This is a genomic window from Escherichia sp. TW09308, from assembly GCF_000208565.1.
Lineage (GTDB): Bacteria > Pseudomonadota > Gammaproteobacteria > Enterobacterales > Enterobacteriaceae > Escherichia > Escherichia marmotae.
The window spans coordinates 1,089,458-1,320,143 of sequence record NZ_AEME01000001.1; the positions used below are offsets into that span (position 1 = coordinate 1,089,458).

The 230,686-nt window shown below is 51.1% G+C and carries 193 protein-coding genes, 1 tRNA gene and 6 pseudogenes (2 of these 200 cut by a window edge); 124 read left to right on the plus strand and 76 right to left on the minus strand.

Annotated features, from left to right (window positions below; genetic code table 11):
• From bglX to ESM_RS0105385, 5 genes are all read left to right on the plus strand, one after another.
• On the plus strand, nt 1-695 hold the 3' portion of the coding sequence (gene bglX / locus ESM_RS0105365; RefSeq protein WP_000871466.1) for a beta-glucosidase BglX. 1,603 nt of this gene lie to the left of the window's left edge; only the last 695 of its 2,298 coding nucleotides appear in the window; its start codon lies off the left edge, out of view; the stop codon is at nt 693-695.
• A 255-nt stretch (nt 696-950) separates the two neighbouring features.
• Nucleotides 951-1,868, plus strand: a complete 918-nt coding sequence (gene osmF, locus ESM_RS0105370; RefSeq protein WP_001131224.1) for a glycine betaine ABC transporter substrate-binding protein OsmF — start codon at nt 951-953, stop codon at nt 1,866-1,868.
• A gap of 6 nt (nt 1,869-1,874) precedes the next feature.
• On the plus strand, nt 1,875-3,032 hold the full coding sequence (locus ESM_RS0105375) for an ABC transporter permease (RefSeq protein WP_000940766.1): 1,158 nt from the start codon (nt 1,875-1,877) through the stop codon (nt 3,030-3,032).
• Nucleotides 3,025-3,951 carry a glycine betaine ABC transporter ATP binding protein YehX gene (gene yehX / locus ESM_RS0105380; RefSeq protein ID WP_000569388.1) on the plus strand — a complete coding sequence of 309 codons (927 nt, stop codon included), beginning with the start codon at nt 3,025-3,027 and terminating at the stop codon, nt 3,949-3,951. The genes ESM_RS0105375 and yehX overlap by 8 nt, the downstream gene beginning before the upstream one ends.
• Nucleotides 3,952-3,955: 4 nt before the next feature.
• Nucleotides 3,956-4,687 carry an ABC transporter permease gene (locus ESM_RS0105385; protein ID WP_000706929.1) on the plus strand — a complete coding sequence of 244 codons (732 nt, stop codon included), beginning with the start codon at nt 3,956-3,958 and terminating at the stop codon, nt 4,685-4,687.
• Here the strand turns inward: ESM_RS0105385 and ESM_RS01000000124145 are convergent.
• Both ESM_RS01000000124145 and mlrA read right to left on the minus strand, forming a co-directional pair.
• Nucleotides 4,668-4,775, minus strand: a complete 108-nt coding sequence (locus ESM_RS01000000124145; RefSeq protein ID WP_001216965.1) for a protein YohO — start codon at nt 4,773-4,775, stop codon at nt 4,668-4,670. The two genes, ESM_RS0105385 and ESM_RS01000000124145, sit on opposite strands and share 20 nt — an antisense overlap.
• Before the next feature lie 59 nt (nt 4,776-4,834).
• Entirely contained in the window at nt 4,835-5,566 is a 732-nt protein-coding gene (gene mlrA / locus ESM_RS0105395) for an HTH-type transcriptional regulator MlrA (protein WP_001240391.1), read from the minus strand.
• 225 nt (nt 5,567-5,791) lie between these two features.
• On the opposite strand from mlrA, the gene btsS reads away from it, so the two are divergent.
• The 3 genes from btsS to ESM_RS0105410 are packed head-to-tail and all read left to right on the plus strand — an operon-like array spanning nt 5,792 to nt 8,710.
• Complete coding sequence (gene btsS / locus ESM_RS0105400; protein WP_001516697.1) at nt 5,792-7,477, plus strand: two-component regulatory system sensor histidine kinase BtsS; 1,686 nt, start codon at nt 5,792-5,794, stop codon at nt 7,475-7,477.
• A complete protein-coding gene (btsR, locus tag ESM_RS0105405) occupies nt 7,474-8,193 on the plus strand; it encodes a two-component system response regulator BtsR (protein ID WP_000621761.1) in 720 nt (239 codons plus the stop codon). The genes btsS and btsR overlap by 4 nt, the downstream gene beginning before the upstream one ends.
• Before the next feature lie 46 nt (nt 8,194-8,239).
• Entirely contained in the window at nt 8,240-8,710 is a 471-nt protein-coding gene (locus tag ESM_RS0105410) for a DUF1456 family protein (RefSeq protein ID WP_001516694.1), read from the plus strand.
• A gap of 41 nt (nt 8,711-8,751) precedes the next feature.
• On the opposite strand, the gene ESM_RS0105415 is transcribed toward ESM_RS0105410, so the two are convergent.
• The 7 genes from ESM_RS0105415 to yehI form a co-directional block, all read right to left on the minus strand.
• On the minus strand, nt 8,752-9,213 hold the full coding sequence (locus tag ESM_RS0105415; RefSeq protein WP_001516693.1) for a YehR family lipoprotein: 462 nt from the start codon (nt 9,211-9,213) through the stop codon (nt 8,752-8,754).
• 106 nt (nt 9,214-9,319) lie between these two features.
• Entirely contained in the window at nt 9,320-11,338 is a 2,019-nt protein-coding gene (locus ESM_RS0105420; protein ID WP_001087213.1) for an SWIM zinc finger family protein, read from the minus strand.
• Nucleotides 11,335-12,471 carry a vWA domain-containing protein gene (locus ESM_RS0105425; RefSeq protein ID WP_001292790.1) on the minus strand — a complete coding sequence of 379 codons (1,137 nt, stop codon included), beginning with the start codon at nt 12,469-12,471 and terminating at the stop codon, nt 11,335-11,337. Before ESM_RS0105425 ends, ESM_RS0105420 begins: the two co-directional genes overlap by 4 nt.
• Entirely contained in the window at nt 12,464-14,743 is a 2,280-nt protein-coding gene (locus ESM_RS0105430; RefSeq protein WP_001294350.1) for a DUF5682 family protein, read from the minus strand. The genes ESM_RS0105425 and ESM_RS0105430 overlap by 8 nt, the downstream gene beginning before the upstream one ends.
• Nucleotides 14,744-14,753: 10 nt before the next feature.
• Nucleotides 14,754-15,842: an ATP-binding protein gene (locus tag ESM_RS0105435; RefSeq protein ID WP_000107245.1), complete on the minus strand. Its 1,089-nt coding sequence runs from the start codon at nt 15,840-15,842 to the stop codon at nt 14,754-14,756.
• Nucleotides 15,843-16,444: 602 nt separating this feature from the next.
• Nucleotides 16,445-16,735: a hypothetical protein gene (locus ESM_RS0105445; protein WP_000636977.1), complete on the minus strand. Its 291-nt coding sequence runs from the start codon at nt 16,733-16,735 to the stop codon at nt 16,445-16,447.
• Between the two features lie 52 nt (nt 16,736-16,787).
• Nucleotides 16,788-20,441 carry a DUF4132 domain-containing protein YehI gene (gene yehI, locus ESM_RS0105450; RefSeq protein ID WP_001177659.1) on the minus strand — a complete coding sequence of 1,218 codons (3,654 nt, stop codon included), beginning with the start codon at nt 20,439-20,441 and terminating at the stop codon, nt 16,788-16,790.
• Here yehI and ESM_RS0105455 point away from each other — a divergent pair.
• Together ESM_RS0105455 and pmrD are read left to right on the plus strand one after the other, a co-directional pair.
• Nucleotides 20,379-20,774 (plus strand): annotated as a pseudogene (locus tag ESM_RS0105455) (AMP-binding enzyme); the annotation flags it as partial. The gene yehI and the pseudogene ESM_RS0105455 overlap by 63 nt on opposite strands.
• Before the next feature lie 109 nt (nt 20,775-20,883).
• Complete coding sequence (pmrD, locus tag ESM_RS0105460; RefSeq protein WP_010376827.1) at nt 20,884-21,150, plus strand: signal transduction protein PmrD; 267 nt, start codon at nt 20,884-20,886, stop codon at nt 21,148-21,150.
• Here pmrD and arnF read toward each other — a convergent pair.
• The 7 genes from arnF to arnB are packed head-to-tail and all read right to left on the minus strand — an operon-like array spanning nt 21,144 to nt 28,494.
• Nucleotides 21,144-21,530 carry a 4-amino-4-deoxy-L-arabinose-phosphoundecaprenol flippase subunit ArnF gene (gene arnF, locus ESM_RS0105465; protein WP_000523874.1) on the minus strand — a complete coding sequence of 129 codons (387 nt, stop codon included), beginning with the start codon at nt 21,528-21,530 and terminating at the stop codon, nt 21,144-21,146. The genes pmrD and arnF overlap by 7 nt on opposite strands.
• A complete protein-coding gene (arnE, locus tag ESM_RS0105470; RefSeq protein WP_000638004.1) occupies nt 21,530-21,865 on the minus strand; it encodes a 4-amino-4-deoxy-L-arabinose-phosphoundecaprenol flippase subunit ArnE in 336 nt (111 codons plus the stop codon). The genes arnF and arnE overlap by 1 nt, the downstream gene beginning before the upstream one ends.
• Nucleotides 21,862-23,514 (minus strand): lipid IV(A) 4-amino-4-deoxy-L-arabinosyltransferase, encoded by a 1,653-nt coding sequence (arnT, locus tag ESM_RS0105475; protein WP_000844089.1) that lies wholly within the window; start codon nt 23,512-23,514, stop codon nt 21,862-21,864. Before arnT ends, arnE begins: the two co-directional genes overlap by 4 nt.
• Nucleotides 23,511-24,404 carry a 4-deoxy-4-formamido-L-arabinose-phosphoundecaprenol deformylase gene (arnD, locus tag ESM_RS0105480; protein ID WP_000598503.1) on the minus strand — a complete coding sequence of 298 codons (894 nt, stop codon included), beginning with the start codon at nt 24,402-24,404 and terminating at the stop codon, nt 23,511-23,513. Before arnD ends, arnT begins: the two co-directional genes overlap by 4 nt.
• Nucleotides 24,405-24,406: 2 nt before the next feature.
• Complete coding sequence (arnA, locus tag ESM_RS0105485) at nt 24,407-26,383, minus strand: bifunctional UDP-4-amino-4-deoxy-L-arabinose formyltransferase/UDP-glucuronic acid oxidase ArnA (RefSeq protein ID WP_000649097.1); 1,977 nt, start codon at nt 26,381-26,383, stop codon at nt 24,407-24,409.
• A complete protein-coding gene (arnC, locus tag ESM_RS0105490; protein ID WP_000459655.1) occupies nt 26,383-27,351 on the minus strand; it encodes an undecaprenyl-phosphate 4-deoxy-4-formamido-L-arabinose transferase in 969 nt (322 codons plus the stop codon). Before arnC ends, arnA begins: the two co-directional genes overlap by 1 nt.
• 3 nt (nt 27,352-27,354) lie before the next feature.
• Entirely contained in the window at nt 27,355-28,494 is a 1,140-nt protein-coding gene (arnB, locus tag ESM_RS0105495) for a UDP-4-amino-4-deoxy-L-arabinose aminotransferase (protein ID WP_001516764.1), read from the minus strand.
• A gap of 313 nt (nt 28,495-28,807) precedes the next feature.
• Here arnB and ais point away from each other — a divergent pair, with 313 nt between their 5' ends.
• Nucleotides 28,808-29,410, plus strand: coding sequence for a lipopolysaccharide core heptose(II)-phosphate phosphatase Ais (ais, locus tag ESM_RS0105500; RefSeq protein WP_000879106.1), 603 nt, complete (start codon nt 28,808-28,810; stop codon nt 29,408-29,410).
• 39 nt (nt 29,411-29,449) lie between these two features.
• Here the strand turns inward: ais and nudI are convergent, their stop codons facing one another.
• On the minus strand, nt 29,450-29,875 hold the full coding sequence (nudI, locus tag ESM_RS0105505) for a nucleoside triphosphatase NudI (protein ID WP_001249881.1): 426 nt from the start codon (nt 29,873-29,875) through the stop codon (nt 29,450-29,452).
• 277 nt (nt 29,876-30,152) lie between these two features.
• Here nudI and ESM_RS0105515 point away from each other — a divergent pair, with 277 nt between their 5' ends.
• The 6 genes from ESM_RS0105515 (at nt 30,153) to yfaU (ending at nt 36,383) form a co-directional block, all read left to right on the plus strand.
• Nucleotides 30,153-30,695, plus strand: a complete 543-nt coding sequence (locus ESM_RS0105515; protein ID WP_000731860.1) for a YfaZ family outer membrane protein — start codon at nt 30,153-30,155, stop codon at nt 30,693-30,695.
• Nucleotides 30,696-30,794: 99 nt separating this feature from the next.
• Nucleotides 30,795-31,997: a nicotinamide mononucleotide deamidase-related protein YfaY gene (locus ESM_RS0105520; RefSeq protein ID WP_000921652.1), complete on the plus strand. Its 1,203-nt coding sequence runs from the start codon at nt 30,795-30,797 to the stop codon at nt 31,995-31,997.
• A 217-nt stretch (nt 31,998-32,214) separates the two neighbouring features.
• Nucleotides 32,215-32,997 carry an IclR family transcriptional regulator gene (locus tag ESM_RS0105525; protein ID WP_000894175.1) on the plus strand — a complete coding sequence of 261 codons (783 nt, stop codon included), beginning with the start codon at nt 32,215-32,217 and terminating at the stop codon, nt 32,995-32,997.
• Nucleotides 32,998-33,011: 14 nt separating this feature from the next.
• On the plus strand, nt 33,012-34,217 hold the full coding sequence (gene rhmD, locus ESM_RS0105530; protein ID WP_016248993.1) for an L-rhamnonate dehydratase: 1,206 nt from the start codon (nt 33,012-33,014) through the stop codon (nt 34,215-34,217).
• Between the two features lie 56 nt (nt 34,218-34,273).
• Nucleotides 34,274-35,563 carry an MFS transporter gene (locus ESM_RS0105535; RefSeq protein ID WP_001516759.1) on the plus strand — a complete coding sequence of 430 codons (1,290 nt, stop codon included), beginning with the start codon at nt 34,274-34,276 and terminating at the stop codon, nt 35,561-35,563.
• Between the two features lie 16 nt (nt 35,564-35,579).
• Nucleotides 35,580-36,383 (plus strand): 2-keto-3-deoxy-L-rhamnonate aldolase, encoded by an 804-nt coding sequence (gene yfaU, locus ESM_RS0105540; protein ID WP_001094289.1) that lies wholly within the window; start codon nt 35,580-35,582, stop codon nt 36,381-36,383.
• A gap of 47 nt (nt 36,384-36,430) precedes the next feature.
• Here yfaU and ESM_RS0105545 read toward each other — a convergent pair whose 3' ends face one another.
• From ESM_RS0105545 to glpA, 5 genes are all read right to left on the minus strand, one after another.
• On the minus strand, nt 36,431-36,622 hold the full coding sequence (locus ESM_RS0105545) for a hypothetical protein (protein WP_010376848.1): 192 nt from the start codon (nt 36,620-36,622) through the stop codon (nt 36,431-36,433).
• Nucleotides 36,623-36,634: 12 nt separating this feature from the next.
• The gene (locus tag ESM_RS0105550) at nt 36,635-37,561 is read right to left on the minus strand and encodes an ISNCY family transposase (RefSeq protein ID WP_000140544.1); all 927 of its coding nucleotides are present in this window, start codon (nt 37,559-37,561) and stop codon (nt 36,635-36,637) included.
• 193 nt (nt 37,562-37,754) lie between these two features.
• Nucleotides 37,755-38,945 (minus strand): anaerobic glycerol-3-phosphate dehydrogenase subunit GlpC, encoded by a 1,191-nt coding sequence (glpC, locus tag ESM_RS0105555; RefSeq protein WP_001000345.1) that lies wholly within the window; start codon nt 38,943-38,945, stop codon nt 37,755-37,757.
• Nucleotides 38,942-40,201, minus strand: coding sequence for a glycerol-3-phosphate dehydrogenase subunit GlpB (gene glpB / locus ESM_RS0105560; RefSeq protein ID WP_001209914.1), 1,260 nt, complete (start codon nt 40,199-40,201; stop codon nt 38,942-38,944). The genes glpC and glpB overlap by 4 nt, the downstream gene beginning before the upstream one ends.
• Nucleotides 40,191-41,819: an anaerobic glycerol-3-phosphate dehydrogenase subunit A gene (gene glpA, locus ESM_RS0105565; protein ID WP_000857297.1), complete on the minus strand. Its 1,629-nt coding sequence runs from the start codon at nt 41,817-41,819 to the stop codon at nt 40,191-40,193. The genes glpB and glpA overlap by 11 nt, the downstream gene beginning before the upstream one ends.
• Nucleotides 41,820-42,091: 272 nt before the next feature.
• Here glpA and glpT point away from each other — a divergent pair, with 272 nt between their 5' ends.
• The 3 genes from glpT (at nt 42,092) to inaA (ending at nt 45,423) form a co-directional block, all read left to right on the plus strand.
• On the plus strand, nt 42,092-43,450 hold the full coding sequence (gene glpT, locus ESM_RS0105570) for a glycerol-3-phosphate transporter (RefSeq protein ID WP_000948746.1): 1,359 nt from the start codon (nt 42,092-42,094) through the stop codon (nt 43,448-43,450).
• Nucleotides 43,451-43,454: 4 nt separating this feature from the next.
• A complete protein-coding gene (gene glpQ, locus ESM_RS0105575) occupies nt 43,455-44,531 on the plus strand; it encodes a glycerophosphodiester phosphodiesterase (RefSeq protein ID WP_000779068.1) in 1,077 nt (358 codons plus the stop codon).
• 241 nt (nt 44,532-44,772) lie between these two features.
• The gene (gene inaA, locus ESM_RS0105580) at nt 44,773-45,423 is read left to right on the plus strand and encodes a lipopolysaccharide kinase InaA (RefSeq protein WP_000301036.1); all 651 of its coding nucleotides are present in this window, start codon (nt 44,773-44,775) and stop codon (nt 45,421-45,423) included.
• Between the two features lie 153 nt (nt 45,424-45,576).
• Here the strand turns inward: inaA and yfaE are convergent, their stop codons facing one another.
• The 3 genes from yfaE to nrdA all read right to left on the minus strand — a co-directional run bounded on the left by yfaE (nt 45,577) and on the right by nrdA (nt 49,311).
• Nucleotides 45,577-45,831: a ferredoxin-like diferric-tyrosyl radical cofactor maintenance protein YfaE gene (gene yfaE, locus ESM_RS0105585; RefSeq protein ID WP_000135039.1), complete on the minus strand. Its 255-nt coding sequence runs from the start codon at nt 45,829-45,831 to the stop codon at nt 45,577-45,579.
• Entirely contained in the window at nt 45,831-46,961 is a 1,131-nt protein-coding gene (nrdB, locus tag ESM_RS0105590) for a class Ia ribonucleoside-diphosphate reductase subunit beta (protein ID WP_000332038.1), read from the minus strand. The genes yfaE and nrdB overlap by 1 nt, the downstream gene beginning before the upstream one ends.
• A 64-nt stretch (nt 46,962-47,025) precedes the next feature.
• Nucleotides 47,026-49,311, minus strand: coding sequence for a class 1a ribonucleoside-diphosphate reductase subunit alpha (gene nrdA / locus ESM_RS0105595; protein WP_001075189.1), 2,286 nt, complete (start codon nt 49,309-49,311; stop codon nt 47,026-47,028).
• A gap of 689 nt (nt 49,312-50,000) precedes the next feature.
• Here nrdA and yfaL point away from each other — a divergent pair.
• Complete coding sequence (yfaL, locus tag ESM_RS0105605) at nt 50,001-53,747, plus strand: AIDA-I family autotransporter adhesin YfaL/EhaC (RefSeq protein WP_001036999.1); 3,747 nt, start codon at nt 50,001-50,003, stop codon at nt 53,745-53,747.
• 145 nt (nt 53,748-53,892) lie between these two features.
• On the opposite strand, the gene ubiG is transcribed toward yfaL, so the two are convergent.
• Entirely contained in the window at nt 53,893-54,615 is a 723-nt protein-coding gene (gene ubiG, locus ESM_RS0105615; protein ID WP_000990777.1) for a bifunctional 2-polyprenyl-6-hydroxyphenol methylase/3-demethylubiquinol 3-O-methyltransferase UbiG, read from the minus strand.
• Between the two features lie 146 nt (nt 54,616-54,761).
• Between ubiG and gyrA the strand changes: the two genes are divergently transcribed.
• The 6 genes from gyrA (at nt 54,762) to ESM_RS0105645 (ending at nt 66,809) form a co-directional block, all read left to right on the plus strand.
• Complete coding sequence (gyrA, locus tag ESM_RS0105620; protein ID WP_001281278.1) at nt 54,762-57,389, plus strand: DNA topoisomerase (ATP-hydrolyzing) subunit A; 2,628 nt, start codon at nt 54,762-54,764, stop codon at nt 57,387-57,389.
• Nucleotides 57,390-57,537: 148 nt separating this feature from the next.
• Nucleotides 57,538-59,226 carry a DUF2138 domain-containing protein gene (locus ESM_RS0105625; RefSeq protein ID WP_000012329.1) on the plus strand — a complete coding sequence of 563 codons (1,689 nt, stop codon included), beginning with the start codon at nt 57,538-57,540 and terminating at the stop codon, nt 59,224-59,226.
• Nucleotides 59,223-59,846 carry a DUF1175 domain-containing protein gene (locus ESM_RS0105630; RefSeq protein ID WP_001215752.1) on the plus strand — a complete coding sequence of 208 codons (624 nt, stop codon included), beginning with the start codon at nt 59,223-59,225 and terminating at the stop codon, nt 59,844-59,846. Before ESM_RS0105625 ends, ESM_RS0105630 begins: the two co-directional genes overlap by 4 nt.
• Nucleotides 59,780-64,378 carry an alpha-2-macroglobulin family protein gene (locus ESM_RS0105635; protein ID WP_010376868.1) on the plus strand — a complete coding sequence of 1,533 codons (4,599 nt, stop codon included), beginning with the start codon at nt 59,780-59,782 and terminating at the stop codon, nt 64,376-64,378. The genes ESM_RS0105630 and ESM_RS0105635 overlap by 67 nt, the downstream gene beginning before the upstream one ends.
• Nucleotides 64,379-66,028, plus strand: a complete 1,650-nt coding sequence (locus tag ESM_RS0105640; protein ID WP_001104573.1) for a YfaQ family protein — start codon at nt 64,379-64,381, stop codon at nt 66,026-66,028.
• A gap of 4 nt (nt 66,029-66,032) precedes the next feature.
• Nucleotides 66,033-66,809, plus strand: coding sequence for a YfaP family protein (locus tag ESM_RS0105645; protein ID WP_001225842.1), 777 nt, complete (start codon nt 66,033-66,035; stop codon nt 66,807-66,809).
• 73 nt (nt 66,810-66,882) lie between these two features.
• Here the strand turns inward: ESM_RS0105645 and atoB are convergent, their stop codons facing one another.
• The 6 genes from atoB to atoS form a co-directional block, all read right to left on the minus strand.
• Nucleotides 66,883-68,067 carry an acetyl-CoA acetyltransferase gene (atoB, locus tag ESM_RS0105650; protein WP_000786557.1) on the minus strand — a complete coding sequence of 395 codons (1,185 nt, stop codon included), beginning with the start codon at nt 68,065-68,067 and terminating at the stop codon, nt 66,883-66,885.
• 30 nt (nt 68,068-68,097) lie between these two features.
• The gene (locus tag ESM_RS0105655) at nt 68,098-69,420 is read right to left on the minus strand and encodes a TIGR00366 family protein (protein WP_000580268.1); all 1,323 of its coding nucleotides are present in this window, start codon (nt 69,418-69,420) and stop codon (nt 68,098-68,100) included.
• Complete coding sequence (gene atoA / locus ESM_RS0105660) at nt 69,417-70,067, minus strand: acetate CoA-transferase subunit beta (RefSeq protein WP_000339068.1); 651 nt, start codon at nt 70,065-70,067, stop codon at nt 69,417-69,419. The genes ESM_RS0105655 and atoA overlap by 4 nt, the downstream gene beginning before the upstream one ends.
• Nucleotides 70,067-70,729, minus strand: a complete 663-nt coding sequence (gene atoD, locus ESM_RS0105665; RefSeq protein ID WP_000850523.1) for an acetate CoA-transferase subunit alpha — start codon at nt 70,727-70,729, stop codon at nt 70,067-70,069. The genes atoA and atoD overlap by 1 nt, the downstream gene beginning before the upstream one ends.
• A 195-nt stretch (nt 70,730-70,924) precedes the next feature.
• Entirely contained in the window at nt 70,925-72,310 is a 1,386-nt protein-coding gene (gene atoC / locus ESM_RS0105670; protein WP_000125306.1) for an acetoacetate metabolism transcriptional regulator AtoC, read from the minus strand.
• Entirely contained in the window at nt 72,307-74,133 is a 1,827-nt protein-coding gene (gene atoS / locus ESM_RS0105675; protein WP_001516745.1) for a two-component system sensor histidine kinase AtoS, read from the minus strand. The genes atoC and atoS overlap by 4 nt, the downstream gene beginning before the upstream one ends.
• 166 nt (nt 74,134-74,299) lie before the next feature.
• Here atoS and rcsC point away from each other — a divergent pair, with 166 nt between their 5' ends.
• Complete coding sequence (rcsC, locus tag ESM_RS0105680) at nt 74,300-77,152, plus strand: two-component system sensor histidine kinase RcsC (RefSeq protein WP_000876092.1); 2,853 nt, start codon at nt 74,300-74,302, stop codon at nt 77,150-77,152.
• A 135-nt stretch (nt 77,153-77,287) separates the two neighbouring features.
• Here the strand turns inward: rcsC and rcsB are convergent, their stop codons facing one another.
• Together rcsB and rcsD are read right to left on the minus strand one after the other, a co-directional pair.
• A complete protein-coding gene (rcsB, locus tag ESM_RS0105685) occupies nt 77,288-77,938 on the minus strand; it encodes a response regulator transcription factor RcsB (protein WP_001516743.1) in 651 nt (216 codons plus the stop codon).
• A 16-nt stretch (nt 77,939-77,954) separates the two neighbouring features.
• Nucleotides 77,955-80,627, minus strand: coding sequence for a phosphotransferase RcsD (gene rcsD, locus ESM_RS0105690; RefSeq protein ID WP_001249161.1), 2,673 nt, complete (start codon nt 80,625-80,627; stop codon nt 77,955-77,957).
• A 734-nt stretch (nt 80,628-81,361) separates the two neighbouring features.
• Between rcsD and ompC the strand changes: the two genes are divergently transcribed.
• From ompC to ESM_RS0105750, 12 genes and pseudogenes are all read left to right on the plus strand, one after another.
• A complete protein-coding gene (ompC, locus tag ESM_RS0105695) occupies nt 81,362-82,468 on the plus strand; it encodes a porin OmpC (protein ID WP_000865591.1) in 1,107 nt (368 codons plus the stop codon).
• A gap of 111 nt (nt 82,469-82,579) precedes the next feature.
• The gene (apbE, locus tag ESM_RS0105700) at nt 82,580-83,635 is read left to right on the plus strand and encodes an FAD:protein FMN transferase ApbE (RefSeq protein ID WP_000425712.1); all 1,056 of its coding nucleotides are present in this window, start codon (nt 82,580-82,582) and stop codon (nt 83,633-83,635) included.
• A 73-nt stretch (nt 83,636-83,708) separates the two neighbouring features.
• Entirely contained in the window at nt 83,709-84,773 is a 1,065-nt protein-coding gene (ada, locus tag ESM_RS0105705) for a bifunctional DNA-binding transcriptional regulator/O6-methylguanine-DNA methyltransferase Ada (protein ID WP_000786341.1), read from the plus strand.
• The gene (gene alkB, locus ESM_RS0105710) at nt 84,773-85,423 is read left to right on the plus strand and encodes a DNA oxidative demethylase AlkB (RefSeq protein WP_000885047.1); all 651 of its coding nucleotides are present in this window, start codon (nt 84,773-84,775) and stop codon (nt 85,421-85,423) included. The genes ada and alkB overlap by 1 nt, the downstream gene beginning before the upstream one ends.
• A 75-nt stretch (nt 85,424-85,498) precedes the next feature.
• Nucleotides 85,499-87,142 carry a microcin J25 efflux ABC transporter YojI gene (yojI, locus tag ESM_RS0105715; protein ID WP_000422223.1) on the plus strand — a complete coding sequence of 548 codons (1,644 nt, stop codon included), beginning with the start codon at nt 85,499-85,501 and terminating at the stop codon, nt 87,140-87,142.
• A gap of 209 nt (nt 87,143-87,351) precedes the next feature.
• A complete protein-coding gene (mqo, locus tag ESM_RS0105720) occupies nt 87,352-88,998 on the plus strand; it encodes a malate dehydrogenase (quinone) (RefSeq protein ID WP_000758095.1) in 1,647 nt (548 codons plus the stop codon).
• 23 nt (nt 88,999-89,021) lie between these two features.
• Nucleotides 89,022-89,993: pseudogene (locus ESM_RS01000000124165) on the plus strand (ATP-binding cassette domain-containing protein); the annotation flags it as partial.
• A complete protein-coding gene (lpxK, locus tag ESM_RS0105730; protein ID WP_000570568.1) occupies nt 89,990-90,976 on the plus strand; it encodes a tetraacyldisaccharide 4'-kinase in 987 nt (328 codons plus the stop codon). The pseudogene ESM_RS01000000124165 and the gene lpxK, both read left to right, overlap by 4 nt.
• Before the next feature lie 35 nt (nt 90,977-91,011).
• Entirely contained in the window at nt 91,012-92,238 is a 1,227-nt protein-coding gene (ycaQ, locus tag ESM_RS0105735) for a crosslink repair DNA glycosylase YcaQ (protein WP_000174811.1), read from the plus strand.
• A 56-nt stretch (nt 92,239-92,294) separates the two neighbouring features.
• Nucleotides 92,295-92,477, plus strand: a complete 183-nt coding sequence (ycaR, locus tag ESM_RS0105740) for a protein YcaR (RefSeq protein ID WP_000350069.1) — start codon at nt 92,295-92,297, stop codon at nt 92,475-92,477.
• Nucleotides 92,474-93,220: a 3-deoxy-manno-octulosonate cytidylyltransferase gene (gene kdsB, locus ESM_RS0105745; RefSeq protein ID WP_000011587.1), complete on the plus strand. Its 747-nt coding sequence runs from the start codon at nt 92,474-92,476 to the stop codon at nt 93,218-93,220. Before ycaR ends, kdsB begins: the two co-directional genes overlap by 4 nt.
• 152 nt (nt 93,221-93,372) lie before the next feature.
• The gene (locus ESM_RS0105750; protein WP_000436936.1) at nt 93,373-94,266 is read left to right on the plus strand and encodes a YcbJ family phosphotransferase; all 894 of its coding nucleotides are present in this window, start codon (nt 93,373-93,375) and stop codon (nt 94,264-94,266) included.
• Here the strand turns inward: ESM_RS0105750 and elyC are convergent.
• Nucleotides 94,243-95,022 carry an envelope biogenesis factor ElyC gene (gene elyC, locus ESM_RS0105755; protein WP_000899544.1) on the minus strand — a complete coding sequence of 260 codons (780 nt, stop codon included), beginning with the start codon at nt 95,020-95,022 and terminating at the stop codon, nt 94,243-94,245. The genes ESM_RS0105750 and elyC overlap by 24 nt on opposite strands.
• Before the next feature lie 135 nt (nt 95,023-95,157).
• On the opposite strand from elyC, the gene cmoM reads away from it, so the two are divergent.
• The 7 genes from cmoM (at nt 95,158) to gloC (ending at nt 105,900) form a co-directional block, all read left to right on the plus strand.
• Nucleotides 95,158-95,943, plus strand: coding sequence for a tRNA uridine 5-oxyacetic acid(34) methyltransferase CmoM (gene cmoM / locus ESM_RS0105760; RefSeq protein WP_001516118.1), 786 nt, complete (start codon nt 95,158-95,160; stop codon nt 95,941-95,943).
• Nucleotides 95,940-97,262 (plus strand): chromosome partition protein MukF, encoded by a 1,323-nt coding sequence (gene mukF / locus ESM_RS0105765; protein ID WP_001288861.1) that lies wholly within the window; start codon nt 95,940-95,942, stop codon nt 97,260-97,262. The genes cmoM and mukF overlap by 4 nt, the downstream gene beginning before the upstream one ends.
• Entirely contained in the window at nt 97,243-97,947 is a 705-nt protein-coding gene (gene mukE / locus ESM_RS0105770) for a chromosome partition protein MukE (RefSeq protein ID WP_010329756.1), read from the plus strand. The genes mukF and mukE overlap by 20 nt, the downstream gene beginning before the upstream one ends.
• Nucleotides 97,947-102,407: a chromosome partition protein MukB gene (mukB, locus tag ESM_RS0105775; RefSeq protein WP_000572625.1), complete on the plus strand. Its 4,461-nt coding sequence runs from the start codon at nt 97,947-97,949 to the stop codon at nt 102,405-102,407. The genes mukE and mukB overlap by 1 nt, the downstream gene beginning before the upstream one ends.
• Before the next feature lie 256 nt (nt 102,408-102,663).
• A complete protein-coding gene (gene ldtD, locus ESM_RS0105780; RefSeq protein ID WP_000925970.1) occupies nt 102,664-104,496 on the plus strand; it encodes a L,D-transpeptidase in 1,833 nt (610 codons plus the stop codon).
• Between the two features lie 181 nt (nt 104,497-104,677).
• Entirely contained in the window at nt 104,678-105,226 is a 549-nt protein-coding gene (locus ESM_RS0105785) for a YcbK family protein (protein ID WP_001516120.1), read from the plus strand.
• Between the two features lie 26 nt (nt 105,227-105,252).
• Complete coding sequence (gene gloC, locus ESM_RS0105790; protein WP_001109447.1) at nt 105,253-105,900, plus strand: hydroxyacylglutathione hydrolase GloC; 648 nt, start codon at nt 105,253-105,255, stop codon at nt 105,898-105,900.
• A gap of 50 nt (nt 105,901-105,950) precedes the next feature.
• On the opposite strand, the gene aspC is transcribed toward gloC, so the two are convergent.
• The 4 genes from aspC to pncB form a co-directional block, all read right to left on the minus strand.
• A complete protein-coding gene (gene aspC, locus ESM_RS0105795) occupies nt 105,951-107,141 on the minus strand; it encodes an aspartate transaminase (RefSeq protein WP_000462674.1) in 1,191 nt (396 codons plus the stop codon).
• Nucleotides 107,142-107,325: 184 nt separating this feature from the next.
• Nucleotides 107,326-108,399, minus strand: a complete 1,074-nt coding sequence (gene ompF, locus ESM_RS0105805) for a porin OmpF (protein WP_000977929.1) — start codon at nt 108,397-108,399, stop codon at nt 107,326-107,328.
• Between the two features lie 602 nt (nt 108,400-109,001).
• On the minus strand, nt 109,002-110,402 hold the full coding sequence (gene asnS, locus ESM_RS0105810; RefSeq protein ID WP_000117892.1) for an asparagine--tRNA ligase: 1,401 nt from the start codon (nt 110,400-110,402) through the stop codon (nt 109,002-109,004).
• A 169-nt stretch (nt 110,403-110,571) separates the two neighbouring features.
• The gene (pncB, locus tag ESM_RS0105815; protein ID WP_010376903.1) at nt 110,572-111,774 is read right to left on the minus strand and encodes a nicotinate phosphoribosyltransferase; all 1,203 of its coding nucleotides are present in this window, start codon (nt 111,772-111,774) and stop codon (nt 110,572-110,574) included.
• Between the two features lie 265 nt (nt 111,775-112,039).
• On the opposite strand from pncB, the gene pepN reads away from it, so the two are divergent.
• Complete coding sequence (pepN, locus tag ESM_RS0105820; RefSeq protein ID WP_000193796.1) at nt 112,040-114,652, plus strand: aminopeptidase N; 2,613 nt, start codon at nt 112,040-112,042, stop codon at nt 114,650-114,652.
• Between the two features lie 105 nt (nt 114,653-114,757).
• Here pepN and ssuB read toward each other — a convergent pair whose 3' ends face one another.
• From ssuB to ssuE, 5 genes are read right to left on the minus strand one after another with little or no spacing between them, the layout of a single operon-like run.
• Nucleotides 114,758-115,525: an aliphatic sulfonates ABC transporter ATP-binding protein gene (gene ssuB, locus ESM_RS0105825; RefSeq protein WP_001090478.1), complete on the minus strand. Its 768-nt coding sequence runs from the start codon at nt 115,523-115,525 to the stop codon at nt 114,758-114,760.
• Nucleotides 115,522-116,313 (minus strand): aliphatic sulfonate ABC transporter permease SsuC, encoded by a 792-nt coding sequence (gene ssuC / locus ESM_RS0105830; RefSeq protein WP_000235185.1) that lies wholly within the window; start codon nt 116,311-116,313, stop codon nt 115,522-115,524. Before ssuC ends, ssuB begins: the two co-directional genes overlap by 4 nt.
• Before the next feature lie 11 nt (nt 116,314-116,324).
• Nucleotides 116,325-117,470 carry an FMNH2-dependent alkanesulfonate monooxygenase gene (gene ssuD, locus ESM_RS0105835; protein WP_000055823.1) on the minus strand — a complete coding sequence of 382 codons (1,146 nt, stop codon included), beginning with the start codon at nt 117,468-117,470 and terminating at the stop codon, nt 116,325-116,327.
• Nucleotides 117,467-118,426 (minus strand): sulfonate ABC transporter substrate-binding protein, encoded by a 960-nt coding sequence (locus tag ESM_RS0105840; protein WP_001244250.1) that lies wholly within the window; start codon nt 118,424-118,426, stop codon nt 117,467-117,469. Before ESM_RS0105840 ends, ssuD begins: the two co-directional genes overlap by 4 nt.
• Nucleotides 118,419-118,994: an NADPH-dependent FMN reductase gene (ssuE, locus tag ESM_RS0105845; RefSeq protein WP_001263951.1), complete on the minus strand. Its 576-nt coding sequence runs from the start codon at nt 118,992-118,994 to the stop codon at nt 118,419-118,421. Before ssuE ends, ESM_RS0105840 begins: the two co-directional genes overlap by 8 nt.
• Nucleotides 118,995-119,230: 236 nt before the next feature.
• Between ssuE and pyrD the strand changes: the two genes are divergently transcribed.
• Together pyrD and zapC are read left to right on the plus strand one after the other, a co-directional pair.
• Nucleotides 119,231-120,241: a quinone-dependent dihydroorotate dehydrogenase gene (gene pyrD / locus ESM_RS0105850; protein WP_001516127.1), complete on the plus strand. Its 1,011-nt coding sequence runs from the start codon at nt 119,231-119,233 to the stop codon at nt 120,239-120,241.
• 173 nt (nt 120,242-120,414) lie between these two features.
• Nucleotides 120,415-120,957 (plus strand): cell division protein ZapC, encoded by a 543-nt coding sequence (zapC, locus tag ESM_RS0105855; RefSeq protein WP_001220666.1) that lies wholly within the window; start codon nt 120,415-120,417, stop codon nt 120,955-120,957.
• Here the strand turns inward: zapC and ESM_RS0105860 are convergent.
• Nucleotides 120,954-122,063 (minus strand): YcbX family protein, encoded by a 1,110-nt coding sequence (locus tag ESM_RS0105860; RefSeq protein ID WP_000224257.1) that lies wholly within the window; start codon nt 122,061-122,063, stop codon nt 120,954-120,956. The genes zapC and ESM_RS0105860 overlap by 4 nt on opposite strands.
• Nucleotides 122,064-122,307: 244 nt before the next feature.
• Between ESM_RS0105860 and rlmKL the strand changes: the two genes are divergently transcribed.
• The 6 genes from rlmKL (at nt 122,308) to rmf (ending at nt 130,418) form a co-directional block, all read left to right on the plus strand.
• Nucleotides 122,308-124,416 carry a bifunctional 23S rRNA (guanine(2069)-N(7))-methyltransferase RlmK/23S rRNA (guanine(2445)-N(2))-methyltransferase RlmL gene (gene rlmKL / locus ESM_RS0105865; RefSeq protein WP_001086563.1) on the plus strand — a complete coding sequence of 703 codons (2,109 nt, stop codon included), beginning with the start codon at nt 122,308-122,310 and terminating at the stop codon, nt 124,414-124,416.
• A gap of 11 nt (nt 124,417-124,427) precedes the next feature.
• On the plus strand, nt 124,428-126,335 hold the full coding sequence (locus ESM_RS0105870; RefSeq protein ID WP_000053064.1) for an ABC transporter ATP-binding protein: 1,908 nt from the start codon (nt 124,428-124,430) through the stop codon (nt 126,333-126,335).
• Nucleotides 126,336-126,536: 201 nt separating this feature from the next.
• Nucleotides 126,537-127,790 (plus strand): membrane integrity-associated transporter subunit PqiA, encoded by a 1,254-nt coding sequence (gene pqiA / locus ESM_RS0105875; protein WP_000333137.1) that lies wholly within the window; start codon nt 126,537-126,539, stop codon nt 127,788-127,790.
• A 4-nt stretch (nt 127,791-127,794) separates the two neighbouring features.
• The gene (gene pqiB / locus ESM_RS0105880) at nt 127,795-129,435 is read left to right on the plus strand and encodes an intermembrane transport protein PqiB (protein WP_000445524.1); all 1,641 of its coding nucleotides are present in this window, start codon (nt 127,795-127,797) and stop codon (nt 129,433-129,435) included.
• Nucleotides 129,432-129,995, plus strand: coding sequence for a membrane integrity-associated transporter subunit PqiC (gene pqiC / locus ESM_RS0105885; protein ID WP_000759092.1), 564 nt, complete (start codon nt 129,432-129,434; stop codon nt 129,993-129,995). Before pqiB ends, pqiC begins: the two co-directional genes overlap by 4 nt.
• Nucleotides 129,996-130,250: 255 nt before the next feature.
• Nucleotides 130,251-130,418 (plus strand): ribosome modulation factor, encoded by a 168-nt coding sequence (gene rmf, locus ESM_RS0105890; protein WP_000828647.1) that lies wholly within the window; start codon nt 130,251-130,253, stop codon nt 130,416-130,418.
• 69 nt (nt 130,419-130,487) lie between these two features.
• Here rmf and fabA read toward each other — a convergent pair whose 3' ends face one another.
• The gene (gene fabA / locus ESM_RS0105895) at nt 130,488-131,006 is read right to left on the minus strand and encodes a bifunctional 3-hydroxydecanoyl-ACP dehydratase/trans-2-decenoyl-ACP isomerase (protein ID WP_000227927.1); all 519 of its coding nucleotides are present in this window, start codon (nt 131,004-131,006) and stop codon (nt 130,488-130,490) included.
• A gap of 68 nt (nt 131,007-131,074) precedes the next feature.
• Nucleotides 131,075-132,835 (minus strand): AAA family ATPase, encoded by a 1,761-nt coding sequence (locus tag ESM_RS0105900; protein ID WP_000156540.1) that lies wholly within the window; start codon nt 132,833-132,835, stop codon nt 131,075-131,077.
• 187 nt (nt 132,836-133,022) lie between these two features.
• Between ESM_RS0105900 and matP the strand changes: the two genes are divergently transcribed.
• A complete protein-coding gene (matP, locus tag ESM_RS0105905; protein ID WP_001516131.1) occupies nt 133,023-133,475 on the plus strand; it encodes a macrodomain Ter protein MatP in 453 nt (150 codons plus the stop codon).
• 74 nt (nt 133,476-133,549) lie between these two features.
• On the opposite strand, the gene ompA is transcribed toward matP, so the two are convergent.
• Together ompA and sulA are read right to left on the minus strand one after the other, a co-directional pair.
• Complete coding sequence (gene ompA, locus ESM_RS0105910; RefSeq protein ID WP_010376923.1) at nt 133,550-134,602, minus strand: porin OmpA; 1,053 nt, start codon at nt 134,600-134,602, stop codon at nt 133,550-133,552.
• A 355-nt stretch (nt 134,603-134,957) separates the two neighbouring features.
• Nucleotides 134,958-135,467 (minus strand): SOS-induced cell division inhibitor SulA, encoded by a 510-nt coding sequence (gene sulA / locus ESM_RS0105920; RefSeq protein ID WP_000288698.1) that lies wholly within the window; start codon nt 135,465-135,467, stop codon nt 134,958-134,960.
• Nucleotides 135,468-135,684: 217 nt separating this feature from the next.
• Here sulA and sxy point away from each other — a divergent pair, with 217 nt between their 5' ends.
• Complete coding sequence (sxy, locus tag ESM_RS0105925; RefSeq protein ID WP_000839163.1) at nt 135,685-136,314, plus strand: CRP-S regulon transcriptional coactivator Sxy; 630 nt, start codon at nt 135,685-135,687, stop codon at nt 136,312-136,314.
• On the opposite strand, the gene yccS is transcribed toward sxy, so the two are convergent.
• Nucleotides 136,277-138,439 carry a YccS family putative transporter gene (yccS, locus tag ESM_RS0105930; RefSeq protein ID WP_000875016.1) on the minus strand — a complete coding sequence of 721 codons (2,163 nt, stop codon included), beginning with the start codon at nt 138,437-138,439 and terminating at the stop codon, nt 136,277-136,279. The two genes, sxy and yccS, sit on opposite strands and share 38 nt — an antisense overlap.
• Before the next feature lie 9 nt (nt 138,440-138,448).
• Nucleotides 138,449-138,895, minus strand: coding sequence for a YccF domain-containing protein (locus tag ESM_RS0105935; protein ID WP_001261229.1), 447 nt, complete (start codon nt 138,893-138,895; stop codon nt 138,449-138,451).
• 122 nt (nt 138,896-139,017) lie between these two features.
• On the opposite strand from ESM_RS0105935, the gene helD reads away from it, so the two are divergent.
• Nucleotides 139,018-141,072: a DNA helicase IV gene (helD, locus tag ESM_RS0105940; RefSeq protein WP_010376931.1), complete on the plus strand. Its 2,055-nt coding sequence runs from the start codon at nt 139,018-139,020 to the stop codon at nt 141,070-141,072.
• Nucleotides 141,073-141,103: 31 nt separating this feature from the next.
• Here helD and mgsA read toward each other — a convergent pair whose 3' ends face one another.
• Nucleotides 141,104-141,562, minus strand: a complete 459-nt coding sequence (gene mgsA, locus ESM_RS0105945) for a methylglyoxal synthase (RefSeq protein WP_000424188.1) — start codon at nt 141,560-141,562, stop codon at nt 141,104-141,106.
• Between the two features lie 95 nt (nt 141,563-141,657).
• Nucleotides 141,658-142,320, minus strand: a complete 663-nt coding sequence (locus tag ESM_RS0105950) for a DUF2057 family protein (RefSeq protein WP_000847778.1) — start codon at nt 142,318-142,320, stop codon at nt 141,658-141,660.
• A gap of 172 nt (nt 142,321-142,492) precedes the next feature.
• Between ESM_RS0105950 and ESM_RS0105955 the strand changes: the two genes are divergently transcribed.
• A complete protein-coding gene (locus ESM_RS0105955) occupies nt 142,493-142,906 on the plus strand; it encodes a CoA-binding protein (RefSeq protein ID WP_001516136.1) in 414 nt (137 codons plus the stop codon).
• Nucleotides 142,907-142,950: 44 nt separating this feature from the next.
• On the opposite strand, the gene hspQ is transcribed toward ESM_RS0105955, so the two are convergent.
• Both hspQ and rlmI read right to left on the minus strand, forming a co-directional pair.
• Nucleotides 142,951-143,268, minus strand: a complete 318-nt coding sequence (gene hspQ, locus ESM_RS0105960) for a heat shock protein HspQ (RefSeq protein ID WP_001295356.1) — start codon at nt 143,266-143,268, stop codon at nt 142,951-142,953.
• 57 nt (nt 143,269-143,325) lie between these two features.
• A complete protein-coding gene (gene rlmI / locus ESM_RS0105965; protein WP_000116311.1) occupies nt 143,326-144,516 on the minus strand; it encodes a 23S rRNA (cytosine(1962)-C(5))-methyltransferase RlmI in 1,191 nt (396 codons plus the stop codon).
• Nucleotides 144,517-144,610: 94 nt separating this feature from the next.
• On the opposite strand from rlmI, the gene yccX reads away from it, so the two are divergent.
• Complete coding sequence (gene yccX / locus ESM_RS0105970; protein WP_000048240.1) at nt 144,611-144,889, plus strand: acylphosphatase; 279 nt, start codon at nt 144,611-144,613, stop codon at nt 144,887-144,889.
• Here yccX and tusE read toward each other — a convergent pair.
• From tusE to ESM_RS0105985, 3 genes are all read right to left on the minus strand, one after another.
• Nucleotides 144,886-145,215, minus strand: coding sequence for a sulfurtransferase TusE (tusE, locus tag ESM_RS0105975; RefSeq protein ID WP_010376933.1), 330 nt, complete (start codon nt 145,213-145,215; stop codon nt 144,886-144,888). The genes yccX and tusE overlap by 4 nt on opposite strands.
• 91 nt (nt 145,216-145,306) lie before the next feature.
• The gene (gene yccA, locus ESM_RS0105980; RefSeq protein ID WP_000375136.1) at nt 145,307-145,966 is read right to left on the minus strand and encodes an FtsH protease modulator YccA; all 660 of its coding nucleotides are present in this window, start codon (nt 145,964-145,966) and stop codon (nt 145,307-145,309) included.
• Between the two features lie 207 nt (nt 145,967-146,173).
• Nucleotides 146,174-146,261, minus strand: a tRNA-Ser gene (locus ESM_RS0105985).
• 404 nt (nt 146,262-146,665) lie between these two features.
• Here ESM_RS0105985 and hyaA point away from each other — a divergent pair.
• The 10 genes and pseudogenes from hyaA (at nt 146,666) to ESM_RS0106035 (ending at nt 156,466) form a co-directional block, all read left to right on the plus strand.
• Nucleotides 146,666-147,784: a hydrogenase 1 small subunit gene (gene hyaA / locus ESM_RS0105990; protein ID WP_001516139.1), complete on the plus strand. Its 1,119-nt coding sequence runs from the start codon at nt 146,666-146,668 to the stop codon at nt 147,782-147,784.
• Entirely contained in the window at nt 147,781-149,574 is a 1,794-nt protein-coding gene (gene hyaB, locus ESM_RS0105995) for a Ni/Fe-hydrogenase large subunit (protein ID WP_000107406.1), read from the plus strand. The genes hyaA and hyaB overlap by 4 nt, the downstream gene beginning before the upstream one ends.
• A gap of 18 nt (nt 149,575-149,592) precedes the next feature.
• A complete protein-coding gene (hyaC, locus tag ESM_RS0106000) occupies nt 149,593-150,303 on the plus strand; it encodes a Ni/Fe-hydrogenase b-type cytochrome subunit (protein ID WP_001156752.1) in 711 nt (236 codons plus the stop codon).
• A complete protein-coding gene (hyaD, locus tag ESM_RS0106005) occupies nt 150,300-150,887 on the plus strand; it encodes a hydrogenase 1 maturation protease (RefSeq protein WP_000003648.1) in 588 nt (195 codons plus the stop codon). Before hyaC ends, hyaD begins: the two co-directional genes overlap by 4 nt.
• Nucleotides 150,884-151,282, plus strand: a complete 399-nt coding sequence (hyaE, locus tag ESM_RS0106010) for a hydrogenase-1 operon protein HyaE (protein WP_000606445.1) — start codon at nt 150,884-150,886, stop codon at nt 151,280-151,282. Before hyaD ends, hyaE begins: the two co-directional genes overlap by 4 nt.
• Nucleotides 151,279-152,136 (plus strand): hydrogenase expression/formation protein, encoded by an 858-nt coding sequence (locus ESM_RS0106015; protein WP_000004881.1) that lies wholly within the window; start codon nt 151,279-151,281, stop codon nt 152,134-152,136. The genes hyaE and ESM_RS0106015 overlap by 4 nt, the downstream gene beginning before the upstream one ends.
• Nucleotides 152,137-152,270: 134 nt before the next feature.
• A pseudogene (gene appC, locus ESM_RS01000000124185) lies at nt 152,271-153,814 on the plus strand (cytochrome bd-II oxidase subunit 1).
• An 11-nt stretch (nt 153,815-153,825) separates the two neighbouring features.
• Nucleotides 153,826-154,962, plus strand: a complete 1,137-nt coding sequence (appB, locus tag ESM_RS0106025) for a cytochrome d ubiquinol oxidase subunit II (RefSeq protein WP_000460818.1) — start codon at nt 153,826-153,828, stop codon at nt 154,960-154,962.
• A gap of 13 nt (nt 154,963-154,975) precedes the next feature.
• The gene (cbdX, locus tag ESM_RS01000000124190; RefSeq protein ID WP_000270307.1) at nt 154,976-155,068 is read left to right on the plus strand and encodes a cytochrome bd-II oxidase subunit CbdX; all 93 of its coding nucleotides are present in this window, start codon (nt 154,976-154,978) and stop codon (nt 155,066-155,068) included.
• Between the two features lie 87 nt (nt 155,069-155,155).
• Complete coding sequence (locus ESM_RS0106035) at nt 155,156-156,466, plus strand: AppA family phytase/histidine-type acid phosphatase (RefSeq protein ID WP_010376934.1); 1,311 nt, start codon at nt 155,156-155,158, stop codon at nt 156,464-156,466.
• Here ESM_RS0106035 and cspH read toward each other — a convergent pair.
• Complete coding sequence (gene cspH / locus ESM_RS0106040) at nt 156,454-156,666, minus strand: cold shock-like protein CspH (RefSeq protein WP_000087760.1); 213 nt, start codon at nt 156,664-156,666, stop codon at nt 156,454-156,456. The genes ESM_RS0106035 and cspH overlap by 13 nt on opposite strands.
• Before the next feature lie 284 nt (nt 156,667-156,950).
• Here cspH and cspG point away from each other — a divergent pair, with 284 nt between their 5' ends.
• The 4 genes and pseudogenes from cspG to ESM_RS0106050 all read left to right on the plus strand — a co-directional run bounded on the left by cspG (nt 156,951) and on the right by ESM_RS0106050 (nt 157,721).
• Nucleotides 156,951-157,163, plus strand: a complete 213-nt coding sequence (gene cspG, locus ESM_RS0106045; RefSeq protein WP_000066492.1) for a cold shock protein CspG — start codon at nt 156,951-156,953, stop codon at nt 157,161-157,163.
• Nucleotides 157,164-157,173: 10 nt separating this feature from the next.
• Nucleotides 157,174-157,362, plus strand: a complete 189-nt coding sequence (gene ymcF / locus ESM_RS1000000126370; RefSeq protein ID WP_071524879.1) for a cold shock small protein YmcF — start codon at nt 157,174-157,176, stop codon at nt 157,360-157,362.
• Nucleotides 157,337-157,558 (plus strand): annotated as a pseudogene (locus tag ESM_RS1000000128900) (protein YmcE). The gene ymcF and the pseudogene ESM_RS1000000128900 overlap by 26 nt, the downstream one beginning before the upstream one ends.
• The gene (locus ESM_RS0106050; RefSeq protein ID WP_001019201.1) at nt 157,548-157,721 is read left to right on the plus strand and encodes a GnsA/GnsB family addiction module toxin; all 174 of its coding nucleotides are present in this window, start codon (nt 157,548-157,550) and stop codon (nt 157,719-157,721) included. The pseudogene ESM_RS1000000128900 and the gene ESM_RS0106050 overlap by 11 nt, the downstream one beginning before the upstream one ends.
• Nucleotides 157,722-157,770: 49 nt before the next feature.
• On the opposite strand, the gene ESM_RS0106055 is transcribed toward ESM_RS0106050, so the two are convergent.
• Together ESM_RS0106055 and torS are read right to left on the minus strand one after the other, a co-directional pair.
• On the minus strand, nt 157,771-158,844 hold the full coding sequence (locus ESM_RS0106055) for a 4Fe-4S binding protein (protein WP_000818431.1): 1,074 nt from the start codon (nt 158,842-158,844) through the stop codon (nt 157,771-157,773).
• A gap of 71 nt (nt 158,845-158,915) precedes the next feature.
• Entirely contained in the window at nt 158,916-161,660 is a 2,745-nt protein-coding gene (gene torS / locus ESM_RS0106060) for a TMAO reductase system sensor histidine kinase/response regulator TorS (RefSeq protein ID WP_001054762.1), read from the minus strand.
• A gap of 82 nt (nt 161,661-161,742) precedes the next feature.
• Between torS and torT the strand changes: the two genes are divergently transcribed.
• Nucleotides 161,743-162,771, plus strand: a complete 1,029-nt coding sequence (gene torT / locus ESM_RS0106065; RefSeq protein WP_001221520.1) for a TMAO reductase system periplasmic protein TorT — start codon at nt 161,743-161,745, stop codon at nt 162,769-162,771.
• Here torT and torR read toward each other — a convergent pair.
• The gene (gene torR, locus ESM_RS0106070; RefSeq protein ID WP_001120100.1) at nt 162,744-163,436 is read right to left on the minus strand and encodes a two-component system response regulator TorR; all 693 of its coding nucleotides are present in this window, start codon (nt 163,434-163,436) and stop codon (nt 162,744-162,746) included. The two genes, torT and torR, sit on opposite strands and share 28 nt — an antisense overlap.
• Nucleotides 163,437-163,565: 129 nt before the next feature.
• Between torR and torC the strand changes: the two genes are divergently transcribed.
• The 3 genes from torC to torD are packed head-to-tail and all read left to right on the plus strand — an operon-like array spanning nt 163,566 to nt 167,880.
• On the plus strand, nt 163,566-164,738 hold the full coding sequence (gene torC / locus ESM_RS0106075) for a pentaheme c-type cytochrome TorC (RefSeq protein WP_001516148.1): 1,173 nt from the start codon (nt 163,566-163,568) through the stop codon (nt 164,736-164,738).
• On the plus strand, nt 164,738-167,284 hold the full coding sequence (gene torA, locus ESM_RS0106080) for a trimethylamine-N-oxide reductase TorA (protein ID WP_000794263.1): 2,547 nt from the start codon (nt 164,738-164,740) through the stop codon (nt 167,282-167,284). Before torC ends, torA begins: the two co-directional genes overlap by 1 nt.
• Nucleotides 167,281-167,880, plus strand: a complete 600-nt coding sequence (gene torD, locus ESM_RS0106085; protein ID WP_000624781.1) for a molecular chaperone TorD — start codon at nt 167,281-167,283, stop codon at nt 167,878-167,880. Before torA ends, torD begins: the two co-directional genes overlap by 4 nt.
• A 37-nt stretch (nt 167,881-167,917) precedes the next feature.
• Here torD and mnmC read toward each other — a convergent pair whose 3' ends face one another.
• Nucleotides 167,918-169,924 carry a bifunctional tRNA (5-methylaminomethyl-2-thiouridine)(34)-methyltransferase MnmD/FAD-dependent 5-carboxymethylaminomethyl-2-thiouridine(34) oxidoreductase MnmC gene (gene mnmC / locus ESM_RS0106090; protein WP_000683549.1) on the minus strand — a complete coding sequence of 669 codons (2,007 nt, stop codon included), beginning with the start codon at nt 169,922-169,924 and terminating at the stop codon, nt 167,918-167,920.
• A 158-nt stretch (nt 169,925-170,082) separates the two neighbouring features.
• Between mnmC and fabB the strand changes: the two genes are divergently transcribed.
• Together fabB and ESM_RS0106100 are read left to right on the plus strand one after the other, a co-directional pair.
• Nucleotides 170,083-171,303 (plus strand): beta-ketoacyl-ACP synthase I, encoded by a 1,221-nt coding sequence (gene fabB, locus ESM_RS0106095; protein WP_000817180.1) that lies wholly within the window; start codon nt 170,083-170,085, stop codon nt 171,301-171,303.
• Nucleotides 171,304-171,589: 286 nt separating this feature from the next.
• Complete coding sequence (locus ESM_RS0106100; RefSeq protein ID WP_000127795.1) at nt 171,590-172,768, plus strand: MFS transporter; 1,179 nt, start codon at nt 171,590-171,592, stop codon at nt 172,766-172,768.
• Here ESM_RS0106100 and flk read toward each other — a convergent pair.
• The gene (gene flk / locus ESM_RS0106105) at nt 172,765-173,760 is read right to left on the minus strand and encodes a flagella biosynthesis regulator Flk (protein WP_000615850.1); all 996 of its coding nucleotides are present in this window, start codon (nt 173,758-173,760) and stop codon (nt 172,765-172,767) included. The genes ESM_RS0106100 and flk overlap by 4 nt on opposite strands.
• A gap of 99 nt (nt 173,761-173,859) precedes the next feature.
• Between flk and pdxB the strand changes: the two genes are divergently transcribed.
• The 16 genes from pdxB (at nt 173,860) to rpnB (ending at nt 189,009) form a co-directional block, all read left to right on the plus strand.
• A complete protein-coding gene (gene pdxB, locus ESM_RS0106110) occupies nt 173,860-174,996 on the plus strand; it encodes a 4-phosphoerythronate dehydrogenase PdxB (protein ID WP_000699165.1) in 1,137 nt (378 codons plus the stop codon).
• A 65-nt stretch (nt 174,997-175,061) separates the two neighbouring features.
• Nucleotides 175,062-176,075, plus strand: a complete 1,014-nt coding sequence (locus ESM_RS0106115) for an aspartate-semialdehyde dehydrogenase (protein WP_001289148.1) — start codon at nt 175,062-175,064, stop codon at nt 176,073-176,075.
• Nucleotides 176,075-176,887 carry a tRNA pseudouridine(38-40) synthase TruA gene (gene truA, locus ESM_RS0106120; protein ID WP_001283594.1) on the plus strand — a complete coding sequence of 271 codons (813 nt, stop codon included), beginning with the start codon at nt 176,075-176,077 and terminating at the stop codon, nt 176,885-176,887. Before ESM_RS0106115 ends, truA begins: the two co-directional genes overlap by 1 nt.
• A 27-nt stretch (nt 176,888-176,914) precedes the next feature.
• Nucleotides 176,915-177,574, plus strand: a complete 660-nt coding sequence (locus ESM_RS0106125; protein WP_000364342.1) for a DedA family protein — start codon at nt 176,915-176,917, stop codon at nt 177,572-177,574.
• A 155-nt stretch (nt 177,575-177,729) separates the two neighbouring features.
• A complete protein-coding gene (accD, locus tag ESM_RS0106130) occupies nt 177,730-178,644 on the plus strand; it encodes an acetyl-CoA carboxylase, carboxyltransferase subunit beta (protein ID WP_000118402.1) in 915 nt (304 codons plus the stop codon).
• Nucleotides 178,645-178,713: 69 nt separating this feature from the next.
• Nucleotides 178,714-179,982, plus strand: coding sequence for a bifunctional tetrahydrofolate synthase/dihydrofolate synthase (folC, locus tag ESM_RS0106135; protein WP_000584593.1), 1,269 nt, complete (start codon nt 178,714-178,716; stop codon nt 179,980-179,982).
• On the plus strand, nt 179,972-180,634 hold the full coding sequence (gene dedD, locus ESM_RS0106140) for a cell division protein DedD (RefSeq protein ID WP_000157018.1): 663 nt from the start codon (nt 179,972-179,974) through the stop codon (nt 180,632-180,634). The genes folC and dedD overlap by 11 nt, the downstream gene beginning before the upstream one ends.
• A 256-nt stretch (nt 180,635-180,890) precedes the next feature.
• Nucleotides 180,891-181,379, plus strand: coding sequence for a colicin V production protein (cvpA, locus tag ESM_RS0106145; RefSeq protein WP_000262105.1), 489 nt, complete (start codon nt 180,891-180,893; stop codon nt 181,377-181,379).
• A gap of 36 nt (nt 181,380-181,415) precedes the next feature.
• Entirely contained in the window at nt 181,416-182,933 is a 1,518-nt protein-coding gene (gene purF, locus ESM_RS0106150) for an amidophosphoribosyltransferase (protein ID WP_000334207.1), read from the plus strand.
• A gap of 94 nt (nt 182,934-183,027) precedes the next feature.
• Nucleotides 183,028-183,597, plus strand: coding sequence for a flavin prenyltransferase UbiX (gene ubiX, locus ESM_RS0106155; protein ID WP_000825693.1), 570 nt, complete (start codon nt 183,028-183,030; stop codon nt 183,595-183,597).
• 269 nt (nt 183,598-183,866) lie between these two features.
• Complete coding sequence (argT, locus tag ESM_RS0106160) at nt 183,867-184,649, plus strand: lysine/arginine/ornithine ABC transporter substrate-binding protein ArgT (RefSeq protein WP_000748242.1); 783 nt, start codon at nt 183,867-183,869, stop codon at nt 184,647-184,649.
• A gap of 219 nt (nt 184,650-184,868) precedes the next feature.
• Nucleotides 184,869-185,651: a histidine ABC transporter substrate-binding protein HisJ gene (gene hisJ / locus ESM_RS0106165; protein WP_000737621.1), complete on the plus strand. Its 783-nt coding sequence runs from the start codon at nt 184,869-184,871 to the stop codon at nt 185,649-185,651.
• A 90-nt stretch (nt 185,652-185,741) separates the two neighbouring features.
• Complete coding sequence (gene hisQ, locus ESM_RS0106170; RefSeq protein ID WP_000965518.1) at nt 185,742-186,428, plus strand: histidine ABC transporter permease HisQ; 687 nt, start codon at nt 185,742-185,744, stop codon at nt 186,426-186,428.
• Nucleotides 186,425-187,141, plus strand: coding sequence for an ABC transporter permease (locus ESM_RS0106175; RefSeq protein WP_000569965.1), 717 nt, complete (start codon nt 186,425-186,427; stop codon nt 187,139-187,141). The genes hisQ and ESM_RS0106175 overlap by 4 nt, the downstream gene beginning before the upstream one ends.
• Nucleotides 187,142-187,148: 7 nt before the next feature.
• Nucleotides 187,149-187,922, plus strand: a complete 774-nt coding sequence (gene hisP, locus ESM_RS0106180) for a histidine ABC transporter ATP-binding protein HisP (protein ID WP_001293593.1) — start codon at nt 187,149-187,151, stop codon at nt 187,920-187,922.
• Between the two features lie 196 nt (nt 187,923-188,118).
• Nucleotides 188,119-189,009, plus strand: coding sequence for a recombination-promoting nuclease RpnB (gene rpnB / locus ESM_RS0106185; RefSeq protein ID WP_000156158.1), 891 nt, complete (start codon nt 188,119-188,121; stop codon nt 189,007-189,009).
• A 47-nt stretch (nt 189,010-189,056) separates the two neighbouring features.
• On the opposite strand, the gene ESM_RS0106190 is transcribed toward rpnB, so the two are convergent.
• From ESM_RS0106190 to yfcG, 3 genes and pseudogenes are all read right to left on the minus strand, one after another.
• Nucleotides 189,057-189,950, minus strand: coding sequence for a TIGR01777 family oxidoreductase (locus tag ESM_RS0106190; RefSeq protein ID WP_001028302.1), 894 nt, complete (start codon nt 189,948-189,950; stop codon nt 189,057-189,059).
• A 20-nt stretch (nt 189,951-189,970) separates the two neighbouring features.
• Nucleotides 189,971-190,334: pseudogene (gene folX, locus ESM_RS01000000124195) on the minus strand (dihydroneopterin triphosphate 2'-epimerase).
• 56 nt (nt 190,335-190,390) lie between these two features.
• Nucleotides 190,391-191,038: a GSH-dependent disulfide bond oxidoreductase gene (gene yfcG / locus ESM_RS0106200; protein ID WP_000566507.1), complete on the minus strand. Its 648-nt coding sequence runs from the start codon at nt 191,036-191,038 to the stop codon at nt 190,391-190,393.
• 134 nt (nt 191,039-191,172) lie between these two features.
• On the opposite strand from yfcG, the gene yfcF reads away from it, so the two are divergent.
• From yfcF to yfcD, 3 genes are read left to right on the plus strand one after another with little or no spacing between them, the layout of a single operon-like run.
• Nucleotides 191,173-191,817, plus strand: a complete 645-nt coding sequence (gene yfcF, locus ESM_RS0106205; protein WP_000042426.1) for a glutathione transferase — start codon at nt 191,173-191,175, stop codon at nt 191,815-191,817.
• 55 nt (nt 191,818-191,872) lie between these two features.
• Entirely contained in the window at nt 191,873-192,424 is a 552-nt protein-coding gene (gene yfcE, locus ESM_RS0106210; protein ID WP_001516787.1) for a phosphodiesterase, read from the plus strand.
• Between the two features lie 58 nt (nt 192,425-192,482).
• Nucleotides 192,483-193,031 (plus strand): NUDIX hydrolase YfcD, encoded by a 549-nt coding sequence (gene yfcD / locus ESM_RS0106215; RefSeq protein WP_000437936.1) that lies wholly within the window; start codon nt 192,483-192,485, stop codon nt 193,029-193,031.
• 6 nt (nt 193,032-193,037) lie between these two features.
• On the opposite strand, the gene ESM_RS0106220 is transcribed toward yfcD, so the two are convergent.
• Complete coding sequence (locus tag ESM_RS0106220) at nt 193,038-194,057, minus strand: LacI family DNA-binding transcriptional regulator (protein WP_001516786.1); 1,020 nt, start codon at nt 194,055-194,057, stop codon at nt 193,038-193,040.
• Nucleotides 194,058-194,308: 251 nt separating this feature from the next.
• On the opposite strand from ESM_RS0106220, the gene ESM_RS0106225 reads away from it, so the two are divergent.
• From ESM_RS0106225 to ESM_RS0106245, 5 genes are all read left to right on the plus strand, one after another.
• Nucleotides 194,309-194,752: a PTS sugar transporter subunit IIA gene (locus ESM_RS0106225; RefSeq protein WP_000935564.1), complete on the plus strand. Its 444-nt coding sequence runs from the start codon at nt 194,309-194,311 to the stop codon at nt 194,750-194,752.
• Between the two features lie 79 nt (nt 194,753-194,831).
• Complete coding sequence (locus ESM_RS0106230) at nt 194,832-195,104, plus strand: PTS sugar transporter subunit IIB (protein ID WP_000699821.1); 273 nt, start codon at nt 194,832-194,834, stop codon at nt 195,102-195,104.
• A 22-nt stretch (nt 195,105-195,126) separates the two neighbouring features.
• Entirely contained in the window at nt 195,127-196,515 is a 1,389-nt protein-coding gene (locus ESM_RS0106235) for a PTS ascorbate transporter subunit IIC (RefSeq protein ID WP_000470233.1), read from the plus strand.
• A complete protein-coding gene (locus tag ESM_RS0106240; protein WP_001101102.1) occupies nt 196,512-197,342 on the plus strand; it encodes a transketolase in 831 nt (276 codons plus the stop codon). Before ESM_RS0106235 ends, ESM_RS0106240 begins: the two co-directional genes overlap by 4 nt.
• Nucleotides 197,335-198,288: a transketolase family protein gene (locus ESM_RS0106245; RefSeq protein WP_000593041.1), complete on the plus strand. Its 954-nt coding sequence runs from the start codon at nt 197,335-197,337 to the stop codon at nt 198,286-198,288. The genes ESM_RS0106240 and ESM_RS0106245 overlap by 8 nt, the downstream gene beginning before the upstream one ends.
• A 40-nt stretch (nt 198,289-198,328) precedes the next feature.
• Here the strand turns inward: ESM_RS0106245 and yfcC are convergent.
• From yfcC to ackA, 3 genes and pseudogenes are all read right to left on the minus strand, one after another.
• A pseudogene (yfcC, locus tag ESM_RS01000000124200) lies at nt 198,329-199,848 on the minus strand (putative basic amino acid antiporter YfcC).
• A gap of 189 nt (nt 199,849-200,037) precedes the next feature.
• Nucleotides 200,038-202,182: a phosphate acetyltransferase gene (gene pta, locus ESM_RS0106255; RefSeq protein WP_000086737.1), complete on the minus strand. Its 2,145-nt coding sequence runs from the start codon at nt 202,180-202,182 to the stop codon at nt 200,038-200,040.
• Between the two features lie 74 nt (nt 202,183-202,256).
• Nucleotides 202,257-203,459, minus strand: coding sequence for an acetate kinase (gene ackA, locus ESM_RS0106260; RefSeq protein WP_000095712.1), 1,203 nt, complete (start codon nt 203,457-203,459; stop codon nt 202,257-202,259).
• 336 nt (nt 203,460-203,795) lie between these two features.
• Between ackA and yfbV the strand changes: the two genes are divergently transcribed.
• The 4 genes from yfbV to ESM_RS0106285 all read left to right on the plus strand — a co-directional run bounded on the left by yfbV (nt 203,796) and on the right by ESM_RS0106285 (nt 207,409).
• Nucleotides 203,796-204,251, plus strand: a complete 456-nt coding sequence (gene yfbV, locus ESM_RS0106270) for a terminus macrodomain insulation protein YfbV (protein ID WP_000106629.1) — start codon at nt 203,796-203,798, stop codon at nt 204,249-204,251.
• 83 nt (nt 204,252-204,334) lie between these two features.
• Nucleotides 204,335-204,829: a YfbU family protein gene (locus tag ESM_RS0106275; protein ID WP_000426118.1), complete on the plus strand. Its 495-nt coding sequence runs from the start codon at nt 204,335-204,337 to the stop codon at nt 204,827-204,829.
• Between the two features lie 10 nt (nt 204,830-204,839).
• Nucleotides 204,840-205,490 carry a hexitol phosphatase HxpA gene (gene hxpA / locus ESM_RS0106280; RefSeq protein ID WP_001203379.1) on the plus strand — a complete coding sequence of 217 codons (651 nt, stop codon included), beginning with the start codon at nt 204,840-204,842 and terminating at the stop codon, nt 205,488-205,490.
• An 86-nt stretch (nt 205,491-205,576) separates the two neighbouring features.
• Nucleotides 205,577-207,409 (plus strand): SLC13 family permease, encoded by a 1,833-nt coding sequence (locus ESM_RS0106285; protein ID WP_001012850.1) that lies wholly within the window; start codon nt 205,577-205,579, stop codon nt 207,407-207,409.
• Between the two features lie 70 nt (nt 207,410-207,479).
• Here ESM_RS0106285 and yfbR read toward each other — a convergent pair whose 3' ends face one another.
• Nucleotides 207,480-208,079 carry a 5'-deoxynucleotidase gene (yfbR, locus tag ESM_RS0106290; RefSeq protein WP_000813873.1) on the minus strand — a complete coding sequence of 200 codons (600 nt, stop codon included), beginning with the start codon at nt 208,077-208,079 and terminating at the stop codon, nt 207,480-207,482.
• An 83-nt stretch (nt 208,080-208,162) separates the two neighbouring features.
• Nucleotides 208,163-209,380 carry an alanine transaminase AlaA gene (gene alaA / locus ESM_RS0106295; RefSeq protein ID WP_000074519.1) on the minus strand — a complete coding sequence of 406 codons (1,218 nt, stop codon included), beginning with the start codon at nt 209,378-209,380 and terminating at the stop codon, nt 208,163-208,165.
• A 922-nt stretch (nt 209,381-210,302) separates the two neighbouring features.
• Here alaA and lrhA point away from each other — a divergent pair.
• From lrhA to nuoN, 14 genes are all read left to right on the plus strand, one after another.
• Nucleotides 210,303-211,241, plus strand: coding sequence for a transcriptional regulator LrhA (gene lrhA / locus ESM_RS0106300; protein WP_000622300.1), 939 nt, complete (start codon nt 210,303-210,305; stop codon nt 211,239-211,241).
• Nucleotides 211,242-211,855: 614 nt separating this feature from the next.
• On the plus strand, nt 211,856-212,299 hold the full coding sequence (nuoA, locus tag ESM_RS0106305; protein ID WP_000062991.1) for an NADH-quinone oxidoreductase subunit NuoA: 444 nt from the start codon (nt 211,856-211,858) through the stop codon (nt 212,297-212,299).
• Nucleotides 212,300-212,314: 15 nt separating this feature from the next.
• On the plus strand, nt 212,315-212,977 hold the full coding sequence (gene nuoB, locus ESM_RS0106310) for an NADH-quinone oxidoreductase subunit NuoB (protein ID WP_000386733.1): 663 nt from the start codon (nt 212,315-212,317) through the stop codon (nt 212,975-212,977).
• Between the two features lie 93 nt (nt 212,978-213,070).
• Nucleotides 213,071-214,873, plus strand: a complete 1,803-nt coding sequence (gene nuoC, locus ESM_RS0106315; RefSeq protein ID WP_000247865.1) for an NADH-quinone oxidoreductase subunit C/D — start codon at nt 213,071-213,073, stop codon at nt 214,871-214,873.
• A 2-nt stretch (nt 214,874-214,875) separates the two neighbouring features.
• Entirely contained in the window at nt 214,876-215,376 is a 501-nt protein-coding gene (gene nuoE, locus ESM_RS0106320) for an NADH-quinone oxidoreductase subunit NuoE (RefSeq protein ID WP_000545042.1), read from the plus strand.
• Complete coding sequence (nuoF, locus tag ESM_RS0106325; RefSeq protein WP_000789507.1) at nt 215,373-216,710, plus strand: NADH-quinone oxidoreductase subunit NuoF; 1,338 nt, start codon at nt 215,373-215,375, stop codon at nt 216,708-216,710. Before nuoE ends, nuoF begins: the two co-directional genes overlap by 4 nt.
• A gap of 52 nt (nt 216,711-216,762) precedes the next feature.
• The gene (nuoG, locus tag ESM_RS0106330; RefSeq protein WP_010376987.1) at nt 216,763-219,489 is read left to right on the plus strand and encodes an NADH-quinone oxidoreductase subunit NuoG; all 2,727 of its coding nucleotides are present in this window, start codon (nt 216,763-216,765) and stop codon (nt 219,487-219,489) included.
• Nucleotides 219,486-220,463 carry an NADH-quinone oxidoreductase subunit NuoH gene (gene nuoH / locus ESM_RS0106335; RefSeq protein WP_000220077.1) on the plus strand — a complete coding sequence of 326 codons (978 nt, stop codon included), beginning with the start codon at nt 219,486-219,488 and terminating at the stop codon, nt 220,461-220,463. Before nuoG ends, nuoH begins: the two co-directional genes overlap by 4 nt.
• Before the next feature lie 14 nt (nt 220,464-220,477).
• Complete coding sequence (gene nuoI / locus ESM_RS0106340) at nt 220,478-221,020, plus strand: NADH-quinone oxidoreductase subunit NuoI (RefSeq protein WP_000172749.1); 543 nt, start codon at nt 220,478-220,480, stop codon at nt 221,018-221,020.
• Between the two features lie 11 nt (nt 221,021-221,031).
• A complete protein-coding gene (gene nuoJ / locus ESM_RS0106345) occupies nt 221,032-221,586 on the plus strand; it encodes an NADH-quinone oxidoreductase subunit J (RefSeq protein ID WP_000393511.1) in 555 nt (184 codons plus the stop codon).
• Nucleotides 221,583-221,885, plus strand: a complete 303-nt coding sequence (nuoK, locus tag ESM_RS0106350) for an NADH-quinone oxidoreductase subunit NuoK (RefSeq protein WP_000612644.1) — start codon at nt 221,583-221,585, stop codon at nt 221,883-221,885. The genes nuoJ and nuoK overlap by 4 nt, the downstream gene beginning before the upstream one ends.
• Complete coding sequence (gene nuoL, locus ESM_RS0106355; protein ID WP_001056648.1) at nt 221,882-223,723, plus strand: NADH-quinone oxidoreductase subunit L; 1,842 nt, start codon at nt 221,882-221,884, stop codon at nt 223,721-223,723. The genes nuoK and nuoL overlap by 4 nt, the downstream gene beginning before the upstream one ends.
• Before the next feature lie 164 nt (nt 223,724-223,887).
• Nucleotides 223,888-225,417, plus strand: coding sequence for an NADH-quinone oxidoreductase subunit M (nuoM, locus tag ESM_RS0106360; RefSeq protein ID WP_000926451.1), 1,530 nt, complete (start codon nt 223,888-223,890; stop codon nt 225,415-225,417).
• Between the two features lie 6 nt (nt 225,418-225,423).
• Nucleotides 225,424-226,881 (plus strand): NADH-quinone oxidoreductase subunit NuoN, encoded by a 1,458-nt coding sequence (gene nuoN, locus ESM_RS0106365; RefSeq protein WP_000156702.1) that lies wholly within the window; start codon nt 225,424-225,426, stop codon nt 226,879-226,881.
• Between the two features lie 68 nt (nt 226,882-226,949).
• Here nuoN and ESM_RS0106370 read toward each other — a convergent pair whose 3' ends face one another.
• Both ESM_RS0106370 and ESM_RS0106375 read right to left on the minus strand, forming a co-directional pair.
• Nucleotides 226,950-227,453: a YfbM family protein gene (locus tag ESM_RS0106370; RefSeq protein ID WP_000525379.1), complete on the minus strand. Its 504-nt coding sequence runs from the start codon at nt 227,451-227,453 to the stop codon at nt 226,950-226,952.
• Between the two features lie 101 nt (nt 227,454-227,554).
• Nucleotides 227,555-228,526 carry a M28 family metallopeptidase gene (locus ESM_RS0106375; protein WP_032335326.1) on the minus strand — a complete coding sequence of 324 codons (972 nt, stop codon included), beginning with the start codon at nt 228,524-228,526 and terminating at the stop codon, nt 227,555-227,557.
• Between the two features lie 137 nt (nt 228,527-228,663).
• Between ESM_RS0106375 and ESM_RS0106380 the strand changes: the two genes are divergently transcribed.
• Nucleotides 228,664-230,427, plus strand: a complete 1,764-nt coding sequence (locus ESM_RS0106380) for a vWA domain-containing protein (protein WP_001244799.1) — start codon at nt 228,664-228,666, stop codon at nt 230,425-230,427.
• Nucleotides 230,428-230,548: 121 nt separating this feature from the next.
• Here the strand turns inward: ESM_RS0106380 and rbn are convergent, their stop codons facing one another.
• Nucleotides 230,549-230,686, minus strand: partial view of a ribonuclease BN gene (gene rbn, locus ESM_RS0106385; RefSeq protein WP_000420121.1) — the end only. Its footprint extends 780 nt past the window's final position; the window shows 138 of its 918 coding nt (coding positions 781-918); its start codon lies beyond the right edge, outside the window — the gene reads right to left on this strand; it ends in the stop codon at nt 230,549-230,551.

The window sequence follows — 230,686 nt, forward strand, 5'->3', positions numbered from 1 at the left end:
TTGCTGCCCTGAAAGCCACTGGTAAACCGTTGGTGCTGGTGTTAATGAACGGTCGCCCGCTGGCGCTGGTGAAAGAAGATCAGCAAGCCGACGCGATTCTGGAAACCTGGTTTGCCGGTACTGAAGGCGGGAATGCGATTGCCGATGTGCTGTTTGGCGATTACAACCCGTCTGGCAAGCTGCCGATGTCCTTCCCGCGTTCTGTCGGGCAGATCCCGGTTTATTACAGCCATCTGAACACGGGGCGTCCGTATAACGCCGACAAGCCAAACAAATACACTTCACGTTATTTCGATGAAGCAAACGGGGCGCTTTATCCGTTCGGTTATGGTCTGAGCTATACCACTTTCACCGTCTCTGATGTGAAACTTTCTGCGCCGACCATGAAGCGTGACGGCAAAGTGACCGCCAGCGTGCAGGTGACAAATACCGGCAAACGCGAAGGGGCGACGGTTGTCCAGATGTACTTGCAGGATGTGACGGCTTCCATGAGCCGTCCGGTGAAACAACTGAAAGGCTTTGAGAAAATCACCCTGAAACCGGGTGAAACCCAAACCGTCAGCTTCCCGATCGATATTGAGGCGTTGAAGTTCTGGAATCAGCAGATGAAATATGACGCCGAACCCGGCAAGTTCAACGTTTTTATCGGCACTGATTCTGCACGCGTTAAGAAAGGCGAGTTTGAGTTGCTGTAACTCTTTATGAAGGGCGCGACGTTTGCGCCCTTTGCCTGATGTGCTGCGCTTATCAGGCCTACAGGTTGCAAACACCCTGTAGACTGGATAAGGCGCTCACGCCGCATCCGGCAGGAAAACGCGGGCAGTATTTCCCTCTTAAGTATTTATCTGATTCTGCAACTGAATTCGTCCTGTCAGGCTAATCCCGTCATTATCAACTATGCTTTTTTCTTAATTCTCTGAAAACAACAGTAAAAGAATGAGGAAAGCATCATGCCACTCTCAAAGCTCCAGGCCGGTTCACTGGTTTTGATAGCCGCCGTGAGCCTGCCGCTACAGGCGGCTTCCCCCGTTAAAGTCGGTTCGAAAATCGATACCGAAGGCGCACTGCTCGGCAACATCATTTTGCAGGTGCTGGAAAACCACGGCGTTCCCACGGTAAATAAAGTCCAGCTTGGCACCACGCCAGTGGTGCGCGGGGCGATTACTTCGGGCGAACTGGATATTTACCCGGAATACACCGGCAATGGTGCTTTCTTCTTTAAAGATGAAAACGATGCGGCATGGAAAAACGCGCAACAAGGCTACGAGAAGGTCAAAAAACTCGATGCAGAGCAAAACCAGTTAATCTGGCTGACGCCCGCACCTGCGAATAACACCTGGACCATCGCCGTGCGTCAGGATATGGCAGAAAAAAACAAACTCACTTCGCTTGCCGATCTCAGTCGTTATCTGAAAGACGGTGGCACCTTTAAACTGGCGGCCTCGGCAGAGTTTATTGAACGCGCCGATGCGTTGCCCGCTTTTGAAAAAGCCTATGAATTTAAACTCGATCAGGAGCAGTTGCTGTCACTGGCAGGTGGCGACACGGCAGTGACGATTAAAGCCGCAGCCCAGCAAACGTCCGGCGTTAATGCGGCGATGGCCTACGGTACTGACGGCCCGGTAGCAGCGCTGGGGCTACAAACATTAAGCGATCCGAAAGGTGTCCAGCCAATTTACGCGCCTGCGCCAGTGGTGCGTGCGTCGGTGTTGAAAGAGTATCCGCAAATGGCGCAGTGGCTACAGCCTGTCTTCGCCAGCCTCGATGAAAAGACGTTGCAGCAATTGAATGCCAGTATTGCTGTAGAAGGGCTGGACGCGAAAAAAGTGGCTGCCGACTACCTGAAACAAAAAGGGTGGACGAAGTAATTTCCCGTGGCGCATCTTCGTATTAACTCTGTTCTGGCGTTGCTGCTGTTACTGATGGCAATAGCAGCGGCGTTGCCGTTTATCAGTTACGCACCTAACCGATTAGTTTCTGGTGAAGGTCGACAACTCTGGCAGTTGTGGCCGCAAACCATCTGGATGCTGGTGGGCGTTGGTTGCGCATGGCTGACTGCTTGTTTCGTTCCCGGAAGAAAAGGCAGCATTTTTGCTTTTCTCCTCGCGCAACTGGTGTTTATTTTGCTGGTATGGGGGGCAGGAAAAGCCGCGACGCAACTGGCGCAAAGTGGTAGCGCCCTGGCGCGTACCAGCCTCGGCAGTGGCTTCTGGCTGGCTGCGGCGCTGGCGCTGCTGGCCTGTAGCGATGCTATCCGGCGAATTTCCACGCATCCGCTATGGCGCTGGTTGCTGCATATTCAGATCGCCATTATTCCGTTGTGGTTACTGTTCTCTGGCACGCTTAACGATCTTTCGTTAATGAAAGAGTATGCCAACCGTCAGGATGTATTCGATGATGCACTGGCTCAACATCTGGCACTGCTGTTTGGTTCGGTACTGCCTGCGCTGGTTATCGGCGTACCATTGGGCGTCTGGTGCTACTTTTCCACCGCGCGGCAGGGGGCGATTTTTTCTTTACTCAATGTCATTCAGACCGTGCCTTCGGTGGCGCTGTTTGGTTTGTTGATCGCACCGCTTGCCGGACTGGCCGCTACCTTTCCGTGGCTGGGGACGCTCGGCATAGCAGGAACAGGCATGACGCCAGCATTGATTGCCCTGGTGCTCTATGCCTTGTTGCCGCTGGTGCGCGGCGTGGTAGTGGGCTTGAACCAGATCCCGCGCGATGTGCTGGAAAGCGCCAGAGCAATGGGCATGAGCGGGGGGCAGCGACTCCTTCATGTCCAGTTACCTCTGGCGCTGCCGGTATTTCTGCGCAGTCTGCGGGTGGTAATGGTGCAGACCGTCGGTATGGCGGTGATTGCGGCGTTAATTGGCGCGGGCGGTTTTGGTGCGCTGGTTTTTCAGGGACTGTTAAGCAGTGCCATTGATTTAGTGTTGCTGGGGGTGATCCCGGTGATTGTACTGGCGGTGCTGATCGACGCGCTGTTCGATTTGGTTATCGCACTGCTGAAGGTGAAAAGTCATGATTGAATTTAGCCATGTCAGCAAACAGTTCGGCACGCAAAAGGCCGTTAACGATCTCAATCTCAATTTTCAGGAGGGGAGCTTTTCGGTGCTGATTGGCACGTCAGGCTCCGGTAAATCAACCACTCTGAAGATGATCAACCGCCTGGTGGAGCACGACAGTGGCGTGATCCGTTTTGCCGGAGAAGAGATTCGTTCGCTGCCAGTGCTGGAGCTGCGCCGCCGAATGGGCTACGCCATTCAGTCGATAGGTTTATTTCCCCACTGGAGCGTGGCGCAAAATATCGCCACCGTACCGCAATTACAAAAATGGTCGCGGGCGCGAATTGACGATCGTATCGACGAATTAATGGCGCTACTGGGGCTGGAGGCAAATTTACGCGAGCGTTATCCGCATCAGCTTTCCGGCGGTCAGCAGCAGCGCGTGGGGGTTGCCCGTGCACTGGCTGCCGATCCACAAGTCTTGCTGATGGATGAACCGTTTGGCGCACTGGATCCGGTAACGCGCGGCGCGTTGCAACAAGAGATGACGCGCATTCACCGTTTGCTGGGGCGCACCATTGTGCTGGTGACTCACGATATCGATGAGGCGCTGCGCCTGGCGGAACATCTGGTGCTGATGGATCATGGTGAAGTGGTGCAGCAGGGCAATCCGCTGGCGATGCTTACCCGTCCGGCGAATGATTTTGTGCGCCAGTTTTTTGGTCACAGCGAGCTGGGCGTGCGCCTGTTATCGTTACGCAGTGTGACCGATTATGTGCGCCGCAACGAACGTGCTGAAGGTGAGGCGCTGGCAGAAGAGATGACGCTACGCGATGCACTCTCATTGTTTGTCGCCCGTGGCTGTGAAGTGCTGCCGGTGGTTAACGCTCAAGGCCAACCTTGCGGCACACTGCATTTTCAGGATCTGCTGATGGAGGCGTAATCGCATGAAAATAGTGCGCGATCCGCTTTTCTGGTTGATTGCCCTGTTTGTGGCGCTGATTTTCTGGCTGCCATACAGCCAGCCGCTGTTCGGTGCCTTATTCCCACAACTGCCGCGGCCTGTTTATCAGCAAGAAAGTTTTGCTTCCCTGGCGCTGGCCCATTTCTGGCTGGTGGGGATCTCAAGTTTGTTTGCCGTGGCTATTGGCGTCGGTGCAGGAATTGCGGTCACTCGCGCGTGGGGCGCGGAGTTTCGCCCGATGGTGGAAAACATAGCCGCCGTTGGGCAGACTTTTTCACCCGTAGCGGTACTGGCGATTGCCGTTCCGGTGATGGGGTTTGGTCTGCAGCCAGCGATTATTGCGCTGATCCTTTATGGTGTATTGCCCATCTTACAGGCGACACTTGCCGGACTGGGAGCGATTGATGATAGCGTGACAGATGTTGCCAAAGGTATGGGAATGAGCCGGAGTCAGCGATTGCGTAAAGTGGAGTTACCGTTGGCCGCACCAGTGATTCTGGCTGGCGTGCGGACTTCGGTGATTATCAACATTGGCACGGCGACCATCGCCTCAACGGTCGGGGCCAGCACGCTGGGAACGCCGATCATCATCGGACTTAGCGGATTTAATACCGCTTATGTCATTCAGGGGGCGTTGCTGGTGGCACTGGCGGCGATCATCGTAGACCGCCTGTTTGAACGGCTGGTGCAGCGACTTAGCCAGCACGCAAAATAAAGGTATAACCTGCGAGCATGACGCCACCGATACCGCCTAACGCCATCAACAGGAACAGGGTGATAACCCCAATTTTAGCTATGCGCATAATGCACTCCTTATGTTAACGAAAGGATTGTACAGTAAAGCGCATTTGTTAACGAATCATTAAATGCCAAGCGGAAAAATATCATGTCCTTGCTCTTGCCAGTGGGTAAGTTGCTGCTGCTGGGCGGGAGACTGGTTGTCACCGCACCATACCAATAATGTTCGGCCTTCGAACAGTTCCGGGCGTAGCTGATTGAGCGAGTGAGCGAGAACATCAATACGCCATCCCTGTTGGCTGGCGATCCAGCCTTCCAGCCACAGGCGGGTGGTGTCCTGAATATTCCAGCCGACGACCAGCGCATCTTTGCCCTGTTTTTTACGTGCCGAGGCCAGACAAATGGCGATGTAGTTGATCAACACGCCATCAAGGATCGCCAGCAACGTCTGGAGGGTTGGCTGCTGACACTGAAGCCGTCGGCGCAGAGGAATAAACAGATGTGTGGTGAGGGTCTGAGCGGGATAATCCTGACCGCGCTCTTTGATCCACATTCGCAGACTTTGCAGATTGCCGCTTTGCAGGTAATTAAGCAGAGTTTCTTGCTGATCGCGCCAGCCGTTCTGCACATCAACATTTTCATTACTGAGTAGCATTTTGACTTTGCTCACCTGCACGCCGTTGTCGATCCAGCGTTTAATCTCCCGGATCCGGTCGATATCCGCATCGTTGAACAGGCGATGACCGCCGTCGGTCCGCTGTGGTTTCAGCAATCCGTAACGTCTCTGCCACGCGCGTAACGTGACAGGATTGATATCACAAAGCAACGCCACTTCACCAATTGTGTAAAGCGCCATCCATCCTACCACCCTTGCTCGCGAGGTCCCGGTTTAACTTTAGACGTAGTTTTGCGAACCAGGTAGTTTTGCCCGTTTTTTGTTCATCTTCAGGGTGATTTTGTTTTTGCCAGATTGTTTTGAGTGATCGTAATCACGAATTCTCATTTTTCTGCAAGAGTTCAAAGAAAGTTAAACGCAGGCAATGTATGTTACGCATGTTTAAGGGATCTGTGGTTTGCGGGTATGTACGATTTTAATCTGGTGTTGCTGCTGCTTCAGCAGATGTGCGTTTTTCTGGTTATCGCGTGGTTAATGAGTAAAACGCCATTATTCATACCATTAATGCAGGTCACGGTTCGTCTGCCGCATAAATTTCTCTGCTATATCGTCTTTTCCATCTTCTGCATCATGGGCACCTGGTTCGGGCTGCACATTGACGATTCTATTGCCAACACCCGGGCGATTGGCGCGGTGATGGGCGGCTTACTGGGCGGCCCGGTGGTGGGCGGGCTGGTTGGTCTGACCGGCGGGTTACATCGTTACTCGATGGGAGGCATGACCGCGCTGAGTTGCATGATCTCGACCATCGTCGAAGGTTTGCTCGGGGGGCTGGTACACAGCATCCTGATCCGTCGCGGGCGCACCGATAAAGTCTTTAATCCGATTACCGCAGGTGCTGTTACATTCGTCGCGGAAATGGTGCAGATGCTGATTATTCTGGCGATTGCCCGACCTTATGAAGACGCCGTGCGTCTGGTGAGTAATATCGCTGCGCCGATGATGGTAACCAACACCGTGGGCGCGGCGCTGTTTATGCGCATTTTGCTTGATAAGCGCGCGATGTTTGAAAAATACACTTCGGCTTTTTCTGCCACGGCGCTGAAAGTGGCAGCCTCGACAGAAGGGATTTTGCGCCAGGGCTTTAATGAAGTGAACAGCATGAAAGTGGCGCAAGTGCTCTATAAAGAGCTGGATATTGGGGCGGTGGCGATTACCGATCGTGAGAAACTGCTGGCGTTTACCGGAATTGGCGATGATCACCATCTGCCCGGTAAGCCAATCTCTTCTACGTACACCTTAAAAGCGATAGAAACCGGCGAAGTGGTGTACGCCGACGGCAACGAAGTGCCTTACCGTTGTTCTCTGCACCCGCAGTGCAAGTTAGGTTCAACGCTGGTTATTCCATTGCGTGGCGAAAATCAGCGGGTGGTGGGAACCATCAAATTGTATGAAGCGAAAAACCGCCTGTTCAGTTCGATCAACCGCACGCTGGGTGAGGGGATCGCACAACTCCTTTCGGCGCAGATCCTCGCCGGGCAGTATGAGCGGCAAAAAGCGATGCTTACGCAGTCGGAAATCAAGCTGTTACACGCCCAGGTGAATCCCCATTTCCTGTTCAATGCGCTTAATACCATTAAAGCGGTGATCCGCCGCGACAGTGAGCAGGCCAGTCAACTGGTGCAGTATCTTTCTACTTTTTTCCGCAAAAACTTAAAGCGGCCTTCGGAGTTTGTTACTCTCGCTGACGAGATTGAACATGTGAACGCTTATCTGCAAATTGAAAAGGCTCGTTTTCAGTCGCGCTTGCAGGTCAATATTTCTATTCCGGAGGAATTATCCCAGCAGCAGTTGCCCGCGTTTACCCTACAACCGATAGTCGAAAACGCCATTAAACATGGGACATCGCAACTACTGGATACCGGGAGAGTGGCAATTAGCGCGCGCCGTGAAGGGCAACATTTAATGCTGGAGATCGAAGATAATGCCGGTTTGTATCAACCGGTAACCAATGCCAGCGGGCTGGGGATGAATCTGGTGGATAAGCGTTTACGTGAACGGTTTGGCGATGACTATGGGATCAGCGTCGCCTGTGAGCCTGATAGTTACACCCGAATAACGTTACGACTGCCATGGAGGGATGAGGCATGATTAGAGTCTTAATTGTCGATGATGAACCGTTAGCACGGGAAAACCTGCGCGTATTTTTGCAAGAGCAGAGCGATATTGAAATCGTCGGTGAGTGTTCAAACGCCGTGGAAGGGATTGGCGCGGTGCATAAACTGTGCCCGGATGTGCTGTTTCTCGATATCCAGATGCCGCGCATCAGTGGTCTGGAAATGGTGGGGATGCTCGACCCGGAACATCGTCCATATATCGTTTTTCTGACTGCGTTTGATGAATACGCCATTAAAGCCTTTGAAGAACATGCTTTTGATTATCTACTGAAGCCGATTGATGAAGCGCGGCTGGAGAAATCCCTGACCCGCCTGCGTCAGGAACGCAGCAAGCAGGATGTTTCCTTGTTGTCGGAGAATCAGCAAGGACTGAAATTTATCCCTTGTACCGGTCACAGCCGTATTTATTTGCTGCAAATGAAAGATGTGGCATTTGTCAGCAGTCGGATGAGCGGTGTTTACGTCACCAGTCACGAAGGTAAAGAGGGCTTCACTGAACTGACTTTACGCACTCTGGAGAGTCGTACGCCGCTACTGCGTTGTCATCGGCAGTATCTGGTTAACCTCGCGCATTTGCAGGAGATTCGTCTGGAGGATAACGGCCAGGCGGAGTTGATTTTGCGTAATGGCTTAACCGTTCCGGTCAGCCGTCGTTATCTGAAAAGTTTAAAAGAGGCGATTGGCCTGTAAAAGACTGCTAAAATGGCTTTTTGCCTCATCAACACCTGAAGGCCTCATGCTAAGTAACGATATTCTGCGCAGCGTGCGCTACATTTTAAAAGCCAATAATAACGACCTGGTGCGTATTCTCGCGCTGAGCAATGTTGAAGCTACCGCCGATCAGATCGCTATCTGGCTGCGTAAAGAAGACGAAGAGGGATTTCAACGTTGCCCGGACATTATTTTGTCTTCATTCCTGAATGGCCTGATTTATGAAAAACGCGGCAGGGATGAGTCTGCACCGGCACTGGAGCCGGAACGTCGTATTAATAACAACATTGTGCTGAAAAAATTACGCATCGCGTTTTCGCTGAAAACCGATGACATTCTGGCGATCCTCACCGAACAGCAGTTCCGTGTTTCCATGCCGGAAATTACTGCAATGATGCGCGCACCGGATCATAAAAACTTCCGCGAATGCGGTGATCAATTCTTGCGTTATTTTCTGCGAGGGCTGGCAGCGCGCCAGCATGTGAAGAAAAGCTAAGACGGATATGGCGGCCATGTAAGAACATGGCCGCCGACAGATTATTTCACTTCTTTAAAGCCTGCGGCTTTCATCACCAGTTCCATTTGCGCCATAGTGATGCCTTTTTTGGCATCTTCAGCAGAAATGTTGATGCCAGAAATACCCTGCAGGGCTTTAAAATCAACTTTCTCCATATCGATAGTTACGTTTTCCTGTGCGTAAGTATCTGTAAAAGTTAATTTTTCTTCAACGCCAGCAATGTTTTTATATTTTGCGCTTAACGGCTCAAGCGTTTTAGCTGCATCTTCTTTGTTAGCCGCACCGATGGATGCGAACTGAATTTTAGTTTCTGAAGATTGCTTAAGTACCTTGTCGCCTTTGTAGACATAGGTAATGGCAATTTCAGTACCGTTCAGATTGGCACTAAATTTCTTTGATTCTTCTTTGTCACCACAGCCAGCGAGAGAGAAAACCAGAACAGATGCAACAACGAGGGAAAACAGCTTGTTGAAAGCCTTCATGTAAAACTCCATTTTATCAAGATCAGAAAACTGGTGACTCTCACCAGGGCGCTATAGAATATTCTTTATACCTCGTCTTGAGCAGTCCGGAAATGGAGTAGAACTCTTAATAAAAAGCATTTTTCCCCCCTTGTTGCTCAAGCATCAGTAACAACTGTTCGCAGAGTAAAACGCAGTTGTTTAATGTTTCACCCAGAGCCTCTCCCTCTGTAGTACGCAATTGATTCAACAAATGTGCCAGCCGGTAAAAGCCCGCCCCGGTCAACTCATTTACCAGCAAGCCGACCTGACTGATGACACTTTGCCCCTGATAGCGCCAGCCGTTATGTAGCACCTGAATTAATAATGACTGGCAGCGCATCAACAACTGAGGAGCGGTGGACGGCACAGGAAGAACGCTGGCGGAAGGTAGCGGTGCCACAGACGCAGTTTCTGCATCCAGCGCCCAGGCGCGAGATTGCGTCATCATCACCCGTGGCTCCAGCGTTAACTGTCCTTCGGTAAAACTGACGAATCCAGAAACCAGACACACGGGATCATCTTGCTGTCGTAACAGGGACGCCATGCGTTCAACGGCAAAGGGTGAGCTGGCAGAGGCTGGCAGTGATAACGTCAGCACATTATCTTCGCCTTCGCCACTGATTACCTGCGCATCCAGTGTCTGGCGGCTGCTGTCCCAGCCAAGTGAAATACACTCAGCCACAGGCAGAATAAATAAATTATCCACCTGATTAAGCGGGCGAACGGAGACTGGCGGGCGCTGGCGTAAGTATTCCCGTAACGCTACGATTCCCGGCTGGCGCAGTGGTGCACTCAGCATTTGCCACGCATCCGGAGACAGTGGAACGACGCTGCTTAAGCGGTTGCGCGTACCTAACAACAGCTCACCTTCGGCACTGCGTTTCGCTGCTTGTGAGACGATTTGCCCTCCCGCCAGCGCCCCTGCCTGAAAGGTAAATAGCCGACGCGTTGCCGCAGGCGCGTTTTCCTGTTCACTTCTCGGCCAACTGCGTGAAAGGTGTAAAATACTACCGGTGTCGGGGTCGGTGAACCAGATCCGTAAACCATACTGTTGGAAGTCTTGCCAGCTACGCATACCTAATGACACCAGCCGCAGATGATCCAGTTTTGCTTCTCCGGCAATCCCTGCGCCAACGACCGTGCGCCACGGCATGGGCGGTACTTCACCGACACAGTCACGTCGTACCATCTCTTGTGCACTGGCTAACCGACTGTTTAATGCTGCAAGCTGGCGCAAACATTCTCCTGCGTGATAGTGGCTGGCGCGGGCGTGGAACGCATCAACGCTGGCACGCAGTTGCCGTAGCGATTCACTTACCCATCGCCAGTTGCAGGCTTCTGCCGCTTGCCGGGCGCGGCTGAATGCTGCCTCGTAATGAATTAACGGCTGGCTGATCCCCCCCAGCCATAACGCGTAACTTAATTGCTGGACATATTTACGACAGGCTTTGCCCTCATCGCTGGCAAATGGATCGTCATTTGATGCGATTTGTTCGCTGCGCATCTGCCAGAGCAAATGAGAAAATTCTGCCTGCTGTGCTTTGGCCTGGACGAATGCCTGCACTGCCAGTACCACGTGTTCGCACAGCGTTCCTTCAATGCAATCACAACGGGCGAAACGAATACTGCTGCGGGAATAAAAACGCACATCGCTCATCGGTAAGCGGGCAGAGGGAATTTCGCCTGGCGCGCAGAACAGTTCAATAGTTATACCTTTGGCGACCAGGGATTGTGCGCGTTTGTGCGTGGCAGTGGGCAGGGTAGTCAGTTCTTCCAGCCAGATTGCCGGGGGCCATTCCTCTGCTTTTTCCGTGGGCTGAGGGGTAGCACAAAGTCGCTGATAACTTAACACCAACATCACGCGATGGCGGCACATGCCGCTGGCCCCGCAGCTACACTGGGCCTCTTTCAGAGCCTGACCGTTTGCCAGTTGGCTGCGTGTACCGTCACTGAAAGTGGCGATCAGTGTGCCGCTCTCATGGCTAATTTCTGGGATATTGCCATTTTCCAGTTCCTTAAGGCTGCGCTTAACAAAACCGGCATTACTTAACGCTGTCAGTGCCTGTGGCGTCAGTTCTAATAATTCCGGGCGTAGTGAATTCATGACTGAAGATTCTCCGCCAGCCAGGAAGCCAGTTCACCCGGCGTCATGGCAGCTATTTGTGCACCGACATTGACCAATGCCTGGGCCATATCCCGGTCATAACAGGGGGTTGCTGTGCTGTCGAGCGCCGCCAGCCCCAGCACCTTGATGCCGCTTTGAACACACTGCTTCACCTGGTGGATGAGTGATGACGATGTTCCGCCTTCATAAAAATCGCTTACCAGAACAATCACGCTTTTACCTGGTTGTTCAATAAGTTGACGGGCGTACTCCACTGCACTGGCGATATGCGTTCCACCGCCCAGTTGCACTTTCATTAATAACTCTACCGGGTCGGCAACGTCGGCAGTGAGATCTACGACGCTGGTATCAAATGCCACCAGATGGGTGCGAATGCCGGGTAATTGCCATAAACAGGCCGCCATCACTGCTGAGTGGATCACTGAATCAACCATCGATCCGCTTTGATCGACCAGTAAAACCAGTTGCCATTGTTCACTATGGCGCTTAATGCGACTGTTAAAGCGGGGTGATTCGATATACAACTTGCCGCGTTTGGGGTCCCAGTGCTGCAGGTTGGCCCGCAGGGTACTTTTGAAATCGAAATTGCGCGCCAGGGGAATATGCGAGCGGCGACGGCGGTCACGCACACCAGAAAAAGCCTGACGAACTTCTTTGGCCAGCCGCGCCATAATTTCTTCAACAACCTGGTGCACTATCTTGCGAGCGGCTGCCAGCACCTCGGGATTCATCAGATGTTTAGTGTGCAATACGGCGCGTAGCAGGCTTTCGGAAGGTTGCATACGTTCCAGCACTTCAATATTTGTCACCACATCTTCTATGCCGTAGCGCAGCACGGCGTCGCTTTCCAGTCGCTCAATTACCTGCTGTGGGAAGAGCGTGTGAATATCATTGATCCACTCGGGCGTTGTGAGAGTTGAACTGCCCAGCCCTCCGTGCCGTTCACCGCGTTGAATGCGCTCAGGATCGCGCCCGTATAGCCACTCCAGGGCGTGGTCTATCCGTCGGGCGTTGCCATCAAGACCGCAAAGGGTAGTTTCAGCCGCTTCACCAAGAATCAATCGCCAGCGCTGTAGCTCACGGGTAGTCAGAAGGTCGTTCAGTTCAGACATGGAAAACTCCCCAGTGTTGCAGTGACGCCAGTGCCTGCTGTTCCAGTTGTTGATGATGAGCAATGGTTTGCGGTGGACAATGTAACGGCATTTGTAGTGCCGGGACGGGGAGCTGCGGCAGTTGGTAATGCTCAAGCACCTGATGCGCCAGCGCCCCGCGTTCTCGAGGCGGTAGCCAGGCCATCGCTGCACGTAAATCGGGCAGAGCGTTAATAAAATCGGCGTCGCTAAGTTGATTCAAATGAGTGCTGAAACCGGCGATAAATGCAGGCTGAGAAGCCAGTTGATGGCGAGCCAGCGCCAGCAAACCATGTAGGGCTTCGCCTGACTCAGTCGGGGATAATTGCGCCAGCATATCCAGTGCGCTTTCGGCACTGGCGTTGGGATGTTCCAGACGCATCAGCGCACCGAGAGCCGCGCCGCGATCCAGCGCCGTGGCATGAATCGCCTGACTACGGCGCTCCAGTAAGGCCAGGGCGGCGGAAAGCGAAACACCTGGCAGTTGAATGCCACAATGGAGATCGCGCAGGATATGGCACAGCGCCTGCCAGCTATGCAAATGGGCGTGAAATTCTTTTTCGTCCGGCCTGCCGTTGGATTCACATAACCACAACGTTCGATCTATCGCCGCACACAGTGTGGTTTGCAGTATTAGCGCCCCTTGCATACCGCCAGTCTCATCCAGACGCCACAAGGCATAAAGCACTTCCAGCGCCTGGCCCATTTCGGCAAACTGATTTTCCTGGGCGATTAATAATGTGAGTTGCTCCAGTAATTGCTGACTGAAGGACTCCAGACCAGCTAACGCCGCCTGGCTAAGACATGTGGTGATGTTGCCGATTCCTCCTGTGTCCAGCATATCGGCTTCTAATTTATTGCGTGCGGCTTCCAGGAGTGTGGCACCAAAGCAGGCGGCCTCAATCAATGCCGCATGTTGGCTAAGCGGCAGGGTTAATTTCCATTGTTCTTCACCGTTACCCGCAAGCGTCAGTGTACTTCCCTGCTGGCGCACTATCCCCGGGATCTCCAGTATCGCCAGCCGATGCAACACCTGACTTTGTACCAGCCCGCAGGGGGTAAAGCGATTTAACGCCAGGTTGGACGGAAGAGTGATTTCGGTACGTTCCAGTTCAGACGTGACATCTTTTGGCAGCGGCGGTTGTGGCGTGGAGGGGGCTAGTTTACCGAATCTGGCACCCGCTAATGTGTCTATCAACGTTAGCAGAATTGGATCGGTATCGGGATGAATGACCCCGCGATAGCTCCACGGCAACGGCGCGTTTAATGCCTCTTTAATAAGCGATCCGGCTAATGCATCCAGCCAGTCACTGCGTAGCGGCAATCTGTGACCGCGCAATTGTGCCAGTGCCATCGCATGTAGATGCGCGGCAGCCATATCAGCGGTAGACGCAGGCAATTTGTGCTGGCGCAAACGGGTAAGAATCGTTTTTAGTAGTTTTTCACCTGCCTGCTGCAAACCTGACTGCCAGCACCAGTTTTGCCAGACCGGGGCAGGCATTCCGGAAAGGTATCCCGCCAGCACATCAAGGCGCTTTTCGCTGTATGGCGTGAGATAACAACCTGTAACGGCATCATCCTGTGAGGGCAATTCTGGCTTGTTAATTTCCTGCGGGAATTCGCGCCACATTTTTGCCAGTGCCGGAGCGTGCCAGCCGCCGCAGACGACTAACACGTCGCCATTGTTTTGCCGCATCGCCCATGCAATCCAGCGGGCCATAAAGGCTTCGCGCTGGCGATTTACCGAATCACCCGCATCATTACCACGAAGTTGCACAAAGTATTGCGCCAGAGCGGATTGAAGTGTGGACTGCTGGCTTTCATCTTCGAACAGGTGATCCCACAGGGTATCGCTGTTATCCATACTGGTAGCGAGTAGCAGTAAGGCCTGATGGTCATTAGCCGCAACAGGTTCATCTTCATCTTCTTCACTCTGTGCCCAGCAAGGTAAATCGATAAACCAGGTTTGTGCCTGGATGCTGCGGGCAGCATGTAGCGCCTGCCACTCAGGTGAAAACTCGGCAAATGGGGTCCAGGCACCGCGCCCTGGGGCAACACCGTCCTGATACTGACAATAACTGTATATGGCTACCGGAAGCTGGTGGACTAAAAACAGTTCATCTACCCGGTCATTAAAATCGGCCGGTCCTTCAATCAACACGTATCGCGGTTGCTTGCTTTCAATTAGCGATTTCACCAGACGGGCGCAGGCCGGACTATGGTGCCGGATGCCGACAATTAACGGCTCACTCATGCATCTTTCCTCACGGCAGGCGGTGGCGAGCCTGGTAATAAGCCTGCCAGTGAGCTTCTTTGTGTGTGGCAACGCGCTGTTCAAAGTAACGGCGCAGACGAGCGCGATCTTCTTCGTTGTCTTTGACGATGGTGCCAGCAATACAGTCCACCAGATCGGCAGGTTCACCCGCGCGATTTGCTAAAAACCAGGCGCGGACGCCCACGGCGTGCGCTACGTTAACGGCTTCGGCGGTGGACATAATGGCCGTCAGGGTATCCATTGACGTTTTCTTCTCACCGTTGGCCCGCAGATCGCGGAACGTGCGTACCAGCAGCTCCAGTACTGCGTCAGGCACCCTATGCGGAATGCCACTATGGGCCAGTAAACGCGCTGACGCACTGGCGACCAGTTCCAGTTCCTGGGCGAAATCCATAATCGGAAAGACGGTTTCAAAATCGAAGCGACGCTTGAGCGCGGCGCTCATTTCATTGACGCCGCGATCGCGGGTATTGGCGGTGGCAATAATGTTAAAGCCTTCGCGAGCATAAAGCTGGCTTTCTTCACCGGCCAGTTCCGGCACCGTCATCACCCGATCAGAAAGCATGCCTAACAGACAGTCCTGCACTTCCAGCGGTGTACGCGTTATCTCTTCAAAACGGACGATTTTGCCATCGCGCATGCCTTGATAAAGCGGAGCCGGGACAAGCGCTTCTGTTGACGGACCGTGGTTGATAAGCAGAGCGTAGTTCCAGCCGTACTTGATTTGGTCTTCGGTGGTTGATGCGCCGCCCTGAATGGTTAAACCGGCATCGCCGCTAATGGCCGTTGCGAGCAATTCAGAAAGGAGAGATTTGGCCGTACCCGGTTCCCCGACCAGCATTAAACCGCGCCCGGTGGCGAGAGTCACTAACATGCGTTCAATAGCAGAAGGGCTTATTACGACTTTACGGCTGATGTTTTTCGTCTCATCACCAAGAATAAAAGCACGCGCTGCAGGCAAACTTAACTGCCAACCGGGCGGGCAAGGTGCGTTATCATTTTGTTTTAATTTTGCCAGTTCATCGGCGTATAACACAGCAGCAGGCGGACGCTGCAGAAGATTATTCTGCGTTGACATATATTCATCCCTGAAATGTATTAATAAAATAAACGGTATTTTACGCGCAATAAATGTTTAACGCATTAATTGATTGAGTGGAAAATATCAGGAAAGCAGAACACAGCAAATAAAAGAACCTGCTGGTGAGGCAGGTTCTTTTATTTACTACTTTGACACTAAGTTACTGATTATGCAATATTTCGCACCAACGAATAAATTATAATCATATCCACACTCCATTGCAATTCAGTGAATGATATTTATAATCCTGCCCGTTGGGAGGTTGTGCCGGATCGGACCAATTTTAAGTCCTGGCTGCCGAACGGGTGGTGCCGCAGGCGGTGCCCTGATCCGGAGAGCAACGTTTCGTACCAACATACGTAAACCAGTATCGACAGGCAGTGTAAGGGTAAGGTGCTGGTGTTGCGCTCCTTAATAAGGAGAGCGGATGGACACGCTGACACAAAAGTTAACCGTGTTTATTGCCGTACTGGAGTTATTAGTGGTTCTGTTACGGTTGATTGATTTGTTGAAGTAACGGGAAAATTGAAACGCATCTAAGGGGGAATACCGCTTCCTCCTTTAATAAACTATTATTCTATTTACTGGTTGAATATATTCTATAGTTCACCATTAAAAATTTCCATTATAGTTTCTGGTGATTTACCTCGTAATTTTCGCTCATCAATAAACTCATCTCTTATATAAATCAACGCATCATTTATTAGCGTGTCTGCATCTTCTTGTTCACGTTGGTTAAATATTGGACGTAGCCGGAATCGTTCCAGTCGATAGACCGTTCCAGTAAATAATTTAGCGTATTTATGGATTTCAAGTCGGAAGGAAAAGGGTTCTTCAGGATCAATAATCTGATAGTCGTAAATAGCGACCAGTTCACTTTGCACGATCATGGATTTTCTCAGTTGTCAGACAGCGGGCAGTTCTGTTACTACCCGCTGTGTGTTAGTGGAAAATGACGTCTGGAGTACTTAACGCCTCACTCAAATCAAACACATCGAGTTCAGCAAAAGTGACAGATTGATTGTCACGATACACTCGAAGAGAACGGAAGCCCATTAGCGCTTTGCTATCAACATTGTAGTGGTTAAAACCGGGTGAAAACTTAAGGACCAGCCGGTTCTCGCCCAGGTCATAGACAAATGCGTCCTCATAGCCTGACTCCCAGCCTTTGTAGCGCATTCCCATCAGTTGCCCAACGGTAGCGGATTTACCTTCCCAGCGAGTCAGGCTGTTACTGGTTGACTCGTCAGGTGTGAGCAGTACCGTGCGCCGCGCCAACTGGCGAAAAGGCGGCATAATTTCGTAGTCGGCAAAAAGTTGTTCAAATTCACCACGCATTTCTGCTGACATTTCTAACGGATGCGCAATGCCAATCAGAGCGTCCGCAGGCAGGTCAATTGGCTCATCTTGTGCATTGCAGAATTCCCCCTCTGCGGCCACACGAAAGGCGTTGAGTAAATGTCGCGGTTCATTTGCCAGATAAACGCCCCATATCAGTCGCTGGCTAACCAGGCGAGTAAATGGATGATTAACAAAGAGAGAATGAAAATCTGCCAGCGGCCAGCGTCGGGTGGTGCGCAGGGCAGTTTCAAGACGCGGGAGCAGGTTTTTGCTCACCTGAGTGGCATCTTTTTTTAGCCCTTTTAATCGGGCCAGTGCCTCGGGCGCTTTCAGTTGATCGTCATCGGCTCGCAACCGTGGAACACTTTTCTGGCGAACGTTTTGCTGATCGTAGACAACTGGGTTGAGGTTTTCATCGAAGCGAACGGTAAACAGCCGTGGACCAAAATCAAAAATCAACGCCTGCGGGTCATCAAGGCCCAGTGTTGGGACTAATCTGTCCGCTAACTCTTCCTCGCTTAACCCGCGATTTTCTGCGACCAACTGGAGATACTCCACCGCATTTTCACGTAAAGGGCGCGATTTCGCGCGTTGCGAAATATGGTGCAGTTGTATCAGCGCCATATCATTATTCATCAGGGTAAGTATGTTCAGGCCACTGACAGCACGGGCAGATTTTCCTTCCTGTGGCCAGGTGAGGATCTGCGTCGCCAGATCCCGTGCCGTGCTTTCGTCGCCAAAGAGACTTAACGCCAGAAATGCCCAGTTGTCTTTTGCGGGGGCTCCAGCCTGTTGCCAGGCGGTAAACAGATCCCAGGCAAAAGCGGCCAACGTTTGCGGTTGACAGAACGTTTTCAATTGTTCCAGTCCGCTATAAAAACGCCCACCCTGAGTAAAGCGCAGCATTTCGCCAATAATTTCCAGAGCATCATCGGTAACAAGCTGATTATTATTGATAAGCCGTGGCCTGCGCCACATTGTCGGATGCCAGAAATCAGGGGCTTTCGGAATGCGTGGTGGGTAAATTTCCAGTGGGTTCTGTATAAGCAATTGCTCCAGGGCAGGCCACACATCAGCACGCTGCCAGCGGTTTGCCACGGTTTGCAGTAATTCGCCATGTCCCTGTGCATACAGTAAACGCAGGGCAAGTAATGCGGCTTCGCGGTTGTCGCCGGGCTTGGTGAAGACGAGAGGAATAAGTGCGGTAGCCGTATGTTCTGGCCATTGTAAAATCCACTGGCGTGCCAGATCACGCTGAGTGGTAAAACGGTGCCAGACGCGGGCAACGGGTAGCGCCAGTTCGGTAGCGCCGAAATTTAAAATTAACGGAAATGTTTCTTTTGGACGATGCGAAAAAGCCAACAACAGACCGGGTAATGCATCCAAACCGAGGATGCTGAGAAAATAGTTTTCACCCGCGAACAGATGTTTTTTCTCATTGATACGCAGCCAGAAAGTCACTGCCATCTCACGCGGAAGCAGTGCCAATAAATACAGATTCCAGACACTCTTTTCCTGATGATAAGGCGAATGATTGTCCTTTTCCCAGATGTCAATTAACGTCTCAACGTCGCCGCTGCGAAGCGCCTGTTCTGCTGATTTTGCTTCCGGAGAATGCCAGCCATTGTTGATTTCCTCGACTCTGCCCTGGTAGTAATGCCACTGAAGTACTAATGATTCGCGTGCTGCATCCAGTTTGCCGGGCAGTATATAATTCAGGAACAGCCATACATCATCCCCAAAACCCAGCTCCTGTAGTACAACCCGACTACTTTTTCGTTCCATGCGTTCCGCAAGTGATTCCGTGCTGAAATAACGGGCAGACTCTGTGGTGGCAAGCCTCTCTTGCTCGCCCGGTTGCCAGTAGACTTGTGACGTTAATTCGAGCGGAACCAAATCAAGACGTGGTTGCGGCGATTTTTTCTTACTACGCCACGGAGGTGAAACCAAAATTTCAGGCAGAGCACTGCTATCAGGGCTATCAATGGCAGATTTCGGCGGCACGGATAAAAAACTATTCAGCACGGTTTGTGCTTTTGTACTTAGCCTGGGCTTCACTTCATCTGCCAGTTGTGGCTGCGATGTAATCAATGTTTGCAACAGATTACGCCAGTATTGATCACGTGCTTTTTGCTGTGCGGGCAGTTTTTTGTCTTCAATAATCGGATAACCGGGGCGAGCAGGTGGTGCTTCCAGCGCGATAAGTTCTGCCAATGCAGTGAGCGTTGCATGGGGGAAATTTTTACTGTATTTGGCAACACGCTGCAGGCTGGGTTTATTTTTATCAGCCACCAGTAGCAAGATGCGGATGACCAGCGGGTGGTTTATTTGTACCAGCAGGCTGCCACAGTCTTCTTTATGAGCATACATCGCCAGGCGGGGAACGGCTGCAATTCCCTGTTCGCGTAAAAGGGCCGCGCAGGCAGCGTAACCGAAGTGGTTTTCATGTGACATATAACTGGCTTCACGATCGCTAAATACGTCCAGGCTCCAGTATCGTTCGAGTTTTTTTACCGCCGTATTATCAGTAGCAACGACCTTTAACCACTCCTTTGAGTAAAAACTCGTTGATGGGCTTTCAAGGCTGGCAAGCTCATTCGCTATATCTGGTTTTTCCGGAAGCAGCAGCGCAATAAAAGGGCGGCGAACTATGGGGATCTCTGGCAGTGCGGCAATGAGTTTGTCGGCACAACGCTGCCAGCAATTTTCCTCTGCCAGTGAAAGATGTTTACGCAGACGAAAATCGAAATTGCTATAAGTCTCTGAGCGATAGCCATAGCCCGTATTCTCGTTCGGTGTCATTAAACACACTGTTGATGGATCAGCATGATAACTCTGTACAATGAACTGACGCGCTATCACCACATCCGTCGCATATTCCAGCCCATATTTTTGCACGATTTCATCAAGTAATTGCTGGCTATCATTTTTCTCGATACAGATCAGAGCCGCCATTGTGCGGGCTGGGATTGACGGTTTATGCTCACCAATCAAATTGATCGCCTGCTGGATGGCGGACTGCCACTCCAGTGAACATTTATCGTAATGCCAGGTGATATTTTGCTTCTTGCCTGCTTGTTGTAGTAATTCATCTCCTAATGTCTGAATGAGACTTTCAGTGACAGCGGGCACCGGTTCGCCCGGCCAGCGGCGATGGCTTAGCGGCGTTTTGCCTTTTTTAAATTTCAGTTCCAGTTGGTGCCGCTGGTCAATGACGAAGGCTGGTACGCTACCCGCGATCGTGGTGAGCTGCATAATGGCAAGTTGACTATTGTCGGGCGCTTAGACAACCTGTTCTTTAGCGGCGGCGAAGGTATTCAGCCAGAAGAGGTGGAGCGGGTTATTGCTGCGCATCCGGCGGTTTTGCAGGTATTTATCGTTCCCGTTGCAGACAAGGAGTTTGGTCATCGACCGGTAGCCGTTGTGGAGTATGACCAGCAAAGTGTTGATCTTAGCGAATGGGTAAAAGACAAGCTGGCGCGTTTTCAGCAACCAGTGCGTTGGCTTATGCTGCCGCCAGAGTTGAAAAACGGCGGCATTAAAATTTCACGTCAGGTGCTAAAAGAGTGGGTGCAACGTCAGGATTAAAAAATCATTAGTTTCATCTCTCATTTCCGCTATTCCATTGCCGTTGATAAAGAGTTTATCTGTTAATCTGTAAATTAATGTGAAAGTTCTTATTAAACAGGATGGTGCAATGGAATGGCTGGTCAAAAAATCGTGCAGTAATAAGCAAGATAACAGACACATACTGAAGCTTTGTGATGCTGGCGGCACGATAAGAATGATTGCTGAAGTGCAAACTGACTTTAGCGTTAAATCAGGTGACCTGCTTTCTCCTCTACAGGATGCGCTTTATTGCATTAACCGGGAAAAGCAGCACACGGTGAAAGTCCTCTCGGCAAGTAGTTATAGTCCTGATGAGTGGGAACGACAGTGTAAATCTGGTGAAAAACATCAGTAACGTTGTTTTGCAATCGGCATGAAAATCAGCGTTAATCCGCACATAATACAGGCTACGCCCAGCATAGCCTTCAGCGAAAAAGTTCCTTCCCAGCCGGGAAGTATCATTGATGCAATCCATACCAGTACATAACTTACACTCAGTAAGGCGTAGGCTTTGCTGAGTGCCAGTTGATGTAACGCTTTATACCAGCAAAAAACGGAGATCAGATAACCAACCAGGCCGACAACCAGCATTCGGGCACCGAAATCAAAAGCAAAAAGCGCTGCGATAAAATCCCATAATTGCGTCATCGGCGGCAGATGACTCGCCGCATAACCCAGACTTAATTGTGCAGCGGAAGCAATAATGACGCTGAATAATCCCCACATCAGGCCCATTACACCGTACTCCCCAGGATCACAATGCCGCCAATAATGAATGCCACCCCACACCAGTGGCGAAAAGACACCGGTTCGTGCCACAGTTTTATTGCTGCCAGCGTCACCCAGACAAAATTCAGGCTCAACATCGGGTAGGCAATGCCTACCGGCACGTTCTGTAATACCAGTAGCCAGAGTGCCATTGCCAGCCCGAGGCACACCAATGCCAGCGTCAGCCACAGTGCAATATGTTTGCGCCGTTTACTTACCGCCACAAAGCGAGTTGCCTGTTTCTGGCAGAGTTGCCCGGCTACGCTAAGCAGGCTGGCAAAGACTAAAATCAGCCAGATCATTTGGGGCGATACTGAATGAGCACCAGACGCCCCTGATGATCGACGGCATCTGCAGGTGGAATGGCGAGACGGTTGATATCCTCATCGCGGTCAACCGAAAGCACGAGTGTAATAATCCCCTCTTGTCGATGCTGATTTAGCCATTTGGCAAAATCATCGCCGCTGACAAATCTGCTTTTCGCATCCGGGTAATTAAGACCATATTTCAATTCACCCGTCTGGCGATACATGATGATGTCGTCGCGTTGCAGGCTCCATGCCAGACCAGCGGCAACACCGACGCTATCAGTAAGAATATAGCGGCTCGGCTGGAGTGACTCTTGCGTCATCTCAACAAAAAACTGCGGGTGTTTCCCTTCCATGACTCTGTCGGGGATCGCAAATCCCACGAGCAACGCCAGCCCCAACGGACAAAGCGCCGCAAAGGGCCAGTTTTTTTCCACATTCGTTAAGGTGTACCAACCGAAAAATGCCCACAGCGAAAAAATCGACCAGGAACAAAAGACCTTATAGATTTCGAAAGTCTGCCAGACAGGCGTGCCCATTGGTCCCCAGGGCGAAACAACAAACGTGGCAATAATGCCAGTGACGCCAAAAGCGATGTTAATCCAGCCATTAATCCGCAGCGCCAGAGGATTATTTTTTGCTGCCAGCAAAGCGTAATGCACCATCAGCATTGCCAGAGGCGCAAAGCAGGAGAGAATATAGGTCGGTAATTTACCTTTGGCGACAGAGAAAAACAGCAGCGGCATCACCGCCCAGCTCAAGAGATAGACGGTTGCGGAATGACGACGGTTTTTCCAGCTTGCGCGCAGCGCGCCGGGGAGCAATCCCAGCCACGGCAGACTACCGGCAATGATGACAGGCAAGTAGTACCAGAACGGGGCTTTATGTTGGGCATCATCCATCGCAAAGCGTTGAACATGTTCAACCCAGAAAAAGTAATGCCAGAAGTCAGGCTCCCGTTGTGCTATTGCCAGCCCCCAGGGAAGAACAGTCAGTACGCAACTGGCAACAGCCAGTCCGCCGTAAATAAGGAGATCTTTCCAGCGTTTTTGCATGGCTACCCACGGCAGCACGCTCAATACCGGTACGGCGAGGGCGAGAAAACCTTTAGTCATCACCCCCATGCCGCAGGTTAACCCCAGCAGTAAAAATCCCGCGCTTTTGCCTTTCCAGGTTTGCGCGTCCATTGCCAGCCAGAAGCTGCACATTCCCGCCATCAGCCAGAATGCAATGAATGGGTCGAGCACCGCATAAGTGCCGATGGCGTAGACAATAAACAGCGAGAGATAAACCACTGCGGCGAGTAGTGCCAGACGCTTATCGTGCCATAAACGCAGAGAAAACCAGGCCACCAGCGCGGCGGTTAACAGGGTCGCAAAGATAACGCCTGCCCGCACACCAACGTTATTCGCGCCAAACAGCCATTGCCCAATACTGTTGATCCAGTATCCGGCAATGGGTTTTTCGAAATAGCGTAGCCCTAACAGATGGGGCACAATCCAGTCGCCGGAGGCCAGCATTTCCCGACTGATTTCCGCATAACGCGTTTCATCGGGTTGCCAGAGCAGACGATAATTAATCGGCAAGAGATAATAGACAGTGATAAACGCAAAGAATGCTGCGTAATAGCGAACAGATTTCATGGACGAGTTCCCGCAGCTTGTTGGCAACCGAGCCAGCCTTCACGTCCGGCAATACTTCCGCGGACAACTTGCCCGAGTGGCAAAGTCTCTGATAACAACTCGCTTAAAGGGCAAAACGTAATACCTGCACAGGCGGCACGTTTCAGAAGATCGACAAAATAATGCTGATAAGTGCAGCCTTCGACTTCTGCATGAATGGTATAAACTGGCGTCCCTTTCTCTCGCAGGATGCGGTTGAGCAGCCAGCCGTTAAAATCTTCCGCTTTCACATCCCGGCCAATGACTTCATCCCAGGTGGGTAACGTCACCGGGATTTGTGCTGTACCCGGTTTTCCTGATTCGAGCAACGGACGAAACGGCATTACTCCGCGACAATCGCTGTTGTAGCGCAAATGGAACGCTTCTTTTGCCTCAATCACCTGTTGATCGGCTCGCCAGCCAGCGGCGGCGGAACAGGTTATCGGTTGGCCAATAATCTCTTCCAGTGTGTGAAGACCACGCGCGATATCGTTCACCATCGTTTGCCGATCCCAGCTACCGCTATGGGCTTGCCAGGCGTGGTGATCCCAGGCGTGCAGGCCAACTTCGTGGTGTTTAGCCGCTTCACGAATGATGTCGGCATTGGCGTGGCCAATCTCTTTTCCTGGCCATGCAGTGCCTGCCAGCAGAATATCCCAGCCATAAAGCGACGCTGCGTTTGATCGCAACATCTTCATCAAAAACTGCGGCTTCACCAGCCGCCAGAGATGACGGCCCATATTGTCGGGGCCGACGCTGAAAAAAATGCTGGCCTGAATATTATGCTGACTCAAGATTTCCAGCAGACGCGGCACGCCTTCGCGGGTGCCGCGAAAGGTATCAACATCAATGCGTAAGCCCACTTTGATCATGATTATTTATCCGTAAGATCGACAGTGCGCAGGAAGAAATCCAGCGTCTCATCGATGGTTTCCTGCATATCAATTTTCGGTTCCCAATCCAGGCAGCGGCGGGCATTGCGGATGCCAGGCTTACGATGTGCCACGTCCTGATATCCTTTACCGTAGTAGCTGCTACTTTCGACGATGCGAAAGCCTGCAAACGGTGGGAAGTGATGGCGTAGAGGATGTTTTTCAAAGCTTGCCAGTAGCATCTGGCCCAGTTCTTCAATGCTCGCTTCGTTATCGGGGTTGCCGATATTAATAATCTCGCCATCACAGCGATTTCCCGTGTTTTCGATAATGCGAAACAGTGCTTCGATGCCGTCCCGAATATCAGTAAAGCAGCGTTTTTGTTTTCCGCCATCAATCAGCTTAATTGGCGATCCTTCTACCAGGTTTAGAATAAGTTGTGTAATGGCGCGCGAACTGCCAATTCGCGCTGCATTAAGGTTATCCAGCCGTGGCCCCATCCAGTTAAACGGCCGGAAGAGGGTAAACTGCAATCCTTCTTTTTCGCCGTACGCCCAAATCACCCGGTCAAGCAATTGTTTTGATACCGAATAAATCCAGCGCGGTTTATTCACCGGCCCGACGATCAAATTAGAATGGTCTTCGTCGAAATATTTATCATTACACATCCCGTAAACTTCCGAGGTCGACGGGAAGATAATTCGCTTACGGTACTTCACGCAGTAACGGATAATGCGCAGATTCTCTTCAAAATCGAGTTCAAATACGCGCAGCGGGTTGCGGGTATACTCAATCGGTGTGGCAATCGCCACCAGCGGCAATACGACATCACATTTTTTGACGTGGTACTCAATCCATTCAGAATGAATGCTGATATCACCTTCGACAAAGTGAAAATGCGGATGATTAAGGAAACGGCTAATGGCGTCGCTGCCGATATCCAACCCGTAGACTTCATAATGATCTTCGCGCAGCAGGCGTTCTGTCAGATGGTTGCCAATAAAGCCATTCACCCCGAGGATCAACACCCGGGTACGGCGTCGGGCGGTGCAAACAGGTTGACTGTTAAGTCTTGAACCTTCAACCAGCCCTAGCGTCTGGGCTAATTGCGAACCTTGCATAGTAATTCCATCGCCCGCCTGTCCGGTGACAATTTCCAGCGCACCATCGCCACAGGCAATTAACAGCGGTGCAGCAGAAATCACGCTCCCCGGTTGTGCTGTGGACGCATGAGAATGCACGCGTGACGACCAGACGGTGAATTTCTGATTGCCTACATAGCTGAAGGCGCCAGGCCACGGATCGGCAACGGCACGCACCATGTTATGCAGTACGGATGCCGGTTTGTGCCACTCAAGGACGCTGTCATCTGGCGTTCTGCGACCAAAACAGGTGGCTTCGTTCTCGCGCTGGGCGATTTCCAGAATATTACCGTGTTTAATGGCGGGTAACGTCTGTTCCAGCAACTGACGCGCGGCGTAGCACAATTTATGATGCAGCGTAATGGCGATATCGTCCGGTGCAATGGCAACGCGTAGCTGGGCAACAATGGCTCCGGCATCGGCACGTTTCACCATCCGATGCAACGTAACGCCAGTTTCCGTTTCACCGTTCACCAGTACCCAGTTCAGTGGCGCGCGGCCGCGATATTTCGGTAACAGCGAACCATGCAGATTAAACGCGCCAGTGGGGGCAAGTTGCAAAATCTCGTCGCTGATCAAATGGCGATAATAAAAAGAAAAAATCACATCAGGTGACAGTTGGGCAATGCGTTCCACCCACAGAGGATGATTAACGTTATCCGGCGCGTAAACCGGAATCCCTCTTTCCGCCGCCAGGCGAGCGACCGAACCATAAAATGCTTTTTCGCCAGGATTATCGGTATGAGTAAAAATGGCGCTAATTTCGTAACCGGCAGCCAGCAAGGCTTCAATACCCAGGCAACCCATATCGTGATAGGCAAAAACGACGGCTTTCATTATTCATTTTCCTTGCTGGATGGACGGATAACTTGCTGCACAAAATAGCGGGGGCGGGCGCGGACATCGGTGTAGATCCGGCCAATATATTCACCGAGTAATCCCATGCCGATAAACTGAGCGCCAATAAAGGTAAACAGTACGGCAAACAGCATAAAGACGCCTTCTGCCGCCCACTGCGGTCCGAACGTCAGGCGTAAAATCACCAGTAGTACCGCAATGCTAAAACCACCAATCGCAATAATGCTGCCAAGCAGACTAAGCATACGTAACGGTGTGGTCGTGAGGCAGGTCACCAGGTCGTACATCAAATTAATCAGGCGCATAAAGCTGTATTTTGATTCGCCAAACTCACGCTCGGCATGGTGTACCGGAATTTCAATGGCGCGGCGGGCGAAGATATTCGCCAGAATCGGAATAAAGGTGCTGCGTTCATGGCAGTGCAACATGGCATCGACAATATGACGACGATAAGCGCGCAGCATACAGCCGTAGTCGCCCATCGCTTTGCCGGTGGTGCGCTGGATCAGTCGGTTAATCATCTTCGAGGCAGTTTTACGAAACCAGGTGTCCTGGCGGTTCTGGCGCACAGTCCCTACCACGTCGTAACCTTCATCGGCTTTTTCCACCAGGTGGGGGATCTCTTCTGGCGGATTCTGGAGATCGGCATCAAGAGTAATGATTAAGTCGCCGGTAACGTGACTGAAACCCGCCATAATTGCCGAATGTTGTCCGTAATTGCGGTTAAGCAAAATAGACACAATATGGCTGCCCTCTGCTTGTGAGGCATCGACCAGCATTTGCGCAGAATTGTCGTTACTGCCGTCATCAACCAGCAGTATTTCATACTCTTTGCCCAGCAATTCACAGGCTGCGGTGGTGCGCCTGATTAATTCCGGTAAACTTTCCTGCTCGTTATAAACGGGAATAACCACCGAGACTTTCTTAACAGGGTGGATGTCAAACATGGCTTATTGTCCTGCGAGTTGCTGAAGGGCTGTGATGACGCGGTCGGCATCGGCGGTGGTCATATCCGGGAAAAGCGGCAACGAACAGATGCGTTCGCTATTCCATTCGGTATTCGGTAACGACAGCGTGGGAAAACGCTCACGATAATATTTTTGCGTGTGAGCTGCGCGGAAATGTAACCCAGTGCCAATGCCTCTTTCTTTCAGTGCTTCCATCAACGCATCGCGGCTGATATCACAACGTTGTTCATCAACACGAATAATAAACAGATGCCAGGCGTGAACATGTGGCCATGTGGGAAGCTTCAGAGGCTGGAAGGGTAGATCCACCAGTGCTTGTTGATATTGCAGGGCAATTTCTCGACGACGGGTATTTAGTTGCTCTAATTTATTCAACTGCGTCAGAGCAATCGCGGCGTTAATATCGGTCAGATTGTACTTATAGCCTGGTGTTAATACTTCAGCCTGCGGTGCGCGACCCCATGTTTTTCGGTCGTATGCATCGACACCCAGACCATGAAATTTCAACATGCGTAACTGGCGAGCGAGATTTTCGTCATCAGTAACGACTAATCCACCTTCCGCACAGGTAATATTTTTGATGGCGTGAAATGAAAAAATAGCGGTGCCCTTCGCGCCAATATGTTGACCTTTGTAATTTGTACCGACGGCATGGGCGGCATCTTCAATGACTGCGATATCGTAGCGTTCACCAATGGCGCGAATGGCGTCAATATCTGCCGGCGCTCCGGCATAATGCACCGGGATGATCGCTTTGGTACGAGGTGTAATGGCCGCTTCGATCGCTTCAGGCGTGACCATCAGCGTATCGCGATCAACGTCCACCATCACCGGTGTTGCGCCCAACAGGGAGATCATATTGAGAGTTGAAACCCAGGTCATGGAGGGAGTAATGACTTCATCATCAACACCAACCCCCAGCGCCATCAGCGTGATGTGCATTCCGGCAGTGGCTGAACTGACTGCGATGGCATGCTGATTTCCCGTTAACAGGCAAAAGGCTTGTTCAAGTGCCTGATTCTTCGGACCGGTAGTGATCCATCCTGATTCGAGAACTTCTTTAACCGCGGCGAGTTCTTCCACACCCATTGCCGGACGTGAAAAAGGCAAAAAGTCTGACATGGTTTTTCCTTCGGTCATTGAATATCTTTCCCAGTTATTCGCTAATATTTGTCATAGGGAGCGTTATGTCTATTTTGCCATTTGGAGTGAAATTCTAAGGTTAGAATATTAATTTAACCTTAAGGAATAAATATAAGACTTAAATATTATTTTTTTGTTTTTTCATCTTATTCGGGCTTTTAATTTGACAAAATTTAAGGCATTTTGCGTGCGCCGTAATGTTTTAATTTATCCCGCCACTATTTACCGATGAAAATGACGTTTGTTTTCACGGCCATTTAGTTGGCTACGCTTGTCTATAGGTGGAGCTTACGTGTTAGCTTTTTGTCGGGCTTTGTTGAAGTCTAAAAAATATATCTTCATTTTACTGGTGCTTGTGGCGATTGTGGGGCTGGGTACACATGCTGCCTGGAGCAGTAATGGTTTGCCACGTATCGACAATAGAACGCTGGCCAGATTAGCGCAGCAGCACCCGGTTGTGGTTCTGTTTCGCCATGCGGAACGCTGCGACCGTTCCTCCAATCACTGCTTGTCAGACAAAACAGGCATTACGGTGAAAGGTACTCAGGATGCCCGTGAACTGGGCAAAGCTTTCAGCGCGGACATCCCTAATTTCGATCTTTATTCCAGTAATACCGTTCGGACTATTCAATCAGCGAGCTGGTTTTCTGCTGGAAAAAAACTGACGGTAGATAAACGATTTCTACAATGTAGAAATGAGATTTATAGCACAATTAAGGAGTTACAAAGCAAAGCACCAGATAAAAATATCGTTATTTTCACCCATAACCATTGTCTGACCTATATCGCTAAAGATAAACGTAACGTGACATTTAAACCAGATTATCTGGATGGGCTGGTAATGCATGTGGAAAAAGGCAACGTTTTACTGGATGGTGAATTTGCTAATCGCTGATATTTTTAATATGACAGCCAATAATGGCTGTCATTACTGTTACATCAGACCTTTCAAACGTAATGTTTTTTGGGTGGCGACATTCAAATCATAGTGCGCAAGATCTTCCGGTTTTACCCATGCATAGTCCTGAAACTCTTCGTTAATTTTTACTTCACGGTTGGCAGAGACGCAGTCAAAGATTAGGTAAATCATATAAATCTCTTCCTTGCGACCATCTGCGTAGGTCTTGATGCGGATATCATCACTGAAGGTCCATGGTGTGATGTCAGTAAGAATCAGTTGTTCGCCCAGCTCTTCTCTGATTTCACGACGTAATGCTTCTTCAATACGCTCACCGGGCTCTACGCCGCCACCAGACAGCGCCCATTGTCCGGGGAAAACGCCGCGATCGTCGGCCATTTTACACAGCAGATAAGCACCATCATTTTGAATTAAGGGACAAACGATAGTCCGTTGTCGCATGGGAATATTCCTTACCATCGAAAATAAAATAAAAGAATACGGCAATGGACAAACAGGTGAAAGTAGCATTTGTCTTTTGGGTGATGATAGCCACGATGATTATTTGGCTGGCAATCAATTTTTGATGGCTGCTTTTTCTGCACTTAATTATTCAAGAAGTATTTAGTTACAATAAGTTAGCAGATCGCTTTTTTCACGCATTGAATCCTCTGCGTCAGGCAGTACAATCCCGCAGCTTTGGGGACTTTTAATTATCTTCTTGCGGGAAAAGGTAAAAATGAAAAAATTGGCGCTGCCAGTTCTGGCTGGAATGCTATTGGTTTCTGCATCGGCAAATGCGATGAGTATCAGCGGTCAGGCGGGAAAAGAATATACCAATATTGGTGTTGGTTTCGGTACTGAATCGACCGGTCTGGCATTAAGCGGTAACTGGACACATAACGATGACGACGGTGACGTCGCGGGCGTTGGTCTGGGATTGAATCTGCCGCTGGGTCCGCTAATGGCAACCGTGGGTGGTAAAGGCGTTTATACCAACCCGAACGACGGTGATGAAGGCTATGCCGCGGCGGTAGGCGGTGGCTTGCAGTGGCAAATTGGCGATAGCTTCCGTCTGTTTGGCGAGTATTACTACTCTCCGGATTCGCTCTCCAGCGGTATTAAAAGTTATGAAGAAGCGAATGCTGGCGCGCGTTACACTATTATGCGTCCAGTCAGCATTGAGGCGGGCTACCGCTATCTGAATCTGTCGGGTAAAGACGGCAACCGCGACAACGCGGTGGCTGACGGCCCTTATGTCGGGGTTAACGCCAGCTTCTGATGCCTTTCGGCGCGGCGTTCTGCCGCGCCATTCAGTTTCTTTCTACGCCTTATCTCCCTTTGCGTTATAGTGATTCGATAACAAAAGCAGGAGATAACCATGTTAAAAGTGGAAATGTTATCCACAGGGGATGAAGTGTTACACGGGCAAATCGTTGACACTAACGCTGCCTGGCTGGCTGATTTTTTCTTTCATCAGGGGTTGCCATTATCTCGCCGTAATACGGTGGGCGATAACCTTGAGGATTTAGTCACCATTCTGCGTGAACGTAGTCAGCACGCCGATGTGCTGATCGTCAACGGTGGTCTGGGGCCGACCAGCGATGATTTAAGCGCACTGGCTGCTGCGACAGCAAAAGGTGAGGGATTAGTTCTTCATGAAGCCTGGCTGCAAGAGATGGAACGCTATTTCCGCGAACGTGGGCGCGTGATGGCGCCGAGTAACCGCAAACAGGCGGAGCTGCCAGCCAGTGCTGAATTTATCAATAATCCGGTTGGCACGGCCTGTGGTTTTGCTGTGCAACTTAACCGTTGCCTGATGTTCTTTACCCCAGGCGTGCCTTCGGAATTTAAAGTGATGGTGGAGCATGAAATTCTGCCGCGCCTGCGTGAGCGTTTTTCCTTACCGCAGCCACCGGTTTGCCTGCGTTTGACTACCTTTGGTCGTTCAGAAAGCGATCTGGCGCAAAGCCTGGACACGTTGCAACTGCCGCCGGGCGTAACGATGGGCTATCGCTCTTCCATGCCGATTATCGAATTGAAACTCACCGGACCGGCAAGCGAGCTACAGGCGATGGAAAAACTATGGCAGGACGTTAAACGCGTCGCCGGACAGAGCATGATTTTTGAAGGCACCGAAGGACTACCTGCGCAGATCAGCCGGGAATTGCAACGTCGCCAGTTCAGTCTGACGTTGAGCGAGCAATTCACCGGTGGTTTATTGGCGTTGCAACTTTCTCGTGCTGGTGCGCCATTACTGGCGTGTGAAGTCGTGCCTTCACAGGAAGAAACACTGGCACAAACCGCACACTGGATAACTGAACGACGAGCCAAACATTTCGCCGGGCTGGCACTGGCCATTTCTGGCCTGGAAGATGGGTATCTCAACTTTGCGTTGGCCACGCCGGATGGCACTTTTGCTCTGCGCGTACATTTCAGCACTACGCGCTACAGTCTGGCTATTCGTCAGGAAGTGTGTGCAATGATGGCACTCAATATGCTGCGTCGCTGGCTGAACGGTCAGGACATTGCCAGCGAGCATGGCTGGATTGAGGTTGTTGAATCTATGACCCTAACTGCCTGAGCAGCCACTCCGTGCCGGTTTACTACACCGGCACACTTCTCTCCCGCAAAGGTTGTCCAACCTGTTGTACTCAATAAGAAAAAATCCGTGCGCTAATTCACAAATTTGTGCGTAATTCCTCCAGTCCTCTGGACGAGGAGTGGGATTTGATGCGCTTCACAATTTTACTCCCCCTGAGCAACGAGACTGATTCCAGTATCTAAGACTGGAGTCCAGTATGTTGGAATCAAGCAAAGTTCCCGCCCTGACACGGGCTATTGATATTCTCAATTTGATTGCTCGCATTGGCCCCTGTAGTGCTGCGACGATCATCGACACATTGGGGATCCCTAAAAGCACAGCCTATTTGCTGCTTAACGAACTCAAGCGTCAGCGTTTTCTGAGTCTTGATCACCAGGAAAATTTTTGTCTGTGGACCAGGCTGGTGGAGCTTTCCGGCCATGCGTTAAGCAAGATGGATCTCCGGGAACTGGCACGCCCACGCCTGACGCAACTGATGGATACCACTGGACTGTTGTGTCACCTTGGGATCATCGATAACGGTAGCGCATATTACATATTGAAAGTGGAGTCTTCAGCCACTATCAGCGTGCGTTCCCATGAAGGAAAAAGCCTTTCGCTTTATCGCTCCGGAATAGGTAAATGCCTGCTTGCCTGGCAACCTGAAGCTGTACAGCAAAGTATTATCGAAGGGCTGGTCTGGGAACAGGCGACACCCACCACGATTACCCGTCCACCACAGCTCCACGAAGAACTGGCACGTATTCGCCGTCAGGGCTGGAGCTATGACAACGGTGAAGATTACACCGATGTCCGTTGTGTTGCTGCCCCGGTGTTTAACGCCAATAACGAGCTTACCGCCGCGATCTCAGTGGTCGGTACTCGTTTACAAATCAATGAAGAATATCGTGATTATCTGGCGGGCAAAGCCATCGCCTGCGCCAGGGATATTTCACGTCTGTTGGGATGGAAAAGTCCCTTTGACTTACTGGCCTCATAAAAATGGAGAACATCATGACCCTACCAAAAATCAAACAGGTTCGCGCCTGGTTTACTGGCGGAGCGACAGCAGAAAAAGGCGCTGGCGGCGGTGATTATCACGACCAGGGAGTGGATCACTGGATTGACGATCATATTGCTACCCCGATGAGTAAATACCGCGATTACGAGCAGTCCCGCCAGTCATTTGGTATTAACGTTCTTGGCACGTTAATTGTTGAAGTCGAAGCAGAAAATGGCCAGACCGGCTTCGCCGTTTCAACAGCCGGTGAAATGGGGTGCTTTATCGTTGAAAAACACCTTAACCGTTTCATAGAGGGCAAATGTGTCAGTGATATCAAACTGATTCACGATCAAATGCTCAACGCCACCCAGTATTACTCCGGTTCAGGGGGCCTGGTGATGAACACGATTTCCTGTGTTGATTTGGCTCTGTGGGATCTGTTCGGCAAAGTGGTCGGGCTTCCGGTTTATAAACTTTTAGGCGGCGCTGTCCGTGATGAAATTCAGTTCTACGCCACGGGCGCGCGCCCGGATCTGGCAAAAGAGATGGGCTTTATCGGCGGCAAGATGCCGACGCACTGGGGGCCACATGATGGTGATGCGGGGATCCGCAAAGACGCCGCTATGGTCGCGGGGATGCGTGAAAAATGCGGTGAAGATTTCTGGTTGATGCTCGACTGCTGGATGAGCCAGGACGTGAACTATGCCACCAAACTGGCTCACGCTTGTGCCCCTTATAACCTGAAATGGATCGAAGAGTGCCTGCCGCCGCAACAGTATGAAGGTTATCGCGAATTAAAACGCAACGCGCCAGCAGGAATGATGGTCACCAGTGGCGAGCACCACGGCACACTGCAATCTTTCCGTACACTTTCAGAAACCGGTATCGACATTATGCAACCAGATGTTGGCTGGTGCGGTGGCTTAACCACGCTGGTGGAGATTGCCGCAATTGCCAAATCACGTGGACAACTGGTGGTGCCGCACGGTTCGTCTGTTTACTCCCACCATGCGGTGATCACCTTCACCAATACCCCATTTAGCGAATTCCTGATGACCAGTCCGGATTGTTCATCGATGCGTCCGCAGTTTGATCCGATTTTGCTTAATGAGCCGGTGCCGGTGAATGGTCGTATTCACAAATCAGTACTTGATAAACCGGGTTTCGGCGTCGAACTCAATCGTGACTGCAATCTGAAACGCCCTTACAGCCACTAATCATTCCGGGCGTTGCCGTGACAACAGTAACGCTCACATGTTCTAAGGAGCTTCTTATGAGCACCGCTTTGCTTGACGCCGTGGTGAAGAAAAACCGCGCGCGTTTGATCCCGTTTATGTTGGCGCTGTACGTGCTGGCGTTTCTCGATCGTTCGAATATTGGTTTTGCCAAACAGACCTACCAGATTGATACCGGGCTAAGTAATGAAGCTTATGCGCTGGGAGCGGGAATTTTCTTTGTGGTGTATGCGTTTCTCGGTGTTCCGGCGAATTTGTTGATGCGCAAACTGGGAGCCAGGACCTGGATTGGTACGACGACACTGCTGTGGGGATTTCTTTCGGCGGCAATGGCATGGGCCGATACTGAAGTGAAATTTCTGATAGTTCGCACCCTGCTTGGTGCTGCGGAAGCCGGGTTCTTTCCAGGCATGATTTATCTCACTTCGCAATGGTTTCCGCAGCGTAATCGCGCCAGCATTATGGGGCTGTTTTATATGGGAGCACCGTTGGCGTTAACGCTGGGATCACCGCTCTCCGGCGCGCTTCTGGAGATGCATGGATTTATGGGACATCCCGGCTGGTTCTGGATGTTTGTGATTGAAGGATTACTGGCAGTCGGTGCTGGGGTGTTCACATTCTTTTGGCTTGATGACACACCGGAGCAGGCACGTTTTCTGAGTAAAGAAGAAAAAACGTTGCTCATTAATCAACTTACAAGTGAAGAACAACAGAAAGTCACTTCGCGACTGAGTGATGCGCTGCGTAATGGGCGAGTCTGGCAACTGGCGATTATCTACCTGACTATTCAGGTGGCGGTTTACGGATTAATTTTCTTCCTGCCGACGCAGGTTGCCGCATTGCTGGGAACAAAAGTGGGCTTTACGGCCTCCGTGGTCGCCGCCATTCCGTGGATTGCGGCATTGTTGGGGACCTGGCTTATTCCGCGCTATTCCGATAAAACCGGCGAACGGCGCAATGTCGCGGCGCTGACATTGCTGTCCGCGGGCATTGGTATTGGCCTTTCCGGGCTACTTTCGCCAGTACTGGCAATCGTTGCGCTGTGTGTTGCAGCAATAGGGTTTATTGCGGTTCAGCCGGTGTTCTGGACGATGCCGACACAACTGCTTTCCGGTACGGCGCTGGCTGCGGGGATTGGTTTTGTAAACCTGTTTGGCGCGGTGGGCGGATTTATCGCCCCGATCCTGCGTGTAAAAGCAGAAACGTTGTTTGCCAGCGATGCGGCAGGCTTGCTGATGCTGGCAGCGGTGGCGGTCATCGGTTCGCTGATTATTTTCACTCTGCGTGTAAGTCGCGCTGTTGCGCAGACCAACGTGGCGCATCATTAACAGGTTAAGGAACATGATGAACACATTATTAATCAATCCATTCAAAGAACGCTTACGCAAGGGTGAAGTACAAATTGGTCTGTGGTTAAGTTCGACAACTTCCTATATGGCAGAAATTGCCGCCACCTCCGGTTATGACTGGTTGCTGATTGATGGTGAACATGCGCCAAATACCATTCAGAACCTTTATCACCAACTTCAGGCGGTAGCGCCCTATGGCAGCCAACCCGTGATCCGCCCAGTGGAGGGGAGTAAGTCGCTGATTAAACAAGTCCTGGATATTGGCGCGCAAACTCTACTGATCCCGATGGTCGACACTGGCGAACAGGCGCGTCAGATAGTGTCTGCAACTCGCTATCCACCGTACGGTGAACGTGGTGTCGGGGCCAGCGTGGCACGGGCAGCACGCTGGGGACGCATTGAGAATTACATGGCGCAAGTCAACGACTCACTTTGTCTGTTGGTGCAGGTGGAAAGTAAAACAGCACTGGATAATCTGGATGAAATCCTCGACGTTGAGGGGGTTGATGGTGTGTTTATTGGGCCAGCGGATCTCTCAGCGTCGTTGGGTTACCCGGATAATGCCGGGCACCCGGAAGTGCAGCGTATTATTGAAACCAGCATCCGACGGATCCGCGCTGCGGGTAAAGCAGCAGGTTTTCTGGCTGTGGCTCCTGATATGGCGCAGCAATGCCTTGCGTGGGGAGCGAACTTTGTCGCCGTTGGCGTCGACACCATGCTCTACAGTGATGCCCTGGATAAGCGACTGGCGATATTTAAATCAGGCAAAAATGAGCCACGCATAAAAGGTAGTTATTGATATCAAAGGCCCATGGGGATTGCTTGTGGGCCTGTGTTAATTAGTGGTTATTCGCTGCCAGATCGGCTTCGCTTAGCTGGGTGGCTGCGAGCAGCCAGGTCACGATCAATACCCTGTTCCAGCATGCGCAAGGCAATTTTAATGGCTTGTTCATGCATGCCTTCCTGCAAACCTTCTAATTTACCTTCCTGCCAGCCAATTTGGTGTCCTTCCTGCCGTAGCCGTTCAGCAATAGCCATCAATCTCTTCTTTTAATGACAGTTCGGTGGAATATCAGCATCAGTGAGTTGGGTTGTCGCCAGCACAATCTCACGTTCAAAGCCCTGCTCCAGCATGCGCAAGGCAATTTTAATGGCTTGTTCATGCATGCCTTCCTGCAAACCTTCTAATTTACCTTCCTGCCAGCCAATTTGGTGTCCTTCCTGCCGTAGCCGTTCAGCAATAGTCATCAATCTCTCCTTTTGTAGTGGTGAACGTTCGGCAATTTCCTCAATAAAGCGGGTGAAACGGGAGGTATCGCCGCATTGCAGCAGATAATTAAACAGCGTTTGCACCTGGCTGTCATTAGTGAAGCCCCTAACCAAAAGCGTGGTGATCCTGTCGACCAGACCGATTAAATCGCGCTCGCGAATATGCTTTTGAATCAGTTCCAGCAGAGCTATACGCCGATGTTGCATGATCTCATCGTCAGGTACGATGGTGATATCCACCAACGGAAAAGCTTCGGTGTACAACTGCCGGGCAAGCTGCGGGTCGTCAAATTCATCCAGCCAGTTAAGTGAATATGGGTAGGGTGAGGTTTCGCCGTGATAAAACAGCATTGGCACTACCAGAGGGACTCTGTCATAGCCTTTGTCCAGATGGCGCTGCATGACGGCAGTGGCATAACGCATCAGTCGAAAGGCCATGTTTTTTTCTGCAGTACTCTGATGCTCAATCACGCAGTAGATATAACCTTCGCCGTCGGTGGTTTCTACCGACCACAAAACATCCGAGTAGTAAGCGCGTAAACTTTTTTCAATAAAACTGGTGGGTTCCAGGCGTAAGGTTTGCAGGTTGCAAAGCTTACGTAGCGGTTCCGGCAGGTGTATTTCCAGAAAATCCCGTGCGGTTTCGGGCGAGAACATAAAGGTTTTAAATACCGCATCATGCGGGGAGGATGTTGTTGATTCTGTCATGGTTGTCCGTCACCAGATGTTTATGATGACGCGACATTACGAGTATCCCGGGCCTTTGACATCTGACAGTTTCAGTCTTTGCGAGACGTTTTCAGAGGAATTTTCACGGCGATGCAACGCGTACATTTGGCACGGAATCGCGCCCGCAAAAATGCCCGATAAGCAACATGCTTACCGGGCATCAGAAGGGAGTTTAAGCCAGCGCCTGGGCCAACAGAGTAATCGGATGTTCGCAGCGAAGGCTCGTGGACATCTCAATCTGCCATTTGCAGGTTTCGCAGTCGGTGACGACCAGATCTGCGCCGCTCTCTTCTATCTGACGGAACAGTGGCGCTCCGATGGCTTGTGAGGTGGGGTAGTTCTCTTTTTTGAATCCATAAGTACCAGCAATACCGCAGCACTGAGAATCCAACACTGTCAGTTCAAGCCCAGGGATTTTACGTAATAGTTCCAGGGTGTAGAGCGTCCAGCCCATTTTTTCCATATGGCATGGGGTGTGATAAACCACTTTCAGCGGCAGCGGTTTAAGTGGCAAGGTTTTGCCTTCATCTAACTTGCGCCACAGCCAGCGGGTTGCCAGTTCGATATGATCGCGTAAGCCTTTGTTGTCGACATTCAACACTTCCGGATATTCATCGCGCAGGGCAAACGTACAGGTGGAGGAGGTGGCAATCACCGGAATGCCTTTCGCTCCGACAGCTTCGCGGATCGATTCCACGTTGATAATCGCCTGTTTACGCGCCTTATCGGTAAAACCGTTGGCAATCAGCGGCACACCGCAGCATTTCTCTTTGCTGAGCAGTTGCACGCCCGTTCCCATCGCGTTGAGTACTTTAATTAAATCTTTACCCAGTTGTGGATGGTTGTAATTGACGAAGCAGCCGTGGAAGAACGCCACCTGATCTTTATACTGCGCCTGCTGTGCCGCCACGCTGCGATACCAGCGGCGGAAGGTGCCGAAGGAGTATTTCGGCAGTGTGCGACGGTGGTCGATTTTTAACGCGGCATCAAGCAGTTGTCGCACCGGTTTTAGTGAGGTAGCGGTGTTAACGATAGGCGCGAACGGCGTAGAAAAGCTGCCCATCAGGTCGGTATGACTTAAAACGAAATTGCGCAGCGACGGGCGCGAGGTGTCGTATTTTGCTCGTGCGCGCTGGATGATATCGCCAATCTTCACATCGGATGGACAGGCGACTTCGCAACGTTTGCAGTTAATGCAATATTTCAGCGCCTCGTCATACAGTGCGCCATCTTTCAGACGCAGACGTTCGCCATCTGGTCCCGCCTGTTTTGGCCCCGGATAGCCCGGATTCACCCGGCTCACCGGACAGGCGGTGGTGCAGACGGTGCACTTAATGCAGTTTTCGAAGCTGGTATCGTTCATTCTTGGCCTCCTGCGCGTTGGGCAATCTGTTGAGCAGCATGTAATGCACTGACAGCACAAACGCCGCCGCCGCATCCCTGGGCGATGGGATCAAATCCGCCCAGCACCGAACCAATGGCAAACAGGTTTTCTATCGTTTGACCTGCCAGCGACGGGCGTAGCGCCTCGTCAGTGGTCACGCCGAATTGTTGCCACGGTTGCGGAGCGAAAAAGTCACTTCGATACCACTCACCCCGCGTGGCGGTTTGCAGCACATCAAGGCCGAGAATCGGTTCGCGAATACCGTCGCGTTCTGCCACCAGCCCCCCGCTAAAGAAGCTGCCACTGGCAAGCACGGCAAAGCGTGGACGTAGCGGAATATCGGCGTGATTACGGGTCCATATTTCACTGACGACGCCATTTTTGCAGGTCACTTTTTTTACTTCATCGCCCGGCATCCACACACCGCCCTGGCGCACGAACTGATGTTGAAGCTGATTTTGCAGACGAATACCCAGCACGGAAGGCGGCAATGTTGGCAGTAACATTAATGAACAGGGCAGTTGCTCATTCAGCCAGCGCCACAGTTTGTTATCGGTCAGGCCGAAACAGGCGGGCATCAGGATCATTTCACAGGTGTTGGCAACAGGGATAAGCGCATCGATCAACAGTGGCCAGTTTTCTTCGTTATCAAGGAAACGGGCAATATTCACTGCACGAAATTCGGTGGCGTTATTGCGTAAGACATCCAGTTCCGGCAATTCAATTTCAGCAGTTTCGACAGCAAGATTTAATTCACGTAACGAGGCTGCCGCCAGGTGTGCCTGAAAATCCATCAGGCCACTTATTCCCACTACGCATATTTTCTTCGCGGGCAGCGGCCAGACTGGGATTTCTGGTGAGCTTAGCCAGGTTGAGCGTAGCGTGCCGAGAGGAGTAACCCGCTGGTGAGCCAGTTCTACGCTGCCCTGCAATTGCGCACCGCTTTCTGCAATTAACGCCTGCGCCCGGCAAGCGAGGTCGAGCACGCGCTGTGGGCCGAGTTGGCTGTAGGGATGGGAGGGGGCCAGGCGACCCAATGTTTCCAGTCCGTCGTGAATATCTGTCACCGGCTGCCCATCTGGCAGATGGCTTAGTAAATCCAGTGAGCCGGACGAGAAATGCAGCGCGCTCTGACCGCGAGTGACAATCGCACAACGCAGACCGTGTTTTTGTAGTTGCAGGCCGCAGAGTAATCCGGCAAGGCCGCCGCCCATAATGACAGTATCAAATCGCATCTTTCTGCTCCTTCTCCAGACCACACAGCCCCTGATAAACCCAGCGGGTAAATTCGCTTTCGCGCAGCGCATCGCCCCAGGCAATGGGCTGCACACCTTTCCAACGTTCGTTAAGGAAGGTGGACAGTTGCTCGATAGATTGCGTGGACGTGGTGACGTTAAAGCGTTGCAGCAGTCCGGCGGCGCGGCAGGCGCAGAGTTCGCCCTGACAGGTCCCCATCCCCACACGGGTGCGACGGCGTAAGTCCAGCAGGCTGTTGACGTTTAAATTTTCTACCGCGTATTGCACTTCGCCTGCAGTGACAGCTTCGCATTCGCACACCAGGCTCCGGTGCAAGCGGCCTTCACTTAACCAGGCTGGCGTGCGATCACCGTGACGATAAACCGCAGAACCGCGAAGTGGTGCAGGGAGGGAAATGATTTTTTGCAGTGTCACTTCAGCCGGTTCTTGTGAACCCGGTAGTGCCAGGTCGGCGGTTGTGCAGGGTCGCGAGTTGCCCAGTTTGCGGCAGACGGCATCTGTGGCCCATTCCGCCATCAGACGGTAGGTCATCAGTTTGCCGCCGGTAATGGTGATAAATCCGTCCAGGCCATCGCGTTCGGCGTGATCGAGCAGCACGATGCCGCGACTGACATTACGCCCGCTCGGATCGTCATCGCTGGCAACCAGTGGGCGCACACCAGAGTAGGCACGCAGAATGCGCGTTTTCGCCATCACCGGAGCCAGTTTTTCCCCTTCACGCAGCAGGATATCGACCTCTTCTGCCGTCACCCGATTATCGTCAATTTCGTCATAATCAATGCGTAAAGAGGTGGTGCCAATCAGTGAAATAGTATCGCCGGGCACCAGAATATCAGCGTCAGAAGGTTTACGGCAGCGATTGATCACGTGCTGATTAATGCGGTGATCCATGATCAGCAGCGATCCTTTGGCCGGGAACATGCGAATACGCAGATCGGCATACTCGGCAATATGTTGCCCCCAGATCCCGGCAGCATTCACCACCACTGGTGCATGGAGCGCCTGGGTTTCGCCTGTAAGATGATTGCGCACGCGAACGCCACACACCGTCGCGCCTTCACGAAGCAGGCCAGTGACTTCATGGGCGGTGAGGATAACCGCACCGTGTTCTTTTGCATCGAGCATGTTCGCAGCGGTCAGGCGGAATGGGTCCACGGTGCCATCCGGGACTTTTACCGCGCCAATCAATGCCGGGTTAACGGAAGGTTCGATAATGCGTGCTTGCTGCGGATCAATGGCTTCCGCGCTGATCCCCGCCTCCTGACAAGCGCGAATAAACGTAGCCTGGAAAGAGAGGTCATCTTCCGGCAGGGTGATAAACAGGCCGTTGGTCGGTTCCACACAGTGACGCGCGATGCGTTTTAAAATCTGGTTCTCACTAATGCATTCGCGGGCGGATTCCGCATCTGTTACTGCATAACGTGCGCCGCTGTGCAGCAGACCGTGGTTACGCCCGGTCGCGCCTGTTGCGATATCGTGTCGCTCAACCAAAATCACGCGCAGCCCGCGCAGGGCACAGTCGCGGGCAATCCCGGCTCCCGTTGCGCCGCCGCCAATGATAATCACGTCACTTGTTTGCGAGTCGCGAGTTTTCATTGTTATCCCTCTGAAGTTCGTTTTTTACCATTTAGCCATAGTAAAAACATGAATTGTTTGATTTCGCGCATATTCGCTCATGATTCGAAAGTGAAACGTGATTTCATGCGTCTTTCAGAACATTTCAACCATCGTATTTAATAATGTGTGCGGTAATTCACATTCATAAAATGAATGATTAATTAACATCGCGGCCACTCAAGAAACGGCAGGTTCTTCTATTGAATCAGTCTGTTAATCATAAATAAGACCACGGGCCACGGAGGCTATAAATGTTGAGTATTTTTAAACCAGCGCCACACAAAGCGCGCCTACCTGCTGCGGAGATCGATCCGACTTATCGTCGATTGCGCTGGCAAATTTTCCTGGGGATATTCTTTGGTTATGCCGCTTACTATCTGGTTCGTAAGAACTTTGCTCTCGCTATGCCCTATCTGGTGGAGCAGGGATTCTCTCGTGGGGATTTAGGTTTTGCCCTTTCCGGTATCTCCATTGCTTACGGATTTTCGAAATTCATCATGGGGTCAGTTTCGGATCGCTCGAATCCGCGCGTTTTCCTGCCAGCAGGTTTGATTCTTGCGGCGGCAGTGATGCTGTTTATGGGCTTTGTGCCGTGGGCGACTTCCAGCATTGCGGTGATGTTTGTTCTTCTGTTCCTCTGCGGTTGGTTCCAGGGAATGGGATGGCCGCCGTGTGGTCGTACTATGGTGCACTGGTGGTCGCAGAAAGAGCGTGGCAGCATTGTGTCAGTATGGAACTGTGCGCATAACGTCGGTGGTGGTATTCCGCCGCTGCTGTTCCTGCTGGGTATGGCCTGGTTTAATGACTGGCACGCGGCGCTCTATATGCCTGCTTTCTGTGCCATTCTGGTGGCGCTTTTCGCTTTTGCCATGATGCGCGATACCCCACAATCCTGTGGTTTGCCGCCGATCGAAGAGTACAAAAATGATTATCCGGACGACTATAACGAAAAAGCGGAACAGGAACTGACTGCGAAGCAGATTTTCATGCAGTACGTACTGCCGAACAAGCTGCTGTGGTACATCGCTATTGCCAACGTATTCGTTTATCTGCTGCGCTACGGCATCCTCGACTGGTCGCCAACCTACCTGAAAGAGGTGAAGCATTTCGCGCTGGATAAATCTTCCTGGGCCTACTTCCTTTATGAGTACGCGGGCATTCCGGGCACTCTGCTGTGTGGCTGGATGTCGGATAAAGTCTTCCGCGGTAACCGTGGGGCAACTGGCGTCTTCTTTATGACTCTGGTGACCATCGCTACTATTGTTTACTGGATGAACCCGGCAGGTAATCCGACTGTTGATATGGTTTGCATGATTGTCATTGGCTTCCTGATCTATGGTCCCGTCATGCTGATAGGTCTGCACGCGCTGGAACTGGCACCGAAAAAAGCAGCAGGTACGGCGGCGGGCTTTACCGGGCTGTTTGGTTATCTTGGCGGTTCTGTGGCGGCAAGCGCAATTGTCGGTTACACCGTTGACTACTTCGGCTGGGATGGCGGCTTCATGGTGATGATTGGCGGCAGCATTCTGGCAGTTATCTTGTTAATTGTCGTGATGATTGGCGAAAAACGTCGCCATCAGGAATTACAGCAAAAACGCAACGGAGGCTAATGGCATGAAACTGACACTTAAAAACCTTAGCATGGCGATCATGATGAGTGGAATGATCATGGGAAGCAGTGCAATGGCGGCAGACAACAGCGAGAAAATTGTAATAGCCCATCGCGGCGCAAGTGGTTATTTGCCGGAGCATACGCTACCCGCAAAAGCGATGGCGTATGCGCAAGGGGCTGATTATCTGGAGCAGGATTTAGTGATGACCAAAGACGACCATCTGGTCGTCCTGCATGACCACTATCTTGACCGCGTTACTGATGTGGCCGAGCGTTTTCCGGAGCGGGCGCGTAAAGATGGCCGTTACTACGCGATAGATTTTACGCTGGATGAAATTAAGTCTTTAAAATTCACTGAAGGCTTCGATATTGAAAATGGCAAAAAAGTGCAGACTTTCCCCGGACGCTTCCCGATGGGGAAATCTGACTTTCGTGTGCACACTTTCGAAGAAGAGATTGAATTTGTTCAGGGGTTAAACCACTCGACGGGGAAAAATATCGGCATCTATCCAGAAATTAAAGCGCCGTGGTTTCATCATCAGGAAGGGAAAGATATTGCGGCTAAAACCCTGGAAGTGCTGAAAAAATACGGTTACACCGGTAAAGATGACAAAGTTTATTTGCAATGCTTTGATGCTGATGAGCTGAAACGTATTAAAAATGAGCTGGAACCGAAAATGGGCATGGATCTTAATCTGGTTCAACTGATTGCCTATACTGACTGGAATGAAACCCAGCAGAAACAACCAGATGGAACCTGGGTTAATTACAGTTACGACTGGATGTTTAAGCCGGGTGCCATGAAGCAGGTAGCGGAATATGCTGACGGCATTGGCCCGGATTACCATATGGTGATTGATGAGACATCGCAGCCGGGCAATATTAAACTTACCGGAATGGTGAAAGACGCGCAGCAGAATAAGTTGGTTGTGCATCCTTATACCGTGCGGTCGGATAAGCTGCCAGAATATACGACCGATGTGAATCAACTGTATGACGCTCTGTATAACAAAGCGGGTGTTAATGGGCTGTTTACGGACTTCCCGGATAAAGCAGTAAAATTCCTCAATAAAGAGTAACTTCAGTCTCGGATGGCACTTACGTGCCATCCGCTATTTCCCTTCATTCAAAATCCCATTCACGTCAGAGTGAAATTAATTCTTCAATAAAGTCAGTTAGTTATCTTTGCTTGCTGTTCTTTAGCGTGAGATGACGAGTTCCCGACAAATGAAATCCCTTAAGAAACACTTTTTATTAAGTTTTTCTTAAGGTGAACACCTATAGTCATTGTCGTTAACAATAAAAACAAGGCGACAGGGTATGGCAGTTTCAGCAAAACTCGACGAATTCAATCATTGGTGGGCTACAGAAGGTGACTGGGTTGAGAAACCGAATTACCGCCGCAACGGCATGAGCGGGGTGCAATGCGTCGAGCACAACGGCAAAAAGCTGTATGTAAAGCGCATGACTCGGCACCTGTTTCATTCTATCCGCTATCCGTTTGGTCGCCCGACGATTGTGCGCGAGGTTGCGGTGATAAAAGATCTGGAACGCGCTGGCGTGATTGTGCCGAAAATCGTTTTTGGAGAAGCGGTGAAAATTGATGGCGAATGGCGTGCGTTACTGGTGACTGAAGATATGGCGGGTTTTGTCAGTATTGCTGACTGGTATGCACAGCATGCAGTAACGCCCTATCCCAACGATGTACGGCAAGCAATGTTGGAAGCAGTGGCGCTGGCATTTAAAAAGATGCATAGCGTTAATCGTCAACACGGCTGCTGCTACGTTCGCCATATCTATGTGAAAACAGAAGGTAAGCCAGAAGCCGGTTTTCTTGATCTGGAGAAAAGTCGCCGTCGTCTGCGTCGCCATAAAGCGATTAATCATGACTTCCGGCAACTGGAGAAATATCTGGAGCCGATCCCTAAAGCGGACTGGGAACAGGTGAAAGCGTATTACTACGCCATGTAATCGTTGTAGGCCAGATAAGACGCATCAGCGTCGCATCTGGCAACTATTCGCGCATGCCATGTTGGATGCGGCGTAAACGCCTTATCCAACCTACAAAAAGCCGTTGTAAGACAGATAAGACGCATCAGCGTCGCATCTGGCACTAGTACTCGATCACAACTCGATTTCAATATCGCCTTTTGCCCGGCAACAACAGGGCAAAATTTCCCCTGGCTGAATAAAGGCTAACGGTTCGGCAATCCAGTCCACCTGGCCTGCAACAAGACGCGTGCGACAGGAGCCGCAGTAGCCTTCGCGACACTGATACTCAACCGCCACATTGTGGGATTCCAGCGCTGCCAGAAGGGAAGGGTGTTCATCCTGGCACAGCAGTTGTGTGCCAGTGATGCGCAGGGTAACGCGAGCCATCAGAGTTGGAAGTTACTCAAATCGTCGGTGTCCACTTCCGAATCAATCTGTCCGACCAGATAAGAACTGACTTCCACTTCCTGCGGAGCAACCTGCACATTATCAGACACCAGCCAGGTGTTGATCCACGGGATCGGGTTGGAGCGTGTCTGGAACGGCAGATCCAAACCGACAGCCTGCATACGGATATTGGTGATGTATTCAACGTACTGGCAGAGAATGTCTTTGTTCAGACCAATCATTGAACCGTCACGGAACAGATAATCCGCCCAGTCTTTCTCCTGTTGCGCCGCCTGGACAAACAGGTCATAGCACTCTTGTTTGCACTCTTCGGCAATTTCCGCCATTTCCGGATCGTCCGCACCGCTGCGCAGCAGATTCAGCATATGCTGAGTGCCGGTCAGGTGTAGTGCTTCGTCACGGGCAATCAGGCGAATAATCTTGGCATTGCCTTCCATCAGCTCACGTTCAGCGAAAGCGAAGGAACAAGCGAAGCTGACGTAGAAGCGAATTGCTTCCAGCGCATTAACGCTCATCAGGCACAGATAGAGTTTTTTCTTCAACTCGCGCAGGCTGACAGTTACGGTTTTACCGTTAACGGTGTGGGTGCCTTCGCCCAGCAGGTGCCAGTAACTGGTCATTTCGATCAGTTCGTCGTAGTAAGCCGAAATCCCTTCTGCGCGTTTCTGGATCTGCTCGTTGGTGACAATATCGTCAAACACAACAGACGGATCGTTAACAATATTACGAATAATGTGCGTGTAGGAACGGGAGTGAATAGTTTCCGAAAACGCCCAGGTTTCTACCCAGGTTTCCAGTTCTGGAATCGAAATCAGCGGCAGAAGCGCTACGTTCGGACTACGACCCTGAATGGAATCCAAAAGCGTCTGGTACTTCAGGTTGCTGATAAAGATGTGCTTTTCGTGCTCTGGCAGCGCCTGATAATCGATACGGTCGCGGGAGACATCAACTTCTTCCGGACGCCAGAAGAAAGAGAGCTGCTTTTCGATCAACTTTTCGAAGATTTCATATTTTTGTTGATCGTAGCGAGCCACGTTGACCGGCTGACCAAAGAACATCGGTTCTTTGAGCTGATCATTCTTCGTCTGTGAAAATGTGGTATATGCCATGAATATGTCCTGTTGGGAGTTTAATGCCGGATAAGGCGTTCACACCGCATCCGGCATCACAATATCAGATCTTACATGCACCGCTTTCGCAGCCATCGTCCTGGATTGACGGCACCAGATCGTCCTGCGCGTCTTCTGCGCCATCACGGGTGTTCTGATAATACAGCGTTTTGACCCCGAATTTGTAGGCGGTGAGCAGGTCTTTCAGCAACTGCTGCATCGGCACTTTTCCTGACGGGAAGCGCGATGGATCGTAGTTGGTGTTAGCAGAGATCGACTGGTCGATGAATTTCTGCATGATACCCACCAGTTGCAAATAACCATCATTACCCGGCATTTCCCACAGCAGCTCATAGGCGTCGTGCAGGTGTTCATAGTCTGGCACCACCTGGCGCAGAATCCCGTCTTTCGACGCTTTAATGCTGACGTAACCACGTGGCGGCTCAATACCGTTGGTGGCGTTAGAAATCTGCGAAGAGGTTTCTGACGGCATCAGCGCTGAAAGCGTGGAGTTACGCAGGCCGTGGGTTTTGATCGACTCACGCAATGCTTCCCAGTCGTAATGCAGCGGCTCATTGGCGATAGCATCCAGATCTTTCTTGTAGGTATCGATCGGCAGGATCCCTTTTGCGTAGGTGGTTTCGTTAAACCACGGGCACGCGCCTTGCTCTTTTGCCAGTTCGTTAGACGCTTTCAGCAGATAATACTGGATCGCTTCAAAGGTTTGGTGCGTCAGGTTGTTGGCGCTGCCGTCGGAGTAACGTTTACCGTGCTTCGCCAGATAGTAAGCGAAGTTGATCACGCCAATACCCAGCGTACGACGACCCATTGCCCCGCGTTTTGCCGCCGGGATTGGGTAATCCTGATAATCCAGTAGCGCATCAAGCGCACGTACTGCCAGAATCGCCAGTTCTTCAAGTTCATCCAGGCTGTTAATTGCGCCCAGGTTGAAAGCAGACAGCGTACACAGCGCGATTTCACCGTTTTCGTCGTTGACGTCATTCAGCGGTTTGGTCGGCAGGGCGATTTCCAGGCACAGGTTAGACTGGCGCACTGGCGCAACAGCCGGATCAAATGGGCTGTGGGTGTTGCAGTGGTCAACGTTCTGAATATAGATACGACCGGTAGACGCGCGTTCCTGCATCATTAGCGAGAATAGCTCAACCGCTTTCACGCGCTGTTTACGGATGCTGTCGTCTTTCTCATACTTGGTGTACAGGCGCTCAAATTCTTCCTGATCGGCAAAGAACGCGTCGTATAACCCCGGAACATCGGATGGACTGAACAGGGTAATATCTTCACCTTTCAGCAGACGGGTATACATCAGCTTGTTGATTTGTACACCGTAGTCCATATGGCGCACGCGGTTGCCTTCAACCCCACGGTTGTTTTTCAGCACCAGCAGGCTTTCAACTTCCAGATGCCATATTGGGTAGAACAACGTAGCTGCACCACCGCGTACACCGCCCTGGGAGCAGGACTTCACTGCGGTCTGGAAATGTTTATAGAACGGGATACAACCCGTGTGAAACGCTTCGCCGCCGCGAATCGGGCTACCCAGTGCACGAATGCGACCGGCGTTGATGCCAATACCTGCACGCTGGGAAACGTATTTCACGATTGCGCTGGAGGTGGCATTGATGGAATCCAGGCTGTCGCCGCACTCGATCAGTACGCAGGAGCTGAACTGGCGAGTCGGGGTACGCACGCCGGACATGATTGGCGTCGGCAACGAAATCTTAAACGTGGAAACCGCATCGTAAAAACGCTTCACGTATTGCAGACGCGTTTCACGCGGGTAATTCGAGAACAGGCACGCAGCAACCAGAATATAGAGGAACTGGGCGCTCTCGTAGATTTCTCCGGTCACGCGGTTTTGTACCAGATATTTGCCTTCAAGCTGTTTAACAGCAGCGTAAGAGAAGGTCATATCACGGTCGTGATCGATAAACGTGTCCATCTGCTTGAACTCTTCTTCCGTGTAGTCTTCCAGCAGATGATTATCGTATTTGCCCATTTCAACCATTTTTACCACGTGATCGTACAGCGCTGGCGGCTCAAACTGGCCGTAGGCTTTTTTACGCAGGTGGAAGATCGCCAGACGCGCGGCGAGATACTGATAATCCGGTGCTTCACGGGAGATCAGGTCAGCGGCAGCCTTGATAATGGTTTCGTGGATGTCGGAGGTCTTGATGCCGTCATAAAACTGAATGTGGGAGCGCAGCTCGACCTGGGAAATCGAAACGTTATGCAGCCCTTCTGCCGCCCAGTCCAGAACGCGATGGATTTTATCGAGATTGATGCGCTCTGTGCTACCGTCGCGCTTTGTCACCAGCAGATTCTGATTCATGTATGTCGTACCTGTTTTTGGAATACTTTCCGCAATAGCATCGCTTTGACTACCTGTAGTAAGGAAAGTCGCAATGAACACTATATATAGGGGGTATGTTTGGGATTCACTGCAAGATAGTGTGAAAATGGCCCTCTTGCAAGTGCATAACTTTGTGGATAAGTCGCAACGGGAAAAGTGGCTTCCACGCACCTTAGGTCAGACAAGGTGTCCGGGAAAGTCAATGGGAAGAGAAAAAATTGTTAAAAATAACCGTTCGGTGATTTCTTGAACGTTCAATTTGAGATAATTATTGATCCAGGTTATTTATTGCGCTTATGTCAGGAGTGGCGAAAATTGATACCAGCACAAATTCATATCACGTTGTGACTTAATGTTATGTTTATGATGTGAGCGAATGTAAATGGTTGTGGTTCACGGAAGCGGTATTTTTTAATCAGCAGATGTGAAATAAAAATTTGCGATGTTGATTATTCCAGGTAAACAAGAAACGAATTAATCAGTTTGATGTGTTTTAATTATTGTTATTTCATAATTTAGTAAATATCAAAAAGAATAATTAATCTCTTTCAGAAGATAATATTTTTAGTATATAGGTTTTAAATTCTTCTTGCTTACAATTAGTCATTATCTACAATCGTAATATGTCTTTTAATGATGGCGTGTTATTTCTCACAGGCTGTCAGATTATGAATAAAAAATGGATTGTTTTTATCAGGAAAGAATATCTCTTAATTTTTCTGGCTGTCGTTGCATGTGCGTTTACACGAGCGAATGCAGCGTCGCAGATTATGCCTTCATGTCAGGGTGTTAACGTTATAGCCAGTTGCCGGGCCAGTCGCCAGAGCCTTTCAGGTAGTACACAGGTCTGGAATGTTGCTGACGGGCAATGGCTTATTTTTTCTTCTATGAAAAATGATACCAGTGGAGGTGCGGTATTTTTACAACAAGGTGCCAATTTCACATTGTCAGCACAAGACGGAACAGGGATGACGCTGTTTGAAAATAATACCGTGAGTGGTGAGTATAATAATGGCGGGGCTATCTTTGCGAAAGAAAATTCAACGCTGAATCTTACTCAGGTTATTTTTGACGGTAATGTAGCAGGGGGGTATGGGGGGGCGATCTATTCCGCGGGGACAAATGACGCTGGTGATATTGATCTTAGCGTCACCAATGCTGTATTTACAGATAATATTGCTAACGATGGCAAAGGTGGCGCAATATATTCAATTAATAATAATGTCTACTTAAATAACACGGTTTTTAATAATAATCAGGCATATACATCAACGAGTTACAGTGATGGTGATGGTGGAGCTATCGATATTACTGATAATAATAACGATAAAACACATCCATCAGGCTTTACAGTCATTAATAATACTTCATTTATAAATAACACTGCCGAAGGTTATGGTGGTGCAATTTATACCAGCAACGCAATTTCTCCTTATCTTATTGATATCGCTGTTGATGACAGTTATAGCCAGAACGAGGACGTATTATTAGATGTGAATAACAGTGCATTTGCTTACGGTGAAGAGGCTTCGGCAGCGGCAGGAGGCTTTCTGTATATGGGGTCAAGTGAGATCCGTTTTGATATTGCGGCTGGTAAAACTTTGATCATTGGCAGTACGAAAAATGATGGGGCTATCGATTCCATTGCGGGGACGGGCTTTATTACCAAAGCCGGAGCGGGCGAACTGGTGCTTAACGCTGATAACAATGATTTTACCGGTGAGATGAGAATTAAAAACGGTGAAGTCATGTTGGGGCGGAATAATTCGCTGATGAATGTTGGTGACAATCAGTGCCAAAACAATCCGCAAAATTGCTATGGTCTGAGCGTTGGCAGTATCGGACAGACAGATAATCAGGCTGAGCTTAACGTTGGAACGACTCAGCAAACATTTGTACATTCGTTAACGGGTTTTCAGAATGGCACTTTAAATATTGACGCCGGTGGTAATGTTACTGTCAACCAGGGCGGTTTTGCCGGGACTGTTCAGGGGGATGGGCAACTGACTATTGCTGAAAACGGTAGTTATGTCCTGACGGGAGCGCAGTCGATGGCACTGACCGGCGATATTGTGGTGGAAGACGGGGCGATTCTCTCCTTAACCGGTAATGCTGATGACCTGGCGGCGATGCAGAACGATCCACAGTCAATCGTGCTAAACAATGGTGTGCTGGATCTTTCCGATTTTACTACCTGGCAGAGTGGTACGGCAGAAAACGATGGTCTGGAAATTAGCGGCAGCGGCGGCACGGTGATTGGTAGTCAGGACGTTGCCGATCTCTATGGCGGCGACGATCTGCATATTGGCGATGACGGGAAAAAAGGTGTCTATGTGGTGGTGGATGCAGGTGATAGACAGGTAAGCCTGGCGAATGACAATCCATATCTGGGCACTACGCAAATCGCTTCGGGAACGCTAATCGTTAGCGATAATTCACAGCTTGGCGATACGGATTACAACCGTCAGGTCATTTTTACCGATAACCAGCAAAATAGTGTAATGGAGATAACTGCAGATGTTGACACATGCTCAGCGACGGCGGGGCATGGGCGTAATATCGAAATGCGCGCTGATGGTGAAGTCGCAGTTGATGCGGGGGTCTACACGCAATGGGGGGCGTTGATGGCCGACAGTAGTGGGCAGGATCAGGATGCTGGCAGCACACTAACGAAAACAGGCGCAGGCACCCTGGAACTGACCGCCAGTGGTACGGCGCAGTCGGCGGTGCGAGTGGAGGAAGGCACGCTGAAAGGTGATGTTGCGGATATCTTTCCTTATGTTTCGTCGTTGTGGGTCGGTGATGGGGCTACGTTCGAGACTGGTGCGGATCAGGATATTCAGTCTATTGATGCGACTTCCAGCGGCACTATCGATATCAGCGATGGCACCGTCTTACGTTTAACCGGACAGGAGACTTCCGCCGCGTTGGATGCCTCACTGTTTATCGGTGGCGGTACTCTGGTCAATGTCTCCGATGGTACGGTATTGACCGGTGAGCTTAATACCAATCTTGAAACAGACAGCCTGACTTACCTTTCAGACGTGACGGTCAATGGTGATCTGACCAATACTTCCGGTGAGGTGAGTCTGCAAAATGGTGCTGCTGGCGACACACTGACGGTGAATGGCGATTACAATGGCGGCGGTACGTTGCTGCTCGATAGTGAATTAGACGGCAATGATTCTGTAAGCGATCTGCTGGTACTTAACGGCAATACCTCCGGTAACACCACGGTAGTGATTAACCCGATTACTGGCATTGGCGAGCCGACATCCACAGGTATTAAAGTGGTTGATTTCAATGCCGATCCCACACAATTTCAGAACAATGCGCAGTTTAGTCTGGCGGGCAGCGGCTACGTCAATATGGGCGCTTACGACTATATGTTGGTGGAAGATAACAGCGACTGGTATTTGCGTTCGCAAAAAGAGACTCCGACGCCGCTACCTGAGCCGGAACCGACTCCCGATCCCACGCCTGATCCTGCACCAACCCCGATGCCTGCTTACCAGCCTGTGTTGAATGCGAAAACCGGGGGATATCTTAATAACCTGCGAGCGGTAAACCAGGCATTTGTGATGGAGAGACGCGACCATGCCGGTGGCAACAGTCAATCGCTACATTTACGCATTTTGGGTGGGCACGAGCATTACACTGCCGTGGGGCAAATGGCCCTGCACGAAGACACTTCTACGATACAGCTTAGTGGCAACCTGTTAAGTGAAAACTGGGGGGATGATGGCGAATGGACACTGGCGGGCGTTGGAAGCTACAGCAATAACCAGGGATATAGTCGCTCGAATATCACCTCAACCCGTGCCGATAACCAGAACCGCGGTTATGCCGTTGGTCTGACATCAAGCTGGTTTCAGCATGGCAGTCAAAAGCAGGGGGCATGGCTTGATAGCTGGCTGCAATATGCCTGGTTTAATAACGATGTCAGCGAGCAAGGCGATGGTGTGGACCATTATCGTTCATCAGGGATCGTTGCGTCGCTGGAGGCGGGGTATCAGTGGTTACCGATGCGCGGCGTATTAATTGAACCGCAAGCGCAGGTTGTCTATCAGGGCGTGAAGCAAAATGATTTCACCGCCGCTAACCGTGCTCGGGTGTCCCAATCGCAGGGTGATGATATTCAGATGCGGTTGGGATTACGCAGCGAATGGCATACCGTCGTTCATGTCACGCCAACGTTGGATCTGAATTATTATCACGATCCTCATTCGGCAGAAATTGAAGAAGATGGCAGCAATATTAGCGATGATGTGGCGAAGCAGCGTGGTGAAATAAAAGTGGGGATAACAGGCAATATTAGCCAGCGAGTTTCCCTGCGCGGCAGCGTGGCGTGGCAGAAGGGAAGTGATGATTTTGCCCAGACGGCAGGATTTTTGTCGATGACGGTGAAATGGTAATTACTGCCCGCCCGGCATCGTTGCCGGATGCGGAGTAAATGCTTTATCCGGCCTACTGGAGCGTTTGTAGGCCTGATAAGGCGCGGCAAGCGTCGCATCAGGCATTGGCATCGTTGCCGGATTCGGTGCGATCCGGCTTACAATCTCACTTATTCTGCGTATGCAGCATATAGTTCACATCAACGCCGGGGCCGAGCTTAAAGGAGTTAGTGAGCGGGTTGTAATGCAGCCCGGTCATATGACGTTCTTTTAAACTGGTCTGATCCACCCAACCCAGCAGTTCTGCCGGTTTAATAAACTTCTTCACGTCGTGCGTGCCTTTTGGCACCATGCGCAAAATATATTCCGCGCCGACTACCGCCATCAGCCACGACTTGCCGTTGCGGTTAAGCGTTGAGAAAAAGACATCGCCGCCCGGTTTTACTAATTGCGCACAGGCTCTGACCACTGACTGCGGATCGGGAACGTGCTCCAGCATCTCCATGCAGGTTACCACATCATACTGTCCGGCATGCTTTGCCGCGTGCTCTTCAACGGTTTCCTGCACGTACTCCACCTGAATGCCGCTTTCCAGTGCGTGAAGTTTTGCTACCTGCAATGGCTCAAAGCCCATATCCAGACCGGTCACTGTCGCGCCTTCTCGCGCCATACTCTCAGCCAGAATGCCGCCGCCACAACCGACATCAAGCACCTTTTTGCCAAATAAACCGCCGGAACGCTCGGCAATATAGCCCAGACGCAGCGGGTTAATGCGGTGCAGTGGTTTGAACTCGCCTTCCAGATCCCACCAGCGGGAGGCGACGGCTTCAAATTTAGCGATCTCTTCGTGGTCTACGTTATGGTTTACCGGCGATTTTTCGGCATTCATTGGCACTTCTACTCCGTAATTGGCAAGACAAGCGAGTATATCAGGCATTGCAGGTGAATAAAGCGTATAGGTTTACCTCAATCTGCGCGGCTGTGTTATAATTTGCGACCTTTGAATCCGGGATACAGTAGAGGGATAGCGGTTAGATGAGCGACCTTGCGAGAGAAATTACACCGGTCAACATTGAGGAAGAGCTGAAAAGCTCCTATCTGGATTATGCGATGTCGGTCATTGTTGGCCGTGCGCTGCCAGATGTCCGAGATGGCCTGAAGCCGGTACACCGTCGCGTACTTTACGCCATGAACGTACTAGGCAATGACTGGAACAAAGCCTATAAAAAATCTGCCCGTGTCGTTGGTGACGTAATCGGTAAATACCATCCCCATGGTGACTCAGCGGTCTATGACACGATCGTCCGTATGGCGCAGCCATTCTCGCTGCGTTACATGCTGGTAGACGGTCAGGGCAACTTCGGTTCTATCGACGGCGACTCCGCGGCGGCAATGCGTTATACGGAAATCCGTCTGGCGAAAATTGCCCATGAACTGATGGCCGATCTCGAAAAAGAGACGGTCGATTTCGTTGATAACTATGACGGCACGGAAAAAATTCCGGACGTCATGCCGACCAAAATTCCTAACCTGCTGGTGAACGGTTCTTCCGGTATCGCCGTAGGTATGGCAACCAACATCCCGCCGCACAACCTGACGGAAGTGATCAACGGTTGTCTGGCGTATATCGAAGATGAAGACATCAGCATTGAAGGGCTGATGGAACACATCCCGGGACCAGACTTCCCGACGGCAGCAATCATCAACGGTCGTCGTGGCATTGAAGAAGCTTACCGTACCGGTCGCGGCAAGGTGTATATCCGCGCGCGTGCCGAAGTGGAAGTTGACGCCAAAACCGGGCGTGAAACCATTATCGTCCACGAGATTCCGTATCAGGTGAACAAAGCTCGCCTGATCGAGAAGATTGCGGAGCTGGTAAAAGAAAAACGCGTGGAAGGCATCAGCGCGCTGCGTGACGAGTCTGACAAAGACGGTATGCGCATTGTGATTGAAGTTAAACGCGATGCGGTCGGTGAAGTGGTGCTCAACAACCTCTACTCCCAGACCCAGTTGCAGGTTTCTTTCGGTATTAACATGGTGGCATTGCATCATGGTCAGCCGAAGATCATGAACCTGAAAGACATTATCGCAGCGTTTGTCCGTCACCGCCGCGAAGTGGTGACGCGTCGTACCATCTTCGAACTGCGTAAAGCGCGCGACCGTGCTCATATCCTTGAAGCATTAGCCGTGGCGCTGGCGAACATCGATCCGATCATCGAGCTGATCCGTCATGCGCCGACCCCGGCAGAAGCGAAAACTGCGCTGGTTGCCAATCCGTGGCAGTTGGGCAACGTTGCCGCGATGCTGGAACGTGCGGGCGACGATGCTGCGCGTCCGGAATGGCTGGAGCCACAGTTCGGCGTGCGTGACGGTCTGTACTACCTGACCGAACAGCAAGCTCAGGCGATTCTGGATCTGCGTCTGCAGAAACTGACCGGCCTTGAGCACGAAAAACTGCTCGACGAATACAAAGAGCTGCTGGATCAGATTGCTGAACTGCTGCGTATTCTTGGCAGTGCCGATCGCCTTATGGAAGTGATCCGTGAAGAACTGGAACTGGTTCGTGAACAGTTTGGTGACAAACGTCGTACTGAAATCACGGCTAACAGCGCTGATATCAACCTGGAAGATCTGATCACCCAGGAAGATGTGGTCGTAACGCTTTCTCACCAGGGCTACGTGAAGTATCAGCCGCTTTCGGAATACGAAGCGCAGCGTCGTGGCGGGAAAGGTAAATCTGCCGCACGTATAAAAGAAGAAGACTTTATCGACCGGTTGCTGGTGGCGAACACCCACGATCATATTCTGTGCTTCTCCAGTCGTGGTCGCGTTTATTCGATGAAGGTTTATCAGTTGCCTGAAGCCTCTCGTGGTGCGCGTGGTCGTCCGATCGTTAACCTGTTGCCGCTGGAACAGGACGAACGTATCACCGCCATTCTGCCGGTGACCGAGTTTGAAGAAGGCGTGAAAGTCTTCATGGCGACAGCTAACGGCACTGTGAAGAAAACCGTCCTCACCGAATTCAACCGCTTGCGTACCGCTGGTAAAGTGGCAATCAAACTGGTTGAAGGCGATGAACTGATTGGCGTTGACCTGACCAGCGGCGAAGACGAAGTGATGTTGTTCTCCGCTGAAGGTAAAGTGGTGCGCTTTAAAGAATCTTCTGTTCGCGCGATGGGCTGCAACACCACTGGTGTTCGCGGTATCCGTTTAGGCGAAGGTGATAAAGTCGTATCTCTGATCGTTCCACGTGGTGATGGTGCAATCCTTACCGCAACGCAAAACGGTTACGGTAAGCGTACTGCGGTGGCGGAATACCCAACCAAGTCGCGTGCGACGAAAGGGGTTATCTCCATCAAAGTCACTGAACGTAACGGGTTAGTGGTTGGTGCGGTGCAGGTAGATGACTGCGACCAGATCATGATGATCACTGATGCCGGTACGCTGGTGCGTACACGTGTTTCGGAAATCAGTGTGGTTGGTCGTAACACTCAGGGCGTTATCCTCATCCGTACAGCGGAAGATGAAAACGTGGTGGGGCTGCAACGTGTCGCAGAGCCAGTTGACGACGAAGAGCTGGATACTATCGACGGCAGTGCTGCGGAAGGGGACGATGAAATCGCTCCGGAAGTGGACGTTGACGACGAACCAGAAGAAGAATAATTTCATCGCTTCATGCCAAAAGGGAGCTGTTTCCCTTTTTTGAATTGAAAAGTCCAGACTGCAAAGTCTGGGCTTTTGTCGTATTAGGGCGCGATAAAGTTTTACATCGCCCATAAAAAATGGCTGGTTTTACACAAGGAATGTGGCAATGAGTGGTGAAAAAAAGGCGAAAGGCTGGCGGTTTTATGGCCTTGTAGGTTTTGGGGCAATAGCACTGCTTTCCGCAGGCGTCTGGGCATTGCAATACACTGGCAGTGGAGCAGAAAAAACCTTGTCACCACTGGTGGTGCACAACAATCTGCAAATCGATCTCAATGAGCCGGACCTCTTTCTCGACAGCGACTCTCTAAGCCAGCTCCCCAAAGATCTCCTCACAATTCCTTTTCTCCATGATGTTTTAAGCGAAGATTTTGTTTTTTATTATCAGAACCATGCCGACCGTCTGGGCATTGAAGGCAGCATTCGCCGCATTGTCTATGAACACGATCTCACGCTGAAAGATAAGTTATTTTCCTCGTTGTTAGACCAGCCTGCGCAGGCGGCGCTGTGGCACGATAAACAGGGACATTTTTCACATTATATGGTGCTGATTCAGCGCAGTGGCTTAAGTAAATTACTGGAACCGTTACTGTTTGCTGCCACCAGCGACAGCCAGTTAAGCAAGACGGAAATCAGCAGCATCAAGATAAATAATGAAACTATTCCTGTTTATCAGTTGCGCTATAACAGCAATAACACACTGATGTTCACGACTTATCAGGACAAAATGCTGGTTTTCTCCAGTACGGATATGCTGTTTAAAGACGACCAGCAGGATAGCGAAGCGACGGCGATCGCGAGTGATTTGTTGAGCGGCAAAAAACGCTGGGAAACCCGCTTTGGCCTGGAAGAGCGTACTGCCGGAAAAACACCAGTACGTCAGCGTATCGTGGTTAGCGCAAATTTGCTGGGCTTTGGCTACCAGCGACTTATCCCATCTTTTGCCGGTGTGCGCTTCGAAATGAACAACGACGGCTGGCACAGCTTTCTGGCATTAAATGATGGATCCGCCAGTGTAGATGCCAGTTTCGATTTCACTCCGGTATGGAACAGTATGCCTGCTGGTGCCAGCTTCTGCGTAGCTGTGCCGTATTCGCACGGTATTGCCGAAGAGATGCTTTCGCACATCAGCCAGGAAAACGACAAGTTGAACGGGGCGTTAGATGGTGCAGCCGGACTGTGTTGGTATGAAGACTCAAAACTGCAAACACCGTTATTTGTTGGTCAGTTTGATGGCACAGCCGAACAGGCGCAACTACCAGGGAAACTGTTTAGCCAAAATATCGGCGCGCACGAAAGCAAAGCGCCGGAAGGTGTACTGCCGGTGACGGAAACACAACAAGGAGAGGCCAGAATATGGCGTCGGGAAGTCAGTTCTCGTTACGGCCAGTACCCAGCCGCACAGGCAGCACAACCTGAACAACTTATGTCAGCGTCCTTTTTCCGTGTGTCGCTGGCGATGCAAAATAAAACGTTGCTTTTCTCCCTGGATGACACGCTGGTGAATAACGCATTGCAAACACTGAATAAAACGCGACCGGCAATGGTGGATGTAATTCCGGTCGATGGTGTGATTCCGGTTTATGTGAATCCGCAAGGTGTGGCGAAATTGTTGCGCAACGAAACGCTGACCAGTCTGCCGAAGAACCTCGAACCGGTTTTTTATAATGCCGCGCAAACTTTATTAATGCCGAAGCTGGACGCTTTATCTCAACAACCTCGCTATGTCATAAAGCTGGCTCAGATGGAACCCGGTGCCGCCTGGCAGTGGATACCTATTACCTGGCAGCCACTATGAGACACGGGTTGCTGGCGCTGATCTGTTGGCTGTGTTGTTTTGTTGCCCATAGCGAAAGGCTGAATGTCGAACAATCGGGGCTATTTCGCGCCTGGTTTGTGCGCATTGCACAAGAACAACTACGCCAGGGGCCAAGTCCGCGTTGGTATCAGCAGGATTGTGCGGGACTGGTGCGCTTTGCGGCGAACGAGGCACTGAAAGTTCACGACAGCAAATGGCTAAAAAGTAACGGTATAGAAAGTCAGTATTTGCCGCCAGAGATGACGCTAACACCTGAACAGCGGCAACTGGCACAAAACTGGAATCAGGGGAACGACAAAACCGGCCCCTATGTGACAGCGATTAATTTGATTCAGTACAACAGCCATTTTATTGGCCTGGACATAAACCAGGCGCAGCCTGGCGATATGATTTTTTTCGATCAGGGCGATGCCCAGCATTTAATGGTCTGGATGGGGCGTTACGTCATCTACCACACCGGAAGCGCTACGAAAACTGACAACGGAATGCGCGCAGTCAGTCTGCAACAACTTATGACATGGAAGGACACCCGATGGATACCCAACGATTCCAATCCCAATTTTATTGGCATTTATCGTTTAAATTTTCTGGCGCGATAGCGGCCTGTCTGTGCTTGTCTCTCGCAGGGACGGGGCTTGTTAACGCTGATGACTCACTCCCTTCCAGCAATTATGCGCCACCTGCCGGGGGAACATTCTTTTTGCTCGCTGACAGCAGTTTTAGCAGCAATGAAGAGGCTAAAGTGCGGCTGGAAGCTCCGGGTCGTGATTATCGGCGTTATCAGATGGAAGAATACGGCGGCGTGGATGTTCGCCTGTATCGTATTCCTGACCCAATAGCGTTCCTGCGTCAGCAGAAAAACCTGCATCGCATTGTGGTACAGCCGCAATATCTGGGCGACGGTCTGAACAATACGCTGACCTGGCTGTGGGATAACTGGTACGGCAAATCTCGCCGCGTGATGCAGCGTTCTTTCTCTTCTCAGTCGCGGCAGAATGTAACTCAGGCATTACCGGAATTGCAGCTTGGCAATGCCATCATCAAACCTTCCCGTTATGTACAAAACAACCCGTTTTCACCGCTGAAGAAATACCCGCTGGTGGAGCAGTTTCGTTACCCACTATGGCAGGCAAAACCAGTCGAGCCACAACAAGGCGTAAAACTGGACGGTGCATCCAGTAATTTCATCTCGCCGCAGCCGGGCAATGTCTATATTCCTCTCGGCAAACAAGAGCCTGGACTGTACCTCGTCGAGGCGATGGTAGGCAGTTATCGGGCGACAACAGTGGTATTTGTTTCCGATACCGTGGCGCTCAGCAAAGTGTCGGGTAACGAACTTCTGGTGTGGACCGCTGGCAAAAAGCAGGGTGAAGCGAAGCCTGGCTCCGAGATCCTGTGGACTGACGGTTTTGGCGTGATGACTCGCGGTGTTACTGATGACAGCGGTGCCTTGCAGTTACAACATATATCGCCTGAACGTTCATACATTCTTGGTAAAGATGCTGAAGGCGGCGTTTTTGTATCCGAGAATTTCTTCTACGAAAGCGAAACCTATAACACCCGTTTGTATATCTTTACCGACCGCCCGCTATACCGCGCAGGCGACCGTGTTGATGTCAAAGTGATGGGGCGCGAGTTTCACGGCCCGCTGCATTCATCCCCTATCGTAAGTGCTCCGGCGAAACTCTCGGTGCTGGATGCCAACGGTAGTCTGTTGCAAACCGTCAATGTCGCGCTTGATGCGCGTAATGGCGGGCAGGGGCGTTTCCGCCTGCCAGAAAATGCCGTTGCCGGAGGTTATGAGTTACGCCTGGCTTACCGCAACCAGGTCTATAGCAGCAGTTTTCGCGTGGCAAACTACATCAAACCGCATTTTGAGATTGGCTTAGCCCTCGACAAAAAAGATTTCAAAACTGACGAAGCGGTCAGCGGTAAACTACAACTGCTCTACCCAGATGGTGAGCCAGTAAAAAATGCTCGGGTGCAGTTAAGTTTGCGCGCCCAACAATTGTCGATGGTTGGCAACGATTTGCGTTATGCCGGGCGTTTCCCGGTGTCGCTTGAAGGCAGCGAAACGGTTTCAGACGATAGCGGTCATGTGGCGTTAAATCTTCCCGCTGCCGATAAACCGAGCCGTTATTTATTAACTGTCTCCGCCAGCGACGGCGCGGCGTATCGTGTTACCACCACCAAAGAGATCCTCATTGAACGCGGTCTTGCACATTACACTCTAAGCACCGCCGCACAATACAGCAAAAGTGGCGAGCCGGTGGTGTTCCGTTATGCCGCGCTGGAGGCTTCAAAACAGGTTCCCGTTAAGTACGAGTGGTTGCGTCTGGAAGACCGCACAAGCTACAGCGGTGACCTGGCGTCTGGCGGTAAATCCTTCACCGTTAATTTCGATAAACCCGGCAACTACAATCTGACTTTGCGTGATAAAGACGGCCTGATCCTCGCCGGGTTAAGCCATGCGGTCAGCGGTAAGGGCAGCATGGCGCATACCGGTACGGTAGATATTGTGGCGGATAAAACGCTCTACCAGCCCGGCGAAACCGCGAAGATGCTGATCACTTTCCCGGAACCGATTGATGAAGCGTTGCTGACGCTGGAGCGTGATCGCGTTGAACAGCGGTCGCTGTTATCGCAACCAGCAAGCTGGCTAACACTGCAACGTTTAAACGATACCCAGTATGAAGCCCGCGTTCCGGTGAGTAATACCTTTGCGCCTAACATCACCTTTTCGGTGCTGTATACCCGTAACGGGCAGTACAGTTTTCAGAATGCCGGGATCAAAGTCGCCGTTCCCCAGTTAGATATTCGGGTGAAAACGGGCAAAACCCATTACCAGCCAGACGAACTGGTAAATGTGGAATTAACCTCATTGCTGAAGGGCAAACCTGTTTCTGCACAACTAACGGTTGGCGTGGTCGATGAAATGATCTACGCGCTGCAACCGGAGATTGCGCCAAATATCGGCAAATTTTTCTATCCGCTGGGGCGTAACAATGTGCGTACCAGTTCCAGCCTGTCATTTATCAGCTACGACCAGGCACTCTCCAGCGAGCCGGTTGCGCTAGGAGCAACAAACCGCAGCGAGCGGCGAGTGAAAATGCTGGAACGCCCACGGCGCGAAGAGGTTGATACCGCGGCATGGATGCCATCGCTAACAACGGACAAACAAGGCAAAGCATATTTCACGTTCCTGATGCCGGATTCGTTAACCCGTTGGCGCATTACCGCACGTGGGATGAACGGCGACGGGCTGGTCGGGCAGGGGCGTGCTTATTTGCGCTCGGAAAAAAATCTCTACATGAAGTGGAGTATGCCAACGGTGTATCGCCTGGGCGACAAACCGGCGGCAGGGCTGTTTATTTTCAGTCAGCAGGATAACGAACCGGTAGAGCTGGTAAGTAAATTTGCGGGTGTTGAAATGCGCCAGACGCTGACGTTGCATAAAGGGGCTAACTATATTTCGCTGACGCAGGACATTCAGCAATCTGGTTTGCTAAGCGCAGAATTGCAACAAAATGGGCAAGTGCAGGACAGCATTAGCACAAAACTGTCTTTTGTTGATAACACCTGGTCCGTTGAACAGCAGAAAAACGTCATGCTCGGCGGTGGCGATAACACGCTGATGTTGCCAGAGCTGGCGAGTAACATCCGACTACAAAGCAGCGAAACGCCGCAGGAGATTTTCCGTAATAACCTCGACGCGTTAGTCGATGAACCCTGGGGGGGCGTAATCAACACCGGTAGCCGTCTACTCCCCCTAAGCCTTGCCTGGCGTGCGCTTGCCGATCATCAGAGTGCTGCCGCCAACGACATTCGTCAGATGATTCAGGATAACCGTTTGCGGCTGATGCAACTGGCGGGGCCAGGCGCGCGCTTTACCTGGTGGGGTGAAGATGGCAATGGCGATGCCTTCCTGACAGCATGGGCATGGTATGCCGACTGGCAGGCCAGTCAGGCGCTTGGCGTAACGCAACAACCTGAATACTGGCAGCATATGCTCGACAGCTACGCAGAGCAGGCGGATAACATGCCGTTACTGCATCGGGCGCTGGTGCTGGCGTGGGCGCAGGAGATGAATCTGCCGTGCAAAACGTTGCTGAAAGGGCTGGATGAAGCGGTTTCCCGGAAAGAAATCAAAGCGCTCTCAGAGGAAGACACTCGTGATATCAATGATAGCCTGATCCTCGATGCGCCAGAGTCTTCGCTGGCGGATGCGGTGGCAAACGTTTTAACCATGACGTTACTGAAAAAAGCACAGTTGAAGTCCACTGTCATGCCACAGGTCCAGCAGTATGCGTGGGATAAAGCGGCAAACAGCAACCAACCGCTGGCGCACACGGTTGTGTTGCTTAATAGCGGTGGCGACTCCACCCAGGCTGCGGCCATTTTAAGTGGTTTAACCGCCCAGCAATCCAGTATCGAACGTGCACTGGCCATGAACTGGCTGGCGAAATATATGGCAGCGATGCCTCCCGTAGTGTTACCCGCACCTGCGGGCGCATGGGCTAAACAAAAGGCGACTGGCGGGGGCGAATACTGGCGTTGGGTTGGTCAGGGGGTGCCAGACATTCTCTCTTTTGGTGACGAATTATCGTCGCAAAACGTGCAGATCCGTTGGCGTGAACCGGCAAAAACTGCTCAACAAAGTAACATTCCGGTGACCGTTGAACGCCAGTTGTATCGGCTGATCCCGGGGGATGAAGAGATGAGCTTTACTCTGCAGCCGGTTACCAGTAGTGAGATTGACAGCGATGCGCTGTATCTCGATGAAATCACTCTCACCAGTGAGCAGGATGCGCCGCTGCGCTACGGTCAGGTGGAAGTACCGCTACCGCCGGGAGCTGATGTTGAACGGACAACGTGGGGCATCTCAGTCAACAAGCCCAACACCGCGAAACAGCAGGGGCAGTTGCTGGAAAAAGCGCGTAATGAAATGAGCGAGTTGGCTTATATGGTGCCGGTGAAAGAATTTGCAGGAACGGTCACTTTCCACCATCTGCTGCGCTTCTCGCAAAAAGGGCAATTCGTTCTACCGCCCGTTCGTTATGTGCGTTCCTATGCGCCTGCGCAGCAAAGCGTTGCGGCAGGTAGCGAATGGCGCGGGATGCAGGTGAAATAAGTGAACTGGCGCAGAATCGTCTGGCTATTGACGCTGGTTACGCTGTCAACGTTTGCGGAGGAGACGCCGTTACAACTGGCACTGCGGGGGGCGCAGCATGATCAACTGTATCAGTTGACGCCATCGGGCGTGACAAACGTCTCTACGCTACCTGACACGCTCACTACGCCGTTAGGGAGCTTATGGAAGCTGTATGTTTATGCCTGGCTTGAGGATACTCATCAGCCGGAGCAGCCCTACCAGTGTCGCGGTAACTCTCCGGAAGAAGTCTATTGCTGTCAGGCGGGGGAGAGCATTACGCGCGAAACGGCGTTGGTGCGTTCCTGTGGTCTCTACTTTTCGCCGCAGCGGTTGCACATCGGTGCGGATGCGTGGGGGCAATACTGGCAACAGCGCCAGGCACCAACCTGGTTAGCATCGCTTTCTACGCTGAAACCCGAAACGTCGGTAACCGTTAAATCGTTGCTTGATTCACTGGCGACGTTACCTGCGCAAAACAAAGCCCAGGAAATATTACTGGACGTGGTGCTGGACGATTCGAAAATTGGCGTAGCGTCCATGCTCGGTAGTCGGGTACGAGTGAAAACCTGGAGCTGGTTTGCCGATGATAAACAGGAAATCCGTCAGGGCGGTTTTGCTGGTTGGTTAACTGATGGTACGCCGCTATGGGTTACAGGCAGCGGCACCAGCAAAACGGTATTGACCCGTTACGCGACGATTCTTAATCAGGTTTTGCCTGTACCGACGCAAGTTGCCAGTGGGCAATGTGTACTGGTGGATCTGTTTGCTCGTTATCCGGTGAAAAAAATCACTGCGGAAAAGAGTACGACGGCAGTAAAACCCGGCGTGCTCAATGGGCGCTATCGAGTGACGTTTGCCAATGGTAACCATATTACGTTGGTCAGCCACGGTGAGACGACCTTACTTACGGAAAATGGCAAACTGAAATTGCAGTCGCATCTCGATCGTGAAGAGTACGTTGCCAGAGTGCTGGATCGCGAGGCGAAAAGTACGCCCCCTGAGGCAGCGAAAGCCATGACCGTGACGATTCGCACATTTTTACAGCAAAACGCCGATCGGGAAGGCGATTGCCTGACAATCCCGGACAGCAGCGCCACTCAGCGCGTTTCTGCTTCGCCAGCCACCACGGGCGCGCGGACGATGACCGCCTGGACGCAGGATCTCATCTATGCGGGCGATCCGGTTCATTATCATGGCAGCCGCGCTGCTGAAGGAACGCTGTCCTGGCGGCAAGCCACCGTCCAGGCGGGGCAGGGAGAGCGTTACGACCAGATACTCGCCTTTGCTTATCCCGACAACAGCCTTAGCCGCTGGGGAGCACCACGCTCTACTTGCCAGTTATTACCGAAAGCGAAAGCCTGGCTGGCGGAAAAAATGCCACAGTGGCGGCGCGCGTTACAAGACGAGACGGGGTACAACGAGCCAGACGTATTCGCGGTGTGCCGTTTAGTCTCGGGGTTCCCCTATACCGATCGGCAGCAAAAAAGGCTATTTATTCGTAATTTTTTTACACTTCAGGATCGACTGGATTTAACTCATGAGTACCTGCATCTTGCCTTTGATGGATACCCCACCGGGCTGGATGAGAACTATATCGAAGCGCTGACCCGACAATTATTAATGGACTAATGCTATGCGAAAGATATTTCTTCCGTTGTTACTGGTGGCACTTTCGCCTGTTGCCCACAGCGAAGGAGTGCAGGAAGTCGAAATTGATGCACCGCTTTCTGGCTGGCATCCGGCAGAGGGTGAAGATGCCAGTTTTTCACAATCGATCAATTACCCCGCGTCGTCCGTCAATATGGCTGATGATCAAAATATCTCTGCGCAGATCCGCGGCAAAATAAAAAATTATGCTGCGGCGGGCAAAACCCAGCAGGGGCGATTGGTGGTCAACGGTGCCAGTATGCCGCAGAGAATTGAATCTGATGGTTCATTTGCGCGCCCTTATATTTTTACCGAAGGCAGCAACAGTGTGCAGGTCATCAGCCCCGATGGGCAAAGCCGACAAAAAATGCAGTTTTACTCTACACCGGGGGCTGGTGCAATTCGCGCGCGTTTACGGTTAGTTCTTTCATGGGATACGGATAATACCGATCTCGATCTCCATGTCGTCACGCCGGATGGTGAACACGCCTGGTACGGTAATACAGCGCTGAAAAATAGTGGCGCACTGGATATGGATGTCACGACAGGTTACGGACCAGAGATTTTCGCTATGCCTGCGCCGATTCACGGGCGCTATCAGGTGTATATCAACTACTATGGCGGACGCAGCGAAACGGAATTGACGACTGCTCAACTGACGCTCATCACTGATGAAGGCTCGGTCAATGAAAAACAGGAAACTTTTGTTGTCCCGATGCGTAATGCTGGTGAACTGACGCTGGTGAAAAGTTTTGACTGGTAATTAATGAGGTTACCTTCACTGTCGTTGTTTAAGAAAACGCCCGATGACTTTCGCTATCGGGCGTTTTTGTTTATTAATTCAACCGTTCAATCACCATCGCAATTCCCTGACCACCACCAATACATAGCGTTGCCAGCCCCAGCGTTTTATCGCGTGCCTGCATTGCATGTAACAGAGTGACCAGAATACGTGCACCGCTGGCACCGATAGGATGCCCGAGCGCGATAGCCCCGCCGTTAACATTCACTTTCTCAGGATCAAAGCCCAGGGTTTTCCCTACGGCAAGGAACTGCGCAGCAAACGCTTCATTGGCTTCGATAAGATCAATATCTGCCAGTTGCAGCCCTGCCAGTTGTAACGCTTTTTGCGTGGCAGGTACTGGCCCCATTCCCATCAACGCGGGAGCCACGCCGCCGCTGGCATAGCTTTTAATGCGAGCCAGTGGTTTAAGGCCTGCCGCCAGCGCCGCCGATTCTTCCATAATCACCAGTGCGGCAGCACCGTCGTTAATGCCTGAAGCATTCCCGGCAGTGACCGTTCCGGCTTTGTCGAAGGCCGGGCGCAATGCAGCCAGAGCTTCTGCAGTAGAATCTGCTTTCGGGAATTCATCGCGATCGAAGACGATGGTTTTCTTCCGTGTGACGACATTTACCGGGACAATTTCGGCTGTAAAAGCACCAGATTCAATTGCCGCTGTCGCTTTACGCTGTGAATTTAGTGCCAGTTCATCCTGCATTTCACGGGTAATTCCGTACTCTTTGGCCACGTTTTCGGCGGTAATCCCCATATGATAACCGTGGGTGGCGCACATCAGACCATCGCGCAGGATTACGTCATAAACCTGACCGTCTCCCAGACGATAACCTGAGCGTGCTTTTGCATCGAGTAAGTAGGGCGCTAAACTCATGTTCTCCATTCCACCCGCGACGATGCTCTGCGCCTGACCGGCCTGAATCGCCTGGGCGGCAAGCGCCACGCTTTTCAGACCCGAGCCACACACTTTGTTGATCGTAAATCCGCACACCGTTTCTGCCAGCCCGCTTTTAAGCAATGCCTGACGCGCCGGGTTTTGCCCTAAACCCGCCTGCAGGACGTTACCCATAATCACTTCATCTACGTGTTGTGAGTCAATTTTTGCGCGTTCAATGGCGGCCTGGATCACCGTTGCCCCTAGATCGATAGCGCTGGTGGAGGCGAGTGAACCGTTAAAACTACCGATGGCAGTACGTACCGCACTGACGATGACACAATTTTTCATTTTATATTCCTTCTGTCTGTAGAGTTGCCGTCAGAACAGCGTTAAACCAATGACGAAAATGACGCCGGAGAAGAGCAGGGCAGTGATGCAATAGCCCATGATGTCGCGGACACCGAGTCCGGCGATTGCCAGTGCTGGCAGCGCCCAGAACGGTTGGGCCATGTTCATCCATTGCTCGCCGTAGGCGATCGCCATTACGGATTTACCCAGATCTGCGCCCAGTGCCTGGGCTGCGGGTATCACAAATGGCCCCTGAATAACCCAGTGACCACCGCCAGAAGGTACGGCGAAGTTGATCAGCGCAGAGCTAAAGAAGGTCATTACCGGGAAGGTGTCCTTATTGGCGACATTGATGAAAAATTCGGTAATGAGTCCGCCGAGGCCTGAGTGTTCCATCATTAACTGGATCCCGGCGTAGAAGGGGAATTGCACCAGAATACCGGCGGTACTGCGTGCTGCCGCACTGATAGCACGCATATAAGCCATTGGTGTTTTATGCAGTAGCAGGCCCGCAATCATAAACATCAGATTGACGGTATTTATGGTGATGTTGAAACCATGTTCGATGAAGTACATCGCCAGGTAAGCGATACCGAGTGCACCAATGATCAACGTCAGGATGCGACTTTCCTCCAGTCGCTCGGATGGTGGGGCATCTTTCGGTAGCTGCTTCTGAAAATCAGCCTCTTCCTGGAGTAGTTTCGGATCGATACTCACCACGTCTGACGGTTTTGGCATCATCATGCGGGTGATAAACGGCATCACCACAATCAATGCCACAGTGATGAAAATGTTAAAACCACTGAACAGAGTATCGCCCACCGGGATAAGCCCGGCGATATGCTCAACCGGGTTGCCCGGTGTGGCAGCCAACAGAGGCATTGAGCCAGAGAAGCCGCCGCCCCAGGTGAGAAAACCAATGTAGGCGCAGGCAATGAGCAACGGATAATCAGAACCGGGTACTCGCCGGGCGACTTCACGGGCGAACATTGCGCCAACAACCAGACCAAATCCCCAGTTGATGACACAAGCGACTGAGCCAAAGAAAGTGACCAGCATGACGCCCTGTACGGGCGTCTTTGCAGCGGAGGCGGCAGTACGCAGCAAGCTTTTCACCGGAGCGGAGCTGGCAAGGGCATGACCGGTAACGATGATAAGCGCCATCTGCATACCGAACGCCAGCAAGTTCCAGAAACCGTCACCCCACATTTTCACCATGTTGATCGGCGTTTGTGGTGTTAACCAAAGCGCGATCACGAATGTTAGCAACGTCAGCAACATGGCAAAGATCAGGGGATCGGGAAGCCACCGGCTGACAAAACGCGTCATAAAACGCGAGATGCGACCAATCATAAATCACCCCGTTGCGTATTCAGATCGGTGGCTACTTCAAAATGAGCTTCGGTTTTGGCACGCACGGTGGCTAAATCACATCCGTCGGCAATTTCGGTGAGCCACATTTTGCCGTCAACGAAACGAAAGACTGCCAGTTCTGTTACCAGCATATGCACCGCGTGTTGCGCAGTGAGCGGCATGGTGCAGCGGCGCAAGATTTTTGGTGAACCATCTTTGGCGCAATGTTCCATGGCAATGATCACTTTGCGCGACCCGGTCACCAGATCCATCGCTCCACCCATACCGGGCACCATTTTCCCAGGCACTACCCAGTTCGCGAGGTTGGCTTCTTCGTCTACCTGTAAACCACCGAGCACGCAGGCATCAATATGGCCGCCGCGGATCAGTGCAAATGACATGGCGCTGTCAAACATGGCTGCTCCAGGCAAAACACCGCATGGCTGTCCGCCAGCGTTCACCAGATCAGGGTGTGCCGTTGTCACCGGGCCTAGCCCCAAAAAACCGTTTTCCGATTGCAGAGTGATATGAATGCCTTCTGGCAAATAGTTGGCGACCATCGTCGGCAGACCAATGCCCAGATTCACGATGTCACCATCACGAAGCTCTTGCGCCACACGGCGCGCAATACGTTGTTTCGCATCCATTATTTGCTCTCCTGTGAAACGATGATGTGGTCGATAACGGCACCAGGGGTGACAATATGGTCAGGTTGCAACTCTCCGGTTTCGACCAGTTCATCTGGCTCTACCAGCGTGATATCAGCCGCAAGGGCAATCAGGGGGTTAAAGTTGCGGGCGCTAAGTTGATAGGTCAGGTTGCCAAGTGTGTCGCAACGATGAGCGCGAATTAGCGCCAGGTCGGCGCGCAGTGGACGCTCAAGTAACCAGGTTTTGCCGTCGAGTGTCAGCGTCTGTTTGCCTTCCTCTACGACGGTTCCGACACCGGTTGGAGTGAGAAAGCCACCAAGTCCGGCACCACCACAGCGAATTTGCTCGATTAGCGTACCTTGTGGCACCAGAACGACGTCCATTTCACCAGATATCATGCGCCGACCTGTTTCCGGGTTGGTGCCGATATGTGAAGCAATCACTTTGCGGACACGACCATTGACGATGAGCGGGCCGATGCCGGTATCAACAAACGCGGTATCATTGGCTATCAATGTCAGGTCGCGAACGCCTGATTCCAGTAATGCTTCAACCAGGCGGGATGGAGTGCCAATCCCCATAAATCCGCCCACCATGATGGTCATGCCGTCACGAAAGAAGCCGGAGGCGTCTTGTAATGTCATCAATTTTGTTTTCATTATTTATCCCTCTTGCATACACCGTTGTGGGTACAATCAGGGAATAGCAAGGGGAGTGCCAGAATGAGAATATTTGCTGTTGTTTTTTAACTGGTTGAATAATAAAGGGTAAATTAGAAGGGGATGACGAAGGTGAATGTTCGGCTATGCAGAAATTTGCGCACTGTGCAAATTCCTGCATAGCAAGTTTTGGTGTTATACATCCGCCGGATCGATACCGTATTCCTGAAGTTTATACATCAATGCACGGCGACTGATGCCCAGCATTAAAGCCGTGCGGGTTCGGTTGCCGTCCTGTTGTTCCAGAACTTCCATAATGATGCGTTTTTCGACGCGTTTAATTTCCTCTTTTAAATTACGCTCACCGGCAGGGGCTGTTTTGGCCTCACCAGCGCTACAGACAGGCTGACGAATCTGCGGCGGAAGATCCTCAGAAAAAATGATCGGGCCTGAATTCATTACGACGGCGCGTTCAATGACGTTGGAAAGCTCACGAATATTTCCCGGCCATGACCAGGCTGTAAGCAGTGACATTGCCATCGGATCGATATCGATAATATCGCGCTGATTCTCACTACTGAATTTTTGCAAAAAGTGATTAGCTAACAGGGAAATATCTTCCCGACGATCGCGCAGAGGTGGCAGTATTAAATGAATAACGTTAAGGCGATAAAAGAGATCTTCACGGAAAGTGCCTTCTTTAACCATTGCCTGCAAGTCGCGGTTGGTGGCAGCAATGATGCGGATATCAACTTTTATGGTTTGATGGCCGCCTATCCGTTCAAATTCCCGTTCCTGAAGAATGCGTAGTAATTTGGCTTGCAGTACCAGCGGCATTTCGCCAATTTCGTCGAGGAGCAGAGTACCTTCGTTGGCGCGTTCAAATAATCCCTGACGCAAGGATTGTGCACCAGTAAATGCGCCTTTTTCATGACCAAACAGTTCACTTTCGAGCAACGATTCCGGTAGCGCCGCGCAGTTGACTTTAATAAATGGCCCCTTTGCCCGCCGCGAATTGTAGTGAATCGCTCTGGCAATCAATTCTTTTCCGGTGCCACTTTCACCGCTAATCAAGACGCTGGCCTGAGAAAGGGCAATTTTGGCGGTGTCTTTGCAGATGTCCATCATCGCCGGGCTGTTGGTGAGAATGTGCCCCCATTGCCAACTAGTGCTCAGTGCCTGGTGCAGATGGCGGATCTCTTTTTTCATTGACTGGAGTTGTAAAGCTCGCTGAACGATTAAATTCAACTCATCGAGATCAAACGGTTTGATAACATAGTCGAAGGCACCGCAACGTAGTGCTTCGACGGCGGTTTCCACTTCAGCATAGGCCGTCATCAGAATAACGGGGGTTCGGGTTTCACGGCTGCGCATCTCCTTTAGTGCCTTGATGCCGTCCATCTCTGGCATGCGGATATCCATCAGCACCACGTCAGGGTGAATATCGGCAAACAGTTGTAATGCTGTGCGTCCGTTGTTCGCACAATGTGTTTCGTATCCTTGTAGTGCAAAAGCGGTGCTCAACATACGGCGAACATTATCTTCATCATCAACAATAAGGATGCGATTAATAGCGGTCATACGGTCTGATTTCCCTGCGGGTTGATCGGTAAAATAAGGGTGAAGGTTGCGCCGCAGCCCGGCAAACTGGCCACGCGAATATCCCCCTGATGGGCGTTAATGATGCGCTGACTTAACGCCAGACCAAGCCCTGTTCCTGAGGCTTTGGTGGTGAAAAAGGGATCGAAGATCTTTTTTTGCAGCGAGAGATCAATGCCACAGCCGTTGTCTTCTATCGAAATGGCCTGTTGTGAGTCACTGTACTGCCAGGTTCGAATGCGAATTTTCCCTCGTGCACTGATAGCCTGGACGGCATTGATCAGGATATTCAGTAGTACCTGTTTGAGCAGTTCACGATCGGCGCTAATCGGGCTTAATTCATCATCCAGTTCGCTTATGAAGTCGACCCGCGCTTGTACTCCGGCTGTTTGCACCAGTACCAGAGTTTCTTCAATCAATGCATTAAGGCTGACTTGTTGCCATTGACTGTGGCGTGGGCGTGAAAAATCGAGCAATTGCTGAATGACTTTGTTAATTGAGTCGATTTCTTTGAGCACAACGGACAGATATTCCTGATGTATTAGGTCACTGGTTTGTTGGCGTAGGATCTGCACATAACCACGGATAGCCGTCAGCGGATTACGTACTTCATGCGCCACGCCTGCCATCAGTTCACCCAGGGTGGCGAGGCGTTCAGCTTGCGCCATGCGGCGTTGGGTTTCTTTTCGGGCAGTTAAATCAGAGAAAATCACCAAAGCACCTATCATTTCACCATGCGTGTTATGAATACGACTGGTAGTGACACTGAGTTCAATGGTGCGGTCACGGCCTGGAAAACTGATTTCCAGTGCCACGTGTTCGGTGCCATGTTCCAGCGTATCCAGTACAGGACTGTAGAACTGAGTATTGTCGAACAACATGGCGTAAGGCTGCCCTACCAGTTCATGACGTTGATAGCCAGTGATGATTTCTGCTGCGGGGTTCATGGTGGTTACATCCCCCTGGCGGTCAATGGCAATGACGCCATCGGCAGCGTTTTCAATAATCAGATCGTTAAGTGTCCGCGTTTCACGCAGTGCCTGGGCGAGGTTGTTAACACTCTGGCTGATTTGCCCCATTTCACCGGGCAATTGTGGTAATCGGGTAGGAATATTTTGCGCCAGAGTCGAGAGGCCATCGGTGATGATATCTATATTGGCGCTCAGGCGACGGGAGAAGAGCACAATCAACAGCAGGCTAATCAGCAAACCGGCGGTGAGCACAATGATAATCCTCACATCCATTTTCCAGGCCTGGCGTTGAATATCTTCGGTTAATTCATTGGCCCAGATATAACCGAGGACTTCACCATTACGTTCAATGGGAATCATTGAATTCAGAATATCGCCGCGAACTTGCCTGCCTGAATAAACTAAAGGTGTATTTGTACGCATTACTTCGCGACCAGGGTGATCCGCGGCGATAGTAACGCCCACATTATTCTGATATAGCGCTGAAGGCGCGTAGGTGATTATCGCATCCAGCGTCTTGTTGTAATAACCAGCACCTATCCCAGGGAAGGCGTGAGTGATATTTTCGGTAATGGGAGCAAGTTCTGCGTTCAATGCGCGGATACGCTCTTCACGCGGTAAGTTGTTGTAGAGATCGTAGCGATCGCCTAGCGCCTGATTAAGCAGATTGACCACGGCAGAAAGTTTTTTCTCTTTTTCAGATAAGACTGCTGAACGTCCTTCCGTTTCTACGATATAACCAATAGTAAGCGTTGGGACAATGACCATCAGGATTGCCATCAGGATCATTTGATTGCGTAAGCGGCGTGGATAAATCCACTTCATATAATTCATGCTGAAATCCACCAATCTTGTCCGGTATATGACGATTATCGGGGGTTAAGGTGATGATTTCTCGGCGGTGTATCATATTACCGGGATGACAGAACATTGCGGTGGCACGTTTTTACCGCTACCTTAACCACACTCCATCGGTCACCTGAGGCGGAGCTTCGCCCCTTTGAAATACCTTGCTTCTTTTCGTACAACCCTGAAAGTTTCGCGCTATATGTTCAGAGCATTGGCGTTATTGCTCTGGCTGTTGATTGCTTTCTCATCAGTGTTTTACATCGTCAATGCTCTGCATCAGCGAGAATCTGAGATTCGTCAGGAATTTAACCTGAGCTCCGATCAGGCTCAGCGGTTTATCCAACGCACTTCTGATGTGATGAAAGAGCTGAAGTACATTGCCGAAAATCGCTTGTCTGCAGAAAACGGCGTACTTTCCCCGCGTGGGCGGGAAACGCAAACGGATGTGCCCGAGTTCGAACCGCTGTTTGCCGATTCTGACTGTTCCGCGATGAGTAACACCTGGCGGGGATCTCTGGAGTCGCTGGCATGGTTTATGCGCTACTGGCGCGATAATTTCTCTGCAGCTTACGATCTCAACCGCGTATTTTTGATCGGCAGCGATAACCTCTGCATGGCAAACTTTGGTTTGCGTGATATGCCTGTTGAACGCGATACCGCCTTGAAAGCTCTGCATGAGCGCATCAATAAGTATCGTAATGCGCCGCAGGATGACAGTGGCAGCAACCTCTATTGGATCAGCGAAGGCCCGCGCCCTGGCATCGGGTATTTCTACGCGCTGACGCCGGTTTATCTGGCGAACCGTTTGCAGGCCTTGTTGGGCGTTGAACAAACCATTCGGATGGAGAACTTCTTTTTACCGGGTACATTACCGATGGGAGTCACCATCCTTGATGAGAATGGTCATACCCTGATTTCGTTGACCGGACCGGAAAGTAAAATCAAAGCTGAACCGCGTTGGATGCAGGAACGCTCCTGGTTCGGTTATACACCAGGTTTCCATGAGCTGGTGCTGAAGAAAAATCTGCCGCCGTCATCGTTAAGCATTGTTTACTCGGTGCCCGTTGATCAGGTGCTGGAACGCATACGTATGCTGATCCTCAACGCGATTTTGCTCAATGTGATCACCGGGGCGGCGTTGTTTACCCTCGCGCGGATGTATGAGCGGCGTATTTTCATTCCGGCGGAAAGCGACGCCCAGCGTCTGGAGGAGCATGAGCAGTTTAATCGCAAGATTGTCGCCTCCGCGCCGGTCGGGATCTGCATTTTGCGTACCGCTGATGGCGTCAATATTTTGAGTAACGAACTGGCGCATACCTATCTCAATATGCTTACGCATGAGGATCGCCAGCGGCTGACGCAAATTATTTGCGGTCAACAGGTCAATTTTGTCGATGTCCTGACCAGCAACAATACCAATCTGCAAATCAGTTTCGTCCATTCGCGCTATCGTAATGAAAACGTGGCGATTTGCGTACTTGTCGATGTTTCTTCACGTGTGAAGATGGAAGAGTCGCTGCAAGAGATGGCGCAGGCAGCAGAACAGGCGAGCCAATCGAAATCGATGTTCCTTGCTACCGTCAGCCACGAGCTGCGTACACCACTGTACGGCATTATCGGTAACCTGGATCTATTGCAAACTAAAGAGTTACCGAAAGGCGTTGACCGTCTGGTGACGGCAATGAACAACTCTTCCAGTCTGCTGTTGAAAATTATCAGCGACATTCTCGATTTTTCGAAGATTGAATCGGAACAGTTGAAGATAGAACCGCGTGAGTTTTCACCGCGTGAAGTGATGAACCATATCACCGCCAACTATTTGCCGCTGGTGGTGCGTAAACAGCTTGGTTTGTACTGCTTTATTGAACCGGATGTGCCGGTAACCTTAAACGGTGATCCGATGCGTTTACAGCAGGTCATCTCCAACCTGTTGAGTAACGCCATAAAATTTACCGATACAGGCTGCATTGTTCTGCATGTCCGTGCCGATGGTGATTATCTTTCTATTCGCGTTCGCGATACCGGCGTGGGTATCCCGGCGAAAGAAGTGGTGCGGCTGTTTGATCCCTTCTTCCAGGTGGGGACAGGCGTTCAGCGTAACTTCCAGGGAACCGGTCTGGGGCTGGCGATTTGTGAAAAATTGATCAGCATGATGGACGGTGACATCTCGGTGGAGTCTGAACCTGGTATGGGAAGCCAGTTTACCGTGCGTATTCCACTGTACGGCGCACAATATCCACATAAAAAAGGCGTTGAAGGGTTAACGGGTAAACGCTGTTGGTTGGCGGTACGCAATGCGTCGCTATGCCAATTTATCGAAACCAGTTTGCAGCGCAGTGGTGTAGTCGTTACAACATATGAAGGTCAGGAACCGTCACCTGAGGATGTGTTGATTACTGATGAGCCGCTGAGTGAAAAATGGCAGGGCAGAGCGGTGGTGACTTTCTGCCGCCGACATATTGGCATTCCGCTGGAAAGAGCGCCCGGTGAATGGGAGCATAGCGTTGCTTCGTCGCATGAACTGCCTGTGCTACTGGCGCGTATCTATCGGGTTGAGATGGAAAATGATGATCCTGGCAACGTTCTGCCGCTGGCGGACAAAGAGTCTACCAGCAACGACGACATGATGATTCTGGTGGTTGATGATCATCCTATTAACCGTCGCTTATTGGCCGATCAGCTCGGATCGTTGGGTTATCAGTGTAAGACCGCAAATGATGGTATCGATGCGCTTAATGTTCTTAGCAAGAATCACATTGATATCGTGCTTAGTGACGTTAACATGCCGAATATGGATGGTTACCGGTTAACGCAGCGTATTCGCCAATTGGGGCTAACATTGCCGGTAATCGGGGTGACAGCCAATGCGTTGGCCGAAGAGAAGCAGCGATGCCTGGAGTCCGGGATGGATAGTTGTCTGTCGAAGCCGGTGACGCTGGATGTCATAAAACAGACGCTGACGATGTATGCCGAAAGAGTCAGGAAAGCGCGGAAATCATCGTAGGGTGCGGTCGGTGTAAATGTCTGATGCGACGCTGGCACGTCGTATCAGGCCTGCGTTTGTGCAATCTATTGAAATATTGGGATTTGTAGGCCGGATAAGGTGTTTACACCGCATCCGACCTGTTGGCTGGCTAAATTACTCTTTATCCGCCGGACTTAAGGTAACAGAAGAAAGATAGTTCAGCAGGGCGATATCGTTCTCGACGCCCAGCTTCATCATCGCGGATTTCTTCTGGCTGCTAATGGTCTTGATGCTGCGGTTGAGCTTTTTGGCAATCTCGGTAACCAGGAAACCTTCTGCAAACAGGCGCAGTACTTCACTCTCTTTAGGCGAGAGACGCTTGTCGCCGTAACCACTGGCACTGATTTTCTCCAGCAAACGAGAAACGCTTTCTGGGGTAAATTTCTTGCCTTTTTGCAACGCGGCGAGGGCTTTCGGCAGATCCGTAGGCGCGCCTTGCTTCAGTACGATCCCTTCGATATCCAGGTCCAGTACAGCACTAAGAATTGCCGGGTTGTTGTTCATGGTCAGAACAATGATCGACAGGCTTGGGAAATGGCGCTTGATGTATTTGATCAAGGTGATCCCGTCACCGTATTTATCTCCAGGCATGGAGAGATCGGTAATCAACACGTGCGCGTCCAGTTTCGGCAGATTGTTGATCAGTGCTGTGGAATCTTCAAATTCGCCGACAACATTCACCCACTCAATTTGTTCAAGTGATTTTCGAATACCGAACAGTACTATCGGATGGTCATCGGCAATAATTACGTTCATATTGTTCATGTAATAGGCTACCTTGCTACAGCAAGCTCTTGACATAGCTGTCAATGTCGCTGATGTATTTTTCTGTTCCTGGAACATCCTTCTCACGAATAAGATGTTCCAGCGTTTCACATAACTGCTTGCCGGGTACCAGATTTAGCATGGCAAATACGCCTTTAAGACGATGAGCCGTTTGGGCTAATGCAGCAAAGTCACTGGTTGCTGCTTCAGTATATAGCCTCTTAACATCATCCGGTACTGTGTCTACAAAGAGCGCATAATAGCCGCTGGCATGGAGTTGCGCATTTTCATCTCCACCCATAGGCGATTCTGTCACCTCTTCCTGCGCCAGTTGCACTTCAATTAATTGTAAGACTGCTTCCTGCATAGCATTGCTCATATTGAAATTGACGCACAATTGACCAGGCCCAATTTCCCGTACGCCAGACTCATCATCGCTTAAAAGCAAGCCAGAGGCAGTAAGATTAGACGGATTATCCGTTAAAAAGATATCATAATCCTGACTAATTAATCTTTCATCGGGTGTGATACAGGTTGCACCCCAATTTTCTAACTGGCGAGTGACAATATTCCGAATTTCTGTAGAAGTTACATCCACCATCACGGTGACATCATCCAGTAAACGTTCCTCTTCCTCTTCAACGTCCGGATCTGTCGGGAGCATTTTGATATGCACGGAGTAGCGTGTACCAAGGCCGTCCCGTGTTTTGATGTTTAAATGACCGCCCAGTTTGCGCGCCAGTTGATCACTCAACCAGAATGCCAGCGGGTCTGCCTTACCATAGCGATCGCTCTGGGTCTGGTTGATGAACGGGAAATGTAAATTATCCATTTCATGAATACTTACACCATCTCCGGTGTCCAGAATACGGAAAGTCAGACGTTCTTCGGAGGATTCATCCTGATCAACCTCGAGGGTAATTTTCCCCAGTTGCGTTGAGGTGACGGCATATTGCATCAGCAGCAGCAAAATATGGCGTAAGGCATCACGATCGCCACGGCGCACGTCATGTGCTTTCAGATGATTGTTAATCAGTAGTTGCAGACCTTTGCGTTTGATCGCAGGCAATACAGAAGGCACCACTTCATCAATTAAATCCTGCACGGAGAAAAGCGCAGTCTCGCTCTTCCAGCTATCGTCCGCCAGCATGTTCGCTAACTGAATTTCATCAACCAGTCGTACTAATACGTCCGCCTGATTCGCCAGTTGTTTGCTTTCCGGCGAGTTAAGTTTTGCTGCGCTTTCTGCAAGCCCCCGGGCTGGCTCCTTCAGTGCGTTACCAATGTTTTGCATAAAAGCCATCCGGCCCTGCTGATTTTTCTCATACAGACGCTGTGCCTGCTTGAGTTTCTTGTTTACCAGCACTTCGCGATCCTGATCGCGAATAATGAAGATTTGTGTACGCGGCGCTACCTGGCTGCGGAACATGCGAATCTCATACAGTTCGTTATTAACAGTCGCCTGAATGATTCCCTGATGTTGCTCTGCCATAGTGGTGATATTTTGCAGATTCAAATGCGGTAGCAGATGGTCGGCAATCTTATTGCTTATTACTGTGCGATTCGATTCCTGATCGTGAACCAGCAGGCCGAGCGGTAGGAGTGACACAATCTCTTCATTTATTGCCCGCAAAATACGCAGTTCGTTATTCACTGCAGTACTGGGGGCTCTTTCCGTGGTGCGGCCGGAGAAATGGCGAAAGGTGGTATAACCAAAAAGCGCCAGCGCCAGCAAACCGATGTTCAGTAGCAGTGGCAGCAGAATGTTTTGCAATGTATCCAGCAGTAAAGTGCCGTAAGGAACCTGCCAGACCAATCGCATATCGGTGGAGTTGAGCGCCGAAGAGATTTCAATTTTAGAACTGTTGAAGTTAATGCTGACGCTGTCTGCGGTTTCTTTCTCATTATTATTGTTACCCGTTGCGCCCGCTTCTGGCTCAAGACGGAAGCTATCCAGCGGCATCCCCGGCGGGATCAGGTCATTAATAGGCAGATCAAATGCAACCACCGTCGCCAGATGTCCTGGCTGGTTAAAGGTGGTACGCAAGGTAAAGTAATGGCCGTTCTGCCAGGCAAGACGACGCAGATTAGAAAAACTTTCGCGTTCATCCAGTGCGTTGGCCTGTTGCAGCATCTCCGCGCGACGTGAGTCGACAATGTCACTGACGGTCGACTCTTTGAAACCAGAAGTGAGATCTTTTAATGGCAGAGTAGAGATCAACACCAGGCTGTTATCCTGGCCGTTCAGATAATACATCGACCACGGTACATTTTCTGCGCCCCATAATGTGTCCAGATAAGTAGACATTCGTTGGGTCATCTCAAGCGTTGAATTGTCGTGAGAACCAAAGATCAGGGCTTCTGTTTTGCGGCGTGGTTTTTCCAGATAATAGACATCCTGTTTCAGACGCGTCTCTTGCAAACCTTCACTGGTGGAAGACGAAGTCGTCGCAGCGATGTTGTCGTAGATCTGCCAGGTCACGTAACGCCAGGTATCGACACGCTTTTGTATAGCATGGGTAATGTCGACAATCTGGTAGCTTTTATCTTTTAGCCAGGTGTTGACAGCGCTTTGTACCATCACTCCCATCGTCACAAGTAACACAATGATCAACAGTAAAAAGAAGCGGGTAATGCTCCCCGGTAGGAGTGAAAAGCGGGTCGTGGCCGTTGTCTCTTTCTGACGCATTCGTGTTTATGACCTGTTAAAACTTCTCGAAGTGATAGGGCAGTATAAAGGGTATAGAGCGAAATTCCAGACTATTACCAGATAGATGGTTCTCTCTTCCCCAATGATATTTATCCTTTTGCACGATGGGAAAGAGATGTACATGCGGCATTTTTTGTACAAATAATCTGCAAAAAGAACAAAGTTAATTACAAATAAGGAAAGATGGCGGGGAATTATAATATTGTTAATTTTATGTGAAATTATTAACAGTTGTTATAATTTTGTATGGGTAGCACAAGAAAATAAAAGTTGTGTAAAGAAGGGTAAAAAAAACCGGATGCGATGCATCCGGTTGAAATAGGGGTAAACAGACATTCAGAAATGAATGACGGTAATAAATAAAGTTAATGATGATAGCGAGACATATTTTAGTTGCGAGTGAAGATTTTGTTTTGGCATTCAGTGCTATCAACGACTTAAGAATAAGTTATTGATTTTAACCTTGAATTATTATTGCTTGATGTTAGGTGCTTATTTCGCCAATCATCAAGAATCTTAAAAAGTTCCATCACATTTACATTTTGAAACATCTATAGCGATAAATGAAACATCTTAAAAGTTTTAGTATCATATTCGTGTTGGATTATTCTGCATTTTTGGGGAGAATGGACTTGCCGACTGATTAATGAGGGTTAATCAGTATGCAGTGGCATAAAAAAGCAAATAAAGGCATATAACAGAGGGTTAATAACATGAAAGTTAAAGTACTGTCCCTCCTGGTCCCAGCTCTGCTGGTAGCAGGCGCAGCAAACGCTGCTGAAGTTTACAACAAAGACGGCAACAAATTAGATCTGTACGGTAAAGTAGACGGCCTGCACTATTTCTCTGACAACAAGTCAGAAGACGGCGACCAGACCTATGTACGTCTTGGTTTCAAAGGCGAAACTCAGGTTACTGACCAACTGACCGGTTACGGCCAGTGGGAATATCAGATCCAGGGCAATACCTCTGAAGACAACAAAGAAAACTCCTGGACCCGTGTGGCATTCGCTGGTCTGAAATTCCAGGATATCGGTTCTTTCGACTACGGTCGTAACTACGGCGTTGTTTACGACGTAACTTCCTGGACCGACGTTCTGCCAGAATTCGGTGGCGACACCTACGGTTCTGACAACTTCATGCAGCAGCGTGGTAACGGCTTCGCGACCTACCGTAACACCGACTTCTTCGGTCTGGTTGACGGCCTGAACTTTGCTGTTCAGTATCAGGGTAAAAACGGTAGCGTAAGCGGCGAAGGCATGACCAACAACGGTCGTGGCGCTCTGCGTCAGAACGGCGACGGCGTTGGCGGTTCTATCACTTATGATTACGAAGGCTTCGGTATCGGTGCTGCAGTTTCCAGCTCCAAACGTACTGATGATCAGAACAGCGCTGCTTACATCGGTAACGGCGACCGTGCTGAAACCTACACTGGTGGTCTGAAATACGACGCGAACAACATCTACCTGGCTGCTCAGTACACCCAGACCTATAACGCAACTCGCGTAGGTTCCCTGGGTTGGGCGAACAAAGCACAGAACTTCGAAGCTGTTGCTCAGTACCAGTTCGACTTCGGTCTGCGTCCGTCTGTAGCATACCTGCAGTCTAAAGGTAAAAACCTGGGTGTCATTGCTGGTCATAACTATGACGACGAAGATATCCTGAAATATGTTGATGTTGGTGCTACCTACTACTTCAACAAAAACATGTCCACCTATGTTGACTACAAAATCAACCTGCTGGACGACAACCGTTTCACCCGCGCTGCTGGCATCAACACTGATGACATCGTAGCTCTGGGTCTGGTTTACCAGTTCTAATCTCGATTTATATCGAACAAAGGGCCTGCGGGCCCTTTTTTCATTGTTTTCAGCGTACAAACGCAGTCTTTTGGTGTACTCTTGCGACCGTTCGCATGAGGATAATCACGTATGGAAATGAACTTTACCCGTGTGGCATTGCTGGCTGCCGCGCTCTTGTTTGTTGGTTGCGATCAAAAACCACAACCCGCCAAACCCAACGCTCCTGAAGTTACCGTTCTTGAAGGCAAAACGATGGGAACCTTCTGGCGTGCCAGCATTCCGGGCATTGACGCCAAACGTAGTGTTGAACTCAAAGAGAAGATCCAGACTCAGTTGGATGCCGACGATCAGCTACTTTCGACTTATAAAAAAGATTCCGCGCTGATGCGTTTTAACGACTCGCAAAGTTTATCGCCGTGGCCGGTAAGTGAAGCGATGGCTGATATCGTCACCACTTCGCTACGCATTGGCGCAAAGACTGACGGTGCGATGGATATTACCGTCGGGCCGCTGGTGAATTTGTGGGGCTTTGGCCCGGAGCAACAGCCGGTACAAATCCCGACCCAGGAACAGATCGACGCGATGAAAGCCAAAACCGGCTTACAGCACCTGACGGTAATTAATCAGTTGCATCAGCAATATCTGCAAAAAGATGTGCCGGACTTATATGTCGATCTCTCCACCGTGGGTGAAGGTTATGCGGCAGATCATCTGGCGCGCCTCATGGAGCAGGAAGGTATTTCCCGCTATCTGGTGTCGGTTGGCGGCGCACTGAACAGCCGGGGCATGAATGGTGAAGGGCAGCCGTGGCGGGTGGCGATCCAAAAACCGACCGATAAAGAGAATGCGGTTCAGGCCGTGGTCGATATCAATGGCCACGGGATTAGCACCTCCGGTAGCTATCGCAACTATTACGAGCTGGACGGCAAACGCCTGTCCCATGTTATCGATCCGCAAACCGGGCGTCCCATCGAACATAATCTGGTGTCCGTGACGGTAATTGCCCCGACGGCGCTGGAGGCCGATGCCTGGGACACCGGGTTAATGGTTCTCGGGCCGGATAAAGCCAAAGAAATCGTTCGCCGGGAAGGGCTGGCGGTCTATATGATCACCAAAGAGGGCGATAGTTTTAAAACCTGGATGTCGCCGCAGTTTAAAAGCTTCCTTATCAGCGAAAAAAATTAAAGCGCAAGATTGTTGGTTTTTGCGTGATGGTGACCGGGCAGACTAGAGGCTATCCTTAACCAGGGAGCTGCTTATGAAAAACGCCACATGCTTAACTGACGATCAACGCTGGCAATCTGTCCTGGCCCGCGACCCGCACGCCGACGGCAAATTCGTTTTCGCCGTGCGTACCACGGGCATCTTTTGCCGCCCGTCTTGCCGCGCCAGACATGCCCTGCGGGAAAACGTCTCCTTTTATGCGGATGCCAGCGAGGCGCTTGCCGCAGGTTTTCGCCCCTGCAAACGTTGCCAGCCGGACAAAGCCAATGCCCGGCAAGACCGGTTGGATAAAATCACCCATGCTTGTCGGCTGCTGGAACAAGAAACGCCCGTGACGTTGGAGGCTTTAGCCGACCAGGTGGCGATGAGTCCATTCCACTTACACCGTTTATTTAAAGCTACGACCGGAATGACACCAAAAGCCTGGCAACAGGCCTGGCGCGCTCGTCGCTTGCGCGAATCGTTAACGAAAGGGGAGAGCGTCACCCAGGCGATTCTCCACGCCGGATTTCCCGACGGCAGCAGTTACTACCGTAAAGCCGACGAAACGCTGGGCATGACGGCTAAACAGTTTCGTCATGGTGGCGAAAACCTGGCTGTTCGTTATGCGCTGGCCGATTGTTCGCTGGGGCGTTGCCTGGTGGCGGAAAGCGAGCGGGGGATTTGCGCGATTTTACTGGGCGATGACGATGCGGCATTAATTGGCGAGCTACAGCAGATGTTTCCTGCCGCCGACAACGCCCCTGCTGATCCGACATTTCAGCAACATGTGCGCGAGGTCATCGCCAGCCTTAATAACCGTAATACGCCGCTGACGTTACCGTTGGATATTCGCGGCACCGCTTTCCAACAACAAGTCTGGCAAGCATTGCGTTCCATTCCTTGTGGTGAAACAGTGAGTTACCAGCGACTGGCAAATTCCATCGGCAAACCAACAGCGGTGCGTGCAGTGGCAAGTGCTTGCGCCGCCAATAAGTTAGCGATCGTTATACCTTGTCATCGGGTGGTACGTGGCGATGGCGCACTTTCCGGTTACCGCTGGGGTGTTTCGCGTAAAGCGCAATTGCTACGTCGCGAAGCTGAAAATGAGGAGAGGTAATGCTGGATCTGTTCACTGATGCTGAACCCTGGCAAGAACCGCTGGCTTCCGGCGCGGTGATCCTGCGCCGTTTTGCTTTTGATATCGCAGAAGATCTGATGCAGGAAATTAACGGTGTCGCCAACCAGTCGCCGTTTCGCCAGATGGTTACACCGGGTGGGTATACCATGTCGGTGGCAATGACCAACTGTGGACGTCTTGGCTGGACGACTAACCAGCAAGGCTATCTCTATTCGCCTATTGATCCACAAACAAATAAGCCGTGGCCCGCCATGCCGCAAGGCTTTCGTGATTTGTGCCAACGGGCAGCAACGGCGGCGGGGTATCCCGATTTCCAGCCTGACGCTTGCCTTATCAACCGCTACGTCCCTGGCGCGAAACTGTCATTGCATCAGGATAAAGACGAGCCGGATCTGCGCGCGCCAATTGTTTCTGTTTCTCTGGGACTGCCTGCAATTTTCCAGTTTGGCGGCTTGAAACGTAATGATCCGCTAAAACGTCTGTTGCTGGAACATGGCGATGTGGTGGTGTGGGGCGGTGAGTCACGGCTGTTTTATCACGGTATTCAATCGCTAAAAGCGGGATTTCATCCACTGACCGCCGACTGTCGCTACAACCTGACCTTTCGCCAGGCAGGTAAAGAAGAATAAAAATAAGAATTATTATTGCTGTGTGTGCGGAGATGTTTAAACTGCGGGCTGTAATTCATTGTCCGGGTTTTCTGCATGGAACTTCTTGTACTTGTCTGGCGGCAGTATCGCTGGCCATTTATCAGTGTGATGGCGCTCAGCCTCGCCAGTGCGGCGTTAGGCATTGGCTTAATTGCTTTTATCAATCAGCGTCTTATCGAAACGGCAGATACCAGTTTGCTGGTGTTGCCGGAGTTTCTGGGTTTATTGCTGCTGTTGATGGCGGTAACACTGGGATCGCAACTGGCGCTCACCACGCTGGGCCATCATTTCGTTTACCGACTGCGTAGCGAATTTATCAAGCGGATTCTGGATACCCACGTCGAGCGCATTGAACAACTGGGCAGTGCCTCATTGCTGGCGGGGTTAACCAGCGATGTGCGCAATATCACCATCGCTTTTGTGCGCTTACCTGAACTGGTGCAGGGTATCATTCTCACTGTGGGTTCGGCGGCGTATCTGTGGATGCTGTCGGGTAAAATGTTGCTGGTAACGGCGATCTGGATGGCAATCACCATCTGGGGTGGTTTTTTGTTGGTGGCGCGGGTGTACAAACATATGGCGACCCTGCGAGAAACCGAAGACAAGCTGTACACGGATTTTCAAACTGTACTGGAAGGGCGCAAAGAGCTGACCCTGAACCGCGAGCGCGCCGAGTACGTTTTTAACAATCTCTACATCCCCGATGCGCAAGAATATCGCCATCATATTATTCGTGCTGATACATTCCATCTTAGTGCCGTGAACTGGTCGAACATTATGATGCTGGGCGCAATAGGCCTGGTGTTCTGGATGGCAAACAGTCTCGGTTGGGCTGATACCAACGTTGCGGCGACTTATTCGCTGACGCTGTTGTTCCTGCGTACACCGCTGCTTTCGGCGGTTGGTGCGTTGCCGACGCTGCTGACGGCACAGGTGGCGTTCAACAAGCTGAACAAATTCGCGCTCGCGCCTTTTAAAGCGGAGTTTCCGCGCCCGCAGGCGTTTCCCAACTGGCAAACCCTGGAGCTGCGTAACGTGACGTTTAGTTATCAGGATAATGCTTTTTCCGTTGGCCCGATTAACCTCACTATTAAACGTGGCGAACTGCTGTTCCTGATTGGTGGCAACGGTAGCGGTAAATCGACGCTGGCGATGTTGCTGACGGGGTTGTATCAGCCGCAAAGCGGTGAAATTTTGCTGGATGGCAACCCCATCAGCGCTGAAAAACCAGAAGATTATCGCAAGCTGTTTTCCGCCGTGTTTACCGATGTCTGGTTGTTTGATCAACTGCTGGGGCCGGAGGGTAAAACCGCAAATCCACAACTGGTTGAGAAGTGGTTAGATCAGTTGAAAATAGGTCATAAGCTTGAGTTAAGTAACGGGCGTATTCTTAACCTGAAGTTATCGAAAGGGCAGAAGAAACGCGTGGCGTTGTTGCTGGCACTGGCAGAAGAACGCGACATAATCCTGTTGGATGAATGGGCAGCGGATCAGGATCCACACTTCCGCCGTGAGTTTTATCAGGTATTACTGCCGCTGATGCAGGAGATGGGCAAAACGATTTTCGCCATCAGTCATGACGACCACTATTTTATTCACGCCGACCGCCTGCTGGAAATGCGCAGTGGGCTGCTTAGCGAACTAACCGGCGAAGAGCGTGATGCCGCTTCGCGTGATGCCGTTGCCCGGACGGCATGATATTTTGACGCTTACCTGACGGACTTCTGCTGCCAGGTAAGCGTTCCCTTCGTTTCTAATAACCTTATAATTAATCAACGAAATCATAATGTTTATAAAAATAGAAGATAAATTATAAACATTATTTAAATGTTGTTACTTAAGTGTTAACGTTGATGCCGCGCAAATCTCACCTGCAATAAAGCGACTAAAAGTAAGGCATTAACAAGATGAAAAAAGTGACTGCCATGCTCTTCTCGATGGCCGTGGGGCTTAATGCCGTTTCAATGACGGCAAAAGCGAAAGCGTCCGAGGAGCAGGAAACTGATGTACTGTTGATTGGCGGCGGCATTATGAGCGCCACGTTGGGGACCTATTTACGGGAACTGGAGCCTGAATGGTCGATGACCATGGTAGAGCGCCTGGAGGGTGTCGCGCAGGAGAGTTCGAACGGCTGGAACAACGCCGGAACCGGGCATTCTGCGCTGATGGAACTCAATTACACCCCGCAAAACGCCGATGGCAGCATCAGTATTGAAAAAGCAGTCGCCATTAACGAAGCATTCCAGATTTCCCGCCAGTTCTGGGCGCACCAGGTCGAGCGCGGCGTGCTGCGTACCCCGCGTTCATTTATCAATACCGTTCCGCATATGAGCTTTGTCTGGGGCGAAGATAACGTCAATTTCCTGCGTGCCCGTTACGCGGCATTGCAACAAAGTTCGCTGTTTCGCGGTATGCGTTACTCTGAAGATCACGCGCAAATCAAGGAGTGGGCACCGTTAGTGATGGAAGGGCGTGATCCACAACAGAAAGTGGCGGCTACGCGTACAGAAATTGGCACCGATGTGAACTACGGTGAGATCACCCGTCAGTTGATCGCCTCATTACAGAAGAAATCTAACTTCTCGCTGCAACTCAGCAGCGAAGTCCGCGCTATCAAACGTAATGACGATAACACCTGGACCGTCACCGTTGCCGATCTGAAAAACGGCACCGCACAGAACATCCGTGCGAAATTTGTTTTTATCGGCGCGGGTGGCGCGGCACTGAAACTGTTGCAGGAGTCCGGTATTCCGGAAGCGAAAGAATACGCCGGTTTCCCGGTGGGTGGTCAGTTCCTCGTTTCGGAAAACCCGGATGTGGTTAATCACCATCTGGCGAAGGTCTATGGTAAAGCATCCGTTGGCGCGCCGCCGATGTCAGTTCCGCATATCGATACCCGTGTACTGGACGGTAAACGCGTGGTGCTGTTCGGGCCATTTGCTACCTTCTCAACCAAATTCCTCAAAAACGGTTCGCTGTGGGATCTGATGAGTTCCACCACCACCTCTAACGTGATGCCGATGATGCACGTCGGGCTGGATAATTTCGATCTGGTGAAATATCTGGTGAGTCAGGTGATGTTGAGTGAAGAGGATCGTTTTGAAGCGTTGAAAGAGTACTACCCACAAGCGAAAAAAGAGGACTGGCGTTTGTGGCAAGCGGGACAGCGCGTGCAGATTATCAAACGTGATGCCGATAAAGGCGGCGTGCTGCGTCTGGGTACAGAAGTGGTCAGCGACCAGCAAGGAACCATTGCTGCGCTGCTCGGCGCATCGCCGGGGGCATCTACCGCTGCGCCGATTATGTTGAGTCTGTTGGAAAAAGTGTTTGGTGATCGTGTTTCCAGCCCACAATGGCAGGCCACGCTGAAAGCGATTGTTCCGTCTTATGGCAGCAAGCTGAACGGTGATGCGGCGGCAACAGAACGTGAATTGCAGTACACCAGCGAAGTTCTGAGCCTGAAATATGATAAGCCGCAGGCGGCAGATAGCACGCCGAAAGCGCAGTTGAAACCGCAACCAGTACAAAAAGAAGTGGCGGATATTGCGTTGTAATGGTGCGCCGCATCCGGCAACTGGCTTTGGCGCTGGCGTTTGTTCTGTATGCGGCGAGCTTCCCAAGTGTGATGGATAGCCTGACAGCCGGTACGATTACCGTTGTTTTCTCTTCAATGATTGCACTGATGCGTCCGCTGAAATCGCTGACCAACGTTAACGCCCAGTTCCAACGTGGTATGGCGGCCTGTCAGACGCTGTTCACCATTCTGGATAGTGAACAGGAGAAAGACGAAGGTAAGCGTGAGATTGAGCGTGCTACCGGCGATGTGGAATTCCGTAATGTTACCTTCACCTATCCAGGGCGTGAAGTTCCCGCTTTGCGTAACATCAACCTGAAAATCCCGGCAGGGAAAACAGTTGCTCTGGTTGGACGTTCTGGTTCGGGTAAATCGACCATCGCGAGTTTAATCACTCGCTTCTACGATATCGATGAAGGCGAGATCCTGATGGATGGTCACGATCTACGCGAGTATACCCTGGCGTCATTGCGTAATCAGGTTGCGCTGGTGTCGCAGAATGTCCATCTGTTTAACGATACGGTTGCCAACAACATTGCTTACGCACGTACTGACCAGTACAGCCGTGAGCAAATTGAAGAAGCGGCGCGTATGGCTTATGCCATGGACTTTATCAATAAGATGGATAACGGTCTCGATACGGTAATTGGCGAAAACGGTGTACTGCTTTCTGGCGGTCAGCGTCAGCGTATTGCTATTGCTCGTGCTTTGTTGCGTGACAGCCCGATTCTGATTCTGGACGAAGCCACCTCGGCACTGGATACTGAATCTGAACGTGCAATTCAGGCGGCGCTGGATGAGTTGCAGAAAAACCGTACTTCACTGGTGATAGCCCACCGTTTGTCTACCATTGAAAAGGCAGACGAAATTGTGGTCGTCGAGGACGGGGTCATTGTGGAACGCGGTACGCACAACGATTTGCTTGAACACCGTGGTGTCTACGCGCAACTTCACAAAATGCAGTTTGGCCAATGATTGAAAAAATCTGGTCTGGTGAATCGCCTTTGTGGCGGCTGTTGCTGCCACTCTCCTGGCTGTATGGCCTGGTGAGTGGTGTAATCCGTCTTTGCTACAAATTAAAATTGAAACGCGCATGGCGCGCGCCAGTGCCAGTTGTGGTGGTCGGTAACCTCACCGCAGGTGGCAATGGAAAAACCCCGGTCGTTGTCTGGCTGGTGGAACAACTGCAAAAATGCGGTGTTCGCGTTGGTGTGGTGTCAAGAGGGTATGGCGGTAAGGCCGAATCGTATCCGTTGTTACTGTCGGCAGATACCACCACGGCACAGGCGGGTGATGAACCGGTGCTTATTTATCAGCGCACTGGTGCGCCTGTTGCGGTTTCTCCCGAACGTTCTGATGCAGTAAAAGTGATTCTGGCGCAGCATCCTGATGTACAACTCATCGTGACTGACGACGGTCTACAGCATTATCGCCTGGCGCGAGATGTAGAAATTGTCGTCATCGATGGTGTGCGTCGCTTTGGTAATGGCTGGTGGTTGCCCGCGGGGCCAATGCGTGAGCGAGCGGGGCGCTTAAAATCGGTTGATGCGGTAATCGTCAACGGCGGTGTACCGCACAATGGTGAAATCCCAATGCATCTGCTGCCGGGTCAGGCTGTGAATTTGCGTACTGGTACGCGTTGTGATGTTGCACAACTTGAACATGTGGTAGCAATGGCGGGGATTGGTCACCCGCCGCGCTTTTTTGCCACGCTGAAGATGTGCGGTGTTCAACCAGAAAAATGTGTTCCGCTGGCCGATCATCAGTCTTTGAATCATGCGGATGTCAGCGCACTGTTAAGTGCCGGGCAAACGCTGATCATGACTGAAAAAGATGCGGTGAAATGCCGGGCCTTTGCAGAAGAAAATTGGTGGTATTTGCCCGTTGACGCACAGCTTTCGGGCGATGAACCAGAGAAACTGCTCGCGCAACTTTCCTCGCTGGCTTCTGGCAACTAATTCCGCCGCGGCAGCGTTCAATAGATGAAGCCATGATGACGCTGCCGTATATTTCCCTTGCCGATGCGCGTAATCTTCACCTTGCCGCGCAAGGCCTGTTAAACAAATCCCGCCGTCGTGCGTCGCCAGAAGATATCCTGTCAACTATCTCCCGTATCTCCCTGCTACAAATCGACACTATCAATATCGTTGCCCGTAGCCCTTATCTGGTACTTTTTAGTCGCCTTGGTAATTATTCTCCGCAGTGGCTGGATGAGTCACTGACACGTGGCGAATTAATGGAGTACTGGGCGCATGAAGCCTGCTTTATGCCGCGTAGCGATTTTCGTCTTATTCGCCACCGAATGCTGGCACCTGAAAAAATGGGCTGGAAATACAAAGACGCCTGGATGCAGGAACATGTAGCAGAAATTGAACAGTTAATTCAGCACATACAAGATAACGGACCGGTACGTTCAGCCGATTTTGAACATCCCCGAAAAGGGGCAAGCGGTTGGTGGGAGTGGAAGCCCCATAAACGGCATCTGGAAGGCTTATTTACTGCCGGAAAAGTCATGGTAGTTGAACGGCGCAACTTCCAGCGAGTTTATGATCTAACCCATCGCGTCATGCCTCACTGGGATGATGAGCGTGATCTCGTTTCGCAAACAGAAGCAGAAATCGCCATGCTGGATAACAGCGCGCGTTGCCTGGGAATATTCCGCGAACAGTGGCTGGCGGATTATTATCGTTTGAAACGTCCTGCACTGTCGGCCTGGCGTGATCTATGTGCTGAACAGCAACAAATTATCCCCATAAATGTGGAGAGATTAGGACAACTCTGGCTGCATGCTGACTTGTTGCCTCTTCTCGAAACAGCTCTCGCGGGGAAACTAACCGCGACGCATAGCACTGTACTGTCACCTTTTGACCCTGTCGTCTGGGATCGTAAACGTGCAGAGCAACTTTTTGATTTTAGCTACCGGCTGGAATGCTACACGCCAGCGCCGAAACGCCAGTATGGCTATTTCGTTCTGCCGTTACTACATCGTGGGCAATTAGTCGGGCGAATGGATGCCAAAATACATCGCCAGGCGGGCATTCTTGAAGTTATCTCCCTCTGGTTACAGGATGGCATCAAACCGACAGCTTCTCTTCAAAAAGGGTTACGCCTGGCGATTACCGATTTTGCTAGCTGGCAGCAGGCGACGCGAGTGACATTAGGGCGCTGCCCACCCGATCTTTTTACCGATTGCCGCACTGGCTGGGAAATAGCCCCCTAGCATAAATGATTATGATAAGATTTATGCATTCATAACCCGATCCATCTGGAGGAACTATGGATCATCGTCTGCTTGAAATCGTTGCCTGCCCGGTTTGCAACGGCAAACTTTGGTATAACCAGGAAAAACAAGAACTGATTTGCAAACTGGATAACCTGGCTTTCCCGCTGCGCGATGGCATTCCAGTTCTGCTGGAAACGGAAGCCCGTGTACTGACTGCCGATGAGAGTAAATCATGAGTTTTGTGGTCATTATTCCCGCGCGCTACGCTTCTACGCGTCTGCCCGGTAAACCGCTGGTCGATATTAACGGCAAGCCCATGATCGTTCATGTCCTTGAGCGCGCCCGCGAATCAGGTGCCGATCGCATCATCGTGGCAACCGATCATGACGATGTCGCCCGCGTCGTTGAAGCTGCGGGTGGTGAAGTATGCATGACGCGCGCCGATCATCAATCAGGCACTGAGCGTCTGGCGGAAGTTGTCGAAAAATGCGCGTTCAGTGACGATACGGTGATTGTTAATGTGCAGGGGGATGAACCCATGATCCCTGCAACAATCATTCGTCAGGTTGCCGATAATCTCGCCCAGCGTGAAGTGGGAATGGCTACCCTGGCTGTACCTATCCACAATGCGGAAGAAGTCTTTAATCCGAATGCGGTTAAAGTGGTTCTTGATGCTGAAGGTTATGCGCTTTACTTTTCACGTGCCACCATTCCGTGGGATCGTGACCGTTTTGCAAAAAGTCTGGAAACCGTTGGTGATAATTTCCTGCGGCATCTCGGTATTTATGGCTACCGTGCAGGTTTTATCCGCCGTTATGTTAACTGGCAGCCAAGCCCGTTAGAACACATCGAAATGTTAGAGCAGCTTCGCGTACTGTGGTACGGCGAAAAAATCCATGTTGCTGTCGCCCGGGAAGTTCCTGGTACAGGTGTGGATACCCCTGAAGATCTCGAGCGCGTTCGCGCTGAAATGCGCTAAGTTAATTTCACGACACTCCACCCGATTTTCGGGGGAGTGTCGTACCGTTACGATTTTCCTCATTTTTCTTTTCAACAATTGATCTCATTCAGGTGACATCTTTTACATTGGCGCTCATTATGAAGGCAGTAGCTTTTATGAGGGTAATCTGAATGGAACAGCTGCGTGCCGAATTAAGCCATTTACTGGGTGAAAAACTCAGTCGTATCGAGTGTGTCAATGAAAAAGCGAATACGGCGTTGTGGGCTTTGTATGACAGCCAGGGAAACCCAATGCCGCTGTTGGCAAGAAGCTTTAGTACGCCAGGGCAAGCACGACAGTTGGCATGGAAAACCACCATGCTGGCGCGCAGCGGGACTATCCGTATGCCAACTATTTATGGTGTGATGACACATGAAGAACACCCAGGCCCCGATGTCCTGTTACTGGAGCGGATGCGTGGTGTTTCTGTGGAAGCACCTGCACGTACACCGGAACGTTGGGAGCATCTGAAAGAGCAAATTGTTGAAGCTCTGTTGGCCTGGCACCGACAGGACAGTCGCGGTTGCGTTGGCGCAGTGGATAATACCCAGGAAAATTTCTGGCCCTCCTGGTATCGGCAACATATTGAAGTGTTATGGACCACGCTCAATCAGTTCAATAACACCGGTTTAACCATGCAGGATAAGCGGATTCTGTTCCGCACCCGCGAATGTCTTCCAGCATTATTTGAAGGATTTAACGACAATTGTGTGCTGATTCACGGCAATTTCTGTTTGCGTAGCATGTTGAAAGATTCGCGCAGCGATCAACTACTGGCGATGGTCGGGCCGGGATTAATGCTTTGGGCACCGCGAGAGTATGAACTGTTCCGACTAATGGATAATACGCTGGCAGAAGATTTACTCTGGAGTTACCTGCAACGCGCGCCAGTGGCGGAGTCGTTCATCTGGCGACGTTGGCTATATGTGTTATGGGATGAAGTTGCGCAACTGGTCAATACCGGACGGTTTAGTCGGAGCAACTTCGATCTGGCATCAAAATCACTCTTGCCGTGGCTCGCCTGATGAACCTTTTAACCACTGCCAGATGCGGCCAAGCGTTTCATAACCGGCCCGATCGCTATGCATCAACCAGACCGGAGACGGGATTGCCCGTTCCCACGGGTTAAGCGGTGAATCGATCGCCAGTTGATTGGCGGGGGCAGGTAGCGGATTTAACCCTGCATGTTGAAAAAAGATCATCGCGCGCGGCAAATGAGACGCAGAGGTCACCAACAGGAAAGGGGCGTCACCAATTGCCTGTTTCACTGCTGTGGCTTCTTCTTCGGTATCTTTCGGTAAATCCAGCGTAATAATCTGCTCGCGTGGGACACCCAGCGATTGCGCCACTCTGGCCCCCACTTCTGCTGTACTCACCGTATTGGTTTTTGCCACACCACCCGTGAAGATTAACTTTGATCCCGGATTTTCACGCCACAAACGCACGCCTTCATTCAGGCGTGGCAGACTGTTATTGATTAAATTTGAACTTGGCGCCCACTGCGGGTTCCAGGTATAGCCGCCGCCCAGCACCACTATATAGTCCACTTTTTGTACATTGTTCCATGTCGGATAGGTGCTTTCGATGGGACGCAGCAGACGATCTGCTACCGGTTGCAAACTTAATAACAAAAGTGCCAGCCATCCTACGCTAATAAATATCTTCCCGGTTTTTTGAAAACGACTAAACCACAGCAGCACCAGGCCAGCACCAATAATCAGCAACATCAGCGGAAGTGGCAGCAGCATACCGCCAATCACTTTTTTCAGTGTAAAAAGCATCCTTTCTGGTTCCTTTTTTAACCATATAGCGAGGGATCGGCAGTGATATTACACCAGACGGGTTCATTCTCGCCTCGGCTGTGACAAAATAGCGCCTTTATCAGAAAACGTCTTAGCCAACCGGTGGAGAAAGCAATGCAGGATCGCAATTTTGATGATATTGCGGAAAAGTTTTCCCGTAACATTTACGGCACCACCAAAGGACAGCTTCGACAGGCTATTCTGTGGCAGGATCTCGATCGTGTGCTGGCGGAAATAGGCTCGCAAAAATTGCGAGTGCTGGATGCTGGCGGTGGTGAAGGGCAGACGGCGATCAAAATGGCCGGGCGTGGGCATCAGGTCATTTTATGCGATCTTTCTGCGCAGATGATCGACCGCGCAAAGCAGGCGGCAGAAGCAAAAGGTGTGAGCGGCAACATGCAATTTATACATTGCGCTGCTCAGGATGTTGCTTCGCATTTGGAAACGCCCGTTGATCTGATATTGTTCCATGCGGTGCTGGAGTGGGTCGCTGACCCCCGTAGCGTGTTACAGACTCTGTGGTCAGTGTTGCGCCCAGGAGGCATGTTGTCGTTAATGTTCTACAATGCGCACGGTTTGCTGATGCACAACATGGTTGCAGGGAATTTTGATTACGTGCAGGCGGGAATGCCGAAAAAGAAAAAACGGACGCTTTCGCCAGACTCTCCGCGCGATCCGGCGCAGGTATATCAGTGGCTGGAAGAAGCTGGCTGGCAAATTACCGGCAAGACCGGCGTTCGCGTGTTTCATGATTATCTGCGTGAAAAGCACCAACAGCGCGATTGCTACGAAGCATTACTTGAATTAGAAACGCGTTATTGCCGTCAGGAACCTTACATTAGCCTGGGGCGTTATATTCATGTCACCGCGCGCAAACCGCAGAGCAAGGATAAAGTATGAGTGAATTTTCCCAGACAGTCCCCGAACTGGTTGCCTGGGCCAGAAAAAATGACTTCTCCATCTCGCTGCCGGTAGACCGTCTCTCTTTTCTGCTGGCGGTGGCCACGCTGAACGGCGAGCGTCTGGACGGCGAGATGAGTGAAGGTGAGCTGGTGGATGCATTCCGCCACGTGAGTGATGCGTTTGAGCAAACCAGCGAAACCATCGGCGTGCGCGCCAACAACGCGATCAACGATATGGTGCGTCAACGTCTGCTGAACCGCTTTACAAGCGAACAGGCGGAAGGGAACGCCATTTACCGTCTGACGCCGCTCGGCATCGGCATTACTGATTACTACATCCGTCAGCGCGAGTTTTCTACGCTGCGTCTTTCTATGCAATTGTCGATCGTTGCAGGCGAACTGAAGCGTGCGGCGGATGCGGCAGAAGAGGGCGGCGATGAGTTTCACTGGCACCGTAACGTCTATGCGCCGCTGAAATACTCGGTAGCAGAAATTTTCGACAGTATCGACCTGACGCAACGTCTGATGGACGAACAGCAGCAACAGGTGAAAGACGATATCGCCCAGTTACTGAATAAAGACTGGCGGGCGGCGATCTCAAGCTGTGAAATGTTGCTTTCGGAAACCTCTGGTACGCTGCGTGAATTGCAAGATACGCTGGAAGCGGCGGGCGACAAATTACAGGCTAACCTGTTGCGCATCCAGGATGCGACCATGACCCATGACGATCTGCATTTTGTCGATCGTCTGGTGTACGACCTGCAAAGCAAACTCGACCGTATTATCAGTTGGGGTCAGCAATCCATCGATTTATGGATCGGTTATGACCGCCACGTACATAAATTTATCCGTACCGCGATCGATATGGATAAAAACCGTGTCTTTGCCCAGCGATTACGTCAGTCGGTACAAACCTATTTTGATGACCCGTGGGCGCTGACTTACGCCAATGCCGATCGTCTGCTGGATATGCGTGACGAAGAGATGGCACTGCGTGACGAAGAAGTGACCGGGGAACTTCCGCCAGATTTAGAGTACGAAGAGTTTAACGAGATCCGCGAACAACTGGCGGCAATCATCGAAGAGCAGCTCGCCGTCTATAAAACCAGACAAGTGCCGCTGGATCTTGGTCTGGTGGTACGCGAATATCTGGCGCAGTATCCGCGTGCGCGTCACTTTGATGTTGCGCGCATTGTTATTGATCAGGCGGTACGCCTCGGCGTAGCGCAAGCAGACTTCACCGGACTGCCAGCGAAATGGCAGCCGATTAATGATTACGGAGCCAAGGTACAGGCGCATGTCATCGACAAATATTGAACAAGTGATGCCGGTTAAGCTGGCGCAAGCGCTGGCGAATCCGTTATTTCCGGCGCTGGATAGCGCCTTACGTTCAGGTCGCCATATCGGTCTTGACGAACTGGACAACCATGCATTCCTGATGGATTTTCAGGAATACCTGGAAGAGTTTTACGCGCGTTATAACGTTGAGCTTATTCGCGCGCCGGAAGGTTTCTTCTATTTGCGTCCACGTTCCACCACGTTGATCCCTCGTTCCGTGTTGTCCGAACTGGATATGATGGTTGGGAAAATCCTCTGTTATCTCTATCTCAGCCCGGAACGGCTGGCGAACGAGGGGATCTTTACTCAGCAGGAACTGTATGACGAACTGCTCACCCTGGCTGACGAAGCGAAACTGCTGAAACTGGTAAACAACCGTTCTACCGGTTCAGACGTTGACCGCCAGAAGTTGCAGGAAAAAGTACGTTCTTCGCTAAATCGTCTGCGTCGTTTGGGCATGGTGTGGTTTATGGGCCACGACAGCAGCAAGTTCCGCATTACAGAATCGGTGTTCCGTTTTGGTGCGGATGTGCGTGCTGGTGACGATCCGCGCGAAGCCCAACGTCGCCTGATTCGCGATGGTGAAGCAATGTCTCTGGAAAATCACCTGCAACTCAACGACGAAACCGAAGAGAATCAGCCAGATAGCGGAGAGGAAGAATAATGATTGAACGCGGTAAATTTCGCTCACTGACGCTGATTAACTGGAACGGCTTTTTTGCCCGTACCTTTGACCTCGATGAGCTGGTCACAACGCTTTCCGGCGGTAACGGTGCAGGTAAATCCACCACTATGGCGGCGTTTGTTACGGCGCTTATTCCTGACCTGACCCTGCTGCACTTCCGTAACACCACGGAAGCCGGGGCCACCAGTGGTTCGCGCGATAAAGGTTTGCACGGTAAGCTAAAAGCGGGCGTCTGTTATTCGATGCTCGACACCATCAACTCGCGCCATCAGCGCGTGGTGGTCGGTGTGCGTCTGCAACAGGTTGCCGGGCGCGATCGTAAAGTGGATATCAAACCGTTTGCGATTCAGGGGCTACCGATGTCGGTGCTGCCGACGCAACTGGTGACAGAAACCCTGAACGAACGCCAGGCGCGCGTGCTGCCGCTTAATGAGCTGAAAGAGAAGCTCGAAGCGATGGAAGGCGTGCAGTTTAAGCAGTTCAATTCCATCACCGATTACCATTCACTGATGTTCGATCTGGGCATCATTGCGCGTCGTCTGCGCTCGGCGTCTGATCGTAGTAAATTCTATCGTCTGATCGAAGCCTCACTGTACGGCGGTATTTCCAGTGCCATTACCCGTTCTCTGCGTGACTATCTGCTGCCAGAAAACAGCGGCGTGCGTAAAGCGTTCCAGGATATGGAAGCAGCGCTGCGTGAAAACCGCATGACGCTGGAAGCGATTCGTGTAACGCAGTCCGATCGCGACCTGTTTAAGCATTTGATCAGTGAAGCCACCAACTATGTGGCGGCGGACTATATGCGTCACGCCAACGAACGTCGCGTTCATCTGGATAAGGCACTGGAGTTTCGTCGTGAGCTACACACTTCTCGTCAGCAACTAGCGGCGGAGCAGTACAAACACGTCGATATGGCGCGTGAACTGGCAGAGCACAACGGTGCGGAAGGCGATCTGGAAGCAGATTATCAGGCAGCCAGCGATCACCTGAACCTCGTGCAAACCGCACTGCGTCAGCAGGAAAAGATCGAACGTTACGAAGCGGATCTCGATGAATTGCAGATCCGTCTCGAAGAGCAAAACGAAGTGGTGGCAGAAGCCATCGAACGTCAGGAAGAGAATGAAGCGCGCGCGGAAGCCGCCGAACTGGAAGTGGACGAGCTGAAAAACCAGCTTGCTGACTACCAGCAGGCACTGGACGTCCAGCAAACGCGCGCGATCCAGTACAACCAGGCGATTACTGCACTTAACCGCGCTAAAGAACTGTGTCATCTGCCGGACTTAACTGCCGACAGCGCCGCCGAGTGGCTGGAAACCTTCCAGGCGAAAGAGCTGGAAGCCACCGAAAAAATGCTCTCTCTTGAGCAGAAAATGAGCATGGCACAAACCGCGCATAGCCAGTTTGAGCAGGCTTATCAGTTAGTCGCAGCCATTAACGGTCCGCTGGCGCGTAACGAAGCGTGGGATGTTGCTCGTGAACTGCTGCGCGAAGGGGTCGAACAACGTCACCTTGCAGAACAGGTTCAGCCGCTGCGGATGCGCTTAAGCGAACTGGAACAGCGCCTGCGTGAGCAACAGGAAGCCGAGCGCCTGCTGGCGGATTTCTGCAAACGCCAGGGCAAGAACTTTGATATCGATGAACTGGAAGCCCTGCATCAGGAACTGGAAGCACGCATTGCCTCCCTTTCTGACAGCGTGTCTAATGCCCGTGAAGAGCGCATGGCGCTGCGTCAGGAACAGGAACAACTGCAATCACGCATTCAGAGTCTGATGCAGCGTGCGCCGGTTTGGTTGGCTGCGCAAAACAGCCTCAATCAGTTGAGCGAGCAGTGCGGTGAAGAGTTCACCTCCAGTCAGGATGTCACTGAATATATGCAACAGTTGCTGGAGCGCGAGCGCGAGGCGATTGTTGAACGTGACGAAGTGGGCGCGCGCAAAAACGCCGTTGACGAAGAGATCGAGCGTTTAAGTCAGCCGGGGGGCTCTGAAGATCAGCGCCTGAATGCGCTGGCGGAACGTTTTGGCGGCGTGCTGTTGTCAGAAATTTATGACGACGTTAGCCTGGAAGATGCGCCGTACTTCTCGGCGCTGTATGGCCCCTCTCGTCACGCCATCGTAGTGCCCGATCTGTCGCAGATTGCCGAACAACTGGAAGGTTTAACCGATTGCCCGGAAGATCTCTATCTGATCGAAGGTGATCCGCAGTCATTCGATGACAGCGTGTTTAGCGTTGATGAACTGGAAAAAGCGGTGGTGGTGAAAATTGCCGACCGTCAGTGGCGTTATTCGCGCTTCCCTGAAGTGCCGTTGTTTGGTCGTGCGGCGCGCGAAAGCCGTATTGAAAGCCTTCATGCCGAACGTGAAGTGCTTTCCGAACGCTTCGCCACGCTCTCCTTTGATGTACAGAAAACTCAGCGCCTGCATCAGGCTTTCAGTCGCTTTATCGGCAGCCATCTGGCGGTGGCATTTGAGTCCGATCCGGAAGCTGAAATCCGTCAACTGAACAGCCGCCGCGTCGAACTGGAGCGGGCGTTGAGTAATCATGAAAATGATAACCAGCAGCAACGCATTCAGTTTGAGCAGGCGAAAGAGGGCGTGACAGCGCTTAACCGCATCCTGCCACGCCTTAACCTGTTGGCTGACGATACGCTGGCAGATCGCGTCGATGAAATCCGCGAACGTCTGGATGAAGCCCAGGAAGCGGCGCGTTTTGTTCAGCAGTTCGGTAATCAACTGGCGAAACTGGAGCCGATCGTTTCAGTGTTGCAAAGCGATCCGGAACAGTTTGAACAGTTAAAAGAAGATTACGCATACTCCCAGCAGATGCAGCGCGATGCCCGTCAGCAGGCATTTGCCCTGACGGAAGTGGTGCAGCGTCGCGCACACTTTAGCTACTCCGACTCGGCAGAAATGCTCAGTGGTAACAGCGATCTCAACGAAAAATTGCGTGAACGTCTGGAACATGCGGAAGCAGAGCGTACCCGTGCTCGTGAAGCACTGCGTGGTCATGCTACACAGTTGAACCAGTACAATCAGGTGCTGGCATCGCTGAAAAGTTCTTACGACACTAAAAAAGAACTGCTTAACGATCTGCAACGCGAATTGCAGGATATCGGTGTGCGTGCCGATAGCGGCGCAGAAGAGCGCGCGCGTATTCGCCGTGACGAGCTACATGCGCAACTCAGTAATAACCGTTCCCGTCGCAACCAACTGGAAAAAGCGCTCACCTTCTGCGAAGCGGAGATGGACAACCTGACCCGTAAACTGCGCAAGCTGGAGCGTGATTATCACGAGATGCGCGAGCAGGTGGTGACCGCCAAAGCGGGCTGGTGCGCGGTAATGCGCATGGTGAAAGACAACGGCGTCGAACGCCGCTTGCACCGTCGCGAGCTGGCTTATCTTTCTGCTGATGATTTGCGTTCCATGTCGGATAAGGCGTTAGGTGCGCTGCGTCTGGCGGTAGCGGATAACGAACATCTACGCGACGTGCTGCGTATGTCGGAAGATCCAAAACGTCCGGAACGTAAAATCCAGTTCTTCGTGGCGGTTTACCAGCATCTGCGCGAACGAATCCGCCAGGATATTATTCGTACCGATGATCCGGTAGAAGCTATCGAGCAGATGGAGATCGAACTTAGCCGTCTGACCGAAGAATTAACCTCCCGTGAGCAGAAACTGGCGATCAGTTCCCGCAGTGTGTCGAACATTATTCGCAAAACCATTCAGCGCGAACAGAACCGTATCCGTATGCTTAACCAGGGCTTGCAGAACGTGTCATTCGGCCAGGTGAACAGCGTACGTCTGAACGTGAATGTGCGTGAAACGCACGCCATGTTGCTGGATGTGCTTTCTGAACAGCATGAACAACATCAGGATTTGTTTAACAGCAACCGTCTGACCTTCTCGGAAGCGCTGGCGAAACTGTATCAGCGCCTTAACCCGCAAATTGATATGGGGCAGCGCACGCCGCAGACCATTGGTGAAGAGCTGCTGGATTATCGCAACTACCTGGAGATGGAAGTTGAAGTTAACCGTGGTTCCGATGGATGGCTGCGTGCGGAGTCAGGCGCGTTGTCAACGGGTGAGGCCATCGGTACAGGGATGTCGATTCTGGTGATGGTGGTACAGAGCTGGGAAGATGAATCCCGTCGTCTGCGCGGTAAAGATATTTCTCCTTGTCGTCTGCTGTTCCTCGATGAAGCAGCGCGCCTGGATGCCCGTTCTATCGCCACGTTGTTTGAATTGTGTGAGCGTTTGCAAATGCAGCTCATCATCGCGGCACCAGAAAATATTAGTCCGGAAAAAGGCACCACCTACAAACTGGTGCGTAAGGTATTCCAGAATACCGAACACGTACATGTGGTTGGTTTGCGTGGCTTTGCGCCGCAGCTTCCTGAAACGCTTCCAGGAACTGACGAAGCGTCTTCCCAGGCAAGTTAAGATTAAGGCGGCAGCGATGTCGCCTTTTTTTTCGAAAACTCCGTTTCTGCACTAAAAAAATGCCGCATTACGGTGCGCTTTTCTTTAAACTTCTTTACATTAGGTTGTGTAAAAACGTATCGACGTTTATATACTGAAGGTAAGCCTGATAAGTAACAGGCTTGCTCGTCATACTTTCGTGAGTATTGGCGTTGTACAGGCAAGTAGAGAAAAGCAGCCTGGCTATTCAAAGTATGATAAAAACAGGGGGCAAGGGATGTTGCTTAACATGATGTGTGGTCGTCGGCTTTCGGCAATAAGTTTTTGTCTGGCCGTAACATTCGCTCCACTGTTCAGTGTGCAGGCTGATGAGCCTGAAGTAATCCCTGGCGACAGCCCGGTGGCTGTCAGCGAACAGGGAGATGTACTGCCGCAAGCGCAAGCGACGGCAATTATGGCGGGGATCCAACCGCTACCAGAGGGTGCGGCGGAAAACGCTCGCACACAAATCGAATCTCAATTACCCGCAGGTTATAAGCCGGTTTATCTTAACCAGCTTCAACTGCTGTATGCCGCACGTGATATGCAGCCGATGTGGGAAAACCGTGATGCGGTTAAAGCTTTCCAGCAGCAACTGGCGGAAGTGGCGATTGCCGGTTTTCAGCCGCAGTTTAATAAATGGGTAGAGTTACTGACTGACCCAGGCGTTAACGGTTTGGCACGTGACGTAGTGTTGTCGGATGCAATGCTGGGTTACCTTCATTTCGTTGCTAACATTCCGGTCAAAGGCACGCGCTGGCTATACAGCAGTAAACCTTATGCACTCTCAACACCACCGCTCTCGGTCATTAACCAATGGCAGGTGGCGCTAAATAATGGCCAATTGCCAACGTTTGTTGCAGGACTGGCACCGCAGCATCCGCAATATGCCGCGATGCATGAATCTTTACTGACCTTGCTCAGTGATACCAAACCGTGGCCACAACTAACCGGTAAAGCAACGTTGCGTCCTGGCCAGTGGAGTAATGACGTACCAGCACTGCGCGAAATATTGCAGCGCACAGGTATGCTCGATGGTGGGCCGAAAATTACGCTGCCTGGCGATGAAACACCCGCTGATGCAGTCGTTAGCCCATCTGCCGTTGCCGTCGAAACTGCGGAAAAGCAAACAAAGTTTCTTAGTAAACCTAAGCCAACTGTACGTGCCGCCTACGATAATGAGCTTGTTGAAGCGGTTAAACGTTTTCAGGCATGGCAAGGATTGGGGGCAGATGGTGCTATTGGTCCAGCCACACGTGATTGGCTCAATGTGACACCTGCACAGCGTGCAGGTGTGTTGGCGCTCAACATCCAGCGTTTACGTTTGCTGCCTGCGGAGCTTTCTACCGGCATCATGGTCAATATACCGGCCTATTCTTTGGTCTATTACCAGAACGGTAATCAGGTGCTGGACTCGCGGGTGATTGTCGGCCGTCCTGACCGCAAAACACCAATGATGAGCAGTGCCTTAAACAATGTGGTAGTGAATCCGCCGTGGAACGTACCGCCGACGCTGGCACGCAAAGATATTCTGCCGAAAGTGCGTAATGATCCGGGCTATCTGGAAAGCCATGGCTATACGGTGATGCGTGGCTGGAACAGCAAAGAAGCAATTGACCCGTGGCAGGTTGACTGGTCGACGATTACCGCGTCGAATTTACCGTTCCGCTTTCAGCAAGCTCCAGGCCCACGAAATTCGCTAGGACGGTATAAATTTAATATGCCGAGTTCAGACGCTATCTACTTACATGACACGCCTAATCACAATCTGTTCAAGCGTGATACGCGTGCGTTGAGCTCTGGCTGTGTGAGGGTGAATAAGGCATCCGATCTGGCAAACATGCTGTTGCAGGATGCAGGCTGGAATGACAAGCGTATTTCCGATGCTCTGAAGCAGGGAGATACCCGTTACGTCAATATCCGTCAGTCTATCCCGGTTAATCTCTACTACCTGACAGCATTTGTCGGCGCAGATGGGCGTACTCAATATCGTACAGATATTTACAATTATGATCTGCCTGCGCGATCCAGCTCGCAAATTGTATCGAAAGCGGAACAATTAATCAGGTAAATGAAGTAGTTCGGGGAAATCAGTTGTCGTAATAATTGGCATGATTGGGGGCTATTCCTGGTAGCCCCCATCACTGCTGGGGTTGAGTCACCTTGACGTTAGCTTTATGGGCGGTTAAGGTGCACTCTTGTGCGCCAGAAGTGCATATAAACGATAACATTGACCTGTAGACTTGATTACCATGGACAAATTCGACGCTAATCGCCGCAAACTACTGGCGCTTGGTGGCGTTGCACTTGGTGCTGCCATCTTGCCGACCCCTGCGTTTGCGACACTCTCCACCCCACGCCCGCGTATTTTGACACTCAACAATCTCCATACTGGAGAGTCAATTAAAGCGGAGTTTTTCGATGGCAGAGGCTATATTCAGGAAGAATTGGCAAAACTAAACCATTTTTTCCGCGATTTCCGCGCGAACAAAATAAAGTCCATCGATCCAGGATTATTCGACCAGTTGTATCGCCTGCAAGGCCTGTTAGGTACTCGCAAGCCGGTACAGTTAATTTCTGGTTACCGTTCTATCGACACCAATAATGAATTACGCGCACACAGCCGTGGAGTAGCGAAGAAAAGCTATCACACCAAAGGCCAGGCGATGGATTTCCATATTGAAGGCGTCGCGTTAAGCAATATTCGCAAAGCCGCGTTATCTATGCGCGCAGGTGGTGTAGGATATTACCCACGTAGTAACTTTGTGCATATTGATACCGGACCTGCACGGCACTGGTAGCAATCGCTTAACGAAACAGGGGCAGTATGAATTATCGTATTATTCCGGTCACTGCATTCTCCCAGAACTGCTCATTGATCTGGTGTGAACAAACTCGCCTGGCAGCACTGGTTGATCCTGGCGGTGATGCGGAAAAAATTAAACAGGAAGTTGATGCCAGCGGCCTGACGCTGATGCAGATCCTACTGACACATGGCCATCTGGATCACGTTGGTGCAGCGGCGGAACTGGCAAAACATTACGGCGTGCCAGTACTTGGTCCGGAAAAGGAAGATGAGTTCTGGCTGCAAGGCTTGCCTGCGCAAAGCCGCATGTTTGGCCTGGATGAGTGTCAGCCACTGACGCCGGATCGTTGGCTGAATGAAGGCGACACGATCAGCATAGGGAATGTGACTTTACAGGTGTTACATTGCCCAGGGCATACACCGGGCCATGTGGTCTTTTTTGATAATCAGTCAAAACTGCTGATTTCTGGCGACGTCATTTTCAAAGGTGGAGTAGGGCGCAGTGACTTCCCACGTGGCGACCATAATCAACTGATCTCCTCTATCAAAGATAAACTGCTGCCGCTTGGCGATGATGTGACGTTTATTCCAGGGCACGGGCCGTTATCCACCCTCGGCTATGAACGGTTGCATAACCCCTTCCTGCAAGACGAAATTCCCGTCTGGTAAAGGCGCATAAAAAAGCCCGCTTTCACAGCGGGCTTCATTGGTTTTAATGCTTACAGTACAGCCACAATCGCTTCGCACAGCGGAGCCATGTTGTCTGGCGTCATCCCGGCTACGTTCACACGACCGGAAGCCACAGCATACACGCCAAACTCTTCACGCAGACGCAGTACCTGTTCTTTAGTCAGACCGCTAAAAGAGAACATGCCGTTTTGTTTGATAATGAAACTAAAGTCGCGGTTTGCGCCTTTTTCCTGCAGCGTATTAACGAACAATTGACGCATACGCTGAATACGCTGACGCATATCAGTCAGCTCTTGTTCCCAGATAGCACGTAACGCATCATTACTCAGGATAGTGGCAACAACCGAAGCTCCGTGCGCGGGTGGGTTAGAATAGTTCGCACGAATCGCCGCTTTCATCTGGCTGAATGCGCGATCCACGGTTTCACTGTCCGCAGCAACCAGCGTACATGCGCCTACACGCTCGTTGTACAGACCAAAGTTTTTAGAGTAGGAACTGGCGACGATCAGTTCTTTATGCAGAGCTGCGAAAACGCGCAGACCTTCAGCATCTTCTTCCAGACCGCGAGCAAAACCCTGGTAAGCAAAGTCAAACAGCGGTAACCAGCCTTTCTCAACGGAAAGCTGCGCCAGCGTTTGCCATTGCTCCAGTGTAGGATCAATGCCGGTTGGGTTATGGCAGCAACCGTGGAACAGCACCACGTCGCCAGCCTGGGCTTCGTTCAGACTGTTAATCAGGGCGTCGAAGTCCAGAGTATGTTTTTCCGCGTCGTAATAAGCGTATTCACGTACTTCCAGACCTGCAGAGTTAAAGACGCTCTTATGGTTCGGCCAGCTAGGGTTGCTCACCCACACACGCTTAACGTCGGTATTTTTTGCCAGGAAATCGGCAGCCACGCGTAACGCACCAGTACCACCAGGGGTCTGAGCTGTGCGGGCGCGTTTGTCGTTGATTAGGGCGCTACCTTTACCAAACAGCAGTTCCTGGGTGCAACGACCAAATTCAGGAATACCGTCAATGCCGAGGTAGTTTTTGGTGGTTTCATTTTCGAGCAGATACTGTTCAGCCTTTTTAACGCTGGTCAGTACCGGGGTTTTGCCCGTCTCATCTTTATAGACACCAATCCCGAGGTTAATTTTGCCGGGACGTTCATCGGCACGAAACAGATCGGCCAGGCCCAGAATCGGGTCGGCAGGAGCGGCGGTAATGTTCTCAAACATGACGAGGTTCCATTATGGTTACAGAAGGGAAGTCCGCTATCAGGGTAACGGGAGATTTACAAAATTCCAACTATTACTGATGAAAACGCCGGCTGTTTTTGCAAGACGTGAGATTGCTCTGGAAGGCATAAAAAAAACAGGACCAAAGTCCTGTTTTTTCGGCATTTAACAAAGAGGTCTGCTATTAGAACTGGTAAACGATACCCACAGCAACTGTGTCGTCAGAACCTACGCCCAGTTTGTTGTCAGAATCGATCTGGTTGATGATGTAGTCAACATAGGTAGACATGTTTTTGTTGAAGTAGTAGGTTGCGCCCACTTCAACATAGTTCACCAGATCAACATCACCGATACCACCTTCTACGTCTTTCGCTTTAGATTTGGTGTAAGCGATGGACGGACGCAGACCGAAGTCAAACTGGTATTGTGCAACTAACAGGATATCTTGCGTTTTGTTAGCAAAGCCGCCGGTGATCGGCGTAGCGTTACGGGTTTCACCGTAGTTTGCTGCCAGGTAGATGTTGTTCGCATCGTACTTCAGGCCAGTAGCCCACTGTTCAGCTTTTTTACCCTGGCCGAGAGGCTGGGCTTCCTGCAAGTTTGTACGGTCAGCAGCACCATAAGCACCAACGATACCAAAGCCTTCGAATTCGTAGCTGATGGAGCCGCCAACACCGTCGCCGTTAGAACGACGTGCGGTGTCGCGTTCGTTTTTACCCAGGTACTGAACAGCGAAGTTCAGGCCGTCAACCAGACCAAAGAAGTTGGAGTTACGGTAAGTTGCAACGCCGCCAACACGACCAACGAAGAAGTCATCGCTGTATGCAGTGTCACCACCAAATTCCGGCAGCATATCGGTGTAACCCAGTGCGTCATAAACAACACCATAGTTACGACCGTAATCGATTGAGCCAGCATCAGCAAATTTCAGACCAGCGAACGCCAGACGGGTTTTGTTGCCATTTTGGGCATCAGAACCCTCAGAGTTGTTACCCTGGAAGTTGTATTCCCACTGACCGTAACCGGTCAGATCAGAATTGATTTGAGTTTCCCCTTTAAAACCAAGACGGGCATAGGTCATATCGCCATTGCCACCGTAACTGTTTTCACCGTTACCCTTGGAAAAATAGTGCAGACCGACAGCTTTACCGTACAGATCTACTTTGTTGCCATCTTTGTTATAGATTTCTGCAGCGTTTGCAGTTCCTGCTACTAACAGAGCAGGGACGATCACTGCCAGAATGTTGCGCTTCATCATTATTTATTACCCTCATGGTTTTTTTTATGACACCTGCCACTGCCGTCAATAAGTTTCGTCAATAAATATTTACGGAGCTATTGATGAAAGTTTGGTGTCTTTATGTATCTGCAGGCATCTTTCCATTCAAACTAACGTTTCGCTACCGTGAAAGTGCTACAAAGATAAAGATATAGTTACAAAAAGAAAAAATGTGTAACCAAGTATTAATTTTAAGGAACTTTGTGAACACCGTCATATTTCCACCAGGATTTAATGATATTTATGGCGGATCTTATATATGTATATGATTTACTTATATTAAATCTAACTAAACAGAAATTTTCTTTCTGATGATTTCTCTCTGTGACTTCTCTCTAATACACTTTCAGCCATCCAGAAAGCCAATAATAAGTATAAAAATTGTGCTATCAGATAAGAAATGACTAATCCGCAATAAGGCTATGGGTTATTTTTTGTTCGCAAATGTTGCAAAGAAACATTCCGTAACAGGAAGATTGCTTTGGCAGGGTTGCAATTAGATTGATTGACTTAACAAACAGATAACTTGACAGAAGGGGATAAAAAAGAGCCAGCGGGTGCTGGCTCTCGGAAAAGTTAAATTAGAAACTGGCGTTACGTGGAGTGCGTGGGAACGGAATTACGTCACGCACGTTTTGAACGCCAGTCACGTAGGCGATCAGGCGTTCAAAACCAAGACCAAAACCGGAATGTGGAACAGTACCGTAGCGACGCAGATCGCGATACCACCAGTAATCTTCTTTATTCAGGCCCATCTCCAGCATACGTTCGTCCAGAACGTCCAGACGCTCTTCACGCTGGGAACCACCAATGATCTCACCGATACCCGGAGCCAGAACGTCCATTGCTGCAACGGTTTTACCGTCTTCGTTAAGGCGCATGTAGAACGCTTTAATGTCTTTCGGATAGTTTTTCACGACTACCGGCGCTTTAAAGTGTTCTTCTGCCAGGTAACGTTCATGCTCGGAAGAGAGATCCACACCCCAGTAAACCGGGTTTTCAAATTTCTTACCGCAGTTTTCGAGGATGGTTACCGCGTCGGTATAATCCACCTGCGCGAAGTCTGCCTCAATGAAACGCTCCAGACGTGAAACTGCATCTTTATCCACGCGTTCAGCGAAGAATTTCATATCGTCAGCACGTTCTTCGAGAACCGCTTTAAAGACGTATTTCAGCATGGCTTCTGCCAGGCCGGCGATATCGTTCAGGTTAGCAAACGCGACTTCCGGCTCCAGCATCCAGAATTCCGCCAGGTGACGGCTGGTGTTGGAGTTTTCTGCACGGAAAGTCGGGCCGAAGGTATAAATTTTAGACAGCGCACAGGCATAAGTCTCGCCGTTTAACTGGCCTGATACGGTCAGGAACGACTCTTTACCGAAGAAATCTTTGTCGAAATCAACTTTGCCCTGATCGTTACGTGGCAGGTTTTCCAGATCCAGTGTTGAAACACGGAACATTTCGCCAGCGCCTTCGGTATCGGATGCGGTGATCAGCGGTGTAGAAACCCAGAAGAAACCTTGTTCGTTAAAGAATCGATGCAGTGCCTGCGCCAGCGTGTGGCGAACGCGCGCAACGGCACCAATCAGGTTGGTACGTGGACGCAGGTGAGCGACTTCACGCAGATACTCAATGCTGTGGCGTTTTGCTGCCATCGGGTAAGTGTCTGGATCTTCAACCCAACCAGCGACTTCAACATTGCTGGCCTGAATTTCAAATTGTTGCCCCTGGCCCGGCGACGCCACGACTTTACCCGTCACAATGACCGAGCAACCGGTGGTCAGACGCAGTACGTCTTCATTGTAATTGGGCAGAGAATTATTGATGACAGCCTGTACAGGATCAAAGCAGGAACCGTCATAAACGGCGAGGAAGGAGATGCCAGCTTTTGAATCTCGGCGGGTACGTACCCATCCGCGTACGGTGACTTCGCTGTCAACGGCTACGCGGCCCTGGAGTACGTCGGCTACAGGCACAACGCTCATAATATTCTCTCTGTTAATAGTCGGAAAAAATAAACACTTGTCCACCCGTGAAATGGGGGGATACCTATGTTACCTGGCATCCGCAATCAGACAAGCAGAATTCGCAGATGCAGCGAAAGATTTCGGAATTAAAGGTAAAAAAGGGAGCCGTTATGGCTCCCTGATGATATTAACTGGCTTTTTTAATGTGCGGAAGGTCGAACGCTTTACGAAGTGCGCGAACAAACGCCTTGTCGTGGCAGATTGTTTTGCCAGGACTGTCAGAAAGTTTCGCCACAGGTTTACCGTTACACTCCACCAGCTTAATCACAATATTCAGTGGCTTGACTTGGGGGATATCGCAGGTCAGGCGTGTACCTATACCAAAACTTAATTGCACACGGGAAGAGAAGTGGCGATAAAGCTCGACCGCTTTGCGTAAATCCAGATTGTCAGAGAAAACCAGCGTTTTGCTCTGAGGGTTGATTCCCAGCTTCTCATAATGTGCGATGGCTTTTTCGCCCCATTCTACCGGGTCGCCAGAGTCATGACGCAGCCCCTGATAGCGGCTGGCAAATTCCACGCCGAAATCACGCAAGAATGCGTCCATAGTAATGCAATCGGTTAATGCAATTCCCAGTTGATCGGGATATTCATTGAGCCATGCGGCAAGTGCGGCACGTTGGCTGTTGGCAAGATCCGGGCTGATTTGTTGATGCGCCTGGAACCATTCGTGAGCCTGAGTTCCCATTGGCGTGAGGGAAAGCCGACGCGCCAGATCGTAGTTACTGGTGCCAACGAACCAGGATTCTTGTTGCAAACGTTGAACGATGGTTTCCTGGACTTCGCGGGAAAAACGTCGGCGGGTGCCGAAATCCATCAGATGGAAGCGCGACATATCGAGATCGGCAGTTAACGCCGAGAAGTCGACTAATTTGCTTTCCAGCGTATCGAGGGCTTGCGCAACGTCGGCCTGCGGTGAGCGGTAGCGATGTACCAGTTCACTGATGACCGCCAGCAAAGGAACTTCCCAGAGGATGACTTCACGCCACGGACCGCTTAAACGAATATCCAGCTTGCCGTTATCGTTGGTGACGGTGACCTGTTCCGGGTTAAAGCGGAACTCGCGCAACCAGTTGAGGTAGTCAGCCTTAAAAAAAGGCAGGGCAGAGAGCCATTGATATTCATCATCCTGCAGGCGCAGACGCTGCATCGCCTGGACCTGTTCACGAATAGCATCGGCATAAATACCCAGCAGATCGTCACCTCGGCAACGAAACTCCGCCGCGACATGCACATCATAATAGTGATGAAACACGGCTTGCTGCATATGCAACTTATAAGCATCTGTATCCAGCAGCGAGTGCAGAACAGGAGAAGCGAATTGTGTCATAGGTGCGCAGTAGCGTCCTCGTACGGGAGCGTTTAGTACAATAAACATCTTCAGGAACTGCTGGAGTATACCTTGTTTCGCAATTTATTGAACCCCGATCACACCATATGCCACGTTTATGGTCGATGGCGTTGCGCTCTGTATGTTATAAAAATGTAGCAATAAAAGCGTTTGTACCTGAAAAGATGAAGATTCTGCGTAGCGAGATTTATACAACAGGAATAGACTGAACACCTGACTCTATAAAAGATGCTAAAGGTTATTTATGACTCAACAGCCACAAGCCAAATACCGTCACGATTATCGTGCGCCGGATTACCAGATTACTGATATTGACTTGACCTTTGACCTGGACGCGCAAAAGACGGTGGTTACCGCGATCAGCCAGGCTGTCCGTCATGGTGCATCAGATGCTCCACTTCGTCTTGACGGCGAAGATCTTAAACTGGTCTCTATTCATATTAATGATGAGCCGTGGTCCGCCTGGAAAGAAGAAGAGGGCGCACTGGTCATCAGTAATTTACCGGAGCGTTTTACGCTCAAGATCGTTAATGAAATTAGCCCTGCGTCCAACACTGCACTGGAAGGGCTTTACCAGTCAGGCGATGCGCTTTGCACCCAGTGTGAAGCCGAAGGTTTCCGCCACATTACGTACTATCTCGATCGCCCGGACGTGCTGGCGCGTTTTACGACTAAAATTATTGCCGATAAAACCAAATACCCGTTCCTGCTTTCTAACGGTAACCGCGTTGCGCAAGGTGAGTTGGAAAACGGACGTCACTGGGTACAGTGGCAGGACCCGTTCCCGAAACCGTGCTATCTGTTTGCGCTGGTGGCAGGCGATTTTGATGTGCTACGCGACACCTTCACCACGCGTTCTGGCCGTGAAGTGGCGCTGGAGTTGTATGTCGATCGCGGCAACCTTGACCGCGCGCCGTGGGCGATGACCTCGCTGAAAAATTCCATGAAGTGGGATGAAGAGCGCTTTGGTCTGGAGTATGACCTTGATATTTATATGATCGTTGCCGTGGACTTCTTCAACATGGGCGCAATGGAGAATAAAGGTCTTAACATCTTTAACTCCAAATATGTACTGGCGCGCACCGACACCGCTACCGACAAAGATTATCTCGACATTGAACGCGTTATTGGCCATGAATATTTCCACAACTGGACCGGTAACCGTGTGACTTGCCGCGACTGGTTCCAGCTTAGCCTGAAAGAAGGTTTAACCGTGTTCCGCGATCAGGAGTTCAGCTCTGACCTGGGTTCCCGCGCCGTTAATCGCATCAACAATGTGCGCACCATGCGCGGGTTGCAGTTTGCGGAAGACGCCAGCCCAATGGCTCACCCAATCCGCCCGGACATGGTCATTGAGATGAACAACTTCTATACCCTGACCGTTTACGAGAAGGGCGCAGAAGTGATTCGAATGATCCACACCCTGCTGGGCGAAGAAAATTTCCAGAAAGGGATGCAGCTCTATTTCGAGCGTCATGATGGCAGTGCGGCAACCTGTGACGATTTCGTCCAGGCGATGGAAGATGCGTCAAATGTCGATCTCTCTCATTTCCGCCGTTGGTACAGCCAGTCCGGCACGCCGATTGTGACTGTTAAAGACGACTACGATCCAGAAACTGAGCAGTACACCCTGACCATCAGTCAGCGCACGCCAGCTACGCCAGATCAGGCAGAAAAACTGCCGCTGCATATTCCGTTTGCTATTGAGTTGTATGACAACGAGGGCAAAGTAATCCCGTTGCAGAAGGACGGTCATCCGGTCAATTCAGTGCTGAATGTCACCCAGGCGGAACAGACTTTTGTTTTTGATAACGTCTACTTCCAGCCGGTGCCTGCGCTGCTGTGTGAATTTTCCGCGCCGGTGAAACTGGAATATAAATGGAGCGATCAGCAACTGACCTTCCTGATGCGTCATGCGCGCAATGATTTTTCCCGCTGGGATGCGGCGCAAAGTCTGCTGGCAACGTACATCAAACTGAATGTCGCTCGCCATCAACAAGGGCAGCCGTTATCGCTGCCAGCACATGTTGCAGATGCTTTCCGCGCTGTGCTGCTCGATGAGAAGATCGACCCGGCGCTGGCGGCAGAAATCCTGACACTGCCTTCTGTCAATGAAATGGCGGAACTATTCGATATCATCGATCCGATTGCCATTGCCGAAGTTCGCGAAGCACTCACCCGTACACTGGCGACTGAACTGGCGGATGAATTGTTGGCTATCTATAACGCCAATCACCAGAGTGAGTATCGTGTTGAACATGAAGACATTGCGAAACGTACTCTGCGTAATGCCTGCCTGCGCTTCCTCGCCTTTGGTGAAACGCATCTGGCTGACGTGTTAGTGAGTAAGCAGTTCCATAAAGCGAACAATATGACCGATTCGCTGGCGGCACTTTCGGCGGCGGTTGCTGCGCAGTTACCGTGCCGTGACGCGTTGATGCAGGAGTACGACGACAGGTGGCATCAGGACGGTCTGGTGATGGATAAATGGTTTATCCTGCAAGCCACCAGTCCAGCGGCGAATGTGCTGGAGACGGTGCGTGGTCTGTTACAGCATCGCTCATTCACCATGAGCAACCCGAACCGTATTCGTTCGTTGATTGGTGCGTTTGCAGGCAGCAACCTGGCAGCGTTCCATGCTGAAGATGGCAGTGGTTACCAGTTCCTGGTGGAAATGCTCACCGATCTGAACCGCCGTAATCCGCAGGTGGCTTCACGTTTGATTGAGCCGCTGATTCGCCTGAAACGTTACGATGCCAAACGTCAGGAGAAAATGCGTGCGGCGCTGGAACAATTGAAAGGGTTGGATAATCTCTCTGGCGATCTTTACGAGAAGATCACCAAAGCACTGGCTTAATACAAAAGTGCCTGATGCGACGCTGGCGCGTCTTATCAGGCCTGCAAACCCGTTGGAATTGTTGGTTTTGTAGGCTGATAAGGCGTTCACGCCGCATCTGGCATGTTAACCATGACGCCGAATTGGTTGTTCAGAATGCCCTCGCTGCATCACCCGCTGTAACACTTCCGCTTCCAGTTCCGCTAACCGTACCGACCCTAATCGGCGCGGGCGAGGAATATCCACCGTCAAATCCAGGCCAATCTTTCCCTCTTCAATCAACAGCACCCGGTCAGCCATCGCTACCGCTTCGCTCACATCATGCGTCACCAGCAAGACGGTAAAGCCGTGCTCCTGCCAAAGTGACACAATTAAATCCTGCATCTCCAGTCGCGTTAAGGCGTCCAGTGCGCCCAGCGGCTCATCGAGCAACAATAAACCCGGACGATGAATCAACGCTCTTGCCAGCGCCACACGCTGTTTCTGCCCGCCAGAAAGTGCGGCAGGCCATTCCCCGGCACGATTTTCCAGCCCTACCGCAGCCAGTGCCTGATGCGCCGCATCGCGCCATTGGCCTTTAAGACCTAACCCAACGTTATCAATCACCGATTTCCATGGCAGCAGACGCGCATCCTGAAACATCATCCGCGTATCATCCTGAATCTCGGCCAGCGGTGTTATACCCGCCAGTACATCACCTGCGGTTGGTGTTTCCAGCCCCGCCAGCAGACGCAGCAGAGTACTTTTACCGCCGCCGCTACGACCAACAACAGCCACAAACTGACCTGCCGGAATATGCAAATCCAGTTGATTCAGCACGATATTTTCTGCGTAATGTTTGCTCACCGCATTAAGTAGCAGTGGTGTACCCTGGTTCAGACGGGCAGTATTCATGCCGTGGCCTCCTTCAGATGATAAGCCGGGTTCCAGCGCAACCAGAGACGCTCTAGCAATTGGGCGCTAATGTCAGCAAGTTTGCCGAGCAGGGCGTAGAGAATAATGGCGACGACGACGACATCCGTTTGCAGAAACTCCCGCGCATTCATCGCCAGATAACCAATGCCAGAATTGGCAGAGATGGTTTCGGCAACAATCAGCGTCAGCCACATCAGGCCCAACGCAAAACGCACACCGACCATAATTGAGGGCAGGGCACCAGGCAGGATCACATGCACAAACAGCGGCAAGCCGGATAAGCCATAGCTACGCGCCATCTCCACCAGCCCGCGATCGATATTACGGATGCCGTGCCAGGTATTGATATAAATGGGGAACAGCGTGCCGAGCGCTACCAGGAAAATTTTTGCAGACTCATCAATGCCAAACCACAAAATCACCAGCGGGATCAGCGCCAGATGCGGCACGTTGCGCAACATTTGAATTGAGCTGTCCAGCAACCGTTCTCCCCAGCGCGACAGGCCGCTAATCAATCCCAGAATCAACCCCAGCGATCCGCCAATCGAAAAACCAATCAGCGCCCGCCAGGAGCTGATCGCCAGATGCTGCCACAGCTCACCGCTGGCCGAGAGCGTCCAGAACGCGGCCACCACTCCTTCCGGAGAGGGCAAAATACGCGTCGACAGCCAGCCAACCGAGGAGGCCAGTTGCCACACCGCCACGATGCCCACCGGTAAAAACCAGGGGGCAACGCGCAATAACCACTTCTTCACTGGCGTTGCCATCATTTTCTTCCTTAGCTTTGCGCGACATTACGTGGGATGAACTCATTCGCTACCGCTTCGCCTTGCAGGTTCAATGGCTGTGGTTGGGGAATCTGTGGAATGGCAACATCCAGATGTGGGAACAGTAATTCGCCAACCCGATACGCTTCTTCCAGATGTGGATATCCTGAGAGGACAAAACTGTCGATGCCAAGCGCGGCGTATTCGTTGATTCGTGCGGCGACTGTCGGACCATCGCCTACCAGCGCCGTCCCCGCACCGCCGCGTACCAGACCAACGCCTGCCCATAAATTGGGGCTGATCTCCAGGTTGTCGCGCTTGCCGTTATGTAACGCAGCCATTCGCTGTTGCCCCACGGAATCCGTGCGGGCAAATGCAGCCTGTGCTCTGGCGATGGTGTCATCATCAAGATGGGAGATTAACCGTTCTGCGGCCTGCCACGCTTCGTCGTTGGTTTCGCGGACAATCACATGGAGGCGAATACCGAAACGAATTTTGCGACCATGTGCGGCCGCTTTTGCCCGCACTTGCTCGATCTTCTCTTTTACCAGTGCTGGCGGTTCGCCCCAGGTGAGATAAAGATCAACTTGTTCTGCGGCCAGATCCTGGGCGACGTCTGACGATCCGCCAAAGTAAAGCGGAGGATACGGTTGTTGAATCGGTGCAAAGAGTAGTTTTGCCCCGCGCACATGAATATGCTTACCGTTGAAATCGACAGTTTCTCCCTGCAATAAACGTCGCCAGACCTGAGTAAATTCCGCCGAGGCTTCGTAACGCTCGCTGTGGTCGAGGAACACGCCGTCTCCCGCCAGTTCTTGTGGATCGCTGCCTGTTACCAGGTTAAACAACGCACGGCCATTCGACAGACGGTCGAGCGTGGCGGCCTGGCGGGCGGCAACGGTAGGTGACGTTACACCAGGGCGCAGGGCGACAAGAAACTTCAGCCTTTGCGTAACCGGGATCATCGACGCCGCCACCAGCCACGCATCTTCGCAGGAACGGCCCGTAGGGATCAGCACGCCGGTATAGCCAAGACGATCCGCCGCTTGCGCGATCTGTTGCAGATAACCGTGATCAACCGGACGAGACTCTGTTTCCGTTCCCAGATAATGACCGTCACCGTGCGTAGGTAAAAACCAGAATATATTCAGACTCATAATTGTTTTCCTTCCAGTTGAGTGGGGTGCCAGATGCGCTGGCGAATATCGACTTTTTTCGGCAGCAGATGATTTTCATAAAACAGGTCGGCAGTATGTTGCTGTAAAGCGGCAACCTCGGCACTCACTGGTTTGATGGTGGTGGGAGGACGGTGGCCAAGATAAGAGGCTATTACCGGTGCTGGTAAGCCCATCGTTTTTGCCAGCAAGGTGATACTTTGCTCGCGCTGGCTGTGGGTTAACGCATCGGCCTGGCTAAAGGTCTCCAGTACGCCCTGAATAAAGGCACCGTTTTTTTCTGCATAGGGGCGGGCCGCCAGATAAAACGACCCGGTCTGATTCAGACCAGTACCATCTTTTAATACCCGCACACCACCCTGTAATAATGCAGCAGAGTAGTAAGGATCCCAGATGGCCCAGGCATCTACGTTACCTTGCTGGAAGGCCGCGCGGGCATCAGCAGGTGTCAGGTAAGTGGGCTGGATATCGGTGAATTTAAGCCCGGCCTGTTGCAGTGCGCGTAGTAACAGGTTGTGCGAACTGGAACCTTTCTGAAATGCGACTTTGTGGCCCTTCAGTTCAGCCACGGTTTTTATGGGACTGTTTTCTGGCACCAGAATGACTTCGGCTTTTGGTTTTGGCGGCTCGACACCGACGTATACCAAATCCGCACCAGCAACTTGGGCAAAGATAGGTGGAATGTCGCCCGTGCTGCCAAGATCAATACTGCCGATGTTGAGTGCTTCCAGCATCTGCGGACCCGCAGGAAATTCCACCCATGAAGTTTTTGTTTGCGGATAGCGTTTTTCCAGGAGTTGATGGCTTTTTGCCAGCACCATGCTGATGCTGCCTTTCTGATAACCTATCCGTAACGCTTCAGGCGAAGACTCCGCAGCAACCGCGAGCGTAGTGACGCTAAGTAATCCCGCCAGCGCCAGTTTAAATATGTTACGCATGGGCGTTTCCTCGTAGAGAGAAAAGATCAAGAACCTGGACATCACGACGGTGCAACGCCTGCCAGAAGGCTTCGAGTGCGACATCAAGACGGGATTGCAGATTCGGCGTGAATTGCGGTTTATGCTGGAAATCAATCACCTGCGAGTCATCGGCAAACACACCGTGCAGGATCTCCTGCGCTTTTAAAGCGCTTAGTACCGGTTTGAGTGCGTAATCGACCGCCAATAGATGAGCCACTGTGCCGCCTGTTGCCAGTGGTAAAACCACTTTGCCTTGCAGTGCGCGTTCAGGTAGCAGGTCGAGAAGGGTTTTTAACGCCCCGGAATAAGCCGCTTTGTAGACGGGGGTCGCGACAATCAGCCCGTCAGCCTCTTGCAGTTGTGCAGTGAAAGTTTTCAGGGCCGGGCTGTCGAAACGTGCATAGAGCAAATCTTCCGGGGCGAAGTTTTGCAGATTCCAGTGATAAACCTCCACATCCAGGCTATTCAGCTTTTCTCGCGCATATTCCAGTAAGGAACTGGAGCGAGAAGGAAAGCGAGGACTTCCAGCCAGGGTAATGACACGCATACTCTCTCCTTATAACTAATTGTTCTTATTTCGTTAACATTGATAACAATTGGGTCAGTCTGACAGAGGGAGCTGGTGAGTCGAAATGATTTATCTGGTGAAGGAAAGCCAAAAAAAGCATAAAAAAGGCGCAATAAGAAAACGTTTGCTATTTATTGCCGCAGGTCAATTCCCTTTTTGGCTGAACTCGCACATAATACGCCCCCGGTTTGCACACCGGGAATCCAGGAGAGTTCATGTACTACCCCTTCGTTCGTAAAGCCCTTTTCCAGCTCGATCCTGAGCGCGCTCATGAATTTACTTTTCAGCAATTACGCCGCATTACCGGAACGCCGTTTGAAGCACTTGTTCGGCAGAACGTTCCAGCGAAACCGGTTAACTGCATGGGACTGACCTTTAAAAACCCGCTTGGTCTGGCTGCCGGTCTTGATAAAGACGGGGAGTGTATTGACGCTTTAGGTGCAATGGGATTTGGATCGATCGAGATCGGTACTGTCACCCCGCGTCCACAGCCAGGAAACGATAAGCCTCGTCTCTTTCGCCTGGTGGATGCGGAAGGTTTGATCAACCGTATGGGCTTTAATAACCTTGGCGTTGATAATCTCGTAGAGAACGTTAAAAAAGCCCATTATGACGGTGTTCTGGGAATTAACATCGGCAAAAATAAAGATACGCCGGTAGAGCAGGGTAAAGATGACTATCTGATTTGTATGGAAAAAATCTACGCCTATGCGGGATATATTGCCATCAATATTTCATCGCCAAACACCCCAGGATTACGCACTTTACAATATGGCGAAGCACTGGATGATTTATTAACTGCAATTAAAAATAAGCAAAATGATTTACAGGCGATCCACCATAAATATGTGCCAATTGCAGTGAAGATCGCGCCGGATCTTTCTGAAGAGGAGTTGATCCAGGTGGCCGATAGTTTGGTTCGCCATAATATTGATGGTGTTATTGCGACTAATACCACCCTCGATCGTTCTTTAGTTCAGGGAATGAAAAATTGCGAGCAAACCGGTGGATTAAGTGGTCGCCCGTTACAATTAAAGAGTACAGAAATTATTCGCCGCTTGTCGCAGGAATTAAACGGCCGTTTACCAATCATTGGTGTTGGTGGTATTGACTCGGTCATCGCCGCCCGTGAGAAGATTGCTGCGGGTGCATCACTGGTGCAAATTTATTCTGGTTTTATTTTTAAAGGCCCGCCGCTGATTAAAGAAATCATTACCCATATCTAATTATTTCTTTCATTTTCTCTTTATAAGATAATCAGGGCTTTATTTTCAGCCCTGGTTGTTTTATATTCATTCCTGTTACTTATTTAGATATTTTGTACTTTTCTTGTTGAGGTTATTAAGCAAAGCGACAATGGAATGTGTTGCGGTAGATTTATAGGGTAGAGGAGAGGCATATGCGAATTAAACCAGATGATAACTGGCGTTGGTATTACGATGAAGAGCATGATCGAATGATGCTTGATTTAGCCAATGGTATGCTATTTCGCTCACGTTTTGCTCGTAAAATGCTGACACCGGATGCTTTTTCTCCTGCGGGATTTTGCGTTGATGACGCCGCGCTCTATTTCACGTTTGAAGAAAAATGCCGCGACCTTAACTTATCAAAAGAACAAAAAGCCGAACTGGTGCTTAATGCGCTGGTGGCGATTCGTTACCTCAAACCGCAAATGCCGAAAAGCTGGCATTTTGTTTCTCATGGCGAAATGTGGGCACCAGTATCGGGTGATGCAGCCTGTGTCTGGTTAAGCGACACCAATGAGCAAGTCAATTTACTGGTTATTGAATCTGGCGAAAATGCTGCACTGTGCCTGCTGGCACAGCCTTGCGTCGTCATCGCCGGGCGCGCCATGCAACTGGGTGACGCTATCAAAATTATGAATGACAGGCTGAGACCGCACGTGAGTTATGACAGCGTCAGCCTTGAACAAGCCGTTTAACCTTTCAGTTTCAATGCACTCTTCGGCACACAACTACAGCAAAGAATTGTTCCGTCGTCGCTCATAGCTGATTTTTTCAGCGGGGTGACTTCGCCTTCCAGAAGCTGGATACGACAACTTCCGCAGATGCCAGCACGGCAAGAATAGGGAATACGAATCCCTTGATTTTCTAATTGTTCCAGTAATACCTGTTGGTTATTACCGCGAAATGCCTGCCCTTGCCAGTCGATATCTACATTTGCGTCCGCTTGTTGTGTCGCTGGGAAAGTGTCGTCCGCTGCGGCTGCGCCGTAGGCTTTTGCCGGTGCCGTAGCCAGAATTTCCACTTCATCGCCAACACGAATAACACCGCTGTTGCGGGCAATCAGGTTCTGACCGAAATCGACATCGCCGTTATCCTGGGCAGTACGGAAAGATTGCAACGTTTTTAATGGTTCGCCAGCCGGATGCTTTTGCCCTTTTTCCGGGCTAACGGTGGTGAAAATACAACGGCTACATGGCTTCACCACATCGAACACCACATCGCCAATACGAATCACTTTCCAGGTGTCTTCTTCCCACGCAGGCACGCCAGAAACAACCAGATTGGGGCGGAATTGTTCCATTTTGACGCTTGCCGGACAGCGTTGCTGTACATCACGTAATGAGGATTCATTCGCGAGTAGATACGGATAGCCATCAGCGAATGACAGGGGTACAGTGTTGTGGCGTTTTACGCGCCGCGTCATCTGCGGCCCCACCCAGCGCAACTGCACTTCGCGGGAGAAAAATCCACTTAACCATGTGTTGATCGTGGCTGGAGCAATACGTGCAGTAAAATGGTTGCCCCACACTTCCGTTGGTGCGTCCTGTACGGCGAAATCGGCAAAGCGTACCCACGCGCTGCTGCCATTGGGCGCAGTGAGATGCAGACCGTCATGAACGGGAGAGGGGGTAAAGCGCACCATCTGTGGAAACTGACGGGCGGTAATAAATGTGCCGTCGGGTTCTGTCAGCATAAAAATTCGATCGAAGGCCAGCCCGCTGATATCTGCAAGAGCGTGTGTCAGACCAATGCCGCGCATGGATTTAACAGGATGAATAAAAAGCCGGGTTAATGTCGCCACGGAGCGGTCCTCAAATGAAAATAAGCCCTCAACTTTATGACATGACGCACTTATTAGCTATAATGCGCAACAATTTTCTTAGAGCCTATACCAATAGGCTATTTTATTTGTCAGTTCGGCCCTGGGCTGCGCCCGAAATCATTAGGTACTACGTGTACGCACCGGTTTCTCCGCGCTGCCCATCTCCTGACTGACTGCAACAATTACGCCTACTGCGGTAGGCTCTTAGAGTAAAAGTGACGATATGAATTCTCTGTTTGCCAGTACGGCCCGTGGGCTGGAAGAGCTGTTAAAAACTGAACTGGAAAACCTGGGGGCCGTTGAATGCCAGGTGGTTCAGGGTGGGGTCCATTTCAAGGGCGACACGCGGCTTGTTTACCAGAGCCTGATGTGGAGCCGCCTGGCCTCGCGTATTATGTTGCCGCTGAGCGAGTGCAAGGTTTACAGCGATTTAGACCTCTATCTCGGTGTTCAGGCGATCAACTGGACAGAGATGTTTAATCCAGGCGCGACCTTCGCTGTTCACTTCAGCGGCTTGAATGACACCATCCGTAACAGCCAGTATGGCGCGATGAAAGTGAAAGATGCCATCGTTGATGCTTTCACGCGTAAGAATCTGCCGCGTCCGAATGTTGATCGCGATACGCCGGATATCCGCGTTAACGTCTGGCTGAATAAAGAAACCGCCAGCATTGCTCTCGACTTAAGCGGTGACGGTTTACATCTGCGTGGCTATCGCGATCGTGCGGGTATTGCGCCAATCAAAGAAACCCTGGCGGCGGCTATTGTAATGCGTTCCGGCTGGCAGCCGGGAACACCACTGCTCGATCCGATGTGTGGTTCCGGTACGTTGCTGATTGAAGCGGCGATGCTGGCGACCGATCGCGCACCGGGCTTGCACCGTGGGCGTTGGGGATTTAGCGGCTGGGCGCAGCACGACGAAGCCATCTGGCAGGAAGTAAAAGCTGAAGCACAGACCCGTGCCCGTAAAGGTCTGGCGGAATACAGCTCTCATTTTTACGGTTCCGACAGCGATGCGCGGGTGATTCAACGCGCACGCACTAACGCCCGCCTCGCCGGTATTGGCGAACTGATTACTTTTGAAGTGAAAGATGTCGCGCAACTGACCAATCCGCTGCCAAAAGGGCCGTACGGTACAGTACTGAGCAACCCGCCATATGGTGAACGTCTGGACAGCGAACCGGCGCTGATTGCGCTACATAGCCTGCTGGGTCGAACCATGAAAAACCAGTTTGGTGGCTGGAATCTCTCTTTATTCAGCGCTTCGCCGGATCTGTTAAGTTGCCTGCAACTGCGCGCAGACAAACAGTACAAAGCGAAAAACGGACCGCTGGACTGCGTGCAGAAAAATTACCACGTTGCCGAAAGTACTCCGGACAGCAAACCAGCGATGGTGGCGGAAGATTACGCTAACCGTCTGCGTAAAAACCTGAAAAAGTTCGAGAAGTGGGCACGCCAGGAAGGGATTGAATGTTATCGCCTGTATGACGCCGATTTGCCGGAATACAACGTTGCCGTTGACCGCTATGCTGACTGGGTGGTGGTGCAGGAGTATGCGCCGCCGAAAACGATTGATGCGCACAAAGCGCGTCAGCGCCTGTTCGATATTATCGCCGCGACCATTTCGGTATTGGGGATTGCGCCAAACAAACTGGTGCTGAAAACCCGTGAACGGCAGAAGGGTAAAAATCAGTATCAGAAACTGGGCGAAAAAGGCGAGTTTCTTGAAGTCACTGAATACAACGCTCACTTATGGGTGAATCTGACGGATTACCTCGATACTGGTCTGTTCCTCGATCACCGCATCGCACGCCGTATGCTCGGTCAAATGAGCAAAGGCAAAGATTTCCTCAACCTCTTCTCCTATACCGGTAGCGCCACCGTGCATGCGGGATTAGGCGGCGCACGCAGCACCACTACGGTGGATATGTCGCGTACGTATCTGGAGTGGGCAGAACGCAACCTGCGTCTGAATGGCTTAACTGGCCGTGCGCATCGACTGATTCAGGCCGATTGCCTGGCGTGGCTGCGTGAGGCCAATGAGCAGTTCGATCTAATCTTTATCGATCCGCCAACCTTCTCTAACTCAAAACGAATGGAAGATGCGTTTGATGTTCAGCGCGATCATCTGGCGCTGATGAAAGATCTGAAGCGTCTGCTGCGCGCAGGGGGGACGATTATGTTCTCAAACAACAAACGCGGTTTTCGTATGGATCTCGACGGACTGGCAAAACTGGGGCTGAAAGCACAAGAAATTACGCAAAAAACACTTTCCCAGGATTTTGCCCGTAACCGCCAGATCCACAACTGCTGGCTGATTACCGCAGCCTGAAAGGAATAGTAATGTCATTAATCAGTATGCATGGCGCATGGCTGTCGTTCAGCGACGCGCCACTTCTCGATAATGCAGAGCTGCATATCGAAGATAACGAACGTGTTTGTCTGGTGGGCCGTAATGGCGCGGGCAAATCGACGTTAATGAAGATCCTCAACCGTGAACAGGGGCTGGATGACGGTCGCATTATTTACGAGCAAGATTTAATCGTTGCTCGTCTGCAACAAGATCCGCCGCGTAACGTTGAGGGAAGCGTTTATGATTTCGTCGCTGAAGGTATTGAAGAACAAGCGGAATACCTGAAACGCTACCACGATATTTCACGCCTGGTGATGAATGACCCGAGCGAGAAAAATCTTAACGAACTGGCGAAAGTTCAGGAACAGCTTGATCACCATAACCTGTGGCAACTGGAAAACCGCATCAACGAAGTACTGGCACAATTGGGATTAGATCCCAATGCTGCGCTGTCGTCGCTTTCTGGCGGTTGGTTGCGTAAAGCGGCATTAGGACGTGCGCTGGTTAGCAATCCGCGCGTGTTACTGCTCGACGAACCGACCAACCATCTGGATATCGAAACTATCGACTGGTTGGAAGGTTTCCTCAAAACATTCAACGGGACGATAATTTTTATCTCCCACGATCGTTCATTTATTCGCAATATGGCGACGCGTATTGTCGACCTCGATCGCGGTAAGCTGGTGACCTATCCTGGGAATTACGACCAGTATTTACTGGAAAAAGAAGAAGCTCTGCGCGTGGAAGAACTACAAAATGCTGAGTTTGATCGCAAACTGGCACAGGAAGAGGTGTGGATCCGTCAGGGGATCAAAGCGCGTCGTACCCGTAATGAAGGTCGTGTACGTGCCCTGAAAGCGATGCGTCGTGAACGTAGCCAGCGCCGCGAGGTAATGGGCACAGCGAAGATGCAGGTCGAAGAGGCCAGCCGCTCCGGTAAAATCGTCTTTGAAATAGAAGATGTTTGCTATCAGGTTGAGGGCAAACAACTGGTGAAAGATTTTTCCGCTCAGGTGCAACGTGGCGACAAAATTGCGTTGATTGGCCCGAATGGTTGCGGAAAAACCACGTTGTTAAAACTGATGCTGGGGCAACTTCAGCCAGACAGCGGGCGCATCCATGTCGGGACGAAACTGGAGGTGGCTTATTTCGATCAGCATCGTGCGGAACTCGATCCCGATAAAACGGTGATGGATAACCTGGCAGAAGGTAAGCAAGAGGTGATGGTTAACGGTAAACCACGCCACGTGCTGGGCTATTTGCAGGACTTCCTGTTCCATCCGAAACGGGCGATGACGCCGGTACGTGCACTTTCTGGTGGGGAGCGTAACCGTCTGCTGCTGGCGCGTCTGTTCCTCAAACCAAGTAACTTACTGATCCTTGATGAACCGACCAACGACCTTGACGTCGAAACGCTGGAACTGCTTGAAGAACTCATCGACAGCTACCAGGGCACGGTGTTGCTGGTGAGCCACGATCGTCAGTTTGTCGATAACACCGTAACAGAATGCTGGATCTTTGAAGGTGAAGGTAAAATCGGTCGTTATGTTGGCGGTTATCACGACGCTCGCGGTCAGCAAGAACAGTATGTGGCGCTTAAGCAACCAGCGGTGAAGAAAACCGAAGAAGTGCCTGTGCCAAAAGCAGAAACTGTAAAACGCAGCACGAGCAAACTAAGCTATAAACTGCAGCGCGAACTGGAACAGCTCCCGCAATTACTTGAAGAGCTGGAAGCAAAGCTGGAAGCCTTACAGGCACAGGTGGCAGATGCCTCCTTCTTCAGTCAGTCTCATGAACATACGCAAAAAGTGCTTGCCGATCTGGCTGCTGCTGAGCAGGAGCTGGAACAAGCTTTTGAGCGTTGGGAGTATCTTGAAGCGTTGAAAAATGGTGGCTGATCGCAAAACAGTTGTTTGATATAGAGGCTGATGACAAAGATAAATTGCCTGATGCGCTACGCTTATCAGGCATGAGGGAAACCTCAATTTATTGGATTTGTACAATTTATCATGCCGGAAAAGGCGCTCGCGCCGCATCCGGCATGAAAAACGAATACTTTGTCAGCAATCTGTAAAATAGCGCATCATTAAGGAGTACCAATGTGCGAACATCATCATGCCGCGAAGCATATTTTGTGCCCGCAGTGTGACATGCTGGTGGCGTTACCCCACCTTGAGCATGGTCAGAAAGCGGCATGTCCCCGGTGTGGCACGACGTTAACTGTTGCGTGGGATGCCCCACGTCAGCGCCCCACAGCATACGCGTTGGCTGCACTGTTTATGCTGTTGCTGTCCAACCTGTTTCCTTTTGTGAAAATGAACGTCGCCGGGGTAACCAGCGAAATTACGTTGCTGGAAATTCCTGGCGTGTTGTTTTCCGAAAACTATGCCAGCCTTGGCACTTTCTTTCTGTTATTTGTGCAACTGGTTCCTGCGTTTTGCCTGATAACTATTTTGTTATTGGTCAACCGCGCGGAATTGCCAGTTCGCCTGAAAGAGCACTTAGGACGGGTGCTTTTTCAACTTAAAACCTGGGGAATGGCGGAGATTTTCCTCGCTGGTGTACTGGTGAGTTTCGTTAAACTGATGGCTTATGGCAGCATTGGCGTAGGCAGCAGTTTTATTCCCTGGTGTTTGTTCTGCGTGCTTCAGTTGCGTGCCTTTCAGTGTGTCGATCGCCGTTGGTTATGGGATGATATTGCTCCTATGCCTGCGCTGAATCAGCCGCTGAAACCGGGGGTGACAGGTATTAACCAGGGGCTGCGCTCCTGTTCTTGTTGCACAGCAATCCTTCCTGCCGATGAACCGGTGTGCCCACGCTGTAGCACCAAAGGGTATGTTCGACGTAAAAACAGTCTGCAATGGACGCTGGCGTTGCTCGTTACGTCGATCATGCTGTATCTCCCTGCCAATATCTTGCCCATCATGGTGACCGATTTTTTAGGTTCAAAGATGCCGTCGACTATTCTCGCCGGGGTGATCTTGCTGTGGAGCGAAGGTTCTTATCCGGTCGCTGCGGTTATCTTTTTGGCCAGTATCATGGTTCCGACCTTAAAAATGATCGCCATTGGCTGGTTGTGCTGGGATGCCAAAGGACACGGCAAGCGTGACAGCGAAAGAATGCATTTGATTTACGAAGTTGTTGAGTTTGTAGGCCGCTGGTCAATGATTGACGTTTTCGTGATTGCGGTGCTCTCGGCGCTGGTGCGTATGGGAGGTTTAATGAGTATTTATCCGGCAATGGGTGCATTAATGTTTGCTTTAGTCGTCATTATGACAATGTTTTCTGCGATGACGTTTGACCCGCGTTTGTCGTGGGATCGTCAACCTGAACCAGAGCATGAGGAGTCCTGACAGTATGGAATCTAATAATGGGGAAGCCAAAATCCAGAAAGTGAAGAACTGGTCTCCCGTGTGGATATTTCCTATCGTCACGGCGCTTATAGGAGCGTGGGTTCTTTTTTATCATTACAGCCATCAGGGGCCGGAAGTGACCCTGATCACCGCGAATGCGGAAGGGATAGAAGGTGGCAAGACCACTATTAAAAGCCGTAGTGTTGATGTCGGCGTGGTTGAAAGCGCCACACTGGCTGATGATTTGACGCACGTTGAAATCAAAGCGCGTTTGAACGCAGGTATGGAAAAACTGCTGCATAAAGATACCGTTTTTTGGGTAGTAAAACCGCAGATTGGTCGCGAGGGCATTAGCGGCCTGGGGACTCTGCTGTCAGGGGTTTATATTGAGCTGCAGCCTGGGGCTAAAGGGGGCAAGCAGACGAGATACGATTTGCTTGATTCACCACCGCTGGCTCCGCCGGATGCGAAAGGGATCCGGGTGATACTCGACAGTAAAAAAGCCGGGCAACTTTCTCCGGGGGATCCGGTGTTATTCCGCGGCTTTCGGGTTGGCTCGGTGGAAACCAGCACGTTTGATACCCAAAAACGTAATATTAGTTACCAGCTCTTTGTTAACGCGCCTTACGACCGACTGGTGACCAGCAATGTTCGTTTCTGGAAGGACAGTGGCATTGCGGTTGATCTCACGTCGGCGGGAATGCGCGTGGAGATGGGTTCGTTGACAACGCTACTCAGCGGCGGCGTCAGCTTTGACGTGCCTGAAGGGCTGGATTTAGGGCAGCCTGTTGCACCGAAAACAGCATTCGTTTTGTATGACGATCAGAAGAGCATTCAGGATTCGCTGTACACCGATCACATTGATTATCTGATGTTCTTTAAAGATTCGGTACGCGGCCTGCAGCCTGGCGCACCAGTGGAATTCCGTGGTATTCGCCTGGGTACAGTAAGTAAGGTGCCTTTCTTTGCGCCGAATATGCGTCAGACATTTAATGATGATTACCGTATTCCGGTACTCATTCGCATTGAACCGGAACGACTGAAAATGCAGCTTGGCGAAAATGCGGATGTCGTTAAGCATCTCGGAGAGTTGTTGAAGCGTGGTTTACGTGGATCGCTGAAAACCGGAAATCTGGTTACTGGCGCACTCTATGTTGATCTCGATTTCTACCCGAATACGCCAGCGATAACTGGGATCCGAGAGTTTAATGGTTATCAGATTATCCCGACCGTTAGCGGCGGCCTGGCGCAAATCCAGCAGCGTCTGATGGAGGCGTTGGATAAGATCAACAAACTTCCGTTGAATCCGATGATTGAGCAGGCGACCAGCACGCTGTCGGAAAGCCAGCGCACGATGAAAAACCTGCAAACTACGCTGGATAGTATGAACAAGATTCTGGCCAGCCAGTCGATGCAGCAGTTGCCGACGGATATGCAGTCAACGTTGCGTGAGCTGAATCGCAGTATGCAGGGCTTCCAGCCTGGCTCCGCAGCTTACAACAAGATGGTGGCGGATATGCAGCGTCTTGATCAGGTCTTGCGTGAATTGCAACCAGTGCTGAAAACGCTCAATGAGAAGAGCAACGCGCTGGTATTTGAAGCGAAGGACAAAAAAGATCCAGAGCCGAAGAGGGCGAAACAATGAAAAAGTGGCTAGTGACGATCGCGGCACTGTGGCTGGCCGGATGCAGCTCCGGCGAAATCAATAAAAACTATTACCAGTTACCTGTTATGCAGAGCGGTACGCAAAGTATCGCCAGCCAGGGTAATCGCCTGTTATGGGTAGAGCAGGTCGCAGTTCCTGACTATCTGGCGGGGAATGGCGTGGTTTATCAAACCAGCGATGTGAAGTATGTGATTGCCAACAACAACCTGTGGGCCAGCCCACTAGATCAACAGTTGCGCAACACCCTGGTCGCCAACCTGAGTACGCAACTGCCTGGTTGGGTGGTTGCCTCCCAGCCTTTGGGAAGCGCCCAGGACACGCTCAACGTAACCGTAACTGAGTTTAACGGCCGCTATGATGGCAAGGTTATTGTCAGTGGCGAGTGGCTATTGAATCACCAGGGACAACTGATCAAACGGCCGTTCCGTCTGGAAGGGGTACAAAATCAGGATGGTTACGATGAAATGGTCAAAGTGCTGGCTAATGTCTGGAGTCAGGAAGCCGCTGCTATTGCGCAAGAGATAAAGCGTCTACCTTAATTATAAATATTTGTAAATATAACCGTCTCCGGCATGTTGCCAGAGGCGGTTTTTTTGTGCAATTCGCAGTAAAAAACTTGTTCCTCTTCACATTTTTTGTACAACCAACATGTCCGTGTGGCTCACAAATATGACAGTGGCGTGAATTTTGCGCATTGACGGCAGTTATGATTCGCGGTATTGCTTAACTGTGATTGCACATTTAGTAATCACTGTTTTCTTTTCCACCAGAAACCAGTATGAGGGAAACGAGGCATGAAGAGACAAAAACGAGATCGCCTGGAACGGGCACATCAACGTGGTTATCAGGCCGGCATCGCCGGACGCTCAAAAGAAATGTGTCCCTATCAGACGCTGAATCAAAGGTCAGAATGGCTGGGAGGCTGGCGAGAAGCCATGGCGGACAGGGTAGTTATGGCCTGATTCTGTCTCTTTAAAAAGAAACCTCCGCAATGCGGAGGTTTCGCCTTTTAATATGCAGCCTGATTTAAATCAGAATGCAGAAGTATCCTGGAACAGACCAACTTTCAGATCGCTGGCGGTGTAGATCAGACGACCATCAACCAGTACTTCGCCGTCTGCCAGACCCATGATCAAGCGACGGTTAACAATGCGTTTAAAGTGAATACGATAGGTCACTTTTTTTGCCGTAGGTAGAACCTGACCAGTGAATTTCACTTCGCCTACGCCCAGTGCGCGGCCTTTACCTTCGCCGCCCAGCCAGCCCAGGTAGAACCCTACCAACTGCCACATGGCATCCAGGCCCAGACATCCCGGCATTACCGGATCACCGATGAAGTGACAACCGAAGAACCACAGATCCGGGTTAATATCCAGTTCTGCTTCAACATACCCTTTGTCGAAGTTGCCACCGGTTTCGGTCATTTTGACCACCCGATCCATCATTAGCATGTTCGGCGCTGGCAATTGTGGGCCTTTTGCGCCAAACAGTTCACCGCGACCAGAGGCAAGAAGGTCTTCTTTTGTATAGGATTCGCGTTTATCTACCATGTTCTCTGTAAGCCTTATTTTATTGAAGCACGCAGGATAGCTAACACGTGTACGCTGAACAAGTCCGATCAGTTCGGAATAAACCAGTTCAGCCAACGTAATGGCCACGGAAAACGGTGACGACCTTCCTGTTGCGATGCTTGCGCAATACGCTCCTGTATGGTCTGCATCAACGTCGTCTGGCCTTCGCCATCCCACATCAGATTTAATAATAAAGGCAGTGCATCAGTGACATCGTCCACTGCCCAGATTGTGAATTTGCCTTCCTCAACCGCCTTCACCAGTTCGCTGTGAAGACTCAAATGGCGAACGTTAGCCGTAGGGATAATCACGCCTTGTTTACCACTTAACTCACGCTGTTGGCAGATAGCGAAGAAACCTTCAATTTTCTCATTTAAACCGCCGACTGGCTGGGCGCGACCGAATTGATCCACCGAACCTGTGATAGCGATACTCTGATTCACCGGTACATCGGCAAGGGCGCTTATCAGGGCGCAGAGTTCAGCCATTGAGGCGCTATCGCCATCCACTTCGCTATATGACTGCTCAAAAGTCAGTGATGCCGAGAAAGGGATCTGTTGCTCGAGCTGCAGTTCCGACATCAGGAACGCCTGCATGATCATCATCCCTTTAGCGTGTATGTTGCCGCCAAGCTCGGCTTTGCGTTCGATATCGGTAAATTCGCCGTCGCCTATATGCACAACACAGCTAATACGAGAAGGTTCGCCAAAAGCGCGCGGATGGCCCGGAAATTCGATAACCGAAAGAGCGTTAATCTGCCCAACGCGTTCACCTTCGGTTTCGATCAGGATCTGCTCCTGAAGGATCTCATCCTGCATCCGTTCGGCAAGGAATCCTTCGCGCCATTCCCGCTGTTGTAGCATCAAGTTTAGCTGCTCGCCGGTAAAGCTATCGCCTTCGCATAAGGATGCGACTTCTTTACACTGGCGCAGGATCCACTGCGGTCCAAGCGGCAGAGTTTCTTGATCACCTGTGTAGCGGGTGGCTTCGCGGATAAGCACAGGCCAGGCATCGGCACCAGGCGCAGGTAACTGGTTATGTCGGGCGATAAACGTAACCCACCGACACCACTGGCTTACTGATCCCGCATCGACAATCTGGAGGGTATCTTCAAATTCACTATAAATAGCCTGCTCAGACAGTTCCGGCTCCATCTCCTGAAAATCAGCCAATGACTCGCGTTCACCGACCAGAATGACTTTAAGCTTCAGCGGTATTGAAGGAACAGAGACAGGGAGGGGGCGCGACTCATCAAACGCTACCCAGTCAAAACGTTCGCGCTTGACGATATTTTTCAGCCGCATCCACAGCAGAGGTTGTGCCAGCAGTGTACGCAAGGAGATGATTAAAATACCGCCATTTGCCTGATGCACCAGCCCTGGTTGCAAGGTAATGTCGCCATTAAACTGGCGAAGGCAGCCAAAGAGTTGTTCCGCTTCCACCCAGTCAGCAATGACGACTTGCGTTAGTGTTGCGAAATTATCATTTGCGCTAACGGCGTTACGTAAGCGAATGGTGTGGCCGGAAATCTCATAGTGACCGCCCATCAGTTGGCCTGCATCGCTTTGTAGCGTGCTTGCGGCATCGGCAATGAAATTCAGATACTCGGACTCTTCCGGGGCTTTCGCCAGCATAAAAGAGGATGATGCTCGGGCGTGCAGTAACTGTTCCAGCGCAAATTGCAGCCGCGGTTGAATGTCACTGAATAAAGGCTCGTTTTCGTCAATCAAATGTGGCTGTGCAAATACTTCCTGATAGCTTTCGGTATCAGGGACTAAGTCACGCCATGCAAGTTTCGTAATGGTCAAAGTTGATGTTTTTTAGTCTGTTGTCAAAGATGCGATTATACCGTAACCGACACTTCAGCACACGTGGAAAGCGCTGACAAAAGACCAGGCATTCACGCTAAAGCATCACAGGATGCGAGATTCTTTTCATCACACAGTTAAAAAACTGATATTCTGTAAAGAGTTACAGGGTAACATTGAGATCGCTATGAAATATCAACAACTTGAAAATCTGGAAAGCGGTTGGAAATGGAAGTATCTGGTGAAGAAACACCGTGAAGGGGAGTTAATCACCCGTTACCTGGAAGCCAGTGCCGCCCAGGAAGCCGTTGACGTGTTGCTATCGCTGGAAAATGAACCCGTGCATGTTAATGGCTGGATTGAAAAACATATGAATCCGGAGCTGGTCAATCGCATGAAGCAGACCATTCGGGCCAGACGGAAACGCCATTTTAATGCGGAACATCAGTACACACGTAAGAAATCAATTGATCTGGAATTTATTGTCTGGCAACGGCTGGCAGGTCTTGCGCAGCGTCGCGGTAAAACGCTTTCCGAAACGATTGTCCAGCTAATTGAAGATGCAGAAAACAAAGAAAAATATGCGAATAAAATGTCTTCTTTGAAGCAGGATTTGCAGGCCTTGCTGGGTAAGGAATAACTTGCAAAGATTATTTACTTTACTGAAGACGAAAAAAACCCCGCGTGAAGCGGGGTTTTTTATCAGACGAGAACTTAAGCCTGCGGCTGAGTTACAACGTCTTTGATACCTTTAACTTCGATCTCTACGCGACGATCCGGAGCCAGGCAGTCGATCAGTGCAGCGCGCTGTTTCACGTTGTCACAGGTGTTGCCGGTAACCGGGTTGGATTCGCCCATACCACGTGCAGAGATTTTGTCAGACGGGATACCTTTAGAGATCAGGTAATCAACGACGGACTGAGCACGACGCTCGGACAGAGCCTGGTTGTAAGCGTCAGAACCGATGCGGTCAGTGTAACCCAGAACAACTACGGAACCGTCTTTCGGATCCAGGTTGCTCAGTTGGCTGTACAGCTGATCCAGAGCAGCCTGACCTTCCGGTTTCAGGGTTGCTTTGTTGAAGTTGAACAGAACGTCAGACTTCAGAGTGAAGTGCTTGGTCTGTACTTCCGGTGCCGGAGCTGGAGCCGGAGCAACTACTGGAGCTGCTTCGCCCTGACCGAAACGGTAGGAAACACCCAGGCTCAGCAGGCCGTTGTCCGGACGAGTGCCGATGGTGTGTGCGTCACCGATGTTGTTGGTCCACTGGTATTCCAGACGGGTAGCGATTTCAGGAGTGATCGCGTACTCAACACCACCTGCGAATACCGGGGAAACGCCGGTGTCGTGGTCTTTATAGGATGCGCCACCAGGTTCGTTAGCCTTGGTGTCCGCACGCCATACCATACCACCCAGACGAGTGTAGATGTCCAGATCGTCAGTGATTGGGTAACCCAGTTTAGCGGTCAGTTGAACGCCCTGAGCTTTGTATGCGCCATTGATGTTGTCGCCTTTGTACGGCATACGACCTAACCAGTCGTAACCCATTTCAAAGCCAACATACGGGTTAACCTGGTAACCACCAAAAGCACCTGCACCCAGTTGGTTTTCGTGGGTCGGACCATTGTTAGGAATGAAACCAGTGTCATGGTACTGGGACCAACCCAGTTTAGCACCAGTGTACCAGGTGTTATCTTTCGGAGCGGCCTGCGCTACGGTAGCGAAACCAGCCAGTGCCACTGCAATCGCGATAGCTGTCTTTTTCATTTTTTGCGCCTCGTTATCATCCAAAATACGCCATGAATATCTCCAACGAGATAACACGGTTAAATCCTTCACCGGGGATCTGCTCAATATTAACTCTACCGATATCTTCGGCTTATGCCGAGCACCCCTGGCGATGTAAAGTCTACAACGTAGTTGAAAACTTACAAGTGTGAACTCCGTCAGGCATATGAAAAAAAAGATTTGTATAAGGTACGTTTAACCTTTTTTGTTAACGATAATTTACAGCATAAAATCGCGGAAACCGCTTCAGACAAGCCTCCGCAGGGAAAATGAGCCATGAGTGAAATCATCAGCCGGACGGTAAAAAAAGTTCCAGGATTAATCCTAAATTTACTTAATGATACAAATTAGAGTGAATTTTTAACCCGGAAAGTTGTCTCGTGGCGTGAGAGGATGCGCTTACTGGACGCATAATGAACCCCATTGCGTTACCTTCATTGGCGGCATCCACAAGTTCAGCATGTTCTTCTTCTGTCAGATCATCTGCTAACCAACCGATCACCACGCTGTAATTTCCTGTGCGTAATGCGCGAACCATTGATTCCACTGTGTGGCAAGGGGAAAGCTGGTTGATCTGCATCACTTTCGTTAAAGGTAGTCCAGCAGCCTGAACCCATTCACGACTCAATTTTTGTTGTGGCGTTAACCATAACTGCCAACGCGATTGTTGGCCGAGTTGTTGTAATAATGGCAAAAGCAAGAGTTGCGTCATCATGGGCTGATCTTCGCGATAGACAACTTCACTAATTAGCCCAGCTGTAGTGTTTTCCGTAGAGACACGCGCGATTTTGCTTGTTGCGGATGAGAACAACGAAGAACGATGTGCATAGCCTGAAGTGTACATAATCAATCCAGCCCTGTGAGTTACTGTATGGATATACAGTACATCCGGTGACAACAAAGATCAACCCTATTTTCGGAAAGTGCCTCGCAAATTTTGTCGTTGGTGGCTGGAAAACATAAATTAATCTTGCCCCTTGAGAATAAGTTGCCTATTTTCGTATTTAACGGATCCGTTAATGTGAATCATTCTTTTATATTATGATTTTAAAAGGAATTTTATGAAAAGCCTCTCCTATAAGCGGATCTATAAGTCACAGAAATACCTGGCAACGTTAGGCACAATTGAATACCGATCATTGTTTGGTAGTTACAGTCTGACCGTTGACGACACGGTATTTGCGGTAGTTTCTGATGGTGAGTTGTATCTTCGGGCTTGTGAGCAAAGCGCACAATACTGTGTAAAACATCCGCCAGTCTGGCTGACATATAAAAAGTGTGGACGGTTCGTTACCCTCAATTACTATCGGGTTGATGAAAGTTTATGGCGAAATCAACTGAAGCTGGTACGTCTGTCAAAATATTCTCTCGACGCAGCGCTTAAAGAGAAAACTACACGTAATACCCGGGAAAGACTGAAAGATTTGCCCAATATGTCTTTTCATCTGGAAGCGATTCTCGGGGAAGTGGGGATTAAGGATGTACGGGCGTTACGTATACTTGGGGCGAAAATGTGTTGGTTGCGGCTGCGGCAGCAAAATAGTCTGGTGACAGAAAAGATCTTGTTTATGCTTGAAGGCGCAATTATCGGTATTCATGAAGCAGCGCTCCCGGTGGCACGCCGCCAGGAGCTTGCTGAATGGGCTGATTCTATTACGCCAAAGCAGGATTTTCCTGCGGAACTTGAGTAATCCTGTGCTGCAGGCGGCCAATTTCTGGCAGTAATGCAATCAATAACCCGATTTGTTGTACAACCAGAGGCTCCTTGCTGTCTGCTCGCGGCTCAAGTTGCTGCATCCGTTGTTTCAGGCCTGCTAATGCCTGATTGACGCGTTCTTCATCGGCAGGTTGATGATGTAGCGCGTCATCAACATAGCAAACAGCATCATCAAGAAACGCCAGAATTTCAGGATTAGTTAACTGCTCACGGTGTGCGCCGAGGGCTGAGATGTAGCTGGTGAATGTATGGTTGAGACACAGTAACCGGAACGCGTCTTCGCGAATTTGCGGTGTAACGTTCGGTTCGCTGGACATATTCGACACTACTGAAGCCAGCTCTGCATCGCGGTTGTGGGCATCGCGGCGGGCAATACGATACGCCAGACGGTTATCACGTCCCTGATGATATTGCTCGAGAATGGCATCGAGATAGCGGCAGTTGGCCTCGGTCGCGCGTTCAAGCATCCTGGGCAGATTGCGGAAACGCCAGTCTGGCCAGATGTAACTTACCGCTGCCCATGCTATGGCACACCCGATTAGCGTATCGATTACGCGTGGCAGCGCCACTTCAAAACCCTCACCCAGCAGATTGAAGCACAGCAGCACCAACAGCGTAATGAACATCGTTGCATGAGCGTATTGCACGTTACGGAAGGCGAAAAAGAGCACGCCGGTAATGACCAGGAGCACCAATTGCCCTTCCAGTGATGGAACAAACCACAGCACTGGAATACCAATCGCAATACCCACCAACGTACCAATAATCCTTAACTTCAGGCGGTGGCGCGTGGCGTTATAGTTTGGCTGGCAAACAAACAGGCTGGTCAGCAAGATCCAGTAACCGTGATGCATCCCGGTTATCTGAATGATGGCGTAGCCGACGCACAACACCAGTGACATCCTTACCGCGTGGCGGAAGAGGGCGGATTCCGGCGTAAAGTTACGGCTAAGGCGCAGCCAGATATCACTTAATCCGTGTGGGCTGTCGTCGGCAAGTTGGCTTTCAGTATCGTTATGCGGCATCGCCTGAGCTTGCTCTGATTCAATCGTCGCCAGTTGAGCATCAATGGCGCGTAAGTTTGTCAGCAGAAATCCCAACGTTTTTAGCAAATCAATCGGCGCACCGTTATCGCGCATCCGCTCAAGCGCTGCGTCAATGTGAGTGAAGGCGCGTTCAAAATGCGGGTCGTGTTGGTAAGGCTGACGCAGCAAAATACAGCGTGACAGTTGCTGGCAAGCTTGTCCCTGCATTGACATCAGCCGCTGGAAACGGAACAGCACGTCGCTGTGGCGAAAATGTTCCCGCAACGTTTGATATTGAATATGAGAAGAGCTGGCACGCTCGTGGATATCTTGCGCCACAAAGTAGTAATGTAATGTGCGACGCGTTCCCCGTTGACCACGATCGCCGCGTAAGCGAGTCAGCAATGAGAGCTTCGTCTGGTTCAGCGTCGCCATTAGTTGCCCGTTGGCGAGAGCCAGTTCGTAGAGCGGCGCCTGGCTTTCGTCTTCTATATCGGGATCGAACATGCGTGATTTCAGTTCCAGATAACGTGCCAGTTGTTCATAGCAACGCGCCAGATTGTCCTGCAATGGGCGGACAGGGAACAGCAGATGGCCGATAAGCGTCAGGATGTTGTACCAGACGGCTCCTGCAAGCAGATACATAGGCTGTTGATACCAGTGCTCATACAGAGATGTTCCCAGCATGGTGTAAATGGCTATCAACAACGCGCCAAAAGCGATAGTCGCGTAGCGTTGCCCCAGTCCGCCGAGCAAAATGAAGCCGCTGGTGGAGAGCGTTAAGCCAATGGCAAACAACCAGGGCCACGGGAACAACAGTTCTACCGAGGCCGAAGCGATAAAAAAGCAGAACAGCGTAATGATGAGGTTACGCAGACGTCCCGCCAGCCGGTCATCGAGATCGGTCAATGCCGCCGCAACCATTCCGAGTGTCAGCGGAATCGTCAGTTTTACATCACCCAGCCACCACGGAAACGCAGTAGTACCGCAAAGTGCGATAAAAATGCGGGCGTAATACAGCCAGGCGCTGTTCCAGGTATAGCGTTTGAGCAAAGGGCTTAGCATAAAGGCCATAAAATTAGATTATTCGAAACGGCGGCGCGCATTCGCTTCACGCGCAGCTTGAGCTGTTTCCACAGAAACTACGCGGCGACCTACCGGCCACAGTGCAATAGCGGCAATTTTAAAGTTCGCAATGCCGACAGGAATACCGATGATGGTGAGGCATTGCGCAATACCAGAAGCAATATGCATTAAGCATAACCACCAGCCGAAGAAAATCAGCCAGAAAATATTCAGTACGGTGCCGCCCGTGTTGAGCAACACATTTTTACCCGCCGGATTCAGTTCATCGACATGAATAGCTTCATTGCCGTAGGGCAACAACGAAAGTTTAGTGATTTCCCAGCAGGAACGAGTCAGCGGTAAGGTAAAAATCAGCACAATACTGACAAGGGTCGCTAACAACCAGGCCAGGGTAGTGGCGAATCCGCCCAGGACAAAGTTCAGAATGTTCAAAACGGTACGCATAAAACCTCGCTTTACTGTGGTTTTCAGTAATGGGCGGCAATTGTAACGTTTTTTTGGGCTGGAGCACGTTTTCTCTGACGGTTACACTGATAAGAAATAACATCGTGTGGATCTACAGAGACATGGAACTGAAAGCGACAACTCTTGGCAAGCGTCTGGCACAGCACCCTTACGATCGGGCGGTGATCCTCAATGCCGGGATAAAAGTTTCCGGCGATCGTCACGAATATCTCATTCCTTTCAATCAATTACTGGCGATTCACTGTAAGCGCGGTCTGGTGTGGGGCGAGCTGGAATTTGTGTTGCCTGATGAAAAAGTAGTGCGTCTGCACGGCACCGAATGGGCTGAGACACAGCGTTTTCACCATCATCTTGATGCTCACTGGCGGCGGTGGAGCGAGGAGATGAGCGAAATTGCGGCCGGCGTCTTACAGCAGCAACTCGATTTGATTGCCACGCGCACCGGCGACAATAAATGGCTGACGCGGGAGCAAACTTCTGGCGTACAGCAACAAATTCGCCAGGCTTTGTCGGCGTTACCGTTGCCGGTCAACCGGCTAGACGAATTCGATAACTGTCGTGAAGCGTGGCACAAATGTCAGGCCTGGCTGAAAGATATTGAAGGCAGTCGGTTGCAGCATAATCAGGCGTACACCGAAATCATGCTCAATAAGTATGCGGATTTTTTCCGTCAGGTTGAGTCTTCACCACTTAATCCGGCGCAGGCTCGTGCAGTTGTCAATGGCGAGCATTCGTTATTAGTACTTGCTGGCGCAGGAAGCGGAAAAACGTCCGTGCTGGTAGCGCGAGCCGGCTGGTTGCTGGCGCGCGGCGAAGCGTCTCCTGAGCAAATCTTATTGCTGGCGTTTGGCCGAAAAGCGGCTGAAGAGATGGATGAGCGTATTCGCGAACGGCTCCATACTGAAGACATTACCGCACGCACGTTTCATTCACTGGCGCTGCATATTATTCAGCAAGGTAGCAAAAAAGTACCGACAGTCAGCAACCTGGAAAATGATACTACTGCCCGTCATGAACTCTTTATTGCTGAGTGGCGCAAGCAATGCAGCGAGAAGAAAGCGCAGGCGAAGGGCTGGCGGCAATGGCTGACGGAAGAAATGCAGTGGTCAGTGCCAGAAGGTAACTTCTGGGATGATGAAAAATTGCAGCGTCGTCTCGCATCTCGCCTCGATCGCTGGGTAAACCTGATGCGGATGCACGGTGGTGCACAGGCTGAAATGATTGCCAGCGCGCCCGAGGAAATTCGTGACTTGTTCAGTAAACGCATCAAGTTGATGGCTCCCTTGTTGAAGGCGTGGAAAAGCGCACTGAAGGCAGAAAATGCCGTTGATTTTTCCGGTTTGATTCATCAGGCCATTGTAATCCTTGAGAAAGGCCGCTTTATCAGCCCGTGGAAACATATTCTGGTCGATGAGTTTCAGGATATCTCACCGCAGCGCGCCGCTTTGTTAGCGGCATTACGCAAGCAAAACAGTCAGACGACGTTGTTCGCCGTTGGCGATGATTGGCAGGCCATTTACCGCTTCAGCGGGGCGCAAATGTCGCTCACCACGGCTTTCCATGAAAACTTCGGTGAAGGCGATCGCTGTGATTTAGATACTACTTATCGTTTCAACAGCCGTATCGGGGAGGTGGCGAATCGCTTTATCCAGCAAAACCCCAGTCAACTGAAAAAGCCGCTAAACAGTTTAACCAATGGCGACAAAAAAGCCGTTACTCTGCTGGAAGAGAGCCAGCTTGATGCTTTGCTGGATAAACTGTCTGGTTATGCCAAACCGGAAGAGCGCATTCTGGTGCTGGCGCGTTACCATCATTTGAAACCCGTCAGTCTGGAAAAAGCGGCGACGCGCTGGCCGAAGTTGCAAATTGACTTTATGACGATTCATGCCAGCAAAGGGCAACAGGCGGATTACGTCATCATTGTTGGTTTGCAGGAGGGGAGTGATGGCTTCCCGTCTGCGGCGCGTGAGTCGATTATGGAAGAGGCGCTATTGCCGCCAGTGGAAGATTTCCCTGACGCCGAAGAACGGCGGTTAATGTACGTTGCGCTGACTCGTGCAAGGTATCGGGTATGGGCATTGTTCAACAAAGAGAATCCTTCTCCCTTTGTCGAAGTCCTGAAAAAACTGGATGTTCCGGTGGCGAGAAAACCGTAAGAAACAGGTGGCATTTGCCACCTGTGCAATATTATTTCAGGCGTTCCGCGAGATAACGCTGATAATCCGGGATCAGAATATCCACGGCGTCGTTGAAATGCGGCGACTGGATGATGAAATCTGCCGTTGCTACGTTGGTAGCGACCGGAATGTTCCACACTGTCGCCAGACGTAGCAATGCTTTCACATCGGGATCGTGCGGCACGGCGTTTAACGGGTCCCAGAAGAAAATCAGCACATCAATTTTCCCTTCAGAAATTAATGCGCCGACCTGCTGGTCACCGCCCATTGGGCCACTTAGCATGGCATTAACGTTCATTCCTGTTGCGCGGGAAATTAAGTTACCCGTGGTGCCTGTTGCATAAAGCTCGTGCTGCTCCAGAAGCGGTTGATGCCGCCCCACCCAGCTCATCAGCGTTTGTTTGCAGTGATCGTGTGCCACCAGCGCAATATGTTTCCGCGCAGTTAAAGTGCGAGTCGTCAGTTCCATAATTTACATCCGTAGTTAGCTTTCCTACAGATTACTGTAAGCACTTACCGCTGCAAGATAAAGACCGAAAAAGCCTGCGCGCAGGCACAAAAATATCAGGAAGATGGTTGTTTTTCCGCCCATTGCAGGAAGGTATTTCGCGTTTGTGGATCAGCCAGCTTAAACCAATACTTCAGCCGTTGTTCAGTGAGCACCTGAGATTGCGGTGGAATCGCATCCAGTTCGGAAACGCCAGAAAGCAGTGTGCTGTCATCTGCCATCATGGTGGCAAATTGCGGAAGCGAGGCGCGCTTCGCAGATTTGTTATAGCGTTCAACCTCTCCTTCATAATCAATCGTTTTTGCGGTTGAGGTAATCGCCAGAATATCCAGCTTTACCGGGATCGGCGTCGCATCGCCATCTAACAATTCAAGGCGCGGAGTGGCATCAAAATGGGTCGCTTCCCGTTCATTCTCCAGACGGGGCAGGCGAAAATTCACCTGGCTGATAAGTTGGGTATTAAAACTGACGACCAGAGGTGGGGAGATATACAGACGTTCTTCATTACCAGAAAGGTTGATGGTTTTCTCGACGCGAAACACTAATTGATGCGGGCCGTTATCCAGTTCAATGCTGTCCGCGCCGCGCAGCAGAGAACTGGAAACTTTCTTGCCGTCGAGCACCAGAAGGTCAACGTCGCTGGACAGCCGCAGCGTGGTGGCAAAAACGGTCACCGGCAAACATAATACAATCAAGGTGGTCAAAATGCCGGTTTTCATAGATAGCTCCTGTCTAATGACCGCCCGAATAATAATGTATCAAAATTTTTCTTTAATCATACTTACTAACATATAGACATATTTCCATCTTTTGCTCTCATACATTCGTATTAGCTGCATGGTTGGTATGTCGGTATTGTCGTACACTTTGGTAAATAGTCTGGAGGAAATGATGAAAGAAACCGATATTGCAGCCATTTTAACGTCCACTCACACCATTGCGCTGGTAGGGGCAAGTGATAAACCTGACCGTCCAAGTTATCGCGTAATGAAATATCTGCTTGATCAGGGCTATCACGTCATTCCTGTCTCACCAAAAGTCGCCGGTAAAACGCTGCTGGGCCAGCAGGGTTACGGTACGCTGGCGGAAGTTCCGGAAAAAGTAGATATGGTAGATGTCTTCCGTAATTCAGAAGCTGCGTGGGATGTAGCGCAGGAAGCTATCGCCATCGGTGCGAAAACCTTATGGATGCAGCTAGGGGTGATTAATGAGCAAGCTGCGGTACTGGCGCGGGAAGCTGGGTTAAATGTGGTAATGGATCGTTGCCCGGCCATTGAGATCCCTCGTCTGGGGCTGGCTAAATAAAAAAATCCCCGGAAGGCAAAAACCTTCCGGGGATTTTATGGGGATTAGTTACGCAGACGCGGTGCCTGGAGTTGCTTGCGGATCGTCTGCGCCAGCTCATCCATTGACGGCTGCTCTGGATGTTCATCCTGCAATTCGCTACTTAGCTGGGCTTCAGCCAGGTAGGTATGAACCGGTAGGCCGTTGTCATCCTCCATCACCACGTGATACCACGGAGCGGCGCGAAGCTCATCGTTCACCGCCAGCTCATCAGGTGACGGTTCAGAGAGCGAATAAACCGGGTCGATATCCACGACCACTCCGAGATAACCTAACAGGGAATGGCGGACCTGCTGGCCGATACCGAATTTGCTGGCAATCATAGTCACCTCCCGGGAAATCTTCACCTTTGATATAAGGACAGAATTCCACATTTCAAGTTACATGACGCGACAGGCAAACCCTTTCAGATATAGCCCTTCCGGGTAGGTAGCGATCACCGGATGATCGGCTGCCTGACGGAACTGCTCTATAAATTGTATATCACGACCGGCATCAATTGCGGCATCAGCGATGATTTTCTGAAATAAATCGCTGGTCATCAGGCCAGAACAGGAGAAAGTCAGAAGAACACCGCCCTCATTCAATAACTGAATTGCCAGCATGTTGATGTCTTTATAGCCGCGGCACGCGCCCATTAGCTGACTTTTGTTCTCAACAAACTTCGGCGGATCCATCACGATAACGTCAAATTTTTCACCGCGATCGCGGTAGGTGCGCAGTAATTTAAAGACGTCATCGCGCACAAACTCAGCTTTGCTCAAATCGAGTTTGTTTAGCTCAACGTTTTTCCGTGCGATATCCAGTGCTTCCTGTGAAGTATCGACACTGACCACCTGGCTACAACCGCCCATCAATGCCGATACTGCGAATCCACCGGTATAAGAGAAGCAGTTCAGCACGCGTTTATTTTCTACATAGCGGCGTGTTGCCAGGCGACTGTCACGCTGGTCCAGGTAGTAGCCCGTTTTGTGCCCGTGTTGAATGTCCACCAGTAGCTTCATGCCATGTTCTTCAATAGGCAGCAGGGCAGGTGGCAGCTCGCCGGTTACTGGCCCCTGGGTCAGCTCCATCCCCTCTTTTTTACGTACTGCCACGTCGCTACGATCGTAAATCGCGCATTCCGGATAGAGCGTTTGTAGGGCGCTGATTAATGCTGCGCGCTGATACTCCGCGCCTGCACTCAGCAGTTGCAGCACCAGAAAATTGCCGAAACGATCAATAGTAATACCCGGCAGGCCGTCAGACTCACCGGCGATTAAACGATAGCTATCGAGACCATCTTTTTTCGCCAGCCAGTCGCGCCACTTTTGCGCCTGTTGTAAGCGGCGGGTGAAAAAGGCAATGTCGATGGATTCTGACGGATCAAACGTCCAGACACGAGCGCGGATTTGCGACGCTGGCGAATAAGCGCCGCGTGCTAACCATTTTCCCTGATGATCAACAATATCGATGGTTTCACCGAGGCTGGCTTTACCTTCCATACGTGCGACGGCACCGGAAAAGACCCACGGATGGCGACGAAGTAATGATTTTTCGCGCCCTTTGGCTAACACTAAACGTACACTCATAATTTACTATTCTGTCGATGCAAAGAAATGGGCGTCATTGTCCGGAGTTTTCCATGGATTTGCAACGCGTCCATTAAGGATAAGGAGAGCGGTGATGTCGAAAGTATGCATAATTGCCTGGGTTTACGGGCGAGTTCAGGGGGTAGGGTTTCGTTATACCACTCAGTACGAAGCGAAAAGGCTAGGGTTAACCGGCTACGCAAAAAATCTTGATGATGGCAGCGTGGAAGTGGTTGCCTGTGGTGATGAAGGGCAGGTGGAAAAATTAATGCAGTGGTTAAAGAGCGGCGGTCCGCGTTCAGCCCGCGTGGAACGGGTGCTTAGCGAACCGCATCATCCTTCTGGCGAATTAACGGATTTTCGTATCAGTTAAATGCATTTCACGGGTTTCGGCAGGCCGGCAATTTTGGTGGCTTGCTTTGCCGGGCCTTTCGGGAACAGTCGGTACAGATAGCGGCTGTTACCTTTTTCTTCGCCAAACTTATTCGCCATCGCTTTTACCAGCATACGAATCGCCGGAGACGTATTAAATTCCAGGTAGAAGTCACGCACAAAGCGCACTACTTCCCAGTGTTCAGGCGACAGCGTAATCCCTTCCTTTTCGGCAATCACGGCTGCCAGAGGTTCGCTCCACAGGCTACTCTCTTTGAGATAGCCTTCGGTATCGGTCTCTATCTCTTTACCTTCGAAGATCAACATATTCATTTACTACCTTAGTCAGACTGGCTGCAGTGTAGCAAAAAACAAAGCCCCGCATAAAGCGAGGCTCTGTAAGTGGTATCGGGCGAGATTAATCGCGGCTGGCGAAGCCAAGAATGCTCAACAGGCTCACGAAGATGTTGTACAGCGACACATACAGACTCACCGTGGCACGAATGTAGTTCGTTTCACCGCCATGAATGATGTTGCTGGTTTCAAACAGAATCGCGCCAGAGGAGATCAGAATAAATACCGCACTGATTGCCAGATGCAGGGCAGGCAGTTGCAGGAAGATATTCGCTACCATTCCAATCAACACCACCACAATACCGGCCATCAGCATACCGCCGAGGAAAGACATGTCTTTGCGGGTGGTAAGCACATACGCAGAGCAGCAGAAGAACACTAATGCTGTGCCGCCCAGCGCCATAGCGATTACGTCGCCCATTCCGGCAGACAGGTAAGTGTTCAGAATCGGGCCGAGGATATAACCGAGAAAACCGGTAAAGGCGAACGCGGAGATAATCCCGGTTGGTTTGTTGGCAGTTTTATAGGTCAGGAACATCAGACCATACATCCCTACCAACGTCAGAATCAGGCCCGGAGATGGCAGCATCAGAACCGTACTGGCCGTCGCGGTAATTGCCGAAAAGGCCAGCGTCAGGCTCAGCAGAAAATAGGTATTACGCAGCACCTTATGGGTGCTAAGTAGTGATGTACGGTCATGTGAAGAACTAACTATACGATCCATGGAGTCACTCTCTATGACAGGTGTAATTAATAAAGCAGCATAATGATATTGCCGAAAGCTACCCAGAGGTTTTACCCATCTTTACGCATTTGATCTGGAACAGATTTAGCAAAGACGAGTTTAACCATTGGGAATGGTATAACGGCATGGTGATTTTGACAGGTAAAAGAAAAAGGGGTTAGCATTTAGCTAACCCCTTATCTTATTTGGCGGAAGCGCAGAGATTCGAACTCTGGAACCCTTTCGGGTCGCCGGTTTTCAAGACCGGTGCCTTCAACCGCTCGGCCACACTTCCGGAATGACGCGAACTATAAACATCCCGATGCGTCGTGTAAACCCCCAATTTGTTTGTTTGCCTGAAAAACAAACAAATTGGTGTTGTTTGCGTGAAATAACAGCAATTTGGGTGTTTCGTCGCCATAAAAACCACTCGTAATCTTCCTGCGTCAGGCTTTTAGGAAAATAAGATCCATTTTTATCGCTAAAAGATAAATCCACACACTTTGTATTGTTTTGTGCAAAACGTTCACTACGCTTTATTAACAATACTTTCTGGCGACGTGCGCCAGTGCAGAAGGATGAGCTTTCGTTTTCTGTCTCTCTCGTGAAGCGATAGTTTACCTTGCTACAGGGACGTCGCTTGCCGACCAAAAGCGCCCGGCACTTCAGTCGGTGTCGCAAGGAGAAGAGACGTGCGATATGAATAATGAGGAAACCTTTTACCAGGCTATGCGACGTCAGGGGGTTACCCGGCGGAGTTTTCTTAAATATTGCAGTCTGGCTGCCACCTCGCTGGGATTAGGCGCGGGGATGGCACCGAAGATTGCCTGGGCGCTGGAGAATAAACCGCGTATTCCGGTAGTGTGGATCCACGGTCTGGAATGTACCTGCTGCACCGAATCTTTTATCCGTTCTGCTCATCCGCTGGCGAAGGATGTCATTCTTTCCCTTATTTCTCTCGACTACGACGATACCTTAATGGCTGCCGCTGGTACTCAGGCGGAGGAAGTCTTTGAAGATATCATCACGCAATACAACGGCAAATATATCCTTGCAGTAGAAGGTAACCCGCCGCTGGGCGAGCAGGGGATGTTTTGTATCAGCAGCGGTCGGCCGTTTATTGAGAAACTCAAACGTGCCGCTGCGGGGGCCAGCGCAATTATTGCCTGGGGAACCTGCGCGTCCTGGGGCTGCGTACAAGCCGCTCGCCCCAATCCGACGCAGGCAACGCCTATCGATAAAGTCATTACCGACAAACCAATCATTAAAGTCCCTGGTTGCCCGCCGATCCCGGATGTGATGAGCGCCATCATTACTTATATGGTGACGTTTGATCGCCTGCCAGATGTCGACAGAATGGGGCGTCCACTGATGTTCTACGGTCAACGTATCCACGATAAATGCTATCGCCGCGCCCACTTTGACGCTGGTGAGTTTGTCCAGAGTTGGGACGATGACGCCGCTCGCAAAGGTTACTGCCTGTACAAAATGGGGTGTAAAGGGCCAACCACCTATAACGCCTGCTCCTCAACCCGTTGGAATGATGGCGTCTCCTTCCCGATCCAGTCCGGTCACGGTTGCCTGGGCTGTTCTGAAAATGGTTTCTGGGATCGCGGCTCATTCTACAGCCGCGTGGTCGATATTCCGCAGATGGGAACGCACTCTACCGCCGATACCGTGGGCTTAACCGCGCTTGGCGTCGTGGCTGCGGCTGTTGGCGTACATGCAGTCGCCAGCGCGATTGACCAGCGCAGACGTCATAACCAGCAACCAGCAGAGACCGAACAACAGCCAGGCAACGAGGATAAACAGGCATGAGCACTCAGTATGAAACTCAGGGATACACCATCAATAATGCCGGACGTCGCCTGGTGGTCGACCCGATCACGCGCATCGAAGGTCATATGCGCTGTGAAGTGAATATTAACGATCAGAATGTGATCACCAATGCTGTCTCCTGCGGCACGATGTTTCGCGGGCTGGAGATCATTTTGCAAGGCCGTGATCCGCGTGATGCGTGGGCGTTCGTTGAACGTATCTGCGGCGTCTGCACCGGCGTACACGCCCTGGCTTCGGTTTACGCCATTGAAGATGCTATTGGCATCAAAGTGCCGGATAACGCCAATATCATTCGCAACATTATGCTGGCGACGCTCTGGTGCCACGACCATCTGGTGCACTTTTATCAGCTCGCCGGAATGGACTGGATCGACGTACTTAACGCGCTGCAAGCCGACCCGCGTAAAACTTCCGAACTGGCGCAAAGCCTCTCCTCGTGGCCGAAGTCTTCCCCAGGTTACTTCTTTGATGTGCAAAATCGACTGAAGAAATTTGTCGAAGGCGGGCAGTTAGGGATCTTCCGCAACGGCTACTGGGGGCACCCGCAGTACAAACTGCCACCAGAAGCCAACCTGATGGGCTTTGCTCACTATCTCGAAGCTCTCGATTTCCAGCGTGAGATCGTCAAAATCCACGCGGTCTTTGGCGGTAAAAACCCGCATCCCAACTGGATTGTCGGCGGGATGCCTTGTGCCATAAATATCGACGAAAGCGGTGCGGTCGGGGCGGTTAATATGGAGCGCCTGAACCTGGTGCAGTCGATCATTACCCGCACGGCGGACTTCATTAATAACGTGATGATCCCCGACGCCTTAGCCATCGGCCAGTTCAACAAAACGTGGAGTGAAATCGGCACTGGCCTTTCTGATAAATGCGTCCTCAGCTACGGTGCGTTCCCGGATATCGCTAACGACTTTGGCGAGAAAAGTCTGCTGATGCCTGGCGGTGCGGTGATCAATGGCGATTTCAAAAACGTACTGCCAGTGGATTTAGTTGATCCGCAGCAGGTGCAGGAATTTGTCGATCACGCCTGGTATCGTTATCCCAACGATCAGGTCGGGCGTCATCCGTTCGATGGTATCACCGACCCGTGGTACAACCCCGGCGACGTTAAAGGCAGCGATACAAACATTCAACAACTGAATGAACAGGAGCGCTACTCGTGGATCAAAGCGCCACGCTGGCGCGGTCACGCGATGGAAGTAGGGCCGCTGGCTCGCACGTTAATCGCTTACCACAAAGGCGATGCTGCGACCGTTGAGTCGGTTGATCGGATGATGTCGGCGCTGAACCTGCCGCTTTCTGGCATCCAGTCGACGTTAGGCCGCATTCTGTGCCGCGCCCATGAAGCTCAGTGGGCTGCAAGTAAGTTACAGTACTTTTTCAACAAGTTAATGACCAACCTGAAAAACGGCAATCTTACCACCGCCTCCACCGAAAAATGGGAGCCTGCGACCTGGCCGAAAGTGTGCCGTGGCGTCGGCTTTACTGAAGCACCGCGTGGGGCTTTAGGTCACTGGGCCGCTATTCGCGATGGCAAAATCGATCTCTACCAGTGTGTGGTGCCGACCACCTGGAACGCCAGCCCGCGCGATCCCAAAGGGCAAATTGGTGCTTATGAAGCCGCGCTGATGAACACCAAAATGGCGATCCCCGAGCAACCGCTGGAGATCCTGCGTACCCTGCACAGCTTCGACCCGTGCCTCGCCTGTTCAACGCATGTGCTGGGCGACGACGGTAGCGAACTGATCTCCGTGCAGGTGCGCTAACAGCGAAGGAGAATCATCATGCAAGAGAAAAGCGACAACGTTATCAGCCACTATGTCTTTGAAGCGCCCGTGCGGATATGGCACTGGCTGACGGTGCTGTGCATGGCGGTATTGATGGTCACCGGCTACTTTATCGGCAAGCCGTTGCCTTCAGTCAGTGGTGAGGCGACGTATCTGTTCTATATGGGCTACATCAGGCTAATACACTTCAGCGCCGGGATGATTTTTACCGTCGTCTTGCTGATGCGGATCTACTGGGCGTTTGTCGGCAATCGCTACTCACGCGAGCTTTTCATCGTGCCGGTATGGCGCAAAAGCTGGTGGCTGGGCGTGTGGTACGAAATCCGCTGGTATCTGTTTCTGGCAAAACGCCCGAGCGCTGACATTGGCCATAACCCCATCGCGCAGGCTGCGATGTTCGGCTATTTCCTGATGTCTGTTTTTATGATCGTCACCGGTTTTGCGCTGTATAGCGAACACAGCCAGTACGCCATTTTTGCGCCGTTTCGTTATGTAGTGGAATTTTTCTACTGGACGGGCGGCAACTCGCTGGACATTCATAGCTGGCATCGGCTGGGCATGTGGTTGATTGGCGCATTTGTGATTGGTCATGTTTATATGGCGCTGCGTGAAGACATCATGTCCGACGACACGGTGATCTCCACGATGGTGAACGGCTACCGTAGCCACAAATTTGGAAAAATGAGCAGCGACAAGGAGCGTTCATGAGCGAGCAACGTGTAGTGGTAATGGGGTTGGGCAACCTGCTGTGGGCCGATGAAGGTTTCGGTGTGCGGGTGGCGGAACGGCTGTATGCCCATTATCACTGGCCCGAAAACGTGGAGATTGTCGATGGTGGTACTCAGGGGCTGAACCTGCTGGGGTATGTTGAAAACGCCAGCCATCTGTTGATTCTCGATGCTATTGATTACGGGCTGGAACCCGGAACACTACGAACATATGCCGGAGAGCGCATTCCGGCATATCTCAGTGCGAAGAAAATGAGCCTGCACCAGAACAGTTTCTCCGAAGTATTAGCGCTGGCAGATATCCGCGGACATCTGCCAACACATATTGCCCTCGTCGGGTTACAACCGGCAATGCTCGACGACTACGGCGGTAGCCTTAGCGAGCTTGCGCGGGAGCAACTGCCTGCAGCGGAACAGGCGGCGCTGGTGCAACTGTCGGCGTGGGGAGTTGTGCCGCAACGGGCGGAGGAATCGCGTTGTCTCAATTATGACTGTCTGTCGATGGAAAATTACGAAGGTGTTCGCTTGCGTCAGTATCGGATGACGCTGGAGGAGCAGGGATGATTAACGACTCACCTTTTAGTGCGTTGTGGCAACGTATGCTGGCGCGTGGCTGGACGCCGATCACTGAGCCTCGTCTCGATCAGTGGCTTATGCAAGCGCCGGATAGTGTGGTGCTGTTAAGCCGCGATCCGAAACGTACTCCTGAAGTCAGTGATAATCCGGTGATGGTCGCAGAGCTACTGCGTGAGTTTCCAGATTATGCATGGCAGGTGGCAATTGCCGATCTTGAGCAAAGTGAAGCCATCGGAGACAGATTTAGTGTTTTTCGTTTTCCAGCCACATTAGTGTTTACTGATGGTCATTATCGCGGCGTATTGAATGGCATTCACCCGTGGGCAGAGCTGATAAACCTGATGCGCGGCCTTGTCGAATCAAAACAGGAGTGTGATTCATGAGTGAGACTTTTTTCCATCTGCTGGGGCCAGGAACGCAACCTGACGATGACAGTTTCAGCATGAATCCGCTGCCAATTACCTGTCAGGTGAATGATGAACCGAGCATGGCGGCACTGGAGCAGTGTGCTCATAGTCCACGGGTGATTACGCTGTTAAACGATCTACAGCATCAACTAACGCAACGCGTACCGCCATTAGGCGAGGTGCTGGCCGTCGATCTGTTAAATCTCAATGCTGATGATCGCCACTTTATCAATACGCTTCTCGGAGAAGGGGAAGTGTCAGTGCGCATCCAACATATTGACGGCAGTGAAAGTGAAATTCAGGAGGCGATCTTCTGCGGATTGTGGCGAGTACGCAGGCGTAGCGGTGAGCTGTTGCTGGAAGACCGGCTGGAGACAGGCTGCGCGCCGCTGCCGTTATGGCAGGCGGCAACGCATAATACGCTGCCGACAGATTCGCTGCTACCACCGCCCATTGATGGTCTGATGAACGGACTGCCGCTGGCTCATGAATTGCTGGCGCATGTGCGTAATCCTGAGGCGCAGCCACATAGTATTAACCTGACGCAGTTGCCTGTCAGCGAGGCTGACAGGTTATTTCTCTCGCGGCTGTGCGGGCCGGGTAATATCCAGATTCGCACTATTGGCTATGGCGAGAGCTATATCAACGCCACCGGTTTGCGACATGTCTGGCATTTACGCTGTATGGATACGTTAAAAGGCCCATTACTTGAGAGTTATGAAATCTGCCCGATACCGGAAGTTGTGCTGGCAGCGCCGGAAGATTTGGCGGACTCCGCGCAGCGGTTGGGCGAGGTGTGTCAGTGGCTTATAGAAAGCGCGCAACAGTGAAAATGGCGGCAAATATCGCTTTCAGTCCTATGAATATCGCAATCAGCGAATACAACCACCTACAAACTGTAAGGATAAAAAGGGAGATCTACTATTAAAGGGTTATTTCCCTCTCTTCGCCTACAGGAGTTCGCATGTGGGATGTTATTGATTTGTCGCGCTGGCAGTTTGCACTGACCGCGCTATACCACTTTTTGTTCGTGCCCCTTACCCTGGGGCTGATTTTTTTGCTGGCTATCATGGAAACCATTTACGTGGTCACCGGCAAAACAGTCTACCGCGATATGACGCGCTTCTGGGGTAAGCTCTTCGGTATCAACTTCGCTCTCGGCGTGGCTACTGGTCTCACCATGGAGTTTCAGTTTGGTACTAACTGGTCATTCTATTCCAACTATGTGGGCGACATTTTTGGCGCACCGTTGGCGATGGAAGCATTAATGGCCTTCTTCCTCGAATCCACCTTTGTCGGTCTGTTCTTCTTTGGCTGGCAACGGCTGAATAAATACCAGCACCTGCTGGTCACCTGGCTGGTGGCATTTGGTTCCAATATCTCCGCATTGTGGATTTTGAATGCCAATGGGTGGATGCAGTTTCCGACCGGCGCGCATTTCGATATCGACACCTTGCGTATGGAGATGACCAGTTTCAGCGATCTGGTCTTTAACCCCGTCAGCCAGGTGAAATTTGTCCATACGGTGATGGCAGGTTATGTGACCGGGGCGATGTTCATTATGGCGATCAGCGCCTGGTACTTACTGCGCGGACGGGAGCGTGATGTCGCTTTACGTTCGTTTGCTATCGGTTCGGTCTTTGGCACACTGGCGATAATCGGCGCGCTGCAACTTGGAGACAGTTCTGCTTATGAAGTCGCACGCGTTCAGCCGGTAAAACTGGCGGCAATGGAAGGGGAGTGGCAAACCGAACCGGCACCTGCGCCGTTCCATCTCATTGCCTGGCCGGAACAGGATCAAGAGCGTAACGCTTTTGCCATCAAAATCCCTGCGCTGTTAGGGATCCTCGCCACTCACTCATTAGATAAGCCTGTACCAGGGTTGAAAAATTTGATGGCTGAAACTTATCCACGATTGCAACGCGGGCGTATGGCCTGGCTGCTGATGCAGGAGATTTCGCAAGGCAACCGCGAGCCGCATGTACTGCAAGCATTTCATGAGCTGGAAAACGTCTCGGTTATGGCATGTTGCTCTCCCGCTATGCGCCGGATATGAATCATGTCACACCTGCGCAGTATCAGGCGGCTATGCGCGGTGCTATTCCACAAGTTGCGCCGGTGTTCTGGAGTTTCCGCATCATGGTGGGCTGCGGTTCGCTGTTGTTACTGGTAATGCTGATTGCGCTCGTTCAGACGCTGCGCGGCAAAATCGACCAGCATCGTTGGGTGCTGAAAATGATGCTCTGGAGTTTGCCGCTGCCGTGGATTGCCATTGAAGCAGGGTGGTTTATGACCGAGTTTGGCCGTCAGCCGTGGGCGATTCAGGACATTTTGCCAACATACTCCGCGCACTCTGCCTTAACCACAGGACAACTGGCTTTTTCACTGATCATGATAGTAGGGCTTTACACCCTGTTCTTAATCGCTGAAGTCTACCTGATGCAGAAATATGCCCGTCTGGGGCCAAGCGCGATGCAGAGTGAACAACCGACGCAGCAGCAGGGGTAAAGGAGAGAATCATGTTTGATTATGAAACATTGCGCTTCATCTGGTGGCTACTGATTGGCGTGATTCTGGTGGTCTTTATGATCTCCGACGGATTTGACATGGGGGTCGGTTGCCTGCTGCCGCTGGTGGCGCGTGATGATGATGAACGCCGGATAGTGATTAACAGTGTTGGCGCACACTGGGAAGGCAACCAGGTCTGGTTAATCCTCGCGGGAGGGGCATTATTTGCCGCCTGGCCCAGAGTTTACGCCGCTGCGTTTTCTGGATTTTATGTGGCGATGATCCTGGTGCTGTGCTCGCTGTTCTTCCGCCCGCTGGCCTTTGATTATCGCGGAAAAATCGCGGATGCACGCTGGCGTAAAATGTGGGATGCCGGGCTGGTCATCGGTAGTCTGATACCGCCGGTCGTCTTCGGTATCGCGTTTGGCAATTTGTTACTCGGCGTGCCGTTTGCTTTCACGCCGCAATTACGCGTGGAGTACCTCGGTAGCTTCTGGCAATTACTGACGCCATTCCCTCTACTGTGCGGTTTGCTCAGTCTTGGAATGGTGATTTTGCAAGGGGGCGTCTGGCTGCAACTAAAAACAGTCGGTGCTATTCACCTGCGTTCGCAACTGGCGACCAAACGCGCGGCTCTGCTGGTGATGCTCTGCTTTTTGCTGGCGGGGTACTGGCTGTGGGTTGGTATTGATGGCTTCGTATTGCTCGCTCAGGATGTTAACGGTCCATCCAATCCGTTAATGAAACTGGTTGCGGTATTGCCTGGTGCCTGGATGAATAATTTTGTTGAATCGCCGGTATTGTGGATCTTCCCGCTGCTGGGTTTCTTCTGCCCGTTGCTGACGGTGATGGCGATTTATCGTGGTCGCCCCGGTTGGGGATTTCTGCTGGCGTCATTGATGCAATTTGGCGTGATTTTCACGGCAGGCATCACGCTGTTTCCATTTGTTATGCCTTCGAACATCAGCCCGATCTCCAGCCTGACGCTGTGGGATAGCACCTCCAGTCAACTGACGTTGAGCATTATGTTAGTAATTGTGCTGATATTTTTGCCTATTGTGTTGCTCTACACTGTGTGGAGCTACTACAAAATGTGGGGGCGTATGACAACTGAAACTCTCCGCCATCACGATCATGAGCTGTACTAAGGAGGGATGAACAATGTGGTATTTATTGTGGTTCGTCGGCATTTTGTTGATGTGTTCACTCTCCACCGTGGTGTTGGTGTGGCTGGAACCGCGTCTAAAAGGTTGATTTGACGCACAACGAACATAGGCCGGAGAAGAAGCGTCAGCGTCGTATCCGGCAATAATGCGAAACATGAAAAACGGAAACCTGGCGATGAAAGCGATATTGCTCCCCTTTTTTTCTCTTCTGCTTCCGTTAACACCACTACCTGCATACGCTCAGAGTGAGCCGGAACTGAAATTGGAGAGTGTGGTGATTGTCAGCCGTCATGGCGTGCGTGCCCCCACTAAATCTACGCAACTCATGCAGGAAATTACTCCAGACACATGGCCAGGCTGGCCGGTGAAACTGGGTTGGCTGACACCACGAGGCGGTGAGCTGATCTCTTATCTCGGACATTACCAACGCCAGCGTCTGGTGGCTGACGGTTTGCTGGCAAAAAATGGCTGTCCGAAACCAGGTCAGGTGGCGATTATTGCTGATGTCGACGAACGCACCCGTAAAACAGGCGAAGCCTTTGCCGCTGGGCTGGCTCCCAATTGTGCAATAACCGTACATACCCGGTCAGACACCGCCAGTCCCGATCCGCTATTTAACCCGCTGAAAACCGGTGTCTGCCAACTGGATAAAGCGAACGTGACAGAAGCTATTCTTAACAGGGCAGGCGGCTCGATCACTAACTTTACTGATCATCGGCAAACGGCATTTCACGAACTGGAGCGGGTGCTTAATTTCCCGCAATCAAGTCTGTGCCTCAAACGAGAGAAACAAGACGAAAGTTGTTCATTGACGCAAGTATTGCCGTCTGAACTGAAAGTAAGTACCGATAACGTTTCATTAACCGGTGCGGTGAGTCTGGCATCAATGCTGACGGAGATATTTCTCCTGCAGCAGGCACAGGGAATGCCGGAGCCTGGTTGGGGACGAATTACTGATTCACACCAGTGGAACACCTTGCTGAGTCTGCATAATGCGCAGTTTTATCTGCTGCAACGTACCCCAGAAGTGGCCCGTAGCCGTGCCACGCCCCTGTTGGATTTGCTCCTGACGGCGCTGACGCCACATAATCCGCAAAGGCAGAGCTATGGTGTTACGCTACCGACTTCGCTGCTGTTTATTGCCGGGCATGATACTAACCTGGCGAATTTAGGTGGGGCACTGGGACTTAACTGGACGCTGCCGGGCCAACCGGATAACACCCCGCCGGGAGGTGAACTGGTATTTGAACGCTGGCGGCGGCTAAGTGATAACAGTCAGTGGATTCAGGTTTCGCTGGTATTCCAGACCTTGCAGCAGATGCGTGATAAAGCCCGTCTGTCGCTTGATACGCCGCCAGGGGAAGTGAAGTTGACGTTGGCCGAGTGTGAAGAAAGAAACGCGCAGGGCATGTGTTCACTGGCGGATTTTACGCAAATCGTGAATGAAGCGCGTATTCCGGCCTGCAGTTTATATCAGGATAAATAAACATTTGCCGCTGTTGGTCCACGCAGGCCATTAACGCGGCAAAACTCTACGCGTAACCCTGGTATAAGTACTTCTGCGTCGCGGGGGCTGAATGCGGAAATATGGACCTGGACTTCTTTACGACCGTCGGAGGGGATGATGAATCCTTTGCCGCTTTTGCGATCAAAGGTTTTGACAATTCCTGTCATTTTACGGGACAAACAAATTCCTTACTAAAAATACTGCGCTGCACTATACGGTTTTAAAAAAATAAAGCCAGCGATATTTAAGACCGCCGGACGGCTAAAATAAATTTGCTTAATTATGTGTATCATGCGTTAATAGCTGCGTCGGTTTGAAAGACAGACAGCATACAAAGTAGTTTACTAAAGCAGTTCTCATTATCAGGCATTATCCCCTTCTTTTGAGTCTCTCTCCTGAACACTAAGTAGTTTCTGTATTAAAGCCCTGTTTGCCGAAAGGCCCAAAATGAAGGAAGTAAAATATGTCTAATAAAATGACTGGTTTAGTAAAATGGTTTAACGCAGATAAAGGTTTTGGCTTTATCACTCCTGATGATGGCAGCAAGGACGTCTTCGTTCACTTCACCGCCATCCAGAGCAATGAATTCCGCACTCTGAATGAAAATCAGAAAGTCGAATTTTCTATTGAGCAGGGGCAACGTGGTCCCTCGGCAGCGAACGTTGTTGCGCTCTAAGGTTGCCGTTATTACTCAACATCTCCATTTCCGCTGTCCATGTTGTCATGGTTCACAGTACCGCACATCGGCATTCGATGTGACGGAGCGAAATCCTTTGGGAGCTAAGTGTATTTTCTGTAAATCGACGATGATCACCTTTGATAACGTTGCTTTACAAATACGCACAGACCATGCGCCACTGGATTTCACAAAATAATATCAGGCTCCCTCGCGGAGCCTTTTTTATATCTTCTGTTTGCACTCATCCCTGTATGCATATTGAGCGATAACCTACTGATTATTGAATCTTTCAGGCAGATAGCTTATAACTTTTGTTACCTGAACAGGGAACCAACACCTTACTGGCGTGTTGCTGCCTTTTAAGACCAGAAGAGGTTAACAGTGAATATTGAAGAGCTAAAAAAACAAGCCGAAACAGAAATCTCCGACTTTATTGCGCAAAAAATCACCGAGTTAAACAAGAGCACAGGGAAAGAAGTCTCTGAAATTCGCTTCACCGCGCGGGAGAAAATGACCGGGCTTGAAGGCTATGACGTCAAAATCCAAATAATGTGATTTTGTGGACATCACCCCAGCACGAGGTGATGTTCCGCTTGTCACTCTGTTAATGACCAATCATTGCCGCCCGTGGAATTAAGCGTCGGTACAATTCCTCTGGCACCGGGCTTTGCCATACACCTGCATACATCGCGTAACCAATCACCGCGAACATAATTCCCAATATCAGTAGTGTTATTAGCCAGCCAGATAACGCAAAAGCTTTTTTATTTATCGCGGGGTTTCGCAGCGAAAAAGTTAATGTTGAGGCGACCGGGCATGACTCGATGCAGGTCATACAGCCGGTACATTCCACCGTTCTAACCTGGATTAATTTATCGACAGGGATCTGTGACGGACAATTATTTGCGCATTTGCCGCAGTCGATACAACTTTCGGCATTGCGACGAATCTTAAACGGCGATAATAGCGAAACCAGTCCCATTAATGCGCCATACGGGCAGAGATAACGACACCAGGCATGGCGAATAAACAGGCTGGCAATCAGCAAAACGATCACGCTGATTAACGTCGCTGTCCCCATATGACGAAAGAAATCGAGCATTTTAACATCCATCACCACGCTGTAGGGCGATAGCATAAAATAGTGAATCGCCTGAGCGGGCATGAATAACGCGATATAGAGAAAAAAACTCAACAGCAGATATTTCGCCGCACGCAGAGGAATATCCAGCCAGAGAGGAAGGGTAAATTGCCGACCAAACAGTTTTTTCCCCAGATCGCCAATTAACTCAGATAGCGTACCAACCGGGCATAGCCACGAACAAAAGGCTTTTTTCAGCAGCAAGCTGATAATGATAAAAGCGACCAGCAACAGCATCGCGGCGGCGTGCACGGAAGGTAACTGGCCTGTTTCAAGGCTGTATTTCAGATTCATCAGACCGGCAATAGGGAGCCAGCCTTCAATACCACCTGGCCTTGCGATAAAAGGCGTACTACCTGCCGTTTCGTAATAGCGCACCCAATACCAGAAGGTGATGGCAATATAAATATTGATTGCCAGCAGTAATAATTGCGTCGCTTTACGCCAGGTCGTGGCATTGCGCCAGTCATTCCACGGTAATTTACCGCCCGTTGTGCCTGGCCGCCGCTGCCAGCGGATTCTTTTTTTCTCAGCCATGATTTTGCCAGTCCATTAAGTTGCATGCTAAATGCTACTATTCTAAGTCTTCTTATCTGGCTGATATTGATTCAAATCGCGTTCAGGTCTTTCTTATTCAACCACTCTTCCAGAGCCGCGATACTGCGTGTAATTTCTTCGCGCGGCAGGAGAGCGGCTAATGGTTCCCGCTCAAGTTGCCCGCACAACTGGCTGGCACTGCGCATTCCCAGACTGGCGCAACTACTTTTTAGCTGGTGCGCAGCGCGTTTGATTTTCTCGCTGTCGTGTCTGGCGCGAGCAGTGTCTATTTCATCAAGAAGCGGCAGGGTATGTTGTTTAAATAATGTCAGCCATTCGTGGATCTTATCCGCTCCCATTAACTGTGCATCTTCATTGAGTTGCGATACATCCAGCGGCTGATCGTTATTTTTTTGCTGGTGGAGATAGTGCGCCAGTAACTGACCGAGCACTTCACGCGGCACCGGTTTAGGGATAATTCCGCGAAATAGCGAACTGGTACGCTGGCGCAACGTTTCGTCGATGACATGGGCGCTAAAGCCAATCAAAACCAGCGACGGATATTGCAGCGAAAGTTGCCTGGCAAGTGTAATGCCGTCGATATCCGGCAGATCAAAATCCACCAGCGCGGCAGCAAACGATTCACTATTTTGCAGCGTCTCTAAAGCCTGCGTGGCATTTCCAACGGCAGTGACCTGAGCACCACTGGCGTTCAGTATCTCGATGGTAATACGCTGCGTTAGCGGGTTATCTTCAATTAACAGCAAGCGTAAACCATCCAGATGCACCGCCTGATTGACTATTTTAGGTGCTGGCGCGGTGGCAACGCGTAACGGTAACCGTAAGCAAAAACAGCTTCCAACCCCCGGCGTGCTTGTGGCGATCAGTTCGCCGCCCATCGCCTGGGCCAGGCTGGTACTGATGGTCAACCCCAGTCCACTGCCGCCGCGTTTACCACTCACCTGAACAAATGGCTGGAAGATATCAGCCAGTTTCGCGGGATCAATACCACAGCCGCTGTCTTCCACTTCGACCAGCCATTGTTCGCCATCAGTGCGGCTACGCAGGACAATCTGCCCCTCGTCAGTGAAACGCAGGGCATTACTCAACAAATTGGTAATAACCTGGCGAATACGTCGCGGATCACCCATTAACGCGGTTGGTACATCGTCGGCAATTTCCGTTGCCAGTCGAATCGGACGACCTTTCACCCGCCCGCTCATTAATTGCAGGGTACTTTCCAGCAGCGGGCGTGGTTCATACGGTTCATCGCTGACCGAGACATTCTTGCCACCTGCTTCGATAGCCGAATAATCGAGAATATCGTTAAGGATGGTCAGCAATGATTCGCCAGAATCGGTAATTGCCCGCAAATCATCACGCTGGGCGTTAAGCGCCGGGTTATCCGCCAGCAGTTGAGCGGTGCCGAGAATGCCGTACAGCGGAGTGCGGATCTCATGGCTCATTGCCGCCAGAAACGCCGATTTTGCCTGACTGGCTTTTTCTGCTTCCGCCCGTGCCAGCCGGTGTTCTACTACCAGTTCCTGCAATTCGGCAGTGCGCGCTTTGACCTGCGCTGCCAGTTGTTCGCGGTGGCGATTAAGCGCATGAACACTACTGCGAAAAGCATCCATCAGCCGCCCGATGGTATCCAGCTCCCGCACGCCAGCGGTTTCCGGGAAAGGGGAGTCGATATCGCCGTCCAGCAGGCGTTGCAGTGCCTGCGTTTGTTCGGCAAGTGGGCGCGTGACTGAACGATAAACCACGCGCCAGAGGATCAGAATCAAAGAGCAAAGGGAAACGACGCCCAGGAGTAGCAGGCTGTATTGCCCTCGTTCACTGGCTTTTTCCAGATGAGTGAGTCCACTTTGGTTGCGTTGCTCAATAGTGTCAACCAGTTGGCTGACTTCGCTACTAAACTGTGCGAACTGGGCGATGTTATTTTGGGCGAGAGTTTGCAGACGATTGCTGATTTCATTGTCCTGCTGATAAAGCGCCAGTAAATCGCTATAACGATGAATGATTTCTAAGGATTGTGCCACCCGTGTGCGCACACCCGGATCTTCAATGCGTATTTGCCGACGTTGTAGAATTTTCACTGCATTATTGAGTTGATTTTCCAACGTTGGCGCATCTTTCTGGATCTGCTCCAGCCTCAGAGTCATCACCATTTGCTGCACCCGCAGGGCGCTGAGACGCAGTTCATTCATTTGGTTAACGTACTCAAGATCGATATCAATCAGCCGATCGAGCGCACTTTCGGCAGCCTGGTGTTGATGACGTTCGATCAAATCATAAATCCCGGCTTGAGTGGCTCCGGCAGAGGTCGCAGCGTTATTCGCCTGACCTTGCGCCATACGTGCGATCGCATCAGCGGCAGCGACAATTTGCTGACTGAGTTGTTGCTGTTGCTGGCGCAGTTGCAAACGCTGCCCCACCAGTTCGCCTTGCTGACGTAACGAACGGGAGATCTCCTGCTCCTGTTGTTCAATCGCAGAGGTGTCGAAACCTTGTTCCCGTAACGCTTGCAACAACGCGTTAATCTTCAGGCTTTGCGCGGTGAGCATTCGCCCCTGTGCCTGCCACATCTTTTCGTTATCGGCACTGGTCAGGTTCTGCGCGGCGAAAAGTTCCCAGGCGCTGGCTTCGCTCAACTGACGCGCCATATTCATGGTAGGAATCAATGCCTGAGTATTGGCTTTTTCTACCTGGCTGACAAAACGCAGGTTGTACCATCCCACCAGAGTACTGGTCAGGGTTAGCAACGCCATCAGGGCAAAGCCCATCCAGAGTCTTCGGGTCAGGGTTAAATTCACAGTTGGTGCACTTTAGGTGAAAAAGGTTGAGTCGCAAAGTGGAATGCATCTAGCATAAAGCCTTATTATTGATGAGGCTATCATGCGCATACTGCTTTTGTTACTTCTTCCCTTTTTCGTGTTACCCGTTTTTGCGGGCGATAACCTGTTGCGCTGGCATGATGCGCAACATTTTACGGAGCAGCCTGTTACATCACTTAAAGTCAAACGCTCATGGAAATTGTGTGCGCTCTATCCCAGTCTGAAGGATTCATACTGGTTATCGTTGAACTATGGTATGCAGAAAGCAGCCCGCCGCTATGGTGTGGATTTAAAAGTGCTGGAGGCCGGTGGCTACGGTCAGTTGGCTACTCAGCAGGCGCAAATTGAGCAGTGTAAACAATGGGGCGCAGAAGCGATTTTGCTCGGTAGCAGCACGACGTCATTTCCCGAATTGCAAAAGCAGGTAGAAAGTCTGCCAGTGATCGAGCTGGTGAATGCCATTGACGACTCACAGGTAACAAGCCGCGTTGGCGTGCCCTGGTTTCAGATGGGCTATCAGCCGGGGCGGTATCTGGTGCAATGGAGCAACGGAAAACCTCTCAATGTATTGTTGATGCCCGGCCCGGACAACGCCGGGGGTAGTAAGGAGATGGTAGCGGGGTTCCGCGCAGCCATTGCCGGAAGCCCGGTGCGTATTGTTGATATTGCGCTCGGAGATAACGATATTGAAATCCAGCGTAACCTGTTGCAGGAGATGCTGGAGCGTCATCCAGAAATCGATGTTGTTGCCGGAACGGCCATTGCCGCAGAGGCGGCGATGGGCGAAGGGCGCAACCTGAAAACGCCGCTCACCGTAGTGTCATTTTATCTTTCACACCAGGTTTATCGTGGACTGAAGCGGGGAAGAGTGATTATGGCTGCCAGCGATCAAATGGTCTGGCAGGGGGAACTGGCTGTTGAGCAGGCTATCAGACAATTACAGGGACAATCGGTGTCTGATAATATCAGCCCACCGATTTTAGTCCTGACGCCGAAAAATGCCGACCGTAAACATATTCGCCGCTCGCTGTCGCCAGGAGGATTTCGTCCGGTCTATTTTTATCAGCACACATCAGCGGCTAGGAAATAGCCCTCGCCATGTTGAGTCACCAGTAAATCCGCGCTGAGTTTATGGCGTAAACGACGAATTAACACATCGACGGTACGCAGGTCGGGGTTTTCCACCCGACGGGCAGAGAGCATACGCAGCAGACGTTCGCGACTGAGAATTTTGCCGGGATTGGTCACAAACGCCACCAACATTTCATACTCTGCGCGGGTCAGTTTAATCGGCTCTCCATCCAGCTCCAGCGTATGGCGCGACACATTTAGGCAATAACCAGCAAAGCAATAACAGTTGTCCTGAGTAAGTGGTTGCACCTGCCGCGCGAGGTCGATGCGCCAGAGCAGATTTTTCACCCGCACCACCAGTTCGCGCAATTCCAGCGGCTTGGTTACGTAATCGTCCGCGCCCATCTCCAGCCCGACAATGCGGTCAATCTGATCGCTGCGTCCGGTAACCAGAATAATGCCTACCGTCGAACGTTCCCGCAACGCGCGGGTTAACATCAGGCCATTTTCATCAGGTAAATTAATATCCAACAGAATTAAATCGACCGGCTGATTCTGCATAATTTCCCGCAGCCCGGCACCGCTCGCCGTAACGGAAACGGTATACCCCTCTTGGGTAAAGTAGGTTTGTAAGCGTGCCTGGGTAATCGGCTCATCTTCAACAATAACAATATGATGTGGCATCAGGGGGGATTACTCATTCTGTTCATATCTGTTCATATTTTGCCGTAAGCCGTTCATCCTGACCAGTGCCGCTGTTCATATTTGCTCATTAAGATCACTTCACTAAACCTTAATTTTACAGGGGCTATTATGCGGAAACTCTGGAATGCGCTACGCCGACCCAGTGCTCGTTGGTCGGTGCTGGCGCTGGTCGCTATTGGGATTGTGATTGGCATCGCGCTGATTGTGTTGCCTCACGTTGGGATTAAAGTCACCAGCACAACCGAATTTTGTGTCAGTTGCCACAGTATGCAACCGGTGTATGAAGAATATAAACACTCGGTGCATTTCCAGAACGCCTCTGGCGTGCGTGCCGAATGCCATGACTGCCATATTCCGCCGGATATTCCGGGCATGGTGAAGCGTAAACTGGAAGCGAGCAACGACATTTACCAAACCTTTATTGCCCACTCCATTGATACACCTGAGAAATTCGAAGCCAAACGAGCGGAACTTGCCGAGCGTGAATGGGCGCGAATGAAAGAAAACAACTCGGCAACCTGCCGTTCCTGTCATAACTACGATGCGATGGATCATGCGAAGCAGCATCCGGAAGCGGCGCGTCAGATGAAGGTGGCAGCGAAAGATAACCAATCCTGCATCGACTGTCATAAAGGTATTGCCCACCAGTTGCCGGATATGAGTAGCGGTTTCCGTAAGCAGTTCGACGAGCTGCGCGCCAGTGCTGATGACAGTGGTGACACGCTGTACTCCATTGATATCAAGCCGATTTATGCGGCGAAAGGCGATAAAGAGGCGTCTGGTTCTCTGCTGCCTGCCTCAGAAGTGAAAGTCCTTAAACGTGACGGCGACTGGCTGCAAATTGAAATTACCGGCTGGACGGAAAGTGCCGGACGTCAGCGTGTACTCACCCAGTTCCCAGGCAAACGCATCTTTGTTGCCTCGATTCGTGGTGATGTTCAGCAGCAGGTGAAAACGCTGGAGAAAACCACCGTGACCGATACCAATACCGAGTGGAGCAAGTTGCAGGCCACTGCGTGGATGAAGAAAGGCGACATGGTGAACAACATCAAACCAATCTGGGCTTATGCGGATTCGCTGTACAACGGCACCTGTAATCAGTGCCACGGCGCACCGGAAATCTCCCACTTTGACGCTAACGGTTGGATTGGCACGCTCAACGGCATGATTGGCTTTACCAGCCTCGATAAACGTGAAGAACGCACCTTGCTGAAATATCTGCAAATGAATGCGTCCGACACTGCAGGCAAGGTTCACGGCGATAAGAAGGAAGAAAAATAATGAAGAATAACGATCTCTTTCAGGCATCACGTCGGCGTTTTCTGGCGCAACTCGGCGGCTTAACTATCGCCGGGATGCTGGGGCCGTCACTGTTAACGCCGCGCCGTGTGAATGCGGCGCAAGCGGCTACTGAGGCGGTCACCTCGAAAGAGGGCATTCTGACCGGGTCGCACTGGGGGGCTATCCGCGCGACGGTGAAGGATGGTCGCTTTGTGGCGGCAAAACCGTTCGAACTGGATAAATATCCGTCGAAAATGATCGCCGGATTGCCGGATCACGTACACAACGCGGCGCGTATTCGTTACCCGATGGTACGCGTGGACTGGCTACGTAAGCGCCATCTGAGCGACACATCCCAGCGTGGCGATAACCGCTTCGTGCGCGTGAGCTGGGATGAAGCCCTCGACATGTTCTATGAAGAGCTGGAACGTGTGCAGAAAACGCACGGTCCGAGCGCCCTGTTGACTGCCAGCGGTTGGCAATCGACGGGGATGTTCCACAATGCTTCCGGTATGTTGGCGAAAGCCATTGCACTGCATGGCAATAGTGTCGGTACAGGTGGTGACTATTCTACCGGTGCTGCGCAGGTGATCCTGCCGCGTGTGGTTGGTTCGATGGAAGTGTATGAACAGCAAACCTCCTGGCCGCTGGTATTGCAGAACAGCAAAACCATTGTGCTGTGGGGCTCCGATTTGCTGAAAAACCAGCAGGCGAACTGGTGGTGCCCGGATCATGACGTTTATGAATATTACGAGCAGCTAAAAGCGAAAGTTGCTGCTGGTGAAATTGAAGTCATCAGCATCGATCCGATCGTGACGTCAACTCACGAGTATTTGGGGCGTGAGCATGTGAAGCACATTGCGATTAACCCGCAAACTGATGTGCCGCTGCAATTGGCGCTGGCGTATACGCTGTACAGCGAAAATCTGTACGACAAAAACTTCCTCACCAACTACTGCGTGGGCTTTGAGCAGTTCCTACCGTATCTGCTGGGCGAGAAAGACGGTCAGCCGAAAGATGCCGTATGGGCTGAAAAACTGACTGGTATTGATGCCGAAACAATTCGTGCGCTGGCACGGCAGATGGCGGCGAACAGAACACAGATCATTGCTGGCTGGTGTGTACAGCGTATGCAGCACGGTGAACAGTGGGCGTGGATGGTTGTGGTTCTGGCAGCGATGCTGGGACAAATTGGCCTGCCGGGCGGTGGCTTTGGTTTTGGCTGGCACTATAACGGCGCAGGTACGCCGGGGCGTAAAGGCGTTATTCTGAGCGGTTTCTCCGGTTCAACGTCGATTCCGCCTGTTCACGACAACAGCGACTACAAAGGTTATAGCAGCACCATTCCGATTGCCCGTTTTGTCGATGCGATCCTCGAACCAGGGAAAGTGATCAACTGGAACGGTAAATCGGTAAAACTGCCGCCGCTGAAAATGTGTATTTTTGCCGGAACTAATCCATTCCATCGTCATCAGCAGATCAACCGTATTATCGAAGGCTGGCGTAAGCTGGAAACGGTTATCGCCATAGATAACCAGTGGACCTCAACCTGCCGTTTTGCCGATATCGTGCTACCTGCGACCACGCAGTTTGAGCGTAACGATCTCGACCAGTACGGCAACCACTCCAACCGTGGAATTATCGCTATGAAACAGGTGGTGCCGCCACAGTTTGAGGCGCGCAACGACTTTGATATTTTCCGCGAGCTGTGCCGTCGCTTTAATCGTGAAGAAGCCTTTACTGAAGGGCTGGATGAAATGGGCTGGCTGAAACGCATCTGGCAGGAAGGTGTACAACAGGGCAAAGGACGCGGCGTTCATCTACCAGCGTTTGATGACTTCTGGAATAACAAAGAGTACGTCGAGTTTGACCACCCGCAGATGTTTGTTCGCCACCAGGCATTCCGTGAAGATCCGGATCTCGAACCGCTGGGGACGCCGAGCGGCCTGATTGAGATCTATTCGAAAACCATCGCTGACATGAACTATGACGATTGTCAGGGGCATCCGATGTGGTTTGAGAAAATCGAACGCTCCCACGGTGGGCCAGGCTCGCAGAAATATCCGTTGCATTTGCAATCTGTGCATCCGGATTTTCGACTTCACTCGCAGTTATGTGAGTCGGAAACTCTGCGTCAGCAGTATATGGTGGCGGGTAAAGAGCCTGTCTTTATTAGCCCGCAGGATGCCAGTGCGCGCGGCATTCGTCACGGTGATGTGGTACGCGTCTTTAACGATCGCGGTCAGGTGTTAGCAGGGGCAGTCGTTTCTGACCGTTATGCACCCGGTGTGACGCGAATTCACGAAGGGGCATGGTACGATCCGGATAAAGACGGCGAGCCAGGGGCGCTGTGCAAATACGGTAACCCCAATGTGTTGACCATTGACATCGGCACCTCACAGTTGGCGCAGGCGACCAGTGCGCATACCACACTGGTGGAAATCGAAAAATACACAAGCACAGTGGATCAGGTGACGGCGTTTAGCGGCCCCATCGAAATGGTGGCGCAGTGCGAATATGTTCCGGCGTCGCAGGTGAAATCATGATTTCCTTGACGGCACAACAGACTGCCTGCGTCTACGCCTGGCTGGCGCAGTTGTTTTCCCGTGAACTGGACGATGAACAACTGACGCAAATCGCCAGTGCGGAGATGGCTGAATGGTTTTCTTTGCTGAAAAGCGAACCGCCGCTGGCTGCGGCGGTGGACGAGCTGGAGAAAAGCATTGCTGCCCTGGTGGTACGTAACGACGCCCGTCTGGAACTGGCCGCTGATTTTTGCGGCCTGTTTCTGATGACCGACAAGCAAGCGGCGCTGCCGTATGCATCGGCCTACAAACAGGACGAGCAAGAGATTAAACACTTGTTGGTTGAGGCGGGCATGGAAACCAGTAGCAACTTCAACGAACCGGCAGATCATCTGGCGATTTATCTTGAGTTGTTGAGCTATCTGCATTTTTCACTGGGGGAAGGGAAAGTTACCACACAAAAAATCAACAGCTTACGGCAAAAAACGCTGGCGGCGCTGCGATCATGGCTACCGGAATTTGTAACGCGTTGCCGTCAGTATGACAGCTTTGGTTTTTACGCGACACTAAGCCAGTTATTGCTGGTGCTGGTGGAGTGCGACAACCAAAACAGATAATGCCGTTTGTAGGCCTGGCAAACAATGCCAAAGCAGATTACCCTACCTTAACCGCTTTACCCTTCAATAACTTCCGTACCCATAACCGATTTGGATTTAATGCCGCCAGCGTACTGGCATCCATCGGAACAGGTTCTTCACTCATCTGTGCCGCCAGAATCTCGGCGCACAGCGGGGCAGAGCACAAACCGCGCGAACCCAAAGCAGCAAGCATAAAGAGATCGTCATAGACTGGTGCGCTTACCGCTTCATCTTTCTGTTCCGCCAGCGAGGTATATTCCGCGAGCGTGGCGTCATAATCGGGGACATTTCCCACCATGGGCAGATGATCGCGCGTGGCACAACGTACACCACAACGAGCCTCTTTATCACTGACATCAACTTCTTTCGTCCACTGCGCCTGCGGGAAGCAATCAATCAACCGTTGGCGATTCTGCTGCTGATCGTCCTCACTGTAGGTCGTATCTTCACTACCGCGGTGATAACTGGCACCAATACAATGGTGCTGATTCGCCGGATTTTGTGGTGTGAGATAACCGTCATAGCACAGCACCTGCTTCAGTTTCGCCAGTTCCGGCGTTGTCGGAATATGACTGACCTGTCCGGCAACCGAATACACCGGTAGAGGTGACGTCTGGCTGAATCGGCTGATTTGATGCCCGTTCGCCAGTACCACCACGCTATGCATCACCTGCTGATGATCTGCAAATGTCAGTTGCCACCCGTCATCCTTACGCAATAAATCCTGCAACTGATGTTGATAACGAATCTGCAAACCTTGCTGTTCCGCCTGTTCCAGTACATTACGGGTAAGTTCTGCCGGACATAGCCAGCCGCCTTGCGGATAAGTAATACCGCCACAATTTGTCGCAACACCTGTAATGTTTTCAACCTCATTTGCGTTGACCGCCATCGCCAGATCTGCGGGTAAATCCATCGATAACATCTGCGCGATTTTGTGCTGGCTTTTCTCATCCCAGGCTAGCTGCGTTACGCCGCACCAGTCATGATTAAATTTAACGGGTAATTGACCGTAAAGCCGACGGGCAAAAGTAAATGCATTAGAGAAAAAGCGGTTCAGCGCCTCATCGTGTTTGCTTAATAACGGATACAGCGCTCCCTGACGATTACCAGAAGCACCAAGCGCGGGAGCGTTATCCGCGCAGTAAAGCGTTACCTGCCAGCCGCGCCGCAACAGCGCCAGTGACAACAACGCGCTGGCGATACCGCCGCCAATAATCGCCACTTCCCGTTTGTTGCTACCTGTGCGATTAAACCACGGTGCGGAAGAGGGCAGTGATAATGTCTGTTCCATCACGCCGCAAAGCATCTCCCGTTTCCGCCCAAAACCCTTACGCTTTTGCATCGTGAATCCAGCTTCCTGCAAGCCCCGGCGGACAAAACCGGCAGACGTGAAGGTTGCCAGCGTGCAGCCAGGACGTGCCAGACGCGCCATGGCGTTAAACAAATTTTGCGTCCACATATCCGGGTTTTTCGCTGGCGCAAAGCCGTCCAGAAACCAGGCATCCACTTTTTGATTTAGTGAATTGTCCAGTTGGCTGGTGAGTTCGTTAATATCGCCAAACCATAAATCCAGCGTTACGCGGCCTTCATCGAGCAATAAACGATGACAACCGGGCAAGGGTAAAGGCCACTGCGCCTGAAGCTGTTTCGCCCACGGTGCCAGTTCTGGCCAGTGTTGATGTGCTAACGATAAATCAGCCTGGGTGAGGGGAAATTTCTCAAAACTAATGAAGTGCAATCGCTGCAATTGTGCCTGTGGATGCGCTTCGCGAAACTGATCAAATGCCTGCCATAGCGTCAGGAAGTTTAATCCGGTGCCGAAGCCGCTCTCTGCTACCACAAACAGAGGATGTGGATGTGTGGGAAAACGTGCCTCTAATTGGTTACCCCCCAGAAAAACATAACGCGTCTCTTCCAGTCCGTTATCGTTGGAAAAATAGACATCGTCAAAATCTCGGGAAACAGGTGTACCCTCAGCATTAAATTCGAGGTTGGCAGGTTGTATAGCGTAGTGTTTCACGTAAGTTACTCGTCTTACAGGCGGTGGCTCGATCTTAGCGATGTGTGTCAGGCTGCGCAAATTTCTCTATAAATTGTCTGATCGGACTTGTTCGGCGTACAAGTGTACGCTATTGTGCATTCGAAACTTACTCTATGTGCGACTTACAGAGGTATTGAATGAAACGTGCAGTGATTACTGGCCTGGGCATTGTTTCCAGCATCGGTAATAACCAGCAGGAAGTCCTGGCATCTCTGCGTGAAGGACGTTCAGGGATCACTTTCTCTCAGGAGCTGAAGGATTCCGGCATGCGTAGCCACGTCTGGGGCAACGTAAAACTGGATACCACTGGCCTCATTGACCGCAAAGTTGTGCGCTTTATGAGCGACGCATCCATCTATGCATTCCTTTCTATGGAGCAGGCAATCGCAGATGCTGGCCTCTCCCCGGAAGCTTACCAGAATAACCCGCGCGTTGGCCTGATTGCAGGTTCTGGCGGCGGTTCCCCGCGTTTCCAGGTGTTCGGTGCTGACGCAATGCGCGGCCCGCGTGGCCTGAAAGCGGTTGGCCCGTATGTGGTCACCAAAGCGATGGCATCTGGCGTTTCTGCCTGCCTCGCCACACCGTTTAAAATCCACGGTGTTAACTACTCCATCAGCTCCGCTTGTGCGACTTCCGCACACTGTATCGGTAACGCAGTCGAGCAGATCCAACTGGGCAAACAAGACATCGTGTTTGCTGGTGGTGGCGAAGAGTTGTGCTGGGAAATGGCGTGCGAATTTGACGCGATGGGCGCGCTGTCTACCAAATACAATGACACCCCGGAAAAAGCCTCCCGTACTTATGACGCTCACCGCGATGGTTTTGTTATCGCTGGCGGCGGCGGTATGGTGGTGGTTGAAGAGCTGGAACACGCGCTGGCTCGTGGTGCTCACATCTACGCTGAAATCGTTGGCTACGGCGCAACGTCTGATGGCGCAGACATGGTTGCTCCGTCTGGCGAGGGCGCGGTTCGCTGCATGAAGATGGCGATGCACGGCGTTGATACCCCAATCGACTACCTGAACTCTCACGGTACTTCGACTCCGGTTGGCGATGTGAAAGAGTTGGCAGCTATCCGGGAAGTGTTCGGTGATAATAGCCCGGCGATTTCTGCAACTAAAGCGATGACCGGTCACTCACTGGGCGCTGCGGGTGTGCAGGAAGCAATCTACTCTCTGCTGATGCTGGAACACGGCTTTATCGCCCCAAGCATTAACATTGAAGAGCTGGACGAGCAGGCTGCGGGACTGAACATCGTAACCGAAACGACCGATCGCGAGCTGACCACCGTTATGTCTAACAGCTTCGGCTTCGGCGGCACCAACGCCACGCTGGTAATGCGTAAGCTGAAAGATTAATTCTGCGACATGTCGGAGTCGGTTGGAGCAGGTCGGATAAGACGCGTAAGCGTCGCATCCGACATTACGCGCCAGCTCCGCATTCGGCAGTAACGCAAAAGGGAGCCTGATGGTTCCCTTTTTCACATCATTGACAATCGCTGTTTGTTCCAGGCAAACTTCTTGCTTTGTCGATATCCTGCTGAAAATACGTACGCGTTAAACCCTTCCAACGCACTGTAACCCTGAAAACCAGAGAGATAAGACGGGGAAATTCTTCGCCTTGCGCTGCATTCTGGAGTAATGCATGACTGCTGTAAGCCAAACAGAAACACGATCTTCTGCCAATTTTTCGCTTTTTCGCATCGCTTTTGCGGTTTTTTTGACCTACATGACCGTAGGGTTACCTTTGCCGGTGATCCCACTTTTTGTCCATCATGAGCTAGGCTATGGCAACACCATGGTCGGAATTGCCGTTGGCATTCAGTTTCTGGCTACGGTATTAACACGAGGTTATGCCGGACGGCTGGCCGATCAATATGGGGCAAAACGTTCAGCACTTCAGGGCATGTTATCCTGTGGCCTGGCCGGTGGTGCTTTATTGCTGGCTGCGCTTTTACCTGTTTCTGCGCCGATTAAATTTGCCCTGCTGGTCGTCGGGCGTTTGATCCTTGGCTTTGGTGAAAGTCAGTTGCTGACTGGTGCTCTGACCTGGGGATTAGGCATCGTCGGGCCAAAACACTCCGGAAAAGTGATGTCGTGGAATGGGATGGCGATTTACGGCGCACTGGCTGTCGGCGCACCGCTTGGCTTACTGATCCATAGTCATTACGGTTTTGCCGTCCTGGCACTTACGACAATGATACTGCCGTTGCTGGCGTGGGCCTGCAATGGCACGGTGCGCAAAGTACCAGCTCTGGCGGGAGAACGCCCCTCGCTGTGGAGTGTCGTCGGTCTTATCTGGAAGCCTGGGCTGGGCCTGGCGCTTCAGGGCGTGGGCTTTGCGGTTATCGGGACCTTCGTTTCGCTTTACTTTGCCAGCAAAGGATGGGCGATGGCGGGCTTTACGCTCACCGCCTTTGGCGGCGCATTTGTCGTAATGCGCGTAATGTTTGGCTGGATGCCAGACCGTTTTGGTGGCGTAAAAGTGGCGATAGTCTCTCTGTTGGTAGAAACGGCCGGCTTGTTGATGCTCTGGCAGGCACCGGGAGCGTGGGTCGCATTAGCGGGCGCGGCGTTAACTGGGGCTGGGTGTTCGCTTATATTCCCGGCCCTGGGTGTGGAAGTGGTTAAACGCGTTCCTTCCCAGGTGCGCGGCACAGCGCTCGGTGGCTATGCCGCGTTTCAGGATATCGCCCTCGGTGTTTCCGGGCCGCTGGCGGGTGTTCTGGCGACCTCGTTTGGCTACTCTTCGGTATTTCTTGCCGGGGCGATATCGGCGGTGCTGGGGATTATTGTGACGATACTGTCGTTTCGCCGGGGTTAACCCACTAGCCAGATCAACATCACAATGATGACGACGAATAATATCCACAGGCTGGGGCGCATTGACATTTCTTTCATCGTGTCAATTAATGGGGTAAAGGGATTGAGCAGCGGTTGAATATCACGCGGTTCAATGCCTTTCACCCGCCGCTGATAGAGCTGGTTAAGGATATCTTCGGCCTGTGCAGACGTCAGGGCTGATTGTGTTGAAAGCCCATACTTTTGCTCAACATACGTCGATAATACCGTCAACTCGCTTGCATCCAGTGGCTGCTTTAGCGCCATCTGGAGTGACTCCAGCGTCGGAGTGTGTTGCTGACTTAACGCCTGACGAGCCTGTAACCAGGTGACCAGATGGTTAAACAGTTTCGCCGGAATCAACTCGCCATCTTTCACCCCTGAAAGTTCCAGCATCGATTGCCAAATCTGTTTGCTGGGTTCCCCTGTTGCCGCCGCGAGTTTGGTGACCAGTTGCTTGAGCGTATTGTGTTCCGCTGGTAATAAAGGTCGGTCGGTCGCCTGGCGCTGTTGCGGCTGCGGGATAACCATCTTCCCTTCCTGTAGTAGCGTCAGGACGGTTTTTAATTGCTCTGGTGAGAGTTGATTTAGCGGCGTCTGACCAAAGTTATGCCGGATATAATCCGTGACGGCCTGACGATTATTTCCCAGACGTAAATACTCCCCCAATTGGGCCAAAAGTTGGCGGACAGAATAACTTTTTTGCGCAGACAGCAAACGTTGCGCAAGGTTTTGTTCTGCTGCCGGGAAATGGCGTGAAAGCAAAGGTGAATCACCCGGCAGACCGATGTCGTGCTTTATATTGGCCCACAACTCTGCGCTCTGCTGTTGCGTCAGCGAAGTCACTTTGATCATCAAACTTTCCAACGCGGTACGTTGCAAGCTGGATAAAGGCTGATTGCCTGCGCCAGACGACAGGTTATCCCCCTGACCTGGTGGTTGCGCAGGAGGAGGGCCTGAAAGAGGTTGTATCATTACGTATCCTTATACCTGAAATCATCGCAAGTATGCCTGGCCGCGAGATTATGGCACACTTGTCCGGTTAACTCTCGTTCTCATACAGGTAGCACAAACGTGAAAATCCTTGTTGATGAAAATATGCCTTATGCCCGCGAATTATTTAGCCGTTTGGGTGAGGTGAAAGCGGTTCCGGGGCGTCCAATTCCAGTCGCAGAACTGGATGGCGCGGATGCGTTGATGGTGCGTTCGGTCACGAAAGTGAACGCGTCGCTGCTGACGGGGAAATCAGTAAAATTTGTTGGCACCGCCACTGCGGGGACCGACCATGTTGATGAGGCATGGTTGCAGCAGGCAGGGATCGGTTTTTCTGCCGCACCTGGCTGCAATGCGATTGCGGTAGTGGAATATGTTTTCTCGTCGTTGCTAATGCTTGCCGAACGCGATGGATTTTCACTGCATGACCGTACCGTGGGGATCGTGGGAGTTGGTAACGTTGGTCGTCGATTACAGGCGCGGCTGGAGGCGTTGGGAATTAAAACCTTGCTTTGCGATCCGCCACGCGCCGATCGTGGGGATGAGGGAGATTTCCGTTCTCTTGATGAGCTGGTTCAGCACGCGGATATTCTGACGTTCCATACACCACTCTTTAAAGATGGTCCGTACAAAACGCGGCATCTGGCGGATGAAAAACTGATCCGCAGCCTGAAGCCGGGGACGATTCTGATTAACGCTTGCCGTGGCGCAGTCGTCGATAATACCGCACTGCTGACCTGTCTGAATGAAGGCCAGAAGTTAAGCGTGGTGCTGGACGTCTGGGAGGGCGAGCCAGAACTCAACGTCGAGCTGCTGCAAAAAGTGGATATCGGCACGCCGCATATCGCGGGCTATACCCTCGAAGGTAAAGCGCGTGGCACCACGCAAGTGTTTGAGGCTTATAGCAAGTTTATTGGTCATGAACAGCACATCGCGCTGGATACCTTATTGCCAACACCAGAATTTGGCCGTATTACGCTGCATGGCTCGCTCGATCAGCCAACGCTAAAAAGGCTGGTGCATTTGGTGTATGATGTGCGCCGCGATGACGCACCGCTGCGTAAAGTCGCCGGGATACCGGGTGAGTTCGATAAACTGCGCAAAAATTACCTTGAACGCCGTGAATGGTCGTCTCTGTATGTGATTTGCGATGACGCCAACGCGGCGGCATTACTGTGTAAATTGGGTTTTAACGCCGTTCATCATCCGGCACGTTAATCTCTTCTTCATGCTCTCTGCTGTAATATCGGCAGGGAGTTTTGCTATTTCTGGAGTAAACCACCATGTCTGAAGGCTGGAACATTGCTGTCCTGGGCGCAACTGGCGCTGTGGGCGAAGCCCTGATTGAAACGCTGGCTGAACGTCAGTTCCCGGTTGGGGAAATTTATGCACTGGCACGTAACGAAAGCGCAGGTGAACATCTGCGTTTTGGTGGTAAGACAATCACCGTGCAGGATGCTGCCGATTTTGACTGGACGCAGGCGCAACTGGCGTTTTTTGTTGCAGGTAAAGAAGCTACCGCCGCCTGGGTTGAAGAAGCCACTAACGCGGGATGTCTGGTCATTGATAGCAGCGGCCTGTTTGCTCTCGAACCTGATGTTCCGCTGGTGGTGCCGGACGTGAATCCGTTTGTACTGGCGGACTACCGTAACCGTAACGTTATTGCTGTTCCTGATAGCCTGACCAGCCAGTTACTGGCTGCACTGAAACCGTTAATCGATCAGGGCGGTTTGTCGCGCATCAGCGTTACCAGCCTGATTTCTGCCTCCGCTCAGGGCAAAAAAGCGGTGGATGCATTAGCCGGGCAGAGCGCGAAATTGCTCAACGGTATTCCGATTGATGAAGATGATTTCTTTGGTCGTCAGTTGGCGTTTAATATGCTGCCCTTGCTACCGGATCGCGAAGGTAACGTACGCGAAGAGCGCCGTATTGTCGATGAAGTGCGCAAAATTATGCAGGACGAAGGGCTGATGATTTCGGCTAGTGTCGTTCAGGCACCGGTATTTTACGGTCATGCTCAGATGGTCAACTTCGAAGCATTACGTCCGCTGGCGGCAGAAGAAGCGCGTGATGCGTTTTCCCAAAGCGAAGATATTGTGCTTTCTGAAGAGAATGAATTCCCAACGCAGGTGGGCGATGCGTCTGGTTCTCCGCATCTTTCTGTCGGCTGTGTTCGTAATGACTATGGTATGCCAGAGCAAATCCAGTTCTGGTCGGTGGCCGACAACGTCCGTTTTGGGGGGGCACTGATGGCGGTGAAGATCGCTGAAAAACTGGTGCAGGAGTACCTGTACTAATGTCCGACCAGCAACAACCGCCAGTTTATAAAATTGCGCTGGGTATTGAGTACGACGGCAGCAGATATTACGGCTGGCAACGGCAGAATGAAGTCCGCAGTGTGCAGGAAAAGCTGGAAAAGGCGCTCTCGCAGGTAGCGAACGAACCCATCACCGTGTTCTGTGCCGGGCGAACCGACGCAGGGGTACACGGCACCGGGCAGGTAGTGCATTTTGAAACCACCGCGTTACGCAAAGACGCTGCGTGGACGTTAGGCGTAAATGCGAATTTACCTGGTGACATCGCCGTGCGTTGGGTTAAAGCTGTACCCGATGATTTTCACGCCCGATTTAGCGCTACGGCTCGCCGTTATCGCTACATCATCTACAATCATCGACTGCGTCCGGCGGTACTGAGTAAAGGTGTTACCCACTTTTACGAACCGCTGGATGCCGAACGGATGCATCGGGCGGCACAATGCCTGTTGGGCGAGAATGATTTCACCTCGTTCCGCGCGGTGCAGTGTCAGTCCCGAACGCCGTGGCGTAACGTTATGCATATCAACGTCACGCGTCACGGTCCCTATGTGGTGGTAGATATCAAAGCGAATGCCTTTGTACATCATATGGTGAGGAATATTGTCGGCAGCCTGATGGAAGTGGGTGCCCACAACCAGCCGGAGAGCTGGATAGCAGAGCTGTTGGCGGCTAAGGACAGGACGCTGGCGGCAGCAACGGCGAAAGCGGAAGGGTTGTATCTGGTCGCGGTGGATTACCCGGACAGATTCGATCTTCCAAAGCCGCCAATGGGCCCGCTCTTTCTGGCGGACTAATTTTAGTCGTACAAGGCATAGGCAAATATGGACCTGATTTATTTCCTCATCGATTTTATCCTGCACATTGACGTGCATTTGGCGGAACTGGTCGCGCAGTATGGCGTCTGGGTTTATGCCATTTTGTTTGTGATTTTGTTCTGTGAAACTGGTTTGGTAGTGACACCGTTTCTGCCGGGAGATTCGCTGCTGTTTGTTGCCGGGGCGCTGGCCTCGCTGGGAACTAACGATCTCAATGTCCATATGATGGTAGTACTGATGCTGGTTGCCGCGATTGTTGGCGATGCCGTTAACTACACTATTGGGCGGTTGTTCGGTGAGAAATTATTCAGCAATCCGAACTCGAAAATTTTCCGTCGCAGTTATCTCGACAAAACCCATCAGTTTTATGAGAAACATGGCGGCAAAACCATTATTCTCGCCCGTTTTGTGCCAATTGTCAGAACGTTCGCCCCGTTCGTTGCGGGGATGGGCCACATGTCATACCGTCATTTCGCCGCTTATAACGTGATCGGCGCGCTGTTGTGGGTTCTACTTTTTACCTACGCAGGCTATTTCTTCGGTACAATCCCAATGGTTCAGGATAACCTTAAGCTGCTGATCGTCGGGATTATTGTGGTTTCCATTCTGCCGGGCGTCATCGAAATTATCCGTCACAAACGCGCTGCGGCACGCGCCGCAAAATAAAAAGTAACTCCGCGGTTCGACCACTTTTTTATCCAAAGTTTCGGGCTGTTATGTTTTAATGTGCAACATTCATGGTCTGTTGGGGGCAAAAATGGCATTATGCGTCCCCAAAGATAAAGCTGGCATCGAACCAGGTTCAGACAGAAAGGTCCCTAATGAGCTGGATTGAACGAATTAAAAGCAACATTACTCCCACCCGCAAGGCGAGCATTCCTGAAGGCGTGTGGACTAAGTGTGATAGCTGCGGTCAGGTTTTATACCGTGCTGAGCTGGAACGTAATCTTGAGGTCTGTCCGAAGTGTGACCATCACATGCGTATGACGGCGCGTAATCGCCTGCATAGCCTGTTGGATGAAGGAAGCCTTGTGGAGCTGGGTAGCGAGCTTGAGCCGAAAGATGTGCTGAAGTTCCGTGACTCCAAAAAGTATAAAGACCGTCTGGCATCTGCACAGAAAGAAACCGGCGAAAAAGACGCGCTGGTAGTAATGAAAGGCACCTTGTATGGAATGCCGGTCGTTGCTGCGGCATTCGAATTTGCCTTTATGGGCGGTTCAATGGGATCTGTGGTGGGTGCGCGTTTCGTGCGTGCCGTTGAGCAGGCGCTGGAAGACAACTGCCCGCTGATCTGCTTCTCCGCTTCCGGTGGCGCACGTATGCAGGAAGCGCTAATGTCGCTGATGCAGATGGCGAAAACCTCTGCTGCGCTGGCGAAAATGCAGGAGCGCGGTCTGCCGTACATCTCCGTGCTGACTGACCCAACCATGGGCGGTGTTTCTGCGAGTTTCGCGATGCTGGGCGATCTCAACATTGCTGAACCGAAAGCGTTAATCGGTTTTGCCGGTCCGCGTGTTATTGAACAGACCGTTCGCGAAAAACTGCCGCCGGGATTCCAGCGCAGTGAGTTCCTGATCGAGAAAGGCGCGATCGACATGATTGTCCGCCGCCCGGAAATGCGCCTGAAACTGGCGAGCATCCTGGCGAAGCTGATGAATCTGCCAGCGCCGAATCCTGAAGCGCCACGCGAAGGCGAAGTGGTGCCACCAGCACCGGATCAGGAACCAGAGGCCTGATAACTGATAAGGGCAGGGCCGCTGGCTCTGCCCTTTTGCTATTATCCCCGTAATGAATCAGCGGATACCATGATTATCAAACGCACACCTCAAGCCGCGTCGCCTTTGGCTTCGTGGCTTTCTTATCTGGAAAACCTGCACAGTAAGACTATCGATCTCGGCCTTGAGCGCGTAAGCCAGGTGGCAGCGCGTCTCGGCGTTCTGAAACCAGCACCGTTTGTGTTTACTGTCGCGGGTACTAATGGCAAAGGCACAACCTGTCGCACGCTGGAGTCGATTCTGATGGCGGCAGGGTACAAAGTGGGGGTCTACAGTTCGCCGCATCTGGTGCGTTATACCGAGCGCGTTCGTGTGCAGGGTCAGGAATTACCGGAATCGGCTCATACAGCCTCTTTTGCTGAGATTGAATCGGTACGCGGTGATATTTCTCTGACCTATTTCGAATACGGTACGCTGTCGGCGTTGTGGCTGTTCAAACAGGCACAACTTGACGTGGTGATTCTGGAAGTCGGGCTGGGCGGTCGTCTGGATGCCACCAATATTGTTGATGCTGATGTCGCGGTAGTGACCAGCATTGCGCTTGATCATACCGACTGGCTGGGGCCAGATCGCGAAAGCATTGGTCGCGAGAAAGCGGGGATCTTCCGCAGTGAAAAACCGGCGATTGTCGGTGAACCGGAAATGCCGTACACCATTGCCGATGTGGCGCAGGAAAAAGGTGCATTGCTGCAACGTCGCGGTGTTGAGTGGAATTATTCTGTCACAGACCATGACTGGTCGTTTACCGATGCTCACGGTACGCTAGAAAACCTGCCGTTGCCGCTTGTCCCACAACCAAATGCCGCAACGGCGCTGGCAGCACTTCGCGCCAGCGGCCTGGAGGTCAGTGAACAGGCAATTCGCGAGGGCATTGCCAGTGCAATTTTACCGGGACGTTTCCAGATTGTGAGTGAGTTGCCACGCGTCATTTTTGATGTCGCCCATAATCCACATGCGGCAGAATATCTCACCGGACGTATGCAAGCGTTACCGAAAAGCGGGCGCGTGCTGGCGGTTATCGGTATGCTACATGATAAAGATATTGCCGGAACTCTGGCCTGGTTGAAAAGCGTAGTTGATGACTGGTATTGTGCGCCACTGGAAGGGCCACGCGGTGCTACAGCAGAGCAACTGCTGGAACATCTGGGTAATGGCAAACCATTTGACAGCGTTGCGCAGGCATGGGATGCCGCGATGGCGGACGCTAAACCGGAAGATACCGTGCTGGTGTGTGGTTCATTCCATACGGTCGCACATGTCATGGAAGTGATTGACGCGAGGAGAAGCGGTGGCGAGTAAGTTTCAGAATCGGTTAGTTGGCACAATAGTGCTGGTGGCGCTGGGGGTGATTGTGCTTCCAGGGCTGCTCGATGGGCAGAAAAAACATTATCAGGATGAGTTCGCAGCGATCCCGCTGGTGCCGAAAGCTGGCGATCGTGACGAGCCTGATATGATGCCAGCCGCCACTCAGGCGTTGCCGACACAGCCGCCAGAAGGCGCGGCAGAAGAGGTGCGGGCAGGCGATGCCGCAGCGCCTTCGCTCGATCCGACAACCATTGCGGCCAACAATACCGTGTTTGAACCGGAGCCTGCACCGGTCGCTCCACCGAAACCGAAACCGGTGGATCCGCCTAAGCCGAAGGTTGAAGTGCCGCCCCCGCCGAAGCCAGAACCGAAGCCGGTTGTTGAAGAAAAAGCGGCACCGACGGGTAAAGCGTATGTAGTGCAACTGGGCGCGCTGAAAAATGCCGATAAAGTGAATGAGATTGTTGCTAAGCTGCGTGGCGCGGGATATCGCGTTTATACGTCGCCGTCGACGCCAGTGCAGGGTAAAATCACCCGCATTCTGGTTGGGCCGGATGCTTCTAAAGAGAAGCTGAAAGGTTCGCTGGGTGAGTTGAGGCAGCTTTCTGGCTTGAGCGGCGTGGTGATGGGCTATACGCCGAATTAATACGGTTTGCCTGATGCGACGCTAACGCGTCTTATCAGGTCTACGCGGGAGCATAACCCCAGGTCGGATAAGGCGTTCACGCCGCATCCGACACGTATAGCCGGTGCCGCAAAGGCACAAAAAGTCGATGGCGTTGAATATTTTTTCAGCGCCATTTTTATTGATGCGCGGGAAGGAAATCCCTACGCAAACGTTTTCTTTTTCTGTTAGAATGCGCCCCGAACAGGATGACAGGGCGTAAAATCGTGGGACACATATGGTCTGGATTGATTACGCCATAATCGCGGTGATTGCTTTTTCTTCTCTGGTTAGCCTGATCCGCGGCTTTGTTCGTGAAGCATTATCGCTGGTGACATGGGGTTGTGCGTTCTTTGTCGCCAGTCATTACTACACTTACCTGTCAGCCTGGTTTACGGGCTTTGAAGACGAACTGGTTCGAAATGGGATTGCCATCGCGGTACTGTTTATCGCTACGCTTATCGTTGGCGCTATCGTGAACTTCGTGATAGGTCAGTTGGTGGAGAAAACGGGGTTGTCAGGCACCGATCGGGTGCTGGGCGTCTGTTTCGGTGCGTTGCGCGGCGTATTGATTGTTGCCGCTATTCTTTTCTTTCTCGACTCCTTTACCGGAGTGTCGAAAAGCGAAGACTGGAGCAAATCACAGCTGATCCCACAGTTCAGTTTTATCATCAGATGGTTTTTTGATTATCTGCAAAGCTCGTCAAGTTTCTTGCCCAGAGCGTAAGTGCTCTGAGATGTGGCTTAACGAGGAAAAAGACGTATGTGCGGTATTGTCGGTATCGCCGGTGTTATGCCGGTTAACCAGTCGATTTATGATGCCTTAACGGTGCTTCAGCATCGCGGTCAGGATGCCGCAGGCATCATCACCATTGATGCCAATAACTGCTTTCGTTTGCGTAAAGCGAACGGTCTGGTGAGCGATATATTTGAAGCTCGCCACATGCAGCGTTTGCAGGGCAATATGGGCATTGGTCATGTGCGTTACCCTACGGCTGGCAGCTCCAGCGCTTCTGAAGCGCAGCCGTTTTACGTTAACTCTCCATATGGCATCACGCTTGCCCATAATGGCAATCTGACTAACGCTCACGAGTTGCGTAAAAAGTTGTTTGAAGAAAAACGCCGCCACATCAACACCACTTCTGACTCGGAAATTTTGCTTAATATCTTCGCCAGCGAACTGGATAACTTCCGCCACTATCCGCTGGAAGCCGATAACATTTTCGCCGCCATTGCCGCCACTAACCGTCTGATCCGTGGCGCATATGCCTGTGTGGCGATGATTATCGGCCACGGTATGGTTGCTTTCCGCGATCCTAACGGCATTCGTCCGCTGGTGTTGGGAAAACGCGATGTTGATGACAATCGCACAGAATATATGGTTGCCTCTGAAAGCGTTGCGCTCGATACCCTGGGCTTTGAGTTCCTGCGTGACGTCGCACCGGGCGAAGCGATTTACATCACTGAAGAAGGGCAGTTGTTTACCCGTCAGTGTGCCGACAATCCGGTCAGCAATCCGTGCCTGTTCGAGTATGTTTACTTTGCCCGCCCGGATTCGTTCATCGACAAAATTTCCGTTTATAGCGCCCGCGTTAATATGGGCACCAAGCTTGGCGAAAAAATTGCCCGTGAATGGGAAGATCTGGATATTGACGTGGTGATCCCGATTCCGGAAACCTCCTGCGATATCGCACTGGAAATCGCTCGCATTCTGGGTAAACCGTACCGCCAGGGCTTCGTGAAAAACCGCTACGTTGGCCGTACCTTTATCATGCCGGGCCAGCAACTGCGCCGTAAGTCTGTTCGTCGTAAACTGAACGCCAACCGCGCTGAGTTCCGCGATAAAAACGTTCTGCTGGTCGATGACTCCATCGTCCGCGGCACCACCTCTGAGCAGATTATCGAGATGGCGCGTGAAGCCGGAGCGAAGAAAGTGTATCTCGCCTCTGCCGCGCCGGAAATTCGTTTCCCGAACGTTTATGGTATTGATATGCCGAGCGCCACGGAACTGATCGCACACGGTCGTGAAGTGGATGAAATCCGCCAGATCATCGGTGCTGATGGGCTTATCTTCCAGGATCTAAACGATCTGATCGAAGCCGTTCGCGCTGAAAATCCGGATATTCAGCAGTTCGAATGCTCGGTGTTTAATGGCGTCTATGTCACCAAAGACGTTGATCAAGGCTACCTCGATTTCCTCGATACTTTACGTAATGACGACGCTAAAGCAGTGCAACGTCAGAACGAAGTTGAAAACCTGGAAATGCATAACGAAGGATAATACCTTCGTTCAGGGTGCCGGTCTGGCACCCTGACTTGCAACTCCCGCCGAAATCCTGCAAAGTCTGCCTGCAAGTCTGACAGGGCAATTATCTATGAAACGACTCATTGTAGGCATCAGCGGTGCCAGCGGCGCGATTTATGGCGTACGTTTATTACAGGTTCTGCGTGATGTCGCAGATGTTGAAACGCATCTGGTGATGAGCCAGGCAGCGCGCCAGACTTTATCCCTCGAAACGGATTTTTCCCTGCGCGAAGTTCAGGCATTAGCCGATGTCACCCATGATGCGCGCGATATTGCCGCCAGCATCTCTTCCGGGTCTTTCCAGACGTTGGGGATGGTGATTTTACCCTGTTCAATCAAAACCCTTTCCGGCATTGTCCATAGCTATACCGATGGTTTACTGACCCGAGCAGCAGATGTGGTACTGAAAGAGCGTCGCCCACTGGTGCTCTGCGTGCGTGAAACGCCGCTGCACTTAGGACACTTGCGTTTAATGACTCAGGCTGCGGAAATTGGTGCGGTAATTATGCCTCCCGTTCCGGCGTTTTATCATCGTCCGCAATCGCTTGATGATGTGATAAATCAAACGGTTAACCGTGTACTTGATCAGTTTACGATAACCCTTCCCGAAGATCTCTTTGCCCGCTGGCAGGGCGCATAACTTTGCTGTTGCCCTGTTTCGGGGCAATTTTGCAACCGTGATCAAATCCTCGACATTTTGTTCCTGCCATTGAATCGAAACGCTGCGATTCAACCGGCATACCTGCTATCTTCAACTTTAGGACAATAATGCAACGTCTTATTAACATATTTAACGTTGGATGTTTGAGCTGTTGTCAAGATGGCATAAGACCTGCATGAACGAGCCTGCAAACACACAACACAACACAATACACAACATAAAAAAGCCATTTCACTTGAGGGTTATGTATGAAGAAGTCGATTCTTGCTCTGTCTTTGTTAGTCGGTCTGTCCGCAGCAGCTTCCAGCTCTGCGGCACTGCCGGAGACGGTACGTATCGGAACGGATACCACCTATGCGCCGTTCTCATCGAAAGATGCCAAAGGTGACTTTGTTGGCTTTGATATCGATCTGGGTAACGAGATGTGCAAACGCATGCAGGTTAAATGTACCTGGGTTGCCAGTGACTTTGATGCGCTGATCCCGTCACTGAAAGCGAAAAAAATCGATGCCATTATTTCATCGCTCTCTATTACTGATAAACGTCAGCAGGAGATTGCCTTCTCCGACAAGCTGTATGCCGCGGATTCTCGTTTGATTGCAGCTAAAGGTTCACCGATCCAACCAACGCTGGATTCGCTGAAAGGTAAACATGTCGGTGTGCTGCAAGGCTCCACCCAGGAAGCGTACGCCAATGACAACTGGCGCAGTAAAGGCGTCGATGTGGTGGCCTATGCTAACCAGGATTTGGTCTATTCCGATCTGGATGCAGGTCGTCTGGATGCCGCTCTGCAGGATGAAGTCGCTGCCAGCGAAGGTTTCCTCAAGCAACCCGCCGGTAAAGAGTTCGCCTTTGCTGGTTCATCAGTGAAAGACAAAAAATACTTCGGTGATGGTACAGGTGTAGGGCTACGTAAAGATGATGCCGAACTGAAAGCCGCCTTTGATAAGGCGCTTGGCGAACTGCGTCAGGATGGCACTTACGACAAGATGGCGAAAAAGTATTTCGACTTTAATGTCTATGGTGGCTGATACGTCGCAGGGAAGTAGCGCCTGATGGGGAATCATCATGGTGCATTCCAGGTTTGTTGCACTATCGTGGTGCATTAAAATGCATACTTAAGCAATTTTAATGAAAAATAATACGACTAACTGGCCTGGATATTTTGCCTTGTTGGTCAATTTTATGGCACGATAACTGTAACAAACCTGTAAATATTCCCTATAAAAAGACTGTCAGTTGAGGACATTATGAAAAAACTGGTGCTATCGCTCTCTCTGGTTCTGGCCTTCTCCAGCGCAACCGCTGCGTTTGCTGCTATTCCGCAAAATATCCGTATCGGCACCGATCCAACCTATGCACCATTTGAATCAAAAAATTCACAAGGCGAACTGGTTGGCTTTGATATTGATCTGGCGAAGGAGTTGTGCAAACGCATCAATACGCAATGTACCTTTGTTGAGAATCCGCTGGATGCGTTAATTCCGTCATTAAAAGCGAAGAAGATTGACGCCATCATGTCATCACTTTCCATCACGGAAAAACGTCAGCAGGAAATTGCCTTCACCGACAAACTGTATGCTGCCGATTCTCGTCTGGTGGTGGCGAAAAATTCTGACATCCAGCCGACAGTAGAATCGCTGAAAGGCAAGCGGGTAGGGGTATTGCAGGGCACCACCCAGGAGACATTTGGTAACGAACACTGGGCTCCCAAAGGCATTGAAATCGTCTCTTATCAGGGGCAGGACAATATTTACTCAGACCTGACTGCCGGACGTATTGATGCCGCGTTCCAGGATGAAGTTGCCGCCAGTGAAGGTTTCCTCAAACAGCCAGTCGGTAAAGATTACAAATTCGGTGGTCCGTCTGTTAAAGATGAAAAACTGTTTGGCGTAGGCACCGGCATGGGGCTGCGTAAAGAAGATAACGAACTGCGCGAGGCACTGAACAAAGCCTTTGCTGAAATGCGCGCTGACGGTACTTACGAGAAATTAGCGAAAAAGTACTTCGATTTTGATGTTTATGGTGGCTAATCGCCATCGGTGAAAGAAAGCCCGCTCCCTTCGAGGCACCGGAGGGAGATAAGAGGCGGTAAATTCACCACACACAACAGGACAGGCAGCATGTTGTATGGGTTTTCAGGTGTAATTTTACAGGGGGCGCTCGTCACGCTGGAGCTGGCTATCAGCTCTGTAGTGCTCGCTGTAATTATCGGTCTTATTGGCGCTGGCGGTAAGCTTTCGCAAAATCGGTTATCGGGACTGATTTTCGAAGGCTATACCACGCTGATACGCGGTGTGCCGGATTTAGTGTTAATGCTGCTGATATTCTACGGTTTGCAGATCGCGCTAAACACGGTGACGGAGGCGATGGGCGTCGGACAGATTGATATCGACCCGATGGTCGCCGGTATTATAACCCTGGGGTTTATCTACGGCGCTTACTTCACCGAAACGTTCCGCGGCGCGTTTATGGCGGTGCCGAAAGGGCATATTGAGGCGGCAACAGCATTCGGCTTTACCCGTGGGCAAGTGTTTCGGAGGATTATGTTCCCGGCGATGATGCGTTACGCCCTACCGGGGATTGGCAACAACTGGCAGGTCATTCTTAAATCAACGGCTCTCGTTTCGTTACTCGGACTGGAAGATGTGGTGAAAGCCACTCAACTGGCAGGCAAAAGTACCTGGGAACCATTCTATTTCGCCATCGTCTGTGGCGTGATTTATCTGGTTTTTACCACCGTTTCCAATGGTGTGCTGCTGTTCCTTGAGCGCCGCTACTCCGTGGGTGTGAAGAGGGCTGACCTGTGATCGAAATCTTACATGAATACTGGAAACCGCTGCTGTGGACTGACGGTTATCGCTTTACCGGTGTGGCGATCACTCTCTGGTTGCTGATTCTGTCGGTGGTGATGGGGGGGATTCTGGCGCTGTTTCTGGCGATTGGGCGCGTCTCAAGTAATAAATACATTCAGTTTCCCATCTGGTTATTTACTTATATTTTTCGCGGTACGCCGCTGTATGTTCAGTTGCTGGTGTTCTATTCCGGCATGTACACGCTGGAGATTGTTAAAGGCACCGAGTTCCTTAACGCCTTTTTCCGCAGTGGCCTGAACTGTACCGTGCTGGCATTGACGCTCAACACCTGTGCTTACACCACTGAGATTTTTGCCGGGGCGATCCGGTCGGTGCCGCATGGGGAAATTGAAGCTGCCAGAGCCTATGGTTTCTCAACCTTTAAAATGTATCGCTGCATTATTTTGCCGTCGGCACTGCGTATTGCATTACCGGCCTACAGCAACGAAGTGATTCTGATGCTGCACTCTACTGCGCTGGCGTTTACTGCCACGGTGCCGGATCTGCTGAAAATTGCCCGCGATATCAACGCCGCCACGTATCAACCTTTTACTGCCTTTGGCATTGCCGCGGTGCTCTATTTAATCATCTCTTATGTCCTGATCAGTCTCTTTCGCAAAGCGGAAAAACGCTGGTTGCAGCATGTGAAACCTTCTTCAACGCACTGAGAATACGATGTCCGAGAATAAATTAAACGTTATCGATTTGCACAAACGCTACGGCGAACACGAAGTGCTGAAAGGCGTTTCACTGCAAGCGAACGCCGGGGATGTGATCAGTATCATCGGATCGTCGGGATCGGGGAAAAGTACCTTTCTGCGCTGTATTAACTTCCTCGAAAAACCGAGCGAAGGCGCGATCGTGGTTAACGGGCAGAACATCAATCTGGTGCGCGATAAAGACGGCCAACTCAAAGTTGCCGATAAAAATCAGCTACGTTTACTGCGCACGCGCCTGACGATGGTGTTTCAGCACTTCAATCTCTGGAGCCATATGACGGTGCTGGAAAACGTCATGGAAGCGCCGATTCAGGTGTTGGGGCTGAGCAAGCAGGAAGCACGCGAGCGGGCAGTGAAATATCTGGCGAAAGTTGGCATAGACGAACGTGCGCAGGGGAAATACCCGGTGCATCTTTCCGGTGGTCAGCAACAGCGTGTTTCCATTGCACGGGCGCTGGCAATGGAACCGGAAGTTTTGCTGTTTGATGAACCTACCTCAGCGCTCGATCCAGAGCTGGTAGGCGAAGTTCTGCGCATTATGCAGCAACTGGCGGAAGAGGGGAAAACCATGGTGGTGGTGACTCATGAAATGGGCTTTGCTCGCCATGTCTCTACCCACGTCATTTTTCTCCATCAGGGGAAAATAGAAGAAGAGGGGACGCCGGAACAGTTATTTGGCAACCCGCAAAGCCCGCGTCTGCAACAGTTCCTTAAAGGATCACTGAAATAATTGCCTCTCCGGCGGCTAATGCCGCCAGAGTATTTTCAAGGCTAATTTGCGAGTTAGCTTCCATTGAAATGTATATATTTCAGCCTACTTAAAATACTTCTGAATTCGTTGTCCAAATATAAAAACTGCCTACTGCATTGGTTATAAAGGGTAGTTATTGTCTCGTCCTCTTAAATTTGATGGGTGACGGAACGCCATGACAATATCGACCACTTCCACGCCGCATGATGCGGTATTTAAATCCTTTTTACGCCATCCAGATACAGCACGAGATTTTATTGATATTCATCTTCCAGCACCGCTGCGCAATCTGTGTGATTTAACAACGTTAAAACTGGAACCAAACAGTTTTATTGATGAAAACCTGCGACAATATTACTCCGACGTCTTGTGGTCAGTGAAAACACAGGAGGGGATGGGGTATATTTATGTCGTCATTGAACACCAAAGTAAGGCGGAAGAATTAATGGCTTTTCGCATGATGCGTTATTCCATCGCGGCGATGCAAAACCATCTGGATGCGGGCTATAAAGAACTTCCTTTGGTGATCCCAATGCTGTTTTATCATGGTTGCAGAAGTCCTTATCCTTATTCTCTCTGCTGGCTTGATGAATTTGCAGAACCTGCGATTGCCCGCAAAATTTACTCATCGGCTTTTCCGTTGGTAGATATTACTGTAGTGCCGGATGACGAGATTATGCAACACCGTAAAATGGCATTGCTGGAGTTAATTCAGAAACATATTCGCCAGCGCGACTTATTGGGGTTAGTGGAGCAAATAGTTTCTCTTTTAGTTACAGGGAACACTAATGACAGGCAGCTACAAGCACTGTTTAATTACGTTTTACAAACGGGGGATGCCCAGCGGTTCCGTACATTTATAGGTGAGATAGCGGAACGAGCACCGCAAGAAAAGGAGAAACTGATGACTATTGCTGACAGATTACGTGAAGAGGGCGCAATGCAGGGCAAACATGAAGAAGCTCTGCGTATTGCTCAGGAGATGCTGGAGAGAGGTTTAGACAGAGAGTTAGTTCTGATGGTAACCCGACTTTCGCCAGATGAGCTTCTGGCGCAAAGTCACTGATCCAGTAAACCCCGAGGCTACCTGGCGGATGTTCGCGGCAAAGCGTATCAGCGAACAACATCCGCCAGCGCTTCGTCTAAATCGTACCAGCGAAAAGCGAACCCCGCTTCTTCCAGCCTTTTTGGCAGCGCACGTTGTCCGCCCAATACCAGAACCGATGATTCCCCCATCAGCAAGCGAATGGCTGCGGCAGGGACGCGCATAATCGCCGGGCGATGCAGTGCATGGCCTAGCGCGTGGGCAAATTGTTCATTGTGTACCGGATATGGCGAAACCATATTAAATGGTCCCCGCAGATCGTTATCCAGCAGCCAGAGAATACCGTTAACCATATCATCAATATGAATCCAGGGCAGATACTGCCGACCGGAGCCAATCGGACCTCCCAGACCAAGGCGAAACGGTGGCAGCATTTTGCTGAGGATACCGCCATCTGGTGCCAGCACCACACCGGTTCGTAGCAGGCATACTCGTGTTTTGTCACTTTGTGCCCGACAAGCTATTTCTTCCCAGCGGGCACAGAGTTTATGGGTAAATTCGTTATGCGGCGGTTCTTCTTCGGTGACCACCACTTCACCTAAATCGCCATAATATCCCGCCGCCGAGCCTGAAATAAGCACTGACGGCGGCGAGTCACTGGCGTTAATCAAATCCACCAGTTTTTGCGTGATATTCCAGCGACTTTGACAGAGGAGATCTTTTTGCTCGTGAGTCCAGCGTTTATCAGCAATGGGTTCACCAGCCAGGTTGACCACCACATCCACGCCGTTGAGATTGCGTTGATCGGCAAGCCCTTGCCATAGTGTCACCTGAGGGCCGAGGACGGAGCTGGCTTTCTGCGGAGTACGCGTCACCACCGTGACCAGATGCCCCAAATCCAGCAAACGAGGGATTAAATGACGACCAATTAATCCCGTCCCTCCGGTGATCACTATATTCATGCAGCCTCCCGATATGGCGGTTAACGCTGCCAGCTCAAGGTCATTGATACCGAATCGGCGTAGCGCAGCGCGTGAAGTTTATCGATCTCCACTTCAGCATACGTCACCCAGTGATGTTCACGTGCGATATCGAGCACATCCTGAGTTAATTTTTCCAGCAAAGAGAAACGGTTATTCTCTACATGCTGAATGATGTTTTTAGTAATGGTGCGATAATTCAGCGCGTCGTTAATATCTTCGCTGGTGCGCGCTTTATCGGGCGGGGTAGTGGATCGTAACGTTGATAACAATATCCTGACGGTTGTTAATCTCTTCGTCTTTAATTCCGATAAACGTACGTAAACGAAGGTTCTTTATACGAATAATAGCGGCAGGTTGTGCCATTGCAGGTTCTCCGTTGTTTTATTTAGGATTAAATAATACACGAGAACCCGGTTCTGTTAACTATTCGAAATCTCATCATTTACTTGCGCTTTTAGCAGCGCCTGCCCGGTAGCAGGACGCGAACGGATTCGCTCATACCAGTTTTTTACTGCCGGATACATCGCGAGGTCAATGCGCTGGCGAGCCCAGGCATTGACCCACGGCCAGCAGGCAATATCTGCAATGCTGTAGTTTTCTCCGCCCAACCAGGGGGAGTTTTCCAACCGCTTATTCAGTACGTGATAGAGACGTTGGGTTTCAACCTGATAACGTTCAATTGCGTAAGGAATGCTTTGTGGTGCAGCGTGGTTAAAATGATGATTTTGCCCGAGCATCGGCCCCAGGCCGCCAACCTGCCAGAATAACCACTGTAATGTGGCGGCGCGTTCACGCGGTTCATGGCTCAAAAAGAGTCCTGTTTTCTCTGCCAGATACAACAAAATAGCCCCCGACTCAAACATGCTTAATGGTTTGCCGCCGTCAATTGGGGAGTGATCGACAATTGCCGGAATTTTATTGTTCGGTGAAATGCGCAAAAACTCCGGGCGAAACTGACTGCCTTTACCGAGGTCAACTTTGATTAAGCGATAATCCAGCCTTGCCTCTTCGAGAAACAACGTGATTTTGTGACCATTCGGTGTGGGGGCGAAATAGAGATCGATCATCGCAGCTCCGGTTATCTAATAATCTGAACATCTCAAGTATAGAAACCGTGGCGACTTGTGTGAGTTTTCATCACGTAACGGTGACAAAAAGGCTCTATAGTTTGATAGCAAGCCCATTTATCGCTGAGGACATAATGAGTAAACCCGCTATCACGCTTTGGTCAGATGCCCATTTTTTCTCCCCTTATGTGTTATCCGCCTGGGTGGCGTTGCAGGAAAAAGGTCTGCCTTTTCATATGAAGACCATCGACCTCGACAGCGGTGAACATTTGCAGCCGACGTGGCAAGGTTATGGGCAGACACGGCGCGTGCCGTTGTTACAAATTGATGATTTTGAGTTGAGTGAATCCTCTGCCATTGCAGAATATCTGGAGGACTGTTTTGCGCCGCCGACCTGGGAGCGTATTTATCCGCTTGATTTACAACACCGGGCGCGGGCACGGCAGATTCAGGCCTGGCTACGCAGCGATCTGATGCCCATCCGCGAAGAACGTTCTACGGATGTCGTTTTTGCCGGTGCGAAGAAAGCGCCACTATCGGCAATGGGAAAAGCCAGCGCGGAGAAACTGTTCGCGATGGCAGAACATTTACTGGCGCATGGTCAGCCGAATCTGTTTGGCGAATGGTGTATTGCGGATACTGATTTAGCGTTAATGATTAATCGTCTGGTACTACATGGTGATGAGGTGTCGGAACGTCTGGTGGATTATGCGGCATTCCAGTGGCAGCGGGCTTCAGTTCAGCGTTTTATTGCACTTTCAGCAAAGCAATCTGGCTGATAGCAACGACAGAATCCAGTATCATAGCTTACGTTTTTTCGACGAGGAGTGAGTGATGAAACTGATGTTTGCATCGGACATTCATGGGTCGTTACCGGCGACGGAACGTGTTCTGGATTTATTTGCCCAAAGCGGTGCCCAGTGGTTGGTGATTCTCGGAGACGTGCTGAATCATGGTCCGCGAAACGCCCTGCCTGAAGGGTATGCGCCAGCCAAAGTAGCCGAACGGCTGAATGAGATGGCGCATAACATTATCGCCGTGCGCGGCAACTGCGACAGCGAAGTGGACCAAATGCTACTGCATTTCCCGATAACCGCGCCGTGGCAACAGGTGTTACTGGAAAAACAACGTCTGTTTTTGACGCATGGCCATCTGTTTGGCCCGGATAATCTGCCTGCTTTAAACCAGAACGACGTGCTGGTGTATGGTCATACCCATCTACCAGTAGCGGAAAAGCGGGGGGATATTTTCCACTTTAACCCCGGTTCGGTAAGCATTCCGAAAGGCGGCTATCCGGCGAGTTATGGCACGCTGGATGATGACGTACTAAGCGTAATCGCACTCAATGATCAAAGTATCATTGCGCAGGTCGCGATTAATCCGTAATTTACCCCACAACTCAAAATGCGCCGTAAGAGCGCCAGAAAAAGAAGGTTTCCTGATAATGGAACAGCGTCGTTTGGCAAGTACTGAATGGGTGGATATTGTCAATGAAGAGAACGAAGTCATTGCACAAGCCAGCCGGGAACAAATGCGGGCACAGTGTCTGCGCCATCGTGCAACTTACATCGTTGTGCATGATGGTATGGGCAAAATTCTTGTGCAGCGTCGTACCGAGACAAAAGACTTTTTACCCGGCATGTTAGATGCGACCGCAGGTGGCGTGGTCCAGGCCGATGAACAACTGCTGGAATCCGCACGTCGCGAGGCGGAAGAAGAGTTGGGCATTGCCGGAGTCCCCTTTGCCGAGCACGGGCAGTTCTATTTCGAAGATAAAAATTGCCGTGTCTGGGGCGCGTTATTCAGTTGTGTCTCCCACGGTCCTTTCGCTCTCCAGGAAGATGAAGTCAGTGAGGTTTGCTGGCTGACGCCGGAAGAAATTACCGCACGTTGCGATGAGTTCACACCTGACTCGCTGAAAGCCCTGGCATTGTGGATGAAGCGCAATGCCAGGAATGAAGTAGAAACGAAAGAAGATCCAGAAGAGGCTTAATAAGTTTCAGCAGCTTTCACGTAAACACAAACTGGGAGCGATGAGTACCTGATCGCTCCAGTTACCTTCTCTAATTCGTTCCAGCAAAGCCTTTCCTGCCTCCAGACCAATTTTCCTGTGAGGAACGGCCATTGTTGTTAATGGTGGTTGGCAAACTTTACTAACGTCACTGTCACCAAATCCCACTACGGCGAGATCGTCTGGTACTTTGATGCGTCTTCGTTGACATTCATACAGAACACCGCAGGCCAACTCATCTGACACACATACCAGGGCATCCAGTTCCGGCCATGCGAGTAAAAATTCCGGTAATTGTGATGCTCCGGTGGAAAAAACCGGTGGCAGAGCAGCGTTAATAACACGGTTGGGAGACATATGATGGCGTAACATAGCTTTATACCATCCCTGTAAATGCTGCTGAAAGATCCACTGTTCCTGGTTGGCGCATAGCAAACCGATATTCTGATAACCACGTTGTACCAGCATATCCGTCAGTTCAAACATTGCTGCGACATTATCAATGCCAATGTTCATATCAATCGGATCGGTACGAATGGCACCGATTTCCATAACGGGAATCGAGGCATTTTTGAGCCAGTTACGCACGGTATTATTATGCTCAACACTGAGCAAAATCGCTGCGGCGATATTAGAAGCCAGCAGAGTTTCCAGCAGTTTTTCTTCTTGCTCCAGACGATGGCGTGACTCAGCCAGGATTATCTGATATCCCGCTGGTTGTAGTACATGTTGCAGCCCGGCAAACATTTCCGTGCATCCTGCTTCAGCCAGGTTTGGTACGACCATTGCAATCGTGTGCGAAGATGCCGATGCCAGCGCGCTTGCAGTGAGGTTGGGCATGTACCCTAATTCATTAACTGCGGCTTCAATCTTCTCCCGCAGTTTATCGGAAACTTGTTCGGGAGTGCGTAACGCTCTGGATACAGTCATTGTGCCAACTCCTGCGAGTTGCGCGACATCGGCGATAGTGACTTTACCAGTACTACGACGTTTTCGGGTTATTGCCATACAAAATCCTGCTCAGCGACTACATATGGAGATCTTTTTTTACTTATCATCAACGGCTTCCTGTTGGTAGCAGAGTATACCCCTTAATTTCTGGTAGAAGTTTGGATTTCATCAGTGAAATCCGTTTTGATAGCGCTATCACAAATATGAATGATACATACTGATAGCGCTATCTTTGTGAGATTGATCTCAGATATGCCGCCGTTGCTTGCTTAAAGTCTGCTCATTGACACGGAAAATGAGGAGGACAAGTGCTTAATACCTGGCTTTCTGATTCAACAATCGCATTACGAAAGAATGTCACAACCTGGCAGCAAGCATTAGATATTTGTGCCAGACCGTTACTGGAGGCGGAGATAATTACGACGGATTATCTCAGTGCGATAAAAACACAACATGAAAAACTGGGGCCTTATTATGTCCTGGCGCCTGGGCTGGCAATGCCCCATGCCCGACCAGAAGAAGGTGCAAAAGGATTGGGGTTATCATTATTAAAACTCGAAGAAGGTGTCAGTTTTAATGCAGAGGAATTTGATCCTGTAGATGTCATCATTTTACTTGCCGCACCAGATAAACACAGCCATATCGAAATGATATCTGCACTGGCTGAGTTATTCTCCAGTGAGAAGGATTTACAGGAATTGCATCAGGCTCGCAACCTGGAGGAAATAAAAACGATAATTTCACGATTCTAATCACATTCAAAATTCAGTCTTGTCACAACATTACGCCGTTGCGTGATGAGAACTTCTACAACTTAACATGGTGAATATAATGAAAATTATGGCTATTTGTGGCTCAGGGCTTGGTAGTAGTTTTATGGTCGAAATGAATATTAAAAAAGTTCTGAAAAAAATGGAGATAGAAGCGGAAGTGGAACATTCCGATCTCTCATCAGCAACGCCAGGGGCTGCCGATTTATTTGTGATGGCTAAAGATATTGCCGCCAGTGCCAGCGTACCGGAAAGTCAGTTGGTGGTTATCAACAACATCATTGATATTAATGAACTTGAAACGCAACTGCGTAACTGGTTCGCAAAACAATAACCTTAATTGAAGCGAGGTGGATATGTTTATCCTTGAAACGCTGAATTTTGTTGTTGATATACTCAAAGTACCCTCGGTACTGGTCGGCTTGATTGCCTTAATCGGTCTGGTTGCTCAGAAAAAAGCATTTTCAGATGTTGTTAAAGGCACAATTAAAACCATTCTCGGATTTATTGTTCTGGGCGGTGGTGCCACTGTTCTGGTTGGTTCTTTAAATCCGCTGGGTAGTATGTTTGAACATGCCTTTAATATTCAGGGTATCATTCCGAATAATGAGGCTATTGTTTCTATTGCGTTGGAAAAATATGGCGCGTCGACGGCGCTTATTATGGCATTTGGTATGGTAGCGAATATTATTGTTGCCCGCTTTACCCGCCTGAAATATATTTTTCTGACCGGACACCACACATTTTATATGGCCTGCATGATTGGTGTGATTCTGACAGTGGCTGGTTTTGAAGGTATATCACTGGTATTTACCGGTTCTCTTATTCTGGGATTAGTGATGGCGTTTTTCCCTGCATTAGCACAACGTTACATGAGGCGTATTACCGGGAATGATGAAATCGCTTTTGGTCACTTTGGTACTTTGGGGTATGTACTCTCTGGCTGGATTGGCAGCATGTGCGGTAAAGGTTCGCGTTCCACCGAAGAGATGAATTTGCCCAAAAATCTGAGCTTCCTGCGCGATAGCTCCATCTCTATTTCCCTTACGATGATGGTGATTTATCTGATCATGGCGATCAGTGCGGGGCGCGAGTACGTTGAAAGCCAGTTTAGTGGCGGTCAAAACTACCTTGTCTACGCCATTATTATGGCCATCACCTTCGCCGCAGGCGTATTTATCATTCTGCAAGGTGTGCGTTTAATCCTTGCTGAAATTGTTCCGGCATTTACCGGATTTTCAGAAAAGCTGGTGCCGAATGCGCGTCCCGCCCTCGATTGTCCGGTTGTGTATCCGTATGCGCCAAATGCAGTGTTAGTTGGCTTCTTATTTAGCTTTCTTGGTGGTTTGGTGGGGCTATTTTTGTTGGGACAGATGAAACTGGTGCTGATTCTTCCTGGTGTCGTTCCTCACTTCTTCACCGGAGCAACTGCGGGTGTATTTGGTAATGCTACGGGTGGGCGTCGCGGCGCGATGATTGGTGCTTTTGCGAATGGTTTATTGATTACCTTCCTGCCAGTGCTGTTATTGCCAGTTCTGGGGGCGATAGGCTTTGCAAATACGACCTTTTCCGATGCGGATTTTGGTGCTGTCGGCATCGTTCTCGGAAACCTGTCACGTTATCTCTCGCCTTTTGCCATAACCGGACTTGTAGTAGCGCTATTTGTGCTGCTGGTTGCCTGGAACATTTTCGCCAATAACAAACTCGCTGCCAAAGTGCAGGAGAAGAGCGGAGCCAAATCATGAATGTTAAAGAAGTGACACAACTTGCACGGGATATTCGTATCCAGACGCTTAAATCATTAACTCATCTTGGCTTTGGTCATTATGGTGGCAGCATGTCTGTTGTGGAAACGCTGGCAGTTCTTTATGGCGCGGTGATGAAAATTGATCCTGCTGATCCCGACTGGCCTGATCGTGACTATTTTGTATTGTCAAAAGGGCATGCCGGACCTGCGCTCTACAGTACTCTGGCGCTGAAAGGTTATTTTCCACTGGAAGAATTAAGCACCTTAAATCAGAACGGAACTCGCTTACCAAGTCATCCGGATCGGCTAAAAACGCGTGGTGTTGATGCCACTACAGGATCGCTGGGGCAGGGGATATCCATTGCAGGAGGGATGGCGCTGTCGCATAAACTGGCGGGGCGCAAGAATCGGGTTTTTTGTATTGTTGGCGATGGTGAACTTAACGAAGGCCAATGTTGGGAAGCCTTCCAGTTTATTGCTCATCATCGTTTGAATAATCTCACTGTGTTTGTGGACTGGAACAAACAGCAGCTTGATGGCGAACTGGATGAAATTATTAATCCATTTGATTTAGAAGGAAAATTCCGCGCTTTCGGTTTTGATGTCGTGACAGTGAAGGGCGATGATATTGAGGGGTTGTTGAATGTAGTTAAACCTGTTCTACCAGCCGAGGCCAGACCGAGAGTAGTCATTCTCGATAGTATCAAAGGGCAGGGGGTAGCGTGTCTTGAGCAACTCAGTAATTCTCATCATTTACGCCTCACGGAAGAAATGAAGGAGATGCTAAACGAAACAATTCGCCAACTGGAGGCCATGCATGATTAAGCTCGCACCGGCAGGACAAAAAGACAGCATCGAGATGCGCAAAATTTATGCAGGCTTTATTGCGCAACAGATTGAAAACGGTAATTCTGTCATTGCCCTTGAGGCTGATTTAATGAGTTCCATGGCAATGGACAGCGTGGCGCGGGATTATCCACAGTACGTCATTAATTGCGGCATTATGGAAGCTAATGTTATCGGCACCGCTGCAGGGCTGGCCTTAACCGGGCGCAAGCCATTCGTGCATACCTTTACCGCATTTGCCAGTCGTCGCTGTTTTGATCAGCTCTTTATGTCGCTTGATTACCAGCGTGCTAATGTCAAAGTGATTGCTTCTGATGCGGGTGTTACCGCTTGCCACAATGGCGGGACACATATGTCATTTGAAGATATGGGAATTGTGCGTGGGCTGGCGCATTCGGTGGTGATGGAGATGACCGATGCGGTGATGTTTAGTGATATTTTACGCCAGCTTGTAGAGCTTGATGGGTTTTACTGGGTTCGTACGATCCGTAAGCAAGCGACAAGTATTTATTCTCCTGGGACAACCTTCTCTATTGGTAAAGGCAATGTACTGCGTGAAGGTACTGACATCACGCTGATTGCTAATGGCATTATGGTGGCTGAAGCCCTGGAGGCCGCACGTCAACTGGAACAGAGCGGTGTAAGTGCGGCAGTAATTGATATGTTTACTCTTAAACCTGTTGACCGAATGTTGATTAAAAATTATGCCGAGAAAACGGGGCGTATTGTGACCTGTGAAAACCATAGTATTCACAATGGGCTAGGGTCAGCCGTTGCCGAGGTATTAGTCGAAAGTTGCCCAATACCAATGCGTCGCGTGGGCGTGAAGGAGCGTTATGGTCAGGTTGGAACTCAGGACTTTTTACAGAGAGAGTACGGGTTAACCGCGCATGATATTGTGGCGGCAGCCAGAGAGCTATTGTAATCAGTTCCCCTTGCCAGAGACTGGCAAGGGGATTATTGACTTAATGGTAACCCATTAACTGAGCGCCTATCACCACGACGCTGGACATAATAAACAGCAGTCCAAGCAGTGTTGCACCCACTTTCAGCCAGTTACGGAAATCTACCCGGCAAACACCGAGCGTCGCCATTAACGAAGCCGAGGTCGGGTAAATGATATGGCTGAAGCCATCGCCAAACTGGAACGCCAGCACGGTAACCTGACGGTTAACGCCAACCAGATCGCCAAGCGGTGCCAGTAACGGCATGGTTAACGCTGCCTGACCAGAACCGGATGTCACAAAGAAATTGAATACCGCCTGGAAGAGCAGCATAAACCAGGCCGCGACCGCGTTATCCAGGCCGCTAATGGCATTGGCAATGCTATTGAGAATAGTATTCAGCACGCTGGCATCACCCGCTTCGCCATTGCCAACCAGCAGTAAAATCCCTTTGGCAAAACCGACCAGCAGTGCAGGAGCAATCATCATTCTCGCCCCTTCGGTAAATGACGAGGCCATGGTGTTAACGGTCATACCGTTAAGGCGGAAGGCAACGCCGATGATGCCAATCACCAGACCCATAGTGAAGAACTGGCTGGCAATCTCTGGAATAAACCAGGCGTTAACGATCACGCCCCAAATCACCCAGATCATGACGGCGGTCAGGACAATCAATACCAGCCAGTCACCGAAAGTGAACGGCCGCTGTTCAACATCAGCTTGTTTTTCGCGGAAGAAGCGATCGGAATCATGCACGCGTGACAACAAAGGATCTTTTTCACCCGTGAGGCGTACACCATGGTAAAGATGAGGCCAATCAGAGTGGCGATAACCCACACCACAATGCGCAACCCGGAGCCGGAAAGGACAGGAACGCCAGCAATCCCCTGGGCGACAACCACGCAGAACGGGTTCATCCACGAGCTGGCAAAACCGATTTGCGTTGCGATGTAGGTTACCAGGACGGTGGTAATACTGTCGTAACCCAGGCGTACCATTAGTGGGGCAATGATGATGGCAAAGGCGACGGCCTCTTCCCCCATGCCAAATACCGCACCGCCGAGTGAAAAGAGAATAAACAGTGCCGGAATGAAAAGAATTTCATTCCCTCGAGTGTGGCGGATAAGCGCGAGAATCCCGTTATCAATGGTTCCTGTGCGCATCACGATACCAAACGCGCCGCCAATCACCAGCATAAACATGATGATGCCAACGGCTGTCCCATATTTCGAGCCAGAGGTTAGCCCTTCAAACGGGAAGTTCATCAAACCGGGGCGTTCATCTCCCGTCGTGAACAGTTGTACTCGGTGATACTCGGGTTCGCCTGCCTCGTTGGTCAGAATGCGAAATGAGTGAGGATCTACAACTTTGCGAGTCTTCGTCTGACCATCAACCTGATATTGCACTTCCTGACTGTCAAACATTCCCACCGGAACAACCCAGGTGGCGAGACTGGTTAAAATAGCAACAAAAAAGATAATCACCAACGTATCGGGCATTGCCCATCTTCTGGTTGGTTTGGATTCAGTTATTGCGGACATAGCGCAAATTTTCCCTTGCACAAGACAAAGTGGTAAGTATGCAAAGTGAGATGGCGCAATTCATTGATGCAGCGCAGTTAAGCAAGATAATCAGAAAGGAGTAATGCAAATTAAGAGAATAAAAAACCGGAAATAGTGACTATTTCCGGTTCAGATATCCGCAGCGCATGGCTGCGGATAATGACGAGATTACTGCTGCTGTGCAGACTGAATCGCGGTCAGTGCGATGGTATAGACGATATCGTCAACCAGTGCGCCACGGGACAGGTCGTTAACCGGCTTGCGCATACCCTGCAGCATCGGCCCGATGGAGATCAGGTCGGCAGAACGCTGTACCGCTTTGTAAGTGGTGTTACCGGTGTTCAGATCCGGGAAGATGAACACGGTAGCGCGACCTGCAACCGGAGAGTTCGGCGCTTTAGATTTCGCAACGTCAGCCATTACCGCAGCGTCGTACTGCAGAGGACCGTCGATCATCAGGTCAGGACGTTTTTCCTGAGCCAGACGAGTTGCTTCGCGAACTTTCTCTACGTCACTACCTGCACCAGAAGTACCGGTGGAGTAGGAGAGCATAGCCACGCGCGGTTCGATACCGAAAGCAGCGGCGGAATCAGCAGACTGAATTGCGATTTCAGCCAGTTGTTCTGCGGTCGGATCCGGGTTGATCGCGCAGTCACCGTAAACGTAAACCTGCTCCGGCAGCAGCATGAAGAACACGGAAGATACCAGAGAGCTGCCCGGTGCAGTTTTGATCAACTGCAGCGGCGGACGGATGGTGTTTGCGGTGGTGTGAACAGCACCGGAAACCAGACCATCAACTTCATCCTGTTCCAGCATCAGCGTGCCGAGAACCACGTTGTCTTCCAACTGTTCGCGTGCAACAGTTTCGGTCATGCCTTTGTTCTTACGCAGTTCGACCAGACGAGCAACATAGTTTTCGCGAACCACTTCTGGATCAACGATTTCAATGCCTGCGCCCAGTTCTACGCCCTGAGACGCTGCAACGCGGTTGATCTCTGCCGGGTTACCCAGCAGTACGCACGTTGCGATACCACGTTCGGCACAGATAGCGGCTGCTTTAACGGTACGCGGTTCGTCGCCTTCCGGCAGAACGATACGTTTGCCTGCTTTGCGTGCCAGTTCGGTCAGTTGATAACGGAACGCTGGCGGAGACAGACGACGGCTGCGTTCGGAAGTTGCAGTCAGGGAATCGATCCAGTCAGCGTTGATGTAGTTAGCAACGTATTCCTGAACTTTCTCGATGCGCTCGTGATCGTCAACCGGAACTTCCAGGTTGAAACTTTGCAGACTCAGAGAGGTTTGCCAGGTGTTGGTGTTCACCATGAATACCGGCAGGCCGGTAGCGAAAGCACGTTCGCACAGTTTAGAAATGCGCGCGTCCATTTCATAGCCGCCAGTCAGCAGCAGAGCACCGATTTCTACGCCGTTCATTGCAGCCAGACAAGCGGCAACCAGTACGTCAGGACGGTCTGCGGAAGTCACCAGCAGAGAGCCGGCACGGAAGTGCTCCAGCATGTGCGGAATGCTGCGTGCGCAGAAAGTCACAGATTTCACGCGGCGAGTGTTGATGTCGCCTTCGTTGATGATGGTGGCGTTCAGGTGGCGTGCCATATCGATCGCACGAGTTGCGATCAGATCAAAGCTCCACGGCACAGCGCCGAGAACCGGCAGCGGGCTGGAGTCTTGCAGCTTCGCCGGATCAACATTGTTGACTTTCGCTTTGGAAGAGTCATCGAAAATCTCAGACAGATCCGGGCGAGTACGACCCTGCTCATCAACCGGAGCATTCAGTTTGTTAACGATAACGCCAGTGATATTGGTGTTTTTGGCACCGCCGAAGCTGTTGCGAGTCAGTTCGATACGCTCTTTCAACTGCTCCGGGGTATCAGTGCCCTGAGACATAACGAAGACGATTTCCGCGTTCAGCGTTTTGGCGATTTCGTAGTTCAGAGACTGGGCAAACTGGTGCTTACGTGTCGGGACCAGACCTTCAACCAGAACCACTTCGGCATCTTTGGTGTTGGCGTGGTAGTTCGCGACGATCTCTTCCATCAGCACATCTTTCTTATTGCTGGAAAGCAGACCTTCAACGTAACTCATTTTCAGCGGTTCAGCGGCTGTCGTGGTGGAAGAACTCGCACGCACGATAGTCGTTGTCTGATCGGGCGCATCGCCACCGGTACGCGGCTGAGCGATAGGTTTAAAAACGCTCAGACGAACGCCTTTGCGTTCCATTGCACGGATCACGCCAAGACTGACGCTGGTCAGACCGACGCTGGTTCCGGTAGGGATCAGCATAATAATACGGGACACGGTTTATCCTCTTTCGTTACCGCCAGTTTGGCGGGTTACAAAACAGCACCGCCAGCAGGGCTGGCGGTGTGGAATCAGGCGGTCAGGCGGCAGGCGTCTTGCGCGATAACCAGCTCTTCGTTGGTCGGGATCACAACAGCAGGGCGGGTGCCTTCTTTGTTGATGAAACCAGATTTGCCGAAACGTGCAGCCAGGTTGCGTTCATGATCAACCTCAAAGCCCAGCACGCCCAGTTTGCCCAGAGACAGTTCACGAACCATCGCGGCATTTTCACCGATACCACCGGTGAATACAACAGCGTCCAGACGACCATCCATCAGCGCAGTGTATGCACCGATGTACTTCGCCAGGCGATGGCAGTAAACGTCCATTGCGCGCTTCGCGTCTTCTTTCGTCGCGTAGTTGTCTTCAACATAGCGGCAATCGCTGGTTACTTCGGTCAGACCTAGCAGGCCAGACTCTTTGGTCAGCATTTTGTTGATTGCGTCAACGCTCATGCCGAGGGTGTCGTGCAGGTGGAAGATGATAGCCGGGTCGATATCGCCAGAGCGAGTACCCATTACCAGACCTTCCAGCGGGGTCAGACCCATAGAGGTGTCAACGCATTTGCCGTTGCGGATAGCAGAAACGGAACCACCGTTGCCCAGGTGGCAGGTGATGATGTTCAGCTCTTCTACCGGTTTGTTCAGCATTTTCGCCGCTTCCTGGGTTACATAGAAGTGGCTGGTGCCGTGTGCGCCGTAACGACGAATGCCGTGCTCTTTGTACAGGTTGTACGGCAGGGCGTAGAGGTAAGACTCTTCCGGCATAGTCTGGTGGAACGCGGTGTCGAACACAGCAACGTTTTTGTCTTTCAGTTGCGGGAAAGATTTCAGTGCTTCTTCGATACCAATCAGGTGAGCCGGGTTGTGCAGCGGTGCAAAAGAAGCTGCATCTTTGATACCCTGAATAACAGACTCATCGATCACTACGGAGCTGGTATACTTCTCGCCGCCGTGTACGATACGGTGACCGATAGCAGTCAGTTGCGCAGAAAGTTCTGGTTTTTGTGCCAGAATAGTATTAACGATAAAGTTGAGCGCTTCGCTGTGAGCGGCGCCTGCACCTAGAGCCGCTTCTTGTTTATTGCCGTCCATTTTCCATTTGATGCGTGCTTCGGGCAGGTGAAAACATTCGGCTAAACCAGAAAGGTACTCTTCACCATTTACTGCATCGATGATTGCAAATTTCAGTGAAGAACTACCGCAGTTCAGAACCAGTACTAACTTACTCGACATGGAAGTACCTATAATTGATACGTGGCTAAAAAAACGTCAGGGAGCCATAGAGCGTAGCGCATGATGACGCTGACATTTATGATTAACATCATGCACTGCAAATTTTTTTGCATGATGGAATAAATATCTTGAGTCTATGCCATTTTGCGTAATTTTCAGCCAATGGCATAATGTATATGAATTTGACGACTCAATGAATATGTACTACTTAGGCCTTCAGGCCGCTAAAGGATACCTGATAGTGGGTATGGAAGACAAAATGTTTTGAACGTTGTCCCGCTGAGTTGTGAATTTGCACAAATTTTTGAATATTTATATGTGAAGTTGAGGTGAAGCATGTCAACGCCGGATAATCGTTCTGTTAATTTTTTTAGTTTGTTCCGCCGGGGACAGCACTACTCAAAGACGTGGCCGCTGGAAAAACGCCTTGCCCCGGTGTTTGTTGAAAATCGCGTTATTAAGATGACGCGTTATGCGATCCGCTTTATGCCGCCGATCGCCGTATTTACTCTCTGCTGGCAGATTGCGCTGGGCGGTCAGCTTGGTCCGGCAGTTGCTACAGCATTGTTCGCTCTGAGTTTACCGATGCAGGGATTGTGGTGGCTGGGCAAGCGTTCCGTTACGCCATTACCGCCAGCGATCCTGAGTTGGTTTTATGAAGTTCGCGGTAAATTGCAGGAAGCCGGGCAAGCGTTAGCACCGGTAGAAGGCAAGCCTGACTATCAGGCATTAGCTGACACGCTTAAGCGCGCCTTCAAACAACTGGATAAAACTTTCCTTGATGATTTGTAATTGATCCCTGATTACGCATATAAAAGAAGGCAGACATCGGCCTTCTTTTTTTTCACCGTAGTAAAGTGATACAGGAGTCAACAATGGAAATGACCAACGCGCAACGTCTTATTTTGTCTAACCAGTACAAAATGATGACTATGCTCGATCCGGCAAATGCTGAACGTTACCGTCGCTTGCAAACAATCATTGAGCGTGGCTATGGGTTACAGATGCGCGAGCTGGATCGCGAGTTTGGCGAGCTGAAAGAAGAAACCTGCCGCACTATCATCGACATTATGGAGATGTATCACGCGCTGCATGTTTCCTGGTCTAATTTGCAGGATCAGCAAGCTATCGATGAACGCCGTGTCACTTTCCTCGGCTTCGACGCCGCTACTGAAGCGCGTTATCTCGGTTATGTACGCTTTATGGTTAATGTCGAAGGGCGTTACACGCATTTTGACGCCGGAACTCATGGCTTTAATGCCCAGACACCAATGTGGGAGAAATATCAGCGCATGTTGAACGTCTGGCATTCCTGCCCGCGTCAGTATCATTTGAGTACCAACGAAATTAATCAAATCATTAACGCCTGAGGAGGCCTGCGTGCGGTGCAAAGGTTTTCTGTTTGATCTTGATGGTACGTTAGTGGACTCCCTGCCTGCGGTAGAGCGGGCGTGGAGCAACTGGGCGAAACGGCATGGGCTAACGCCGGAAGAGGTGCTTGCTTTTATTCACGGTAAACAGGCAATAACGTCTCTGCGTCACTTTATGGCGGGGAAAACCGAGGCAGAAATTGCCGCCGAGTTTACGCGTCTGGAACAAATCGAGGCCACGGAAACCGAAGGCATTACCGCGCTCCCGGGGGCGATAGCTTTACTCAATCATTTGAATAAAGCGGGTATTCCGTGGGCAATTGTCACTTCAGGTTCTATGCCAGTTGCGCGAGCGCGCCATAAAGTGGCCGGACTTCCTGCGCCGGAGGTGTTTGTTACCGCTGAACGGGTTAAGCGTGGAAAACCTGAGCCGGATGCGTATCTGTTAGGCGCGCAACTGCTGGGGCTTGCGCCGCAGGAATGCGTGGTAGTGGAAGATGCTCCCGCTGGCTTGCTTTCTGGTCTGGCGGCAGGTTGCCATGTTATTGCTGTTAATGCACCGGCAGACACCCCGCGTCTGAATGAGGTAGATTTGGTCCTTCATAGTCTGGAGCAAATTACCGTGACCAAACAGCCAAATGGTGACGTTATTATTGCGTGAAACGCCAGATCATGATTTAGCCCCGTCCCGACGGGGCTTTTTTGTGGCAGAATCAAACCATCCCCCTCAATTAACAAGGATACGTTGTGAACGGTGAATTGATTTGGGTTCTCTCATTGCTGGCGATTGCGATAGTCTTGTTTGCGACGGGCAGAGTGCGTATGGATGCTGTCGCTTTGTTTGTCATTGTCGCGTTTGCATTAAGCGGTACGCTGACTATCACCGAAGTCTTTTCCGGCTTTTCCGATCCCAACGTTGTGCTGATCGCCGCCCTGTTTATTATTGGCGATGGTTTAGTTCGTACAGGCGTTGCAACCGTGATGGGGACATGGCTGGTCAAAGTTGCGGGCAGCAGTGAAATCAAAATGTTGGTTTTACTGATGCTGACAGTTGCCGGTCTTGGCGCGTTTATGAGTTCAACCGGCGTCGTCGCTATCTTTATTCCTGTTGTGTTAAGTGTTGCTATGCGTATGCAGACGTCGCCGTCGCGCCTGATGATGCCATTGAGTTTTGCCGGACTGATAAGCGGCATGATGACGCTGGTGGCGACGCCGCCTAACCTGGTGGTGAACAGTGAGCTGCTACGTGAAGGCTATCATGGTTTCAGTTTCTTTAGCGTAACCCCTATCGGCCTGGTCGTATTGGTACTTGGCATTTTATACATGCTAGTGATGCGCTTTATGCTAAAAGGGGATACCCAGGCTCCGCAGCGCGAAGGCTGGACGCGTCGCACCTTCCGCGATCTCATTCGTGAATACCGTCTTACCGGGCGTGCGCGTCGTCTGGCTATTCGTCCCGGTTCACCGATGATTGGCCAACGACTGGACGATCTCAAATTGCGTGAACGTTATGGCGCAAACGTCATTGGTGTTGAACGCTGGCGGCGTTTTCGTCGCGTTATCGTGAACGTGAACGGGGTGTCTGAATTCCGCGCGCGTGACGTTTTGCTTATTGATATGTCTGCGGCTGACGTCGATCTCCGTCAATTTTGTAGTGAACAATTGCTGGAGCCGATGGTTTTGCGCGGCGAGTATTTTTCCGATCAGGCTCTTGATGTCGGTATGGCAGAAATTTCATTAATTCCCGAGTCAGAGCTTATTGGCAAATCGGTGCGTGAAATTGGCTTTCGTACCCGCTACGGACTAAATGTGGTGGGGCTGAAACGCAACGGTGTGGCGCTGGAAGGTTCGCTGGCGGATGAGCCTCTGCTGTTGGGTGACATTATTCTGGTGGTCGGTAACTGGAAGCTTATCGGTATGTTGGCAAAACAAGGCCGCGACTTTGTGGCGTTAAACTTACCGGAAGAGGTGAGTGAAGCATCGCCCGCTCACAGTCAGGCACCCCATGCCATTTTCTGTCTGGTGTTGATGGTGGCGTTAATGTTGACCGATGAAATTCCTAATCCAGTTGCGGCTATCATTGCCTGCCTGCTGATGGGCAAATTCCGCTGTATCGATGCTGAAAGTGCCTATAAATCTATTCACTGGCCGAGCATTATTTTGATCGTTGGGATGATGCCGTTTGCTGTGGCATTGCAAAAAACCGGTGGCGTCGCGCTGGCGGTGAAAGGATTAATGGATATTGGCGGTGGTTACGGGCCGCATATGATGCTGGTCTGTTTGTTTGTCTTGTCGGCGGTTATAGGCTTGTTTATCTCTAACACTGCGACGGCGGTGTTGATGGCCCCGATTGCGCTGGCTGCTGCCAAAACTATGGGCGTATCGCCTTACCCTTTTGCCATGGTTGTGGCGATGGCAGCATCCGCTGCCTTTATGACACCAGTCTCTTCACCCGTTAACACATTGGTTTTAGGGCCGGGGAATTACAGCTTCAGTGATTTTGTGAAGCTGGGGGTTCCGTTTACCATTATTGTGATGGCGGTTTGCGTGGTGATGATCCCGATGCTGTTTCCGTTTTGACGAGCTCCTGATGTCGCCACCGACGTAGGCCTGATGCGACGCTGGCGCGTCTTATCAGGCCTACGTCGGCTTACAGCGGTGAATCCTGGCTAATCTCATCGAGAGACAGATGGAAGCTGGGAACAAACACTTCCATAAAGTAGTCCATCTCCTGACTGCGGCGCGATTCAAGCGTCGTTTCCAGCCGCGTTTTTGCCAGTAAGAACTCATTATTGCCGGCTGCGAGTTCTTCCAGGCATTTCAGATACGCACACAGCGCATCTGCCTGTTTAACCAGCGACTTTTCTTCATCGCTATACGCATGTTCATCGATTAATGGTGCAAAAATATCCCGCAACTCCTCCGGAACCATATCGACCAGTTTTTGCTGAGCGATTTTCTCAATGGCTTTATATTCCTGGGCGATTTGCGAGTTGAAGTATTTCACCGGAGTAGGAAGATCACCAGTGAGCACTTCAGAGGCATCGTGGTACATCGCCAGCAACGCGATACGTTCTTCATTAACCTGGCCGCCAAATTTGCGATTCTTGATGGCTGCCAGCGCATGGGCGACCATCGCTACCTGCAAACTGTGTTCGGACACATTTTCAGTCCGCACGTTACGCATCAACGGCCAGCGGTTAATGAGCTTCAGGCGGGAGAGGTGGGCAAAAAAATGGCTCTGTTTCATAGCGACCTTACGAGTGATGGCATCATGAGGTCATTGTGGGGGGATAACACTGCCGGATGCAATCTCCGGCAGTGAATTTAAGATTACAACTGATGATAACCAGAAAGGAAACGAGCGAACTTGCTCAAGGACAGTTCGATATCATCAACACGCGGCAGCGTGACAATGCGGAAGTGATCCGGCCACGGCCAGTTAAATGCGGTTCCCTGTACCAGCAGAACTTTTTCCTGCAACAGGAAATCCAGCACCATTTTCTGGTCGTCGTGAATATTAAAGCGTTTGGCGTCTATTTTCGGGAACATGTATAGCGCGCCGCGAGGTTTTACGCAGGAAACGCCAGGAATATCATTAATCAACTCCCACGCACGGTTACGCTGCTCGTAAAGACGCCCGCCCGGCATGATAAACTCGCTGATGCTCTGATAGCCGCCCAGCGCTGTCTGTATCGCGTGTTGCGCGGGAACGTTGGCGCACAGCCGCATTGAGGCCAGCATTTCCAGACCTTCGATATAACCTTTGGCGTGTTTTTTCGGCCCGTTCAGCACCATCCAGCCCTGGCGGAATCCCGCAACACGATACGTTTTCGACAGCCCGTTAAAGGTAATGGTCAGCAGGTCAGGAGCCAACGGCGCGATCGAGTGATGCTCGGCGTCGTCGTAGAGGATTTTATCGTAAATTTCATCAGCGAAGATAATGAGGTTATGCTGACGCGCAATCTCCACAATCTCCATTAATAGCTCTTTGGAATAAACCGCGCCTGTTGGGTTGTTCGGGTTGATAATAACAATGCCGCGCGTGCGTGGCGTAATTTTGGCGCGAATGTCATCGAGATCCGGGAACCAGTCAGAGGATTCATCGCAAAGATAGTGCACCGCTTTACCGCCTGAGAGCGAAACTGCCGCTGTCCATAGCGGGTAATCAGGTGCAGGAACCAACATCTCATCCCCACTGTTCAGCAATGCTTGCATTGCCTGAACGATAAGCTCCGATACACCATTTCCGATGTAAATATCTTCCACGGTAACATCACGCATGCCACGTGCCTGGTAATGCTGCATGATAGCCTTACGCGCAGAATAGAGGCCTTTTGAATCGCAATAACCCTGAGCTGTCGGGAGGTTGCGTATCACGTCAACCAGAATCTCATCGGGAGCGTCAAAACCGAACGGGGCTGGGTTGCCGATGTTCAGTTTCAATACCTTATTACCTTCTTCTTCCAGGCGTTTTGCTTCTTTCAGCACCGGACCACGGATGTCATAACAGACATTCTCTAATTTGCTGGATTTTTCAATGGGTGACATGAATCTTGACCTTTTTTGCTGTTATCGCCACTCCCTGCCGTGGAAGTCAGCTTAGAACAATGTACTCCCCCGAGGCGGCGTTTTGAAGTTCTGCAGAACAAGATTTTGCCAGGAGAGAAAGCGGAATTGTGCTGTTAATAACTTAATAATCGTTAAATAATAAGATGCATATACTTAATAAATGAGATTTAGTAGTGATTTATTCTGTGTATTAATTCAGGATGTGGTTTTTTTACCTGTTAGATAAATGTGTAAAATTTCTTCGGCTTAAGAAATCACGAACATAAAGCATTCATGATATTTTCGTTATAAGTGAAACATTAACAGAGTAGTGATCGCCGGTGGGGCATATAGGTGGTGACGGAGGAAATTATTGTTAAGAGGAATTAATGTATGCAGGTGGTGCTAATTAATTATTATTTAATATTCAAAAAGACTTTGTTGTGCATATTAATAATAGAAGATTACTTTGCCTAACATAACATAACTTTGCATCAGATAATTCGCAATGACCCTTATAAATAAAAGGTTTTTAGGGTAAAATGCTTGCTTTAATGACGGAACACCTGCTTTGATGCAGGCTTACTCTCGCTATTTGTTCGCGCTCATGTTCGAGCCGCACCGTTGCGAGAGAGTGGAGCAAGGACCAACATTTACATTTACACAAACTCGCGCATGTCATAAATAGAAAAGAGTGAGTAACTTAATAGATATGCGATTCCTGAAGATATATTCTGTGATCTACTTCAGGCATTATAACGGAACAATGTGAGCCACATTTTTTAGTGCAACTCATATGCATTTTTACTTTCGTCCGGGTTCCGGATGAAACTGCCAGGGAGGCACATTACAAATGGAATTGCTTGTTTGTGTGTGCACAGCATTAACCAGCTCAGTATGAGCCGCCAGTAAGTGATAATATATGATAAGTGCAAATCGTCCGATAATTAACCTCGACCTCGATCTGCTGAGAACATTTGTTGCTGTTGCCGATCTGAACACTTTTGCTGCCGCAGCTTCCGCTGTGTGTCGTACTCAGTCCGCTGTTAGTCAGCAAATGCAACGTCTGGAACAACTCGTTGGGAAAGAACTGTTCGCTCGGCATGGTCGCAACAAACTGTTGACTGAACATGGTATTCAGCTTCTTGGCTACGCCAGGAAAATCCTGCGTTTCAATGATGAGGCTTGCTCATCATTGATGTTCAGTAATCTTCAGGGCGTGTTAACTATCGGTGCTTCAGATGAATCTGCTGATACGATCTTACCTTTCCTGCTCAATCGCGTAAGCTCGGTTTATCCGAAACTTGCGCTGGATGTCCGCGTTAAGCGCAATGCCTATATGGCAGAAATGCTGAAGTCCCAGGAAGTGGATTTAATGGTTACCACTCATCGTCCTGATACCTTTAAGGCGTTGAATCTGCGTACTTCTCCAACACACTGGTATTGCGCTGCGGAATATGTATTGCAAAAAGGTGAACCGATCCCTCTTGTGCTGCTGGATGATCCTAGTCCGTTCCGTGACATGGTTCTGGCAACGCTCAATAAAGCGGATATTCCCTGGCGTCTGGCTTATGTCGCCTCTACGCTACCGGCGGTTCGTGCTGCAGTAAAAGCGGGCCTTGGTGTGACGGCAAGACCGGTTGAGATGATGAGTCCTGACCTGCGCGTTTTGAGTGCGGTAGATGGTTTACCACCACTACCAGATACCGAATATTTGCTGTGCTATGATCCGTCCTGCGACAATGAGTTGGCGCAGGTGATATACCAGGCCATGGAGAATTATCACAACCCGTGGCAATACAACCCGTTGACTGCTCAGGAAGGGGACGATTCCCTGTTGATTGAAGGGGATTACGAATAATCTCCAGGCAATAACAATTCAGTAAAAAACGCCATTGGTGATTAATAAAACGCCAGTGGCTTTTTTTTACAATAAAACCTTACGAATGTTCCCGACAACGAACAAAAATGTTCATTTTTCAATCACCAGCCATTCCCCACGCTAACGAACAAAAAATCGCCTGAAAAAAATCTCCTGCTACAATAATGTTAAAAAATGAGTAAAATTATTGCTGTGTTTTTGTTATGGATTAACAAAAGCGTGTCACAGATCAAGAAAATACTCTCTTTTGGGGGGAGGAATCGTCACCAATTCCTGTCAAAATAGACCCGTATTTTTTCCATTGCTTCACAACGGACACGATTCAACAACATCTAATTTTCCTGGAGTTGTCAACAATCTGGGGGTAAAGGCATTAAATGCAAAAGTTGTTGATATCATGTAAATTAATGTGAAGAAACCTTTGTTAAAGTTGACAAAAGGTTATAGAAAGGAGTAAAAGACCACATCAATTAGCTGTATAAAATAGTTTCTACAGCGATTGTAAGGTTTTTTTTATTCCTCCCCATGAATCGATGTGGCGTCCATCTGCCGTGAAGAGCAGTGAATCTGGCGCTACTTTTGATGAGTAAGCAATGAGTATGTCAACATCCACTGAAGTCATCGCTCATCACTGGGCATTCGCTATCTTTCTTATCGTTGCCATTGGCCTGTGTTGCCTGATGTTGATTGGCGGTTGGTTTTTAGGCGGTCGCGCGCGCGCGAGGTCAAAAAACGTGCCGTTTGAATCAGGTATCGACTCGGTCGGCTCCGCCCGCTTACGCCTGTCTGCCAAGTTTTATCTGGTGGCCATGTTCTTCGTTATCTTCGACGTTGAAGCGCTGTATCTGTTCGCATGGTCAACTTCCATTCGCGAAAGCGGCTGGATTGGCTTTGTAGAAGCGGCAATTTTTATTTTTGTGTTACTGGCAGGTCTGGTTTATCTGGTGCGTATTGGCGCGCTGGACTGGACGCCCGCGCGTTCACGCCGCGAGCGTGTGAACCCGGAAACGAACAGTATCGCTAATCGTCAACGCTAACCGCGAGGCATTAAGATGGATTATACGCTCACCCGCATAGATCCCAACGGTGAGAACGACCGTTACCCCCTGCAAAAGCAGGAGATCGTAACCGACCCTCTGGAGCAAGAAGTTAATAAAAACGTGTTTATGGGCAAGCTCAATGACATGGTTAACTGGGGTCGTAAAAACTCAATTTGGCCGTATAACTTCGGTCTTTCCTGCTGTTACGTTGAGATGGTGACCTCGTTTACCGCGGTTCATGACGTGGCGCGTTTTGGCGCAGAAGTATTGCGTGCTTCGCCGCGTCAGGCTGACCTGATGGTGGTGGCTGGAACCTGTTTTACCAAAATGGCGCCAGTTATTCAGCGTCTCTATGACCAGATGCTGGAGCCGAAGTGGGTTATCTCCATGGGCGCATGTGCGAACTCCGGCGGTATGTACGATATTTATTCCGTTGTGCAGGGTGTTGATAAATTCATTCCGGTTGATGTGTATATCCCGGGTTGCCCGCCGCGTCCTGAAGCGTACATGCAGGCACTGATGCTATTGCAGGAATCTATCGGCAAAGAACGTCGCCCGCTCTCCTGGGTGGTTGGCGATCAGGGCGTATATCGCGCCAATATGCAATCAGAGCGCGAACGCAAGCGCGGTGAACGCATTGCCGTTACCAACCTGCGCACACCTGACGAGATTTAATTTGCGCCTGTCGGCAAAGGCATTTTTCTTCGCTTATTCCTAAATCTATTTCGCGAAGTTAACTACGCCGACAGTCACCACGGACCATATGCAATGGTGAACAATATGACCGACTTAACCGCGCAAGAACCCGCCTGGCAGACCCGTGATCATCTTGATGATCCGGTGATTGGCGAACTGCGCAACCGTTTTGGGCCGGATGCCTTTACTGTTCAGGCGACTCGCACCGGGGTTCCCGTTGTGTGGATCAAGCGTGAACAATTACTGGAAATTGGCGATTTCTTAAAGAAACTGCCGAAACCTTACGTCATGCTGTTTGACTTACACGGCATGGACGAGCGTTTGCGCACACACCGCGAAGGGTTACCTGCCGCCGATTTTTCCGTTTTCTACCATCTGATTTCGATCGATCGCAACCGCGACATCATGCTAAAGGTGGCGCTGGCAGAAAACGATCTACATGTGCCGACTTTTACCAAACTGTTCCCGAACGCCAACTGGTATGAGCGCGAAACCTGGGATCTGTTTGGCATTACTTTCGACGGTCACCCGAACTTGCGTCGCATCATGATGCCGCAAACCTGGAAAGGTCACCCGCTGCGTAAAGATTACCCGGCGCGTGCTACCGAATTCTCGCCGTTTGAGCTGACCAAAGCCAAACAGGATCTGGAGATGGAAGCCCTGACCTTCAAACCGGAAGAGTGGGGGATGAAGCGCGGCACCGAAAACGAGGACTTCATGTTCCTCAACCTCGGTCCGAACCACCCGTCGGCGCACGGGGCTTTCCGTATCGTTCTGCAGCTCGATGGTGAAGAGATTGTCGACTGCGTACCAGACATCGGCTATCACCACCGTGGCGCGGAGAAAATGGGCGAACGCCAGTCCTGGCATAGTTACATACCGTACACCGACCGTATCGAATACCTCGGCGGTTGCGTTAACGAAATGCCATACGTGCTGGCGGTAGAAAAACTGGCCGGGATCACCGTGCCGGATCGCGTTAACGTAATCCGCGTAATGCTTTCCGAATTGTTCCGCATCAATAGCCACCTGCTGTATATCTCCACCTTTATTCAGGACGTCGGTGCAATGACGCCAGTGTTCTTTGCCTTTACCGATCGTCAGAAAATCTACGATCTGGTGGAAGCAATCACTGGTTTCCGTATGCATCCGGCGTGGTTCCGTATTGGCGGTGTGGCGCATGACCTGCCGCGAGGCTGGGATCGCTTGCTGCGTGAGTTCCTTGACTGGATGCCGAAACGTCTGGCCTCTTACGAGAAAGCCGCGCTGCGTAACACCATCCTGATTGGCCGTTCCAAAGGCGTTGCCGCCTACGGCGCGAAAGAGGCGCTGGAGTGGGGCACCACAGGTGCTGGCTTGCGTGCCACCGGGATCGACTTCGACGTGCGTAAGGCGCGTCCTTATTCTGGCTATGAAAACTTCGACTTTGAAATCCCGGTCGGTGGTGGCGTTTCTGACTGCTACACCCGCGTAATGCTGAAAGTGGAAGAGCTGCGCCAGAGTCTGCGCATTCTTGAGCAGTGCCTCAACAACATGCCGGAAGGCCCGTTCAAAGCGGATCACCCGCTGACTACGCCGCCGCCGAAAGAGCGCACGCTGCAACATATCGAAACCCTGATCACCCACTTCCTGCAAGTGTCGTGGGGGCCGGTGATGCCTGCCAATGAGTCCTTCCAGATGATTGAGGCGACCAAAGGGATCAACAGTTACTACCTGACCAGTGACGGTAGCACCATGAGTTATCGCACCCGTATCCGCACCCCGAGTTATGCGCATTTGCAGCAAATTCCGGCGGCGATCCGCGGCAGCCTGGTGTCTGACCTGATTGTTTATCTGGGCAGTATCGATTTTGTTATGTCAGATGTGGACCGCTAATTATGCACGAGAATCAACAACCACAAACCGAGGCTTTTGAGCTGAGTGCGGCAGAGCGTGAAGCGATTGAGCACGAGATGCACCACTACGAAGACCCGCGTGCGGCGTCCATTGAAGCGCTGAAAATCGTTCAGAAGCAGCGTGGCTGGGTGCCGGACGGCGCGATCCACGCGATCGCTGACGTTCTGGGTATTCCGGCAAGCGATGTTGAAGGTGTGGCAACGTTCTACAGCCAGATCTTCCGCCAGCCGGTGGGTCGCCATGTGATCCGCTATTGTGACAGCGTGGTTTGTCACATCAACGGTTACCAGGGAATTCAGGCGGCGCTGGAGAAAAAACTGAATATCAAACCAGGGCAAACGACGTTTGACGGTCGCTTTACGCTGCTGCCAACCTGCTGCCTGGGGAACTGCGACAAAGGGCCAAACATGATGATCGATGAGGACACTCACGCGCATCTGACCCCGGAAGCGATCCCTGAACTGCTGGAGCGGTATAAATGAAAAACATTATCCGTACTCCCGAAACGCATCCGCTGACCTGGCGTCTGCGCGATGACAAACAGCCGGTGTGGCTGGACGAATACCGCAGCAAAAACGGTTACGAAGGGGCGCGTAAGGCGCTGACCGGGCTTTCTCCGGACGAAATCGTCAATCAGGTCAAAGATTCCGGTCTGAAAGGGCGCGGCGGTGCGGGCTTCTCTACTGGCCTGAAGTGGAGCCTGATGCCGAAAGACGAATCCATGAACATCCGTTACCTGCTGTGTAACGCCGATGAAATGGAACCGGGCACCTATAAAGACCGTTTGCTGATGGAGCAACTGCCGCACCTGCTGGTGGAAGGTATGTTGATCTCTGCCTTTGCGCTGAAAGCGTATCGCGGCTACATCTTCCTGCGTGGCGAATATATCGAAGCGGCAGTGAATCTGCGTCGTGCCATTGCCGAAGCGACCGAAGCGGGGCTGCTCGGTAAAAACATTATGGGAACAGGTTTTGATTTCGAACTGTTCGTCCATACCGGGGCAGGACGCTACATCTGCGGTGAAGAAACTGCGTTAATCAACTCTCTGGAAGGGCGTCGCGCTAACCCGCGCTCGAAGCCGCCATTCCCGGCAACCTCAGGCGCATGGGGCAAACCGACCTGTGTTAACAACGTCGAAACCCTGTGTAACGTTCCGGCGATCCTCGCTAACGGCGTGGAGTGGTATCAGAACATCTCGAAAAGCAAAGATGCTGGCACCAAGCTGATGGGCTTCTCTGGTCGGGTGAAAAATCCGGGTCTGTGGGAACTGCCGTTCGGTACTACCGCGCGTGAAATCCTTGAAGATTACGCTGGTGGTATGCGTGACGGGCTGAAATTCAAAGCCTGGCAGCCTGGCGGCGCGGGCACTGACTTCCTGACAGAAGCGCACCTTGACCTGCCGATGGAGTTCGAAAGTATCGGTAAAGCGGGTAGCCGTCTGGGTACGGCGCTGGCGATGGCCGTTGACCACGAGATCAACATGGTGTCGCTGGTACGTAACCTGGAAGAGTTTTTCGCCCGTGAATCCTGTGGCTGGTGTACGCCGTGCCGCGATGGTCTGCCGTGGAGTGTGAAAATTCTGCGTGCACTGGAGCGTGGCGAAGGTCAGCCTGGCGATATCGAAACACTTGAGCAACTGTGTCGATTCTTAGGCCCGGGTAAAACCTTCTGTGCCCACGCACCAGGTGCAGTGGAGCCGTTACAGAGCGCCATCAAATATTTCCGTGAAGAATTTGAAGCGGGAATCAAACAGCCGTTCAGCAATACCCATTTGATTAATGGGATTCAGCCGAACCTGCTGAAAGAGCGCTGGTAACCGAATTTCGATTAACGCTCAGTCTATGACTGAGAAAACTGGAAGCATGCTAATGGCTACAATTCATGTAGACGGCAAAGAATACGAGGTCAACGGAGCGGACAACCTGCTGGAAGCTTGTCTGTCTCTGGGCCTTGATATTCCTTACTTTTGCTGGCATCCGGCGCTGGGAAGCGTCGGTGCTTGCCGCCAGTGTGCGGTGAAGCAATACCAAAACGCGGAAGACACGCGTGGTCGCCTGGTGATGTCCTGTATGACACCGGCTTCCGATGGCACCTTTATTTCCATTGACGACGAAGAAGCGAAACAGTTCCGTGAAAGTGTGGTCGAGTGGTTAATGACCAACCACCCGCACGACTGTCCGGTCTGTGAAGAGGGTGGTAACTGCCATCTTCAGGATATGACCGTGATGACCGGGCATACCTTCCGTCGCTACCGTTTCACCAAACGTACCCACCGCAATCAGGATCTGGGGCCGTTCATCTCTCATGAAATGAACCGCTGCATCGCCTGCTACCGCTGCGTGCGTTACTACAAAGATTACGCTGACGGTACGGATCTGGGCGTTTATGGCGCGCACGACAACGTTTACTTCGGTCGCCCGGAAGACGGCACCCTGGAAAGCGAGTTCTCCGGTAACCTGGTGGAAATTTGCCCGACCGGCGTATTCACCGATAAAACGCACTCCGAGCGTTATAACCGTAAATGGGATATGCAGTTTGCGCCGAGTATCTGCCAGCAATGTTCCATCGGTTGTAACACCAGCCCGGGTGAACGTTATGGTGAACTGCGTCGTATCGAAAACCGTTACAACGGTACGGTAAACCATTACTTCCTCTGCGACCGTGGTCGTTTCGGCTACGGCTACGTCAACCTGAAGGATCGTCCACGTCAGCCGGTACAGCGTCGTGGCGATGATTTCATCACCCTCAACGCCGAGCAGGCGATGCAAGGTGCGGCAGATATTCTGCGTCAGTCGAAGAAAGTCATCGGCATCGGTTCTCCGCGTGCCAGCGTGGAAAGCAACTTTGCGCTGCGTGAACTGGTTGGCGAAGAAAACTTCTACACCGGTATCGCTCACGGTGAGCAGGAACGTCTGCAACTGGCGCTGAAAGTGCTGCGTGAAGGCGGCATTTATACTCCGGCACTGCGTGAAATCGAATCTTACGATGCAGTACTGGTGCTGGGCGAAGATGTTACACAGACCGGGGCACGCGTCGCGCTGGCGGTTCGTCAGGCAGTAAAAGGCAAAGCGCGCGAAATGGCGGCAGCACAGAAAGTGGCTGACTGGCAGATTGCGGCAATCCTCAACATTGGCCAACGTGCCAAGCACCCGCTGTTTGTTACTAACGTTGATGACACCCGCCTGGATGACATCGCGGCGTGGACTTACCGCGCACCGGTTGAAGATCAGGCGCGTTTAGGTTTTGCCATCGCCCACGCGCTGGACAACTCCGCACCAGCGGTTGACGGTATCGAGCCGGAGCTGCAAAGCAAAGTCGACGTCATCGTACAGGCACTGGCTGGTGCGAAGAAACCGTTGATTATCTCCGGCACTAACGCCGGTAGTACAGAAGTGATTCAGGCTGCAGCTAACGTAGCGAAAGCCCTGAAAGGTCGCGGCGCTGACGTAGGTATCACTATGATTGCCCGTTCCGTAAACAGTATGGGGCTGGGCATTATGGGCGGCGGTTCGCTTGAAGAAGCCCTGACCGAACTGGAAACCGGACGCGCCGATGCAGTGGTGGTGCTGGAAAACGATCTACATCGTCACGCTTCCGCGACCCGCGTGAACGCCGCGCTGGCAAAAGCGCCGCTGGTGATGGTGGTTGACCATCAGCGCACGGCGATTATGGAAAACGCCCATCTGGTGCTTTCCGCTGCCAGCTTTGCTGAAAGCGATGGTACGGTGATCAACAACGAAGGTCGTGCTCAACGTTTCTTCCAGGTTTACGATCCGTCTTACTACGACAGCAAAACGGTGATGCTGGAAAGCTGGCGCTGGTTACACTCGCTGCACAGTACACTGCTGAGTCGAGAGGTGGACTGGACGCAGCTCGACCATGTGATTGACGCCGTCGTGGCGAAGATCCCGGAACTTGCTGGCATCAAAGATGCCGCGCCGGATGCGACATTCCGCATTCGTGGTCAGAAACTGGCTCGTGAGCCGCACCGTTACAGTGGTCGTACCGCCATGCGCGCCAATATCAGCGTTCATGAACCGCGTCAGCCGCAGGATATCGACACCATGTTCACCTTCTCGATGGAAGGTAACAACCAGCCGACCGCGCACCGTTCGCAAGTGCCGTTTGCCTGGGCACCGGGCTGGAACTCCCCGCAGGCGTGGAACAAATTCCAGGACGAAGTGGGTGGCAAATTGCGCTTTGGCGATCCGGGCGTGCGTTTGTTTGAAGCCAGCGAAAACGGTCTGGATTACTTCACCAGCGTACCGGCACGCTTCCAGCCGCAGGAAGGGAAATGGCGTATCGCGCCGTACTACCATCTGTTTGGCAGCGATGAACTGTCACAGCGTGCTCCGGTATTCCAGAGCCGTATGCCGCAGCCGTATATCAAACTCAACCCGGCAGATGCCGCGAAGTTGGGCGTGAATGCGGGTACTCGCGTCTCCTTTAGTTACGATGGCAACACGGTCACGCTACCGGTTGAAATCGCAGAAGGGCTGACGGCAGGGCAGGTGGGCTTGCCGATGGGCATGTCCGGCATTGCCCCGGTGCTGGCTGGCGCGCATCTTGAGGATCTCAAGGAGGCACAACAATGACCTGGTTATCACCGGAACTGATTGAGATCCTGCTGACCATCCTCAAAGCGGTGGTGATCTTGCTGGTGGTTGTCACCTGCGGGGCATTCATGAGCTTTGGTGAACGTCGTCTGCTGGGGCTGTTCCAGAACCGTTACGGACCTAACCGTGTTGGCTGGGGCGGTTCGCTTCAGTTGGTCGCGGACATGATCAAAATGTTCTTTAAAGAAGACTGGATCCCGAAATTCTCGGATCGCGTCATCTTTACCCTTGCGCCGATGATCGCCTTTACCTCGTTGCTGCTGGCCTTTGCGATTGTGCCAGTCAGTCCGGGTTGGGTGGTTGCCGACCTGAACATCGGGATTTTGTTCTTCCTGATGATGGCAGGTCTGGCGGTTTACGCAGTGCTGTTTGCGGGCTGGTCAAGTAACAACAAATACTCGCTGCTGGGTGCGATGCGTGCTTCTGCGCAGACCCTAAGCTACGAAGTGTTCCTCGGGCTTTCCCTGATGGGCGTGGTGGCGCAGGCCGGTTCATTCAACATGACCGACATCGTTAACAGCCAGGCGCATGTATGGAACGTCATCCCGCAATTCTTTGGTTTTATTACCTTTGCCATCGCGGGCGTGGCGGTATGTCACCGTCACCCGTTTGACCAGCCGGAAGCCGAGCAGGAACTGGCGGATGGTTACCACATTGAATATTCCGGGATGAAATTCGGCCTGTTCTTCGTGGGTGAATACATCGGGATTGTGACCATCTCCGCACTGATGGTGACGTTGTTCTTCGGTGGCTGGCAAGGCCCGTTGTTACCGCCATTCATCTGGTTCGCGCTGAAAACTGCGTTCTTTATGATGATGTTCATTTTGATTCGTGCGTCGTTGCCGCGTCCGCGTTATGACCAGGTAATGTCCTTCGGCTGGAAAATCTGCCTGCCGCTGACGCTGATCAACTTGCTGGTAACGGCGGCTGTCATTCTCTGGCAGGCGCAATAAGGGGCACTAAGACCATGACCTTAAAAGAATTGTTAGTAGGTTTCGGCACCCAGGTTCGTAGTATCTGGATGATCGGCCTGCACGCGTTCGCCAAGCGCGAAACGCGAATGTACCCGGAAGAGCCGGTCTATCTGCCGCCCCGTTATCGTGGTCGTATCGTTCTGACCCGTGATCCGGACGGCGAAGAGCGTTGCGTAGCCTGTAACCTCTGCGCAGTAGCCTGCCCGGTCGGCTGTATCTCGCTGCAAAAAGCAGAAACCAAAGACGGTCGCTGGTATCCGGAATTTTTCCGCATCAACTTCTCACGCTGCATTTTCTGTGGTCTGTGCGAAGAAGCCTGTCCGACCACGGCGATTCAGTTAACCCCGGATTTCGAGATGGGGGAATACAAACGCCAGGATCTGGTTTACGAGAAAGAGGATCTGCTGATCTCCGGTCCGGGCAAATACCCGGAATATAACTTCTACCGGATGGCAGGTATGGCAATCGACGGCAAAGATAAGGGCGAAGCAGAGAACGAAGCCAAGCCTATCGACGTCAAGAGCCTGTTACCGTAAGGAGAGGGGCAATGGAGTTCGCTTTTTATATCTGTGGCCTGATAGCCATACTTGCGACCTTGCGAGTGATCACCCATACCAATCCGGTACACGCATTGCTGTACCTGATTATTTCGCTGCTGGCGATTTCCGGGGTGTTCTTCTCACTGGGCGCTTACTTTGCCGGTGCGCTGGAAATTATCGTCTACGCGGGTGCCATTATGGTGCTGTTCGTGTTCGTGGTGATGATGCTCAACCTGGGCGGTTCGGAAATCGAACAGGAACGCCAGTGGCTGAAACCGCAGGTGTGGATTGGTCCGGCAATTTTGTCGGCCATCATGCTGGTGGTGATTGTTTACGCCATTCTCGGTGTTAACGATCAGGGTATCGATGGTACGCCAATCAGCGCCAAAGCAGTGGGTATTACGCTGTTTGGGCCTTACGTGCTGGCGGTTGAACTGGCCTCTATGCTGCTGCTGGCCGGTCTGGTTGTGGCCTTCCACGTCGGTCGCGAAGAGCGTGCGGGTGAAGTGCTGAGCAATCGCAAAGACGACAGCGCGAAAAGAAAAACGGAGGAGCACGCATGATCCCCTTACAACATGGACTGATCCTCGCGGCAATCTTGTTCGTTCTTGGCTTAACCGGTCTGGTTATCCGTCGCAATCTGCTGTTTATGCTGATTGGTCTGGAAATCATGATTAACGCCTCCGCGCTGGCCTTTGTGGTCGCCGGGAGCTACTGGGGCCAGACCGACGGTCAGGTGATGTACATTCTTGCCATCAGCCTCGCGGCGGCGGAAGCGAGTATCGGTCTTGCGCTGCTGCTGCAACTTCACCGTCGTCGCCAGAACCTGAACATCGATTCAGTAAGTGAGATGCGCGGATGAACATGCTTGCCTTAACCATTATTTTGCCATTAGTTGGCTTCATTCTGCTGGCGTTCTCTCGCGGACGCTGGTCTGAAAATGTCTCAGCGATCGTTGGCGTTGGCTCTGTGGGCCTGGCTGCGCTGGTGACTGCTTTTATCGGCGTCGATTTCTTCGCTAACGGTGAGCAGGCTTACAGCCAGCCGCTGTGGACGTGGATGTCGGTAGGCGACTTTAACATCGGTTTCAACCTGGTGCTGGACGGCCTGTCACTGACCATGCTCTCAGTGGTCACCGGTGTGGGTTTCCTGATCCACATGTACGCCTCCTGGTATATGCGCGGTGAAGAGGGCTACTCTCGCTTCTTCGCTTACACCAACCTGTTCATTGCCAGCATGGTGGTTCTGGTTCTGGCCGACAACCTGCTGCTGATGTACCTCGGCTGGGAAGGCGTGGGCCTGTGCTCCTATCTGCTGATCGGTTTCTATTACACCGATCCGAAGAATGGTGCCGCGGCAATGAAAGCGTTTGTCGTGACCCGTGTCGGTGACGTGTTCCTCGCTTTCGCGCTGTTCATTCTCTACAACGAACTGGGCACGCTGAACTTCCGCGAAATGGTGGAACTGGCACCGGCGCACTTTGCAGACGGCAATAACATGCTGATGTGGGCGACGCTGATGCTGCTGGGTGGTGCGGTTGGTAAATCTGCGCAGTTGCCGTTGCAGACATGGCTTGCCGACGCGATGGCTGGCCCGACGCCTGTCTCTGCGCTGATCCACGCCGCAACCATGGTAACCGCAGGTGTTTACCTGATCGCCCGTACCCACGGCCTGTTCCTGATGACCCCGGAAGTTCTGCATCTGGTGGGTATTGTCGGGGCGGTTACCTTGCTGCTGGCTGGTTTTGCTGCGCTGGTACAGACCGACATCAAACGTGTTCTCGCTTACTCCACCATGAGTCAGATTGGCTACATGTTCCTCGCGCTTGGCGTGCAGGCATGGGATGCGGCGATTTTCCACTTGATGACCCACGCATTCTTTAAAGCGCTGCTGTTCCTGGCATCCGGTTCTGTCATTCTGGCCTGTCATCACGAACAGAACATCTTCAAGATGGGCGGTCTGCGTAAATCTATTCCGCTGGTTTATCTCTGCTTCCTGGTGGGCGGCGCGGCGCTGTCGGCACTGCCGCTGGTCACTGCGGGCTTCTTCAGTAAGGATGAGATCCTCGCGGGTGCGATGGCGAATGGTCATATCAATCTGATGGTGGCTGGTCTGGTCGGTGCGTTTATGACCTCGCTCTACACCTTCCGTATGATTTTCATCGTCTTCCACGGAAAAGAACAAATTCACGCTCACGCCGTGAAAGGGATCACCCACAGCCTGCCGCTGATTGTGCTGCTGATCCTTTCCACCTTCGTTGGCGCACTGATTGTACCGCCGCTGCAGGGCGTGCTTCCGCAAACCACGGAGCTGGCACACGGCAGTATGTTGACCCTGGAAATTACCTCTGGCGTGGTTGCGGTTGTTGGCATTTTGCTGGCAGCCTGGCTGTGGCTGGGTAAACGTACTCTGGTGACTTCTATCGCCAACAGTGCACCGGGTCGTCTGCTGGGGACCTGGTGGTACAACGCCTGGGGCTTTGACTGGCTGTACGACAAAGTGTTCGTCAAACCGTTCCTGGGGATCGCCTGGTTGCTGAAACGCGATCCGCTGAACTCAATGATGAACATCCCGGCGATCCTCTCGCGCTTTGCGGGTAAAGGTCTGTTGCTCAGTGAGAACGGCTACCTGCGCTGGTATGTGGCATCCATGAGCATCGGTGCGGTCGTGGTGCTGGCACTGTTGATGGTACTGCGTTGAGTTAAGGATTGTGGGATTTGCCCTCGGGCATATAAGAACGTAGGTCGGATAAGCCACTACAGCGGCGCATCCGACACTCCCCCCAATCCGAAGTGAATTTTCTGTCGTGAGAATTCGTTGAAAATCCGGTCCTGACGGGACTTTTACAAGGAATAAAGATCGCCATGTTACTACCCTGGCTAATATTAATTCCCTTTATTGGCGGCTTCCTGTGCTGGCAGACCGAACGCTTTGGCGTAAAGGTGCCGCGCTGGATCGCGCTAATCACCATGGGATTGACGCTGGCGCTGTCGCTGCAACTGTGGTTGCAGGGCGGTTATTCACTGACGCAATCCGCCGGAATTCCGCAGTGGCAGTCTGAATTCGACATGCCGTGGATCCCGCGTTTTGGAATCTCTATTCACCTCGCCATTGATGGTCTGTCGTTGCTGATGGTCGTGCTGACAGGTCTGCTCGGCGTGCTGGCGGTACTTTGCTCGTGGAATGAGATCGAAAAATATCAGGGCTTCTTCCACCTCAACCTGATGTGGATCCTGGGCGGTGTTATCGGCGTGTTCCTTGCCATCGACATGTTCCTGTTCTTCTTCTTCTGGGAAATGATGCTGGTGCCGATGTACTTCCTGATCGCACTGTGGGGGCATAAAGCTTCTGACGGTAAAACGCGTATCACGGCGGCAACCAAATTCTTCATCTACACCCAGGCGAGTGGTCTGGTGATGTTGATCGCCATCCTGGCGCTGGTCTTCGTTCACTACAATGCGACTGGTGCCTGGACCTTCAACTATGAAGAGCTGCTGAATACGCCAATGTCCAGCGGTGTGGAATATCTGTTGATGCTGGGCTTCTTCATCGCCTTTGCGGTGAAAATGCCGGTGGTTCCACTGCACGGTTGGTTGCCAGATGCCCACTCCCAGGCACCGACTGCCGGTTCCGTTGACCTCGCGGGGATCTTGCTGAAAACCGCCGCTTACGGTCTGCTGCGTTTCTCCCTGCCGTTGTTCCCGAACGCGTCGGCAGAGTTTGCGCCAATCGCGATGTGGCTGGGTGTTATCGGCATCTTCTACGGTGCGTGGATGGCCTTTGCCCAGACTGATATCAAACGTTTGATCGCCTACACCTCGGTTTCCCACATGGGCTTCGTGCTGATTGCTATCTATACCGGCAGCCAGTTGGCCTACCAGGGCGCGGTTATTCAGATGATTGCGCACGGCTTGTCGGCGGCGGGTCTGTTTATTCTCTGCGGTCAGCTCTATGAACGTATCCACACCCGTGACATGCGCATGATGGGCGGTCTGTGGAGCAAAATGAAATGGCTGCCAGCACTGTCGCTGTTCTTTGCTGTGGCAACGCTTGGGATGCCGGGCACTGGTAACTTCGTCGGTGAATTTATGATTCTGTTCGGCAGCTTCCAGGTCGTCCCGGTCATTACCGTTATCTCTACTTTTGGGCTGGTCTTTGCGTCTGTTTATTCGCTGGCAATGCTGCATCGCGCTTACTTCGGTAAGGCGAAAAGCGAGATTGCCAGCCAGGAACTACCAGGGATGTCGCTGCGTGAGTTGTTTATGATCCTGTTGCTGGTGGTGCTGCTGGTACTGCTGGGCTTCTGGCCGCAGCCGATTCTGGATACCTCGCACTCCGCGATTGGCAATATCCAGCAGTGGTTTGTTAATTCCGTTACTACTACAAGGCCGTAAATCGCCATGACAATAACTCCACAAAACCTGATCGCACTGCTACCGTTGCTGATCGTCGGCTTGACGGTGGTGGTTGTGATGCTCTCCATTGCGTGGCGACGCAATCACTTCCTCAACGCCACGCTGTCGGTCATTGGGCTTAACGCGGCGCTGGTTTCGCTCTGGTTTGTTGGCCAGGCGGGCGCTATGGACGTCACGCCGCTGATGCGCGTTGATGGTTTCGCCATGCTCTACACCGGGCTGGTACTGCTGGCGAGCCTCGCCACCTGTACTTTTGCCTACCCGTGGCTTGAAGGTTATAACGACAACAAGGACGAGTTCTACCTGTTGGTGTTAATTGCCGCCTTGGGTGGGATCTTGCTGGCGAATGCCAACCATCTGGCGTCTCTGTTCCTCGGTATCGAACTGATCTCTCTGCCGTTGTTTGGCCTGGTCGGTTACGCTTTCCGCCAGAAACGTTCGCTGGAAGCCAGTATCAAATACACCATTCTTTCTGCCGCAGCGTCTTCTTTCTTGCTGTTCGGTATGGCGCTGGTGTACGCGCAGTCTGGCGACCTGTCGTTCGTCGCGCTGGGTAAAAACCTCGGTGATGGTATGCTCAACGAGCCGCTGTTACTGGCGGGTTTTGGCCTGATGATTGTCGGCCTCGGCTTCAAACTTTCTCTGGTGCCGTTCCACCTGTGGACACCAGACGTATACCAGGGCGCGCCTGCGCCGGTTTCCACCTTCCTGGCGACGGCGAGCAAAATCGCTATCTTCGGCGTGGTGATGCGTCTGTTCCTTTACGCACCGGTGGGCGACAGCGAAGCGATTCGCGTGGTGCTGGCGATTATCGCCTTTGCCTCCATCATCTTCGGTAACCTGATGGCGCTGAGCCAGACCAATATCAAACGTCTGCTCGGTTACTCGTCTATCTCTCACCTCGGTTATCTGCTGGTGGCACTGATTGCGCTGCAAACCGGCGAGATGTCGATGGAAGCGGTAGGGGTTTACCTCGCCGGTTATCTGTTCAGCAGCCTCGGCGCGTTCGGTGTGGTCAGCCTGATGTCCAGCCCGTATCGTGGCCCGGATGCTGATTCCCTGTTCTCTTACCGCGGACTGTTCTGGCATCGTCCGATCCTCGCGGCGGTGATGACGGTGATGATGCTGTCACTGGCCGGTATCCCGATGACGCTGGGCTTTATCGGTAAGTTCTACGTGCTGGCGGTCGGTGTTCAGGCGCACCTGTGGTGGCTGGTGGGCGCTGTGGTTGTCGGTTCGGCAATCGGCCTCTACTACTACTTGCGCGTGGCGGTAAGCCTGTACCTTCATGGTTCAGAACAGCCAAACCGTGATGCACCGTCAGACTGGCAGTACACGGCAGGCGGCATCGTGGTGCTGATCTCCGCACTGTTGGTACTGGTGCTGGGTGTATGGCCGCAACCGCTGATCAGCATTGTACGTTTGGCAATGCCGCTGATGTAAGCAGTCAGTTCGTAAGTCAGAAAGCCGCCGACATGTTCGGCGGTTTTTTTATGGTGCCTTTGACACCATCACCCAACAATAACCGTCAGCGCATGATTCCCTTGTCGCAGCATACGTCGATACGCGCTAATCAACTTCTCCATATCAAGCATGATCGACGCAAAGAGTTGCCCCTCTAACTCTTCTGAAAAGGTCACTCCCGGATAAATCTCCATTTCATTGAGTCGCTTAATGGAAAACTGTTTACGCAGCTCACTTCGATCCAGAGCTTCCAGGCGGTCGATTGTCGCGGCTAACTCCTGATTCCAGGTCAATCCCAGGAAACCATCTATGCCATCTTCGAGGCTGTGTTCACCAAGCACGGCACGACTTAGCGGGTCATTCTTCGCGGGATCAAAAGCAGAGGTACCTGTCAGGCCAAAATGTAAAAAATCCCAGCGCTTATCAATATCCAGTCGGCGTAAACCTGAAAGCGTGTCGTGAATATTGTCCATCAAAGGTTTTTCAGTAGACTCAAGCAGTTGGTTAACCTTTTCTGAATTAATTTCCGCAAAATAACCAATCATTCCCATTTGTTTTCCTCCGTTGAATTTCATTTTTCGCATCTTAAATCAGATGCCACAAAATAAAATTACAGCAGTCATTTTTCTGGAGCTGCCTCGAGAAATTTTTATTATTTACTGTTATGCAACAAACTAATAACGCCATCAATTACCTGCGCCATTTTCTGGTAATTGAGTCTGTCTGCAGTATCGCCAGACTGGTGATATTGTTTATTTCGATAAAACGCAGTGTCTGTAATCATGACGGCAGGAATATCTTGCTGCCAGTAATTGAGATGGTCGGAGAAATCGATACCGGGAATAAATCCCGGTGCGTTAATAGAATAAACAGGCAACTCTGTTGCTGATAACAACGCAGATTTTACCTGACGCACAGCGCTGATATCCTGCATTCTGCCAACCACTGCAATAAAATCACCACGGTCGGGATAAAGCCAGGACATGACAGAGTAAGGGTAATCCTGACTCCCGGATGCGGAGTCGTAATAACCAATCATCTCCAGCGCTATCATTAATTTCACCGGACGCTCAAGCGAAGCGGCGTGTACCGCGCTCCCCATTTCATCGCTACGAAAGAAGGGCGGTTCTTCCGACGCATAGGCGACTAGTTGAACGCCTGTTTTCGGCGCTTGCTGCTGTAACAAACGTGCCAGCTCCAGTAGTCCGGCGACGCCACTGGCGTTATCATCCGCGCCTGGCGTATAGATTAACTGGTCGTTTTCATAACTGGTTGCGGAATCATAGTGCGCCCCAATAATAATCAGCGATCCATTGGCAGGACCGTAATCAGCAACAATGTTTTTGTAGGGGCCACCAGTAATGGGGACGTCCTGCACGGTAACTCTGGCACCGCTACTGACAAAGGCCTCTTTTATATACTCTGCGGATCTATTCAGATTATCAATATTGTCAGCACTACGTGGATGCACAGTTTGTGTAAAGTAACGAACTGTTTTTTCTAATTGCTCGGGACTTGCGTGCCGGGGCGTTGGCGGTAATGCATTGACCCAGGGTTGATAAAAAACAATTAGAGGAAGTGAAAGCAAGAACAATATAAAAAAGGGAAAGGTTATTTTTTTCATATACAAATTATTAATAGGTTTTGTTGTTGAATTATTATTTGTTATGGGTTTCGGGATTGTATTTTATTAAGATTGGTCGGATTATACAAAGAGTCTATTTTATGTCTGGTAGCTGAGTTTATTTAAAAGGATTTTATATGCGAAATAAAAATATAATCATGTTGCTTATTAGTAGTTTGATTTTGTCAGGATGTGGGCAGGAATCTGATGATAAGGAAAGTCAGCAACAACAATCTACTACACCCACAGACCAGCAAGTACTTGCCGCGCAACAAGCAGCAACAAAAGTGGCGGAGCAAAGAGCCGCCGCCGCTAAAGCCGCTGCAGACGCGAAAGCAAAAACCTTAGCCCAGCATGAAGCGCAACAATCCTCAGACAAACAGGCTTTGCCGGGGCGATTGCAGGAAGCGCCAACATTTGAAAGAGCGGCTAAAGCAAAAGCTACACGTATCGCAAATCCAGGAACAGCTCGCTACCAGCAGTTCGATGATAATCCGGTTAAGCAGGTAGTGCAAAACCCGTTGGCGACGTTTAGCCTTGACGTCGACACCGGCAGCTATGCAAATGTACGGCGTTTCCTCAATCAAGGGCTGTTACCTCCGCCAGACTCTGTGCGGGTGGAGGAGATGGTCAATTATTTTCCGTCAGACTGGGTTATTAATGATAAAAGCAATAATAAAGAGCCTGTTCCCGCCACTAAGCCAATACCTTTCGCTATGCGCTATGAACTGGCATCTGCGCCCTGGAATGAGCAGCGAACATTGCTGAAAGTTGATATCCTGGCGAAAGATCGCAAAAGTGAAGAGTTACCAGCTTCTAATCTGGTCTTTCTTATCGACACTTCTGGTTCAATGATTTCTAGTGAACGTTTGCCACTTATTCAGTCTTCGTTGAAATTATTGGTCAAAGAACTTCGTGAGCAGGATAACATTGCCATCGTAACCTACGCTGGCGACTCCCGTATTGCGTTGCCTTCTACCTCAGGGAATCACAAGTCAGAAATTAATGCCGCGATTGATTCGCTGGATGCGGAAGGCAGTACCAATGGCGGTGCCGGGCTGGAACTGGCTTATCAGCAGGCGGCGAAGGGGTTTATTAAGGGCGGCATCAATCGCATTTTATTGGCCACTGACGGTGACTTTAACGTTGGTATTGACGATCCAAAATCGATTGAATCAATGGTCAAAAAACAGCGGGAGTCCGGTGTTACTCTTTCGACGCTTGGCGTGGGGGATGACAATTACAACGAGGCAATGATGGTGCGAATTGCCGATGTTGGTAACGGCAACTACAGCTACATTGATACTCTCTCTGAAGCGCAGAAAGTGTTGAACAGTGAAATGCGGCAGACGTTGATTACCGTAGCAAAAGATGTCAAAGCGCAAATAGAGTTTAACCCCGCGTGGGTAACGGAATACCGTCAGATTGGTTATGAAAAGCGCCAACTTCGGGCGGAGGATTTTAATAACGACAACGTTGATGCGGGGGATATTGGCGCAGGTAAACATATAACGTTGTTATTCGAATTAACGCTGAATGGGCAAAAAGCATCAATTGATAAGTTACGCTATGCCCCGGATAACAAATCAGCGAAATCAGATAAAGCGAAAGAACTGGCCTGGTTAAAGATTCGTTGGAAATACCCGCAGGGAAAAGAAAGTCAGTTAGTTGAATTCCCGTTGGCACCCACAATAAACGCACCTTCAGAAGATATGCGTTTTCGCGCAGCAGTCGCTGCGTTTGGGCAAAAATTGCGCGGTTCTGAATACCTGAATAATACATCCTGGCAGCAGATCGAACAGTGGGCGCGGCAAGCGAAAGGACCGGATCAACAAGGCTACAGAGCGGAATTTATTCGCCTGATTGGGCTGGCGGAAGGTCTGGACAATTCACAAAACTAAAAATGATAAATCTGTTTGCCGGATATCGACATCAAGCGTATTCGGCAAACAGATGAAAAATACGTCAAATAAGTGCGTTGGCATCATTAAATTAATCTGCCAACTAACCACCGCTTTCGACTTAAATGCTAAACACCGCGAAATCGCTCGCCAGTTCGGTTGCCGGGAAAATCGACCGACATTCGTGTAACAAGTGCTGACAGCCTTTATCATCATAGCGCGAACTAACATGGGTAATGATTAGTTTACCGACACCAGC

What these genes read in the sequence shown, in the direction of transcription:
- asnS (WP_000117892.1), bottom strand. Translation starts at nt 110,402, where the DNA reads ATGAGCGTTGTGCCTGTAGCCGACGTACTCCAGGGCCGCGTAGCCGTT.
- ubiG (WP_000990777.1), bottom strand. Translation starts at nt 54,615, where the DNA reads ATGAATGCCGAAAAATCGCCGGTAAACCATAACGTAGACCACGAAGAG.
- ESM_RS0105430 (WP_001294350.1), bottom strand. Translation starts at nt 14,743, where the DNA reads ATGAGTGAGCCGTTAATTGTCGGCATCCGGCACCATAGTCCGGCCTGC.
- yccX (WP_000048240.1), top strand. Translation starts at nt 144,611, where the DNA reads ATGTCGAAAGTATGCATAATTGCCTGGGTTTACGGGCGAGTTCAGGGG.
- mukE (WP_010329756.1), top strand. Translation starts at nt 97,243, where the DNA reads ATGTCATCGACAAATATTGAACAAGTGATGCCGGTTAAGCTGGCGCAA.
- nuoJ (WP_000393511.1), top strand. Translation starts at nt 221,032, where the DNA reads ATGGAGTTCGCTTTTTATATCTGTGGCCTGATAGCCATACTTGCGACC.
- sulA (WP_000288698.1), bottom strand. Translation starts at nt 135,467, where the DNA reads ATGTACACTTCAGGCTATGCACATCGTTCTTCGTTGTTCTCATCCGCA.
- zapC (WP_001220666.1), top strand. Translation starts at nt 120,415, where the DNA reads ATGCGAATTAAACCAGATGATAACTGGCGTTGGTATTACGATGAAGAG.
- yfcF (WP_000042426.1), top strand. Translation starts at nt 191,173, where the DNA reads ATGAGTAAACCCGCTATCACGCTTTGGTCAGATGCCCATTTTTTCTCC.
- yfaL (WP_001036999.1), top strand. Translation starts at nt 50,001, where the DNA reads ATGAATAAAAAATGGATTGTTTTTATCAGGAAAGAATATCTCTTAATT.
- hisP (WP_001293593.1), top strand. Translation starts at nt 187,149, where the DNA reads ATGTCCGAGAATAAATTAAACGTTATCGATTTGCACAAACGCTACGGC.
- ESM_RS0105435 (WP_000107245.1), bottom strand. Translation starts at nt 15,842, where the DNA reads ATGTCAACGCAGAATAATCTTCTGCAGCGTCCGCCTGCTGCTGTGTTA.
- ycaQ (WP_000174811.1), top strand. Translation starts at nt 91,012, where the DNA reads ATGACGCTGCCGTATATTTCCCTTGCCGATGCGCGTAATCTTCACCTT.
- atoA (WP_000339068.1), bottom strand. Translation starts at nt 70,067, where the DNA reads ATGGATGCGAAACAACGTATTGCGCGCCGTGTGGCGCAAGAGCTTCGT.
- atoD (WP_000850523.1), bottom strand. Translation starts at nt 70,729, where the DNA reads ATGAAAACAAAATTGATGACATTACAAGACGCCTCCGGCTTCTTTCGT.
- arnD (WP_000598503.1), bottom strand. Translation starts at nt 24,404, where the DNA reads ATGATCAAAGTGGGCTTACGCATTGATGTTGATACCTTTCGCGGCACC.
- arnA (WP_000649097.1), bottom strand. Translation starts at nt 26,383, where the DNA reads ATGAAAGCCGTCGTTTTTGCCTATCACGATATGGGTTGCCTGGGTATT.
- mukB (WP_000572625.1), top strand. Translation starts at nt 97,947, where the DNA reads ATGATTGAACGCGGTAAATTTCGCTCACTGACGCTGATTAACTGGAAC.
- nudI (WP_001249881.1), bottom strand. Translation starts at nt 29,875, where the DNA reads ATGCGACAACGGACTATCGTTTGTCCCTTAATTCAAAATGATGGTGCT.
- ESM_RS0106100 (WP_000127795.1), top strand. Translation starts at nt 171,590, where the DNA reads ATGACTGCTGTAAGCCAAACAGAAACACGATCTTCTGCCAATTTTTCG.
- yccS (WP_000875016.1), bottom strand. Translation starts at nt 138,439, where the DNA reads ATGGCCTTTATGCTAAGCCCTTTGCTCAAACGCTATACCTGGAACAGC.
- ESM_RS0105445 (WP_000636977.1), bottom strand. Translation starts at nt 16,735, where the DNA reads ATGATCGTGCAAAGTGAACTGGTCGCTATTTACGACTATCAGATTATT.
- ESM_RS0105410 (WP_001516694.1), top strand. Translation starts at nt 8,240, where the DNA reads ATGCTAAGTAACGATATTCTGCGCAGCGTGCGCTACATTTTAAAAGCC.
- rcsD (WP_001249161.1), bottom strand. Translation starts at nt 80,627, where the DNA reads ATGCGTCAGAAAGAGACAACGGCCACGACCCGCTTTTCACTCCTACCG.
- lpxK (WP_000570568.1), top strand. Translation starts at nt 89,990, where the DNA reads ATGATTGAAAAAATCTGGTCTGGTGAATCGCCTTTGTGGCGGCTGTTG.
- ESM_RS0106035 (WP_010376934.1), top strand. Translation starts at nt 155,156, where the DNA reads ATGAAAGCGATATTGCTCCCCTTTTTTTCTCTTCTGCTTCCGTTAACA.
- torT (WP_001221520.1), top strand. Translation starts at nt 161,743, where the DNA reads ATGCGCATACTGCTTTTGTTACTTCTTCCCTTTTTCGTGTTACCCGTT.
- nuoM (WP_000926451.1), top strand. Translation starts at nt 223,888, where the DNA reads ATGTTACTACCCTGGCTAATATTAATTCCCTTTATTGGCGGCTTCCTG.
- hyaD (WP_000003648.1), top strand. Translation starts at nt 150,300, where the DNA reads ATGAGCGAGCAACGTGTAGTGGTAATGGGGTTGGGCAACCTGCTGTGG.
- ESM_RS0106190 (WP_001028302.1), bottom strand. Translation starts at nt 189,950, where the DNA reads ATGAATATAGTGATCACCGGAGGGACGGGATTAATTGGTCGTCATTTA.
- nuoB (WP_000386733.1), top strand. Translation starts at nt 212,315, where the DNA reads ATGGATTATACGCTCACCCGCATAGATCCCAACGGTGAGAACGACCGT.
- rhmD (WP_016248993.1), top strand. Translation starts at nt 33,012, where the DNA reads ATGACCCTACCAAAAATCAAACAGGTTCGCGCCTGGTTTACTGGCGGA.
- hyaC (WP_001156752.1), top strand. Translation starts at nt 149,593, where the DNA reads ATGCAAGAGAAAAGCGACAACGTTATCAGCCACTATGTCTTTGAAGCG.
- atoB (WP_000786557.1), bottom strand. Translation starts at nt 68,067, where the DNA reads ATGAAAAATTGTGTCATCGTCAGTGCGGTACGTACTGCCATCGGTAGT.
- nuoH (WP_000220077.1), top strand. Translation starts at nt 219,486, where the DNA reads ATGACCTGGTTATCACCGGAACTGATTGAGATCCTGCTGACCATCCTC.
- cmoM (WP_001516118.1), top strand. Translation starts at nt 95,158, where the DNA reads ATGCAGGATCGCAATTTTGATGATATTGCGGAAAAGTTTTCCCGTAAC.
- pyrD (WP_001516127.1), top strand. Translation starts at nt 119,231, where the DNA reads ATGTACTACCCCTTCGTTCGTAAAGCCCTTTTCCAGCTCGATCCTGAG.
- ompC (WP_000865591.1), top strand. Translation starts at nt 81,362, where the DNA reads ATGAAAGTTAAAGTACTGTCCCTCCTGGTCCCAGCTCTGCTGGTAGCA.
- mlrA (WP_001240391.1), bottom strand. Translation starts at nt 5,566, where the DNA reads ATGGCGCTTTACACAATTGGTGAAGTGGCGTTGCTTTGTGATATCAAT.
- alaA (WP_000074519.1), bottom strand. Translation starts at nt 209,380, where the DNA reads ATGTCACCCATTGAAAAATCCAGCAAATTAGAGAATGTCTGTTATGAC.
- matP (WP_001516131.1), top strand. Translation starts at nt 133,023, where the DNA reads ATGAAATATCAACAACTTGAAAATCTGGAAAGCGGTTGGAAATGGAAG.
- ESM_RS0105625 (WP_000012329.1), top strand. Translation starts at nt 57,538, where the DNA reads ATGAGTGGTGAAAAAAAGGCGAAAGGCTGGCGGTTTTATGGCCTTGTA.
- ESM_RS0105425 (WP_001292790.1), bottom strand. Translation starts at nt 12,471, where the DNA reads ATGTCTGAACTGAACGACCTTCTGACTACCCGTGAGCTACAGCGCTGG.
- ada (WP_000786341.1), top strand. Translation starts at nt 83,709, where the DNA reads ATGAAAAACGCCACATGCTTAACTGACGATCAACGCTGGCAATCTGTC.
- ESM_RS0105635 (WP_010376868.1), top strand. Translation starts at nt 59,780, where the DNA reads ATGGATACCCAACGATTCCAATCCCAATTTTATTGGCATTTATCGTTT.
- ESM_RS0105785 (WP_001516120.1), top strand. Translation starts at nt 104,678, where the DNA reads ATGGACAAATTCGACGCTAATCGCCGCAAACTACTGGCGCTTGGTGGC.
- ESM_RS0105935 (WP_001261229.1), bottom strand. Translation starts at nt 138,895, where the DNA reads ATGCGTACCGTTTTGAACATTCTGAACTTTGTCCTGGGCGGATTCGCC.
- nrdA (WP_001075189.1), bottom strand. Translation starts at nt 49,311, where the DNA reads ATGAATCAGAATCTGCTGGTGACAAAGCGCGACGGTAGCACAGAGCGC.
- rlmKL (WP_001086563.1), top strand. Translation starts at nt 122,308, where the DNA reads ATGAATTCTCTGTTTGCCAGTACGGCCCGTGGGCTGGAAGAGCTGTTA.
- helD (WP_010376931.1), top strand. Translation starts at nt 139,018, where the DNA reads ATGGAACTGAAAGCGACAACTCTTGGCAAGCGTCTGGCACAGCACCCT.
- nuoL (WP_001056648.1), top strand. Translation starts at nt 221,882, where the DNA reads ATGAACATGCTTGCCTTAACCATTATTTTGCCATTAGTTGGCTTCATT.
- btsR (WP_000621761.1), top strand. Translation starts at nt 7,474, where the DNA reads ATGATTAGAGTCTTAATTGTCGATGATGAACCGTTAGCACGGGAAAAC.
- alkB (WP_000885047.1), top strand. Translation starts at nt 84,773, where the DNA reads ATGCTGGATCTGTTCACTGATGCTGAACCCTGGCAAGAACCGCTGGCT.
- ESM_RS0105870 (WP_000053064.1), top strand. Translation starts at nt 124,428, where the DNA reads ATGTCATTAATCAGTATGCATGGCGCATGGCTGTCGTTCAGCGACGCG.
- ESM_RS0105950 (WP_000847778.1), bottom strand. Translation starts at nt 142,320, where the DNA reads ATGAAAACCGGCATTTTGACCACCTTGATTGTATTATGTTTGCCGGTG.
- nuoI (WP_000172749.1), top strand. Translation starts at nt 220,478, where the DNA reads ATGACCTTAAAAGAATTGTTAGTAGGTTTCGGCACCCAGGTTCGTAGT.
- ESM_RS0105645 (WP_001225842.1), top strand. Translation starts at nt 66,033, where the DNA reads ATGCGAAAGATATTTCTTCCGTTGTTACTGGTGGCACTTTCGCCTGTT.
- ssuE (WP_001263951.1), bottom strand. Translation starts at nt 118,994, where the DNA reads ATGCGTGTCATTACCCTGGCTGGAAGTCCTCGCTTTCCTTCTCGCTCC.
- ycaR (WP_000350069.1), top strand. Translation starts at nt 92,295, where the DNA reads ATGGATCATCGTCTGCTTGAAATCGTTGCCTGCCCGGTTTGCAACGGC.
- hyaE (WP_000606445.1), top strand. Translation starts at nt 150,884, where the DNA reads ATGATTAACGACTCACCTTTTAGTGCGTTGTGGCAACGTATGCTGGCG.
- hyaB (WP_000107406.1), top strand. Translation starts at nt 147,781, where the DNA reads ATGAGCACTCAGTATGAAACTCAGGGATACACCATCAATAATGCCGGA.
- glpC (WP_001000345.1), bottom strand. Translation starts at nt 38,945, where the DNA reads ATGAACGATACCAGCTTCGAAAACTGCATTAAGTGCACCGTCTGCACC.
- ESM_RS0105630 (WP_001215752.1), top strand. Translation starts at nt 59,223, where the DNA reads ATGAGACACGGGTTGCTGGCGCTGATCTGTTGGCTGTGTTGTTTTGTT.
- ESM_RS0106370 (WP_000525379.1), bottom strand. Translation starts at nt 227,453, where the DNA reads ATGGGAATGATTGGTTATTTTGCGGAAATTAATTCAGAAAAGGTTAAC.
- yfbV (WP_000106629.1), top strand. Translation starts at nt 203,796, where the DNA reads ATGTCAACGCCGGATAATCGTTCTGTTAATTTTTTTAGTTTGTTCCGC.
- accD (WP_000118402.1), top strand. Translation starts at nt 177,730, where the DNA reads ATGAGCTGGATTGAACGAATTAAAAGCAACATTACTCCCACCCGCAAG.
- argT (WP_000748242.1), top strand. Translation starts at nt 183,867, where the DNA reads ATGAAGAAGTCGATTCTTGCTCTGTCTTTGTTAGTCGGTCTGTCCGCA.
- rcsB (WP_001516743.1), bottom strand. Translation starts at nt 77,938, where the DNA reads ATGAACAATATGAACGTAATTATTGCCGATGACCATCCGATAGTACTG.
- ESM_RS0105515 (WP_000731860.1), top strand. Translation starts at nt 30,153, where the DNA reads ATGAAAAAATTGGCGCTGCCAGTTCTGGCTGGAATGCTATTGGTTTCT.
- nuoG (WP_010376987.1), top strand. Translation starts at nt 216,763, where the DNA reads ATGGCTACAATTCATGTAGACGGCAAAGAATACGAGGTCAACGGAGCG.
- rlmI (WP_000116311.1), bottom strand. Translation starts at nt 144,516, where the DNA reads ATGAGTGTACGTTTAGTGTTAGCCAAAGGGCGCGAAAAATCATTACTT.
- ompF (WP_000977929.1), bottom strand. Translation starts at nt 108,399, where the DNA reads ATGATGAAGCGCAACATTCTGGCAGTGATCGTCCCTGCTCTGTTAGTA.
- ackA (WP_000095712.1), bottom strand. Translation starts at nt 203,459, where the DNA reads ATGTCGAGTAAGTTAGTACTGGTTCTGAACTGCGGTAGTTCTTCACTG.
- ESM_RS0106220 (WP_001516786.1), bottom strand. Translation starts at nt 194,057, where the DNA reads ATGGCAATAACCCGAAAACGTCGTAGTACTGGTAAAGTCACTATCGCC.
- ESM_RS0106015 (WP_000004881.1), top strand. Translation starts at nt 151,279, where the DNA reads ATGAGTGAGACTTTTTTCCATCTGCTGGGGCCAGGAACGCAACCTGAC.
- glpT (WP_000948746.1), top strand. Translation starts at nt 42,092, where the DNA reads ATGTTGAGTATTTTTAAACCAGCGCCACACAAAGCGCGCCTACCTGCT.
- atoC (WP_000125306.1), bottom strand. Translation starts at nt 72,310, where the DNA reads ATGACCGCTATTAATCGCATCCTTATTGTTGATGATGAAGATAATGTT.
- gloC (WP_001109447.1), top strand. Translation starts at nt 105,253, where the DNA reads ATGAATTATCGTATTATTCCGGTCACTGCATTCTCCCAGAACTGCTCA.
- ESM_RS0106115 (WP_001289148.1), top strand. Translation starts at nt 175,062, where the DNA reads ATGTCTGAAGGCTGGAACATTGCTGTCCTGGGCGCAACTGGCGCTGTG.
- ESM_RS0106240 (WP_001101102.1), top strand. Translation starts at nt 196,512, where the DNA reads ATGAATGTTAAAGAAGTGACACAACTTGCACGGGATATTCGTATCCAG.
- nuoN (WP_000156702.1), top strand. Translation starts at nt 225,424, where the DNA reads ATGACAATAACTCCACAAAACCTGATCGCACTGCTACCGTTGCTGATC.
- hyaA (WP_001516139.1), top strand. Translation starts at nt 146,666, where the DNA reads ATGAATAATGAGGAAACCTTTTACCAGGCTATGCGACGTCAGGGGGTT.
- yehX (WP_000569388.1), top strand. Translation starts at nt 3,025, where the DNA reads ATGATTGAATTTAGCCATGTCAGCAAACAGTTCGGCACGCAAAAGGCC.
- arnB (WP_001516764.1), bottom strand. Translation starts at nt 28,494, where the DNA reads ATGTCAGACTTTTTGCCTTTTTCACGTCCGGCAATGGGTGTGGAAGAA.
- inaA (WP_000301036.1), top strand. Translation starts at nt 44,773, where the DNA reads ATGGCAGTTTCAGCAAAACTCGACGAATTCAATCATTGGTGGGCTACA.
- glpB (WP_001209914.1), bottom strand. Translation starts at nt 40,201, where the DNA reads ATGCGATTTGATACTGTCATTATGGGCGGCGGCCTTGCCGGATTACTC.
- hisJ (WP_000737621.1), top strand. Translation starts at nt 184,869, where the DNA reads ATGAAAAAACTGGTGCTATCGCTCTCTCTGGTTCTGGCCTTCTCCAGC.
- nrdB (WP_000332038.1), bottom strand. Translation starts at nt 46,961, where the DNA reads ATGGCATATACCACATTTTCACAGACGAAGAATGATCAGCTCAAAGAA.
- nuoE (WP_000545042.1), top strand. Translation starts at nt 214,876, where the DNA reads ATGCACGAGAATCAACAACCACAAACCGAGGCTTTTGAGCTGAGTGCG.
- ESM_RS0105655 (WP_000580268.1), bottom strand. Translation starts at nt 69,420, where the DNA reads ATGATTGGTCGCATCTCGCGTTTTATGACGCGTTTTGTCAGCCGGTGG.
- sxy (WP_000839163.1), top strand. Translation starts at nt 135,685, where the DNA reads ATGAAAAGCCTCTCCTATAAGCGGATCTATAAGTCACAGAAATACCTG.
- yfbR (WP_000813873.1), bottom strand. Translation starts at nt 208,079, where the DNA reads ATGAAACAGAGCCATTTTTTTGCCCACCTCTCCCGCCTGAAGCTCATT.
- kdsB (WP_000011587.1), top strand. Translation starts at nt 92,474, where the DNA reads ATGAGTTTTGTGGTCATTATTCCCGCGCGCTACGCTTCTACGCGTCTG.
- ESM_RS0105840 (WP_001244250.1), bottom strand. Translation starts at nt 118,426, where the DNA reads ATGCGTAACATATTTAAACTGGCGCTGGCGGGATTACTTAGCGTCACT.
- ESM_RS0106235 (WP_000470233.1), top strand. Translation starts at nt 195,127, where the DNA reads ATGTTTATCCTTGAAACGCTGAATTTTGTTGTTGATATACTCAAAGTA.
- nuoF (WP_000789507.1), top strand. Translation starts at nt 215,373, where the DNA reads ATGAAAAACATTATCCGTACTCCCGAAACGCATCCGCTGACCTGGCGT.
- yojI (WP_000422223.1), top strand. Translation starts at nt 85,499, where the DNA reads ATGGAACTTCTTGTACTTGTCTGGCGGCAGTATCGCTGGCCATTTATC.
- ESM_RS0105420 (WP_001087213.1), bottom strand. Translation starts at nt 11,338, where the DNA reads ATGAATTCACTACGCCCGGAATTATTAGAACTGACGCCACAGGCACTG.
- ESM_RS0105525 (WP_000894175.1), top strand. Translation starts at nt 32,215, where the DNA reads ATGTTGGAATCAAGCAAAGTTCCCGCCCTGACACGGGCTATTGATATT.
- aspC (WP_000462674.1), bottom strand. Translation starts at nt 107,141, where the DNA reads ATGTTTGAGAACATTACCGCCGCTCCTGCCGACCCGATTCTGGGCCTG.
- folC (WP_000584593.1), top strand. Translation starts at nt 178,714, where the DNA reads ATGATTATCAAACGCACACCTCAAGCCGCGTCGCCTTTGGCTTCGTGG.
- cvpA (WP_000262105.1), top strand. Translation starts at nt 180,891, where the DNA reads ATGGTCTGGATTGATTACGCCATAATCGCGGTGATTGCTTTTTCTTCT.
- glpQ (WP_000779068.1), top strand. Translation starts at nt 43,455, where the DNA reads ATGAAACTGACACTTAAAAACCTTAGCATGGCGATCATGATGAGTGGA.
- nuoA (WP_000062991.1), top strand. Translation starts at nt 211,856, where the DNA reads ATGAGTATGTCAACATCCACTGAAGTCATCGCTCATCACTGGGCATTC.
- ESM_RS0106275 (WP_000426118.1), top strand. Translation starts at nt 204,335, where the DNA reads ATGGAAATGACCAACGCGCAACGTCTTATTTTGTCTAACCAGTACAAA.
- btsS (WP_001516697.1), top strand. Translation starts at nt 5,792, where the DNA reads ATGTACGATTTTAATCTGGTGTTGCTGCTGCTTCAGCAGATGTGCGTT.
- yfaU (WP_001094289.1), top strand. Translation starts at nt 35,580, where the DNA reads ATGAACACATTATTAATCAATCCATTCAAAGAACGCTTACGCAAGGGT.
- torC (WP_001516148.1), top strand. Translation starts at nt 163,566, where the DNA reads ATGCGGAAACTCTGGAATGCGCTACGCCGACCCAGTGCTCGTTGGTCG.
- flk (WP_000615850.1), bottom strand. Translation starts at nt 173,760, where the DNA reads ATGATACAACCTCTTTCAGGCCCTCCTCCTGCGCAACCACCAGGTCAG.
- fabA (WP_000227927.1), bottom strand. Translation starts at nt 131,006, where the DNA reads ATGGTAGATAAACGCGAATCCTATACAAAAGAAGACCTTCTTGCCTCT.
- nuoK (WP_000612644.1), top strand. Translation starts at nt 221,583, where the DNA reads ATGATCCCCTTACAACATGGACTGATCCTCGCGGCAATCTTGTTCGTT.
- purF (WP_000334207.1), top strand. Translation starts at nt 181,416, where the DNA reads ATGTGCGGTATTGTCGGTATCGCCGGTGTTATGCCGGTTAACCAGTCG.
- ESM_RS0106125 (WP_000364342.1), top strand. Translation starts at nt 176,915, where the DNA reads ATGGACCTGATTTATTTCCTCATCGATTTTATCCTGCACATTGACGTG.
- yfaE (WP_000135039.1), bottom strand. Translation starts at nt 45,831, where the DNA reads ATGGCTCGCGTTACCCTGCGCATCACTGGCACACAACTGCTGTGCCAG.
- ssuD (WP_000055823.1), bottom strand. Translation starts at nt 117,470, where the DNA reads ATGAGTCTGAATATATTCTGGTTTTTACCTACGCACGGTGACGGTCAT.
- mqo (WP_000758095.1), top strand. Translation starts at nt 87,352, where the DNA reads ATGAAAAAAGTGACTGCCATGCTCTTCTCGATGGCCGTGGGGCTTAAT.
- ESM_RS01000000124145 (WP_001216965.1), bottom strand. Translation starts at nt 4,775, where the DNA reads ATGCGCATAGCTAAAATTGGGGTTATCACCCTGTTCCTGTTGATGGCG.
- mukF (WP_001288861.1), top strand. Translation starts at nt 95,940, where the DNA reads ATGAGTGAATTTTCCCAGACAGTCCCCGAACTGGTTGCCTGGGCCAGA.
- rpnB (WP_000156158.1), top strand. Translation starts at nt 188,119, where the DNA reads ATGACAATATCGACCACTTCCACGCCGCATGATGCGGTATTTAAATCC.
- ldtD (WP_000925970.1), top strand. Translation starts at nt 102,664, where the DNA reads ATGTTGCTTAACATGATGTGTGGTCGTCGGCTTTCGGCAATAAGTTTT.
- ESM_RS0106375 (WP_032335326.1), bottom strand. Translation starts at nt 228,526, where the DNA reads ATGAAAAAAATAACCTTTCCCTTTTTTATATTGTTCTTGCTTTCACTT.
- yehI (WP_001177659.1), bottom strand. Translation starts at nt 20,441, where the DNA reads ATGCAGCTCACCACGATCGCGGGTAGCGTACCAGCCTTCGTCATTGAC.
- osmF (WP_001131224.1), top strand. Translation starts at nt 951, where the DNA reads ATGCCACTCTCAAAGCTCCAGGCCGGTTCACTGGTTTTGATAGCCGCC.
- nuoC (WP_000247865.1), top strand. Translation starts at nt 213,071, where the DNA reads ATGGTGAACAATATGACCGACTTAACCGCGCAAGAACCCGCCTGGCAG.
- ompA (WP_010376923.1), bottom strand. Translation starts at nt 134,602, where the DNA reads ATGAAAAAGACAGCTATCGCGATTGCAGTGGCACTGGCTGGTTTCGCT.
- ESM_RS0105385 (WP_000706929.1), top strand. Translation starts at nt 3,956, where the DNA reads ATGAAAATAGTGCGCGATCCGCTTTTCTGGTTGATTGCCCTGTTTGTG.
- ESM_RS0105955 (WP_001516136.1), top strand. Translation starts at nt 142,493, where the DNA reads ATGAAAGAAACCGATATTGCAGCCATTTTAACGTCCACTCACACCATT.
- pqiA (WP_000333137.1), top strand. Translation starts at nt 126,537, where the DNA reads ATGTGCGAACATCATCATGCCGCGAAGCATATTTTGTGCCCGCAGTGT.
- hspQ (WP_001295356.1), bottom strand. Translation starts at nt 143,268, where the DNA reads ATGATTGCCAGCAAATTCGGTATCGGCCAGCAGGTCCGCCATTCCCTG.
- yfcG (WP_000566507.1), bottom strand. Translation starts at nt 191,038, where the DNA reads ATGATCGATCTCTATTTCGCCCCCACACCGAATGGTCACAAAATCACG.
- tusE (WP_010376933.1), bottom strand. Translation starts at nt 145,215, where the DNA reads ATGTTGATCTTCGAAGGTAAAGAGATAGAGACCGATACCGAAGGCTAT.
- mgsA (WP_000424188.1), bottom strand. Translation starts at nt 141,562, where the DNA reads ATGGAACTGACGACTCGCACTTTAACTGCGCGGAAACATATTGCGCTG.
- ESM_RS0106380 (WP_001244799.1), top strand. Translation starts at nt 228,664, where the DNA reads ATGCGAAATAAAAATATAATCATGTTGCTTATTAGTAGTTTGATTTTG.
- appB (WP_000460818.1), top strand. Translation starts at nt 153,826, where the DNA reads ATGTTTGATTATGAAACATTGCGCTTCATCTGGTGGCTACTGATTGGC.
- elyC (WP_000899544.1), bottom strand. Translation starts at nt 95,022, where the DNA reads ATGCTTTTTACACTGAAAAAAGTGATTGGCGGTATGCTGCTGCCACTT.
- lrhA (WP_000622300.1), top strand. Translation starts at nt 210,303, where the DNA reads ATGATAAGTGCAAATCGTCCGATAATTAACCTCGACCTCGATCTGCTG.
- yccA (WP_000375136.1), bottom strand. Translation starts at nt 145,966, where the DNA reads ATGGATCGTATAGTTAGTTCTTCACATGACCGTACATCACTACTTAGC.
- arnC (WP_000459655.1), bottom strand. Translation starts at nt 27,351, where the DNA reads ATGTTTGACATCCACCCTGTTAAGAAAGTCTCGGTGGTTATTCCCGTT.
- truA (WP_001283594.1), top strand. Translation starts at nt 176,075, where the DNA reads ATGTCCGACCAGCAACAACCGCCAGTTTATAAAATTGCGCTGGGTATT.
- glpA (WP_000857297.1), bottom strand. Translation starts at nt 41,819, where the DNA reads ATGAAAACTCGCGACTCGCAAACAAGTGACGTGATTATCATTGGCGGC.
- yfcE (WP_001516787.1), top strand. Translation starts at nt 191,873, where the DNA reads ATGAAACTGATGTTTGCATCGGACATTCATGGGTCGTTACCGGCGACG.
- rmf (WP_000828647.1), top strand. Translation starts at nt 130,251, where the DNA reads ATGAAGAGACAAAAACGAGATCGCCTGGAACGGGCACATCAACGTGGT.
- ESM_RS0105550 (WP_000140544.1), bottom strand. Translation starts at nt 37,561, where the DNA reads ATGACAGAATCAACAACATCCTCCCCGCATGATGCGGTATTTAAAACC.
- atoS (WP_001516745.1), bottom strand. Translation starts at nt 74,133, where the DNA reads ATGAATTATATGAAGTGGATTTATCCACGCCGCTTACGCAATCAAATG.
- ESM_RS0105545 (WP_010376848.1), bottom strand. Translation starts at nt 36,622, where the DNA reads ATGGCTATTGCTGAACGGCTACGGCAGGAAGGACACCAAATTGGCTGG.
- ESM_RS0105535 (WP_001516759.1), top strand. Translation starts at nt 34,274, where the DNA reads ATGAGCACCGCTTTGCTTGACGCCGTGGTGAAGAAAAACCGCGCGCGT.
- ESM_RS0106230 (WP_000699821.1), top strand. Translation starts at nt 194,832, where the DNA reads ATGAAAATTATGGCTATTTGTGGCTCAGGGCTTGGTAGTAGTTTTATG.
- ESM_RS0106245 (WP_000593041.1), top strand. Translation starts at nt 197,335, where the DNA reads ATGATTAAGCTCGCACCGGCAGGACAAAAAGACAGCATCGAGATGCGC.
- cspG (WP_000066492.1), top strand. Translation starts at nt 156,951, where the DNA reads ATGTCTAATAAAATGACTGGTTTAGTAAAATGGTTTAACGCAGATAAA.
- pqiB (WP_000445524.1), top strand. Translation starts at nt 127,795, where the DNA reads ATGGAATCTAATAATGGGGAAGCCAAAATCCAGAAAGTGAAGAACTGG.
- ssuB (WP_001090478.1), bottom strand. Translation starts at nt 115,525, where the DNA reads ATGAATACTGCCCGTCTGAACCAGGGTACACCACTGCTACTTAATGCG.
- ssuC (WP_000235185.1), bottom strand. Translation starts at nt 116,313, where the DNA reads ATGGCAACGCCAGTGAAGAAGTGGTTATTGCGCGTTGCCCCCTGGTTT.
- gyrA (WP_001281278.1), top strand. Translation starts at nt 54,762, where the DNA reads ATGAGCGACCTTGCGAGAGAAATTACACCGGTCAACATTGAGGAAGAG.
- arnT (WP_000844089.1), bottom strand. Translation starts at nt 23,514, where the DNA reads ATGAAATCTGTTCGCTATTACGCAGCATTCTTTGCGTTTATCACTGTC.
- torR (WP_001120100.1), bottom strand. Translation starts at nt 163,436, where the DNA reads ATGCCACATCATATTGTTATTGTTGAAGATGAGCCGATTACCCAGGCA.
- ESM_RS0105415 (WP_001516693.1), bottom strand. Translation starts at nt 9,213, where the DNA reads ATGAAGGCTTTCAACAAGCTGTTTTCCCTCGTTGTTGCATCTGTTCTG.
- apbE (WP_000425712.1), top strand. Translation starts at nt 82,580, where the DNA reads ATGGAAATGAACTTTACCCGTGTGGCATTGCTGGCTGCCGCGCTCTTG.
- torD (WP_000624781.1), top strand. Translation starts at nt 167,281, where the DNA reads ATGATTTCCTTGACGGCACAACAGACTGCCTGCGTCTACGCCTGGCTG.
- arnF (WP_000523874.1), bottom strand. Translation starts at nt 21,530, where the DNA reads ATGGGCCTGATGTGGGGATTATTCAGCGTCATTATTGCTTCCGCTGCA.
- yfcD (WP_000437936.1), top strand. Translation starts at nt 192,483, where the DNA reads ATGGAACAGCGTCGTTTGGCAAGTACTGAATGGGTGGATATTGTCAAT.
- ESM_RS0105520 (WP_000921652.1), top strand. Translation starts at nt 30,795, where the DNA reads ATGTTAAAAGTGGAAATGTTATCCACAGGGGATGAAGTGTTACACGGG.
- ubiX (WP_000825693.1), top strand. Translation starts at nt 183,028, where the DNA reads ATGAAACGACTCATTGTAGGCATCAGCGGTGCCAGCGGCGCGATTTAT.
- torA (WP_000794263.1), top strand. Translation starts at nt 164,738, where the DNA reads ATGAAGAATAACGATCTCTTTCAGGCATCACGTCGGCGTTTTCTGGCG.
- ESM_RS0105750 (WP_000436936.1), top strand. Translation starts at nt 93,373, where the DNA reads ATGGAACAGCTGCGTGCCGAATTAAGCCATTTACTGGGTGAAAAACTC.
- pqiC (WP_000759092.1), top strand. Translation starts at nt 129,432, where the DNA reads ATGAAAAAGTGGCTAGTGACGATCGCGGCACTGTGGCTGGCCGGATGC.
- cbdX (WP_000270307.1), top strand. Translation starts at nt 154,976, where the DNA reads ATGTGGTATTTATTGTGGTTCGTCGGCATTTTGTTGATGTGTTCACTC.
- hisQ (WP_000965518.1), top strand. Translation starts at nt 185,742, where the DNA reads ATGTTGTATGGGTTTTCAGGTGTAATTTTACAGGGGGCGCTCGTCACG.
- pepN (WP_000193796.1), top strand. Translation starts at nt 112,040, where the DNA reads ATGACTCAACAGCCACAAGCCAAATACCGTCACGATTATCGTGCGCCG.
- pncB (WP_010376903.1), bottom strand. Translation starts at nt 111,774, where the DNA reads ATGACACAATTCGCTTCTCCTGTTCTGCACTCGCTGCTGGATACAGAT.
- arnE (WP_000638004.1), bottom strand. Translation starts at nt 21,865, where the DNA reads ATGATCTGGCTGATTTTAGTCTTTGCCAGCCTGCTTAGCGTAGCCGGG.
- fabB (WP_000817180.1), top strand. Translation starts at nt 170,083, where the DNA reads ATGAAACGTGCAGTGATTACTGGCCTGGGCATTGTTTCCAGCATCGGT.
- pmrD (WP_010376827.1), top strand. Translation starts at nt 20,884, where the DNA reads ATGGAATGGCTGGTCAAAAAATCGTGCAGTAATAAGCAAGATAACAGA.
- ESM_RS0106055 (WP_000818431.1), bottom strand. Translation starts at nt 158,844, where the DNA reads ATGGCTGAGAAAAAAAGAATCCGCTGGCAGCGGCGGCCAGGCACAACG.